This is a genomic window from Mycobacterium neumannii (genome assembly GCF_002245615.1).
Taxonomy (GTDB): Bacteria; Actinomycetota; Actinomycetes; order Mycobacteriales; family Mycobacteriaceae; genus Mycobacterium; species Mycobacterium neumannii_A.
Genome location: NZ_NKCO01000003.1, coordinates 171,031 through 398,736 on the forward strand (window position 1 = coordinate 171,031; position 227,706 = coordinate 398,736).

Consider the following 227,706-nt stretch of genomic DNA (forward strand, 5'->3'; position numbering starts at 1 on the left):
GCGTCCGCCCGACTTTCCGATCACCTTCAACCAGAACGCGCCCTGGGTGCCCTTCTCGAACCGGCCCATCACCGTATCGACGGGCTCCTCAAGCGGGCGTCGTTCGACCTCCTCGGCGATCTCGTCGATCTCCATTCCGAGGGTGCGGCCCACCAGCCGAATGTTGCCGCCCCACACCATCGTCGGGATCGACGGAAGCAACATCATCGGCGTCTCGTCCATGGACCCCCCGAAACCACACGACACCTTCACCGCGAACGGCTGGTTGTAGGTGGAGTAGTCGAAGATCTCCTGGCAGTGGATGCTGTTGATCCTGGTGCACAGACCGGCGGCAATCACCGCGAGCGCGTCGTTGCCCCAGCCCGGGTCGACGCCGCTGACGAGCAGCGTGGAGTTGCCCTCCTCGGCGGCGCGGGTGAGCCGGTCGACCCATTCAGGTGGCGCCGAACGCGGGTCGTAGAGCGAGTACAGCGACGGCGTCACCACGTGCCTGCCCGTCCGCAGGCAGCGTTCGATGTCAGAGACGGCGTCGTCCGGTCGAATGTCGCCGGAAGCCATGTAGGCGACGGCATCACAGTCGGCGAGCGCCGCGTCGACGTCGGTGGTGGCGGTGACGCCGGTCGACCCGTCGAGTCCGGCGAACGCGGCGCCGTCCTTGCCCGCTTTGTCCGGCGATGACGTGATGACGCCGGCCAGTGTCAAGCCCGGAAAGGCCGCCGCTGAGCGGATGGCCGCCGCCCCCATGTTGCCCGTCCCCCAGACCGCGATACGAAGCATCGCAACACCCTATCCGGACCCGCGTGACGATTCTCACAATGGGCATCAACGCCTGGCCAGACACCTGTCAACTGCGGATTTGGTTCCCCGACCAACTGGGGGGTTAGTTAGGTCCCGGAAATTGTTTCGAGGTGGTTTGAGTTGAAGTTACTGATGGGTATAGTTCGGGCAGTTACTGGTGGGTAACTTAAGCAAAAAGTACCCAACCAACAGTGGCCGTCTCACCGAGGAGGAACCGTGAGCCACTATAAGAGCAACGTTCGTGACCAGGTATTCAACCTTTTCGAGGTCTTCGGCGTTGACAAGGCGCTTGGCGAGGGTGACTACGCCGAACTGGACGTGGACACCGCCCGCGAGATGCTCGGCGAGATCGCCCGGTTGGCTGAGGGCCCGATCGGCGAGTCGTTTGCCGACGCCGACCGCAATCCCCCGGTCTTTGACCCCAACTCGCACACGGTGACCCTTCCGGAGTCATTCAAGAAGTCGGTGCGGGCGCTGGTCGACGGCGGCTGGGACAAGATCGGCGTCCTGGAGGAACTCGGCGGTATGCCGATGCCTCGGGCCCTGCAGTGGGCTTTGGTCGAGCACGTGCTGGGCGCCAACCCGGCGGTCTACATGTATGCGATGGGCGCCGGCTTCGCGCAAATTTTCTACAACCAGGCCACCGACGAGCAGAAGAAGTGGGCCGTGCTGGCCGCGGAGCGTGGCTGGACCTCGACGATGGTCCTCACCGAGCCCGACGCCGGCTCGGACGTCGGCGCCGGCCGCACCAAGGCCGTGCAGCAACCCGACGGCACCTGGCACATCGACGGGGTGAAGCGCTTCATCACCTCCGGTGACGCCGACGATCTCGGCGAGAACATCATGCACCTGGTGCTGGCTCGCCCCGAGGGCGCCGGACCCGGCACGAAGGGCTTGTCATTGTTCTTCGTGCCGAAGTTCCACTTCGACCCCGAGACTGGTGAACCCGGCGAGCGCAACGGTGTGTTCGTCACCAACGTCGAGCACAAGATGGGCCTCAAGGTCTCCGCGACTTGCGAGCTTTCGTTCGGGCAGCACGGGGTTCCCGCTGTGGGCTGGCTCGTCGGCGAAGTGCACAACGGCATCGCGCAAATGTTCGAGGTCATCGAGCAGGCTCGAATGATGGTGGGCACCAAAGCAATCGCCACGCTGTCGACCGGCTACCTCAACGCGCTCGAGTACGCCAAGGAGCGTGTGCAGGGTGCCGACATGACGCAGATGACCGATAAGACGGCTCCGCGCGTGACCATCACGCACCACCCCGACGTGCGTCGTTCGCTGATGACCCAGAAGGCCTACGCCGAGGGTCTGCGCGCGCTGTACCTCTACACGGCGACCTACCAGGACGCCGCGGTCGCCAAGGCCGTGCACGAGGTGGACGCCGAGTTGGCGGCGCGGGTCAACGACCTGCTGCTGCCGATCGTGAAGGGTGTCGGCTCGGAGCAGGCCTACGCCAAGCTGACCGAGAGCCTGCAGACGCTCGGCGGATCGGGCTTCCTGCAGGACTACCCGATCGAGCAGTACATCCGTGACGCCAAGATCGACTCGCTCTACGAGGGCACCACGGCCATCCAGGCGCAGGACTTCTTCTTCCGCAAGATCGTCCGCGACAAGGGTGTGGCGCTGGCTCACGTGGCCGGCCAGATCGAGCAGTTCGTCAAAAACGAGTCGGGCAACGGCCGGCTCAAGGCCGAGCGTGCGCTGCTGGCGACCGCGCTGGAGGACGTCCAGGCGATGGCGGCCTCGCTCACCGGCTATCTGATGGCGGCGCAGGAGAACTCGACCGAGCTGTACAAGGTCGGCCTGGGTTCGGTGCGCTTCCTGATGAGCGTCGGCGACCTGGTCATCGGCTGGCTCCTGCAGCAGCACGCCGCGGTGGCCGTCGACAAGCTCGACGCGGGTGTGTCCGGTGACGACCGCGCCTTCTACGAGGGCAAGGTCGCGGTGGCGTCGTTCTTCGCGAAGAACTTCCTGCCGATGCTCACCAGCACGCGTCAGATCATCGAGAACCTCGACAACGAGGTGATGGAACTCGACGAGGCGGCCTTCTAAGAGAGCCTTCAGTCGCTTCGCTGAAACAAAACGCCCCCGGTCTCTTCCCGGGGGCGTTTTGCATCGGAATCAAGTTCACATAAGGGCGGGTTCGGGAGGACACCAGGTGCGTCACATCAGTCTCGCGCGGTCGGCTTTCAACCCTTGCCGACTCTTCGGAAAAGTCACTCCCGAACCCGTCGTGCGACCGATCGTACGCCCGTGATCTCGATCACACCAGTGCGAATTTTCTTCGGTCAGGCGTCCCTGGACCGCAACAGCGCCCGGGTGCGCGCACGCGCCTCGGGGTCGGAGTCGAAGACGCTGGCGACGAACTCGTCGACGCCGGCGGCGCCCAGTTCGTCGAGCCGCTGTGACACCGTTTCCTCGTCGCCAATGATCGCCGCGTCCGCGGGTTCTGCGTAGCCCTCGCGGTCGAGCATGGCGCGGTACGACGGCAACTGTCCGTAGATGGCGAACTCCTCGGCGGCTTCGGCCCGGGCGGCGTCGATGTCGTCGGTGACGCTGATAGGCAACGACGCCACCACCCGAACCGAGGTCTCGTCGCGGCCCGCCTCCACTGCGGCCGTGCGCAGGGTCGGGACGACGTGGTCGGCCAGCGTCCTGGGACCCGTCATCCACGTCATCGTCCCGGCACTGCGACGACCGGCCAGGCGCAGCATCTGCGGGCCGAGTGCTGCGAGGTAGACGTCGGGCCGCGGAGCGCCGGGCACCTTCAACGAACCTCGGGTCGTCCAGATATCTCCGGAGGCGTCGGCGGGCTCGCCGGCCAGCAGGGGCAGCAGCGCGTCGAGGTACTCGCGCATCTGCCGCACCGGTTTGTCGTACGAGATGCCCCACACCCCTTCGGTCACCATGCGATGGCTCAGTCCGATGCCGAGGGTGAAGCGGCCCCCCGCGATGGCGTTCAGTGTCAACGCGCGCTGCGCCAGTTGGGTGGGGTGCTGCACCTGGATGGGGATCACCCCCGAGGCCACCTCGATGGTGTCGATCTCACGGAACGCGACGGCCAGGATCGTCAACAGGTCGGGGTCGTAAGGCAGCTGTGCCATCCACACCCGGCGGAACCCTTCGTCGCGTAACGGCGTCAGCTTCGCCAGCACGCCGTCAAGCGGCGAGCGGCCGTCGGCATCGCTGATGAGCCCGGTGAGGGCGACGCTGGTCTGCACCCCACCATCGAAGCACGACCGGCGGCGAGCCTTCACGCTTGCTGGAACACGGCCCGGGCCTGAGGCCCGAAAAGTTAAGAGCCCCGTGCTGCCGTCGGGTCGGGGGGTCAGACGGCAGCACGGAGCTATCCGGTGTATCGGCGCGCTTCCGGGGGGCGTTACACGCTGCCGTAAATATATTTGATGCGGTCCTGCAGGGCTGGTCAGGCTTCCAGGATGGCCGCCACGCCCTGCCCGCCGGCGGCGCAGATCGAAATCAGCCCGCGCACCGATTGACCGGTCTCTTTCTTCTTCTGGGCCAGCTGCTTGGCCAACTGCGACACGATCCGCCCGCCGGTCGCGGCGAACGGATGGCCCGCGGCCAACGACGACCCGTTGACGTTGAGCTTCGACCGGTCGATCGACCCGAGCGCGGCATCCAAGCCGAGGCGTTCCTTGCAGTACTCCTCGGACTCCCACGCCTGCAGGTGCGCGAGCACCACCGACGCGAACGCCTCGTGGACTTCGTAGAAGTCGAAGTCCTGCAGGGTCAGGCCGTTGCGGGCCAGCAGCCGCGGCACCGCATACGTCGGCGCCATCAGCAGTCCATCCTTGCCGTTGACGTAGTCCACAGCGGCGGTCTCCGCGTCGACGAAGTAGGCGAGCGGTTCGATGCCATGCGCCGAGGCCCACTCGTCGGTCGCCAGCAAGGACACCGAGGCGCCGTCGGTCAGCGGCGTGGAGTTGCCCGCCGTCATCGTCGCGTCGCCGTTGCGGACACCGAAGACGGGCTTGAGCTTGGCCAGCTTCTCGGCCGACGAGTCGGGACGCAGGTTGTTGTCGCGGTACACGCCGAGGAACGGCGTGACCAGGTCGTCGAAGAAGCCGCGGTCGTAGGCGGCGGTCATGTTGCGGTGACTGGCGGCGGCCAGCTCGTCCTGGTCGACGCGCTTGATGCCCATTTCCTTGGCGGTGACGGCGGCGTGCTCGCCCATCGACATGCCGGTGCGGGGCTCGCTGTTGACCGGGATCTGGATGCCCACCGAGGCGGGTAGCTTGCCCACGAGCTTGAGCCGGTCGACGTTCGACTTCGCACGGCGCAGCCCGAGCAGCGTGCGGCGAAGGTCGTCGCCGAGCGCGATCGGCGCATCCGAAGCGGTGTCGACGCCGCCGGCCGCCGCGACCTCATAGCGCCCCGCGGCGATGCCGTCGGCCGCGGAGATGGCCGCCTGTAGACCCGTCCCGCACGCCTGCTGGATGTCGAACGCGGGCGTGTAGGACGAGAGCGCGCTGCCGAGCACGCATTCGCGGATCAGGTTGAAGTCGCGGCTGTGCTTGAGCACGGCACCGCCGATCACCGCGCCGAGCGTCTCCCCGTCGAGGTTGAAGCGCTCGATCAGGCCGCCCAGGGCGGCGGTGAACATGTCCTGGTTCGACGCATTGGCGTACGCGCCATCGGAGCGGGCGAAAGGAATTCTGTTGCCACCGAGGATGGCGACGCGTCGGCGGGTATCACTAGGCATGCACCCATAGTACCCACCCTTCTTACTCTGGAGTAAGTTCGTCCTCATGGCATCGGATCTGTACTCGCAAATCGTCCACTCGACGCCCGGATCGTTCCTCGCCAAGCAACTGGGCATCCCCCAGCCCGAGACGCTGCGCCGCTACAAGCCGGGTGATCCGCCTCTGGCCGGCACGCTGCTTATCGGCGGCGAGGGCCGACTCGTCGAACCGCTGCGCACCGCGCTGGCCGACGACTACGACGTCGTCTCCGACAACCTGGGCGGTCGTTGGGCCGACTCGTTCGGCGCGCTGGTGTACGACGCAACGGGCATCACCGAACCGAGCGGCCTCAAGGGGCTCTACGAGTTCTTCACCCCACTGTTGCGCAACCTCGGACCGTCCGGCCGCGTCGTCGTCATCGGCACCACCCCCGAGGAGGCGGGCAGTGAACATGAGCGCATCGCGCAGCGCGCGCTCGAGGGCTTCACCCGCTCGCTCGGCAAGGAGATGCGCCGCGGCGCGACGGTGAACCTCGTTTACGTCTCCCCCGACTCCAAGCCCGCCGCGACGGGCCTGGAGTCGACGATGCGGTTCCTGTTGTCGGGCAAGTCGGCCTACGTCGACGGGCAGGTGTTCCGGATCGGTGCGGACGACGCTTCTCCGCCCGCGGACTGGGACCGGCCGCTGGACGGGAAGGTCGCGATCGTCACCGGTGCCGCGCGCGGCATCGGCACGAGGATCGCCGAGGTGTTCTCCCGCGACGGGGCGAAGGTGATCTGCATCGACGTCGACGGTGCGCAGGAAGCGCTCGGCGTGACCGCCACAAAGGTCGGGGGGACCGCGCTGGCCCTGGACGTGACCGCCGACGACGCGGTCGACCGCATCACCGAGCACGTGCGCGACCACTACGACGGTCGCGTCGACATCCTGGTCAACAACGCGGGCATCACCCGCGACAAGCTGCTGGCCAACATGGACGAGGGTCGCTGGGACTCCGTCGTCGCGGTGAATCTCGTTGCGCCGCTTGCCCTCGCCGAAGGGCTGGTGAGCAACGGTGTGCTGGGCGAGGGCGGCCGGATCGTCGGCTTGTCGTCGATGGCCGGCATCGCGGGCAACCGCGGGCAGACCAACTACGCCGCGACCAAAGCCGGCATGATCGGGCTGACCGACAGCCTGTCGGAGGCCTACGCCGACAAGGGCGTCACGGTCAACGCGGTGGCGCCTGGCTTCATTGAGACCAAGATGACCGAGGCGATCCCGCTGGCCACCCGCGAGGTGGGCAGGCGGCTCAATTCGCTGTACCAGGGCGGCCAACCGGTCGACGTCGCCGAGACCATCGCCTACTTCGCCAGCCCCGCGTCCAACGCCGTCACCGGCAACACGGTGCGGGTGTGCGGCCAGGCCTGGCTGGGGGCGTGACATGAGCCAACCGTCGGGCCTGATGAACCTGGCGCGCGCGGCGGCGGGCGCCCTGCCGTTCGTGCCGCGTGGCGAGACTCTGCCCGATCGCACGCTGACCGTCGAGGATCTGAGCATCGATTCCGAGAACGTGGCGGCCTACGCGTCGGTGACGGGTTTGCAGTTCGGGGACACGGTGCCGCTGACGTATCCGTTCGCGCTGACGTTCCCGACGTTGATGTCGTTGGTGACCGGGTTCGACTTCCCTTTCGCGGCAATGGGATCGGTGCACATCGAGAACCACATCACCCAGTACCGCCCGATCGGGGTCACCGACTCCGTCTCGGTGAAGGTGCACGCGGAGAATCTGCGAGAGCACCGCCGAGGGCTGCTGGTCGACATCGTGACCGACGTCAACGTCGGCAATGAGCAGGCGTGGCACCAGGTGACGACGTTCCTGCACCAGCAGCGGACGAGTTTGTCCGACGAGCCGAAGCCGCCGCCGCAGAAGCCGCCGAAACTCGGCCCGCCGAACGCGATGCTGCGCATCACCCCCGCGCAGATCCGGCACTACGCCTCCGTGGGCGGTGACCACAACCCGATCCACACCAAGTCGATCGCGGCCAAGCTGTTCGGCTTCCCGACGGTCATCGCGCACGGGATGTTCAGCGCGGCAGCGGTTCTGGCGAACATAGAGGGTCAGCTGCCGGATGCGGTCAAGTATTCGGTGAAGTTCGCCAAGCCGGTCGTGCTGCCAGCGAACGCCGGCCTGTACGTCGACCGCGTGTCCGACGGCTGGGATCTGACGTTGCGCGACATGAAGAAGCGCGAGCCGCATCTGTTCGGGACGGTGCGCTCACTGTAGTCGCGTTGACTCTGCGCCGAGGGCGTCGCCTACTCCGACAATTGTGCCGCAGCCGCAGAGTGAACCGATGAGTCCGAATGTTCGGACGGGGTGCCCTTCAGGCCACGCCAGAACAGGTTGATCATCAGCTCGGCGGCCTCGTCCACGCCGGCGTCGCCGGTGCTGACCCGCGACGCCACTGCCTCGCCGGCGCCGACGAGGGCGACGGCCATCATGTCGAAGTCGGTGTCGGGCTCGGGATTTCGGGTTCCCGAGCGCAGCAGTCTGCCCACCAGGTCGATGATGCGCTCCCGGCCTTCGCGCACGGTGTGGGCGAACGCCTGCGAACTGGTCGCCTGGCTGTAGAGCACCATCCACGACGCCCGGTTCGCGTCGATGTAGTTCAGGAACGCCAGGACCGCGTTGCGCAACAGGTCTTTCGGGCTCTGCTTGAAATCGATCTGGCTGCGCACCTCGTCGACGAACCGCGCCAGCTCACGATCCAGGCACGCCGCGAACAACTCCTCCTTGGAGCCGTAGTACAGGTACAGCATCGGTTTGGAGATCTGCGCCTCGGCGGCGATCGCGTCCATCGACGTCTCGTGGTAGCCGTTCACCGAGAAGATCTGCACGGCCGCGTCCAGCATCTGCTGCTCGCGCACCGCGCGCGGCAACCGCTTGGTACCTCCGGCCATTCCACCAGGGTAAGCAATGCGCGCCACCAGGGCGTCAGCCGCGGGCTGTGATCGGGGACCAGCAGTGGGCGTGGGCGGGAATCAGCAGCGCGGGTTGGGCCCCTTCATTCCCGCCAGCCGAAGCACGGAGGCGTCGACGCTCGACATCGACAGCTCACCGGCATCCAACGCCTTCTCCAGCCGGTCGAGCACGGCGGGCACCTCACCGGTACTCAGCCATAGCGCGACGTCGGCGCCCGCTTGCAGGCTCCGCAGCGCCGCCTCGGCGACCCCGAACCGGTCGGTGATGGCCCGCATACCGGACAGATCATCGGTGAACACCGGGCCGTTGAACGGCTGGCCGCCGTAGTTGCCCGACCGCAGCAGCGCGTAGGCCGCCGGGCTCAGGCTGGCTGGATCGCTGCCGGTCAGCCCGGGCACCTGCAGGTGACCGACCATCACTCCGACCGGTGCCTGGCTGGTCAGCGTCCGGTAGGGCACCAGATCGGTGGTCTGCAGGTCGCTGATCGGTGGCGTCGTGACGCCGCCCGTGTGCGAGTCGCCCGAGGCGCGCCCATGGCCGGGGAAGTGTTTGAGCACCGGCATCACGCCGCCGTCGCGCAGACCACGGGCGTACGCGCCGGCGAAGTCGGTGACGACGGCCGGATCGGAGCCGAACGACCGGTCGCCGATGGACCCGCCCCCATCGACGTCGACGACCGGCGCGAAGTCGACGGTGATACCAAGCCCGCGCATGGCCTGGCCCCGCTTCAGAGCGATGTTGTACACCTCGTCAGGCGTGCTGCTGGCCGCCAGCGAGGCGGGCGACGGTTGGCTGCCGATCAGCCCGGCCAGCCGCGACACCTGGCCGCCCTCCTCGTCAACGCTGACCGCGAGCGGTAGCGGGGTCGCCGATCCAGCGATGGCTGCCAGCGAGCCGTCGGACAGCATCGACAGGTCGGTCCAACTGCCGACGAAGATGCCGCCGACGTGGTGGTTGTCGACGACCGCGCGTGCGTCACCCGCATTGGAGACGCCCACCATCAGCAGTTGGGCGAGCTTGTCACGGGTCGACATCGACGACAGCAGCGATTCACCGGCTCCGCACGCGGGGGCCGCCGGCGCGGCCGGGGCCGCGGGCACGGCGGTGGCCGCCTTGGTGATGGGCGCAGACGTCGGTGACGGCGCGGCTTCCTGCGCGGCAGGCGAGCACGCCACCAGCAATACGGGAGCGGCAACAAGGGCACACAATGCGCGGGGCAAGGCCATGGGCCTCGACACTAACGGCTGTGGTGGCTCAGTTCTATCTCGTGGTCGGCGTGTGCGGCCAGAACATGGGTTCAGCTGGGCACATGGGCCGCATGCTAGTTTTGCCGCATGGATCGGTTCCTCGTGCCCGCCGCCGCCAGCATCGTGGTCGGTCTGCTGTTGGGTGCGGCGGCTGTTTTCGGTGTGACGCTGATGGTGCAGCAGGACAACAAGCCTCCTCTGCAAGCGGGCGATCCGGCGTCTTCGGTGCTCAACAGGGTCGAGTACGGCGACCGCAGCTGAATCCCGGGCCGCCACTGAGACGGCCCCGCTCTCCCGGCGCTGGTTGTGGGTGGCCGCTGCGGCGGCGCTGGTCCTGACTTTCGCCCAGTCACCCGGACAGATCTCACCCGACACCAAGCTCGACCTGACCGCCAACCCGTTGCGGTTCCTCGCGCGCGCGTTCAACCTGTGGAACAGCGAGCTGCCCTTCGGCCAGGCCCAGAACCAGGCCTACGGGTATCTGTTCCCGCACGGCACCTTCTTTTTGATCGGCGACATCGTCGGGCTGCCCGGCTGGGTCACCCAGCGGCTGTGGTGGGCGTTGCTGCTGGTCGTCGGGTTCTGGGGTGTGCTGCGGGTGGCCGAGGCGCTCGGCGTCGGCAGCCCGACGTCGCGGGTGATCGCCGCGGTCGCCTACGCGCTCTCGCCGCGGGCGCTGACCACCATCGGCGCGATCTCGTCGGAGACGCTCCCGATGATGCTGGCGCCGTGGGTCCTGTTGCCGGTGATCTTGGTATTGAAGGGCGGGTCCGGAGGGGCGGGAGAAACAGGGGGCGACCCGCGCGTGCGGGCGCTGGCGATGCGCTCGGCGGTGGCGATCGCGTTGATGGGGGCGGTCAACGCGGTGGCCACGCTCACCGGCTGCCTGTGCGCGGCCATCTGGCTGTTATGTCATCGGCCCACCAAGCTGTGGTGGCGGTTCACGGCGTGGTGGGCGCTCGGCATCACGCTGGCGGTGCTGTGGTGGGCGGTCGCGCTGGTGATGCTGGGCCGGGTCAGCCCACCGTTCCTCGACTTCATCGAATCCTCCGGCGTCACCACGCGGTGGATGTCGCTGACCGAGATGTTGCGCGGCACCGACGTCTGGACCCCGTTCGTTGCGCCCAACGCGACGGCAGGCGCGTCCCTGGTGACCGGTTCGGTCGCCGTGCTGGCCACCACGTTGGTCGCCGCCGCGGGCCTGGCGGGGCTGGCGATGAAGACGATGCCCGCCCGCGGTCGGCTGATCGTCATACTGCTGACCGGCGTCACGCTGCTCGCCGTCGGCTACTCGGGCGGGTTGGGCTCGCCTGTCGCACTGCAGGTTCAGGCGTTCCTCGACGCGTCGGGCACCCCGCTGCGCAACCTGCACAAGCTCGAACCCCTGCTGCGACTGCCCTTGGCGCTGGGGTTGGCGCATCTGCTCGGCCGCATCCCGCTGCCGGGCAGCGCGCCACGAGCGAAGTGGACGACCGCGCTGGCGCATCCCGAACGCGACAAGCGTGTCGCCGTGGGAATGGTGGTCCTGGTCGCACTGGTGGCGGGCACGTCGCTGGCATGGACCGGACGGCTTACTCCGCCAGGCGCATTCGACGCCATCCCGCAGTACTGGCACGACACTGCCGACTGGCTTGATGAGAACAACACCGGCGGCCGCGTCCTGGTGGCGCCCGGTGCTCCGTTCGCCACCCAGGTGTGGGGCAACAGCCACGACGAACCGCTGCAGGTGCTCGGCGAAAGCGCCTGGGGGGTCCGCGATTCGATCCCGCTGACCCCACCGCAGACCATCCGCGCGCTCGACTCCGTGCAGCGGTTGTTCGCCGCGGGCCGACCCTCCGCAGGCTTGGCCGACACCCTTGCCCGCCAAGGAATTTCGTATGTCGTGGTGCGCAACGATTTGGACCCGGAGTCATCCCGTTCGGCGCGACCGCTGCTGGTGCACCGCGCCATCGACGGCTCCCCCGGCCTGGAGAAGGTCGCCGAGTTCGGCGATCCGGTCGGCGCGGGCACCCTGGCCGGATTCGTCTCCGACAGCGGCTTGCGCCCGCGCTACCCCGCCGTCGAGATCTACCGGGTTGACGCCGAAACCCCGGTGACGCCTTACCTCGTCGACACCGACCGCATGGCGCGCGTCGACGGCGCACCCGAGGCGCTGCTACGGCTCGACGAGCGCCGCCGACTGCTCGACCGCCCGCCGCTGGGCCCGATGCTCCTGACCGCCGACGCCGAACGCGCGGGCGTGCCGACCCCGCTGGTCACCGTCACCGACACCCCGCTTGCCCGGGAAACCGACTACGGCCGCGTCGACGACCACTCGTCGGCGATCCGCACCCCCGACGATCTGCGGCACACCCACAACCGGGTCATCGACTACCCCTCTCCCGGAACTGATCTCGTCTACGGGCAGTGGAACGGTGGCCGCGTCTCGGTGTCGAGCTCGGCGGCCGATTCCACCGCGCTCCCCAACGTTGCGCCGGCGGCAGGTCCGGCCGCCGCAGTCGATGCCGACCCGTCGACCAGTTGGGTCTCCAACTCGCTGCAGTCGGCGATCGGCCAGTGGATGCAGGTGGGCTTCGACCACCCCGTCACGAACGCGACCATCACGGTCACACCCAGCGCCACCGCCGTCGGCGCACAGATCCGCCGCATCGAGATCTCGACGGTGAACGGCACCAGCACCCTGCGGTTCGATGAGGCAGGCAAGCCGCTCACCGCGGCACTGCCTTACGGCGAGTCGCCGTGGGTGCGGCTCACCGCGGTAGCCACCGACGACGGCTCGCCCGGCGTGCAGTTCGGAATCACCGACCTCGCGGTCACCCAGTACGACGCGAACGGCTTCGCCCACCCCGTCAGCCTGCGCCACACCGTCGTCGTACCGGGCCCTCCCCCGGATTCGACTGTCGCGCAATGGGATCTGGGTTCGGAGTTGCTGGGACGCTCGGGCTGCGCGCAGAGTCCGACCGGCTACCGGTGCGCCGCGTTGATGGCGCTGTCGGCCGAGGAGCCGGTGAACCTCAGCCGGACACTGACGGTTCCGACGCCGATCGCGGTGACGCCGACGGTGTGGGTGCGCGCCCGACAGGGTCCCCAGTTGGCCGACCTCATCAGCGCACCCGGTACCGCCCGCGCGGTGGGCGAAGCCGATCCGATCGACGTGCTCGGCTCGGCCTACGCCGCCGCAGACGGCGATGCGGGCACCGCCTGGACCGCCCCGCAGCGGGTCGTGCAGCAGGGGACGCCGCCGACACTGACGCTGAAACTGCCGAAGCGGACCGAAGTTGCCGGCCTGCGGGTGACGCCGAGTTCGTCGGAGTTGCCCGCACGTCCGACGCTGGTGGCCGTCGACCTCGGCGACGGTCCGCAAATCCGTCCGGTCGCCGGCGATGCCGGCGCCCAGACCCTGGATCTCAAACCGAGAGCCACCGACACCGTGACGATCTCCCTTCTCGACTGGGACGACGTCATCGACCGCACGGCGCTCGGTTTCGACCAACTCAAACCCCCCGGCCTAGCCGAGGTGACCGCGCTCGACATTCGCGGCGAACCGATCGCGGCGGCCGATGCCGCGGCCAACCGGAACCGCACCATCGACATGCCGTGCGGCAAGGGCCCGGTCATCGGCGTCGCCGGCGAGTTCGTGCAAACCTCACTCAGTACGACCGTCGGCGCCCTCCTCGACGGTGAGCCCGTGGCGGCACGCCCGTGCCGGGCCGAGCCGATCCTGCTGCCCGAGGGCCAACAGGAACTGGTCATCAGCCCCGGCGCGGCGTTCATCGTCGACGGCGCTCAGCTCGCCGGGCCGCGCGCCGGTGAAATACGCGAGGCGTCAACCATTCCCGCGCAGACCGGACAATGGAGCGCAGACCACCGCGAGGTGACCGTCGCACCGTCGTCGGCGTCCCGGGTCCTCGTGGTCCCCGAAAGCATCAACCCCGGCTGGGTCGCCCACGACAGCGCCGGGTCACAACTGACGCCGATCACGGTGAACGGCTGGCAGCAGGGCTGGGTGCTGCCGCCGGGTACGGCGGGCCCGGTCACGCTGAGCTTCCCGACGAACGCGCCCTACCGCGCCGGGCTGATCGGCGGGCTCGCGCTGCTGCCGGTGCTCGCACTGCTCGCCTTCCTGCCGATGCGCAGGCGCCCCGCGCCGGTTGAGCCGGTGCCGGTGTGGCGACCGCCCCCCGTCGCCGTCGGCGCCGCGGCGCTGGCCGTCGGTGCGGCGATCTCGGGGGTGGCGGGCGTGGCGGTGGTCGGACTGGCGGTCGGCTTCCGTTGGCTGCTGCGCCACCGCGAAAACCTCTGCGAGGCAGTCACGGTCGGCACCGCGGCCGGTGGGTTGATCCTGGCCGGTGCGGTGTTGAGTCAGTATCCGTGGCGCTCGGTCGACGGCTACATCGGGCATTCGTGGGGCGTGCAGCTACTGGCGTTGGTCTCGGTGGCCGCGGTCGCGGCGTCGACCGTGCCGATTCGGACGGAGAAACGGCTCAGCTGACCGCGATCAGATGCTCGAGCTTGGGTTCGCCGACGACGTACTTGTCGACCTCCTGCTCGGCGATCAGGTCCTGGCCCGTCTGCCGGATGACGTGCTGGTGCAGGTGCTCGTACCACGACCGCACGACGAACGCCTCGACGAATGTGTTGGGGAATTCGCCGCTACGGAACAACCGCCATTGCACGGCCCCGGTACGCTGCCGCGAACGCTTCACCCGGTCCATCGCCGCGACGAACGCCGCCTCGTTCTCCGATGCGACCCGGTACGTCTTGAGCACGAGGACCGGGCCGTCGGGCGGGGCGGGTTCGAACACGAGCGCTGGTTCAGGCCAGTGCCCCGACGGTTCGACGTCGAGGTTGCCGGTGCCCGGATGCAGCGGCCACCACAGCAGAGATACCGCGCACGCGGCGAGCAACCCGGCCGCGGTCAGCAGCGCGGTAACGCTGTTGGTCGCGCCGGCCACCAGCCCCCAGACCAGCGAGCCGATCGCCTGTCCACCCATGAACACCAGCTGGTAGACCGACAGTCCGCGCGCCCGCACCCAGGCCGGAAGGCTCAGCTGCATGGACGCATTCAGGGTCGACAGGGTCAGCAACCACGACAGTCCGCCGACGATCATCGCGACGATCACCACCGCGAGCACCGGAACCAGCGCCAGCACCGCGGTGGCGAGCGCGAAACCGACCGCGCCCACCGTCAACAATGCGTTGCGCCCGAACCGGACCTGCAGCCGGGACAGCACCATCGCCCCGCACACCGCGCCGACACCCAGGGCGCCCAGCAGCACGCCGTAGCCCGCCGACGACAGGTGCAGTTGTCGATCGGCGATGACCGCGAGCAGCCCCCACAGCGCGCTGCCGGGAGCGATGAACAGCAGCGCCCGCAGCAGGATGCGTCGCACCACCGGCGAGCTGCGGATGTACCGTCCGCCCGCGCTCAGCGCCGACAACGGCCGCTCGGTCGGCAGCAACCGTTCCTCAACCGGCCGGCGCCAGGTGAACAGCACCACGACGATTCCGACGAACGAGACCGCGTTCAGCGCGAACACCGTCGTCGGCCCGGACAAGGCCACGAGCAGGCCGGCGATCGCGGGCCCTATCGCCCTCGCGCTGTTCAGGGCCAGGCTGGTCAGCGCCGCCGCAGCGGGGATCTGTTCGCGCGGAACGAGTTCGGGCTGGATAGCCTGCCACGCCGGAGCCGTCAGCGCCTGTCCGCAGCCGATCAGGAACAGCAGGATCAGCAGAACCGCCGGCGTCGTCAACCCGACACCGGTCAAGATCGCCAGGATCGAGACGCCGGCCGCCATCGCCGACTGCGTGGCGATCAGCAGGCGTCGCCGGTCGACCAGATCGGCGACCACACCGGAGGGCAGCGCCAACAGCATCACCGGCAGCGTCGTCGCGGTCTGTACCAGAGGCACCAGCACGGCGGCGCCGGGATCGGCCACCAGCATCCACTGGGCGCCGACCGTCTGCATCCAGGTCCCGAGGTTCGACACGAACTGCGCGATCCACAACGCCCGGTACATCGGCGACCGCAGCGGCGCCCACGCCGACGGCGCGGTGCGGACGCTCGACGATGTCGCCATTCGGTTCTGGCCTTTCGCTATGAATCGAGTTTCAAGTACCCGATTGGTCGACCGCTATCTCGTAGCATCGGCCGCGTGCCGGAACTGAACACCGCCCGAGGACCGATCGACACCACCGACCTGGGCGTCACGCTCATGCACGAACACGTCTTCATCCAGTCCCTCGACATCTCGACCAACTATCCGGAGGTCTGGGGCGACGAGGCCCAACGGGAGGCCGACGCCGTCGTCCGCCTCAACGAGCTCAAATCGCGCGGGGTCGACAGCATCGTCGATCTCACGGTGATCGGAATGGGGCGCTACATTCCGCGTATCGAGCGTATCGCCGCGCAGACCGACATCAACATCATCGTCGCCACCGGCGTCTACACCTACAACGACGTCCCGATGTTCTTCCACTTCAGCGGGCCGGAGACCCCGCTCGGCGAGCCGATGGTCGACATGTTCGTCCGCGACATCACCAGCGGAATCGCGGGCACCGGGGTCAGAGCGGCGGTCCTCAAGTGCGCGACCGACGAACCCGGCCTAACACCGGGCGTCGAGCGGGTGCTGCGCGCGGTGGCCCAGGCGCACCGGGAAACCGGCGTCCCGATCTCGACGCATACGCACGCCGCGACCAAGCGAGGCCTGGATCAGCAGCGCGTGTTCAGCGAGGAGGGCGTAGACCTCTCGCGTGTCGTCATCGGGCATTCCGGCGACAGCACCGATCTGGACTACCTGGAACGGTTGATCGACAACGGGTCCTACATCGGGATGGACCGGTTCGGGGTCGATGTGTTCCTCGGTTTCGAGGAGCGGGTCGACACCGTCGCGCGGATGTGCGAGCGCGGCCACGCCGACAAGATGGTGCTGTCGCACGACGCGTCCTGTTTCATCGACTGGCTTCCGGAAGGACTCGTCCCGCAGACGATGCCCAACTGGCACTACCTGCATATCCACAACGACGTGATCCCGGCCCTCAAGAAGCGAGGCGTCTCCGACGAGCAGCTCACGACGATGCTCGTCGACAACCCGCGCCGGATCTTCGAGACCCGGGGCGCTTACTGACATGCCCGAACAGACTCCGCCGATCAGCGTGCAGGTCTCACGGCTGGCCGAGACCGAACCCGACGCGCCCGCGATCACCTGCGAAGGCGTCACCCTGACCCGAGGTGAGCTCGACGCGTCGACCAACCGGCTGGCCCGCGCCTACGCCGGACTCGGTGTGCGAGAAGGCGATTACGTCACCGTGGTGTTGCCGAACTCCATCGAGTGGGTGCAGGCGGTGCTCGCGACGTGGAAGCTGGGTGCGATCCCCCAACCACTCTCTCCGAGGCTTCCCGATGTCGAACTGACCGGGCTGCTCGAACTGCGGCCCCGCGCCCTGGTCGTCGGCCGCGCCGACCCCACCGGCCGAATAGTAAGCGTGCCAGCGGGTTACGTGCCCGATGAAAACCTCTCGGATGCAGCGTTACCCGAGAAGGTGTCGCCGGTGTTCAAGGCGATGGCATCGGGCGGCAGCACCGGCAGACCCAAGCTGATCGAGGCGGGCAACGACAGCCGCTACCCGCCGATGGTGGGTTATCCCCTTGGGGCGCAAGAGGGTGACGTCAACCTGATCTCGGTGCCGATGAGCCACAACACCGGCTTCACGACCTTCGCGATCGGGCTGGTTCAGGGCCATCACCTGGTGATCATGCCGCGGTTCGAACCGCACGAGTTCCTCCGGCTCGTGACCGAACACCGCGTGACGTTCCTGACGACGGTACCGACGATCATGCAGCGCCTGATTCCGGTCTACCGGGCCGACCCCGATGCCTACGACCTGTCCTCGATCAGGCGGTTCTGGCATGTCGGGGCGCCGTGTCCACCCGCGGTCAAGCGCGCCTGGATCGAGATTCTTGCACCGGATGTGCTGTGGGAACTGTACGGCGGCACCGAATTACAGGCGTTGACGTTCATCTCGGGAAGTCAGTGGTTGGCCCACCCGGGGTCGGTCGGTGTCGTCGTCGCCGGCGAGATGAAGGTGCTCGACGACGACGGCAACGAGTGCCCGCCCGGTGTGGTCGGCGAGGTCTACATGCGGCCGTCGCCGGGCAGCAGACCCACCTACCGCTACGTCGGCGCGACGGCGAAATCACGCGACGGCTGGGATTCGTTGGGCGACCTCGGGTACTTCGATGCCGACGGCTTCCTCTACCTCAGCGACCGGCGGGTGGACATGTTCACCGTCGGCGGCCGCAACGTTTATCCCGCCGAGATCGAGTCGGCGTTGTCCGAGCATCCCGCGGTGCTGTCGTGTCTGGTGGTCGGCGTCCCCGACGACGACCTCGGTCAGGTGCCGCATGCGCTGGTGCATGCCGAAGGTGGGCTCGACGCAGCGGCCGTCGTCGCGTTCCTGTCCGAGCGACTCGAGCGCTACAAGGTGCCCCGCACAGTCGAGATCACCGATGAGCCGCTGCGCGACGACGCGGGTAAAGCGCGCCGGTCAGCGGTCCGCGACGAGGTCATCTCGCGACGGGCTCAGGCACGCTGCTGACCGACGAGTCCAACGGCGGCACCGGACGGGCGTGGCGATACTCCCAGCGCCGCAACGCCGTTCGGCACGGTGACTCCACCAGCGCATAGCTGACCGCGGCGATCGCGAACCCGAACACGACCGTCAGCACCAGCACCACCGGCATGTGGCCGTTGAACGCGAACTCGCCGATGACAGGGAACACCATCGCGAGTGCGGCGAGGTGCCAGATGAACAGTCCGTAGGACCATCGCCCCAACGTCACCATCGTCGTGCTGCCCAGCACCCGGTGCGAGGTGTCGGGGCGGTCGAGCACGAGCGGGGCGAGCAGCGCACCGGCGACCACGGCGCCCATCGCGATCTTGACGACGAACTGGCTGACCGTGCCCGGCGTGAGGCCCTCGGGTCCGGCGATCGGCGAGGCGGCGACCAGGAACGCCGCGACCGCGATGACCGCCATCAGGACGCGCCGCCGGGCCAGTCGGTGCGGCCATCCGACCGGCGTGACGGTCAACTCGGCGAGCAGCATGCCCGCGGCAAACCAGGAGAAGAAGGCCGGCGGCCAGTTCAGGTGGTTGACGCCGGCCGATGTCGCGATCGGCAGCACCGCCCACCCGAGGCTGACGAGCGCCGCGGCGGCGATGACGGGAATGCGCGCCCGCACCGGGACGCGTCGCACCAGGAGCGCGAGAAGCGGCAACGCCATGTAGAACGCGACCTCGACCGACAGGCTCCACATCTGCGTCAGCCCCGCGGTGAGTGTCAGCGGCACATAGATCTGGGTCAGGGTGAGGTTGGCCAACCACACGGTGAGGTCCGCTTTGGCCTCCGGCAGCAGCGACAGGATCACCACGACCGCCACGAGGTATCCGGGCATGATGCGCACGATCCGGGAGCGCAGGTAGTGGCCGGTCGGCGGGGTCGGCCGCAGCCCGCGCGCTGCCGAGGCGTGCCCGCGCCACAGCAGAAAACCCGAGAGGGCGAAGAAGAGCGCCACCGCGAGATCGAATCGGCCGAACAGTCGTCCGCTGACCCCGCCGGTGTGCCCGGTCTGGAACGCCACGTGGGTGACGACGACGCCGACGGCGGCGCAGGCGCGCATGCCCTCCACCGCAGGCAGGAACCCGCGGGTTCCGCCCACCTGCTCCTCGCGCGTCTCGCCGGCCACCGCAACTGCCACGAAATCAGTGTGCCCGGTGAAGCCGAAGACGGTGACCACGGGTCGGCGGATGCGTCTGGAGCGACGACGACCTTAAATTGTGCTGTTAGGGTCAAACGGGTTTCTGCGGGCATACCGCAGGTGAAGGAGGCACGGTTTGAACCGCGCAGTGGCGCTGCGGATTGCGGCTTGCGGGATCTTGGGGCTGGGTGCCGCCCTGTTGATCGCCGCGCTGTTGCTGTCCACCTACACCCAAAGCAAGATCGCCAAGATTCCGCTGGACATCGATGCGACGCTGATCAGCGACGGCAGCGGCACAGCCTTCGACCCGGCATCGCTGAACAGCGAACGGTTCGTCGTCGACCGCGACGTGCCGATGGTTCAGCAGGAGCAGCTCACCGTCGAGTCCCCGTCGAACGCCGACGTGGTGACGCTTCAAGTGGGCTCCACGCTGCGCCGCACCGACAAGCAGCAGGAGGCCGGCCTGCTGTTGGCGCTTGTCGACACGGTGACCGTCAACCGCAGTACCGCCGAGGCGGTGTCCAGCGAGAGCAATCCGGGCGGTGCGGTGCAGAAACCGCGCGCCATGGAGGACGACAAGCCGCCGACCAACATCGCGCTGCCGCACGAGGGACTGGCCTACCGGTTCCCCTTCGACACCGAGAAGAAGACCTACTCCGTCTTCGACCCGATCGCGCAGAAGGCGTTCGACGCCAACTACGACGGCGAAGAAGACGTCAACGGGCTGACCACCTACCGGTTCACCCAGAACGTCGGCTACGACTCCGACGGCAAGCTCGTCGAGCCGGTGAAGTACGCGTCGCTCTACGAAGACGACGCCGACAGCGAGGTCACCGCCCGCGCGGCGATGTGGGGTGTGCCCGGTGAACCCGACGAGCCGATCACGATGTCGCGGTACTACGCCGCGCAGCGCACCTTCTGGGTCGACCCGGTGTCGGGGACGATCGTCAAGAGGGACGAGCACGGCTACCACTACTACGCCCGCGAGCCGCTCAAGCCCGAGGTCACGTTCGTCGACTACAAGGTCGCGTTCAACGAGGAGACCGTCGAGTCCCAGGTCACCAGCGCGAGCGACGAGCGCGACCGGGTCGCGCTGTGGGGCCGCATCCTGCCGATCACCTTCACCGCGATGGGGCTGGTGCTGCTGGTCGGCGGCGCGCTGCTCGGCTCGTTCAGCCTGCGCGCGGAGTCCGCGCTGATCGACCCCGGTCTCGACGAGGCCGACCACGGATTCTTCGACACCCAGGGCATCAAGGTCCCGGGAGCCGAAGCCAAGACCGAGAAGATCCCGACATCTCGACCGACCGACCTGCCCCCGGACAGACCGGTCTGATCGGGCGGTCGGTCGTGGCACCGGCCTACGCGTTGGTGCTCGCCCTCGTGGTGACGGCGCCGTTGCTCGCACCCGGGTATCTGCTGTTGCGCGACGCGGTGTCCACGCCGCGCTCGTATCTGTCCGATGCCGCGCTGGGACTGTCCGAGGCGGCACCGCGGGCCCTTCCGCAGGACTTCTTCATGGCCGTCGTGTCCTCGGTGGTCGACGGGGGCGTGGTGGCCAAGGCACTGCTCATCGCGGGATTGTGGCTGGCGGGCTGGGGCGCGGCGCGGTTGGCCGCCGCGGTGGTTCCCGAGTCGGGGCTCGCCGGTCAGTGCGTGGCGGTGACGGTCGCGGTATGGAACCCGTATGTCGCCGAGCGGCTGCTGCAAGGGCACTGGAGCCTGCTCGTCGGCTACGGGTGCCTGCCGTGGGTCGCCACGACGGTGCTGCAGATGCGGGAGTCGGCGCGGTGGACCCCGTTGTGGGCGTTGGCTTTCTGGTTGGCACTGGCCGGGTTGACGCCCACCGGGCTGATGCTGGCGGCGACCGTCGCGCTCGTGTGCGTCGCCGCGCCCGGCGAAGGGTGGGGCCGGTGGCGGTGTGCGGGCGTGACGATGGCCATGACGGTCGTCGCGGCGCTGCCGTGGCTGGTCGCGGCGACGGTGTCGCGGGCGTTGGAGTCGTCGCAGGCTGACGGCGTCCTCGCGTTCGCCGCGCGCGCCGAACCGGGCCTCGGAACACTGCTCAGCCTGGCCGGGCTGGGCGGCATCTGGAACGCAGAGGCCGTACCACCCTCTCGCACAACACTTTTCGCGATCGTGGGCACGGCGGTGTTGCTCGGCGTGGTCGCCCTCGGCTTACCGGTCGTGCTGCGCCGACCGGCGGCCGTACCGCTGATGGTGCTGGCGGGGTTCGCCGTCGTGGTGCCCGCGCTCATGGCCACCGGACCCGGGCTCGTCCTCGTCGAGGCGGCCGTCCGCCCCGTGCCCGGCCTGGGGGTGGTCCGCGACGCGCAGAAGTGGGTGGCGTTGGCGATGCCGGGCTATGTGGTTGCCGGCGCGGCGGCGGTGATCTTCGCCCGACGCTGGTTGCCGGCGGCGGCGACCGCGGCACTCTGCTGCGTCGCGCTGATCGCGACGTTGCCGGACTTGGCGTGGGGCGCGGGTGGCCGCGTCACCGCCGTGCAGTACCCGCCGGGATGGGCGAAGGTGGCCGCGATCATCAACGCCGACCCGCGGACGGTCGCGGTGATGCCGATGGGCAGCATGCGCCGTTTCGAGTGGGCAGGTGAGGCTCCCGTGCTCGACCCGCTGCCCCGGTGGGTGCGTGCCGATGTGTTGACCACCGGCGATCTGCACATCGGCGAGCGGACGGTGTACGGGGAGGGGCAGCGCGCACGCGACGTGCAGGAGATCCTCGTCGAGAGCGCGGACCAGAACCTGCTCGCCGATGCCGGGGTCGGATGGGTGGTGGTCGAATCCGGCGCTCCGACAGAGCGTTTGCCGTTGCCCGTCGCCTACACCGACGAAGACCTCACCCTGTACCGGGTGAGCGGATCGTCGCCGCAGGCCGACGGTCGGACCCTGGTGCTGGCCGCACACTGGGCCTGGCTGGCGATGCTGCTCGGCGGTGCGGGCGCCCTGATGGCGCGACGGTTGAGCAAGTCGCCGCCGCGAGTCAAAGCACCTCACCGTCGATGACCTCGGCGTCGCCGGCGGAACAGAAATGTCGGTGGGCGATGGCATACTCGCACACATGTTCGATACGACAAGCGACGCAGGGTTGGTCGACCTGATGGGCCAGGCGCAGCGCGCCAGCCGGGTCGAGATCGCGCGTCAGCTGTTGGCAATCGGGCACTTCAGCCCGCGCCGCGTTCCCGAATGTGACGGCGAGAACGACGACAAGGTGGTCGACGACTGGGAGGTCGTGGCTGCCGAGATCGGTGCCGAACTCGGCATCAGCCGCGGACGGGCCTCGTCCATGATGAGCTCGGGCCAGGCCCTGATCAAACGGCTTCCCAAGGTGGCAAAGTTGTTCGCTGCCGGTGAGATCGAGTGGCAGGTGGTCAACATGCTGATCTACCGCACCGACCTGATGGTCAGCGAGGACGCCTGCGCACTGATCGACGCGATCTTCGCCGACCGGGCCGCCCAGTGGAACCACCTGTCGTACAACAAGCTCGTCGAGGTCGTCGACTGGCTGGTCCTTCAGATCGACCCGGACGCGGTGCGCCGAGCCAAATCCCGTGACGACGACCGCCATTTCGATGTCATACCTGGCCAGTACGGAATGGCCGACATCGTCGCCTGCCTACGCGGCGTCGACGGGGTGGCTTTGAGTCAGCGACTCGACGCGCTGGCCGCCACGGTCTGCCGGGAGGATCCACGAACGCATCGCCAGCGCCGGGCGGACGCGATCGCGGCGGTGCTTGCCCACGAGGACGCGATGGCGTGCCTATGCGAACGACCTGACTGTCCCGCCACTGGCAGGACGGCAACTACCGTTTTGGTCCATATGCTCGCCGAGCGGGACACCGTCGAAGGCACCGGCACGACACCGGGGTACGTAGCCGGATTGGGTCCGGTTCCGGCGTCGACCGTCGCCGACGTAGCGCGCCACGCCAAGCGGCGCCCCATTGAGATCCCCGACGACGCAGCACCCGAACCGCAGTACCGTCCCTCGACCGCGCTTGCCGATTTCGTTCGCTCCCGCGACCTGACCTGCCGGTGGATGAATTGCGACCGTCCCGCCTGGCGATCCGACATCGACCACGCCGCGCCCTGGCCCTACGGGCCCACCCATCCGTCCAACAACGCCTGTTTCTGCCGGCTGCACCACCTGATGAAGACGTTCTACTGCGGACCCGGCGGCTGGATCGTGCGCCAAAAACCCGACGGCGCCGTCATATTCACCAGCCCGACCGGGCGCATACACACCACTACTCCGTTCGGAGCGATGCTGTTTCCACAACTCGGCGCTTCCACCGGCACGCTTCACCTGCCCGAGGTGCCTGCAGCGACACCGGGACGCGGGATCTGCATGCCCACCCGCCGACGCTCCCGCCGCCAGAACCGCGAGCGGCGCATCCAACGCGAACGCGCCCTCAACGCCACGATCCGAGCGGAAAACACCACGCCGGCCACCCAGACTTTCGGCAGCTTCTACCCGCTGGGCACCGGTCCGCCGACCGATCCGAGAGTTCTGCTGGACGATCCGCCGCCGTTCTAGCACCCGAGGGGGACGGTTCGATGACGGGGAGCGTCGCGAAGGCTAGACCACGCCGCTGACGTACTGGCCGCGGTGCACCGCTTCCAGCACAGTGCGCATCGCCTCGGCACTCTGCTGCCAGGAGAACTCACCGCAGCGGACATGTGCCTTGGCTCCGAGTTGCTCGCGCAGCACGTGATCGGACAACAGTTCAGCCAGACCGTCGACCAGACCGTCGAAGTCGTCGACCAACACGCCGGTCACGCCGTCGACGATGGAGTCTGTCAGTCCACCGGACGACCGGTAGCCGATCGTGGGCACCGAATGCTGGCCGGCCTCGATGACCGCCAGCGCCCAACCCTCCTTGCGCGAGGGCAGCACGTGTACCCACGCCTCTTGCAGCACACGGTGTTTGGCCTCGTCGTCGATGTGGCCGTGAAACGTCACCGCATCGGAGATGCCGAGCAGGGCTGCATGTTCGACCAGCCGCTGCTCCCACCAGCCACCACCCACGACGTCGAGCGTCAGCCCTGGCAAGCGCGGCCGCAGCACAGCGACGGCCTCCAGCGCGTCCTCGAGCTGCTTGTGCGGCACCAGACGTGACAACACCACGACCCGCGGTGCCGGCGCGCGCCTGGGGGCCAACGTCGAGGCCGGCGCCTCGTCGAGCCCGTTGCGCACCACCGCGATCTGCCCGGGACGCACGCCCAACGCGGCCAAATCACGCGACGACGGCAGCGACACCGTGACGTACTGGTTACGCCGGTGCGCCCGCGGCGAGAGCCTCGACTCGACGAACCAGCCGATTCGGCCCTTCACCGGCCCGGCGACCGGCCACTGCTCGCGGTGGCAGTGGTGCACGAGCACAGCGACGCGCCGCCCGTAGGCCAGTCGCGCCATGAACGGGATGCCGTTCTGCGTGTCGATTACGACGTCGGGTCGCGCGCGCCGCAGGGGCCCGAGCCCGAAGCGGGCCAACACCATCGCCAGCCCCGCCCAGATGTAAACGGTGTGGCGCCCGCCGCCGCGGCTGACGCGGACCCCGTCGACGACCTCGCGACGCGCGGCTCCCGGATAGCGCGCTGTGCGCAGCGTGACCTCGATACCCGACGCGGCCAACTGCGCGCCGATGCGCTGCAGGTAGGCCTCGCTGCCGCCACCCTGGGGGTGGCCGGTGTCGCGCCAGCACAGCAGCAACACCGATCGGAGCGGACGGGCAGACATCGGCAACAGCGTAGTCGGATCGCGGCGCTGCGTAGTCTTCGGTTCCATGCCAGTCACCGACCGGTTCGCCGAGCGGGCGACACTGTCGCGGTCGCTGCGCCTGCTCGCGCAGTTCCGCTTCGAGCAGAGCGACCCGGCACGGTTCTACGGCGCTCTCGGCGAGGACACCGCCGACATGGTCGCCGACCTGTGGCTGGCCACGGATGGATCGACGCCGGCCGGGCGCACGGTGCTCGACGTCGGCGGCGGGCCCGGTTACTTCTCGGAAGCGTTCGTCGACAAGGGTTTTCGCTATATCGGGGTCGAACCGGATCCGGCCGAGATGCACGCCGCTCCGGGGATGGTGACCGCGAGCACCTACGTGCGGGCATCCGGGACGGCTTTGCCGTTCGCCGACGACAGCGTCGACATCTGCCTGTCCTCGAACGTGGCCGAGCACGTGCGGCGGCCGTGGCGGATGGGCGCCGAGATGCTTCGGGTGACCCGGCCCGGCGGGCTGGTGGTGCTGTCGTACACGGTGTGGCTGGGTCCGTTCGGCGGGCACGAGACCGGGCTGTGGCACTACCTCGGCGGCGCCCGTGCCGCACGCCGGTACACCCGCAGGCAGGGCCATCCGCCGAAGAACAACTACGGTTCGTCACTGTTTGCGGTGTCGGCGGCCGACGGCCTGCAGTGGGCGGCGAGCACCGGTGCGTTGGTCGCCGCTTTCCCCCGCTACCACCCGAGATGGGCGTGGTCGCTGACGAAGGTACCGGTTGTGAGGGAGTTCCTGGTGAGCAACCTGGTGCTGGTTCTGCGGGCGCCGTAAGCGGCCGACTGCAACAGGTTCTACTTCGGCGGCTTCCTAGGTAGTGTGACGGTCATGACACAGAGCACCGCGTATCGCACCGAATGGGACCAGCTGTTCATCGGCGGCAAGTGGGTCGAGCCGGCCACCTCCGATGTGATCGAGGTGCACTCGCCCGCTACCGGCGAGTTGGTGGGCAAGGTGCCGCTGGCGTCGGCCGCCGATGTCGACGCGGCATGCGCCGCGGCCCGCAAGGCGTTCGACGAGGGTCCGTGGCCGCACAAGACGCCGCAGGAGCGGGCCGCGGTGCTGGCTGCTGCGGTCAAGCTGATGGAGGAGCGCGGCGACGAGCTGAAGTTCCTGCTGGCCGCCGAGACCGGCCAGCCGCAGACCATCGTCGACATGATGCAGTACGGCGCGGCGATGTCGTCGTTCCAGTACTACGCGGGCGCGGCCGACAAGTTCCCGTGGAAAGAGATCCGCGACGGCATCTACGGCCAGACCATGGTTGTACGCGAACCGATCGGCGTCGTCGGCGCCGTCACCGCGTGGAACGTGCCGTTCTTCCTGGCCGCCAACAAGCTCGGCCCCGCGCTGTTGGCCGGCTGCACCGTCGTGCTCAAGCCGGCCGCCGAGACACCGCTGTCGGTGTTCGCGATGGCCGAGATGTTCGCCGAGGCCGGTCTGCCCGAAGGCGTGTTGTCGATCGTGCCCGGCGGCCCCGAGACCGGTCGCGCGCTGACCGCCAACGACCAGATCGACAAGTACACGTTCACCGGCAGCTCCGCGGTCGGCAAGGAGATCGCGAAGATCGCCGCCGAGAAGCTCAAGCCGTGCACGCTGGAGCTGGGCGGTAAGTCCGCCGCGATCATCCTCGAGGACGCCGACCTGGATTCCACCCTGCCGATGCTCGGGTTCTCGGGTGTGATGAACAGCGGCCAGGCCTGCGTCGCCCAGACGCGCATCCTCGCGCCCCGGTCGCGCTACGACGAGGTCGTGGAAAAGATCGCCAACTTCATCGGCGCGATGCCCGTCGGCCTGCCCGACGACCCGAACGCCGCGATCGGCCCGCTGATCTCTGAGAAGCAGCGCGACCGCGTCGAGTCCTACATCAAGAAGGGCGTCGACGAGGGTGCGCGCCTCGTCACCGGTGGTGGCCGCCCGGAGGGTCTGGACAACGGCTGGTTCGTGGAGCCGACCGTGTTCGCCGACGTCGACAACTCGATGACGATCGCCCAGGAGGAGATCTTCGGACCCGTGCTGGCGGTCATCCCCTACGAGACCGAAGAGGATGCGATCCGCATCGCCAACGATTCGGTGTACGGCTTGGCCGGCTCGGTGTGGACCACCGACAACAAGAAGGCGCTCGAGGTCGCGTCGAAGATCCGCACCGGCACCTACGCGGTCAACATGTACGCGTTCGATCCCGGCGCTCCGTTCGGCGGCTACAAGAACTCCGGCATCGGCCGCGAGAACGGTCCGGAGGGCATCGAGGCCTACGTCGAGCACAAGAGCGTGCTGCTGCCGTTCGGCTACACCCCCGAGGACTAGAACGCGTCTTCGGGCACGTCCATCGCGTCGAGGCCGATGGTCTCGATGATGCCGCGCGCAGAGGTCAACAGCGGCAGCATGTGCTCGGCGAAGAAGTTCGCCGCGGCGACCTTGCCGGTATAGAACGCCCGGTCGCCCGCGGAGACGTCGCCGTCCAGCGCGGCCAGCGCGATCTCGGCCTGGTGCAACAACAACCAGCCGATCACCAGGTCGCCGACCGCGAGGAGGAAGGGCACCGAGACCAGGCCGATGCGGTACAGCTCGCGCGGGTTCTCCTGCGCCGAGACCAGGTATCCGGTCAGGGCCGCGACCATCGCCTGCACGTCCTGCAGCGCGGTGGCCAGCCGGGCGCGACCGTCGGCGAGTTCTGCACGCGCGAGGTCACTGCGGATGAACTCCTCGATCTGACAGGCCAGGTGCGCCAGCGCGGCACCTTGGTCGCGGGCGATCTTGCGGAAGAAGAAGTCCTGCGCCTGGATGGCGGTGGTGCCCTCGTACAGGGAGTCGATCTTGGCGTCGCGGATGTACTGCTCGATCGGATAGTCCTGCAGGAAACCCGAACCGCCGAAGGTCTGTAGGGATTCGGTCAGGCACTGATATGCCCGTTCCGACCCCACACCTTTGACGATCGGCAGCAGCAGATCGTTGACGCGGCCTGCCATCTCGGCGTCGGCTCCGGAGACGATCTGCGCGACGGGGGGATCCTGGTGGGCGGCGGTGTAGAGGTAGAGCGCACGCAGCCCTTCGGCGTAGGACTTCTGCGTCAGCAGCGCCCGGCGCACATCCGGGTGGTGCAGGATCGTCACCCGCGGCGCGGTCTTGTCGGTCATCTGGGTCATGTCCGCACCCTGCACCCGGGTCTTGGCATAGTCCAGCGCATTGAGGTAACCCGTCGACAACGTGGCGATCGCCTTGGTGCCCACCATCATTCGGGCGTACTCGATGACCTTGAACATCTGGGCGATGCCGTTGTGGGAGTCGTTGACCAGCCAGCCCACGGCGGGCACCCCGTGTTGACCGAAGGTCAGCTCGCACGTCGCCGACACCTTCAACCCCATCTTGTGCTCGACGTTGGTGACGAAGACGCCGTTGCGCTCGCCGAGTTCACCGGTCTCGGGGTCGAAGTGGAACTTCGGCACGATGAACAGGCTCAGACCCTTGGTGCCCGGTCCCGCGCCCTCGGGGCGGGCCAGCACGAGATGCACGATGTTCTCGAAGAGGTCGCCGGCGTCGCCGTTGGTGATGAACCTCTTCACCCCGTCGAGATGCCATGTGCCATCGGGCTGTTGGACGGCCTTGGTGCGGCCGGCGCCGACGTCGGAACCGGCGTCGGGTTCGGTGAGGACCATCGTCGCGCACCAGTCGCGCTCCACCATCAGCCCGGCCCAGTGTCGCTGCTGTTCGTTGCCGATGCCATAGAGGATGTCCGCCATCTTCGACCCGGCCTGATAGATGAACACCGCCGGATTGCCGCCGAGGACGAACTCGTTGATCGCCCACTCCACGGCGGCCGGTGCCGCCACCCCGCCGATGTCCTCGGCCATCCCAACGCGGAACCACTCGCCGTGCTGCCAGGCCTTGAACGACTTCTTGAACGGCTCGGGCAGCGTCACCTCATGGGTGGCGGTATCGAATGTGGGCGGGTGCCGATCGGATTCGGCGAACGACTCGGCGAGCGGACCCTCGGCCTGCCGGGCGGCTTCGTCGAGCATCTGGCGCACCGAATCGCCGTCGAGCTCGCCGAACTCGCCGGTCGCCAGCGCCTTGTCGAGACCCAGCACCTCGAACAGGTTGAACTCGAGATCCCGCACGTTGCTTCTGTAGTGGCCCATCACGAGCGCCTTTCGTTCGCGTGGAGCCGAGCGTAGCCGCCCGAAGGCGCCGCGACCTGCACTTCAGCTCAGGTGCCTGACCACGATCGGATTATGGTATTTCCCATAATCGTGGTCTGCGGCTCGGCAGGGTTGACGCCGCTAGACAAGCCCGTCTAGCTGGGCCGATCCAAGCCAAAGCTGTGATGTGGAATACATTGATTGCTCCTTTGTGTTGACGGTTTTATGCTGTTCGTCATAGCCAGGGAGGCACCCGATGTGGGTCATTGAAGTCAACGTCGCCGGATACCGGTTCACCCATCGCGTGCACGACCGCCGGGTCTTCCGCTTCAGCCCCCGTACGTTCGGTTGGCGTCCGGCGCACCTGCGTCGCACGCCCGCAGCCTGATCGCCCCATTGGAGGTTGACCTGTCTTCCATCGGGACGAAGACCGCCAACAAGCGCGGTTCGACGCGCACCAAGATGCTGATCGCCGCGGTCGAGGTGTTACGGGAGCGCGGCGCGGCAGGCGTCACGATCGACGAAGTGCTCGCCCGCAGCGGCGCGCCACGCGGATCGGTTTACTACCACTTCCCGGCGGGCCGCAACCAGATCCTGCGCGAGGCGCTGAGCTACGCCGGTGACGCGATCACCAAGGAGATCGACGAGGCAGCTGCCAAGGGCGGAATGCACCTGGTCCGCAACTTCGTGGCGTTCTGGGAGGAACTGCTCGTCGAGAGCGACTTCGTGGCCGGCTGCCCGGTGGTGGCGGCGGCGATCGGATCGGCTGCCGAGGAACCGCAGTTGACCAGCGTGGCGGGCAGCATCTTCGGCCACTGGCGTGACGCGCTGACCCGTGCCTTCGTCTCCGACGGCTTCGACGAGTCCGACGCGGCCTCCCTTGCGATCACCTGCATCGCGGCGCTGGAGGGCGCAGTGGTGCTGTGCCGGTCGACCCGCTCGGCCAACCCGCTCCACGATGTCGCGCAGCAGGTCGAATTCCTGATCAGGTCAAGGGATTTCATCCGCCGCTACGGCGTGCCCGACCGCAACTGAGCCGAGCGCCATCGCGCGCAGACGAAGTCTCTGTTCACCGCCGCCTCGACCAGTTCCCATTCCGAACGGATCGGCAGCACCGGCGAACCCGCGCCGAGCGAGCACGGCGCGTAGCTGACGATCATCTCGTCGATGAGATCCGCCTCGACGAACTGTCGCGCGGCATCGCCGCCACCGACCACCCACACGTCCTTGTCCGCCGCGGCGGCGAGCAGTTCGGGATGCAGATCGGCGACGTCGCCGGCGAAGGTTTGCACATCGTGTCTGCGCTCGACGATGTGCGGTCGCCGCGTCAACACCCAGGACGGTTGCTCGTACATCCAGTCACCGGGCTGGTTGCGCACGATCCATTCGTAGGTCGCCGAACCCATCACCACGGCGCCGATCGTGGCGATGAACTCGTCGTAGTGGAACGGTCCGTCCCGGTCGATGTCGCGCGATGTCAGCCAGTCCAGGCTGTCGTGTTCGTCGACGATGAAACCGTCCAAGCTGGCCGCCGTGTAGTACACCGTTGCCAAGTCAGTTGCCCCTCATCCACTCCAACGGATCCCCCATGCGGACGTCGATCCCGTGGTGGGCCAGCATTCCTCGGGCCAGTCCGCGCCGGAGGGCTGCGTACTCCAACACGTGTGCGACGATGCCGTACAGCTGAAACGATTCGGGCGGATCGCACAGCGCGTCGATGACGGTGTCCCCCATCCGACCGTCGGCGGCGTACTCGGAAACCATTGCCGTCCAGCGCTTTGCGATATCGTCGTGATGTCGAGCCAGCTGCGCGGCGGTGGTCGTTTCTCCTCGGGTGGCCGAGCGGTCAGGAAAGTCGCGTCCTTCGATCGTGGCCAGCCACACCTGCTTGGTCCAGACGATCGCACCGAGCACCGCTCCGACACTGGGTTCGGGACCGTCCCAGTCGAGGACCACCTGCCCAGGCGAAATCTCCTCTTGCCACTGCTCTTTCGTCAGGTTGCGCGCGCAGTCGATCAGATACGCGGTGTCGGCGACGTCGTGCGCCACCATCAGTTGGGAGATGTCGGGCTCCTTCGCGTCCCCGGCGTTGTCGAGCCACAGCGAGTGCGGCGGGTGGAAGTGAAGGCCGTTGGGCGCGGTCACCCGGAACTCGACGTCAGCGGCCCTCGACGGCGGCACACCGAAGGTGCGTCGGAAGGCGCGCGAGAACACCTCGACCGACGACCAGCCTTCGTCGGCCGCGACGGCAGTCACGCGCTCACCCTGCTGCAGTCGCCACGCTGCGCGTTCGAGCATGATGCGGCGGCGCATCGCCGCGGGCGACTCGCCGGTCAGGCGGCGCACTTCCCGCGAGAAGTGGAATTCGGAGGCGTGCGTGCTGCGGGCCATGCGGTCCACCCCGCTGTTGTCGGCAGCGACGACCGCGTCGAGCAGTTCGCGCAGGCGGTCGCGGCGCGCTTCGGTGGTCACGATCACCGAGTATGGTCGCGCCGCGGGCGTAAGAACATGACGATTCCTGCTGCGTTCAGCTGTCCAGCACCTCGTGCACCCGGGCTTCGATGTCGCGGTGGTCACCGAGGTCGGTCAGGTCGATCCCGAAGCGGCCGGTCAGTTCGGCGAGGACGTCGGCGGCGGTGTCGAGGCGCACTCGTTCGGTGTCTCCCCCGCTGTGGATGGCCAGGTTACGGCCGCGCAGGTTCCACCGCGCGTCGTCGGTGACCAGCGCCACCGACAGACCGGTGACAAATCCCGACTCGGGAAACGTTGACACGTACCAACTTCCGACCTGCAGGTCGATCTGCGGGCGCGGGTGGGTCTCGAACGTGTACAGCGGCTGCCACTGTCCGTGGATCTCGGCCTCCAACAGGAAGCCCTCGTCGTGCTCGCGCAGCCGGTAGGGCTCGTGGCGCGTCGCCTGCACGGGCCCGGCTTCGAGCCGGATCGGCGAGGTCAGCGTCTGCCCACCGAACCCGACGTCGACCAACCACGGTCCGTCGTCTGCCGGGACACGCACCGACAGCACCTGATGCGTCTGCGCGGGAAGTGCGCCCGACTGGTTCATCCACACCACCCGGCCCGCGAGCCGCTGCACGCCGTAGCCCAGCGCCTCGAGCACGTAACCCATCAGGCCGTTCTGCTCGTAGCAGTAACCGCCGCGGCGACGGCGCACGAGCTTGCGGGCCAGCGCCCCCGCACTGAGATCGACGACGGGAATGCCCAGGAGCGGATCGAGGTTCTCGAACGGGATCGACCGGTTGTGCGCCGCCACCAGGGCGCGCAGTGTGGACAGCGTCGGCTCCGTCGAGCCGGTGTAGCCGATCCGGTCCAGATAGGCCGCCACGTCGAGCGCGGCCGTCACGTCGGTTGCCATGCCCACATCTTGCGACCTCAACGGCCGTTCAGGTCAACCGTTGCCGCGCGGCGGCGAGACTCCGCGCGGCAGCGCGGCCGAACCTACGGCTTGCCGCGGGCCGGCGTCTGATTCGCGACGCCGTGCCGAAGCGGGGTGTTGGCCTGCGCGGCCGTCGACTCCTGCACGGGCGAACCGCCCGCCGTACCGCTCACCTCGGGCGCGTTGCTCGGGTCACCGGACGACGGCTCGGCGCCATGGGTCAACTCCTTGAGCCGCGCGTGCAGCACCTCGAGCACCGGGATGCGGTTGCCGTGCGCGGTCTCGTGGTCGAACACCGCCCGCAGCGCGGGCTCGTCGAGCGCGCGGATGCGGTGCCGCAGCTCGGTCAACGGCAGCTGGTCGTAGTCGGTGATCGGCAGGTCGTCGCTCTGCGCCATGCGCTGTCTCCTTACAGGTGAGGTAGGCCGTCGGCCGGCGAGGGGATCGCTGTCCCCGACCCGTCGGCGCGTCCGCGATAACGGGCGATCACCGCGGCGACCGCTCCGATACCGGCGAGCGCCAGCGTCGGCCACATCGCGGCCTGCACCAACCACACTCGTCGCTGCACCTTGAAGATGCGCTTCTGCGCGTTCCGCGCTCGGGACAACGTTTCCACGTCTAACGGTTGCCCCGGGCGGCGGTTATGAAACCCGTTACGTTCCCGTCCACTTCGGCGCCCGCTTCTCGGCGAACGCGATCGCGCCTTCCTTGGCGTCGTTGGACATGAAGACCGGTCCGAAGATCTCGACCTGCTTCTTCCACATCTCCTGGGAGTTCCAGTCGCGCGACTCGACGATGATCCGCTTGGTCGCGGCCACCGCGAGCGGACCATTGGCGGTGATCTTCTCGGCGAAGGCGATCGCCGCCTCCAACGCCTGACCCGGTTCGGCGAGGACGTTGACCATGCCGAGGTCGTGGGCGCGCTGCGCGGACAGGCTCTCACCGGTCAACGCCAGTTCCATCGCGAGGCCGTAGGGAAGCCGCTGCGGCAACCGCAGCAGTCCGCCGCCGCCGGCGACCAGCCCGCGCTTGACCTCGGGAATGCCGAACGCGGATTCCTTCGACGCCACGATCAGGTCGGTGGCCAGCGCGAGCTCGCAGCCACCGGCGAGACAGTAGCCCTCCACCGCGGCGATGAGCGGCTTGGCGGGCGGGCGCTCGGTGAAGCCCAGGCCGCGGCCCTCGATGGCCACGTTCTCGCCGCGCGCGAACGCCTTGAGGTCCATGCCCGCGCTGAACGAGCCGCCGGCTCCGGTCAGGATGCCCACCGACAGGCCGGCATCGCCGTCGAGTCGGTCCATGGCGTCGGCAAGGCCGCGGCTGACGTCGGCGTTCACCGCGTTGCGGGCCTGCGGGCGGTTGATGGTGATGATCAGGATGCGGTCGCGCTGTTCGACAAGAACGACGGGTTCAGTGTTGTCACTCACGAGGCCGATCGTAACGGTCCGCGGATGAGATCATGCGGGCGCAGCGGGCGCGTGCACGCCGACCTCGGCGATCGCCGCACGGTTCTGACCGTCGGCGGCGCCCAACTTCGTAATCCACACCACCACCCGCGCGACGGGCCGCGAGTCCGTCACGGGAATCCGCGTCACGCCGGGCTCCACGGGTGTGGCGGGCGTGAGCTCGAAGGTGTCGGTCAGCGCCTTCGGGTCATCGGTCTTGTCGGTGCCGCGTACCTGGATCAGCGAGCCCGCGCTGTTCTGGTCGACGGTGACCGCGGTGATCGGCGTGGGTTCGCGCAACGAGATGAGCAGACCCACGCCGGGTTTGAATTTCGGAAACGGATCGGCGTCGTAGTAGCGGTCGGTCGACCAGGACGTCTCGGGCTTGGCGTCGATCGCCAATCCGGCATCGCCGGGGCTGTCCGGAGATCCGTCGGGGGAGAAGACGGTCGCCGCCTCCAACGGGATGCGGTCGCCGGGAGCCAGTCCGCGCACGGTCTTGGTCTGCTCGGGCGGTGGGGGCGCCGCGGTCGTCGTCGGCACCAGCCCGAGCTTGTCCGCGTCCATCGCGACGTTGTCGTCGTTGGTCTCCAGCAGACCGTTGAGCGAGGAGCCCAGCGCCAGCATCCCGACCGCAACGATCGCCGCGGCGGCACCGAGGCCCGTGCGCAGGATGGCGCGGCGGGCCGCCTCCTTCTGTTCCTGGGGTCCGAAGTTGCGGAATTCGGCATAGCGTCCGGACTTGACAGTCGGCAGGGGCGGCATCACTCGGTGAGTCGACTCCATGTCAGACGCCGCAGCCTGCTCCAGCAATGTAAGAAGCGTTGCGGCGCTGTTGATTCCACCATTGTCCCGCAGGAGCGCCGAGGTTGTCGTGGAGATCAGGAAGGGGATCCGGGGATCGACTTCGGCCGGCTCCTCGGGTTGGGCCGCACCGTCCGGCCACTGGCCGAGCAGCAGCGTGTACAGGACGCAGCCGATCCCTCGGAGATCGGTCTGCGCGGTGGCCTCGGGAAGGATGGCGGGAAATGCCAGCGCCACGTGTCCGTCGGCACCCACCCGCAACCGCGCAGGATCGTCGACCGACAGCACGAGGCCCGCACGGTGTGCCGCCTCGGCGGCCGCGGCCAACGCTCGCGTCATGGCGGCGACGGACTCCGGCGCCTGTCCCTCGTCTGCGACGTCACGGAGGCTCTGCCCGGGAAGCCAGTCGGACGCCACGACACCGAAGGCTCCCGTATGCATCACCTCGAGCACCGGGGCGATACCCGCTGTGTCGAGGCCACGAAGCCGGATGGTGCGCGCGAGGATCTCGTGGACGAACTCGTCGGGCAATTCGTGCGCAACATCGACGACGGTCAGCGCGACATGCTGGCCCGAGGCGATGTCGAGCGCCTGCCAGAATTCCAGCAGCGGGCGGCTGCCGTGTGCGGCGAGCAGCCGGTAACGGCCCCCGATCGCCATGCCGGGGATCAGTCGTTGACTTGTCGCCATCGCTCCGAACTTGCTCAACGGTCGCGGTCCGCCCTTCCGCTGCGGTGCGGAGGAAACCCGAGCCGACCCGATTGTCGACGGTGGATAGCCGCGGGGTGCGATGCCTAAACGCGTCAGTCGCCCTTCTTGCCGTTCCCGTTGCCCCGTCCGTTGCTATTGCCCGGGCCGCCCTTCTTCGGCGGCTTGGGCGGTTCGGGCTGCTCGAAGACGGGCGCCGGTGGCGGCAGCGGCGCGGCGCTGGTGGTCGGCGGGGGCGGTGGCGGCTGCGCCGGGGTGCTGGTGCTGACCTGTTGCGGCGGCTGCGTGGTCGACGACGGGTCGAGCGCCAAGGCGAGGCCGGCGACGACCAACGCGACGAACCCCGCGGCCGCGATCAGAAGCTTGCGCTCACGGCTCATCGGCCGCCGCCGCGGTGCGGGAGCGACGAAGTAGTTGGCGGAGGGCGCTAGCGGTTCGGCGAGGATCTTCGTGGCGGGTCGTGGCGCCGCTGCGGGTGCCGGTCCCATCATCGAGGGCGCGCCCATCAGCGCGGCGCGCATGTGCTCGGCGCTGGTGAACCGCTGGCTCGCGTCTCGGGCCATCGCCCGGTCGATCGTCGCGGCCAGCGCCGGGTCGATGTCGGGACGCACCACGCTGATCGGAGGCGGCGGTGCATCGAGGATGGCGTGCAGCAGGGCAGCGGGATTCTCCTGCGGGAACGGCCGCCGCCCGGTCAACGCCTCATAACCCATCACGCCAACGGCGTAGAGGTCGTCGGCGACCGAGGCCGGTGCGCCGGCGACCCGCTCCGGGCTCATGTAGGCCATCGTGCCGACGATCTGGCCGGTCGCGGTGAGCGCGGAGCCCGCCGTCTTGGCGATGCCGAAGTCGGCGACCTTCATCGCACCGCTGTTCGGCGCGATCAGCACGTTGCCCGGCTTGATGTCACGGTGGACGATGCCCGCCGCATGCGCGCAGCCCAGCGCGCCGAGCACGTCGTGCAGCATCGAGCGGACACGCGGTGGCGGCATCGGCCCCGTCTCGATCTCGTCCTGCAGCGTCCGTCCCGGCAGGCGCTCCATGACGATGAATGGGCTGCCGTCATGCTCGCCGCTGTCGTGCACCGACACGATGTTGGGGTGGTTCAGCCCCGCGGCGGCGCGGGCCTCCTCCTCGAACCGTCGCCGCATATCGGTGTCGGCGGTGAACGCCGGATAGAGCAGCTTGATCGCCACCGGCCGGTGCAGCCGGGTGTCCCAGCCGTCGTGGACCTCGGCCATCCCGCCGCGACCGAGTACACCTCGTAGTTCGTAGCGGTCCGCAAGTAGGTCGCGGCCGTCCATGCGGATAAGGTAGCCGCACCCCCTTGAGCGCAAACGCTCGCCGTTTGTCCTGCACAGGGGCGCTCCGCTAAACTAGAACACGTTTCAGTTCCGATCAGAGGGGGTGCGGTGGCCACCGGAGACGCCGAGCCGTCGCAGCTCACAAAATGGGACCCGGGCCTGACCGAGCGCTTCTTCGCCGTCACCCGCCCGCTCCTCAAGCGCTACTTCCGCTCCGAGGTGCGCGGACTCGAGAACATCCCCGCGGGCGGTGCGCTGTTGGTGTCAAACCACTCCGGCGGCATGCTGCCGATGGACGTGCCGATCCTGGCGGCGGACTTCTACGAGCATCACGGCTACGACCGGCCGATCTACACGCTCAGCCACGACATGCTGATGGTCGGACCGACCGGTGAGTTCTTCCGCAAGATCGGCTACATCAGCGCCAACCACGAGAATGCCGACCGGGCACTGCGCTCCGGCGGTCTGGTCGTGGTGTTCCCCGGCGGTGACTACGACGTGTACCGGCCAACGTTTTCGGAGAACGTCATCGACTTCGGCGGGCGAACCGGCTACATCAAGGCCGCCCTCAACGCGGGTGTCCCGATCGTCCCGACCGTCGGCATCGGCGGCCAGGAGACCCAGATCTTCCTGTCGCGCGGCACCTGGTTGGCCGAGCGTCTCGGCCCGATCGCGCGCCTGGCGCGCACCAAGATCCTGCCGGTCTCATTCGGCTTCCCGTTCGGCCTGTCACTGGTGGTGCCGCCCAACATCCCGCTGCCGTCCAAGATCGTCATGCAGGTGTTGCCGCCGATCGACATCGTCGCCGAGTTCGGCGAAGACCCCGACATCGACGAGGTCGACGCCCACGTCCGCCGGGTGATGCAGCGGGCCCTCGACGAGTTGGCCACCGAGCGCCGCCTCCCGATCCTCGGCTGAGACTTGTTTTGGACAGCCGTCTGGGGGATATGACGGACCTCGATGACTAGACGCCGTTTTCCGCTGCTGCGCGCGGCCGCCGAACTCGCCAATGCCGCCAACGGTGTGCAGCCGCTCGGGCGCGAGGGCTACATCACGCTGCCGGTGTTCGCATTCGGCTGGCCGACGACCGAGGCCGCGCCGCTGTACCTGACCGGTTCGGTGCTGGACGCCATACGGCGCGGCCTGCGTGGTGACTTCCGCGGTGCGCCCGGCCGTATCGCGTTGGCGCTCACCGCGATCGCATGGGCGTTGCTCGGCCTGATCATGTACCGCAACGTGACGTCGAAGCGCTATTTCGAGGAACCGCTGCGTGAGGCACTCGGCGACGACTACAAGCAGGTGGCCTCGTCGTCGCAGCCCGGCAGGCGGCGTCGGCTCGCAAACGTCGGCGTTCCCCCGAACGAACTGCTGCGCCGCCGCTACGTCGAGCGGGCCAACACCGTTCAGTACGGCCCGCACGGCCGGGTCAACCGCGCCGACATCTGGCGGCGTGCCGACCTGCCGCGCGACGGCAAGGCGCCGGTGCTGCTGCAGGTGCCGGGGGGTGCGTGGGCGATCGGCATGCGCAGGCCGCAGGCCTATCCCCTGCTCAGCTACATGGCCGAGCGGGGCTGGGTGTGCGTCTCGATCGACTACCGCGTCAGTCCGCGGCACACCTGGCCCGCGCACATCATCGACGTCAAACGGGCCCTGGCCTGGATCAAGGAGAACATCGCCGACTACGGCGGGGATCCCGACTTCGTCGCGATCACCGGCGGCTCGGCGGGAGGGCACCTGTCCTCGCTGACCGCGCTGACGCCGGATGATCCGCAGTGGCAGCCGGGCTTCGAGGACGCCGACACGTCGGTGGCGGCCGCGGTCCCGATCTACGGACGCTACGACTGGGTGTCGGCACGAGGCTCCGGCCGTAAGGAGTTCATCGGTTTCCTGCAGAAGTTCGTCGTGAAAAAGCCCATCAGCGAGAACAAGCAGACCTATGTCGACGCCTCCCCGATCATGCGGGTGCGTCGCGACGCCCCACCGTTTTTCGTGCTTCACGGTCAGGACGACTCGATCATTCCGGTGCAGGAGGGACGCGATTTCGTCGAGGCGCTTCGCAAGGTGTCGACGTCCACCGTGGCCTACGCCGAAATCCCGCACGCCCAGCATGCATTCGACTTCTACGGGTCACCACGGGCGCACTACACGGCGCAGGCCGTCGAACGTTTCCTGTCCTGGGTGCACGCGCAGCGCCACGCGCCGAGCGGTCAACTGCCGCAGGCTGAATCCGCGGGTGCGTAGAAGTCTGAGCGGAAGCCGTCCTACTGCGCCATGGCGGACTCGACCACCGTCAGTTCACTCGAAAGCCCTGCGGCCCCGCGGATCTCGATGAATGCGGCGATCATCGCGTCGGTCAACTCGTGCGGGTCCTCGAGCGTCGCGCCGTCGGACAGCACCGAGATGTTGAGTTGGTCGACGTAGCTCCACACCGTGATGTTCAACCCGCTGCCGGTGGTCAGCGGTCCGACGGAGTAGATCTCGGTGACCAGCGCGCCGCCCACGCGACCGGGTTGCCGCGGACCGGGCACGTTGGAGATCGGCAGGTTCAACACTTTGTTCTGGCCGTCTTTTTCGGCCAGCCAGGAAAACAGCCGCTCGGCAGGGCGCGGCGGGAAGTACGCCGACCACCGGCTCACCAGCTCCGGGCCCATCAGGTGATGCGTTTCCTTGGCCTCCACCGCGGCGTCGTGCACCGCTTGGACCCGCTGCAGCGGATCCTCGAGCTGGATGGGGACCGTCATCATCACACCGGTGAAGTAGTTGCCAGAGATCCGATCCGGTGAGAAGTCGAAACTGACTGGGACGGAAGCCAACAGCGGATGGTCGGCCTGACCGTCGTACTTCAGGGAGAGTTCCCGCAACGCGCCCGCCGAGATCGCGAGCACCATGTCGTTGATGGTGACGCCCAGATGCTTGGCCGTCTCCTTGACGTCGGCGAGCGCCAGGGTGGCGGTGGCGAACTTGCGTTGCGCGTCGACGCGGTGATTCATGAACGACGGCGGCGGCGTGAACGGCCGGGTGAGTTCGGGTGAGAGTTTCTTCGCGCTCTTGCGCACGCGTTGCAGACCCTGCGCCGTATAGCGCATGACGCTCGGTAGCCGGCCGATTTGGCGCATGTGGTCGGCGAACGCGGTCCGCACCAACTCCGCCTTGCCCGGCGGCGGATCCGTTGCGTACGAGTCACGCTCGGCTTGCGGGCCTAGCTGCAGATCCATCCCGCGGGCCAAAAGATTCGCCGACGCGACCCCGTCGGCGAGGGCGTGGTGGATCTTGCCGAGCACCGCGATTCGTCCGTTGGCCAGACCCTCGATGAAATACATCTCCCACAGCGGCCTGCTGCGGTCCAGCGGCGTGCTGGCGATCTGGCCGATTGCTTCGTCGAGTTGCCTGCGACCGCCTGGGCTGTCCACCCGCCAGTGCCGCACGTGGTACTCGAGGTCGACTTCGCAGTTCTCCCGCCACATCGGGTGGTGGAACTTGAATGGGATGTCGACGAGCTCGTATCGGAACGGGTCGAGTTTGTAGAGCCGCCCGTGGATGACGCGGCGGAACTCCTCGATGCCGAAGGGACGGTCACCCAACTCGGAGAGGTCGATCACCGCCAGCTTGAGCGTGTGCATGTGCACCGTCGGAGTTTCGCTGTACAGCAGGATCGCGTCCCAGCCGCTGAGCCTTCTCACGTCGCGGACCCCTCCCTCCGGAGGAGCCTATATAACCTCTTTAGCCCCCACCAGCGTCCGGTTTCGGTGAATCTGGTTCAGGAACAATCCTATTGCCATCGCGGCCGAGCCGGTCCTGGCCCCGTCGGTCATGTCGAACGCGTGCCCGGCGCCGGGCAGTTCGACGTAACTGACCACCGACCGGGACACCGCGCGCAGCCGTTCGACGAACGAACGGGCCTGCGCCACCGGGATGACACTGTCGCCGGTGCCGTGGACGATCAGGAACGGCGGCGCCTCGGGATGCACCTGGGCGATCGGGGACGCCTTGCGGTAGACGTCCGGACGCTTGGTGAGTTTGTGTCCCACGACGACGCGCTCGAGGAAGTCCACGAAGCGCACCCGCTCGACGGTGGACTTGTCCTCCCAGTCGTAGCGACCGTAGATGCCCACCACCGCGTCCACCGACGTGTCGGAGCCTTCCGGCAGCTCGGCCTGCAGCTCAGGATCGTTGGCGGTGAGTCCTGCCAGCGCTGAGAGGTGACCGCCCGCCGACGTGCCCGCGACCGCCACGAAGTCACGGTCGCCGCCGAACTTGTCGACGTTGGCGCGGGCCCACGCGATGGCGGTCTTCACGTCGTGGATATGGGCCGGCCACCGGTGGTGCGGCGCCACCCGGTAGTCGATCGACAGGCACACCCAGCCCTTCTCGGCGAGGTGGGACATCAACGCGTACCCCTGCAGGATCCGGTTGCCGTGCACCCACGCCCCGCCCGGCACGAAGATCAGCACCGGCGCCGGCTCGGCGGGCAACTCCTTGGGCCGCCACACGTCGAGCAGTTGTGAAGACCGGGGCCCGTACTGCACCGAGGTGCGGTACACGCTGCGCCGATGCTCCCGCAGCTTCCACAACGGCGGCGCCGACTCCGGCGCAGGCCAGTCGACGGCGAGGTCCTTGGCGTTGACCACACCGCGCAGCGCGGCCTCGGTGACAGCGTTGGTGCTGTCGCGCTCGGACTGCCTTAGCTCGGCATCGCCCGGGCTAAGCCACGATTTGACCGTCGAACCCAGGAAATCGGGCAGGTGACGGAAACCCCATACGCCGACCGCGGTCACAGTGCCCAACGGTTCCAGGTGCTTTCCGATGACGGGCAGCGAAGCCGCGGCCACGCTCGTCGCCAGCATGTAATCCGACGGGCCGGCGTTCAGCAACCATCGCGCACGTGTCCAGAACGTCGGACCTGGGTACCGGGCATCCGGTCGCACCGCCATTGCGCGACTGTACCGCGGGGCATGTTCGGCACATGTCATCTTTTCGAAGTGTCTACCGGAGACATTTCGGGATCTCGGTCGCCTATACCGTGACCTGCGCAGATGGTCTAGCGTGACTTGCCGACCGTCAACTTCGCAGAGGACTTTCACGTGAGTAAGTCAGCGCTCGCCATCACAGAAGAGCACGTCGACCTGGCCGATGCGGCAATCGGCCAGCTCAACCGTGTCAACAGCCGGGCGGCCGCCCGATCGACGCTTCAGGGCGGTTCGTCGCATCCCGCCGAGATCTGGTCGGCCTCGGCGGGCCTGGGATGGACCGGGCTGGCCATTGCCGAGGAACACGGCGGGTCCGGCTTCGGGCTCGCGGAGTTGGCGGTGGTGCTCGAAGCCCAGGGACGCGAACTGTGCCCTGGCCCGTTCCTGCCCACCGTGGCCGCGGCTGTGGTGATCGACCGGTGTGCCTCCGAAGCGGCTCGCGCACAACTGCTTCCGGGTCTCGCCGACGGCAGCACAGTCGGTGCGCTCGCGGTCTCGGGCAATGTGACGGTCGGATCCGACCTGGTCGTGACCGGTGAGAGTCCCGCGGTGCTGGGTGCGCCGGACGCGAACCTGCTGGTCGTCGTCGCCGGTGAGGACGTCGTCGTCATCGATTCTGTCGCCGAGGGCGTCACGATCAGCCCGCTCGAATCGATGGATACCTCGCGCAGCCTCGGCTCGGTCGCGCTGAGCGGTGTGACGGTCACCGAGGAACGACTGCTTCGCGGTGCGGCACGCAAGGCGCACACGGTCTTTCGCATCCTCGCGTCGGCCGAGGCGGTCGGTGTCAGCTGGGCCAGCATGGAGATGGCCGTCGAATACGCCAAGGTCCGTGAGCAGTTCGGCCGAACGATCGGGACATTCCAGGCCGTCAAGCACCACGCGGCCAATATGCTCGTCGACGCTGAGGTGACGACCGCCGCGACGTGGGATGCCGCCCGCGCCGACGACCTGGACAGCGCGTCGTTCGCCGCCGCAGTCGCCGCATCGCACGCCATCCGAACACAGGTCTTCAACGCAGAGACCAACATTCAGCTACACGGCGGGATCGGCTTCACCTGGGAGCACGATGCCCACCTGTATCTGCGGCGCGCAAGGACGCTCGCGGCGTTGATGGCCGAGGCCGGCGATCCGCTGCTCGACGTCGTCGAAGCTCAGCGCAGTGGCCAGGCGCGCGGTGCGACGTTCACGCTGCCGCCGGAAGCCGAGCAGTTCCGCGAGCAGGCGCGAGAGGCCGTCGCCACGCTGCATTCCCTGCCCGCCGACCAGCAGCGCGACTTCCTCGTCGACTCCGGCTACCTGGTGCCGCACTGGCCCAAACCGTGGGGACGCGCCGCCGACGTGCTCGAACAACTGGTCATCGAGGAGGAGTTCGCCGACGTCGAACGGCCCGACCTGGGCATCACCGGCTGGGTGACGCTGACCATCGCCCAGGCGGGCACCGACGACCAACGGGAACGCTGGGTCGAACCGGTGCTGCGCGGCGAGGTGATGTGGTGTCAGCTGTTCTCCGAACCCGGCGCGGGCTCGGATGCCGCGGCCGTGCGGACGTCGGCCAAGAAGGTCGACGGCGGCTGGCGGGTGACCGGCCAGAAGGTGTGGACCAGCCTGGCCCACCAGTGCCAGTGGGGCCTAGCCACTGTGCGCACCGACCCCGACGCCCCCAAGCACGCCGGCGTGACGATGATGGCCATCGACATGAAAGCGCCTGGGGTGACGGTCAATCCGCTTCGCGGGCTGACCGGCCACGCACATTTCAACGAGGTGTTCTTCGACGACGTCTTCGTCCCTGACGCCGACGTGGTCGGCGACGTGAACAAGGGTTGGCTGGTGGCCCGCGCGACGCTGGGCAACGAGCGCATCTCGATCGGCGGCGGTTCGGGCGGCACCACCGGGTTCACCGCGACCGATCTGGTGAAGCTGCTCGACAATGCGTCTCCCGAGAAGCGCACGACGTATCTGCGGCGGGCCGGCGAGGTGATCGCCGAGACGCACACGTTGCGGCTGTTGAACCTGCGGCGGGTGACCCGCGCGATCGCGGGTTCGGACCCCGGCCCGGAGGGCAACGTCACCAAACTCCTGGTGGCCGAATCGGGGCAGCGGATGACCGAATTGGCCATGGAGCTGGCCGGTTCCGCGGCCGTCGTCGGGCAGACCCCGACGCTGACGCTGGCTTACCTCGGCAACCGGGCCATGACGATCGCCGGAGGCACCTCGGAGATCACCCGCAATACGATCGCCGAGCGCATCCTCGGCCTACCGCGAGACCCGTTGCTGAAATAGTCAGGCCAGCAACGTGATTCCGCCGACAGTCAGCGCGACAACCTTCACGGCCTCCAGGGCGACGTAGACGTAGTGGATGCGTGACCGCCCTGCCGGGGTCGTTCCCGCCGGCGCCGACAGGACGGCATCGGAGCGCCGGTTCAATGCGGGACGGACCGCGATCAACTGAACAGCCAACGCGACAATGGCTGCGCCGAGGGCGACGGTGGCACCGGTCGACGGTCGGTCCATCACGATGATGATCACCATGACCACAGCCAGCGCGGCCTCGATGCTGTTGAGCGCGCGGAACACCAACCGGCCGATGCCGAGTCCGATCTGTAGGGACACCCCCGGCGCCCGGAACTTCAGCGGGGCCTCGATGAACGAGATCGCGAGCACCATGCCGAGCCAGACGAACGCGAGCGCGGTTGCGATGGAGTGTGCAGCGGTCATGAGACTCTCCTTCTCGGTGTCAGATTCGCGATACAGAGACCGGGCTCGGCGAACGGGACCAGTGCTTCCACGGTGACCGGCGCATCCCAGGCCGCCAGCGCCCCTTGCATCAGACCGAGATGCACGGGACAGATGATGTCGCGGTGGGTGTCCGCCAGGTCGAGGAACGGGCAATTGTGCAATCCGATCTCATCAAGATCGTCGTTGCGCGAGCGCTCTTGCGGGGCGAATCCCATTTCGGCAAGGAGACTCGTGAGGCGCTCGAAGGCCTGATCCCGGTCCAGCGGCTGGACGGCGCCGTTGGTGGCAGCCTCTTTCTTCGCCCATGCTTGGCCGGCAGCGACCGCACGTCGTTGCGGGTCGTTCTGGCGCGCCAATGCATCGGCGAGCACCCCGGCCAGCACGCGGTAGTCGCGGGGGCCGTCCGGGTCCATACCCGTTGTCGCGCGGAACATCAGCGGGGGCCGGCCCGGTTTCGTGCGGCTGGGCTTGATCATCTCGACCCGGCCGCGCTCGAGCAAGGCCTCCAGATGGAAGCGCGCGGTGTTGGGATGGATCGACAACCGCACGGCCACGTCGAGCACGCTCAAGGGCGTCCCCGCGGCCCGCAGCGCCGCCAGTACCTCATCGCGTCGTGTCATCGACCGGAAGGTCCTCAGTCGTGGCGGGTGATCGCCGCGCGCGGGCATTCGTCGACGGCCTTGGCCGCGTGCGCCTCGAACTCGGGCGGTACCGGGTCGGCGATCACCACCGCGTAATCGTCGTCGTCGAGTTCGAACACTTCGGGCGCATATTTCACGCAGAACGCATTGCCCTCACACCGATCGCGATCCACTACGACACGCATGACGCCTCCTTGACTTGATCAGCAGTTCAGTTCTCATCGGCCGGACCGGACATTGCGCCCACAACACTGGCGTGCCGGCAGACCCATCCCCCGGGGGCGCGGCCCGATTCGACGGACCGAGTCAACTCCGCGCGCATATGCGCGGTGAGATCAATGTCTATGTGCGGGTAGATAATTGGCTCTTCTTTAGAGTTGTGCTCGTGCAACTGATCCAGCAGTACGCCGCAGGCCGCCTCGATCCGGTCGGTGTCAGACGCTGCGAGCAGGCCGTCCAATGTGTCCATGGTCCGCCACAATTGGCCGTGCTCACGCATCATCACGAAGATCGGCATCACCATCCCGGCCTCACGGATCGGCGGGAACACGATGACCTCTTCGAGGTAGATGTGGCGGCGCAGCTTGTCCAGCGCCCAGGTGAGCACTTCGGTTTCGAGGACGCCGGCCCGAAGCTTGCCCACGAAGTCCTCGATCGCGCGGTCGATCTCGCGGTGTTCATGCTCCAGTGCGACATAAGGGGCTGACTTGTGCGTCACGGCGTCTCCTACCACGAGCTGCCGTTAGTTTATACAAGTCTGTTTGTATAAACAATATGGGGCACCCCTCGGCTGCCGGTGACGTAATACTTGTCGGGTGCCGTTCACCGACTTCCATCCCGACCTGCGCCGCGCCGCCCGCCTCGCCCCCAAGCAGGTGATCACACCCGCGACGCTGCCGATCGTGCGCATGGTGACCCGGCGCATGTGGCGCAAAGTGCCCCGCGATGTCGAGGCGCTGACCCTGCCGTCGGGAGTCGACGTCTGGCTGTATCGGCCGCCTGGGGGCATGCGAAAGGGCCCCGCGCTGTTGTGGATTCACGGCGGGGGTTATCTCATCGGCCATCCGGGCCAGGACAACGAGCTGTGCCGCCGGTTCGCCCGGCGCCTGGGGGTCACGGTGGCCTCCGTCGACTATAGGTTGGCGCCCGAATACGCCTACCCGGCCGCGGTGGAGGACTGCTATTCGGCGCTGAAGTGGTTGGTGGCGCTGCCGTCGGTGGACTCAAGCCGTGTCGCGATCGGGGGTGCCAGCGCAGGCGGCGGTTTGGCGGCCCAGTTGGCGCTGCTGGCGCGCGACCGCGGAGAGGTCACCCCATCGGCCCAGCTGCTGGTGTATCCGATGCTCGACGACCGCACCGTGGACCGCCGCGAACTGGACAACCCCGGGATTCGACTGTGGAACAAGTCGAGCAACAAGTTCGGCTGGGCGGCCTACCTCGGTGACGCCGATCCCGCCGTGGCCGTGCCCGCGCGCAGAAACGACCTGGCCGGCTTGCCGCCCGCGTGGATCGGGGTCGGAACGCTGGACCTCTTCCACGACGAGGATCTCGAGTACGCCGAACGACTCAAGGCCGCCGGAGTGCCGTGCGACGTCGAGATCGTCGAGGGCGCGTTCCACGGATTCGACGGCATCGCGCCCAAAGCCTCTGTTTCACAACAGTTCTTCGACAGTCAGTGCGCGATGCTACAGCGGGCGTTGGCACCCGCGGCCGCCTGAGTCACCCGCGGTCCAACACCACCTCGCCCGCGATCACGGTGGCGGCCACCATGTCCGACGCCAATGTCTCGAGCACGTCGCGCGGCGACGGTTCCAGCACCACCAGATCGCCCGGTTGGCCGGGCGCGACGGTTCGGCGCTGCAGCGGGTCATGCCCGGTACCGAAGAACATGCCGAGCGCTTCCAGCGCGGTGATGCGTTCGTCCGCGCCGAGCACCGCGCCGCTGCCGGTCATCCGTCGCACCGCGGCACGCATCGTCGCCCACGGGTCGCCCTCGCCGAACGGCATGTCGGTCGACAGCACGAGCGGCACGCCCGCGCGCAACAGCGAAGCGACGCGCCACAATTCATGGTGTTCGCCGGCGGGCACGTCGTCGAGGTACTGATCGCCGCGCTCGGCGACGAAGTTCGGCTGCGTCACCACGGTCACGCCGCTCGCGGCAAGGGCGCCGATGCCGTCGTCGGGCACGACGGATGCGTGCTCGATGCGGTCCCCCGGAAGCGTTCCGGTCGCCTGTAGCGCGGAGAGCGTGACGACGAGTTGTGCGGCGGTCACACAGTGCACGGCGACCGGTGCGCCCTCGCCGTGCCGCTCCGAGATCCACGAGGTGAGGCCGTCGAGGTCGAGGTCGGTATCGTGCAGAATCCGCTTGCCCGGTGCGAGGCACAGCACGCGCTGGCGCAGTTCCCCGCGGCGGTGGGCCTCCAAAAGCCGGACGATGTCGTCGATCTCGAGGTCGGGGGTGGCGTCGGTGACGCCGGTGACGCCGAGGCCGCTGAGCCGCTCGCTCACCTCACCCAGACCGCTCTCGTTGCGCTGCAGACTATCCGACCAGGAGCGGTCGGCACTGCGCAAGCGTCCGTCGGGGTGGTCAGCCATTCCCACACGGACCAGTCCCGCCGAATTCAGCGTCCACAGCACACCGCTGCGGTGCTGCACGCGGACCGGAACCGACGGCGCCACCTCGTCGAGAACGGTGCGGACCAGGTGACCCGCAACCGCTTCGTGATAGCCCACCGCCCTGACCCAGCCATCGGCACCGGGCTTCGCATCCGCCAACGCACGGGCCAGTTCCGCCCGGTTGCGCACCTCGGCAGGACCGACCCGCACCGAGCGTAAAGCCGCTGCGGCGGAACGCAGATGGACATGGTGATCGTGCAGCCCCGGTATGACGGTGCGACCGGCCGCGTCGTAGACCGGCTCGCCGCGAATACGCTCCAGCTCCGGCTCGACGGCGACGATCATTTCGGCCACCCGGATATCGACGGAAGTGCCGTCGAGAAGCGTCGCGCGCTGGATCAGCAAGACGCGGGCCGTCGCTGGTCGATCAGCTGCTCCACTTCCTCGTTGTCCGCCCCGAGCGGTTGCGCGGCTGCCGACAGTTGCGGCGCTGCGCCACAGGGTGATTGGTCGTCCCGCGGTAGCTGTGCATAGGTGGCGGCGACGGCGGCCATCGACATTTCGATCAGCTCCCCTCCCCCGCTGCGCAACGACCGCGCGACGGCCAGCGCTGCCTGGAGCCCGGTCAGCGGGTCGGCGATCGCATCGGCGCAGAACTCCGGCTCGTCGGGCTCACCACAGACCAGGCCGCCCGACACGGCGGCGTCGTCGCCGAACGCGACCCAGTTGTCACGGTCACCGTCGGTGCCGTGGCCGGTGACCCGTAGCCACACCCGGCCTTCACGCGGCGCCACGTCCGTCGGGGAGAGCCCGCGACGAGCCAACGCCGCGGGCCGCGACGACTCGATCACGACGTCGGCGGCGGCCAGCAGCGCCCGCAAACCGGACGGTTCGTCGAAATCGACACTGTAGGAGAGTTTTCCGGCGTTAATCCAGTCGAAGAACGCTTGCGGTCCGTGACGGGCGCCGTCGGGTCGTGCGGCGCTCTCCACCTTGACCACGGTCGCACCCGCCGACGAGAGCAACCGCCCACACAGCGGCCCGGCCCACATCGCGGACAGGTCCGCGACCAGGAGGTCAGCAGGGCCTCGCGTCGCGGTGGCCGCACCGAACGGGTACACCCGCGGGGCCTCGGGCGGGGTCTCGGCGAGGCCCGCCGCCGGCAGGCCGAGCAACCGGGCGCGCTCGGTCATGTCGGCGCAGTCGTTCTCGGCGACCCAGTCCTGGACCGCCTGCCATGGATCGTCGACCTCGTCGGCCGATATCAGCGCGGGAACCGCGGCGATGTCGTCGGGCCTCGCCAACGTGAGGGCACACCAACTGTCATGGCTGCGCATCAGGCGCGTCGCGCCGCCCGCCGACACCTGACCGGCAGGCGAAAGGCCCAGCAGCGCAGCACGCCCGCCGATCAACTCGGCGGCGTCGACCTCGACGCCGGTGAAGGTTGCGAAGGCGTCGGCTACCCGTCCGGCCCGGTCGAGCACGGCGGTGGGGACAGCCAACATCGTCGACGTCACGCTCCCCATTGTCGCCAACTTCACAACCGGGTGCCGCCGGGGGTGGGCGCGGCTCAGAATTGCAGCGCGGTGAAGCGCCAATCGAGCACGTTGCGATCCTGGTCATCGACCGCATACACCACCGACCGCACCGTCAGCACGCCACCGCGACCGTCCGCAAGCGGCTCGGCCTTCTCGATGTGCACCTCGCTGTAGAGCGTGTCCCCTTCGTACACCGGCCCGGTGTGGTCGCAGGACTGCCAGCCGAGGACGGTGACAAGGTTGGGCAACAGCCGCGTCACCTGAGCCAGCGCCAGCCCGATCGTGTGGCCTCCGTAGACCAGCCGACGGTTGTTGACCCGCCAGTCGTGGTGTGTCGCAGCGATGTTCAACGTCAGCCGGGCCAGCTCGGGTGCGCTGCTCACCACGTCGCCGGTGCTGTGCAGCACCGCCCCCGCGAATCCGGGATCGAAGTGGGCCCCAGGTACCTTCGCGCGGTAGGTCTCGGCGTCCCAGTCCGAGGTCGGATCGGGTACGGGCGGGGTCTCAGCGCCGATCGTCGACAGGTCGTCGGCGTGCCCCGTCTCGCCGGCACCGTCGCGCAGCGGCAGCATCGCGCAGCGGTGAAAATCGAGCACCAAGCGGCCGAGCTCGTCGACGGTCGTCATCCGCAGCGCGGCCAATCCGGTCCGCGCCCGGCCCGGCTTGACGGAGTTCTCCTTGAGCCCGACCACTTCTGTGCGGGTGAACAGGGTGTCGCCGATGACGGGGAACCGGTGAAAGACCAAGCCGCGGTAGAACAGATTGGCCTTCACCCGCTGGGTGACGAGCGTGGTCTGGCCGATCGCGACGTCACAGACCAGCGCCGGATGCGCCAGCGGACCGGCCGCACCAGTGACCGCCGTCGCCAACTCGCCGTCGAGCGCCAGCCGCAGACGATCGCCGACGATCGACTGATGCACCGCGGCCGCACCCGACGTCAACGTCATCGGCGGCGCGGTGTCGAAAACCTGCCCCACGTGCAGGTCGTCGAAGTACGGGCCGCTCACGGGCCCACTCTGGCATTGGGCCGCACAAAGTGTCAATATGGCCGTACATGAATGAGGAAGAGACGATGCTGGTCGCCACCGTGCGGGCCTTCATCGACCGCGAGGTCAAACCGCGAGTGCGCGACGTCGAACACGCCAACGAATATCCCGAGGCGTGGATCGAGCAGATGAAGCAGATCGGCATCTTCGGTCTGGCCATCCCGGAGGAATACGGCGGTTCGCCGGTGTCGATGCCCTGCTACGTGGAGGTGACCCAGGAGCTGTCCCGCGGCTGGATGAGCCTGGCCGGGGCGATGGGCGGACACACCGTCGTCGCCAAGCTGTTGGTGTTGTTCGGCACCGAGGAGCAGAAGCGCCGCTATCTGCCCACGATGGCGACCGGCGAGATCCGCGCCACGATGGCGCTGACCGAACCTGGCGGCGGGTCCGATCTGCAGAACATGGCCACCACGGCGCTGCCGTCCGAAGGCGACGGCCTGACCATCAACGGATCGAAGACCTGGATTTCGAACGCGCGCAGATCCGGGCTGATCGCGCTGTTGTGCAAGACCGATCCGACGGCCACTCCGCGCCACAAGGGAATCTCGGTGGTTCTCGTCGAACAGGGCATGACGGGGTTGTCGGTGTCTCGGGACCTGCCCAAGCTCGGGTACAAGGGCGTCGAATCGTGTGAGCTGATTTTCGAGGACTGCCGTGTGCCCGCGTCGGCGATCCTCGGCGGAGAGCCGGGTAAGGGCTTCGCCCAGATGATGCAAGGCCTTGAGACGGGCCGTATTCAGGTCGCGTCACGGGCGCTCGGCGTGGCGACGGCCGCGTTGGAGGATGCGCTGCGGTACGCCCAGGAGCGCGAGAGCTTCGGGCAACCCATCTGGAAGCACCAGTCCATCGGCAACTATCTGGCCGACATGGCCACCAAGCTCACCGCCGCCCGCCAGCTGACGCGGTATGCCGCCGAGCGCTACGACAGCGGCGAACGCTGCGATATGGAGGCGGGGATGGCCAAGCTGTTCGCCTCCGAGGTCGCGATGGAGATCGCGCTCAACGCGGTCCGCATTCACGGCGGTTACGGCTATTCCACGGAGTACGACGTCGAAAGGTACTTCCGCGACGCGCCGCTGATGATCGTCGGCGAGGGCACCAACGAGATCCAGCGCAACGTCATCGCCTCGCAGTTGGTGGCACGAGGCGGCCTGTAGGCGATGAGGCCCGCGCCGGCGTACCAGACCCTGCGCGACCAGTTGCGCGAGCAGATCGCGGCCGGCCGCTACCGCGACGGAGCGCGGTTGCCGACGGAGTCGGAACTCGTTGCTGCTCATGGTCTGTCGAGACAGACTGTGCGCCGCGCGTTTCAGGACCTGGTGGCCGATGGTGTCGTGTACCGGGTGCCGGGTCGCGGGACGTACGCAAGCGGTTCGGGACGGCGCTACCTGCGCCAGTTCGGCTCGATCGAGGACCTGATGAGCCTGTCCGACGACACCACAATGGAGGTGCTCGGCGGACTGCGGCGTCGCGTGGACGTCGAGGGCGCCAGCAGGCTGCGACTCGACGACGACATCGTGTACACGGTGGTGTTCCGGCGGCTGCACGGCACCGACCCCAGGGTGCCGTTCGTACTGACCACGGTGCATCTGGCGCCGACAGTGGCAGCGGCGGTGGCGGACTCGCCGGAGTTGGCCGACGGGGCAGCCGGGACGCAGACCGTCATCGGACTGCTCGAGCCGCATCTGAGTGCACCGATCGTCGAAGCCGCACAGTCGATCACGGTCGCACCCGCCGATGCCGAGGTGGCAGACGCCGTCCTCTGCGAACCGGGGCATCCGATGTTGCGCGTCGACCGGTTGTACTCAGACGCGCAAGGCCGACCGATCGAGTTGTCGGTCAGCCATTTCCTGCCCGAGCAGTACACCTACCGGGTGACGTTGCGCCGCTCGGGCTAGTCAGCGATCTCGTCGACGAGCCCCCACCGTAACGCCGTCGGCGGATCGATGGTTCGGCCCGACAACACCAGATACGCTGTGCGCCAACGGCCGATCCGGCGAGTGATACTCACCGTTCCGCCTGCGCCGGGGATCAGCCCGAGGCTGAGTTCCGGCAACCCGAAAACGGCGCTCGGGCTCGACTCGATGTGGCCACAGAACGCCGCCATCTCCAATCCGCTGCCGAGCACCTGACCGTGGACTCGCGCGCGGCAGCGGTTGCCGAGCCGGTCGGTCAGCTCGGCCAGCACCAGCGCGGGGCTGTAGCGGGTGCGGGCGAAGTGTGCGCTCGCGGGATCGAGGAAACCCCCGAACTCGGCGAGATCCCCACCGCTGCAGAACGACGGTCCGTTGCCGGACAGGACCACCTCGGTGACCGACGGGTCGACGCGCGCCACCTCGAGTGCCTCCAGCAGCGCGCCGCGAGCGTCGGTGGAGAACGCGTTGTGCCGCCGCACCCGGTTGAACCGCACATAGACGGTGTCGTCGATGCGTTCGGCCACAACGGGATCGGGGATCTCGGGGACCTGCGAGGGTCCGCGCTCGTCGAGCCAACGCGCGAACTCCGGCCCTGCCTGCAGCGTGGAGTATGCCAGCGACTCGGTGATGACGCCGCCGAACGCGGGGGCGGCCGGGTCGACGGCACGAAGGACGTCGTCGCAGATGCCCGCGGCGTGCGGCCACTGGGCGCACCGCTCTGTCACTTCGGCGAGGGTGTCGGCCACGGAGGCCACGGTGACGACCCGGCTGTCGTCGGAGTCGTATTCCGACAAGGTGAATGTGGCGTCGTCAGTTGGCGTTTCGATCGCCACGACGATGCCCGACGGCAACTCGACGTGTGTCACGAGTACTTCTTGACCAGCTCCTGCTTGAGCATCTTGCCGGTCTCCGTACGTGGCAGTTGGGCCTCGAACGAGATGGACCGCGGACATTTGTAGTGCGCCAGGCGTTCACGCAGCCACTCGAGCAGTTCCTCGGCGAACTCGTCGGTCGCGTCGGCGGGCTCGACGGTCTGCACCACACCCTTGACACGCTGGCCCATCTCTTCGTCGTCAACCCCGAAAACCGCCGCGTCCAACACCTTCGGATGGGTGATCAACAGGTTCTCGGCCTCCTGCGGGTAGATGTTCACCCCGCCGGAGATGATCATGTGGTGCTTGCGGTCGGTGAGGAACATGTAGCCGTCCTCGTCGAGATAGCCCACGTCACCGACCGTCACCCACCCGTGCTTCTCACGCGACTCGGCCGTCTTCACCGGATCGTTGTGATAGACGAAACTCATTGGGCCCATGTCGAAATAGATCTGACCGGGCTCTCCCGGCGGCAGTTCCTCGCCGTCCTCACCGAGCACATGCGCCTCACCCAGCAGCGGCTTGCCCACCGAGCCCGGGTGGTTGAGCCAGCCCTCGGCGGTGATGAAGGTGATACCCGCGCCCTCGGAGGAGGAGTAGTACTCATCGATGACCGGACCCCACCAGTCGATCATCTGCTTCTTGATGTCGACCGGACAGGGCGCGGCGGCATGTACGACTCTGCGGATGGACGAGAGGTCATACGAATCACGGATTTCGGCCGGCAGTTTGAGCATGCGGACGAACATGGCGGGCACGAACTGCCCGCTGGTGACCCCGTACTTCTGGATGGCTATCAGCGCCTCCTCGGGCTCGAACTTCCGCATGATCACCGTGGTAGCGCCCATGGCCTGCGCGGACATCGTCCACATACACGGCGCGGTGTGATACAGCGGCGCCGGGCTGAGATACACCGAATCACTGTCCATCTGGATGGCCATCAACAGGGCGGACAGCATATTGCCGGCCTGCGAGGGGGAGACATGGGGCAGCTCGCGCCGAATCCCCTTGGGGCGTCCGGTGGTTCCCGACGAGTACTGCAGCAGGTCACCCTCGATCTCGTCGGGGATGGGGGTTTCCGGGTGATCGGCGACGCATTCCGGATAGCGCTGCCAGCCGTCGAGGTTGTCGTCGGCGATGAGCAGCAGCTCCGGTAGTCCGTTGGGCAGGTGCTCTTCCAGCTCCTCGCACACCTTGAGCATCGCCTGCGATCCGATGACTGCCTTGGCGCCACTGTTGTCGACGATGTAGGCCGCCTCGGCTGCGGTCAGGTGCGTGTTGATCACCGCGTAGTACAGACCGCTGCGCCGGGCCGCCCACATGACGGCGTGCAGATGTTCGTTGTTCTCCATCAGGACAGCGACGGTGTCCCCTTCCACCAGCCCCGACTGCCGGAAGTGGTGGGCCAACCGGTTGGCGCGCGCCTCGAGCTCGCCGAACGTCACCGTGGTGCCACTGGGATGCATGATGACGGCGGGTTTGTCGGGCGTCGCCTCGGCATGTTCGCGGATCTGCATGGGCTGACTCTACGATGCGCCGAGTTGACAGGTGTCAAGTGGTCGATTCTGCCCTTTCCCGCCCTCACCGACTTAGCATGAATCCGCAGGCTATGGGGGTGCGGCGGTGACCGGATGAATGGCGGGCTCCAAGCGGCACCCTCCGCGGTTGTCACCTTCCTGTTCACCGACATCGAAGGGTCGACCCGACGTTGGGAAGCCGACGCCGATGCGATGCGGCGCGCCCTGGCCTCCCACGACGACACGATGCGCCATGCGGTGGAGGTGCACGACGGCTGGTTGTTCAAGCACACGGGCGACGGCATCTGTGCGGCGTTCTCCTCGCCACGTCAAGCGGTGGATGCGGCCGTCGATGCTCAACGGTCGCTGCACCTGCCGGTGCGGATGGGCATCGCAACGGGCGAAGCCGAATGTCGGGAGGGCGACTATTTCGGCGCGGTGTGCAACCGCACCGCGCGCCTGATGGCGGCCGGCCACGGCGGACAGCTCCTGATCGACCGGACGACGGCCGATCTCGTCTCCGGAGTCGACCTCGTCGCCCTCGGTCCACGGCGGTTACGCGACATCGCCAGGCCCGTCGACGTCTTCCAGGTCGTGGCAGAAGGACTGCGGTCGGAATTCCCGCCGCTCAGAACGCTCGACGCGAGCCAGGGCAACCTGCGCCCGCCCGCGACCAGCTTCGTGGGCCGAGAATCCGAAGTGGCCGAGGTGGCCACCGCGTTGAAATCGCATCGCCTGGTGACTCTCACGGGCGTCGGCGGCGTCGGCAAGACGCGCTTGGCACAGGAAGTCGCCGCCCGACTGCAACCGGAGTTTCCGGATGGGGTGTGGATGATCGAGCTGGGTCCGGTCACCGATCCCGCCGCCGTACCCGACGCGGTCGCCGCGGTCCTCGGTCTCAACCAGCAGCCGGGGCTGAGCGTCGCAGACAGCGTGGCCTCCGCGTTGGAGGGGCGCATACGGCTCCTGCTGTTCGACAACTGCGAGCATGTCCTCGACGCGGCGGCCGACGTCATCGGCAAGATCCTCGATGCGACGGACAGCGTCACGGTGCTCGCCACGAGCCGGGAAGGATTGCGGCTCAACGACGAACAACTACGGTCGGTGCCTCCCCTCGACGTCCGGTCGAGCGGCCCGACGCTCTTCGTCGAGAGGGCGTCCGCGGATTCGCCGACGGTCACGCTCGAACCCGACGCCGACGCCGTCGTCGACATCTGCCGCCGACTCGACGGAATCCCGCTCGCGCTCGAACTGGCGGCGTCACGGCTGATGTCGGTGACCGTCACGGAGCTGCGCGACCATCTCGACGATCGGTTCCGGGTGCTCGTAGGCTCCCGGCGCGGCCTCGAACGCCACCAGACCCTGCGCGCCGCCGTGCAATGGTCCTACGATCTGCTCGACGATGCCGAGAAGGACCTGCTGACCCGATGCTCGGTATTCGCAGGGGGATTCGACCTCGACGGCGCAGCGGCGGTGGCGCACACGCGCGACAAGTTCGCGATCTTGGACCTACTCGAGTCGCTGGTCCGCAAATCGCTGTTGGTCGCCGACCAGACCTCGGGGCGGACGCGGTTCTCGATGCTGGAGACAATCCGGCAATTCGCCGAGGAGCAGCTTGTGAGCTCCGGCGGGGCAGACGACGCCCGCTGCGCGCACGCCCGATACTTCGCCGGTCGCAGGCGGGATCTCATCGCCATCTGGGACGGACCCCGGCAGCGGGAAGCGCACGACTGGCTCAACACCGAATTACCCAACCTGCGCAGCGCCTTCCGCTGGGCCAGCGACCACGCCGATCTCGATGGGGCTGTGGATATCGTCGTACTCACCACATTCATCGGCTACTGGGTCGAGGTCTTCGAGGCGGTCTCGTGGGCGGAGGAGGTGCTCGAACCGGCGCGCCGAGAAAAGCATCCGCAACTGCCGATGCTCTACGTCGCAGCGGCCCAATGCTCGGTAAGCGGGAGAAGCGATGATTACCTCCGGTACTCGAGGGCCGCCCTCGCCGCCATCGAGAGCGGCCGGTACGACCCGGTGCCGGATTCGATGGAGGCCACCATCCACGCGGGCTACATGATGAGAGACCCTGGGTGGTGCGTCGAGCGCTGCCGGGCACTGCTCGCTGCTAGCGCCGAAAACCGACTTTACACAAGGCAATCGCTGGTGTTCGCTCTCGTTATCTCCGGTCGCGTCGATGAGGCGATCGCCGAGACCGAAGGCCTGCTCGCCGACGCGGAAGCCACGGACAACCCCCATCTACGCTCCGCGGGGCTCCTCGCATACGGATTCGCCTACCGTGACGTCGATCCCGACGCCGCATACGCCGCTCATCTGAAGGGCCTGTCGATCGCACAGGAGACGGGTAACAGGCAGATCGCATCGATCCACGCGGTGAGTCTCGGCCGGATCGCCACAGTGCGCCGAAACCCGGTGGAGGCGTGCGAGTTTCTGGCCCAAGCCCTCCGCAACTATTTCGACTCAGGCAGCTTCTACATGATGTCGGCACCCATTCTGATTCTGGCGAACCTACTCTTCCGACTCGGGCATCACGAGGCCGCTGCAACGACTGCCGCGTTCGTGGTCGAATCGGATGCCAGCTCGACGTACCCGGAGATCCACGACGCAGTGACGGCTCTGCGCGAGACGCTGGGCCGTGAGCGGTACGAGTCGCTCGCGCGCGAAGGCCGAGCCATGAGCAACGCGGCAATGGCCGCGTACGCGCTCGAGGCCATCGATCGGATCCGACGGTCCGAGAGGGCGCCGACAGACACTTGAGCACGCTCACCTGACGGTGAACGTGCTCAAAGTGTCGCTATTGCGCGGCGTGTCATGTGCAGACGCGCACGCTCGCGGGGCAGGGAGGGAGGGAGGGAGGACGCGAGGGGCTACTCGGCCTCGAGGCGGTGCTTGAGCGCGTCGAACTCGTCCTTGATGCCGGTGGGCAGCTTCTCGCCGACGAACTCGAACCACTCCTCGATGAGTGGCAGCTCCTGGCGCCACTCGTCGACGTTCACCTCCAGCGCGGCGTCCACATCGGCGGCGTCGACATCCAGACCCGACAGGTCGAGATCCTCGGCCGTGGGCACGATGCCGATCGGCGTGGTGCGGCCGCCTGCCTTCTGCTCGATGCGGTCGATGATCCACTTCATCACGCGGCTGTTCTCGCCGAAGCCCGGCCATAGGAAACGGCCGTCGTCGCCGCGGCGGAACCAGTTGACGAAGAAGATCTTCGGCATCTTCGACTCGTCGGACTGCTTGCCGATGTCGATCCAGTGCGCGAAGTAGTCGCCGACGTTGTAGCCCAGGAACGGCAGCATGGCCATCGGGTCGCGGCGGACGGTGCCGACCTTGCCCTCGGCGGCGGCAGTCTGCTCGGAACCGAGCGTGGCACCGATGAACACGCCGTGCTGCCAGTCGCGGGCCTGCGTCACCAGCGGCACCGTGGTCTTGCGACGGCCGCCGAACAGGATCGCCGAGATCGGCACACCCTGCGGGTCATCCCATTCCGGCGCCAGCGTCGGGCACTGCGAGATCGGGGTGCAGTAGCGCGAGTTCGGATGCGCGGCTTTGTCCGGCGACCCCGGTTCCCAATCGCGACCCTTCCAGTCGATCAGGTGCTGCGGGTCGCCCTCGAGGCCTTCCCACCACACGTCGTTGTCGTCGGTCAGCGCGACGTTGGTGAACACGGTGTTGCCGGCCTCGATGGTCTTCATCGCGTTCGGGTTGGAGTCCCAGTTCGTGCCGGGCGCGACGCCGAAGAAGCCGAACTCGGGGTTGACCGCGTACAGGCGGCCGTCCTTGCCGAACCGCATCCAGGCGATGTCGTCACCGACGGTCTCGGCCCGCCAACCCGGCAGCGTGGGCTGCAGCATCGCGAGGTTGGTCTTACCGCACGCCGACGGGAAGGCCGCGGCGACGAAGTACGCCTTGTTCTCCGGTGAGATCAGCTTGAGGATCAGCATGTGCTCGGCGAGCCAGCCCTCGTCGTGGGCGATCGCCGAGGCGATCCGCAGCGCGTAGCACTTCTTGCCCAGCAGCGCGTTGCCGCCGTAACCCGAACCGTAGCTCCAGATCTCGCGGGTCTCCGGGAAGTGGGTGATGTACTTCGTGTCGTTGCACGGCCACGGCACGTCCTTCTGCCCCGGCTCCAGCGGCGCGCCGATCGAATGCAGCGCCTTGACGAAGAAGCCGTCGTCGCCGATCTTGTCCAGCGCGGCCTTACCCATCCGGGTCATCGTGCGCATCGACACCACGACGTACTCGGAGTCGGTGATCTCGACGCCCAGCTTGGGGTCTTCGGCACCGAGCGGACCCATGCAGAACGGGATGACGTACATGGTGCGGCCACGCATGCAGCCGCGGTACAGATCGGTCATGATGCCGCGCATCTCGGCGGGGTCTTTCCAGTTGTTGGTAGGACCGGCGTCGATTTCGCGCTCAGTGCAGATGAAGGTCCGCGATTCAACGCGGGCCACGTCGGACGGGTCGGACAGCGCGAGGTACGAGTTCGGCTTCTTCTTGTCGTCAAGCCTCTTGAAGGTGCCCGCCGCCACCAACTGATCGCACAGTCGGGCGTTCTCTTCGTCAGAGCCGTCGGTGAAAACCACGCGGTCGGGCTGCGTCAGCTCGGCGACCTCTTGAACCCAAGCGAGCAGACCCTTGTGCTTCGTCGGTGCGGTGTCCAAACCCGGGATGGTCGCTGCGGTCATGAAAATCTCCTGTGTCTGTTGCTGCCAGGCCCCAAGGCTCCGTATGCGCCACCCAGACAGGGACAGGCGGCGCTGCGGTCTCCCTATACCGAGGTTATCGCGGGTGGGAAGCCCGCGGTGAATCGGGAGTGTGTCCGATCACTCACAGGAACGATTCAGAAGCCTGTTTCACAGGCGTTTTGCGCCCCGGGCGCCGTGAGTTGACGTGTGTCAACCGTATAAATCGGTATCCCCGATCCGTTAGGGGCCGTCCGCCGAGCTCCTCGCCGGATCCGCACGCCCGTACAAATCGGCGCGAACGGCGTCGAGTGCCCGCTGCAGCGACGGCAGCCTGCGGTCACGCTCGGCGGCGGCCCGTGCGGTCTCGAGCGCGTGCTGGCGCAGTTCGGCGTCGATCGCGGCGATCCGTTTCGCAGCGGTGGCGGCCTCGCGTTCGTCCCGGGTGGCCAGCTCCGATGCCAGCGCGCTCTCGGCGGCCAGCACCCGCGTCGCCACACGTTCGTCGAGCGCCGCCTTGATCGTGCCGGTGACGTCGGTGAGCCAGCGGTCCAGTACCGCCCGGTCCTGCAGCACCCCGCGGATGCCGACCACCCACACGGTCATCACCAGCCCCACCAGACCACCGGCCACCAGACCGGCAACGGTCAGACCGGGGGCCAGGCCGGTGAACAGTCGGGTGACCGCCAGCGCCACCCCCAGACCGAAGCCGGCGCCGAGGATCATCGTCAGCTGCGTCTCCAGCCGCCGCGACGTCAACCGCGGCGGGGCGATCTCCGGGACCGCCGGCGCGTCGGACACCGCCGGAGCCGTCAATCCGACCTGGGCCGCCACGTCGGCCAGCTGCGCGGTGACGCCCTGCTCAACCTCTCCGACGACCACGCCGAGACGTTCCCGCACCCGCGATTCGAAGTCCGCGAGTGCCCTGCGGCCCAGCGCGGACGCGTCCTCGGCGAGTTCGGCCCGCACCGACGTGCAGCGGTTACGCGCCAGGTACCCCAACTGGACACGGGCCTGCTGGATCTGGGTGCGCAGGGCGATGCTGCGTTCGGATTTCGCGACGCGCCGATTGCGCACGATGTCGTCGCGACTCTGGTGCAGCGCCGCGACGCGGGCGCGTCGATGGGCGCCCTCGCCGTCGGTGCGGTATTGGCTTATCACCGACTCGAGCCGAGTCTCCCACGCCCGCAGGCGGTTCCGTCGCGCCAGCTCGGGGTCGGTCAACCGCTGCCGGAGCAGGCCCAGGAGTTCGTCGACGCGCGGCTCCCCCAGATCGGGTGCGGCCGCCGCCCCCACCCACGGCACGGGGGCGTAGCGCGGCGACCGGTCGGCCAGCATCGCGCGATCAGCAGCCAGCACCTCGCGCCAGTTGCGGTGCGTGTCGATCTTCGACACCACACCGACCACCAGATCGGTATGGCGTGAGACCAAATCGATGAGCTCACAGTCGGATTCGGTCAGCGGCGAGACCGCCGACACGACGAACACCACGGCGGCGGGCGCTTCGGACTGGGTGAGATCATCCGCCTCGACAAAGGTGTGCTCGGGCATCCGCTCCCGAAGCGCCGCGGCCACGCTGGTGCTGCCTGCCAGCCAGGGACCCGTCACCAGCACGACGTCGCGGGCGCGCACCGCAGGCGGGGCGAGTCCGGGTTCGATGTCGGCGACCACCGCATCGGCCGCCGCGAGTTGATCGGTGCTCGTAACGTCCGCCGTCATCGCGACCGCCCGAGCAGGCGAAGCGAACCGCGGCTGATGTCGGCGGCGCAGGCCCGGTGCAACGCGTTGACGGGACCGTTGCCGTACCGCCGCCACTGGGCGGCGCGGCGCAGATGAGCGTCCGCGTCGTCGCCCCGGTCGACTCGCGCGCCCGCGGCCTCGACGACGTCCACCGCCGCCGTCATCGCCGCGAGGACGGCGTCGTCGGCCGCCAACAGGTCGCCCAACCGTGGATCGTCCGATTGCGTTGCCAGCGCGCGTAACTGGGCCACCGCGGTATGCAGCTTCCGGTACCGCAGCGGTGCACCCGCCGCATCGATGTGCTCGATGACCCGGTCGAGCTGGCTGAGCTTGCGCAGGTGGTTCGGCAGCGAATCGACGCTCGCGCCCCGGTCCAGCGCGAGCACCGCGTGGGCGATGCCGAACCGGTCCAGCGTGCCCAGCAGCCGCTCGCGCACCTCGCGCGGCAGCGGATGGGGCGCCTCCACGAACGCGTCGGTCGACGACACGTCGGCAGGCTCGGCGAGCAGAGTCCGCAGCGCATCGAGCAGTTCGCCGGTCAGATTCACGTCGGTGAGCAGCGCGACCATCGGCACCGTCGGCAGCCCGGTCAAGGCCCGACACCGCGCGGCCCGGTGATACGCCTGCGCCATCGGCCCCGCCCCGCCGAAGCCAGTGAGGTCGGCCTTGTTGAGGACGACGACGGCGGGCCTGCCGGACCCGTCGAGAAGCGCCCGGTCCTCGGGTTTGAGGGCTTCGGCGATCACAAGCACGTCGACGTCGGCGACACCGTCGGGTGAGACCCCGACCCCCGCGGCAGTCAACGCCGCCGCCACCGTCGCGCGGCCGACACCCTCGCGACCCCGCACCGCGACCCGCGTCGGCGCGCACAGGCGCCGGACGATCGCCGTCAGCCGCGGATCGCGGCGCTCTTCACAGATTTGCAGCAGCGCGTCGACGAAAATCTGGTGACCTTCCCCTTGTCGTGGGCGCGGCGACCTCACCCCGGGTCCGCCTCCGACGATCGTGACACCTCACACAGCGTCGTGGGAGCGGCCGTGCCTGCTCCTGGGGATAGCCGCCGATACCAGCCGAAGGCAACTGTTGGGTATCAATCTGTACCACGATGCGGGTACTCCACTGTCGATGAGCGACCATGGACGAATGCAGCTGCCCGGGCCCGACGTCGCCGAGGGGTCGACTTCGGGACCCGAGGCTTCCCGTCCACCGGCCGGCCAGCAGCACCGCTATCCCCGCGTCACCAGCTTCCGCACGCGGCGTACCACACTGTCTGCCGCGCAGCAGGCCACGTGGAATCGGCTGTGGCCCGAGATCGGCATGCAGGCACGCGACGGCGATGTCCCCGCTCCGTTGGTGGACACCGACTCGTGGTTCGGGCGCTCGGCGCCTGTGGTGGTGGAGATCGGCTGCGGGGCCGGAACCTCGACGCTGGCGATGGCCAAGGCCGAGCCTGATCTCGACGTCGTCGCGGTCGAGGTGTACCGCCGGGGACTGGCCCAGCTGCTGTCCGGCATCGAACGCGAGGGAGTGCCCAACATCCGGCTCGTGCGCGGCGACGGCGTCGACGTGCTGCACCACATGTTCGGACCCGGTTCACTGACCGGTGTGCGGGTCTTCTTCCCCGATCCGTGGCCCAAGGCGCGCCACCACAAGCGTCGGCTGCTGCAGCCGGCCACCGTCGCGTTGATCGCCGACCGGCTGCGGCCCGGCGGCGTCCTCCACGCGGCGACGGACCACGCCGGGTACGCCGAGCAGATCGCCGAGGTCGGCGACGCGGAGCCGCGGCTGCGCCGGGTGAGCCCGTCCGACGCGCTTCCGATCTCCGTCGAACGACCGGTCACCAAATACGAAGGCAAGGCGCAGCACGCCGGCAGCGCAGTCGCCGAACTGCTGTGGGAGAGAACGTGATGTGGGGGTACCGCCCGCTTGCGGGTAACGCCTACGGGGAGAGCAGACGATCATGAGCCTCACCGAGGACATCGGTCAGATCGAGGATGTGGCGCCACCCGAGACGCCGACCCCGGCCGAGGCGACGGCCCGCGTACTGCTGGTCTGGGACGCGCCGAACCTCGACATGGGGCTCGGCTCGATCCTGGGCGGCAGGCCGACGGCCGCGCACCGGCCGCGCTTCGACGCGCTAGGCCGCTGGCTGCTGACGCGCACCGCCGAGCTGTCCGCCGGGCGTCCCGAGGTTTCACTGGAGCCGGAGGCCACGGTCTTCACCAACATCGCACCCGGCAGCGCCGACGTCGTCCGGCCGTGGGTGGAGGCGCTGCGCAACGTGGGGTTCGCGGTCTTCGCCAAGCCGAAGATCGACGAGGACAGCGACGTCGACAGCGACATGCTGGACCACATCGCGCTGCGCCGCGGCGAGGGTCTGGCCGGTCTGCTGCTGGCTTCGGCCGACGGGCAGGCCTTCAAACAACCGCTGGAAGAAATCGCCCGTGACGGCATCCCCGTCCAGGTGCTCGGATTTCGCGAACATGCGAGCTGGGCGCTAGCGTCGGATACCTTGGAGTTCGTCGACCTGGAGGACATCCCTGGTGTTTTCCGGGAGCCGCTACCGCGAATCGGCCTCGATTCGCTGCCCGAGCAGGGGGCATGGTTGCAGCCGTTCCGGCCGCTGTCCTCGCTATTGACCTCGCGGGTCAACAACTGAACCGCTCAGGGGTCGCCATCGACTTCGAGAAAATCGAGTAAGGAGCTTACGTGTTCGCCTGGTGGGGTCGAACGGTGTACCGATATCGATACATCGTCATCGGCGTCATGGTCGCGCTCTGCCTCGGTGGCGGCATCTTCGGGATCAGTCTCGGCAATCACGTCACCCAGAGCGGCTTCTACGACGAAGGCAGCCAGTCGGTCCACGCATCGGTGGTGGCCGACGAGGCCTTCGGTCGCGACCGGACCAGCCACGTGGTGGCGATCCTCACCCCGCCCGACGGGGAAAAGGTCGACAACCCGCAGTGGCAGCGTGACGTCGTCGGCGAACTCGACACCTTCGTCAAGGACCATCCCGACCAGGTGGTGAGCTGGGTCGGCTGGCTGCGGGCGCCCGACGCCGCGAACGCGACCGTCCAGCAGATGAAGACCAGCGATCTGTCGAAGACGTTCGTGAGCATCCCCCTGCAGGGCAATACCGACGACGAGATCCTGAAGAACTACCAGGCCGTCGAATCGGACCTGCAGCAGCTCAACGACGGCCGCATCGAGTTGGCCGGCCTGAACCCGCTGGCCAGTGAACTGACCGGCAGCATCGGTGAGGACCAGCGGCGCGCCGAGGTCGCGGCCATCCCGCTGGTCTGTGTGGTGCTGTTCTTCGTCTTCGGTGGCGTCGTCGCCGCCGCCCTCCCCGGCCTCATCGGCGGTCTGACGATCGCCGGCGCGCTGGGCATCATGCGCCTGCTCGCGGAGTTCATGCCGGTGCACTTCTTCGCCCAGCCAGTGGTGACGCTGATGGGCCTCGGTATCGCGGTGGACTACGGCCTCTTCATGGTGAGCCGGTTCCGTGAGGAGATCGCCGAGGGCTACGACACCGAGGCCGCGGTCCGCCGCACCGTGATGACCTCGGGCCGCACAATCATGTTCTCGGCGGTCATCCTGGTGGCGTCGTCGGTGCCGCTGCTGCTGTTCCCACAGGGCTTCCTGAAGTCGATCACCTACGCGATCATCGCCTCGGTCATGCTGGCCGCGATCCTGTCGGTGACGGTGCTGGCCGCGGCCCTGGCCCTGCTCGGGCCCAACGTCGACGCGCTCGGGGTGCGCACGCTGCTGCGGTTCACCAAGCCCTATCCGGCTCCGTCGCACGCGGAGACCACCGACCGCACCAACCCGCTGGCGATCGCTTCGATCCCGCTCGGTGTGCTCGTCCCATTCGCCGCGATTCCGGTCGGGCACATCGCCAGAGCGCAGATCCGACGGACCTATGACAAGGGCGCCAACTACGCCCTGATCGGCCTGGTGCTGGGCTATGTCGGTTCGTTCGCCTGGATCTTCGTCGGCCTGTTCTCCGCGAAGGACACCCTCGGCACGGGAATCTTCTGGCTGTTGATGGCCATCGCCGTATTCGTGGCGGGCACCATCCTGGTGCTGTCGGCGGCGAGCATGAGCCCGCTGGTCCGCAAGCCGACGGTGTGGTGGCTGAACTGGCTGGCGGAGAAGACCCAGAAGACCAAGACCCGCGCCGAGGTCGAGAAGGGTTTCTGGGGCAAGCTGGTCAACCGGGTGATGAAGCGGCCGATCGCGTTCGCCGCACCCATCGTCATCGTGATGATCCTGATGATCATCCCGCTGGGTCAGCTCTCGCTCGGTGGCATCAGCGAGAAGTATCTGCCCCCGGACAACGCCGTGCGCCAGGCGCAGGAGGCGTTCGACAGGTCGTTCCCCGGTTTCCGCACCGAACCCCTGACGCTGGTAATCGAGAACGACAACGGCGAACCGGTCACCGATCAGCAGGTCGCCGAGATCCGCAGCAAGGCGTTGACGATCCCGGGGTTCATCCAACCCGAGGACGACCCGACCAAGATGTGGCAGCCGCGTCCCTATCAGGACGGCGGCTCGCAAGACCCCTCGGTCCGGGTCATCCAGAACGGCCTTGTGAACCGTAACGACGCGGCGAAGAAGGTCGAGGAACTTCGCGCCATCGTGCCCCCGCGCGGGTTGTCGATCTCGGTCGGTGGCACCCCGGCGTTGGAGCAGGACAGCATTCACAGCCTGTTCGACAAACTCCCGCTGATGGTGACCATCCTCATCGTCACGACAACGATCCTGATGTTCCTCGCGTTCGGATCGGTGGTGTTGCCGATCAAGGCCGCGGTGATGAGCGCGCTCACGTTGGGTTCGACGATGGGCGTGCTGACGTGGATGTTCGTCGTGGGTCACGGCTCCGGGCTGATGAACTACACGCCGCAGCCGCTGATGGCGCCGATGATCGGGTTGATCATCGCGGTCATCTGGGGTCTGTCGACCGACTACGAGGTCTTCCTGGTGTCGCGCATGGTCGAGGCCCGGGAGCGCGGTCTGTCCACCGCCGAAGCCATCCGCGTCGGCACCGCGACCACCGGCCGGTTGATCACCGGTGCGGCGTTGGTGCTCGCGGTGGTGGCAGGAGCGTTCGTGTTCTCCGATCTGGTGATGATGAAGTACCTGGCGTTCGGGTTGCTGATCGCGCTGCTGCTCGACGCCACCATCGTCCGAATGTTCCTGGTGCCGGCCGTGATGAAGCTTCTCGGCGACGACTGCTGGTGGGCGCCGCGGTGGATGAAGCGCATCCAGGAGCGCCTCGGCCTCGGTGAGACCGAGCTGCCCGACGAACGCAAGCGTCCAGCGGTGCGCGAGACCGCCGAGGACCCCGAAGCGCTGGTCGGTGCCGGCGCACCGGTGCCGCCTCGGCCGCGCCCGCCGCACGATCCGACGCACCCCGCCGTCTCGGGCCCGCGTCCCGGCGCGACCCGCGCGGTGCCGCAGCGGGTCCCGTCGGCCACCGGCACGACACGCATCCCCAGCACGACCACGCCACCCGCCGCACCGGCCGACGAACCGCAGACCACACGGTTGTCGATCGCGAAGAACGCCGTTCGCAACGCGGTGAGCAACGCCGCCGCGACGGCGCGACAGGCCGCCCGGCCACCGGCGCCGCCCGCCCCGCCCGCACCCGCTCCGGCGGCTCCGCGTCCGGGTGGGGGCCGCCCGCCGCGGGAGGAACGCGAAATCGAGTCGTGGCTGGGCGAACTGCGCGGCACCGGCACACCGCCCACCCCGCCGGCGCCCGCCCCGCAACGGCCGTCGGCCGAACCCACCAGGGCGATGCCGACCGCGCCGGAAGGCCGGGGACAGCGCCCGCGAGTGGCGCCTCCGACACCCGGCAACGAGCCGACCACGGCGATCCCGACACCGCGGTCACAACCGACCGACCCCGAGTCCACGCAGGACCCCGACGCGACGACCGCCATCCCCACCCCGGGCAAGCAGGGCGACGACGCCGAAGCGGCGACCGAGAAGCTCAACACCCGCGAGGATGACGAGCGTCAGCGCCGCGGCGGCGGCGTCAGCGCACAGGACCTGCTGCGGCGCGAAGGCCGGCTGTAGAGCGCTTCGTCGCGAAAGTTCAGTCGACGTCGTCGCTTTCGGCCTTGACCAGCGGACCCTCGTCGGCTTCGAGGGCTTCCGTCTCGGCGTCGGGATCCCGCGCCGTCAGCACCCGCACGGCGCTGTTGAGGAACGCCAGCACCGGCACCGCCAGAAGCGCGCCCACGATTCCGGCCAGTACACCGCCGCCCGCGATCACCAACACGATCGCGAGCGGATGAATCGACACGGCGCGGCCCATCACCAACGGCTGCAGTACGTGGCCTTCCAGCTGCTGTACCGCGATGACCAAACCGAGCGTGATCAGCGCGTAGATGAAACCTTTGGCGATCAGCGCGACGACCACCGCGAGCGCACCGGCGATCACGGCGCCGACCAGCGGGATGAACGCGCCGAGGAACACCAGCGAGGCCAGCGGCAACGCCAGCGGCACACCCATGATCGCCAGGCCGGTGCCGATGCCGATGGCGTCGACGAGCGCGACCAGGAAGGTGGCACGCACGTATCCGATCAACGAATGGAAGCCGGCCTTGCCCGCCTCACGCACCCGGTCACGGACGTGGACCGGGAAGATCTGGGTGACGAACGCGAAGATGTTGCGTCCGCCCTGCAGCAGGAAGATCAGCGTGAACAACACCAGCACGGCACCGGTCACGATCTCGGTGACCGTGCCCGCCGTCGACAGCGCGCCCGTCGTCACCCTTTCCTGGTTGTTCTGAAGGGCCTCGATCGCGGCGTTTCCCGCATTGTCGATCTGATCCCGGCTCAGATGTAGCGGGCCGTCGATCAACCAGTTGCGCATACCGTCGATGCTGCGGCTGACCTGCTGGGTCAGCTCGGGAGCGCCCTCGATGAACTGGGTGACGACGAACGACATGATCCCGCCGACCACGGCGAACCCGCTGAGCAACATCAGCGCCACCGCCCCGGCCCGGGGCGCCCCACGCCGGTCGAGGAAGTCCACCGCCGGCATCAGCAGGGCCGCCAGGATCGTCGCCAGCGCGACCGGTACGACGATGATCTCCAGCCGCTTGAACACCCACAGCAGGGCGACGACGGCGGCGAGGATGACGAGCAGCCGCCACGACCAGGCTGCCCCTTTGCGAACGAGAGGTGAGACGGACTCGTCATCAACAGATGGGGCCCCAGGCATCCCGATAGCGTAACGGCCTGCCACTTGCAGCGACGGATCTCTCGAAACCGCAGCACCACGCCTTACCCTTACTCCGTGGCACACGACGCGCCTGCGAGTGCAGCCCACAGCCAAGGGCGCACCCTCCGCGGCAAGTACTGGTGGCTGCGGTGGGCCGTCCTCGCCGTGGCGGTCGTCGTGCTCAGCGTCGAACTCGGATTGGTGTGGGATCAGCTCGCCAAGGCGTGGCACAGCCTCTACACCGCACAGTGGTGGTGGGTGCTGGCGGCGGTGGGTACCGCGCTGGCGTCGATGCACTTCTTCGGCGACATCCAGCGCAAGCTGTTGCGATCCGCGGGAGTGCCTGTGCGCCAATGGCGTTCGCAGGCCGCGTTCTATGCGGGCAACTCCCTGAGCACGACGCTTCCCGGCGGACCGGTTTTGTCGGCGACGTTCATCTACCGCCAGCAGCGGCTCTGGGGCGCAACGCCGGTGATCGCCTCCTGGCAGCTGGTGATGTCGGGCGCGCTGCAGGTGATCAGCCTGGCGCTGTTGGGGTTGGGCAGCGCCTTCTTTCTCGGCGCCAAGCACAACCCGTTCTCGCTGATCTTCACGCTGGCCGGGTTCATCATGCTGATCGTGCTGGCGCAGGCGGTGGCCTCGCGACCCGATCTGCTCGACGGCATCGGGGTGCGGGTGCTGTCGTGGGTGAACTACGTGCGCGCCAAACCCGCCCACAACGGGCTGACCAAATGGCGGGAGACACTGACTCAGCTCGAGTCGGTCAAGCTGAGCAGGCGCCAACTCGGCGTCGCGTCCACCTGGTCGATGTTCACCCTGATCACCGGCGTGGGCACGCTGCTGTTCGCCTGTTACGCGGCCGGCGGGCGCCCGTCGTTACTCGGGGTCATCGTGGCCTATGTCGCCGCCCGCGCGGTCGGCTCGATCCCCCTCATGCCCGGCGGGCTGCTGGTGGTCGAGGCGGTGTTGGTGCCTGGCCTGGTGTCGAGCGGAATGACACTGGCCTCAGCGATCTCGGCAATGCTGATCTACCGGCTCATCAGCTGGATCTTCATCGCCGCGATCGGATGGGTGGTGTTCTTCTTCATGTTCCGCACCGACACCGACGTCGACCCCGACGCATGCGACCGGCAGTAGCCGTTCTCGGCGTCGCGGCGCTGATCGCCGCTTGTTCGCAGGGCACCGACCCTCCCGTCGCGACATCGCCCGCCAAATCGTCGCCCCAGACCACGACGGCATCGACGGCGCCGGGACCGCTGCGAGGTCCCGCCCCGTCGGTGGCCACCCCGATCGTCGGCGACGCCATCAGCCAGCCCGTGCCGGTACTCGCCACCGACGGCAGGAAACATCTGGTCTACGAGGTCAGCTTGACCAACACGCTGCCGCACACGGTGACCCTGAAGTCGATCACCGTACTGGACCGCGATGTCGCCCTGCTCGACCTCGAAGGCGACCAATTGGCGCAATGGACCCGGATCATCGGAACACCAAGCCCCACAACGGCAATCGGTCCCGCACAGACGGCGGTGGTCTGGTTCGACGTCGCGCTCGACGAGGACGTGCAGACGCCGAGTCGGTTGACACACGCCGTCGCGCTGTCGAATCCCGACCCGCAGGATCCACTGTTTCCCGCCGACCAGACCGTCGACATCGCCCCTGTCGAAGTTCAACCCCGCGAACCCGTCGTCCTCCGGCCCCCGTTGAGAGGAGCCGGTTGGGTCGACGCAGGCGGATGCTGCGGCACCAGCGCCCACCGCACGGCGCTCAACCCGATCAACGGCCGCCTATGGGCCGCAGAACGATTCGCGATCGACTACGTCCAGCTCGACCCCGACCGACGCCTGATCACCGGCGACCCGTCGAAGCCCGAGAGCTTCGCCTTCTTCGGCGCCGACATCCACGCAGTCCGTGACGGGCGGGTGGTCTCGGTGCTCGACGGCCTGCCCGAGCAGGTGCCCGGCCGCAACCCGACCGGACTACCGCTGAACCAGTACGCCGGCAACCACGTCGTACAAGACCTCGGCGACGGGAACTACGCGCTGTACGCGCATATCAAGACCGGGACCGTCGCGGTCAAACCCGGTGACCGACTGACTGCGGGACAGGTACTCGGAGAGGTCGGCAACACCGGCAATTCCACGGCGCCACACCTGCACTTCCACGTCATGAGCTCACCGGACCCGTTGGGCTCCAACGGATTGCCGTTCGTGTTCGACGACTTCCGGGTGGATGCGCGAATGGTCGACGATGACGACGTCAACGGACCCCTTTTTGAGGGTGAAGCCGCGAAGCTTCAGCCCGGCTTCACCGCTCGTGACGAAAAGAACGCCATGCCATTGGAACTGGACGTGATGACCTATGCCGATCGATAGCTCCGAACAGACCCGGACCGCCCTGACGGCGCTGGCCACCGACGTCGCCTGCCTGATCGTGTTCGCCGCGATCGGACGGCGCAGCCACGACGAGGGTCTGAATCTCGTCGGCATCGCCGAGACCGCGTGGCCGTTCGTCTCGGGCGCCCTCGCCGGCTGGGTGCTGTCGCTGGGGTGGCGACGGCCGTATTCGCTGATCCCGACGGGTCTTGCGGTATGGGTGGGCACCATCGTGGTGGGCATGCTGCTGCGTAAGCTGACGTCTGCCGGTGTGGCGCCGAGTTTCATTGTGGTGGCCTCGATCTCGACCGCCGTGCTGTTACTCGGCTGGCGCGCGGCCATTCACGTCATGATTCGCCGCTGACACCGCCCTGGTCGCGCGCAGACCCCGGGCCCCGGCCGCGGGAGAAACGGCCGAGGACGGCCCGGGGGTCAGGCGGACGCCGGCCTAGCTGTCGGCGAGACCGTCACCGTTGGTGTCGCCGCAGCGGTTCTTGATGTCGACCAGCGGCTGGCGGATCCCCGTCAGGTCGGCCTTGATCTGAGGATTGGCGTTCAAGTACTCCTGCACCTTGCCCCGGACCTCTTCGCGCGGCAGGCCCTCGAGGCTGGTGAAGAACCAGTTGACGTCCGGATGGGTGAACAGGTACGCCGACGTCGACGCCGAGACGCCGGAGGCCACACCGGCGAGATCGGCCGCGGTGCAGTTGGGCGGCTCCGCGGCAGCGAGCGGCGTCGCACCGAGGAACATCGCACCGGCGATCGCGCCGGTGCCGACCGCGCCAGCAACCGCACGACGCGCAGAACGGGCCGAGAGAAACATGGGTGAGCTCCTTCATCGGAAGTGGGGTGGCCGTAACCATGGTGGTTAGCGACGTCTACCAACTGGGACCAACGAAGAAAAGCTAAGCAGAATGTCCGCAGACTTTCTTGCCTTGCGGTCAACGAGTCGCCGAAAACTCGAAATCCGCAGCTGAAAGTGCCCGCGGCGGGTGGCTATGCGTCGTTTCGGGTCAGGGCAGGCCCGCGATGGCCGACGACGGTGCGTGCGAGTTGCCCTGCGAAACCGGTGACGCCCCATGCGGTTGGGCCGTGGCCCCCGGCGCGGTCAGCGGCGGCGTCTTCGCGGTCGGCGCCTCCGCCGGCAAACCCGCCGGAAGACCTGCGCCTTGCTGCTGCGCGGCCTGCATCAGCCCCATCACCTGGGGCAGCGTGAGCGGAAGTTTGCACTTACCCGACAGGCTGGCCAGCGGCTGCTGCAGCTGCTGCAAGTCCTCGGCGACCTCGGGGTTGGCGTCGAAGTACGCCTTCAGCGCGCCCAGCGACTGCGGCCCGGCCTGCTGTTTGGAGATCGTCGTCAACGCCTGGTTGGTCTGCGGATGCGCGTCGAGGTAGTCACCGGTCGAGGTGGCGACGTCGCCGATCGTCCTGGCGACCTCGCTGGCCGCGCACGGGTCCTTGGCGGCGGTCGCCGACGGAGCAGACGACAGGGCCGGCAAAACCAGCGCGGCCGACACGGCCCCGCCCGCGACGGAGGCAGCGACGATGCCAACGGCGCGGCGACGCATCAGCCCGGTGGTCGTTTTCATGACAACTCCTAACGATTCGCAGACGATCTCGACAGGTCCGCAAATGCTCTCGCGATGGACGGCAATCAGTCCCCGACGCCGAAAACGGCCGAGCCACATCCTGCCACCGGTCGCCTCACCCCCGCCAATCCAGCGGGGCCAACGGCCTCGATGCGCACGGGTGGCGTAACGCCGTTCGGCTTGGTCGCGAGAACGAATTGGGACATCGTGAGGCGTTGCTGCGGATCGCTCAGGCAGTATGGGAGCAGGCCGAAGCGACCGGCACCTTACCGCAGGTTGTTGTACGCTTCGGCTACGAAACGCCGGGGAGAAAGCGGGGGATCCAATCCAGCAATTCATGTTGCGCTTGAGTAGCAAACTGCGCAGATATCGCTGGGCGGTTTTCGCCGTATGGGTGCTCTTGCTCGTCCCGTCGATCTGGCTGGCGCTCAACCAGTCGAGCCACCTCACCGGTGGCGGCTTCGAGGTCGAAGGATCCCAGTCGCTGCGCGTGCAGCGCGAACTCGAAGAGCACTTCCCCGACCAGGGCGCCTCACCGCTGGCGCTGGTCGCCGCACCGCGCGCAGATGCCTCGTACGAGGACATGAACGCCGCCGTCGCACACCTGGAACGCCTGGCCGCCGAGGTGCCCAGCGTGAAGATCGCTCCGAACCCGCAACAGCCCCCGCCGCAGCCCGATCGGCCCTACGTCATCACGCTGCAGCTGGACTTCGACAACACCGGCGCGGTCGACGTCGCCAAACAATTGCGTCAGAAGGTCGGGATCGACGGCGAGGACCCCGGCGAGATCGAGAACGGCAGGGTCAAGCTGTACGTCATCGGCCAGGGCGCTCTGGGCGCGGCCGCGACACAGGCCACCAAACACGACATCGCCCAGGCGGAGCGGTGGAACCTGCCGATCGTCCTGATCGTCCTGCTCGCGGTGTTCGGGTCGCTGGCCGCCGCGGCCGTGCCGCTGGTGCTCGGCGTCTGCACCGTCGCGGTGACGATGGGGCTCGTCTACCTGCTGTCGATGTTCACCACGATGTCGGTGTTCGTGACGTCGACGGTGTCGATGTTCGGCATCGCGCTGGCGATCGACTACTCGCTGTTCATCCTCATGCGTTACCGGGAGGAGCTGCGCGCCGGGCGCGAGCCGGATCAGGCAGTCGACGCCGCGATGGCCACATCGGGGCTTGCGGTGACGCTCTCCGGGCTGACGGTCATCGCGTCGGTCACCGGCATCTACCTCATCCAGACGCCCGTGCTGGTCTCGATGGCCACCGGCGCCATCCTCGCGGTCGCGGTGGCCGTGCTCACCTCCACGACGCTGACGCCGGCAGTGCTCGCGACATTCGGCCGGTCTGCTGCGCGACGCTCGTCGTACCTGCATTGGTCGAGACGCCCCGAAGCCACCCAGTCACGGTTCTGGACGCGGTGGACCGGTTGGGTGATGCGCAGGCCGTGGCTGTCGGCGATGGCCGCCGCCGCGCTGCTGATCGCGCTGGCCGCGCCCGCGTTCTCGATGATGCTCGGCAACAGCATGCAGCGTCAGTTCGAGCCGACCCACGAGATCCGCGGCGGCGTCAACGCCGCGGCCGAGGCGCTCGGCCCCGGAGCCCTGGGCCCGGTCCGGGTGCTGGTGGCCTTCCCCGACGGCAACGCCGCTTCGGCACCCGCCAAGGAACCGCTGCTCGACGCGATTCGCCAGCGCATGGCGCAGGGCCCGAACGTGGTGTCGGTGAGCCCGCCGTCGTTCGGCGAGGACTACCGGCACGCGCTGCTGTCGGCGGTGCTGTCGGTCGACCCCGAGGACATGGGCGCGCGCGAGACGATCGACTGGATGCGCGCGGAGTTGCCGTCGACGCCCGGCACCGAGAATGTGCGGATCGACGTCGGCGGTCCGACCGCGCTGATCAAGGATTTCGACGACCGGGTCTCCGTCACTCAGCCCCTCGTGTTCCTCTTCGTGGCGTTGATCGCATTCCTGATGCTGCTCATCGCGATCCGCTCGGTGGTCCTGGCGCTCAAGGGCGTCCTGATGACCGTGCTGTCGGTGGCCGCCGCCTACGGCAGCCTGGTGGCGGTGTTCCAGTGGGGCTGGCTCGAAGACCTGGGTTTCGACCGGATTTCGTCGCTGGACAGCACGATCCCGCCGCTGGTCCTGGCGATGACGTTCGGCCTGTCCATGGATTACGAGATCTTCCTGCTCACCCGCATCCGTGAGCGCTTCCTGCTGACCCGCAACACGCGCGACGCGGTGGCCTACGGCGTGAGCACCAGCGCTCGGACCATCACCAGCGCCGCGCTCATCATGATCGCGGTGTTCATCGGGTTCGCGTTCGCGGGCATGCCGCTGGTCGCTCAGCTGGGGGTGGCCTGCGCGGTGGCGATCGCGGTGGACGCGACGGTCGTTCGGCTGGTCCTGGTACCGGCTCTGATGGCCATGTTCGACGAGTGGAACTGGTGGCTGCCGCACTGGCTGGCCCGCATCCTGCCGTCGGTGGATTTCGAGAAGCCCCTGCCCAAGGTTGACACCCCCGATCTGATCATCATCCCCGACGACCTCTCGTCGCTGGGACCGAAGGGCTCCGAGCTACGCACCGTCGTCAAGTCGGCGGCGAAGTTGAAAACCCTTGTACCGCAAGCTGTCACGGTCGCCGATCCGCTGGCGTTCAGCGGCTGCAGCCCGGACGCGCCGACCACGAAGATGCGCAGCATCGGTCGGCTCAACGCCGGGCACCGCAGCGGCGGCGGAGGTACCGCGTTGGCCACCGCCCCGCCCCCGGTGCATCCGGTGACGATGTGGCGGGGCCGGTTGGCGGTGGCCCTGGACGCGCTGGAGACCGCATCGGAGTGCGAGCACGCCACGATGGAGCGGCGCAGCCCGATGGAAACCACCAACGTCCAACTGCCGACCGGCGACCGGCTGCAGATCCCGACGGGCGCGGAGACGCTGCGGCTGAAGGGTTACCTCATCATGTGCCGCAACACCACACGCGACTACGCGGAATTCGCCGATCTGGTCGAGTGCATGGACGCGCGCACGGCGGCGGAAGTGTTGAGCACAATGGACCGGTACTACTCTGGTTCACAGTCAAGAAAGCAGTGGGTGGCGACTCAGCTGGTGCGCCGACTGGCCGACCCTGCGCCTTCGGACGAGCACGACACCCGGATGTCCGGTCCGGAGGCGGAGGCCGAGTGGGCAAAAGTTCGAGAGCGCTGCCTTTCGGTGGCGGTCGCGATGCTGGAGGAGGCGAGGTGACGGTGACTCCCGACATCCGGGATACCCGCCGCCGAGAGGCTGTCTCCGCGGAGCAGAGCACGAGGCCGCCCGCGACGCAGTCCGTCGACGAGCGCCCGGTCGAATTCTGGCCGACCGCGGCCATCCGCGCGGCCCTGGAGACCGATGACCTCGCCGTCTGGCAACGCATCGTCGCGGCGATCAAGCGGGACCCGTTCGGCCGTACCGCGCGTCAGGTCGAGGAAGTCCTCGAGACCGCGCGGCCATACGGCGTGTCCAAGGCGTTGGCCGAGGTGCTCACCCGCACGCGCGAACATCTGGAGGCCAACGAGCGCGCGGAGGTGGCCCGTCACATCCAGGCACTGTTGGAGCACTCCGGGCTGGGACATCAGGAGTTCGCATCGCGGATCGGCGTGCCCCCCGATGAGTTCGCGTCCTTCGTCAGCGGCCAGACGAGCCCGTCGGCGGCGTTGATGGTGCGGATGAAGCGGCTGTCCGAGCGGTTCGCCCGGATGCGTTCGAGCCGACCCAACGGTTGACGGACCCGTTGGGTATACGCCGGGAATGGACCTCGAACAGATTCTGCGGGAGACCCGCACGGTGGCGATCGTCGGCGCGTCGCCGAACCCCGACCGAGCCAGCCACGAGATCTGGACCTACCTCAAGGCGACCACCGACTACGACCTGTTTCTGGTCAATCCGACCGTCAGCGACATCGAGGGCACCCCGGTCTACCCGTCGCTGGCCGATCTGCCGGTCGTGCCCGACCTCGTCGACGTGTTCCGCAGGCGTGAACACCTGCCAGAGGTGCTGCAGGACACCATCGCCGTCGGGGCCAAGGTGCTGTGGCTGCAACTCGGCCTGTGGGACGAGCAGGTGGCCCGTGACGGCGAGGCGGCCGGATTACAGGTCGTGATGGACCGCTGCATCAAGGTCGACCACGCCCGGCTGCTCCGCTAGCCCCTTCACCGCGCGTGGATCGGCGACACGTTGTCGACCAACCACCGGCCGTCGGTCTTGGACAACGTGACCCGCAGCGCCAGCACCGCGGTGTCCGCCGGTTTCCCCGGCGAACTCTGCGTGGCGTGCAATACCACCGCGACGCTGGCGGCGTTCGGGCCGATCGCCTCGACGCCCGCCGAGACGGTACTGGCCTGGGCCGACACATTGCGGTTCGCCAAATCCTTTGCCACCGTGGCGAACTCATTCTTGAATGCATCAGCGCGTTCCGGAGACATCATGGCCGCCGCCCGGTCGATCGACGCCGTCGGACTCTGCGGGGTGAACGTCGCCGACGCTTCGGCCACACTGCTGGCGATGCCGACGACCTCGGTGCTGTCGTTGCGCAGCGCGCGATCGGGCACCGTCCACTTCAGATAGCCGACGAGCACCGCGGCCACCACCGCCGCCGTCGCGACAGCGACCACTGCCAGCCGCAGGCCAGGACCGTCGTCGTCGGTGCCGACCGTCACCGCGTCGCGGCGCGCCAGCACCACGTTGACCACCATGCCTTGGACGATCAACAAGCACAGCACCGAGCAGACCGAAACCCACCACAGCGGCCACGCCAGCGCGATGCCGATGTACACCAGCGCCGCGATCGCGGCCAGCGGAGGCGCCACGTCGATCGCGGCGACCCGCAAGACGTTCCTCATCGGATCGGCTCCAAGCGCGAGATCATCAGCGTGCCGTCCACATCCGAGACGTCGAGCCGCAGATTCCAGCGCACCGTCCTGGGCTCTTCCCCGCCCACGTTCTCGCTGACCGATGTCGCCACCACCATGACGGTGTCGGTACGCGACGCGAACTCCGAGATCTCGGGTTGGGGTCGGCGCGGCGGCGCGCCGTCCGGGCCGGGCGGCGGGTGATAGATCGACTCGACGGCAACCGAGTCGATCTGCCCGCTGGTGCGCGACTGCAGGGTCTGCACGAGCCTGCGGTACGGCTCGACGGCCGCGTCGAAGTCCGCGTTCAGTTGGCCGACGGTGCCTTCGTGCAGCCGGACCATGTCGGCCTGCACGGTGTCCTTGTTCATGTTGATCAGCACGTTGGTCCAGTCGACCGCGGTCTGCATGGCGCGGGCGCGGTAACGCAACTCGTCGGTGTGGTCGTGGTGCTGGGTCCAGATCAGGGCGGCCAGCGCGACCGCCACCACCGCGACCAGTCCCAGTACCGCCGATGCGATGCCGTACTTGGTGAAGACGGAACCGTCCTCGACTGCGGTGGGCTCGTCCTCGGGCATGCGCGTGAGGGTACCGGTCTGTGGGCCGGACGCCGGTGAGCGGTCAAGGTCACACCCACCGGGTGCTGGAGATTCGAGAAGACGGGTATGCAGGCTTGCGACCGGTGAAGTGAAAGGGATGCGTGGCCCACTATCTGATTGCCGCCAGCCCGATCCCCGGGCATGTCATGCCACTGCTGCACGTCGGCGCCGACCTGCGAGAGCGCGGTCACCGCGTGACCGTGCTGACGGGCGCCGAATACGAAGGTGCGGTCCTCGAGCGGGGGCTGGGGGCGCTGGAGCTGCCCGATGCGGCTCGGCCGAAGCGAGATGACAGCGGCTTGTGTGGTCTACCCGGGTTGCTCGACCGCTGGTATCGAGGGCGCGCCGAGATGCGCTCGGTGTTCATCGAGCCACTGGCTGCGCAGTATTGGTCGTTGCGTAAGACGCTTCAGCGCGACGACTTCGACGCGGTGCTGTGCGATGTCGCCTTCACCGGCGCCCTGCCGCTGTTGACCGGCCACCGGCCGCGGCCGTGGATTCTCGTGTGCGGGGTCGGCCCGTTGACCCTGTCGAGCGCAGACGCTCCACCGTTCGGGACCGCGTGGGCGCCGCGTTCGAACACCAACTACGAACCGATGACCTGGGTGACGCACCGGGTGCTGTTCGGCGACGTCCGTGCCGACTTGAACGCCGCGCTCGCCGCCGTCGGCGCTCCGCCGTCTCCGGTGTTCCTGACGGACTGGCCTGTGCTCGCCGACCGGCTTCTGCAGTTCACGGTGCCGTCGCTGGAGTATCCCCGCAGCGATCTGCCCGCGAACGTCTCCTACACCGGCCCGGTGATACCGAAACCCGCCGCTCAGAAGCGGGGACTGCCGTGGGATCCGGCCGGCGAATCGCGCACGGTCGTCCATGTCAGCCAGGGCACGTGGGACAACGACGACCTCGACGCGCTCGTCGTGCCCACGGTCGAGGCGCTCGCCGACCGCGAAGATCTGCTGGTGGTGGCGACGACCGGGCGCGAGGGGCGCAGGACGCTTCCCTGCCCCGTGCCCGCCAACGCGCGGATCACCGACTTCCTGCCCTATGCCGAACTCCTGCCGCACGTCGACGTGATGATCACCAACGGGGGATACGGTGGCGTGCATCAGGCGCTCTCGCACGGCATCCCGCTGATCGTCGCGGGCGGTTCGGCCGACAAACCGGAGGTCGCCGCCCGCGTGGGCTACGCGCGGGCCGGCATCAACCTGGGCACCTCACGGCCCGGCCGCGCCGAGATCGTCGGCGCGCTCGAGGCGGTCCTCGGCACCGGCGCCTACCGCGCCGCGGCGCGCCGGTTGAGCCGCGAGATCCGCGGGGAGAACGCCTTCGACCGCATCGCCGAAGCGCTGGCGGGTCTGGCGGTGCCGCAGCGGCCAGGGGAGCCGGCCGCGCGTTCTGGCACCCTGGTGGGGTGACGGTAGAAGCAATCAGATCCGGCATCGACCTCAGCTACGTCGACGCCGACGCCCGCCCCCAAGACGATCTGTTCGGCCACGTGAACGGCCGCTGGCTGACCGAGTACGAGATGCCCGGCGACCGAGCCACCGACGGTGCATTCCGCTTGCTGTACGACCGCGCCGAGGAACACGTGCGTGATTTGATCACCGAGGCGGCGGCGTCGAACGCGGAGACGGGCACCGACCAGCAGCGCATCGGCGATCTGTACGCCAGCTTCATGGACGAGCAGGCCGTCGCCGCGCGGGGTGTGCAACCGCTGCTCGAGGAATTGGCGGCGATCGACGCTGCCGACTCCCCCGAGGCGCTGGCGCGCGTGCTCGGCGCGTTGCAGCGCACCGGAATCGGCGGCGGAACCGGCGTCTACGTCGATACCGACTCCAAGGACTCGACCCGCTACCTGCTGCACCTGACCCAGTCGGGCCTGGGCCTGCCCGACGAGTCGTACTACCGCGACGAACAGCACGCCGAAATCCTCGCCGCATATCCGCAGCACATCACGGCGATGTTCGAGTTGGTGTACGGCGCAGGCGATCACGCCGAAACCGCCGCACGGATCGTGGCGTTGGAGACCAAGCTGGCCGCCGCGCATTGGGACGTCGTCAAGCGGCGCGACGCCGACCTCACCTACAACCTGCGCGCCTTCGCCGACCTGCCGGCCGAAGCGCCGGGCTTTGACTGGTCAGGCTGGGTGTCCGGACTGGGCACCGACGTTTTCGGGGACCGCAGCTGGCCGGACGAAGTCGTTGTGCGACAGCCCGACTACCTCGCCGCGTTCGCCGCCGAGTGGTCCGGCGGGGACCTGGAAAACTGGAAAAGCTGGCTGCGCTGGCGTGTCATCCATGCCCGCGCCTTCCTGCTGACCGACGACCTCGTCGCCGAGGACTTCGCGTTCTACGGCCGCAGGCTCTCGGGCACCGAGCAGATCCGCGACCGGTGGAAGCGCGCTGTGTCGGTGGTGGAAGGCCTGCTGGGCGACGCGGTCGGAAAGCTCTACGTCGAGCGGCATTTCCCGCCGCACGCCAAGGAGCGGATGGACGAGCTCGTGGACAACGTCCGCGAGGCCTACCGCGTGAGCATCAACTCGCTGGATTGGATGACGCCGCAGACGCGGGAGAAGGCGCTGGCCAAGCTCGACAAGTTCACGCCGAAGATCGGATATCCGAAGAAGTGGCGGGACTATTCGGGCCTGGTGATCGAGCGCGACGACCTCTACGGCAATTACCGTCGCGGCTACGCGTTCGAGTATGAGCGGGAGCTACGCAAGCTCGGCGGGCCCGTCGACCGCGACGAGTGGTTCATGACGCCGCAGACCGTAAACGCCTACTACAACCCCGGCATGAACGAGATCGTCTTCCCCGCAGCGATTTTGCAGCCGCCCTTCTTCGACGCCGACGCCGACGACGCCGCCAACTACGGTGGCATCGGTGCGGTCATCGGCCACGAGATCGGGCACGGATTCGACGATCAGGGCGCCAAGTACGACGGTGACGGCAACCTGGTCGACTGGTGGACCGACGAGGACCGCACCGAGTTCGGCGCGCGCACAAAGAAGTTGATCGAGCAGTACGACGAGTACGTGCCCCGCCAGTTGAGCAACGGGCACCACGTGAACGGCGCGTTCACCGTCGGCGAGAACATCGGCGACCTCGGCGGGCTGTCGATCGCGCTGCTGGCCTACCGGCTGTCGCTGAAGGGTGAGCCCGCGCCGGTCCTCGACGGGTTGACCGGGGAGCAGCGGGTGTTCTTCGGCTGGGCTCAGGTCTGGCGGACGAAATCTCGTGACGCCGAAGCGATCCGGCGTCTCGCGATCGACCCGCACTCACCGCCGGAGTTCCGCTGCAACGGCGTCATCCGCAATATGGATGCGTTCTACGAGGCGTTCGACGTCACCGAGGACGACGAACTCTACCTGGAACCCGAACAGCGCGTACACATCTGGAACTAGGGGATTTCGGTGTAGTTGGTCGCGCTCACCGCGACCAACTACACCCAAACCGCCTTAGAACATCTGCCAGTCGGACGCGCCGTCGGGCTGGTTGTAGATACCGGTCGAGTTCTTGATCACCACGGCGTCACCGCTGCCGAAGTTGTCGAAGAACCACTTCGCGTTTGCCGGGCTCAGGTTGATACAGCCGTGGCTGACGTTGCTCTCTCCCTGTGAACCGACCGACCATGGGGCGCTGTGCACGAAGACACCGCTGTTGTCGATGCGCACCGCGTCCTTCACCTTGAGCTTGTAGCCCTCGGGTGAGTCCACGGGCACGCCGTACGTCGACGAGTCCATCACGATGTCGGCGAACTTCTCGAGCACGTAATAGGTGCCGTTCTTGGTGTCGTGGCCCTTCTTGCCCATCGACACCGGGAACGTCTTCTCCAGTTCCCCGTTGCGGTGGATCTGCATCTGCAGCGAGTCGTTGTCGATGGTCGCGACGAGCTGCTCGGGCACGGTGAAGCTGGACTTGGTGCCCGACGCGTCGATGTTGACCTTCGTGCCCGCGGGCCAGAAGTCCTGTGGACGCCACCGAACCTGGGTGTCACTGGTCCAGTAGAACCGGCCGGGAACGGGCGGCACCGACGAGATGTGAATCGCGTCCTCGGCCATCTTGCGGTTGGCGATCGGCCGCTGGAAGTTGATGTAGATCGGCTTGGCGGCGCCGACGATCGAACCGTTGGTCGGGTTGAAGGACGGCGGCGCGAACACCGGTGCGCCGACATACGGCGTCGGATTCTGTCCGGCCGGGGTGCCCTCCGGAATCGGCTGCTGCTGAGCCAGCGGATCGGGCGGGGCGAAGAACGGGTTCGACGGCGGCGGAGGCGGCGGAGCCTCGGCAGCCGGGGCCGGTGGCGCCGGTGGCGCTGGTGCGGCGAAGGGGTCCGCCGGTGGGGGCGGCGGCGGCGGAAATACCGGCGCGGGTGGCGGTGCCGCGGCGACAGCCGGATCGACCGGCGCCGGCGGTGGTGGCGGCGGAACACCCGGCTGAGCGAGCGCTGACGGGCTCGCGAGCATCCCCCCTACGACGCTCGCCGCCGCTATCGCAGTGAGCAGCCGACTGCGCTTTACCCTGCGCATACACAACCTCCCAGTCGCAGAACTCCAACCAGTGTGGCATATCGCCCCGGGCGTCCCCGGCCATCGGCGGGCCCCTCCATCTTGGGCAAACGCTCAATCCACACTCGTGACCTGCATTGTTCATCGGTCATGGGCGCTCACTGTTAACACCAGCTACCGGATCGCTCGGCCCGCGGACAACAGGCATGACTTGATCGGGCCTGCCGGTGGCAGGCTGGTCGCATGATTGTGGCTTTCAGCGTGAGCCCGACGGGTGGCGACGACAGCGTGGGCGACGCGGTCGCCGAAGCGGTCAAGGTGGTTCGTGAGTCGGGGCTTCCGAACGAGACCAACGCGATGTTCACGAACATCGAGGGCGAGTGGGACGAGGTGATGGACGTCGTGAAGCGGGCCGTCGACGCAGTGGCCGCGGCCGCACCCCGGGTGAGCCTGGTGCTCAAGGCCGACATCCGCCCCGGCCACACCGATCAGCTGACGGCCAAGGTCAGGCGGATCGACGAGGCCCTGGGCGGCTAGGAGCGCACCAGCCGCGCGATGGCTGCAGAGGCCTCGGCCAGCTTCGTGTCGGCCTGGTCACCGCCTTCGGCGACCGCCTGGGCCACGCAGTGCCCGAGATGCTCGTCGAGCAGGCCGAGCGCGACCGACTGCAGCGCGCTGTTGACGGCGCTGATCTGGGTGAGCACGTCGATGCAATACTTGTCGTCCTCGATCATCTTCGCGATGCCGCGAACCTGACCCTCGATCCGACGCAACCTTTTGGCGTAGTTTTCCTTCTGTTGCGAATATCCGTGCGCCGCAGTCATCTTCAGCCCCTCAACATCTGATTCATCTGGTCGATCTCGGCCTGCTGCGTATCGACGATGGTCTGAGCCAACCGCTTGGCGTCGACGTTCTCGCCGTTGGCGAGCTCCGCGCGGGCCATCTCGATCGCACCCTGGTGGTGGGCAATCATCGACTCCAGCCACAGGGTGTCGAACTCGGGGCCCGAGAGCGTCTGGAGCTTGGCCACGGTGGCGTCGTCGACCATGCCCGGCATCGCGCCGTGCCCCTCGTGGCCGCCCTGCCCGGTGTCGGCGTCGGGGTTCTCCTGCCACTGCACGAGCAGCACCTGCATGGTGCGGATCTCGGGCTCCTGAGCCTTCGAGATCTGGTCGGCCAACGCCTTCACCTCCGGATTCGTGGAGCGGTCCGGAACCAGCGCCGACAGTTCCACGGCCTGCTCGTGATGCGGGATCATGTTCGTCGCGAAGGCGACATCGTCGGCGTTATAGCCGGCCGGTTGACCGCTGATCACCGGTTCGTCGGAATGCTCGTGGTCGGTATGTCCGTCGGAGGCCGGGCTGCTGGTGCACGATGTGAGCAACATCGCGGTGGCGAGGGCGATCAGGATGGCGGTGAGGCGAGCGATCAGCGACGTCATGAAGTCGAGGGTACCGGATACCCCACCGGGGTATCGATAACGGTTTGGCCGGGGCAAAACACCGGAGGCATACTTGTTTGATGCCCTCAGAAACTCCCGGCACCGAAGCCCGCCATCAGGCGGAGCCCGATATAAAGCCCCGCAGTCGCGACGTCACCGACGGCCTGGAGAAGGCCGCCGCCCGCGGGATGCTGCGCGCGGTCGGCATGGGCGACGACGACTGGGCCAAACCCCAGATCGGCGTCGGATCCTCGTGGAACGAGATCACGCCGTGCAACATGTCGCTGCAGCGACTCGCGCAGTCGGTCAAGGGTGGCGTGCACGCCGCCGGCGGCTTCCCGCTGGAGTTCGGCACCATCTCGGTGTCCGACGGAATCTCGATGGGCCACGAGGGCATGCATTTCTCCCTGGTGTCGCGCGAGGTGATCGCCGACAGCGTCGAGACCGTCGTGCAGGCCGAGCGCCTCGACGGCACCGTGCTGCTGGCCGGTTGCGACAAGTCGATCCCCGGCATGCTGATGGCAGCGGCGAGGTTGGATCTCGCGTCGGTGTTCTTCTACAACGGCTCGATCATGCCGGGCACGGCCAAGCTGACCGACGGGACCGAGAAGGAAGTCACGATCATCGACGCCTTCGAAGCGGTCGGGGCATGCGCGCGCGGGCTGATGTCGCGTGAGGACGTCGACATCATCGAGCGCGCCATCTGCCCGGGTGAAGGCGCCTGCGGCGGCATGTACACCGCCAACACCATGGCCTCAGCCGCCGAGGCTCTCGGAATGTCGTTGCCGGGCAGCGCCTCTCCGGTGGCCATCGACAAGCGCCGCGACGAGTTCGCCCGCCGCTCCGGTGAGGCCGTCGTCGAGATGCTGCGCCGCGGCATCACCGCCCGCGACATCCTGACCAAGGAGGCGTTCGAAAACGCGATCGCGGTGGTGATGGCGTTCGGCGGTTCGACCAACGCGGTGCTGCACCTGCTGGCGATCGCCAGCGAGGCCAACGTCAAGCTGACCCTGGAGGATTTCACCCGGGTCGGCCAGAAGGTGCCGCACCTGGCCGATGTGAAGCCGTTCGGCCGGCACGTGATGAAGCACGTCGACGAGATCGGCGGTGTGCCCGTCGTGATGCGCGCGCTGCTCGATGCCGGCCTGCTGCACGGCGATTGCCTGACGGTGACCGGTCAGACGATGGCCGAGAACCTGGCGCACATCGCTCCCCCGGACCCGGACGGCAAGGTGCTGCGGGCGATGAACAACCCGATCCACCCGACCGGCGGCATCACGATCCTCCACGGTTCGCTCGCACCGGAGGGGGCGGTGGTGAAATCGGCGGGATTCGACTCCGACGTGTTCGAGGGCACGGCAAGGGTTTTCGAGCGCGAGCGGGCGGCATTGGACGCGTTGGAAGACGGGACAATCACGCACGGCGATGTCGTCGTGATCCGGTACGAAGGCCCCAAGGGCGGGCCGGGGATGCGCGAGATGCTGGCGATCACCGGCGCGATCAAGGGCGCGGGCCTGGGCAAGGACGTGCTGCTGATGACCGACGGACGGTTCTCCGGCGGCACGACGGGCCTGTGTGTGGGCCATATCGCGCCGGAAGCCGTCGACGGTGGGCCGATCGCGTTCGTCCGCGACGGTGACCGCATCCGGCTCGACGTCGCCAACGGGACGCTCGACATCCTCGTCGATCCCACCGAGTTCGATTCCCGCAAGGCCGGTTTCGAGCCGCTGCCACCGCGCTACACCACCGGCGTGCTGGCCAAGTACACCAAGCTGGTCGGATCGGCGGCCGTCGGCGCGGTCTGCGGATAGCGCTGGCTGCTCGAGCGCGCTATCGAACGGCTCGAGGCGGCGGCGGATCGGTCGGCGTCAGCGCGATGGGCAGCCAGTACGTGCCGGGCCCCTGGCCCGGGCATCCTGGTGCGGGCACGGTGAATGTGCGCTCACCGGAGAAGCTGCCGTCGCCGTTGGGCTTGAGCCAGTCCGAACGCTGCGTCGTCACGGTGCCGCCGCTTCCGTCGGGATTGCAGTAGAAGGGGTAATCACCGGCGGACTCCCACCGGTCGCCGTTCCACCGGTATTCGAATTGCGCTGGCGCGTTGGGGTCTTGGGAGATTTCCGTCTCCCTCAACCAGCGGGAGAGGCAGCCGTTGACGTCGCAGTGCGTGGTGAACAGCCCGAGCTGGGTGGCCGGACCCGCCGAAGCCGGTGCACCGTTGAACGTCTGTCTCGCGTGATCGAGTAGAGCGTTGTAGTAGCCGTAGATCGGTACCGGCTCGGGGCGGTCGGCGTTGGCTAGAGGTGCCAGTGCCACTGCGCTGCAGCCGAGGCCCACGGCGACGGACAATGCTTTCGACTTCACCGGAGCTCCTTCGGCCGGAGCCCTCGGCGGACTGAGAACTCTAGGGGCTCTGGATAACACAGAGCAGCGTCGGATGTCGCCGAATCAGCGGGTTCGGCGCGCGAACGCCAGCCCGGCTATGCGCGGCAGGGCGATCGCACACACAGGAAGGTACGCGGTCGCCCACCACGGCACCCCGAACACGATTCGGGATCCGCCGTTTTCAGCAATCACCTCATGGCGCGTTGCGCCGACGCCTGCGACCTTCCACGCCCAGCAGCGCCCGGGGCGGAATTCGGTGACGGTGAAAGGCAGCGCCACACCGACCGGCGTGAACACCCTGCCTTGTGAGCCGAGGTGCATGGCGCCGCCCTCGTCCAGTTCGGCGCCCGACACGGTCGGACCCCACTTCGGCCACGTGTCGAGGTCGGTGATGACGTCCCACACGGCTTCGGGAGCAGCGTCGCTGAGTAATTCCACCGTCGGCATCCCGCGTCGGAATCCGAAGTCCATCTCTGGCTGATGCCCCGGTCGGTGGCGCGCTAAACGACTAGGTGGGCGGCGGATCGATGGGAGTCAGGGAGAAAGGCAGCCGGTGGGTGCCCGGACCTTCTCCCGGGCACCCGGCCCCCTCGATGAGGAGTGTCCGCTCCCCGAAGAAGCTGCCGTCCGGGTTGGGCATCAGGTAGTCCGAGCGGGTGGCTTTCACGGCGCTGCTCGGGTCGTGGCGATCGCACATGTAGGGATACTCACCGCTTGTCGACCAACGGTCGCCGGTCCACCGGTATTCGTAGAACTGCGGAGCGCCCGGGTTGCGGGCATGGTCGTCCTCGTTGTTCCAGCGCGCCACACACCCATCGACGTCGCAACGAGTCGTCAACTCGACGGGTACGTTGATCGGGGTCATCGGCGTCGGCCGACCGTTGAACGTTTGCTTCGAGAAGTCGATGAATACGTCGTAGAACCCGTAGAGCGGCGGCGGTTCGGCGCGGTCCGCGTGTGCGACCGGAGCCACGACCACGGCTGCGGCGGCAAAGACGGCTGCCGGCAAGGTTTTCGACATAAGACTGGGTAACACGTCGAGAAGATCAGTGCCCGGAGAATCGATCGAAAAGTTCGGGCAGGAATCCGGCGAGGTGGTTCATCTCCTGCGCGCAGTGCACCATCAAGTCGCGTGGATCCGGAAGCTGTCGCGCCGCAACCGGACGAATTACCCTGTCAGTCAATCGATTACCGCGCCGAACGCCGACATGCCTGCCTCCCATCCAGAACCGCGAACGCATCTCGGCGCCGTCCGGCGTCCCGCGGACCTGGTGCACCAGCCAGCCGACATCGACAGGAATGTCGCCCGATCCGAGCCGCGCGCAGATCGCCACACCGTCGCTCAGGTCGCCCAGCCCCAGTTCGGACGGCTGCACGAACCGGATCGCAGGCCGGGTGAAGGACGAGCCGAGGTACTCCTCCACTAGAGATGTCCGACCGACGTACCCGCCTTCGCCGCCGCCGTCGTCCCACCGGACGGACACGTGCGCGCGGGGATGCCACAGCTTGTAGCGGCGTGAGTCGTGGCCGTGCCACCCGAACCACCAGTCCCACATGGCCGGTGTGACCCCGGGCATGTCGGTGCGAACCGACACCTGAATGCCGCCGTCACGCAGAACCCCGTATCCGTTCTCGGTCTGCAGGTATCCGTCGACGCGCATCGCGACGAGATCGTCGAACGCCGGAAGTGTCGGCTCGGCCTGAGGGCCGTGCTCCAGTGCCTCGACGACATGTCGTGGAAGAGCCGACATCTCGGGGCTGTAGAACGCCGCGAACTCGACGCCGAGGTCATCATCGCGGTAACCGAGGTAGGACTTCATGTCACACCCTGCCCATCCAGCTGTGGAAGCGCCCGTCGGGGTCGTACTGCGCGCGCACGCGGTCGAGGCGGGCCATCGCGTCGTCGGTGGCGAATCGGGCCGGTCGCTGTCCGAGGTTCTCGTCAGCGAGTTGGATACCGGTGGCCAAATGCGCCATGGCCGCCATGTTCGAGCAGGCCCAGTCCGCGTAGCGCTCGTCGTCGGCGGCGTCGCGCCAAACCGTATACATTGCGAGGTAGATGTCGTCTTCGAGGCTGTACGCCATGTCCTGGCGGGCCGGCGAAGGGCCCCAGTTCAACCACAGGAAGTGCGACGGGTGCGGGGGCAGAGTGTCGATGATGCGGCGGATCCCGGGCAGCAGGTCGTCCGCGGATGCCGACGTCCACATGTTGTCGGCGGCGTAGCGGTAGCCGGTCGGATAGTTGCTCATCACCCCCTCGTACCAAGTCGCGAGGTCGGCGGGCGCGTATGGGACCGCGACGACGGCCCGGTCGCGCACCGGGCAGGTATCGAGCAGCGCCAACGCTTGCAACGCTTCGTCCTCCGAATCCGCGAACACCGGTGACGCCATGACGATCCCGGGCTGCTCGATTCCCGCGCCGGGCACGCTTTTCGACGCGACGATCTGCAACTCCACCCGTCGGTCGACGTCGGCGCTGATCGCCCTGGCCCACGTGAAGATCTCGTCAACCAACTCGATCGGATACACGTAAAGGCTGCTGCCGCAGATGGCAGGGCGCGCATACACCTTGAGGTGGAACGCGGTCACCACACCGAAGAATCCGGGCCCTGAACCTCGTGCCGCCCAGTACATCTCGGGGTGACTGTCCGGACTGCAGTGAATCCGCTCGCCGTCGGCGGTCACCACATCCAGTCCGATGACGCTTTCGCAAGCCGGTCCGAGAATGCGGCTGTTCCAGCCGTATCCGCCCTGCAGCAGGTATCCGCCGACGCACACGCCCTTGCAATGTCCGGCCGGGAAGAACAGGTTCTGTGCCTCCAGGTCCGCGGCCAGCAGGCTGCCGCCTTTTCCGGGCCCGACGACCGCGGTCATGCGCTCGGCGTCGATGGTGCAGTCGTCCAGGCGACTGACGTCGAGCAGCATGCCGCCGTCGCGCACGTGATTACCTGCCCAGCTGTGACCGCCCGAGCGGACGCCGACTTGGAGGTCGTGTGCGGCCGCATAGCGCAGCGCGGCGACGACGTCATCGACGTCTGCGGCTTGTACCACCACTTCGGGATAGCGGGCCGGGGTGCGCGCATTCCAGACGGTCGCGCACCGGGCAGTCTCGTATCCGTCGTCGGAGCGGGTGAAGGAGCGACCAGATGGGACTGGCATCGGGGACCTCCTTGGTCCATATACCGAATCTTTGTGAACCGGTATGCGGATCAATATAGTGAGGGCGTGACTCGTCCGGACCCAAATGAACGAACCGATGCGGGGCGGGAAGACGGCATTCAGGTGCTGCGCCGCGCAGCAGCCGCCCTGGACGAGATCGCGGCGGCGCCCGGCCGCCTGCGGCTGGTGGATCTAGGCGCTCAGCTGGGCCTGGCCAAGTCGACGGCGCGCCGACTGCTCGTCGGATTGGTGGAGGTCGGCTTCGCGGCGGTCGACGACCAGGGCCGGTTCTCGCTCGGGGATCGGCTGCTCGGCCTCGGAAGCGCCGACGTGGCGGGACTGGCAGCGTTGTTCCGCCCGACGCTCGAGCAGGTCGCGACGACCACCGAGGAGACAGTCGATCTGTCGGTGCTGCGGGGCGGCGAGATGTTGTTCATCGACCAGCTGGAGTCGGCGCATCGGCTGCGCGCGGTGTCGGCGGTCGGCATGCGCTTTCCGCTGGAGTCGACGGCCAACGGCAAGGCGGCGACGGCGCTGTTGAACGGGTCGACCGAGGTGGCGTTCGACCGTGACGAGCACACCGTCGGGATTTCGGCCGCCGGCGTGGCCGGGCGTACGGCCGGCGGACACGTCGTCGCCATCTCGGTGCCCGCGCCGACCGAACGGTTCGCGACCCACGAAAAGCGGATCGTCGCCGCGCTGACGGCGGCGGCCGCGACGGCGCCCTGGTCGAGATGACTATTCGACGATGCGGGCGACGGCGAAGCCGTCCCAGCCTTTGAGCCCGACGGTCTGTATCGCGGCGGTTTCCAGTTGCGGATGGTCGCCCATCATCTCGAGCATCTCGCGCACGGCGCGGGCCTGGGCGTCATCGGCTGCCGGCTCGAGTACGCGGCCGAAACGAGCGATGTTGTCCACCACGATGATTGAGCCTGGCTTGCCGAGTTTGATGGCCCACTCGACGTAGGCGACGTTGTTCTCCTTGTCGGCGTCGATGAAGGCCAGATCGAAGACGTCGCCGCGGTCGGCCAGCATCGGCAGTGTGTCGAGGGCTGCGCCGACGATGATCTCGATGCGATCCTGTACGCCCGCGCGGGCGAAGTTTTCCTTGGCGATGTCGGCGTGCTTGGGGTCGTATTCCAAGGTGACGACGTGGCCGTCCGGCCCGACGCCGCGGGCGAGGTTGATGGTGCTGTAGCCAGCAAGGGTGCCGATCTCCAGGACGCGGGTGGCCGAGGACAGCGACGCCAATAGATAGAGAAGCTTGCCGTGCTGACCGGACACCTCGATGGGCGGCATGCCTGCGGCGTTGCCGGACTCGCGCGCGGCGCGCAGGGCGTCGTCCTCGGTATGCAGGATGCGGTTGAAAAGCTCGTCGAGCGTCTTCGAGTCGGGGTCGGACATCTGCGGAACGATAGCGGAAGCGCTTCTGGGTGACGACGGGCGTAGTCGGGGTTTGCTGGTGGCGTGGGCGTGACCGATTGTCCGGCGACGGTTCGGGAAAGACGCGGCGCCGGTCGGTAACTCGTCACGCAAGGCAGGGACCCTTGAGGAAGGTGACGAGCATGGGAATCTGCATCAGAACGGGTGCTCGCGAGTGGTGAGAATTGGCGCGGTGGGTGGTGTTGGGGGTCGGGTAGCATTTGCCGGGTGACGCCTGAGGGGGCATGCCAACCGATCGGCGCGACGCTGATCCGTGCGCGGAATGACGATGACTGAGACGCTGCGAATCGATACCGACCTGGTGCTCGAAGCCGGTGGGCGGTTGCGTGCGGTCGCGGATGCCATCCCCGAGCCGCCGGCTTCGTTCAAGCCGGCGGGTGAAGATGCTTTGTCGACGGCGATCGCTGCCAAGGTGAATGAAGTGGTCGACCCGGCGATCGCGCAGCTGCCCGTCGCCAAGGCGGAGTTGGCGAAGTACGCGCAGAACGTCGTCAACGCTGCCAACACCTACGACGCGGTTGACCGGCAGATCGCCGAAGACATACGCAAGCGCGTCGAATCGATCAGTGATGCGACGGGGGCGAGCGGCGCGGTCGGCGGTGTGTCTGGTGCCGCCTTAGGGGCGAAGCCATCCTCGGACTCGACGCCTTCGGTCGGGGAGGGACCGGGGACGGCGCTGTGAGCTATCCGCCACCGCCCGGGGGTCCGCCACCGGGCAATCCCGGTCCGCCACAGGGCTATTCGGGGCCGTATGGTCGGACTCCGCAACAGCCGCCGTGGCAGCAGCAGTGGCCGGCGGGTCCGCCGCCGAAGAAGCGTGGCAACGCCTGGAAGTGGCTGCTCGGTGGTGTGGCGCTGTTAGCCGTCATCGGAGTCACTGTGGCAGTGACGATTTCGGCGACGTCGGACGGTGGAGGCAACAACGATCCGACACCGTCGGGCGAAACCTTCGGTCTAGCAAGCGCCGACGACACAGGCCCCGCAAATATCATCACCGAGGACCCGAGTTGTGCTGCTTGGGGACCGATCAACGACACGTTTGCCTCCGTCCAGAAAAGAGGTTGGAATAGACGTGATCCCTCCGTCCCGTCCACCCGATGGACCGCTGACGAACGCCAGCAACATCTAGAAGTGGCCGACGCGGCGCGCAAGGCCGCTGATCAAGCGGAACGACTCGCCGAGATAACACCGCATCGAGTACTACGCGAAAGTTATGAGCAATTCATCGCGTATGCCCGGGCGTACAGCGATGCAGTACCGTCGTATACGCCACTTGATGACCACCTTGCACGCGTCTTTACCTCGACGGGCGCCATGATTGTCTATCTTTGCGCAGCAGCGGACTACGGCTCCGCCGCTGCAAGAGCGCCGCTGATCGGAACTCCGGAGCCCCCGACGAAGCTGTCCCCACTTTCGCCGCCACGGGATTCTGAACGATTCATGCTCAATCCCGACCCAATCTGTTCCGACTGGGAGCGTGTTCTTAACCAGTTCAACGATGATACGAAGGCGTGGCAAGCCCTCGATTCATCTAAGGCCGCAAGCGATTGGACGCCACAGGAGCGTGCGACCGCCGATGCTGCCATCCCTACTATGGAGCGCTTTGCTGACCGCATCGAAGAGATAGGACGCACTAGCGTCAACCCGGTTGTCCAAGACTTCGCAACGCTCTCCGCACAATACCGGCGGGCTTATGCAGCGGCGTTGTCCTCTTACACGCCAGCGGATTCGTTCTTGACAAGCACCTCTCGGAATGCGGCGTCGGCGATCTACGAAGCTTGCGAATCGGCCGAGTCGTAAGGCATGGGAATTCCTCGACCATACGATCCGTATGACTTGACAGCGCCGCCGGCGTGGCCCGAAGTCGACGAGGATCTCCTTCGGACGAACGCAACCGCATTCGAATACGTCTCAAGTAGGGTTGGCGCGCAACTCACCGATGCCCACCGAGAACGATTGCAATTGTTCGGTGGCAGCGGCTTGTGGTCTGGTATCGCCGCCGACATCGCGTCAAGAACTCTTAATGACCGTATTTCGGCTCTCGAGTCAGCGAAGAGGAATCTGGACACCGCGGCGAAGATCTTGGGTGAAAGCGTTTCCGCGACGGTCAGCACCAAGAATGCAATAACTCATACCGTCGAAATCGCAAATGAGATTCTCGACTGGATTCGGACTAGGGAGGACATACCTGAAGACGCCAAGACTGCTGCGATCAATGAGGGAATCGCCGCTATCCGCAGCGAGAACATCTCGCTTATAGCGACCGCCGGAGCCGGCATTTCAGGCGCACCTTCAGCACTCAACTCCGATAGCTCGGACAGGGATGATCTACATCTGCTTCAGGGCATTGGTGCGGAACAGCAGCCGGCCTTTGTCCCCGCCAGCAATGTCGTGGACTCGCAGGGTCCCGCGAGCATCCCGAATTCGCCCGCGGGCGAACATGCCGTGGGTGGGGTTCAGACGGATGGTCTCAGTTCCAGCGAGCCTAGTGCGCCAGACGAACTACCGACAGCTATACCGTCACCCGCGCCGGACACCATTGCAGTCAATGACGTCGCACCTTCAGCTCCGTCTCAAAACCCGACTGCAATCTCGACTGACTTAGAGATGGGCGCGGGGAGCGCAGGTCCGCCAGAACCCGTCATCCCCGGAATCCCCGCCGCCCCAACGGGTCCCGTGGCACCCGCACCTCCGCGCATCAGCGCTCCAACCAGCCCGCTATCGAGCGCCGGTTCGTCGACACCGTCGGTCCCAGCCACACCGTCTGCGCCCACCTCGCCAAGCACGCCGAGCACAGTCAATCCCGCAGCCGCCTCACCGACTCAGACGCCAATGGCCGACTTCCAATCGACCATGGCCGAATCGGCCACCAAAGCTGTTGCTCAGGCACCGATTCCGCCACCGCAATCCGCGCCGATTGCCGCATCGGCCATGCAGCCGTCCAATCTTCCCCCAGTTTCGGACACGCCGCCCACAACGCCATCCCAGACCACAGCCCCGCCCACCGCCGGCCCGACGACCGGCCAAGCGCCCGTCGCGCCGCTTCCCGCACCGGGCGGAGCGCCCACTCCACCCGTACCGCTGGGCCCGCCACCTACGCCGTCACCGGCCGCGCCCATCGCCCCAGCCGCCAACGTCGTCCCCGGCATCCCGCCGAGCACAGCCGCACCTGGCGCCGGCACGGTGGGCGCCCCTGCGCCCGTTCCGGTTTCGGCCGCGCGTGCTCAACGTGAGGCGATCGCGGCCGCCACCCTCCGCGGGCCATCCGGCAGCGATCCCGCTCAACTCGCCCAACGAATCGCGGCTGCCCTGAACGTCGGCCTCACCGACATGGGGTTCTACTGGGTCACCGGCCTCGCCAAAGACGGGACCATTGTCGTCGCCAATAACTATGGCCTCGGCTACATCCCCGAGGATGTCAAACTGCCCGACCGCGTCAAGATGGCCACTGCCGACGAAGGGATCCCCGCTCATGTTCGCGGATCATGGGCAACGTATCCGATCCTCGCACTTCATGGTTGGGCACAGCACCACAACACCGAACTCCGCGCCGTCATCGCCACCGAGGACCAGTTCAAGGGCTTCGACCCCGGCGCACCCCGAATCGTCCTGCGTCCCGACGATATCCCCGAGAAAGGCCGGATGGATGGCCGTCATCGCCTCCAGGTGATATCCCCCGATGCAGCAACTAAGTTGGCCGCTATCACGCCCACCGGCCTCTCCGAGGTGCTGCCTCCACCGCCCACCGACGCCACTCCCCCAGAGGACCGCCGCGCCCTGCTGTGGTTCGAGGTCTTCCGTCCCTTGCTCAGCAACTCACCAGACCGCGCCCCGGTCCAGTTGCAGTGCTTCGTCACCTATGCCGACCACGCCCAGGAACTGGCGCTACACCGAGCACATACCGCGACCGATGCCGCCGACCAGCGCGCCGCCATCGCCGACTGGATCTACTGGCAGCACCTGAGCGTCCTCATGCAGGACGCGATCGCCACCGACGCCACCGTCTAACACCCGCGCCCCGTTCAAGCGCTAAGCCGAAGTTTGGCACTCACTCGAATGGGCACGCCACCCTCAGACCACGAGGAGTCGCCCATGCGAGCAGTCACCTGGCAGGGTCGTCGGAAAGTGTCCGTCGACAACGTGCCCGATCCCGCGATCAAGGAACCCACCGACGCGATCATCCGAGTCACCAGCACCAACATCTGCGGCTCGGACCTTCACCTCTACGAGGTGCTCGGCGCCTTCATGAACCCCGGCGACATCCTGGGCCACGAAGCGATGGGCGTCGTCGAGGAGGTCGGGCGCCAGGTCGACGGTCTGCAGCCCGGCGACCGCGTCGTGATCCCGTTCAACATCTCCTGCGGCCACTGCTTCATGTGCGGCCAGGGCCTTCAGAGCCAGTGCGAAACCACCCAGAACCGCGACCAAGGGACGGGCGCCGCGCTTTTCGGCTACTCCAAGCTCTACGGCGAGGTCGCCGGCGGGCAGGCCGAGTACCTGCGCGTCCCGCAGGCGCAGTACACCCACATCAAGGTCCCCAACGACGGCCCCGACGACCGCTACGTCTACCTCTCCGACGTGCTGCCCACGGCATGGCAGGCTGTCGAGTACGCCGCGGTACCCGACGGCGGCACCCTGGTCGTCCTCGGCCTGGGTCCGATCGGCTCGATGGCCTGCCGTATCGCCGCACACCGCAAGGGCTGCAAGGTCATCGGCATCGACCTGGTCGACGAGCGGCTTTCCCGCGCTCGCGCCTACTGCGATGAGCTGATCGACCTTCGCACCGACGACGCCGACGAGGTCGTCAAAAGCCACACCGAGGGTCGCGGCGCCGACTCGGTCATCGACGCCGTCGGCATGGAGGCGCACGGATCTCCCGTCGCCGAAACCATGCAGACCGCCAGCGGCTTCCTGCCCTCACCCATCGGCCGCGTCGTGATGAAGAACGCCGGCGTCGATCGGCTCGCCGCTTTGAACTCCGCGATCGCCCTCGTCCGCCGCGGCGGGACGATCTCGCTGTCCGGCGTCTACGGCGGCGCCGCCGACCCGATCAACATGATGACCCTGTTCGACAAGCAGATCCAGCTGCGGATGGGCCAGGCCAACGTCAAAAAGTGGGTGCCCGACATCATGCCGTTGCTGACCGCAGAGGATCCGCTGGGCGTCGAGCAGTTCGCCACCCACCGGCTTCCGCTCGAGGACGCCCCCGGCGCGTACGAAACCTTCCAGAAGAAGGAAGACGGCATGGTCAAGACCATTCTGAAGCCCTGATGCCGATGGATCAGTCCGAGGCCCCTCGCTGCAGGACCACCGCCGTCGCAACCGCTACGGCCACCCCGACACAACGCTTGAGACAATTCATGTTGTCGCTACCTGATACCCCTGGTTTCGGTATCGCGGGTTCTGGCAACATTACCGACGAGTAAGGAGTATCTCCGACTTCGGGCAGGTGGGCATATGACGAGTACTTGGAAAGCCTCAGAGATCTCGGTACTGGCGCAGAGCGAGGGCGGCGGCACCGCCATCCACGAGATCATCCTTTTGTCGATCGTCGCCGCTGTGGTCGCGGCGTTGATGTTGTGGATCGGCTGGATGCACCGCACGCACAAGATCGACTGGCTGGCCCGCCTCGGCGACTGGTCCGGTCGCCGCTTCAAGCGCCCGTCGTGGGTCGCCCTGCCGATCGCGATCTTCACCGCGTCGATCATCTGCGCACTGTTCGGATTCATCTGGGACGTCAGCCTGCACATCGGCAACGGCCGCGACGACGGCGCGCTCGCCAACCCCGCTCATTACTTCATCCTCATCGGCCTGTTCGGCATATTCCTCGCCGGCTGCACGGCGATGGTGCTGCCCCGCGGCGAGGAAGAGCGGCCCGGGCCGGCCGCGGTGCGCATCACCGACCACTGGTACGCCCCGGTCGGCGGCATCGTCATGGCCGGGTGTGGTGTCTACGCGCTGCTCGGATTCCCCCTCGACGACATCTGGCATCGCATCTTCGGCCAGGACGTCACGCTCTGGGGCCCCACCCACCTGATGATGATCGGTGGCGCAGGCTTTTCCACGTTGGCGGCGGCCTACCTCGAACTCGAGGGCAAACGGGTCCGAACGCCTGACACGCCGCCCGACGGTATCGGCCTGAAGTTCATCCAGTACCTGGCGTTCGCCGGCGTGCTTATCGGCATGTCCGTCTACCAGATCGAGTTCGACTTCGGCGTCCCGCAGTTCCGCCAGGTCTTCCAGCCCATGCTGATCGCCGCGGCCGCCGCGCTCGCGTTGGTTGCCGCGCGCTTCTTCCTCGGCCGCGGTGCGGCGCTCATCGCCGCCGTCATCGCCATCGGTCTGCGCGGGATCGTGGCGTTCCTCGTCGGTCCCGTACTCGACGCCCCGATCAACTGGTTCCCCCTCTATCTCGGCGCGGCCGTCGTCGTCGAACTTCTCGGCCTGACCCCGCTGATCAAGCGTCCGGTGCTCTTCGGTGCGCTGGCCGGGCTCGGTGTCGGCACCGTCGGTCTGTGGCTGGAATCGCTGTGGATCAACGCCGTCTACCACCTGCCGTGGCACACCAGCATCTGGCCCGAGGCGTTGGCGATGACCGTACCCGTCGCCATCCTGACCGGCGCCTGCGGCGCGCTGATCGGCATGGTGTTGACCGAACAACGACTCCCGCGGCGGGCGCTGAGTGTCGGCCTGGTCGTGTTGACCGTGCTTGCGATCGGTGGCGCCACAGCCAACGGCCTCCGCTACAACGTTCCCGAGAACGCCAACGCCACCATCGTCTTGACCGAAGCTCCCGGTGACGACGATGCGCGGTTCGTCACAGCCGACGTGCAACTCACGCCCGCCAACCTGTTGAGTGAGGATCCGAACTGGGTGTCGGTGCTCGGGTGGCAGGGCGGCCTACCCAACGAGCGAGGCATGTTCATCGACAACCTCGAGCAGGTCGGGCCGGGCCACTACCGGTCCACCGAGCCGATGCCGGCCTCCGGCACGTGGAAGACGCTGCTGCGCGTCCACGACGGCCGGATGCTGGCGGCGGTGCCGATCTACCTGGCCGGCGATCCCGCCATCGGCGCCGAGGAAGTGCCCGCCGAACCCAACATGACGCGTCCGTTCGTCTCGGAGATCACGATCCTGCAGCGCGAACGCAGCCCGGACATCCCCCAGTCGCTGTGGCTGATCGGATGCCTGATCGTGCTCGCGTGCTCGCTTGCCATGGTCGCCGGTGTCACCTGGGGTGGCGGCCGGATCAACCGGAGCGAGCCCAGCGGAAGTGAGGCCGAATTACAACCCAGCGCGCAGTCATGACGGGCGCGCCGGACAGCGCAGATGTCGTGATCCTCGCCGACCACCCGGTGTGGATCGCGGTGCCCGCCTTCGCCCCGGCGATCATCGTCGCCGGGGTAGTGGTCTACATAGCAGTGAAGAACCGTCGAAAACGAGAAGTCGAATCCAGCGGGGAAAACACAACGTGAAACCGACACTCATCCGTTCCAGCGCGGTCTGCATCGCTGCGACACTTCTCGTCGCCGGATGCGGTGGCTCGCGCGATTCCGAACCGGAAGCGAGTCGTCCCGCCCAGTCGACCGTCGGCGCCGCCGACATGCCGGATCAACAGCGCCCACCCGATCGCCTGACCATCGACATCACGATCGAGAACGGCAACGTCGACCCCACCAACGCACAGATTCAAGGCAAGGTCGGTGAGCCGATCGTGCTGCGGGTCAACAGCGACGCGGCCGACGAGCTGCATGTGCATTCGGTGCCCGAGCACACTTTCAAGGTGGATCCCACACCTGGCCAACAGTTCCAGTTCACGGTCGACGTGCCCGGCAACGTCGAGATCGAACTGCACGACCTGAATCGCGTCATCGCGACCGTTCAAGTTCAGCAGTGATGTCGGGGCCGTCGGTCTCCGTACTGGCGCACGGTCTCGGCGGTTCGACGGATCTGCCGATTCCGTTCACCTACGCGGTGGTCGGGGCCGCATGGGCGTTGACGTTCACCTTCGCGGTGGTGGCGCTCGCCTGGAAGAAGCCCAAGTTCGATCCGGCCAATTCCGTTCGCCCCTCGCCTCGCTGGGTGACGGCGGTGGTCGATGCGCCCGTGACCCGTTGGGCCCTGGCGCTCGGCGGGTTGGGTCTCGCGGTGTGGGTCGGTGTCGCCGCGGTCCTCGGTCCCCAAGACGCGAAGAATCCGCTACCCGGTGTGTTCTACGTGCTGCTGTGGGTGGGCCTGGTGGCGGTGTCGCTGATCATCGGGCCGGTGTGGCGGGCGATATCGCCGGTGCGGGCAGTTCTTCGGTTGTTGGGCGGGCGGTCGCTGCGCCTGACGTACCCCGCGTGGCTGGGATACTGGCCCGCGGCCTTCGGACTGTTCGCGTTCGTCTGGCTGGAGTTGGCCAGTCCTGATCCGGGTTCGCTTGACGCCATCCGCATTTGGCTGCTGATCTACCTCGTGGTCACGCTGGTCGGTGCGCTGGTGTGCGGTGAGCGTTGGTGTACGCGGGCCGACCCGTTCGAGATGTACAGCGTGGTGGCCTCGCGGCTCTCGCCGTTTCGCCGGGACCCCGACACGGGCCGCGTGGCGATCGGCAATCCGTTCGACCATCTCCCGTCGCTTCCGGTGCGTCCGGGCCTCGTGGTGGTCATGGCGGTGCTCTTGGGGTCGACTGCGTTCGACAGCTTTTCGGCGATGCCCGAATGGCGGAACTTCGTCGACGACCATTCTTCGTCGACGCTGACCGCCACCCTGATCAAGACCGCCGGCTTGGCGACGTTCGCAGCTGTCGTCGCGGCGACCTTCTGGCTCGCTTCGATCGCGACAGGCGGCGTGGACCGCGACCGGCGCCGCCGGTTGCCGGGGTTGATGGCGCACTCGCTGATCCCGATCGTCATCGGCTACGTGTTCGCCCACTACCTGACCTATCTGGTCGAACGCGGTCAGCAGACGATCATCCTGCTGGCCGACCCGCTGGCACGTGGGTGGAACCTGTTGTGGCTGCAGGACGCAGAGGTCAGCTACTTCTTGTCGCAACACCCTGCGGTGCTGGCGACGCTGAAGGTCGGCTTCGTCCTGGCCGGGCATGTCGCCGGTGTGGTCGCCGCGCACGACCGCGCGCTGCGCCTGCTGCCGTCGGCCCATCAGCTGACCGGGCAGCTGGCGATGATGCTGGTCATGGTCGGCTACACATTCACCGGGCTCTACCTGCTGTTCGGCGGGTAGCGTCGGGAGGCATGAAGGCGCTCATCATCGTCGACGTGCAGAACGACTTCTGCGAGGGCGGCTCGCTGGCCGTCAGCGGCGGCACCGACGTCGCCCGCAACATCAGCCAGTTGCTCGCCGACCAGACCGAATACGCACATGTGGTGGCCACCAAGGACTTTCACATCGACCCCGGCGACCACTTCTCCGACAACCCCGACTTCGTGACGTCCTGGCCGCGGCACTGCGTGGTCGGTACCACCGGTGCCGACTTTCATCCGCAGTTCCGGCCCGATGCGGTCGAGGCGGTCTTCACCAAGGGCGAGTACTCGGCCGCCTACAGCGGCTTCGAGGGCAGCGACGAGGCCGGCACGACGCTGGCCGACTGGTTACGTGAACGCGGAGTCGACCAGATCGACGTGGTCGGCATCGCGACCGACCACTGCGTGCGGGCGACGGCGGCCGACGCGGTAGCCAATGGGTTCACCACACGCGTCCTGCTCGACCTGACCGCCGGGGTCACCGCCGAGTCGACCGCCAAGGCCGTCGAAGACCTGCGCGCGGTGGGCGTCGAGATCGTCTAGTCGCCGGCTGTCGGGTCGACCGGCTTACCCGTCCACGACGGCGCCCGGCCCTCCAGGAACGCCCGCACGCCTTCCTTGGCGTCGTCGTGTCCCATCAGCTGCAGGTGGATCTGCGTCTCGCGGGCGCCGACTTCGGACCGATCGAGGTCGTACGCGTCCCACAGCAGCCGCTTGCTGGCCGCCACCGACATCGGCGCGGTGTTGACGGCGATGTCGCGGGCGAGGTCCAACGCGGCGGGCAGCACCTCGTCGGCGGGCAGTACCCGGCTGCCCAACCCGAGCTGCACCGCCCTCGTCCCGTCGAAAGTGGCTCCGCTCAGCAGTATTTCGGCCGCGTTGGCGACACCGACCAGGCGCGGAAGGATCCAGTGGGAATAGGCGTCACCGACCACTCCGCGCCGCACCTGCACGACGCCGTAGCGGCCCCCGGCGGCGAAGAACCGGATGTCGCACTGCAGCGCCAGCGTCAGCCCCAACCCGATCGCGTGCCCGTTGACCGCTGCAATGACCGGCTTGGGCAGCGTCCACGCGGGCACATCGATACCGGCCGCGCTGAAGCCCGAGCCCGGGGCGGCGAAGGTGGCTTCGCCGGCGGCCAGGTCGGCGCCTGCACAGAACGCAGGCGGGGTTCCGGTCAGCACGATCACCCGCACCGCGTCGTCGCCGCCGAGCCGCCGGTAGGCGTCGGCGAGTTCGTCGCGCATGCCGTCGCCGACGGCGTTGCGCTGCCGCGGCCGGTTCAGCGTGATGGTCGCCACCCCGTCCTCGACGCCGGTCAGCAGCGTGCGGTAACCGGGCAGGTCGGGGCGGGCGGGCACGCGTTTCTCCTGGCTGGTGTGATGTTGGTGCGTAGTTGGTTGTGATGCTGCCGCATCGGGCACACCCGTATCGTCTCGTTGTCCGTGTGTGTCGTCGTCTGGAGTGAGAATTGACCCAAGCCCCCGCCCCCCAAGCCGCGTCCCTGGAGGTCTGGCCCGGTAAGGCCTACCCGCTCGGAGCGACCTACGACGGGACGGGCACCAACTTCGCGGTGTTCAGTGAGGCCGCCGAGAAGGTCGAGTTGTGCCTGTTCGACGCCGATGGCACCGAGACCCGGATCACGCTGCCCGAGAACGACGCGTTTGTCTGGCACGGTTTCATCCCGAACATCGAGCCGGGTCAGCGGTATGGCTACCGGGTGCACGGCACCTATGACCCGCCGTCGGGTCAGCGCTGCAACCCCAACAAGCTGCTGCTCGATCCGTACTCGAAGGCCATCGACGGCAATTTCGACTGGAACCAGTCGCTGTTCAGCTACAACTTCGGCGACCCCGACAGCCGCAACGACGACGACTCCGCCGCGAGCATGCCGAAGTCGGTGGTCATCAACCCGTACTTCGACTGGGGCAACGACCGCCCACCGGACTACGAGTACGCCGACTCGGTGATCTACGAGGCGCACGTCAAGGGCCTGACGCAGACGCACCCCGATATTCCCGAGAACATTCGCGGCACCTATTCGGCCGTGGCGCATCCGGTGATCATCGAGCATCTGCAGTCGCTCGGGGTGACTGCGATCGAGTTGCTACCGGTGCACCACTTCGCCAACGACTCCACGCTGATCGACAAGGGCCTGTCCAACTACTGGGGCTACAACACGATCGGCTTCCTGGCGCCCGACTCCAAGTACAGCTCCAGCCCGAATCCCGGCGGACAGGTGCAGGAGTTCAAGGCGATGGTCCGCGCACTGCATGAGGCAGGTATCGAGGTGATCCTCGACGTGGTCTACAACCACACCGCCGAGGGCAACCACCTGGGCCCGACGCTGTCCATGCGGGGCATCGACAACGGCGCGTACTACCGGCTCGTCGAAGACGACAAGCGGTACTACATGGACTACACCGGAACCGGCAACAGCCTCAACGTCGGCCATCCGCATTCGCTTCAGCTGATCATGGATTCGTTGCGGTACTGGGTCACCGAGATGCACGTCGACGGTTTCCGGTTCGACCTCGCCTCCACGTTGGCCCGCGAGTTCTACGACGTCGACCGGCTGTCGACATTCTTCGAACTCGTACAACAGGATCCGACGGTCAGCCAGGTCAAGCTGATCGCCGAGCCATGGGATGTCGGGCCCGGTGGTTACCAGGTCGGCAACTTCCCGCCGCAGTGGACGGAGTGGAATGGTAAATACCGCGACACGGTCCGCGACTACTGGCGTGGTGAGCCCGCCACGCTCGACGAACTCGCTTATCGCTTAACCGGTTCGGCCGATCTGTACGAGCAGACCGGCCGGCGACCCGTCGCCTCCATCAACTTCGTCATCGCCCACGACGGTTTCACGCTGCGTGACCTGGTGTCCTACAACGAGAAACACAACGAGGCCAACGGCGAGGACAACAACGACGGCGAGAGCCACAACCGGTCCTGGAACTGCGGCGTGGAGGGGCCGACCGACGATCCCGAGATCAACGCGCTGCGATCGCGCCAACAGCGCAATTTCCTTACGACGCTGCTGCTTTCGCAGGGCGTTCCGATGATCGCCCACGGCGACGAGCTCGGACGCACCCAGCAGGGCAACAACAACGTGTACTGCCAGGACAACGAACTGTCGTGGATCGACTGGTCAGACCCCGACACCGATCTGATGGAATTCACCCGCAAGGTGTCGGCGCTGCGCGCGGCGCACCCGGTGTTCCGCCGGCGCCGGTTCTTCTCCGGGCGGCCCGTACGCCAGCGCGGCGGTGACGGGCTGCCCGACATCGCCTGGTTCGCACCCGACGGCTCGGAGATGAGCGACGAGGATTGGGAAACGGGTTACGCGAAGTCAATCGCGGTGTATCTCAACGGCAACGGCATTCCCGATCGCGACGTGCGCGGGCAGCGCATCGTCGATGACTCGTTCGTTCTGTGCTTCAACGCCCACTACGAACCGATCGACTTCGTGATGCCGGAGAAGAAGTTCGGGGACTCCTGGATCGCGGTGATCGACACTGCGGCCGATGACGGCGACGAACCGACACCCGTCGAAGCCGGGCGGAAGGTTCAGGTCGCGGCGCGTTCCGTTCTGGTGTTGCAAGCGGCGACGGAAGAGTAGCCGCCTCCGTCGCCAGGGCTCCGCGAAACTGAGGTTTTGCGCGACAAATCGCCGGATTTTCGATCACAAGCTCAGATTCGGCGCCGAAGAAGGTACCCCTACTCGACCACCGGGAAGAACGAATCGCCGTCTTCAGGGGTGCCGTCGATCTGGCCCATGTCGCGGCCGTGCTGGTCGGGGTCGATGCGCTCGAGCTGGTCGTCGGGGCGCAGCTCGGTGTCGCCGCTCGGCTCACTCCTCGGCTGGTTCAGCTCGGGCTGCTCGGGCTCTTCGGCGGCGAGTTTCTCGTCGAGGCTCTCGTCGACCTCTCCGTCGGCATTGATCTTGTCGGCTTCACGCCACCCCTCTGGCGGATCGACGGTCTCGTCGCCGTCGTCGTTGCGCACGTCGTCGGAGTCCAAGGCCTCCGTCGGGCGCAGCGTGTCGCCGACGCCGCCGCCGTCGTTGGGTGAATAACCTGGGTCAGGGTTTGCGCTCACAGGTATTCGGTTGCCCACCTGCCCGGTGGCTAAACGCCGCACCGCGCGGCGAACCGACCCCTACCGTCCGCCGACCGACCCTCGGCAGCCAGCCGTATCCGGCCCGACGATCGCCGAAAACGACTGTGCGACAGGCTTCTTGACCGGCGAAATCCCTGACGGTGACGTCCTTTTGTGCTACGGTTTGTCCCAGAGCAACCGTGGCCGTCGTGAATGACAGTCTGAGTTGTCACACGCCCTGGCGGGGCGAGTAGGAGCCGATGAGCGGCGGCGCCTACCGGCGGCCACGGTTGCCGTCCAATTCCTTCGTCGCGACGTTGCACCCCGCCACGACTCGCGCACTTCCATAATTTTCGTGAGTGTCAGTAATGCTGGGCCGGTCGCCGTATGCTGCCCTGCATGACGGCCCCCACCAGCACCGGGCGCCGCGTGACCGCTCAAGACTGGATCCAGACTGGTTTTGATGTGCTCGCCGACGGCGGCCCCGGCGCGCTGCGGATCGGCCGTCTGTGTGAGCGTCTCGACGTCACCAAGGGCAGCTTCTACTGGCATTTCACCGATATGCCTGCCTACCGCGACGCGCTCGCCCGTGCGTGGGCCAACCTGCACGACGAACAGCGACGCCGATTCGAGGACATGCGCGGTGCCGAGCCCCGCCCCCGGTTGGCGGCGATGATCCAGACGCTGATGTGTCCCGACCAGTGGGCGTTGGAGCGCGCGATGCGGGTCTGGTCGTTGACCGACCAGACGGTGTTGGCCAGCGTCCAGCAGAGCGATGTGCGGGTGCGCAGCGCCGTGCGGGAGGCGCTCGTCGACTACGGATTCGACGACGGCGAGGCCGATCTGCGTTCGGCTCTCCTGTTCGCTACAGGCATCGGCTTGTTGCACGAAGTGCGGTCGGCACCGCGCGAGCCTGCGGCATTGAGCGAGCGCGTACTCGACCTCATGCTTCACCGATAGGCCGCGACGGCTTGAGCCCGGTCTTTCCGTCGAGGTACTGCAGCAGGTGGTGGGCGGCGAGTTCGACGTCCTTGTGTCGCCACTCCGACGCCCGGTACACGCACGCGATCAGCCCCGACCGGTGGAGTCGCCGAAAGTCGCCGTAGACGAACGCGTACCGCGCCTTGGTCTCGTCGCGCGCGCCCTCGGTCAGGCCGAGATGCCAGGCCGCGTAGTCCTCCCACGAGTGCGTGTCCAGGTAGGAGTTCTGCGCCTCGGCGCGCGGCTGTACCTCGCCCCAATCGCTGTCGAGCACGTACTGGCGCGCATCGATGAGCTCACGCGCTTTAGCCATCGCAGCGTCGTTGAGCGAGTATTTGGCCACGGTCAGATCAACCTCAGATCAGCCGATGATGCGCGCGATCGACTTCATCGGGATCCGCAACCAACTCGGCCGGAAGCGCGCCTCGTACGCGGCCTCGTAGATCGCCTTGTCCAGTTCGTAGGCCGCCAGCAGCTGACCGGAGTCTCGCGGGTCGGTACCCGACACCCCGGCGTACCCCTCGCAGAAAGACGCGGCGTTGCGGTCCACCCACTCGCGGGCCCGCGCACCGAGCTGACGGTCGTGGTCTTCGTCGGAGGACTGTTCCATCAACCGTTGGTAGGCGGCGTATTCGAACGACCGCAGCACCCCGGCCACGTCACGCAGCGGGGAATCCGGTCGGCGCCGTTCCTCAAGCGGCTGGCCGGGCTCGCCCTCGAAGTCGATCAGCAGCCACCCCTCGGGGATGCGCAACACCTGGCCGAGATGCAGATCGCCGTGGATGCGCTGAACAGTGACCGTCTCGTCCGACAGCTTGCGGTACCGCTCCTCGATCAGCGGCGCGTACTGCTCGAGATCGGGCACGGACTTGGTCGCCGACGCCAGCCGCTCCAAGGCCGTGTCGGTCGGGAAGGCGGTGGTCTCGGTGCCCAGTTCGTCGGCCAGCGTGGCGTGCACCGACGCGACCGCCTCACCGAGCCGATACGACTCGCCCGCGAAGTCGCCCCCGACCTCGTCGGCGTACAGGTCGCCCTCGGCGAACAGGTCGCGGGTGCTGGCGGTGGCCATATCCCAGCCCTCGGCCGAGGTCGCCGCGAACTCGGTGACCATGCCGAGCGCGCACGGCTCACCGTCCTCACTTCCGTCCCAGGTGGTCTCGAACGAGCCGAGCAGCCGCGCCACATGCGGGTTGTCGGCGCGGGCCAACACCCGGTTCAGCTCGATGTCCGGGTTGATACCCGGCGTGATGCGGCGGAAGAGCTTGAGGATCGCCTTCTCCTCGAACACCACGCTGGTGTTGCTCTGTTCGGCCGACGAGACCCGCGGCGCCGCGTCCAGCGGCAACTCCACGCCGGGTTCCTTGACGAAGCGCACGGCCTCGGCGCCGGACCCGACCGTCGCTGACGAGTCGATCAGCGACAGCAGATACTGCGCCGCGCCGGGGTCGTAGAGCGCGTCGTAGGCGGTGCGCTCGCCCGAGGAATCGGCGGACACACCGATCGTTGCGACCTCTAGGAATTCATGGTCAATCGGACCCCTGTCTGGTGCCGCCGCATTCGCGGCTCCGAAGTTCCAGCGCACCAACACCTGATAGCGCTCGGTCGAGCCGTCGGTGTAGGACACGTCGAGCAGTACGAGGTCAAGATCCTCACGCAGGGCGGTACGGGCCGCCTGCTGCACATTGGCCAATTCGCGGCTGCGGCCGGCGTACCACCGTTGGTGCGGCAGCCACTCTTCGAACGGCAGGGTCATGACTGTTCTCCATGCTCCGGGCTGGGTGCCTTCAGCGAGAACCAGTAGAACCCATGGCCGGGCAGGGTCAACAGGTACGGCAACTGGCCGATGCGGGGAAACTCCACGTATCCGGTCATCTCGACCGGCGTGTATCCGTTGTAGGCCTGCAGATTCAACTCGATCGGCTGAGGGAACCGGGAGAGGTTGTTGACGCAGAGCACGGTGTCCTTCGCGCCGGCCCCGTCACCTGACTCCTTCTCGACCTCGCGGACGTAGGTGAGCACCGACGGGTTGGAACCGCCCAGTTCGTGGAAGCTCCCGATGGCGAACGCCTCATGGCGGCTGCGCACCGCGAGCATCGTGCGGGTCCAGTTGAGCAGCGAGTTCGAGATGTCCCGCTGCGCTTCGACGTTGACGGCCTGATAGCCATAGATCGCGTCCTGGTTCGGCGGCAGATACAACCGCCCGGGCGTCGCTGTCGAAAAGCCCGCGTTGCGGTCGGGCGTCCACTGCATGGGGGTGCGCACCGCGTCGCGGTCGCCGAGCCAGATGATGTCGCCCATCCCGATCTCGTCGCCGTAGTACAGCACCGGCGACCCGGGCAGCGACAGCAGCAGCGCGGTGAACAACTCCATCTGGTTGCGGTCGTTGTCCAGCAGCGGCGCCAGCCGTCGGCGGATACCGACGTTCGCCTTCATCCGCGGATCCTTGGCGTACTCGGAGTACATGTAGTCGCGCTCTTCGTCGGTGACCATCTCCAGCGTCAACTCATCGTGGTTGCGAAGGAAGATGCCCCACTGCGCCATCTCGGGGATGTCGGGCGTCTGCGCCAAAATCTCCGAGATCGGGAACCGCGACTCGCGTCGGACCGCCATGAAGATCCGCGGCATCAGCGGGAAGTGGAACGCCATATGGCATTCGTCGCCGCCGGTGTCCGGATCACCGAAGTACTCGACGACGTCGGCGGGCCACTGGTTGGCCTCGGCCAACAGCACGCGACCCGGATACTCGTCGTCGATCACCTTGCGGCAGTGCTTGAGGAACGCATGGGTCTCGGGCAGGTTCTCGCAGTTGGTGCCTTCCCGCTCGAAGAGGTAGGGCACCGCGTCCAACCGGAAGCCGTCGATGCCGAGGTCGAGCCAGAACCGCAGGACATCGAGCATCGCCTCTTGTACGGCGGGGTTGTCGTAGTTGAGGTCGGGCTGGTGGCTGAAGAAGCGGTGCCAGTAGAACTGCCGTCGCACCGGATCGAAGGTCCAGTTCGACTCCTCGGTGTCGACGAAGATGATGCGGGCGTCGTTGTACTTGTCGCTGGTGTCGCTCCACACGAAGTAGTCGCCGTACGGACCGTCGGGGTCGCGGCGTGATTCCTGAAACCACGCATGCTGATCGGAGGTGTGGTTCATCACCAGGTCGGTGATGACGCGGATACCGCGGCGGTGCGCGGCGTCCAGCAGTTCGACGAAGTCCTCGACGGTGCCGAACTCGGGCAGCACCTTGTAGAAGTCGCGGATGTCGTAGCCACCGTCGCGCAACGGCGAATCGTAGAACGGTGGGAGCCAAAGACAGTCCACGCCAAGCCACTTCACGTAGTCGAGTTGCTCGGTCAGCCCGCGCAGATCGCCGATGCCGTCAGAGTTCGAGTCGTAGAAGGCGCGCACCAGCACCTCGTAGAAGACGGCACGTTTGAACCAGGTGCGGTCCTCGGGCAGGATCCGGGCGTGGCTGAAGTCTTCGGCGGTGGGGTGCTCGACGACACCGTCCTCGACGTGACTGCCCTCCGCCGGGTCGTGGTCGGCGGATGCTCTGACACCGCTGTGCTTATCCATACGGCCTTCAACCTACCCACGTCGCGAGGAAACGAATCGGTGGAAAAATCTGCCGACGCTCACTTCGGTATCGTTCCGGCGTGGCCACACGTGATCACGGCGACCCCGGCGATGCACCGTCGATTCCTCCGCCGCTGACGGAGGTCGTCAACTCCGTGCGCCCGACGGCCGCCGAGGAAGCCCGGACCATCGCCGCATCCACCAATACCGCAACATTGGCGACGCTGACGGCCGACGGGGATCCGTGGGCGTCATTCGTGACGTACGGATTGCTCGAGGGCGCCCCGGTGCTGTGCGTGTCCAACCTCGCCGAGCACGGCCGCAACCTGTTGACCGACCCGCGGGCGAGCATCGCGATTGTCGCGCCGACGTCGGAGACCGACCCACTGGCCAGCGGGCGGGTCACGCTCGCTGGGGTGGTGGAGCGACCCGCCGACGATGAACTCGCCGCCGCGCGCGAGGCACACCTTTCGGCCGTCGCCGCCGCCAAGTACTACATCGACTACAGCGATTTCACGCTGTGGGTGCTGCGGGTGCAGCGGGTGCGCTGGGTCGGTGGTTACGGGCGGATGGAGTCGACGACGAATGATGCGTATTCGGCCGCGCAGCCCGATCCGGTGCAACCGTTGGCGGCCGGCGCCGTCGCGCATCTCAACGCCGATCACGCCGACACGCTGGTCGCGATGGCCAAGGCGCTGGGCGGCTACCCGGACACCACCGCGGCGACCTGCACCGGCGCCGACCGGTACGGCCTCGACCTGCGGCTCACCACCGAGCGCGGGCTCGCCTACACGCGGATCGGCTATCCCAAGAAACTCGACTCGATCGACGAATTGCGTTCGGCCGCCGTCGAGCTGACCCGCCTGGCGCGCCGCGGCTGAAATACCATCACCTCATGACTGCGGCTCCCTCCGGGCGACCGGCCACCTGGCAAGCGGCGTTCGACCTGATCGCCACCCGCGGCCACGAGCGCCGTGAGGAGCCGTTCAAGTTGGCCAGCGGCCAGCTCAGCCACGACTACATCGACGGCAAGTACGCGATCGACACCGGTGAGCGGTTGACCATCGTCAGCCGCGCGGTCGCCGAGCTGGCTGAGAGCCGCGGCATCGAGTTCGACGCGGTGGGCGGGCTGACCATGGGCGCCGACCCGCTGGCCCACGGCGTCGCGATGGTCACCGGCAAGGCGTGGTTCTCGGTCCGCAAGGAGCAGAAGGCGCGCGGTCGCGAACAGTGGATCGAGGGCACCCGCTTGGCGCCGGGTACGCGGGTGTTGCTGGTCGACGACGTCATCAGCACCGGCGGCTCGACCGAGATCGCGTTCGACCGGGTGACCGCGGCGGGTGCGGTGGTCACCGGCGTGATCCCGATGGTGGACCGCGGCGACATCGCCGCCAAACGCTTTGCCGCGCGGGGCGTGCCGTTCGCCGCGCTGGTCACGTACCGAGACCTGAGCATCGAACCGGTCAAGGACGTCTGAACTCCGGTTAGGTCAGCCGATCGCGGCGGCCCAGTGCTCCGCCAGGTATTTGGTGGCGGCCTCGGTCTGCTGGGGTGAGGGCACCGTCACCGGCCCGTTGATGACGGGCAATGATTCCGCCGCCGCCTTGTCCAAAGTGCCGTCGGCGGCCATGTTGTCGGCGCGGACCGGTCGAACACCACCGAGCGCGAGCAAGTTCTGGCCCTCGTCGCTGTAGAGGAATTCCTGCCAGAGCCGCGCCGCGGCCGGGTGCGGCGCGTCTTTGTTGATCGCCTGGTAGTAGTACCCGGCGACGGTGTAATCCGGCGGAACTAACACCTGCCACGACGGCAGCTTCTTGCTTTCGGCGGCGTTGACGTAGTTCCAGTCGATCACGACCGGCGTCTGACCGGATTCGATGGTGGCCGACGTCGGGTTGACGGGGACGAAATTGCCCGCGTCGGCCAACTTCTGGAAAAACTCGACACCGGGCGCGATGTCGTCGACCGAACCCCCTTGGGACAGCGCAACCATCACCACGCCCGAGAACGCGGCACCGGCCTGGGTGGGGTCGCCGTTGAGTGCCACCGCGCTCCGGTACTCCGGCTTCAGCAGGTCGTCGATGCGCGTGACCGGCGGCACCTTCGCCGAGTCGTAGCCGATCGACATGTAGCCGCCGTAATCGTTGACCCACGCTCCGTCCCGGTCTTTGAACGCCGAAGGGATGTCGTCGAAGTTGACCACCTTGTACGGCGCGAACATCCCGGTGTTGGCGAGCGCGACGGACTGTCCGAGGTCGAACACGTCGGGTGCGGTGTCGCTGCCCTTCTGCTGATTGGCCGCGTCGATCTCCTCCTGGCTCGACGCGTCGGGCTGCGCCGAGTTGACCGTGATGCCGTATTTGTCGGAGAACGCCCTGATGATCGCGCCGTAGTTTGCCCAATCCGGTGGTAGGGCAATCACATTGAGTTCACCCTCGTTCTTGGCCGCCGCGACCAGCCCGTCGATCCCGCCGAAATCCTCGGCCGACGTGGCTTCTGCGGCCTTGACACCGGGCTGGGTCCGCTCAGCGTCACCGCTCTGTTCCGGCGACGCGCACGCGACCGAACCGGCCAGCAGCAGAACGGATGCGGCGAACGGGGCCGCCAGAGTCGTGATCTTCAATGCCGAACCTTCCGATGGTCAGGAGTCGGCGCGGTGGTGCAGCGGCTGCCGCACCGGATCGCCCCGGTGGACGACGTGCAACTCCCATCGGAGTTTGCCAGACCGTTCGCTTTGCCCGGCGTTAGCATTCTCGTGTGGCGCGACGCGAAGTTTCGGGGGACTTCGACTACCTGATAGACGATCCGGTCGATGTCGCGGACGCCGCCGATCCGGGGCCGCACGCCGACGCCGAGGTCTTCGACCCCGACAAGGTGCCCGGACGCGACATGATGTTCGACGCATTCGACGAGAACAGCTGGTATTTCGAGCCCGCCCCGCCGCCCTGGTACCGGACAAAACGAAATCTCAGCGTCTTGATCGCCGCCGCGATCGCGGCCGTCGCGCTCGTCGTCTCCGCAGTCCTGCTGGTGCTCCACTCGCCTGGCGAGCCGGCCGACCAGGAGTCCGAACCGGTCCGCCCGACCGTACAGACGACGGCACCGGCGCGCACGCCACCGCAATCACCGAGCACCCCGCCACCCTCGCCACGGCCGGCTCCACCGCCACGCGTCCAGACGTCGGCGGCGCCGGTCGCCCCTCCGCCGCCGGCGACCAACCGACCGCGCACTCCACCGACCAGAGCCGGCCGCGACCCGGAGATCGGGGTGACGCGCACACCGGTCACGCGGTCGCCGATCAGCGTTGCACCGCAGCGCCCCAGCCAGTCCCAGCGATGAGTATGGCCGCATTCGAGCCCGAGGCCATGTTCGCCGCGGCGCCCGTCGCGGCGCTCGCCACCGTGGGTTCCGCAGGGGCGCCACACCTGGTGCCGGTCGTGTTCGCCGTGCACGCCGGGATGGCCTACACCGCCGTCGACGCCAAGCGGAAGTCGACGCGCAACCTCCGGCGGTTGAGCAACATCGAGGGCAACCCGCACGTGAGCATGCTCGTCGACCACTACGACGACGACTGGACGCAGCTGTGGTGGGTGCGTGTCGACGGCCTAGCCGAAATCCACTACAGCGGCGAAGAATTGGCGGCCGGATACACGCTGCTACGCAACAAGTATTCGCAGTATGAGCGAATCGCCCTCGACGGCCCCGTGGTCAGCGTGACCATCACGAAGTGGGCTTCGTGGCAGGCCTGAGCGCCAAATCGATCAAGCCCTTGTGCTCGCTGTCGGATAGGGGAATTGTGGTCTAACACACACTTTGGCGGCGGCAGCGCAGCCGTCGTGGAAGGGAACGTCATGGTTGACAAGACGACACATTCCCAGGGCGCCGGAGCCGCCCCGAACGCGGACAGTCCGGCCGCCATCCGCAATGTGGTGCTGGTGGGCCCATCGGGTGGCGGCAAGACAACACTCGTCGAGGCACTTCTGGTGGCCGCAGGAGTCCTGACCAGACAGGGTTCCGTTCAGGACGGCACCACCGTCTGCGACAGCGACGACGCCGAGATCGCCCAACAACGTTCGGTAGGCCTTGCGCTCGCGTCCCTACGACACGACGGCATCAAGGTCAATCTCATCGACACCCCCGGCTACGCCGACTTCGTCGGGGAACTGCGAGCGGGATTGCGTGCCGCGGACTGCGCGCTGTTCGTGATCGCCGCCAACGAAGGAGTCGACGAACCCACCAAGGCGCTGTGGCTCGAATGCAGCCAGGTGGGAATGCCGCGCGCCGTAGTCATCACCAAACTCGACCACGCCCGCGCGAACTACCCCAACGCGTTGGCCGGCGCGCAGCAGGCGTTCGGCGACAAGGTACTTCCGCTGTACCTGCCCGCGAACTCACCGTGCACCGGGCTGATCGGGCTGTTGTCCGAGGCGCACTACGAATACGCCGACGGTAAACGCACCGCCACCCATGCACCCGACGACTCGTACGCCGACGCGATCTCCGAGCACCGCGGCCTGCTGATCGAGGGCATCATCGAGGAGTCCGAAGACGAGACGCTGATGGAGCGCTACCTCGGCGGTGAGGAGATCGACCGGTCGGTGCTCATCGACGACCTGGAGAAAGCCGTCGCAAGGGCGACGTTCTTCCCCGCGCTCCCGGTGTGCAGCGGCACGGGCGTCGGCACGCAGGAACTGCTTGAGATCATCACCGCCGGCTTTCCCTCACCGCCCGAACACCGGCTGCCCGAGGTCTTCACGCCGCAGGGCAAACCGCGCGCCGAGCTTCCGTGCGACCCGAACGGCCCGCTGCTGGCCGAGGTCGTCAAGACGACATCCGATCCCTACGTGGGACGGGTGAGCCTGGTCCGGGTGTTCTCGGGAACCATCGCTCCCGACTCGACAGTGCATGTGTCCGGCCACTTCTCGTCGTTCTTCGGCGGGAGCGGCTCCCTGACCGGCTCGCTCGCAGCGCACGAGGATCACGACGAGGACGAGCGCATCGGGTCGCTGTCCTTTCCGCTCGGCAAGCAGCAGCGTCCCGCTTCCTCGGTGATCGCCGGCGACATCTGCGCGATCGGACGTCTCAGCCGGGCCGAGACCGGTGACACGCTGTCCGACAAGTCCGATCCGCTCGTGCTGCGGCCATGGAGCATGCCCGAACCGCTGCTGCCCATCGCGGTGCAGCCACGAGCGAAGACCGACGAAGACAAACTGTCCGGCGGTCTGCAACGGTTGGCCGCCGAGGATCCGACCCTGCGCATCGAGCAGAACCCCGAGACACATCAGATCGTGCTCTGGACGATGGGCGAAGCGCACGCCAACGTCGTCCTCGATGCGCTGTCGCGGCGCTACGGCGTCGCCGTCGACGGCGTCGAGTTGCGCATTCCATTGCGAGAAACGTTCGGCGGCAAGGCCAAAGGACACGGGCGCCACGTCAAGCAGTCCGGCGGGCACGGCCAGTACGCGGTCTGCGACATCGAGGTCGAGCCGCTGCCCGAAGGCTCCGGTTTCGAGTTCATCGACAAAGTCGTCGGCGGCGCGGTGCCCCGCCAATTCATCCCGAGCGTCGAAAAGGGCATTCGGGCGCAGATGGAGAAGGGCGTCGGACCCGGCTACCCGGTCGTCGACATCCGCGTCACGCTGTTCGACGGCAAGGCCCACAGCGTCGACTCGTCCGACTTCGCCTTCCAGATGGCCGGCGGCCTCGCGCTGCGGGAAGCGGCCGCGGCGACCAAGGTGAACCTGCTCGAACCAGTCGACGAGGTGACGGTGCTGATTCCCGACGACTTCGTCGGCGCCATCATGGGCGATTTGGCCGGGCGGCGGGGCCGTGTGCTCGGCACCGAAAAGGTCGGCGACGACCGCACACTGGTCAAGGCCGAGATCCCCGAGGTCGAGCTGAGCCGCTACGCCATCGACCTGCGTTCGCTGGCCCACGGTGCCGGCACGTTCACCAGGACCTTCGCCCGTTACGACCCGATGCCCGACCACGCTGCCGCGAAGGTCACATCGACGGTGTGATCCGGGTCAATCAGCGGATTCTGCAGGCGCTGCCAGAGGGTTCTCAGGAGGCCTCCCTAGCGTCGCCGCCATGAAGGACCGGACGCATCTGCTGGCTCACGTGATCGTGACCGGGCTCCTGGCGGTCATCGTGATGGTCGCCGCCTGGCTCTGCCTGTTCAACGGCGCCATCTGAATGCATCACCGGGGCCGATCCCCACGCCAGCTGAAGCTGTTGACGTATTTGCCCATATCCAGGGCGATCTGGAGGTTGGCACCGGACGGTTTGCCGAACCCGAAGTCGGGGCTGAACTGGTGGTACGGCCCGACTGCCGCCGCAATCAACGCCAGGTCGTTCTTCACCGCGGCCACGACCAGAACCCGCATGCGCAGATAGCTGCTGTTGGCGCCTTGCGGCCAACAGTCGGCGACTTCGCCGTATCCCGAGTGGAAGCCGACCATCGCGTTGGGAACCTCGTACGCGGTCCGGGTGTCGGGAAAAGTGGCTTTCACCAACGACTTTGCGATCTCCTGCGCGGATCGGCCCGCGGCGGGTTCGCTGAACAACTGCAGCGTCCCACCGTCACCGGCGAGCAGTTCGGCGGTCACCCCGTTGGGCTTGGTGCTCACCCGGTAGGCCGACTCCGACGCGGGATAGGACACCGAGAACGCGCCGTTTGGCGAGGTGAAACGAGGGTTGATGGACACCGGGGTGCCGGTCGGCGGACGCCCGCAGTCGGGTGGGCATATGTAGCGCACCGGCGGCTTGGCCATCATCGCCGACATCCCGACCAGGGCAGCGGCGATCACCGCGATCACGGCCAACCACGTCAGCACCAGCCGCCTGCGCGACGTGCGCCGCGGCGCCGCGGCCGCGTATGCACCTGCCGGAACCGCGTATCCAGGAAAGAAATTCGTCGGTGCGCTCATTCGGGGTCACCGCGAACCGGCCGCGATTCGCGCCTCGCCCTGCGTGATGAGCGCGACGACGCACGCGTCGCCACCCCGCACGCCGGGCAGAACGCCATGTCCGGCACGACGTGTCCACAGTGCGGGCACAGCAGCGGTTCCTCCGCACGGATCTCGTCGTGCGCCTCGTGGAGCAACGCCAGGTGCAGGCCCAACCGCAGCAACAGCAACGCCACCCCCGCCAGCACGAGGTAGCCCACCAACATCAGCACCTGCGGGAAGCGGGCGACGTCGATCACGCCCAGCGCCAGATACACGCCCAGCACGGCGACGGCGAAGCCGATGAGCATCGCGCGCACGACACCCGGGCGCTGGTCGCGTTTGCTCGGCGGGCGGGTGAACCACAATGCGGCACCGATCAATCCACCTGCCGCCGCGGCGATCAACGGCGCGGCCAGCCCCCTGATGCCCGCCTCGACCAGCAGGCTCTCCATCGGCCGCTTGCTCACCACTCCCGTGCCGAACTGCGGAGCCAGCCGCGTGAGCGTCGCCGCCGCGGAAAAACTCAAGGCCCCCAGCGCCCCGATCATGAAGCCGTCCAACGTTTCTCGTGAGGACGGCCGCGTCAGGCGAACGATCACCGCGGGTGACAACGTCAGGAGGACCCCGCCGAGCGGAACCGCGATACCCATGCGCAGCATGTGCTCGCCCGCGATCGCCGAACCCAACGCCACACCATAGGATTTGGCGAACATCGCACCGGTCAACGACGCCCAGCCCACCCCGAGGCCCACCGCCAGGCCGACCGTGAGAACCAGTGTGCCGATGGGAAAGTCGCGGAACGCGTCCGACTCACGCAGGTACAGGACGAACAGCAGCGGTAATCCCAGTGCGGCGACGGACACCACGGCGGCGGGTAACCGCAGGAACGCGAACGCGATCAGAGCCGCCACCAACACGAGAAGGCCGATCCGGAACGCGGCGCGCGAGCGCTGCGGCAGGTGCGGGAACAGCGAGCTCGCGACCGAGACCTGCAGAAGGTGTTCGTTCGGCGCGGCGCTGAAGTCCAGCGGCCGCAACCAGTCCGGGCCCTCGCGCGGCCGCGGTGTCAGGTGGCATCCGCACAACCCGCAGTACTCGCCGGCCGGCACGTCGGTCTTGCAGACCCGGCACTCGGCGGTCGGCACGCTGTCGTCGTCACCGGTGGTCATGCCGCCGCCTTCTGGAGCGTGAGCACGTTGCGCACGAGGTTGTCGACGTCCGGAGTGCCGAGGCCGGTCACCAGGTCATAGCCGGGCAGCGCGTCCGCGACCGCGTTACCTCCGAGGGTGACGTCGCGGAAGGCCGGCAGCGGGGCGCCCCGCGAGATGCGGTACAGCAATGGGTTCAGGTCGCCGAGCAGGCGGCCGCCGTTGGCGAGCAGGTACTGGTTCATCACCGCGGCCAGGCCCGCCCATATCGGTGCCGACTGCGACGTGCCGCCACCGACCAACGGCGTCTGCGCAAAGACGATGCGCACACCGGTGAACGGGTCCGCGACGGCCGCGACGTCCGGAGTCAGCCTTCTGTCGGTGTCGCGGTCGGGCCACACCTCGCGCTGCCAGTCGGGACGGTCGAACACCGCCGAGACACCGCCGCCCGTGCCCACCGACAACGGCACGTCGAACCAGGCCTGCTCGGACAGCCACCGACCGTCGCTGTCCGTGGACAGGGTGGTGCCGCCCACATCGGTCATCTCGGGCAGCGAGGCGATCGAGTCCAGGCCGACGTCGGACTCGCCCGGCGGCGAGGACCAGTCGTCGCCGCCTTTGCACTCGAGGCCCGCCAGGTCGCCACTGGCGTTGAACGCCGTGGTGCCGTGTGACTGCGCGGTGGCCAGCGCCGAGCGCACAGGGGCGAGGTCGGCAGCCGTGATCAGCTTGTCGCAGCCCCACCCGATGGAGAAGCTCCACACGGCGCCGGGATACCGGCGGTCCGTCTCCTCGAGCATCTGGCCGATGCGTTCGAACGCGCCGTCGGCGGTGACGGTCGGAAGCGCACTGACCACGACCTTGCGCGCATCGGGAGCGACCGCGTGCGCCACCTGAAGGTCCATCGTGGCTTCCCCGCGCGGTTCGTCGAGTTCACCGATCACCTCGGGGGTGAAGCGGGGCAGGTCGTAAGTGTCGGCGAAGCTGTCGAGGTCGGCCTGGTCGAAGCCGTCGAAGGCGAAGAACACGATTGTGGTGCCCTTGCCTGTGTAGCCGGCCGCGGCAAGCGGTGCGGCGTTGTAGGTGTTGCGCAGCGCCTCGGGAGTCAGGCCCTTGTCCGGCACATCCAGCGGCAGCGTCCAGATGTGCGACAAGTGGTGCGGCATGTAGCCGAGGATCCGGCCGATCTCAGAGACCTCCTCGCGCAACGCATCCGGCACGTCCGGTTGTTGCGGGGATGCGTAGAAAACCTGGCCGCGGCGGCCGCGGTAGTCACGGACCTCGACGTCGAACGCATCCGCGACGGACGCCGCCGGTCCTTCCACCACCGCCCAGGGATGACCGGGGCGCCAGCGAACGGAAAGACCGTGGCCGTCGGCCCATGCGTACATTCCCACGGGGCGGTGTTCGTCGCGCAGCGCCATCGTCAGCTGAACCCCGCTGTCGAGCGAGGGCCCCAGATCGGTCGAGCTCGCCAACAGGTAGGAGTACGGCCCGGCGATCACCTCGCCGCCGAAGCGCGCGGAGACGGGGCGCAGATCGGAGACGAGTACGAATACGCCCACCGTGATCAGCGCCAGCACGCCGAGATGCCGCACACTCACGGACGTCAGCGTATTTCGAACCCGGGTCGATGGACGGCTAGTGGTCGCCCGGGATCGCCGTCGGCGCAGGCGGTGCGGTCACCGTCGGCGAGAACGGGTTGGGTCCCGGCGAGATGCGCGGCGCCTTGTCGGTGGTCTCGACCGGCGGCGGAGGCGGCGCCTCGGTCGTGGTTGTCGTAGTGGTCGTCGTGGTGGTCTCCTCCGGCGCCTTCTCCTCGGTGGAGCACGATGCGCTGAACATGACCATCGCGACCGCGGCGGCACCACCCGCGACGGCGGCGATGCGACGACCGATCTGAGCTGACCTCATGGTTGCAGTCCTAACTGTCCCGACCGGTGCGGAGAAGGCTTCAAGATCAAAGTCGGCGTTCAAACTCTAACCCAAGATCGGGACGCTCGCTCAGTTCGAAATCGCAGCTAGCGACGCTGCGGGAACTAGGAACCGGACTTCAGCGCGCCCAACGCCTCGGCCAAGGTCGGATACAGCGAGAAGACCTGGTCGAGGCCGGTCAGCTGGATCGGCCTGCTGGTCGCGGGCCCATCGGCCACCACCGCGAAGCGGGCCGACTTGCTGACGGTCTCGTGCGTCGCGACCAGCGCCTGCAAACCCGCGGACGCGAGGAAGTCCACCGCCAGCAGGTCGACGACGAGGGCGGAGGGCTCCTGCGCGAGCGCCTCGGTGATCGCCGCCTGGAACGCCGGAACCGTGGCGAGGTCGACGTCACCGCCGACCGTCAACACAGCGATGCCGTCCTCGTGGGAGATCGAAGTGGTTATCGGCTCAATTCGTGACAACGGTGGTCCTCCGGTAGGCGCCGCCACCACGACGGCAATGGGGCGAGCTTAACGCGTCGCGTCCTGCCATAGATCAGTGCTTCAGCGGTTCATGCTGCGATACGCAGGCTAATGTCGAGAAGAGACTTCTGCGCTGGGTGATTCCGGTGTGAGCGCGAGCTGGGAGGGCCGACTGCCGCGAACATGACCGACACCGCAGACTTTCACCAGCGCTACGAACGCGAACGAGCGAGAGCCGACGATCTCGCCGATCGCGACGTGTTCCGCAGCGCGTTGGTGAACTCGCTTCAAGAGGGTTTCTTCATCACCGACGCCACCGGGTGCGTCGTCGAGATCAACGACGCCTTCGCCGAGGTCACCGGATACGGCGAGGAGGACCTGCCCTATCCGATGCCTCATCCCTGGGCGGTCGACGGGGTCGCGGCCGACGATCGCAGGGCCGCGCTGGTGCGCGACGGACGCATGACGGCCGAGACCAAGATCAGGCACCGCGACGGACGCACGCGCTGGGTCGCGATCAGCATCAACGCCGTCCCCGACCACAACTCGCGGCGCGGTCTCTATGTCGGCACCATCCGCGATGTCACGGCGCCCCGCGCCGCGGCGGAGCGCGACCGGGCGATGGCGCGGTTGGCGACGGCGGTGAGCGTCGCCAAGGACGTCGACGAGGTGCTGGCGATAACGCTCGCGCAGTGCCGCGTTCCGTTGGATGCGCAGCGTCTGATCGCGGTGACGTGGCCGAAGGCCGACGGTGAGGAGCCGACGGTGCGGGTGGCCGGTGAACCCGCGGTCACCTCGTGGAGGGACCTCGGCGAGGACTGGCGCCGTACGTTCGAGGACGCCCGCACGTGGATACCGCTGACGGTGACGCCGGTCGGCGCGGTGCCCAGCGCCGGCACCACCAGGGGCTTCGTCGCCGTGCTCTCCGGTGCGCGGGACGTCGTGCTGTGCCTCGAGCACCAGGTTCCGCGGGTGGTCAGCGCGGAGGACCGGCGACTGGTCTCGGCCCTCGTCGGCCACCTCAGCTCGGCTTTGCAGCATGTGCGGCAGTTCGAGAGCGCCAGGGAGACATCGCTGACGCTGCAGCGCTCGCTGCTGTCCCCGATCGATCTGCCGCCGGGATTCGCCGTGCGCTACGAGCCCGCCGTTCATCCGCTGGAGATCGGTGGCGACTTCTACGACGTGCTTCCCGTCGGTGACGGCCGGATCGGCATCGTGGTCGGGGACTGCGTGGGGCGCGGACTCGCGGCCGCCGCCGTGATGGGACAGCTGCGTGCGTCGACGCGCGCGCTGCTGCTCACGGGGGCGCGACCGTCGACGGTGCTCGAACACCTCGACGCCGTCGCCGAGTTCATCCCGGACGCCTACTGCACCACTGTGTTCGTCGCGATCGTCGACACCGTGTCCGCATCCGTGGAGTACAGCAACGCCGGTCACGTCCCGCCGGTGCTGGTGCCTACAACCGCGTCACCGCAACTGCTCGACGAGGCGAGCTCGGTCCCCCTGGCCGTGACGCACTCGCGGCCCCGCCCGCAGACGACGCATCCGTTACCCGCGGGCTCGACACTGATGCTCTACACCGACGGCCTGATCGAACGCCGTGACCGGTCGATCGACTCCCAGATCGACCGGATGTCGGCGGTGTTGGCCGATACCGCGAGGATGCCGATCGAAGGTGTCGCCGACGCGGTGCTGCGCGCGTTGGTGCCTGACGGTGGTTTCGACGACGACGTGGCGATCGTGATCTACCGGTCGCCGAAGGCCTCCCTCGTCATCGACGACACCGCCACCGCGGAGAAGTTGACCGAGATCCGGCACCGGTTGGGGGCCTGGCTGGCCGCCAACGGCGCCTCCGACGAGTCGGTTTCCGATCTCATCCTCGTCGTCAACGAGGCCTGCTCCAACAGCGTCGAGCACGCCTACCGCGGGCACGAGCCGGGGCGCATGCGCATCGAGGCCGAGATCCACGACACGGCGATCCACGTGCGGGTCACCGACTTCGGGTCGTGGAAGGCGCCGCCTCCCGATCCCGGCACCCGGGGCCGGGGCCTGTTGTTGATGCGCGCCGTCAGCGATCGCGTGGATCTCGACGGCACGGCGGCCGGCACCACCGTGGATATGACGTTTCAGCTACCGGAGATTCGAGTTTGAACCAGCTCTGCCCGCCTGGACACCGCTGTCGTGGTATTACAAATATTGGCAAGGAACGTCTGTCGGGAAGAGGCAGCGATGCGGATTTTGTGGCATGCACAGAGGCGGTGGGGCGGCCTCTAGGACATCGGGAGGTTCTGTGATCGGACTCGCTCACACTGCCGTCCATTGGTGTGCTTTTTTGACGGTGGGGGACGCAAAGTAGTGACCCGCAACCAGTTCCGGCTCGAGCCCGGGGACGCTGAGGCACCCCCGGTCGTCACCGCGGTCGGCGAGATCGACTTGGCGAACGTCGACGAGTTCAGCGACGTGCTGTCACGCGCGGCCGAGGACAACTCCTCCGTCACGGTCGACCTCACCGGGGTCACCTACTGCGACAGCGCCGCCCTGCGGGAGCTGTTCTCTGTCGCGGCCAACGCCAAACTCGAACTGGTCGTGCCCACGAACGGGCCGATCACCACACTTCTCGGGATCTCCGGCCTCGACAAGGTCGCGACGGTCACCGTCATCGATTGAGCGGACCGCCGTGCCAGCACCCAGCTTTCAGCCTCGCAAGCATCCCGAGCTGATCACACTGTTACACCGGATCCTCGAACGATTGCAGGCCGACGTGTCGAACACCCTGGGGGTTGCCGTCACCGTCCACGACAAGCGGTTCAACGAGGACGCGTCTGCACTCGCGACGCTCGGTATCGAAGAGAAGATGATCGCAGCTCAGCTGTCCGGACTCGGCGGGCCCGTGGCCGACGCATTGACTCATCAGGTGCCGGTGCTGAGCCTCGATCTGTGGACCGATGACCGTTGGCCCGACCTGACCTTCGATGCGGCCGCCGGATTCGCCGGCGGGATCGCGACCGACTTGAAAGCCGTACACGGAGCCGCGGCCGTGCCGGGCCTCTGGCGTGAGGACGCGGCGATTGTGTTGTCGTGCACGTTAACCGAGCCCGCCTCGGCGGTCACCATCACGACACTTGTCGCCTACGAGCAACTCGTCTCGGCGGCCCTGGTCACCACCGCCGCCCAGAACGAGGCCGCGTTCGAGGACCTGCTGGCCGCGCTGCAGTCGCGCGGCGCGATCGAGCAGGCCAAGGGTGTATTGATGGGGTTGGTCGGCTGCGACGCCGAGCAGGCGTGGAGCATGCTGCGTCGCGCGAGCCAGGAGTTCAACGTCAAGCTGCGCGAACTGGCCGTGGCGCTGTTGGAACATGTCAGCGGTCGTCCGGCCCAGCAACCGGGGATCGCCGAGCCGATCGCTCCACAGGAGTCGGCGCGTGAGGCGGCGCGGCTCTTGTGGACAGCGATGGCGCATGAGGAGCGTCGATCCGACGGGCCGTAGCGTCTGGCGCGTGCTGCTAGGGCCCGTGTTTGGCCGCCGCGGCGGCGGCCTCCGCCTCGAGTTCCTCTTCGAGCGCGCCCTCCTCGCGGCCAAGCGCAATCGTGGCCGCAGCCATCGCGACGACGGCGGCTGAGATCGCGATCGCCTTCACGCCGCCGACAGTCATATGCTCGCCGAGGACCACCGCGCCCAGCACAACGGCGACCACCGGTTCGAGAACCAGCATCGTCGGCACCGAGGTCTGTAGGGATCCTGCGTGGAATGCGGACTGTTGCAGGAACACCGCGAGGACGCCCAGCACCAGAAGCAGGTAGAGCGCAGGGGTGGTCACCACCTTGCCCACGCCGCCATTGGCGAGCAGGAACATCACGATTTTCGTCAGCAACGCGACGACGCCGAACAGCAACCCGACCGTGACCGCGAGCAACACCGCACGTTTCCACCCGGCGGTGCGGACGGCCAGGATCACACATGCGGTCACCGCACCGGCGCAGACGACTGCTACGAGAACGGAAAGGGGAACGGACGCCTCGTAGTCACCTGGCCGGGTCTTGGCAAGCAGCACGAACACCGCCAGCGCCGCGGTGAGCACCATCGCCCACATCCACTCCCGGCGAGTGACCCGACGGTTGGCGAGCCTCGCGCTCAGCGGCAGAGCGAACAGGAGGGCCGAGGTCAGAATGGGCTGAACAAGGAGCAACGAACCCTTGATCAAAGCGAGGGCCTGAAAGCCATAGCCTGCCAGCGCGGCGGCCGTGCCGGCCCACCACAGCGGCCTGCGCAGCAGCGTCGTCACCATCACGGTGCTGATGCCGTGCTCCTCCGGTACGTCCAAGGTGGCGCGCTGCCGAACCACGATGCCGATCGCCAAGAAGACCGCGGCGAGCAGGGCGAGCAGGACGACCAGACCCTGATCTACCACGAGTGGCCTACCAAAGCGTTTTGCTCCTTTCCGGCCAGGCTGCGCACATCGGACAACAACAACATACGGACCGCGGGCCTGCGCGCCTGGCTCGGTGGCAGCGACCGTTTGCGAGGTTTGGTGCCCCACCTATCGGGGCATCAAACCGATCATGAATCTGCGACGTTTGCTTGTGCTGGTCGGTGCGGTGGTCCTTCTGGTTGGAGTCATCGCCATGCTCGTCCCGGTGTCGATCTCCGGGCCGGACAACCAGAAGATCTCGTGTGGCAATGCCATCGCCGCGGACGACTCCCAGGCCAGCCAGGCCAACAGCAACGATCCCAACCAGCTGAAGAACCTCCCGATCATCGATGAGCTGACTGAAGATCCGCCGGACTACGTCGCGCAGTGCCACTCGGCGGTATCCGATCGTCGCACGTGGTCGATCCCGGTCGCGGTCATCGGTCTGGTCGTGCTGGTCGCCGGATTCCTGGTCGGCGGCCGCACCACGCGGGCGGGCTGACGCCAGTCGGTATCGCGAGGTCGGCCGGCGTCGACCCCAGCGGAGCCTTTGGACGCTAGCTGGCCTCGCGGTCGCCGGTGACCACGCGCAGTGACGGTGCCGCGGGCTCGGGTGCGATCCGCTCGTTGACCGTGGCGACGACGGTGTCGACGCGGTTGACCGCCCGGTCGCACAGACCGCGGACTCTGTCGCTGGCGGAGTCGACGTCGTCGGCGGCGCTCAACAGGTAGGCGCGCACATTGACGCGCAGTCGCTCGCCTGCGGCTCGGGCGCGGCGGCGCAACTGGTCGTCGATCTCGACCGTGACGTAGGGCATCACGCGAAGCTTCATGAAGCCACCCTAGCCGCGGGCCGTCGATCCGCGGTCTGCGCGAGCGGCCGGCCCGCGGACTCCCGCAGCGTGATGATCGTCGCGAGCGAGACCACCGCAGCGACGACCAAGTACCACGCTGGGGCGAGGTCGTTGCCGGTCTCGGCGGTCAACCAGGTGACCACATACGGGGTGGTGCCGCCGAACCCGGCGACGCAGATGTTGTAACCGATCGAGAATCCGCTGTAGCGCACGGTGGTCGCGAACAGTTCGACGCCGGCCGACACCGCGGTGGAGACGTAGATCGACTCGATGACCGCCAGGCCGCAGTGGGCGGCGATCGCGGCGACCAGCGACCCCGAATTGAGCAGCAGGAAGAGCGGATAGCCGACAACCGCGAAGGCCACCGACCCGGCAATCAGCATCGGACGGCGGCCGATCCGATCCGACAGCGCGGCCAACGGAAGGATGAGGATGAGTGCGACGAGGCTGGCCAGCGTGACCGAGAGGAAGGCGTCGGTCTGGGAGAACTCGAGCGTCTGGATGAAGTAGGTCGGCAGGAACGTGAACACCACGTAGTAGCCGACATTGAAGACGATGAACATGCCGATGACTTGCAGGATCGGCCGCCATGACGTCGTGAACGCCTCACGCAGCGGCGACTCCGCGACGCGGTCGGTCTTGCTGAGCTCGGCGAAGTGCGGTGTGTCGTCGAGGCGCAGCCGGATGTAGAGGCCGACGAGGCCCAGTGGCCCGGCGATCAGGAACGGGATGCGCCAGCCGTAGCTCTCCATCGCCTCGGTGGGCAGCAGCGCCTGAAGGAGCGTCACGGTGATGGAGCCGAGCAGGAAGCCCAGCACGCCGGACCACGCCATGAAGGTGATGGTCAGCCCGCGGCGTCGTTGGGATGCGAACTCCGCGAGATAGACGGCGCCGCCGCCGTATTCACCGCCGGCGGAGAATCCCTGGAGGCAACGCAGGAGCAGAAGGAGCAGCGGCGCGGCGACGCCGATCGAGGCGTAGGTGGGCAGCACGCCGATGAGGACGGTCGCGCCCGACATCAGCAGGATCACCAACGCCAGGACCCGTTGCCTGCCGATCTTGTCGCCCAGGGGGCCGAAGACGAATCCGCCGAGCGGACGCATGAAGAAGGCGGCCGCGAAAATCGCGAACGTGTTCAGCAGTGCCGCCGTCTCGTTGCCCGCCGGAAAGAAGTTGGCCGCGATGAATGTCGCCAGGAAGCCGTAGATCGCGAAGTCGAACCACTCGACGGCGTTCCCGATCGACGCGCCTGTGATCGCCTTCCGCACATCGCTTGGCATCCGACCTCCCGAAAGTAAGCGCTGCGCTGAGCATTTCGCTTACCGGGCCGGTAAGCGCCCTACGAAGATATCGGGCTACGTCCCTCGCCCGTTGGCCGAGTCGCCGAGTTGGTCAGAACGGTGCGGGATCGGTGTCCGTGGGGTCAATGCCGGCGTCGGTGGTGATTTTCCACGGGTCATCGTTCAGTGGTGGCGGCCTGCTGGGTTGGGTGGTCGCGGGCGTGACCCATCTCTTGCGGTCGATGGCGTTGAAAGCGCGCTCGCGTTCGATTCGTTGAAGCCGATGTTGGGCGCGGGTTCGTCGGCGGCGCGGCATCATCGCGCCTTTGTCGCCGTGTCGTACTCGTCCGGCGGGCACGGGCAGGGTGGCGGTGGTGGTGTCCCAGCCGGGGTAAAACAACCGGCTTCCGGGGTGGGTGAAATAGGTTCTCCCAGACGGTGCGGTCCACAGGACGGTTCCGTCGGGGCGCTGTTGATCGCCCCACCCGCCGAACGTCTTGATTAAGTGATGAATTCGACACAGGCACTTGAGGTTCGACGGATGAGTGGCACCAGCCGGAGAGGGCGTGGTGTGGTCAAGATCGCAGAATTCTGCCGGGCGAGTACAACCGGGAAACCGGCATGTCATATCACGCATCCGAACGAATTGTGCGGTCTTGCGCGAGGGCCGATAGCCGGTCTCGGGCGCGGCGTCGGGTTTGTGAACCCACTGGACCTTGGCTCCGTTGTTGATCAGCTCAGCCAACAATGGGTTCGGGATAATCCCACCGCCGACGATCAGTGCCGCAGCCGATCTCGGCTTCGGCCGCTCTGTCGCCGCTTCGGCAGGTTGCGGCTCTGCGGCCGGTTCCACCGACTCCGCCGCCGCTTCTGCCGTCGCGGATTCGCTTTGTGCCGCGGGTACGGGTTCTGGGTTCAGGGCGGCGGCCTCGGTGATGGCGTTGATGACGAAGTGCGCTGCGCGGGGATCATCTTGTCCGGCTGACGGGCAGTCGGGACTTCCGCATCTGCAACTCAATCCCTCGGCATTGGCGGCGATGGCGCCGAGCGCTTCGGAGCGGCGCTGCCCCGCGGTGCGCGGATCGTCTTTGCACACCTGGCTCGACATCTGCGCGAGCCGGCGTTTGAGCAGTTCACCATCGGTGACGCTCAATCGGCCCCACAGTGACATCGTTCCGGTCACGTCATCACGCTTGCCCAGGCGTACATCCCGGTTCTGGGCGGCCTCGCGCATGCGCCGGCGCGCGTCGGGATCGTGCTCATCGACAAGGGAGTCGATCGCTGATTCCAGCCGCGCCACCGACAACCCGCCCCACTGACCGGCACGTTGCGCGATCGCAGTGTCGATGCGCTGGGCGATCTGCGAGTCCACGGTCAGTTGCGTGCGCCAGGTGATCGTCGACACCAGCGCCGCACTCAACCGTCCCTGGGCGAACATCGCCGCTACTTTCGGGAGCCGCTCGCGCAGCGCCATCGCGATGCACATCTGGCTCGAAGCCGCCCGGTCCCCGACCCGCATCGCCGCCGAGATCTCCGCCGACGCCAACCGCCACCCGTCGACGGCCAGATGATCGCGATCCTCATCGGGCTCGGTGTAGCGCGCGGTCAGCTCCGCGGTGGCCGCCAGCCGCCGCGCGGCCAGCATCGCCTCGGCGCGCGCACACTCCTCGATCGCGGCCACGACTGTCTTGTCGTCGGCGCTCACGAACTCAGAACCGAACATGTGTTCGAGTATGCCATCGCCCACCGACAAGTCGGGACTACGTCGCCGCAACATCTGGCGTACAGTTCACTGCCGCGATGCGCCCAACCAGAACGGCCGCGTCGCGAGCACGACGACCGCCAACACCGCAATCGGCGCCGCCAGCGGGACCCATGGCAGCTCCGGTGACAGCAGCACCGCCGCCAAAGCGATGCCCGTAAACCCCAGTGCCCCAGCAACAGTAGGCACGGTGACATCGGCGGTGTGCCGCAACACCAGATACGCCGCACCGGACAATCCACACAGCGCTGCCAGCACTGGACTCGCCGATGCCACCACGATCGCCCCGGCCGTCGACAACACCGCCAACGTGGCAGCCACCCGAAACACGTTGCCCAGCACCACCATCGCTACCGCAACACCACACACAACCAACGCCGCATCGTCAGCAGACAGCGCGGCCGCCGCCACCATGACGAAACCGAACCCAGTGGCCAACGCGCGATTCATCGTCGCCTCCGCACCGGTCTGCGGTGCTGGGGCACCAGCTGCATGGCCTGGTCGAGCGTGTCGTCCTCGCGCCACGCCACGATGTCCACACCGACGGTGCCCATGTCCCGGTACATGAACGAGCGCTGCAGCGCCCACATCCGCGCCACCAACGCGTCGCATCCCTCCTCGAACGGCGCGCCCTGCAAGACGTCCACCGCCACAACGGTGTGGCCGCGCTTGCACAGGTCGATCAACGCCAGCGCGAACTCGGTGTCGAGCATCGTCGAGAACGCGACGACGATCGCGCCCGGGGGCACTGCGGCGCGCGGCGCCAGAGTGCCCGACGTGGTGTCGTAACCACCGCTGACACCGAGCATCGCGTCGAGCACCCGATAGAACTGCCTTCGGCCGATGTCCGCGCTCAACCACCGCGGATGCCGGTCACCTAGCGCGACGATGCCCGCCCGGTCGCCGCTGCGCAGCGCGCTCTGCACCACCTGCACCGCGCCGCGTGCCGTGCGCTCAGTGGCCTCGGTCGCGGGACCCGCCGGCTGGGCGTAGTTGTCGATCAGCACGACCACGTCGACGGCGCGGTCGGTCAGCCTTTCGGTGACATGCAGGCTGCCCCGACGCGCGCTGACCGCCCAGTTCACCGTGCGCAGTTGATCTCCCGGCACATACCGCCGCACGTCGGCGTACTCGACACCGGGGCCGATGTGCCGGGTCAGGTGAGTGCCCAGCCGATCGAGCAACTCGGTGCGCGGGACCGCCGTCGACTGCGGCGGCGCCATCGGGAACACGAAGACGTCCGCGGCGTCGACCACCCCGATCCCCTCGACCAGACCGCCCCGCGCCGCGACCGCCAGGTGTGCCTGAAGCGGATAACGGCCCCAGCGCTGCGCGGTCGCCACCACGGTTTGCCTTGATGTTTCCCGCGAAGCGACCTCGAGCGTCATCCCGTCGACGGAACCGCTCAGCAGCCTCACCGACTCGTTCCCTGCCTCGGCCCACATCGTGATGCGCGCCGGCTCTCCTTCGAAGCAACGGTGGACGCCGGGATCGGCGCACACTCGCACCGTGGGAACCGCGCGCTGCCACCCGATCGAACACAGCACCCCGAGAAGCGGCGCGCCGAACGCGATGAGCTCCCAGCGCGACCCGAGCACCGCCACGGCCATGGCCACCACCGCACAGGTCAGCAGCGCCCGCGTCAGATGTGAAGCGCGCCAGCCTAACTCGGCCTCGGTGCAGCGGACTTCGATCACTGGTCGGTCCGCGGCACCGGTAGCCGCCGCAGTAGTTCGTCGACCACATCGCTGCCACGGACTCGGCGCACCCACATCTCCGGTCGCAACGTGATCCGGTGCGCAACTGCGGGAACCGCAAGTGATTTCACATCCTCGGGTACGACGTAGTCACGACCCTGCAGCAGCGCGCGGGCGCGGGCCAGCTGAACGAGATCGAGTTCGGCGCGGGGACTGGCACCCACCGCGATCTGCGGGTGGTTCCGGGTGGCGGCAGCCAACGACACCACGTAACGCAGCACATCGTCGTGCACGGTTACCTGTTCCACCGACTCCCGCATCGCGACGAGATCGTGGGCGTCCACGACCTGAGCGACCGTCGGTTCGGCGGAGCCGCGGTGGATGCGGCGGCGCAACATCGACGCCTCTTCCTGTTCGGAAAGGTACCGCAGTTCGAGCCGGATCGTGAAGCGGTCCAGCTGAGCCTCGGGCAGCGGGTAGGTGCCCTCGTACTCGATCGGGTTATCGGTCGCCAACACGATGAACGGGGCAGGCAACGGGTGCGTCGCGCCGTCGATGCTCACCTGGCTCTCCGCCATCGCTTCGAGCAGCGCCGCCTGTGTTTTCGGCGGTGTGCGGTTGATCTCGTCGGCGAGAAGCAGATTGGTGAAGATCGGGCCGCGACGGAATTCGAAACGGCCCGACTGCATGTCGTACACCGTCGAGCCGAGCAGATCGGCGGGCAGCAGGTCGGGGGTGAACTGCACGCGTTTGAACTCCAGTCCGAGCGCCGCGGCGAAGGACCTCGCGATCAGCGTCTTGCCGAGACCCGGGAGGTCCTCGATCAACACGTGTCCCCCAGCCAGCACGGTCGTCAGGATCAGCGCCAGCGCATCGCGTTTGCCGACCACCACCCGCCCGATCTCGTCGAGCACCGCTTCACAGTTCGCGGTGGTGGCCGCCGCAGGCAGTCCTGTCGTCATACCCGCTCCAACCGTTGCAGGATCTCATCGAGCGTCGCCCTCCCGGGTCCGGGTTCTTCGGTCCCGCGTTTGGCGACGTTCTCGGGGTTGACCCAACCCCACAGTTCCGGGCCGAACAGCATCTCACCGGTGGCGTGGTAGGCGGATCGGTTGCGGTTGCGACGTTGGCCGGTCGCCAACTCGAACTGCCGCGCGAGCATGGGCCTTAAGTGTCTGTCCCAGTCGGTGCGGGTGGCCTCCGCACGGCTGATCAGGGTCTCGGTGCGTGATCGCCAGCGACGCAACGACTCTGCGGCATCGTCGGAAGGTGTGTCGACGTCGCCGGTTTCGGCCTCACGGGCCAGCTGCCACCGCAGGCCGAGCAATGCCAGCGCCAGCGCGATGCCGGAAACGATCAGGATCAGCTCACGATCACGGCTGGTGACCGCGATCAGTTCCGCACCCACAACCAACAGAAACGCCGCGGCCACAAGCCTTCTCACGACGCGACCCCCGTCGTGCGCTGCGGTAGTTCGCTCAGCACCCGGTTGAGCACCTGCACCGCGGCGTCACGGTGCTGCTCGCTCATCACGTGTGGCGAAAACCTCGCCTCCTCGAACAACTCGACGAGTTCGGTGGCGCTGTCGGAGCGTAATGCCCCGCTGGCGACCGCACGCGCGAGCACCTCGGTCGGGGTGTCGTACGCCTGCGGCGCTGCGCCGGGGACCCTCGTCAGTTCGCGTTCCATCGCGGCGTAGCAGGCGATGATCGCCTCGCGCGGTTCGCGGCTCAGGTCACCGATCTCGGCGAGGCCGACCTCGGCGGCCCTGGCCAGAGATGTCGTGGTCGTCGGCACCACCGGCTCGTCCACCGCCGCGACGATGTCGGCCGACGTCGGGGGGCGCCCCTGTCGTCGCGACGCGACCGCCGTACCGACGACGATCAGCGCCATCAACAGAAGTATCGGGGGAATCAGGTAGTTCACGACGTTGCCGTGAGCCGCGTCGTCCTCGTCCGGACGCGGTGAGACGGAGTCGTCGGGGTCGCCGCGAACGGACGTGTCGGGTGTGGCGGCCGGCGGCACCTCTTCGGTCGGCACCGGGAGCGACAGCCGGGACAGAAGTAAGACCAGGAACACCAACCCGATCAGCGCGGCCAACGCGACGAGAGTGAACCGCCACGACGGCCGGTCGCCGGGCCGTCGGTCCCGAGGCAGGCTCCCGGCCGCCGCCGGGAGTGGCCGTTTGTCCCGCATCCTCACGATGATCGCGAGACCGATGATCGCCACCGCCGCGCACAGCAACACGATGACAGCCGCCAACGCCAGCGGGTTGCTCTGGCGCTGCCCGGGCTCTTCGGCGGTCCGCTCCACGCCGGGGACGTAGCCCCGCAACGCCCAGGCCGCAAGCACCATGAGCGCGATCACCGCGATCACGCGTCGAGTCGACGTGCCGGCAGTCCCCATGGCCCTATGGTCATCCTGACACGAACGGCCGCCGGCCCGATACGTTCAACAACTATGACCATCACACTGCACGAGTCCCACATCGCCGGGGCGATCGACCGGATGTACGCCGAAGCGCGGTATCAGATGGAGGCACTTCGGCGCGCCGACTTCGCCCGCCTGTCGGAGGCGACGCCGCAGGAGCGTGCCGACGCTCTCAGCGACTTCTATCTGCCGGTGACGCCGGAGGCCGGCAGGCTGCTGTACGCGCTGGTGCGGGCGACTAAACCCGCCACCGTCGTCGAGTTCGGCATGTCCCTCGGCCTGTCCGCGATCCACCTGGCCGCGGCGGTGCGGGACAACGGAAGGGGCCGCGTCGTCACCACTGAACTGAGCGCGGCAAAGGTCGCCGCGGCAACGAAGACGTTCGTCGACATCGGTCTCGACGACGTGATCACGGTGCTAGCCGGCGATGCGCTGCATACGCTGCAAACCCTGGCCGGCACAGTCGATTTCGTCCTTCTCGACGGCTGGAAGGAGTTGTATGTGCCGGTGCTCGAGCTGCTGGAACCGCGCCTGACGCCGGGCGCACTGGTCGTCGCGGACAACACGTCGATGGACGAACTGGTGCCCTATCTCGACTACGTTCGCGACCCGGCTAACGGCTACGTCAGCGTACCGATCCCGGCACGGGAGAGCGACAGCATGGAGATTAGTTGCCGCGCAATCACTTAACGCGCTGCAGCCGCGCCTTGGCGTCCTTGACCGCGGCGGCGGCTTCACGCGAGGCCTGCTTGGCCTTGTCGTAGGAGTCCTCGGCGGCGGTCAGGCCGCGCTCGGCCTCCTGCAACCGGCGTCGGGCGTCCTGGTGGCGCAGACGCGCGGCGGCCAGGTCGGACTGCAGTTCGGACAGTGCGTCGTCGGCTTCGGTCCTCGCGCGCTCGGCGGCAGCCAGTTCGGCGCGCGCCTGCTGTCGTCGCCTGCTCGCCTCCGCGCCCTTGCCGTCGCGTCCTTCGTCGCGCGGCTCCGCGGGTTCGGGCTCGGGTTCGCGCTTCGGCTTGCGTTTCGTTGTGGGGCTGAAAACAATTGCGGTGTCGCCGAACTCGCCGAATCCGGACCATTCCTCGGCTTTGGTCAGCCGGCCGAGCCGATCCGCGACATCGGGGTCGGCGATGGCGGCCTGCAGCGTGCCGGTGACGTCGTCGTGCAGCGCTCCCGTCGGACGCTTGAGCTCCGCCTCCTCGAACGCGGTACGGGTCAGATCGTTGACCAGCCGACGCTGTTCAGCCGACAGCTCCCGGATCCGCTCACCATCCATTGCCGCGTGTGCGTCGCGCAACCGTTCACCGAGACCCTTCAGGCGTTGCGTGACCTCCTCGTCGGCGAGCGCTAGCCGGTTGACCACCCATGCAGCGGTCGTCGGCTTCCGTGCGGCCGAGATCCGCTTGGCCGCATCGGCGTCGCCGCGTTTCTTCGCCTCACCGGCGAGCTTGGTGCGCAGCGCGGTGAAGTCCTCGAGCTTGGCGGCATAAAGTTCGTCGAGCGCGTCGTCGGCCACAGACTCATCCTCCCAAAGCGCACCGGACCGCATTGCCGCTCTGCCGATCCGCCGCGAACGAGCCCACGCTCGGCGATGATCATCGAATGCGAGCAGCGCCGGGTACCACGTCGCTGCGTCCGGCCGTGGTGATCGCCGCGCTCGGCGTGGTGTTCGGTGATATCGGCACCAGCCCGATCTACACGATCCAGACGGTGTTCAATCCGCGCGATCCGCATCCCGTGCCCGTCGCGCAGAGCCACGTCTACGGCGTCGTCTCGCTGATCTTCTGGTCGGTGATGATCATCGTGACGCTCACCTACGTGACGCTGGTGATGCGGGCCGACAACCGCGGCGAGGGCGGGATCATGGCGCTGATCACGCTGTTGCGCCGATGGACCGGCCGGCGCGGGCGACGGGTGACGGCGACGCTGGCCGCGTTGGGGCTGTTCGGCGCCGCGCTGTTCTTCGGCGACAGCATGATCACGCCCGCGATCTCCGTGCTGTCGGCGGTCGAGGGGCTCAAAGTGATCGACCCGGAGCTGGCCGACTTCGTCGTTCCGGTCACGGCCGTGATCATCGTCGCGCTGTTCTCGGTGCAGCGCCGCGGCACCGCCACCATCGGACGGTTCTTCGGCCCGGTGATGATCCTGTGGTTCGTCGCGATCGGCTTATGCGGGGTGCGTGGCATCGCCGGGCATCCGGAGATCCTCAAGGCGTTGTCGCCGGCCTACGCACTGACCTTCATCACCGAGCACTTCCACATCGGCTTCTTCGCGCTCGCGGCGATCGTGCTGGCGGTGACGGGCGCCGAGGCGCTCTACGCCGATATGGGCCACTTCGGCAGGCGGGCAATCACTTTCGGGTGGCTCGGGCTCGTCCTGCCCGCCTGTACGCTGAACTACTTCGGCCAGGGCGCCCTGGTGTTGGGCGACGAGTCGACGGTGGCGGCCCCGTTCTTCCTGCTGGCACCGGAGTGGGCCCGCGTCCCGATGGTGCTGTTGGCCACCGCCGCGACGGTGATCGCCTCACAGGCCGTCATCACGGGCGCGTTCTCGGTGACCTCGCAGGCCGCGCGCCTCGGATACCTGCCGCGACTGCGCATCGAGCACACCTCGGCGTCGACCATCGGGCAGATCTACGTGCCGTGGATCAACGGCGCGCTGCTGCTGGGAGTGCTGATCCTGGTCTTCGCCTTCCGCAGTTCGGCGTCGCTGGCCTACGCGTTCGGAATGGCGGTGACAGGCACCATCACGATCACCACGACGCTGTTCTTCTATTACGCGCGCACGCGGTGGCGGTGGCCGCTGTGGGTGGTGGTGCCCGGCGCGGGTGCACTGCTGGTGGTCGACCTGATGTTCTTCGGCGCCAACCTCACCAAGTTGGTGCACGGCGCGTGGTTACCGCTGACCATCGCCGTGGCGGCGTTCACGGTGATGACCACCTGGCAACGCGGGCGTGCCGTCATCACCGCAGCGCGCGAACGCGCCGAAGGGCCGCTGCGTGAGTTCGTCGCCGGCTTGTCGCACTGCGAACCGCCGCTGATCCGCATACCGGTCACCGCCGTGTTCCTGAACCGCAGCCAGCACACCGCGCCGCTGGCGATGCGGACCAACGTCGAACACAACCGCGTCCTGGCCGAGCACGTGCTCATCGTCTCCGTCGAGACCGAGACCGTGCCGCGCGTGCCCGACGCCGAGCGGATGACGCACGACGACCTCGGTTACACCCGAGACGGGATCGTCCACGTCGTCGCGCGGTTCGGTTACATGGAACGGCCGAACGTGCCGCGGGCGCTAACCCTGCTCGATCCCGCGGACACCGAGGGTCCGGTCGACCTGGCCAACGCGTCCTACTTTTTGTCCAAGCTCGAAGTATTTCCCGGCGACGCCCCGACCATGGCGCCGTGGCGCAAACGACTGTTCATCGCGACGTCGCACATCACCGCCGACGCCGCAGCGCACTTCGGCCTGCCGCTGGACCGCACCGTGATCGTCGGTTCCCGCATCCAGCTGTAGAGCGGGTTTCAGGCCAGGCCGAGCGACGCCAGCAGATCGACGGTGCGCCACCAGATCAGCGCCGCGAAGACCACGAGCGCTGCCGCGCTGGCCCCCGCCTGGACCATGTTGCGCGAGCCGCGCGGCGCATACACGTAGGCCGTCGCGATCGCGGCACCCGTGACGAGCCCCCCGAGGTGACCCTGCCAGCTGATGTTCTGCGAGCTCACCAGCGGAATGATGAACGTGAACGCCAAGTTGATCGCGATGATCGCGCCCACCCACCGCACGTCCATGTTCAACCGCCTACCCACCACGAATATCGCCCCGAAAAGCCCGAAGATCGCGCCCGACGCTCCGGCGGTCTGCGCCACGGGCGACGACAGCAGATAGACGAGGACGGATCCACCGAGCGCGCTCAGCAGGTAAAGGGCCGAGAACCGCAACCGGCCCAGCGCCGCCTCGAGTGGCGGGCCGACCACGTAGAGGGCCCACATGTTGAACAGGATGTGGGCCGGCCCGTAGTGCAGGAACGCCGACGTGATCAGGCGGTACAACTCTCCGTCGGCCACGGCGAAGGACTGCAGCACGAGTTCACGCTGGAATCCGGGCACCGCCATCTGCAGCACGAACATCACCACGTTCGCGGCGATCAGCGCGTAGGTGACCATCGGTTTGGCCGTCGCGACCCCGCCGAACTGGGTGCGCACCTGCCGGACCTGCTGCGCGCCGGCGTTCACACATTCCACGCACTGATGCCCGACGGATGCCGCCCGCATGCACTCGGGACAGATGTAGCGGTTGCACCGTGCACAGCGCACATAGGTCACCCGATCTGGGTGGCGGTAGCACGTCGGCGTCACCGGAGGGGTCGACATGGGTTGGGAGCCGGTCACAGCGTTCCGAACATTTCGATCCAGTTGCCGTCCGGGTCGGCGACGAACATCCAACCCATACCCGGCACCGGCGCGAACTCGGTGAGCGGCTCGACGACGTCGTACCCGGAGGCAGCGAATTCCTCGGCGATACCGCGCAGGTTCTTCACCCCGACCGTGAAATACCGGATCCCGGCCTGCGCCCGGCCGCCACCGGTGGTAACCGGTTGCGGCGGCGGCGTCTCGTAGGTCACCAGCTTGACCACGCTGCCGCCCAGCGAGTACCGCCGCTGCGAGCCGCCCGGAAACTCGATCTCGCCCTGGGGTTCGAGTTCGAGGAAGCCTTCATAGAAGGCGACCATCTCGTCTCGGTTCGTGGTGACGAGGCCGACTTCGACGCCGGGGCTCAGCAGGTCCAGCTTCACAGGGACCACCTTAGGTTCAGCCCTATTTCGGCGCTCCGCCCATCCGCGGTGGATAACAATTCGGTCACCGTGCAGATCACGATCAATTAAAGATCGGTAGCTAATTCTCAGAGTTATCGAAGTTTCTGGTCGCCCGCTTATCGAATTCCGGTGATATTGCGGTACAGATCACGCCGCTGCGGTGTAACGCCTGCGTATGGTCCACTTTCGGGTTGCGCGGCGGTGTTTGTGCTCGTTTGCCTTGGGTACCTTGGTTTTCGGGGTCGGGGGAATCAGCGACAAACGCAATGAAGGAAAGAAACGATATGAAAATCCGTGGTATCGCCGCGCGTCGGCAGATCGCCGGCGCCTGTGCCGCCAGCCTGCTCGGCGGCCTCGCCGCAGCAACCATCGCCGCGCCGTCGGCGATGGCCGCACCGGACTGCAGCGCAAGCGCCGTGTCCGGCACCGTCAGCAATGTGACGGGTCAGGCACGTTCGTACCTGGACGCCCATCCGGGTGCCAACCAGGCCGTGACCACCGCGTTCGGCCAGCCTCGCAACGAAGCGTCGGCCACCCTGCGCGGGTACTTCAACGCCAACCCGCAGGAGTACTACGACCTGCGCGGCATCCTCGCGCCGATCGGCGACGTGCAGCGCACCTGCAACGTCCAGGCGCTGTCGCCGGAGCTGGCGTCGGCCTACAACGAGTTCATGGCCGGCTAAAACGGTCGACCTCAGATGCACAAAGCCCGTCGCCGCAGCTCCGCGCTGCGGCGACGGGTTTTTCCTTCCCAGGCCCGCTGTCCGTTTAGACTGGCTCGCATGACTTTGCCGCGACTGGCCGCCGTTGCCGCGACGGCGCTCCTCGCCCTTGGCGGGCTGGGTGTCGCGCAGGCCCAACCGGATGAACCGCATCATCCCGATCCCGGGGCTCCCGGACCGTCCGCCGCGCCGGGCCCGTCCTCTGCACCGGGACCGCCCCCCGCGGGGCCCCTGACCTCCATCGACAAGGACGGCACCTACCAGGTCGGCACCCAGATCCTGCCGGGTACGTACTCGTCGGCGGGCCCCGTGGACGACGGCGCCTGCTACTGGAAGCGGGTCAACAACGACCAGGTCCCCGACAACGCGCTCACCAAGAAGCCCCAGGTGGTGCGCATCGAGGCGACCGACACCGCATTCACCACGCGTGATTGCCAGCCCTGGCAGCAGACCAACGCCTCGCCGCCTCCGCAGGCCTCCCCCACCGACCTGCTCGGGCAACTGGGGTCGTTCATCGGCAAGGGCATCTTGAGCGGCGGGCCCCGCTAGCCTGGCCGGGTGGCCGACCTACACCCCGACGTCGCCGTGCTGCGCCCACTGCACGGCGTCTGGTCCGGACGGGGCGCCGGTTCCTACCCCACGATCGAACCGTTCGGATACCACGAGCAGATCGCGTTCGACCATGTCGGCAAACCGTTCTTGACATACCGGCAGAAGACCACCGCCGACGACGGCCGGCCCCTGCACGGAGAGACGGGTTATCTGCGGGTGCCGTCGCCCGGACGCGCCGAATGGGTGCTGGCCCATCCAAACGGGATCACCGAGATCGAGGAGGGCACCCTCGTGGTCGACGGCGCACTCATCGAGCTCGACCTGACCGCGACCTCGATCGGGCTCACCTCCACCGCGAAAAATGTTGTTGCGCTGGGTCGTTCGATCCGCGTCGACGGCGACGAGTTGATCTACTCGCTGCGGATGGCCGCGATGGGCCAGCCCCTGCAACACCACCTGGGTGCGACCCTGCACAGGGCGGCCGAATGACCGCGCCTGACGGCAGGATACGAGTGCCCGACGATCTCGACGCCGTGACCGCGGTCGGCGAGGAGGACCACTCGAACGTCGACCCCGTGGCGATCGAACGCATCTGGCAGGCTGCGCGCCACTGGTACGAGGCCGGGATGCATCCCGCCATCCAGATATGCCTGCGGCACAACGGAAAGGTCGTGCTGAACCGGGCGATCGGGCACGGATGGGGCAACGGTCCCGCCGACCCACCCGATACCGAGAAGGTGCCCGTCACCACCGAGACACCGTTCTGCGCATACTCGGCGGCCAAGGCGATCACGACGACGGTGGTGCACATGCTCGTCGAGCGCGGCGTCTTCTCTCTCGACGACCGCGTCTGCGAGTACCTGCCCAGCTACACCAGCCACGGCAAGCACCGCACCACGATCCGGCACGTGATGACCCACAGCGCGGGCATCCCGATCCACACCGGGCCGCGCCCGGATCTGCGGCGCATGGACGACAGCGAGTACACCCGGGAAAAGCTCGGCGAGCTCAAACCGCTGTATCGGCCGGGCCTCGTGCACATCTACCACGGACTGACCTGGGGTCCGTTGATGCGCGAGATCGTCGGCGCCGCAGCCGGACGCAACATCCGCGATATCCTGGCGACCGAGATCCTCGAACCGCTGGGTTTCCGGTGGACGAATTACGGCGTTGCGGCACAAGATGTTCCGTTGGTCGCACCCAGCCATGCCACCGGCAAGGAGCTCCCTCAGCCCGCCGCCACGGTGTTCCGCTTGGCGGTCGGCGGCTCGATGTACAAGATCATCCCGTTCTCGAACAGCCCGCAGTACCTGACCAGCGTGCTGCCCTCGTCGAACACAGTCTCCACGGCCTACGAGTTGTCGCGGTTCGCCGAATTGCTGCGACGCGGCGGAGAACTCGACGGCGTACGCATCATGGCGCCGGAGACCCTGCGCAATGCGACCGCCGAAGCCCGGCGGCTGCGCCCCGACGTCGCGGTCGGGCTGGCGCCGCTGCGCTGGGGCACCGGTTTCATGCTCGGGTCGAAGCGGTTCGGGCCGTTCGGTCGCAATGCCCCCGCCGCATTCGGGCATACGGGCCTGACCAACATCGCGGTATGGGCGGATCCGCAGCGCGGTTTGGCCGCCGGGGTGATCAGCAGCGGCAAGCCCGGTCCCCATCGGGAGGCCAACCGGTACGGGGCCCTGCTGGACATGATCACGTCGGCGCTGCCTCGAAACTGAGTTTCTGCTCGAGAAATCACCGCAGCTTGCGGCATATCTTCAGTTTCGGCGGGAAGAATCCGAGCGCACGCCGCGGTAGAGGCCGCGCCAGACGATCCACGGCATCAGCACGCGGTCGATCGACCAGCCGGGGAATCGGAACGCCTGCCCCTTCGGGGTGAACACCTCGAGCCCGTCGGCCTGCGGTCCGAGCACCGAACCCCACCGCCGGCTCGCGGGGCGATACGCGCGTAGCGGTTTGCCGCCGAAGTGGGCGCGGATGTTGTGGGCGAGCAGCCCGTCGGCGCGGTTGCGGGCCGAGCTTCGCAGCGGGTCGGTCGCGGCGACGTCGCCGACCGCGAATACACCGGGGGCGCCGGGCACGCGGAGTTCGGGGGTGACGCGCACGAAGCCGTGCTCGTCGAGCAACTCGGGCGGCAGCCACTGCGTGTTGGGTGAGACCCGGCCGATGGCCCACAGCACCGCGTCGGCCGACGCCGCCGGCTGCCCGGTGCTCCACTGCACCGGTGCGTCGGTGATCTCGTCGCACGTGAAGCCATTCGGGAGCACCGCGCGATGGCCCGCGTGCAGGCCGACGCCGAGGCCGGTCAGCTGACGGCTGATCTGCTGCCACACCCGCGGGTGATGGTGCACAAGGGCACGCTCTGAAGGGAAATAGAGGTCGACGCGTTTGTCGGGCCACGCCTTCGCCAGGTTGGCGGCGCTGCTGACCGCGGCGGCACCTCCGCCGATGACGATCACCGACCGCGCCGATCCCAGTCGCCGGTGTGCCGCACCGAGTTCGGTGGTGATCTCGTCGGCCGACTGCAGATGCGGTCGCCGCCAGAAGCCGTTGCTGACCCCGGTCGAGATCACCAGCGCGTCATAGGGTTCGGCGACAGTGCCGCCGTCGGCGGTCTCGACGAACACTTTCCGGGCCGCCCGGTCGAGCCCGGTCAGCCTGCCGTGCACGGTGCGAACGTGGTCGAGTCCGCGGAATCGGTGGAACGGAATCCAGTTGTAGCGGGCCCAGTCCTGCGGCCTGCTGATGCGCATGCCGAGTTCCTGGCCGCTGAGCAGCCCCGGTTTGGCGGAGACACCGACGACGTCGGCGTGCCGGGCGAGTTTGATCGCGGTCAGCACACCGCTGTCGCCGAGGCCCGCGACGACCACCCGAGGGCGGGTCACCGCCCGCCGATCCTGCCCAGTCGCATTCGGTCACCCTAGTCACCGGGCAGGCTGCCGACTTCCAGACCCGCGATCTCGGACTGCCCGTCGAAGATCACCCGGCCGAAATCCTTGACGACGCAGTGCAACCTGCCTGCGAGGTGTTCGAAGTCGGTGTCGACGTTGCGCCGCTCGGCGGGCAGGGGCACCGGAAGTACATGCGGGTCGAGATGCGTGCCGTCGCCGTGCAATTCGACCTGATACCGAAGCGACGTCGCGCGCAGCCGCCAGGTGCCGTCGCCGATGTCCGAGCGCACCCAGGCTGTCGGCGGGGTCAAGCGCAGCACCTTGTTTCCGAGGCGGACCACGACACCTGCGACGTCCTGTTTGAGCGGTCCGAGCGCGAGCAGTCCACCGGAGAACGCCACCGAGACGTCGGCGTCGCCGAAGTCGTGTGCCTGGCCCCACCACCATCGCTGCGGGAAGCCTGCGCCCCAGTTGCGTTCGGTGTAGAGCTTGGCGCGGTCGAACTCCCAGCGCTCACCGTCGAATTCGACGGTTCCGGTGGCGGATCCGCCGAGCCGGTACGGATGCCAGTACTGGTTGAGGAACGGTACGACCGAGGCGAGCCCGCCGCCGGCCAGCGCTTTGGGCCAGCGGACCGGGTCGTCGAAGCGCATGTCGACGCGCACACCGGGAAGGTCGGCGTGCAGCCGGTCGTATGTCGCGTGGAACCGTCCGTCGTCCGCGTCGAGCCGAAACGGGTCCGCGCTGGCGCAGGCGCCGTCCAACGCCGCGCTGTACACCCGCCCGCCAGGATGCAACGCCACCGCGGTGGTCGCCCAGTCGCCGTCGGGATGCTGGTTGACGCTGAACAATGCCACCACGGCGCGTCCCGACGCGGCATCGGTCAGGCGCCAGAACCAGCCCTCCATCTCCGTGCCGTGCGAGGTCAGCGGATCGCCGAAGGGCAGATCGGCGCCGGTGCGCCGGTAGACGCCTGCGATGGGCCCCGCGACGAGCCGCGTCGCGTCCCTGGTGGTGTCGAGAGCGGTCATGACCGCTACGTTGACGGTTCGACCGCGGCGCAAACCCTCAGCTCGGCGGGTCGAGCCGGACCCGGTACATGGTCGGCCAGAACTTGCCGGTCAGCAGGTATTCGTCGCCGCCGACGTGCGCGATGCCGTTGAGCACCTTCTCCCGGTCGTCGCCCTGACCGGGCCACAGCCCGGCGGCGTCGACGACGGTGTTGACCCTGCCCGTCGCCGGATCGATGCGCACGATCTCCTCGGAGTGCCAGACGTTGGCCCAGATCTGGCCGTCGACGCACTCGAGCTCGTTGAGATTGCGCAGCGGCTGGTCGTCGCGGGTGACGGCCACCGAGCCGGTCTCGGCGAAGGTCGCCGGGTCGTGGAATCGCAGCCGGTCGGTGCCGTCGCTGCGGACCAGCCGGTCACCGTCGTGGCACAGACCCCAGCCCTCCCCGTCGACCGCGGCCTCTCGCACCGGGGTCAGGGTGGCCCTGTCCCATTCCACCGCCACCCCGTTGCGCCACGTCAGCTCCCAGATGCGGTCGCCGACGACGGTGATGCCTTCGCCGTAGTAGTTGTTCGGGGCCGGTGCCGCGCGCCGCACCGCACCGGTGGCCGGGTCGAGTTCGCGTATCTGCGATTGGCCCACGATGCCCGTGCCTTCGTACAGGATGTCCCCGTCGAGCTCGAGGCCCTGCGTCCAGGCGGTGACGTCGTGCGGAATCTCCTCGAGGACAACGGGTTTGATGACCGGCGCAGATCCCGACGGGGTGGGTGTGTCGCTCTGGGCGGGCGGCGACGAGCCGCCGCACGACACCGTCGCGACCGCGAGCAGGAAGGCGGCCGCGCGCCGGACCAGCGAGGCATACATAGGTCACATGCCTACCGGATGCGCGGGCGTCGTGCCGCTATATGGCTCTCAGCGGGCCAGCGCCGCGTCGATTGCGCGGTAGATCCGCTGCTCGCTGACCGGGCGGGGCGTGCCCAGCTGTTGCGCCCACAGGCTGACGCGGAGTTCCTCGATCTGCCTGCCGATGTCGCGGATGTCGGCGCCGGCGGTGCGCGCGCGTGACAATGCGCGCACCAGCTCGTCGTACGCGTCTTCGACCGCATGTACGCGGTCCATCCGCTCGCGGTCGGCGGCGGGCGCGTGCGGCAGTCGCTCCAGCCGCCTGCCGATGGCAAGCAGATAGCGGGTCAGGTCGGCCAGGTGTGCGGCGCCGGTGGCCGCGACGAAGCCGCGCGGCAACAACCGGTCCAGCTGTGCGCGGATGTCGGCGATCGCGTCGGCCTGCGTGGCCGACAGCGCCGGCGGCAACGCCACCTCGACGTCGTGCGCTGCCGCGAGCACCTTCTCGACGCGGGTGACGATTCCGGCCGTCGTGGCCACCAGGTCGGCGGCGACGCGGTCGCGCAGCGCGGTGAACTCCTCGCGGGTCCACGCCGGCGCGGGTGTGAGCATGTCGGTTGCGGCGTCGGCGCAGTCCTCGATCAGCGCCTGCAGAGACCCGTCGGGATTGGCGCCGAGGACGAGCTTGGTGCGCGGCTGCAGTCCTCGTTCAACGGCTTTGACGGGTGACGGCACCGCGAGGCGCAACAACCTGCGGGTGCCGGGCCCCATCGACGCCTGTTGTTCGGCCGCGGTCGGGAACACATGGAGGTCTACGGCGTCTCCCTTGTCGGCCAGTGCTGGATATCCGCGCACGGTGTGGCCGCCGGCGGTCCGATCGACAGTGCGCGGCACCTCGTCGAGATCGTCTGGCCACGTGCGCAATCCGGTGCGCTCAAGGCCGCCTGCCACCGCGTCGGCGACCGCGCGCCGGACCGGCGCGGCGAGTTCATGCTGCAGCGCATCAAGGTCTTTACCCCGGGCCAATTCGGCGCCGTCGACGCCTTCGACGGCGAAGGTGACGCGCAGGTGCGACGGCAGCTTGTCGAGGTCGAACGCGTCGATCGGCACCAGCACGCCGGTGCGGCGGTGCAGTTCGCGCTGCACGGCCTCGAGCAGCGGCTCGGCTCCCGGAGTGATCGCGCCGAGCACCGCGCGCGCTGTGTCAGGTGCGGGAACGAAGTTGCGCCGCAGGTCTTTCGGCAGAGAGCGAATCAAGGCGGCGACCAGCTCCTCACGCAATGCCGGTACCTGCCAGGCGAACTCGTCGCCGCCGAGCCGGGCCAGCACCCCCACGGGCACGTGTACGGTCACACCGTCGTCCTCGGCTCCCGGCTCGAAGCGGTAGCTCAGCGGCAGCGCCAAGTCGCCCGCTCGCCACGCGTCGGGCTGGCCATCGACCGCGTCCTCGGTACGCAGCAGATCGTCGCGGGTGAACGTGAGCAGCTCCGGGGTGACGTGGCGCTGCTTTTTCCACCATGCGTCGAAGTGCCGCGCGGACACCACATCCGCCGGGATGCGGGCGTCGTAGAACGCGAAGATCTCCTCGTCGCCGACCAGCAGGTCGCGTCGGCGGGCCTTCTCCTCCAGTTCCTCGAGTTCCTCGCGCAGGCGGGCGTTGTCGCGGAAGAAGTGGTGCCGCGTCTGCCAGTCGCCCTCGACCAACGCGTGCCGGATGAACAAGTCGCGCGCCAGGTCCGGTTCGATCTGCGAGTAGCCGACCCGGCGACGGGCAACCAGCGGCAGCCCGTAGAGCGTCACCCGCTCGTAGGCCATCACCGCTCCGCGCTGGGCGTCCCAGTGCGGTTCGCTGTAGGTGCGCTGCACCAGATCACCCGCGATGCGCTCAACGACTTCGGGTTGGATACGGGCCCCGATGCGGCCGAACAGCCGGCTGGTTTCGACGAGGTCGGCGACGACGATCCAGCGCGGTGGGCGCTTCGTGAGCACCGACCCGGGCGCCAGGACGAACTTGGAGTTGCGGGCGCCCTGGTATTCGCGGCCGTCGCCGTCGCGCAGCCCGATATGCGACAGCAGGCCGGCCAGAAGTGCCGCGTGCACGCTTGCCGGGTCGGCGGGCTCGTCGGACTCCCTGATCCCGAGGTCTCGCGCGATGCTGCGCAGCTGGCCGGTGAGGTCCTGCCACTCCCGGATCCGCAGATAGTGCAGGAACTCGTCACGGCACATCCGACGAAACGCATTGCCGGACAGTTCTTTGCGCTGTTCGCCGAGGTACCGCCACAGGTTGAGGTACGACACGAAATCGGAATGCTCGTCGGCGAATCTGGCGTGTTTCTGCCGCGCGGCGTCCTCGCGGTCGGCGGGCCGCTCCCGAGGGTCGGGGATCGACAGCGCCGCGGCCAGCACGAGGATCTCGCGCACGCAGCCCTCGGTGTCGGCCTGCAGGATCATGCGGCCCAGACGGGGGTCGACGGGAAGCTGCGCGAGCCTGCGGCCGACATCGGTGATCGTGCCGTCGCCGTCGAACGCGCCGAGTTCCTGCAACAGCTGCACACCGTCGCGGATGCTGCGCCGGTCCGGCGGGTCCAGGAACGGAAAGGTCTCGATCTCGCCCAGCCCGAGGGCCGCCATCTGCAGGATCACCGCGGCCAGGTTGGTCCGCAGGATCTCCGGCTCGGTGTAGCGCGGCCGCGCCGCGAAGTCCTCCTCGGAGTACAGGCGGATACAGACCCCAGGCGCCGTGCGTCCGGACCGCCCGGCCCGCTGCGCGGCCGAGGCCTGGGAGATCGGCTCGATCGGCAGCCGCTGCACCTTGGTCCTGCGGCTGTAGCGGGAGATGCGGGCGGTGCCCGGGTCGACGACGTAGCGGATGCCGGGCACCGTGAGCGACGTCTCGGCGACGTTGGTCGCGAGCACGATGCGGCGGCCGGTGTGGCGGGGCGCGAACACCCGCTGCTGGTCGGCCGTCGGCAACCGCGCGTACAGCGGTAGCACTTCGGTGGTGGCACCGACCAATCCGCGCAGCACCTCACTGGTGTCACGGATCTCCCGCTCACCCGACAGGAACAGCAACACGTCGCCGGGCGGTTCGTTCTCCAACTCGGCGATGGCGTCGACGATCGCCTCGGTCTGGTCGCGCGTCTGCGTGCGCACCACCTCGTGGTCGGGATCGTCGGGATCATCGCTCTCGTCGACGGGGACGGCGACTTCCAAAGGGCGGTACCGTATTTCGACCGGATAGGTGCGCCCGGACACCTCGACGATCGGTGCACCGGTGAAGTGGGCCGCGAAGCGCTCCGGTTCGATCGTCGCGGAGGTGACGATCAGCTTGAGGTCGGGCCGCTGAGGCAGAAGCCCCCGAAGGTATCCGAGCAGGAAGTCGATGTTGAGGCTGCGCTCATGGGCCTCGTCGAGGATCAGGGTGTCGTAGCGCAGCAGTCGGCGGTCACGCTGGATCTCGGCGAGCAGGATGCCGTCGGTCATCAGCTTGACCAGGGTGCGGTCACTGGCTTGGTCGGTGAAGCGCACCGTGTAGCCGATCGTGTCGCCGAGCGGGCTGCCCACCTCGTCGGCGATGCGCTGGGCGACGGTGCGGGCGGCAAGGCGTCGCGGTTGGGTGTGCCCGATCGTGCCGCGCACACCGCGGCCGATGCCGAGGCAGATCTTGGGCAGCTGCGTCGTCTTCCCCGAACCGGTTTCGCCGGCGACGATCACCACCTGGTGTTCGGTGATTGCCTTGGCGATCTCGTCGCGGCGTTCGCTGACCGGAAGCTCGGGATAGGAGATCGTCGGGACCGCGGCGGCGCGGGTCGCGACGACCGCTTCCGCGGCGGCGATCTGCTCGGCGATTTTGGCGAGCTTCTCCGGAGGCGCGCCGCGCAGTTGACGCAGGCGCCTGCCGAAGCGGGCCGCGTCGCGGATGGTCAGCCCGTCGAGGCGCTTGCGAAGCTCAGCGACAGATGGGCCGGACACTCCGGCCAGGATAGGCGGCCGGTCAGGGCGTCGGCAGGTCGGCGTCGCTGTCGGCGCTCGACGGGGTGCCCGTCCAGTTGGCCAACAGGCGAAGGGCGGTCTCCGATGGCGAGCCGGGATCGGCGGTGTAGATGCACAACGTCTGGTCCGGGTCGCCGAGCACGGCGACGCTCTCGTAGTTGAGCGTCAGGTCACCCACCAACGGGTGGTGGTAGCGCTTGACCCCGTGCGTGCGTTCGCGGACGTTGTGGTCGGCCCACCACCGGCGGAACTCGTCGCTCTTGACCGCGAGTTCGCCGACCAGTTCGGTCAGCAGCGGGTCGTCGGGATGCCTGCCTGCGTCCAGGCGCAGTATCGCGACGTTGTCGCGGGCCACCTCTTCCCAGTCGGTGTAGAGCTCGCGGGCGGATTCGTCGAGGAAGGTGAACCGCAACAAGTTTCGCTCGCGCGGGGGCAGGGCCTCGAAGTCACCGATCAACGCCCGCGCCAGCCGGTTGGCCGCCAGCATGTCCATCCGACGGCCGAATACGAAGGCCGGTGTCACGTCGTCGAGCGTCTCGAGCACCCGGCGGATGCCCGGCCGAACCCGCTGCACGGGCGCGGGGCGCCGGCGGGTGCGGCGGGTGTTCACCCGCGCGATCTGGAACAGGTAGGCCCGCTCGACGTCGTCGAGCCGCAACGCGCGTGCCACGGCGTCGAGTACCTCGTCGGACACGTTGAGGTGGCGACCCTGTTCGAGGCGGCTGTAGTAGTCCACGCTCACACCGGCCAACTGTGCGACCTCCTCGCGGCGCAGGCCCGGTACCCGTCGCACCCTGCTGGTCCCGCCGATCTCCACGTCCTCGACGCGCAGGCGTGCGCGGCGCGTCCGCAGGAACTCCTTGAGCTCGGCGTTGTGGTCCATGCACCCAGTGTGGCCGCAGCGGCGGCGTCGGGCCGCGCCAAACGTGGGTCTGCCAGACCTAGGTACGCCGAACCGGGGTATAGCGGGGCTCGTTTTGGCCGCTCAGAGGGCCCCCAGGGGTTGTTGTCTCGAGTGTGCGGCACTACCGCCGCCACCGACAGGAGGAAAGGTCCACAGATGACAACCGCAATCCAGAACCCAACCGAGACCACCGCCCCGCTGTCCGGCCGCGTCGCCGTTGTCACCGGCGCATCGAGCGGCATTGGTGAGGCGACCGCCAAGCGCCTGGCCGCGTCCGGCGCGAAGGTCGCCCTTTTGGCCCGCCGGGCCGACCGGCTCGAGAAGCTGGCTGCCGAGATCGCCGAGGCGGGTGGCACCGCGCTGGCCCTCGCCGTCGACGTCACCGACGCCGCCGCGATACAGGCGGCCGCCCAGCGGGTGGTCGACGAACTCGGCACGGTCGATGTGCTGTTCAACAACGCCGGGGTCATGCTGCCCGCGCCGATCGACGAACAGCGCTTCGACCAGTGGCAGCAGCAGATCGACCTCAACGTCGCCGGGCTGATGAACGCGATCGGCGCGTTCGTTCCCCAGCTGGTGAAGTCGGCCGAAGACAAGGGCGTCGCTGACCTGATCAACACTTCGTCCATCGGCGCGCAGAACATCTTCCCGAACTTCGCGGTGTACTCGGGCACGAAAGCGTTCGTCACACACATGTCGCGCACGCTGCGCGCCGAACTCGGCGCCAAGAACGTGCGGGTCTCGGCCATCGAGCCCGGCATCGTCGAAACCGAGTTGCAGAATCACGTCACCGATACCGGTGCCACGGAATGGCTGGACGGCACCCGCGACCACATCGAGTGGCTGGACCCCGCCGACGTCGCGGCGGCGATCGACTTCCTGGTCGCCCAGCCGGCGCGGGTGAACGTGCAACAGCTGACGATAATGCCGACGCGTCAGGCGTCGTGACGCAACCGGCACGGTGCGGTCCCAGCCGGACCGTACCGTGCCGCTTGGTCTTTCCGCTGCCGGGGGCGTAGACCGTCAGGGCTTGTCGGGCGCCCAGTAGTCGAGCATCTCGGCGAACGTCTCGAAGGCCGGGGTGGACACGCCGAAGGTGGCCTCGAGGTGGATGCTCAGCGGGAATCCGAGGTCGCCGACACCGTCGATGACGCGTTTGTACAGGTCGAGCATCAGTTTGCGCTTCTCCGCCGGCTCCGTGGAGGCGAGCTTCTTGACGAACTCCTGCTCGGCGGCGACGGCGGCGTTACCCGGATCCTGGATCAGCCAGTTGATCAGGCCGACCTTGCTCTCCAGCTTGGGCACGAAACCGAACGACAGCAGGATCTCGGGCCGGTGATCGGTCTGCTCGGCGAAGTCGCGCAGGAACCCGACGATCGCGTCGGAGTACAGCAACTGGGTCATGCCGTAGGTGGCGCCCTGATCGCACTTGAACCGGAACCGGCCCTGCTCGCCGTCGCGGGTTGGGATGAGGATCGCTCCGCGGTTGGGCACCACGTCGGAGTAGATCGACAGCGCGTCGGTCGGGGCGACGCCGGTGCCCTCGCCGTCGCTCATCGTGCGCGGCACCCCGACGAACGCGATGCCGTCGAACCCGGCGCTGGACAGATCGGTCAGCCGCCGACGCAACGTCGGTTCGTCCATGAACGCGGTGACCTGGGTGCACAGCCCGTTCATCCCGGACAGCTCGGGGGTGATGATCGCCCAGAAGTCGAGCACATCCATCTTGGGTTTCATCTCGATCGGACGGTCGTCGTCCTCCTCGATCATGCCGGGGATCATCACGTGCTTGATGCGGCCGTCCAGCCCGGTTTCCGCGGAGCATCGCAGTACCTTCTGCGCATCCTCCAACGCCTGCTCGTGCCCACGATCGACGTTCGGCGGCACGAGTTCAAGCGCGATGGTGTTCAGCGTCACCGGGCTGCTCCTCATCCGACGGTTACTTCCCGCGCGCGGCAGGTCTTCTTTGACCACCATCCGCGCTCGCCAGGAAGCCTCACCATACAGACAGCACCGTTGGACCCGTTCCGGCTCCGCAGACCGAGGGCTCCCAGTCGATTCCCAGCGTCTGATCAACCGTGTGCCGACTGAGGTTGGTACCAACGGGGCCATGACTCCCGGACGACAATGCCTGGACACCGCGGAAGGTGTTCTCATCGCGCTTCGCCACTGCACGGTCGACGAGGCGTTCCGCGAGATTATCCGCGCTGCGCAACACCATCGGGTGCCGTTGTTCACGCTCGCCGACGCGCTGGTCACCGCCGCAAGCGGCACAGGGGAATGTGTGAACGCGGCGGCGCGGACAGCGGTGCTCACCGAGTGGGGTGCCCTGCTGGGAACTTCGACCTCGGCTCGTTTGTAATCTGACGACGCGACAGCGTCGCGAACCGTCGCCAGTTACACAAATGAGGACGCGCCGCGCCGCTCGTACTGTGGAAAGGGTGAGCATCGCACCCACCGCCGTCACCTTCGCCGACCGTTACGCCAGCGACCTACCCGAGCTGGCGGTCCGTTGGCAGGCTGAATCGGCTCCCGACCCGCGCCTGCTCGTCCTCAACGAACCGCTGGCCGTCGAACTCGGCATCGACGCCGACTGGCTGCGCAGCGCCGACGGCCTGCGGCTACTGGTCGGCACGCAGGTTCCCGACGGCGCGAACCCGGTCGCGCAGGCCTATGCCGGTCACCAGTTCGGTGGGTACGTCCCCCGGCTGGGCGACGGGCGCGCGCTGCTGCTCGGCGAACTCACGACGACCTCCGGAGAGCTTCGCGACCTGCATCTGAAGGGTTCGGGCGCGACGCCGTTCGCACGCGGCGGCGACGGGTTGGCCGCCGTCGGTCCGATGCTGCGCGAGTACATCGTCAGCGAGGCGATGCACGCGATGGGGATTCCGACCACCCGCTCGTTGGCCGTGGTCGCGACCGGACGCCAGGTGCAGCGCGAGACGCCGCTACCCGGTGCGGTGCTGTCGCGGGTGGCCCGCAGCCATCTGCGCGTCGGCACCTTCCAGTACGCCGCGAACACCGGCGACGTCGACCTCTTGCGGCGTCTGGCCGACCACGCGATCCAGCGGCACCATCCCGGGGCCGCCGACGCAGGCAACCCCTATGTCGCGTTGTTCGAGTCGGTGATCGCGGTGCAGGCGGCGCTGATCGCCAAGTGGATGCTGGTCGGCTTCGTGCACGGCGTGATGAACACCGACAACACGACGATCTCCGGGGAGACCATCGACTACGGGCCGTGCGCGTTCATGGAGGCCTACGACCCCGAGACGGTGTTCAGCTCGATCGACTCGTGGGGCCGCTACGCCTACGGCAACCAGCCGGCGATCGCGGTGTGGAACCTGGCCCGGCTGGCCGAGGCACTGCTGCCGTTGTTCGCCGACGACCAACAGCAGGCGATCGCGATCGCCGAGGGCAGCCTCGGTGGTTTTGCGCCCAAGTTCCAGGACGCGTTGTCGGTGGGCATGTGCGCCAAGCTCGGGTTGGCCGACACCACGCCCGACGAGATCGCGGTGCCGTTGATGAACGACCTGATCGCCCAGTTGCACCAGAGCCACGTCGACTTCACGTCGTTCTTCCGCCAGCTCGCGCATGCGGCCCGCGGTGACGACGACCCCGCACGCGGCCTGTTCCTCGACCTCGCCGCGTTCGACCAGTGGCTGTCGCGGTGGCATGCGTTGCGGCCCGACGCGACGGTGATGGACCGCGTCAACCCGGTCTACATCCCTCGCAACCATCTGGTCGAGGAGGCGTTGACCGCCGCGACCGAAGGCGACCTCGACCCGCTGTACCGGCTGCTGGATGCGGTGACCGCGCCGTATGACGAGCGCCCAGGTCTGCAGCGGTACGCCGAACCCGCACCCGAGGACTTCGGGAAGTACCGAACCTTCTGTGGGACCTGAGCCAGCCGACCTAGACTGCCCTCATGATGTTGCGACGGTCACTGATCGCGGGGCTCTTCGCGGCGGCACTGGCCGTGCCGGTCTCCCCCGTCATCGCTTCGGCCCAGCCGGGCAACTGTTGCTGTCCGCCGGGCCAGACGGGCGTCATCTACGGTTGCGCGTCGTTCTGCGTCGACGGTAAGGCCCTGGACACCAGCACCGGGTTGTGCGTGCCGGTTCCGCCGCCGTATCCGCATCCGCCGGTGGCCTGAGGCGCGTCAACCGGTCGCGGGGGTTAGGCCGACGCGGTCTCGGCAATTCAAGATCTATGCCCGACGAGACGCTGCGCCTTGACCTGTTGCAGGAACTGCTCCACGCGTACGGCCCCTGCGGTCAGGAAGACGCCGTGCGGGAGGTGTGCCGACGCGAGCTCGAGCCGCATGTCGACGAGATGTGGGTCGACGAAGCGGGCAACCTGATCGGCCTGCGCCACGGCAACGACCGCGAGGCGCAGCCGATCCGGGTGATGGCCCACATGGATGAGCTGTCCATGGTCGTCAAACGGATCGAGCCCGACGGCACACTGCACATGACGCCCCTGGGCACGATGTATCCGGGAAACTTCGGCCTCGGACCGGTCGCGCTGCTCGGCGACCAGCGCTCCGTGTGCGGCGTGCTGACCCTCGGCTCCGAGCACACCACCAAGGAGAGCCAGCGGATCTGGGAGACCAAACCGGACCAGGGGGATCAGGCGCTCGACTGGCTTCATGTCTATGTCTTCACCGGCCACACTCCCGAGGAACTGGCCGAGGCCGGTATCAGAGCGGGCACGCGGGCGTGTATCCACCAAAGCAAGCGCACGCTGACCGACGTCGGCCCGGACTATCTCGGGTGCTACTTCATGGACGACCGCGCGGCGGTCACCGCACTGCTCGACGTGGCGAGCCGGCTGGCTTCCGGGGACAGAGGCCCGGCACGCGACACCTATCTGGTCTTCACAACCGCCGAGGAAGTCGGCGGTGTCGGAGGCTCGTATGCAAGCCGCGCGCTGCCCGGTGACCTGACCATTGCGCTGGAGGTCGGTCCGGCCGAAGCGGAGTACGGGACCTCGTGCAGCGGCGGCCCGATCGTCGCCTACAGCGACGCCGAAACCATCTACGACAAAACTGTCGCCGATGCGCTCATCGACGCCGCCACCGAGCCCGGCCTGTCGCCTCAGCCCGCGGTCCTCGGTGCGTTCGAATCCGACGCTTCGCACGCCAAGGCCAGTGGGCTCACGGCGCGGGCCGGACTGCTGTGCCTCCCCACGCTCAGCACACACGGCTACGAAGTCATTGCGCGCCAAGCAATTCCGGACATGGCTGCGGTGCTCGTCGAACTCCTGCGCCGCGGGGTCTAAGCGCGGCGTCAGCGGTCGAGTTCGCCGGCGATACCGCGCTCGATGGCGACGCGCGCCCGCTCCGGCAGCACCACCAGGCCCTCGAGCTCGCGGCGGGCGAGTTCGTAGCCGCGTTCGCGTTCCTGCGGGGTGGCCGCGGCGTCGGTCGCGACGCGCAACATGCTCTGGGCCCGGGCGATGCGCTGCTGATCCTGTGCCGAGAAGTCGCTGCGCCGACGACGGACCGCCTCGGTCTCGGCGGCCTCGAACGCGGTGACGTAGTCGGTGACGGCGTCGACGTACTCGCGCGCCGCGTCGGTGTCGTCGACCAGATCCTCGGCCTTGCCCGGGCGCAACAGGTCCGCGCGCACCTTGGTCCGGTGGAAGCGCTCGGTCAGCGGGTCGCGCATGTCGGTCATCAACGGGTAGTCGAGCAGCTTCGCGACGTCCAGTTCGTACTCGAGCCATCGGGTGTCGGTGCGGTCGTGCGCCTTGACCGCCCGCGCGATCGCCTGCCACTGCATTGCCGTTCCGGTGGCGGGCTGCGGTGCGGTGTCGGCTGGTTGCTCGCGACCGGCGTCCTGGCGTGCGCGCGCCGCCGTCAGCGCTCGCCAACCGCCGTAGAGCACTCCCGCGAGCGGAACGAGCACGATCAGCAGCTCGAGCAGGCGGATGATCAGGCCCATACCAATCCCATGGAGCCAGGATGCCACCGATGCGTCAGCCCTGACGGCGGCAGCCGCGCGGGGTGCCGGGCTCTGCAGGGCTCGGGACCATTTGAGCTAGTGCCCGCCTAGTAGCGAAACATTCGTTGTCAGCGAATTTTTCGCTGATAGGTGGGCAATTGCGCATAAGCCACGCCGCGAGGCTCAGTGCGCGCCGGGTTCCGGTGGGGAGCCATCAGTGCCCGGGGCCGTAGGCCCGCGCGATGTCAGGGGAGTCCAACCAGCCCGAGTACGTCGGCCGCTGCGGCCATCCCTCGGGCAAATCCTGCCACTCCTCCTGGCGGCCCCACGGCAGGAGGTCGATGAGCGCGAACGAGTGGCTGAGCTGTTCGGTGCCGCGGCCGTTGGTGTGCCAAGTCCGGTAAACGGTGTCACCGTCTCGCAGAAACACGTTGACCGCGAAACCTTCGCCGGGTGGAGCGTCGACGTCGGCGCCGAACGAACTCTCCGACGACGAGTACCAATCCATCCGGTTGCCGACCTTGGTGCGGTAGGCCAGCACCTCGTCGATCGGGCCGTTGGTGACGATGACGAAGCGGGCGTCGTAGCTGTCGAGGAACTCCAGCCGGGTGAACTGCGAGGTGAACCCGGTGCAGCCGCCGCACTGCCACTCTGCGCCGTCGGTCCACATGTGGTTGTAGACGATCAGCTGGGAGCGCCCCTCGAACACGTCGGCCAGTCGGACGGGCCCGTGCTCACCGATCAGCGTGTAGTCGGGCGTGCGGACCATGGGCAGGCGTCTGCGCTGGGCGGCGATCGCGTCCAGCTCTCGTGTCGCCGCCTTCTCGCGGCGGCGCAGGTCGTCGAGGGCGGCGCGCCATGTCGCCTCGTCGACGACGGGCGGTAGGGCGGCCGGTTGAGTCGGGACGGACATCGTTCCTCCTGCGATGGTCGTTTCTCGCAGGTTATGACCGACTCAGCGCCCGAAAGTCATCGTCAGCTCTTCTTGGATCCGCCGGATTTCTTACCGCCGCCGGAGTTCTTGCCGCCCTTCTTCGATGCACCGGGCGTGTTGGCGATGGCTGCCGCGCGGGACTTGCTCATGCCCTTCTCGCGCAGACCCTCGTACTGTTTGTCGTTTTTGACGCTGGAACCGTGATCCTTCGCCATCGTGGCCTCCTCGCTGGTGGTTGCACGTGCGTACCGAATACCCGCGAGCGTGCGGGTTTGCACCCGACACCCCGGGAAATTTCAGCGATTGGCGCACGCTCACGGCCCCGCGAATGTGCGCGTATCACCGCATGACGTGCGGATACTGCTTGGCAGGGTGTACATCGAACATGTCGCGGTACGACGGCGGCTGACGGTCGCCGTCGTCTTTGATGCCGTACTTGAGCGCCAACTCCGCCCCGATGAGCGTCCGGCCACTGACCTCCATCAGAGCCGGATCCCGATACAGCGCCCAGATGACATGGCCCGTCAGGTCGGGGGTTTCGGCGGTGTCCAGGATGTGCCCGAACTTCTCGGGATTACTCGCGATGATCCCGCGGACACGCTCGGTCAACAGCGACCCCATCCAGATCGACACCGCGGCGATGCCGAACTCCCGGAAGTCGACGGCCATATCGGCGGCCATCTTGTCGGTGCCGGCTTTGGGCACCCCGTACGCCGGCCCGAACGCGTAATGCACCGCACCCGACGAGGAGGTGAACGCGACCAGGCCGCTGCGCTGCGCAAGCATCAGCGGTGCGGCGTAGACGGTCGCGACATAGCTGCTGCGCAGTCCGACGTCGAGCGTGTCGATCACGTTCAGCGGTTCTTCCCAGAACTTCGTGCGCCCCATCATCTCGTCGCGGATCAGCGCTGCATTGTTCACCAGGATGTCGATGCGGCCCTGTTCGCGTCCGACTCGATCGAAGAACGCCTTGACCTGATCGTCGTCGCCGTGATCGACGCGGACCGCGATGCCCGTACCTCCGGCATCGGTGACCGCCTGTGCGGTCTCGTCGATCGTGCCCGACAGTCTCGAACCCTCTGCGTCACCGTTGTTCTGGGTTCGGCCCGTGACATAGACGGTGCACCCGTGGCTGCCCAGCGCGCGTGCGATGCCCGCGCCCGCACCGCGGCTGGCCCCTGTCACCACCGCGACTGTCCCGGTCACCTGATCACTCTCCTCGAACCTCGATCCGACTTCGAGGCTGTACTGTACGCTCGTACAGCGGAGTGGGTCGACTCGGGCTCGGAAGGACCATGCATGACTAGGTACGACTACATCGTTGCCGGGGCCGGATCGGCCGGATGTGTTCTCGCCAACCGGTTGTCGGCCGACCCCCGCGTGTCGGTGCTGCTGGTCGAGGCCGGTGGATCCGACCGCCATCCGTTGTTCCGAATTCCCAAAGGGTCCGGAATGTTGTTCGAGAATGAGAAGTACGTGTGGCACTACACCACCACCCCGTTCGGGCCGGACGGCCATTCCGAACAGTGGATGCGCGGCAAGGTGCTCGGCGGTTCCAGCTCCATCAACGGGATGATCTACAACCGGGGCCACCGCGCCGACTACGACCACCTCGAGCGGCTCGGCAATAAGGGTTGGGGTTGGGACGACATGTTGCCGATCTTCAAAGCCTTCGAGGACAACGAGTTCGGCGCCTCCCCCACCCGCGGCACCGGTGGCCCACTGCACATCTCGGTGCCGGATGGCCCCGATCCGCTGTGCGAGGAGATGATCACGGCAAGCACCCGTGCGGGGTTCGACAGGATCCAGGACATCAACGAGTCCGACGCCGAGCGGGTCGGGTATGCCACCTCGACGATCCGCAACGGGCGCCGGGTCAGCGCGGCAAGCGCGTTCCTCAAACCAGCTGTGCGGCGGCCGAATCTGACCGTCGCGACCAACACCGTCGCCCGTCGCATCCTGGTCGAGAACGGCAGGGCGGCCGGGTTGGAGGTCCACGGTCCGCGCGGTGTCGCCGAGGTCCGCGTCCGCCGAGAGGTCATCATCGCGCTCGGCAGCCTCAACAGCCCACGGCTGCTTCAGCTGTCCGGCATCGGGCCGCGGGACGTCTTGAAAGCTGCAGGTGTGCCCGTCGTCCTCGAGCGCGACAACGTCGGCCGCAGAATGCGTGAACACCGCTGTGCGGCACTGCGGTTCAGGCTGAAGGAGGATCTCGGGTACAACAAGCTGCTCTCGAGCAACCTCGGTCAGGCCATCACCGGCATGAAGTACCTGGCGAGTCGGAAGGGCCCGCTGGCCGCCCCCTCGTTCGACATCGTGGCGTTCGCCAAGTCACATGAGGGCGCCGACCGCGTCGACGGTCAGATCATGATGGGCCCGTGGACGCTTCCGCCTTACAACACCAGCGGTGAACCGGTGAGCATCGAACGCGAGCCCGGTATCTCCTGCCTCGGCATGGTGCTGCGCCCGACATCACAAGGCAGCGTGGAGATCACCTCGAACCGGCCGGACACGGCGCTGCGGATCGACCCCAATTACCTGTCCAGCCCTGAGGACCGGGAGACGATGGTTCGTCTGCTGCGCCGGATGCGCGCCATCTTCGAGCAGTCGCCGATCGCCGAACGCATCAGCCACGAGACATACCCAGGGCCTGCGGCGCGCAGCGACGACGAACTCGTCGACGCCGCCCTGGAGGGCGGATACTGCGGCTACCACGCCATCGGGACGTGCGCGATGGGTCCCGGTGACGACGACGTAGTCGACAGCGAGTTGCGCGTACGCGGCATCGACGATCTGCAGATCGTCGACTGCTCGGTGCTGCCGACCATGGTGGCGGGCAACCTCAACGGGCCGGTCATGGCGGTGGCCTGGCGGGCCGCCGACCGGATTATCGACGGCTGACGGCCGCAGGCATGGTGTCCCATCCGCGCACGGTCGATGACCTTGAGCGGCGCGCGTTTTCGAGGTCGATATCCCATTCGGGCCAGCGCTTGAGAACCTCTTCCAACGCGATCCGGCCCTCCAGCCGTGCCAATGGTGCGCCGACGCAGAAGTGCGCCCCGCGACCGAAGGTCAAGTGCCCGCCCGGCTTGCGGTGGATGTCGAAGCGGTCCGGGTCGGCGAAGTGGCGGTCGTCGCGATTGGCCGACGCCAGCATCATCAGTAGCGCGCTGCCCGCGGGTACCGTTTGGCCCTGGAACTGCACATCCTCGGTGGCGACGTAACGCGCGACGTGCGGACCCGGCGGCTCGTAGCGCAGCAGTTCTTCGATGGCGCCCGGCACCAGGGACAGATCGGCGGCGAGTTCCTTGCGCTGGTCCGGGTGCTCGGCGAGCACCTTGCCCATCCAGCCGAACAGCCGGCCGGTCGTCTCGACGCCCGCGCCGGCCACGACGGCCAGAAAGACGACGATCTCCTCTCTGGTGAGCCCCCGGATAGTGCCCGTCTCGTCGGTGAACTCGACGTTGAGCAGTTCGGTGATCAGATCGTCGGACGGGTTGTTCTCGCGCCACGCAACGTAATCGGCGAACATGTCGCCGTCGAAGTAGTGGTCCTTGTCCACCGGCAGCGGCTTGCCCGGTTCGTTGCGCAATGACTCGTGTGCGTGGGCCCGGACCGCGGGCTGCTCGGCGTCGCGGATACCGACCAGCATGCCGATGGTCTTCATCGGCAGTTCGGCGCCGAGGTCGACCACGAAGTCGAACCGGTCGCCATCGGCCAGCGGATCCAGACACGCGATACAGAAGGACCGGACCTTCTCCTCGACCGCCCGGATCCGCTTGGGCGTGAAGGCCCGAGACACGATCGCGCGGTGGATGGTGTGCAGCGGCGGGTCCTCGTTGATGAAGACTCCCGGCGGCATCACCGGATCGACCATGACGACCTCGAGGATGTCACCTTTGGCCGAGCTGAGCCGTGCCGTGTCCCGCAGTGCGGCGTCCACGTCGTCGTAGCGGCTGACCCCCCAGAAGCCGTGGCGTTCGTTGTGGTACAGCGGAGCTTCTTCGCGCAGCCTGCGATACGTCGGGTAGGGGTCGAGATCGATTGCGACGTCCCAGGGGTCGTAGTAAAGGTCGCTCACACGATTCTCCTCGGAAAGTTTGTACGAGCATATAGCATCGGCTATACGGTCGTATAGGGAGGAGGGCTCGATGCCCAAGCGCATGATCGTGACCCTGCTGGTGATGAACTCGGTCGGTCACAACTTTCAGGGCGGCTGGCGGCATCCGCGCGCCCGTAACCGGGATTTCAAGACCTTCGACCTGTGGACGGAGCTGGCGCGCAAGGCCGAAGCCGCCAAGATCGACGCATTCTTCTTCACTGACACGCTCGGCGTACAAGGCGAATACAACGGGTCGGGCAACGTGGTGTTCGAACAAGCCATGAACGTGCCGATCGGTGACTGCACGATGCTGATTCCCGCACTCGCCCGCGAAACCGAGCACATCGGGTTCCTCTACACGAGTTCAGTGATCCAGCAGCACCCGTTCGTATTCGCCAGGCAGGTTTCCACGCTCGACCATCTCAGCGGCGGCCGGGTCGGCTGGAACATCGTCACCTCTGCCAACGAGCGCGCATTCGCCAATCTGGGTGTACCCGGTCAGATGTCACACGACGACCGATACGAGTGGGCGAAGGAGTACGTCGACGTCGTCTACAAACTCTGGGAGGGCTCCTGGGACATCGGCGCGGTGGTCGACGACCCGGCCAGCGGTGTGTACGCCGATCCGGCGAAGGTGCACGAGATCAACCACGTCGGACAGCGCTACCGCGTTCGCGGGTACAACCTGATGGAGCCGTCGCCCCAACGGGTTCCACTGCTGGCGCAGGCAGGCGGGTCGCCCGCAGGCCTCGAATTCGCCGCCAACCACGCCGAGTTGATGTTCCTGTCGGCGTTCACCCCCGAAACCATCGCCCAGCAGGTGGCCGCCGTGCGGGGGCTGGCGCGCGAACGCGGCCGCTCGGCCGACGACATCTTGTTCCTGCAGGGGCTGATGTTCGTCGTCGGTTCCACCGACGAGGAAGCCAACCGCAAGTGGATGGAGCTCGAGGAGTGGCGCAGCACCGAGGCGCAGACCGCATACTTCGCCAGCCTGAGCGGAATGGACTTGGGCCAGTACGACCCCGCCACACCGCTGGTCGACCTGATCGACGAGATGCCAGGTATCCGCGGAGCATTTCTCTCGTTGATCAACGCGTGGCCCGAGGGAGGGACGCCGACGATCAACGATTTCGTGTCGACGATGTCGTTGCCGCAGATGGTGGTCGGATCACCGGAGACGATCGCGACCCGGTTGCTCGAGTTCCAGGCCGCCGGGTCGGACGGCATTCAGGTCATGAACATGCTGATGCCGGAGAGCTACGACGAGTTCTTCGACCATGTCGTACCGGTGCTGCAGGACAAGGGCCTGATGCAGACCGAGTACCGTCCCGGCACGCTGCGGGAGAAGATCTTCGGCGCCGACGACCCTCACATCAGCCCTCGACATCCGGCGTTCGGATATCGCGGCATGTTCAGCTGAGGGCCCGCGCCGCGGCGGGTGCGAGAATGTTCGTCAGCCAATCTGAGAGGTGACGATGGCAGCATCGCCCCGCCGCGTCGGCGCGGAGACGTCGAAGACACGTGACACCCTGCTCGACGCCGTTGAGAAGATGATGCTCGAAGAGGGATACGCCAGCGTGAGCTATCGCGCGCTGGCCGCGAAGGCCGGCGTCACCGCGAGCCTGGTGCAGTACTACTTCCCCTCGCTCGACGACATCTTCTTGGCCGCGATCCGCCGCTACTCGGAGCGCAATCTCGCGGTGTTGAGCAAGGCGCTCGAGACACGGTCCGAGGATCCGCTCCATGCGCTGTGGGAGTACAGCTGGGACGAGGCGACCGGTGCCCTGATCACCGAATTCATGGCGCTGGGCAACCATCGCAAGTCGATCGCGTCGGAGATCGCCGAGGTCACCAACCGGGTCCGCGAGATACAGGTCGACGCGCTGGCGCAGCGGTATGGCGCCCGCACCCGATTTGAGGGCGACCTGTCGTTGGGTGCCGCCGTACTGCTGATCACCGGAATCCCCAAGTTTCTCAACCTCGAAGAGGGTGTCGGCGTCGACGCAGCGCACACCGACGTCGTCAAGGCTGTCGAGAAGTACCTCGACGCGATCGAACCGCGACCCGCGCGCCGCAAGCCGAGGAAGGGTTCGTCCACTCGCCGCTGACCGTGCTATACATCTGCATGGGTTGTACGTTCGTATAGCAAAGCTCGAGCAAGGGGATGGACGACGTGAACCGCGTAGCAGTGGTCACCGGCGGCGGTTCGGGGCTGGGCCGGTCGATAGCCGAGCATCTCGCCCGCGAGGGGCATTCCGTCGCGGTTCTGGATGTCAATGGCGACTCCGCTTCGCTAGCCGCCGACGATCTGCGGGCGGCGGGAGCCCACGCGGTCGGCCTCCAGGTCGACGTGTCCGATCAGAGCGCGGTGAATGCAGCGTTCGAGGCGGCACGAAACACGTTGGGCCCGGTCGGAATTCTTGTCACGAGCGCCGCGCTGGCCGGGTTCACGAAATTCGACCAGATCACCCTCGACGAGTGGAACCGCTACCTCGCGGTCAACCTGACGGGCACCTTCCTGTGTCTGCAGGCCGCGCTGCCTGACATGGTCGCTTCGCAGTGGGGGCGCATCGTCACCATCTCGTCGGCCGCGGGCCAGAACGGCGCCGTCCATCAGGGCCACTACTCGGCGACCAAGGGCGGGGTCATAGCGATGACCAAGACCGTTGCCGCGGAGTACGCGGCACGGGGGATCACCGCCAACACCATCCCGCCGTTCGTCATCGACACCCCGATGCTGCGCGCACAACAGCGCGCCAAGAAACTGCCGCCGGCAGAGATGCTGGTGCGCGCGATTCCCGCCGGACGCCTGGGCACCGGCGACGACGTGGCGGCCACGTGTGCGTTCCTGTGTTCGGAGGGCGCGGGTTACGTCACCGGTCAGGTGATCGGTGTCAACGGCGGGGCGGTGCTGTGACGGCTCAGCCCGCCGGTGGCACCGGCCGCACCCTGTTGTGCACCAATTCGATGAGCTGACCCTCCGGATCGCGTGCCATACAGGCGAATCCGCCTCCGGGGTCGGCGATGATCGTGCCGCCTGCGGAGGTGACCGCCGCCTGCGCCGCGGCGATGTCCTCGACGGCGATCGACAGGTGGGTGAGGCCTGCGGTGACCATGCCGCGTTCGGGCTCATCCGGTGCGGGGTGCCCCGAAAACGTCAGCAGCTGCAGTACGAAGCCGTCGTTCTGCAGGTATGCGGCTTCGAACCCGATCGGCGGGGTGAGCGGAAGCAATCCGGCCGCCATCTCGTCGGGGATCGTCAACCGCTTCACCTCGGCGAATCCCAGGGCTTTGTAGAACCGCTTCGAGTTGTCGAGGTCGCGAACGCGTAAGCCGACATGGCTGACACCCATGTCACACCCCCGCCGGGCCGGGGCCGCCATGCATGTACAGCGTCTGGCCCGAACAGAAACTGGAGGCGTCGGAGGCGAAGAATAGTACGCCGTGCCCGATCTCGTCGGGCTCGCCGACGCGGCCCGCGCCGTTGGTCTGGCCGATCATGTCGATGTCGAAACCCTGCCGCTGCGCGTCGGATTCGAGGCCGGGTGTGCGGATGGCCCCGCAGGCGATCGCGTTGACCCGCACGCCTTTACGGGTCCACGCCGCGGCCATCGACCCGGTCAGGTTGTTCAGCCCGGCCTTGGCCGCGGCGTAGGCCACCGCCTGCGGCATCGCCAGCAGGCTGGCGCCCGAGGAGATGTTGACGATGGCGCCCTTACCCTGCTTGATCATCGGCTCGACCGCCGCGCGCGACAGGTACCAAGCGCTCGACAGGTTCAGGTCGAGAACGTGCTGCCACTCGTCGTCGGTCCACTTCATGATCGACTTCGTCTCGCCGCCACCGGCGTTGTTCACCAGCACGTCGACGCGACCGAACTCGACCAGCGTCGTGTCGACCAACGCGCGACACGCGTCGGCCCGGGTGACGTCGGTCGGCACCGCCAGCGCGCGGCGGCCCAGCGACTCGATCTCGCTCACGGTGGACTTCAACGGTTCGGCGCGGCGCCCGGCGAGCACGATGTCGGCGCCGCGTTCGGCCAGCGTCAGTGCCGATCCGCGGCCGATGCCGGTTCCGCCACCGGTGATGACGGCGACCCGCCCCTCCATCGAGAATCTGTCGTTCACGGTCATGCCCTTCCCATTCTGGTGTGGTCTATCGGGTTGCTGGCCAACGGAGTTCGTCGGCCGTGGTGGCGTAACGATCGAGGAAGCTCAGTGTCGTCGACGGGTCGTCGCCATCGCGCCGACCGCCGCCGAGGACGACCCGGTTGAAGCCGAGGTCCCGGTATCGCGAGAGCTTGTCGGGTTTCGGATCGCCCCAGGCCATGACCGTCAGGTCCAGCGCCAACGGATCGCGGCCGGCGTCCTCGGCGGCATGCCGGTAGTCGGCCAATGCCGCACCCAGGTCGCGGAACGCCGCATCGCCGGGCAACCAGCCGTCGGCCCAACCGAGACACTCGCGCGTCCCCCTCGGGCCCGTGGTGGCCGCCAACAGCGGCGGATGTGGCCGCTGAACCGGCTTGGGATAACTCCATACCGGCCCGAAACTGTAGAACTGCCCGTGGTGTTCGGCCTCGTCGTCGACCCACAGCTTCTTCAGAGCGGCGACCATGTCGCTCAAGGCGCGGTACCGGTCCTTCCACGCGATCGGACTGCTCGCTTCCAGTTCCGTGCGCATACCCACGCCTACGCCCAGCAGCAGGCGGCCCCCGCTCATCTGATCCAGCGTCGCGACTTGCTTTGCGAACGTGAATAATTCGCGTTCCAGCGGTAGAGCCACCGAGGTGCCGACCCGCAACGTCCTCGTCGCCCGCGCAGCGACCGTCAGCGACAGGAAAGGATCCCACATCTGCTTCTGCGCCTCGAGCAGGCCGGCGGGGAGCTGCCCGCGGGCGGCCACCGGGATCTGCGGGTGCTCCCCGAGCCACAGCGACTCGAATCCCCGCGACTCGAGCTCGGCAGCGAGCACATCGGCTTCGAGGTCGCGCGGTGTGTTGAGGGAGACGAAACCGAGGTCCACCCTCACGCTCCTTTACGCCGTCGCCATTGTGCCATACGATCGTACAGTGCCATACGTTCGTACAACAAGCGCTCGTCTGAGCGGAAGGCTTTCACCGTGACGGCGCCGGTGACCGACGAGCTGTACTACGACCCGTACGACGTGGCGATCGACGTCGATCCGTATCCGGTCTACCGACGGCTGCGCGACGAAGCGCCGGTGTATTACAACGACAAGTTCGGGTTCTGGGGCCTGAGCCGGTTCGCCGACGTGGAAGCGGCGCTGCGCGACGTCGAGAACCTCAGCTCCGCCAAGGGTGACATCCTCGAGGTCGTCAAGGCCGAACCGGTGATGCCACTGGGAGTTTTCATCAACGAGGACCCGCCGTTGCACACCGTGCACCGCCTGTTGGTGTCGCGCGCGTTCACCCCGCGCAAGATGGCGGCCATCGAGGATCAGGTGCGGGCCTTCTGCGCGACGTGTCTCGATCCTTTGCGCGACGGTGATCGCTTCGACTTCACCACCGACCTCGGCGCGGAAATGCCTATGCGCGTCATCGGAATGCTGGTCGGTATGCCGGACTCGCTGCAGCGGTCCGTCCGCAGTGTCGCCGGTCGCCGACTTCGCAACAAACCGGGCCAGCCGTTACCGGTGAGCAAGAACAACTACTTCAACGGCAACATGTTTCGCGACTATGTAGCCTGGCGCGAGAAGAATCCGTCAGACGATTTGGTCACCGAACTGCTCAACGTGGAGTTCGCCGACGTCGAGGGCACGGTGCGGAGGTTGAGCACCGAGGAGCTGCTGGTCTTCCTCGGCGTGATCGCCAACGCGGGGACCGAGACGGTGGGGCGGTTGTTCGGTTGGCTGGGCAAGCTGCTCGGCGAGCACCCCGACCAACGACGAGAGTTGAGCCGTGACCCGCGGTTGATCTCCAATGCCGTCGAGGAGGTGCTGCGCTACGAGCCGCCGGTGCACCATATCGCCCGCTACGCGGCCAACGACGTTGTGTACCACGGCCAGACGATACCGGCGGGCAGTGCGCTGCTGCTGATGTCCGGTTCGGCGAACCGCGACGACCGCAAGTTCGACGACCCGGACACGTTCGACGTTCATCGGGTCGCCAACAACCACCTGTCGTTCGGTCGGGGCACGCACTTCTGCCTCGGCGCGTCGCTGGCCCGGGTTGAAGGCCGGGTGGCTCTGGAGGAGATCCTCAAGCGCTGGCCCGACTGGACGATCGACATCGACAACGCCGTGCGGGCGCCGACGGCGACGGTGCGCGGCTGGGACTCGATGCCGGCGGTGCTCGGCTGAGGCTTTCGGTCCGCCGATTGTGCGTTCAGCGACGCGATCCGCCGGGAACGCGTCGCGGAATGCACAATCGGTGCGTGGCGTCAGCGCCGAGAACGGCCCGCCGGTAGGTTGAGCCGGCTGTCGGGGGTTTCGAGCTCGGCGAATTGCATTGGCCATGCGTCTCTTCCGTGCTCAACAACCCAGCACGACCCGCTGGCGTCCAGCGGCGCCGTCGCTGCGATGACGACCGCGTCGGCGCTGGCCTCCGGTTCCATCACCGGTACCCCGATTCCTTCGACCAGCGCGCGGCGGTCGCCGAGGGCACCCGTCTCGGTGATGCCCGGGCAGATCGTGTGTACCGCGATGCGCTCCGCGGCGAGGTTCGGAGCCACGGAACGCATCAGGCCGACCACGGCGTGCTTGCCGAGCGCATACACCGGATCGGGGTGCCACGGCATCAGGCCGGCCAGCGATGCGGTCGCCAGGATAGCGCGGTCGGCGACGCCGAGGGAACGCATCGTGCGCACGGCGGTGACCATGCCGAACACCACGCCGTCGAGATTGACTCCCAACGACTTTCGGTAGTCGGCGAGGTCGAGCACACCGATGTCACCCGACCACCTGATCGTGATGCCGGCGTTCAACAGCGCGAGATCCAGCCCGCCGAGCTCCTCGGCGCACCGCGCGAACGCAGTCACCACCTGATCAGGGTCGGCGACATCGCACGCCAGCGCCAGCCCGCCCAACGGATCGGCCACGGCATGTGCGGCGGCGCCGTCGATGTCGAGCACGCAGACCCGCATACCTTCGGCCGAAAGCCGTTGGGCGGCGGCGCGACCGATACCCGATCCGCCGCCGGTGATCAGCGCGACGCGCCCGGCCAGCTGCATCAGCGCCTCACCACCGGTCGACGGGCTCGCTGTCGATCTGCAGCGGACGCGCATAGGACAGGTCGGTGCGGTCCCACTTGCCCTTGATGAAGCCCTTCACCGCTCCGGAGGCCAGCACCGACGAGTCGCCCTGCATCATCCACTCGATAGTGCAACGCCGCAGCGCGATTTTCCACGCCCCGTCGCGGCGCTCGAGGCGGTCGAGATAGCGCCCGCCCATCAGCGCGACCACCTTGCCGCCCTTGGCCCGCATCGAGCCCATCACGTAACTCTCGGCATGGGCGACGTCACCGTCGATCTCGCAGGTGTGGGTGGTGATGTTGTGCAGGTGGTCCTCGAACACGGCGCTGTGGGCGTCGTTGGCGTACTCGGCATACTCGGCGCCGACCTTCACCACCGGACCGTGTTCGTCGACACCGTCGGAGAAGTAGACGCTCGACATCAGGTCGGCGTCGTGGCGGTCGTGGCCGCGGGCCTGATTCATCACGCAGTCCAGGATTGCGATCCGGTCCTCGACGTACTGCAGCCGGCTGCGCAACTGGGTGAGATCGTCGGCGGTGGTCATGGGGGCCCCTTCCGTGGCATCTATACGGCCGTACAGCACGTTATACGATCGTATAGCGTCGCCTCAACGGGCTCGCCTTTCCCGATAAGGTCGTCGGGCAGGAGCAGGACGCCGAACGGAGGAGCATGTCGCAGCCCACCAACGATGTCTGGGAGACGCTGGCGACCGCGCGGGCGATCCGCCGGTTCACCGACGAGCCCGTCGACGCGGCGACACTTGACCGCTGCCTAGAGGCCGCGACCTGGGCTCCGAACGGCGCCAATGCGCAGCTGTGGCGGTTCGTCGTGCTCGACTCCCCCGAACAGCGGGCCGTCGTCGCACAGGCCGCACAGGCGGCGTTGCGGTCCATCGAGTCGATCTACGGTATGAGCCGGCCTGCCGACGACGACAACAGCCGGACCGGCCGAAACAACCGCGCTACGTACGAACTTCACGACCGTGCCGGCGAACTCACCTCGGTGCTCTTCACCGCGTTCCGCAATGAGTTCTCGTCCGAGTTCCTGCAGGGCGGGTCGATCTTCCCCGCGATGCAGAACTTCTACCTGGCCGCTCGCGCGCAGGGCCTCGGGGCGTGCTTCACCAGCTGGGCGTCCTACGAGGGCGAGAACCTGATCCGCGCGGCGGTCGGCGTGCCCGACGAGTGGGCGCTGGCCGGGCACATCGTCGTGGGCGGGCCCCGCGGCAAGCACGGCCCGGTACGTCGGCGGCCCATCTCCGACGTCGTGTTTCGGAACCACTGGGACGCCGGCCGCAGCGACATCATCTACGGCGCCGGCGCCCGCAAGCGCTCGTAGGTTCCCCGCGAGCGACCGTGTCTGCCCCGCGACACGCCGCGCATCGGCGACATTGCGCGGTCGCTCGCGGCCGAAAGCCCTCAGACCGCTACCGCCAGCCGAGCCGCGGGATGCAACCACTCTGCGACATTGCGGACATAATCCTTGAACGCATCCAGCCGCGACGGATCGTCCTTGATCTGCCAGCCGGGCCGCTCGGTCACGAACGACGGTGCACCGCAGTCGATATCCCAGTTGTAGTCGGCGAAGTGATGGAACGTCGACTGCGCGACGGCCCGGCCCATCGGGCTACCGTCCGGAGCGCGCTCACCGTCGACCAGAACTGCGAGATTGAACACCCTGCCGGTCGTCGCACTCCGCCCCTGCGCGAGCACGGTGGCGTTCGGCACGCCGTCCGCCGAGACCAGCCCCTCATGCGGATGCGCGGGAAACCACTCGATCCGACCGCTGGCGGTGCGAGCGGTGCGAAGCAGCTCATGCGCCGGTTCGGACGTCAACACCCGCTGGTAGTCCCCGTTGGCGCCCGAGTGGTAGTTGGGCCACGAGATGGCGGGGGTGTCCCGATCGTCGCACATCGTCTCCGGATCGATTGTCGCGTCGTGAAACTCGTTGACGAGCCCGAGTGAGCCGAGCCGGTTGAGGCAACAGCCGAGGTCCTGGTGGTCACGCGCGGTGAGGACACCACCGCCCGCGGAACGGAAGCGCATGATCGCCGAGGCATCGGCCTCGGTCAGCCCGTTCCCGACGTCGACGGCCATCAGCCACAGTTGGTCATAGCCGAGCTGGTCGAGGTGGCTGAGCACCGGATCGTCGTCGCCGTCGACCCGGTTGCGCGCGACCACCTCGTGGCCTGCGGCGCGCAAGTCGTCGGCCAGCATCGAGAACCTGGAGACGTCCCAGTCCTCAGGATGAGCGCAGATCGTCGTCTGCAACAGAATTCTGGACATCGGAAGTCACTCCTGCACAGTGGGTTCGGCGGGCACCCGCAAGTGCCTGCGCGCTGCGAGTTCTGCTTCGTCGACCAGCACCAGCATCGGCTGATCGGGAACGCAGAGCATCGTCACGGTGAAACGACAGCGCATGTCGTCGCGGTTGTTGGCATCGGAGTAGTGGATGACGTCGCCGCCGGGTTCCCAGAACGCCTCACCGGCCCGGATCACCCGCGGCGGTCGGCCTTCCAGCTCGAACAGCATCTCGCCTTCGAGCATGTACCCGAACGCGGGACCACCGGGGTGGCGATGTGGTGGGGCGCCGGGGCTTCCCGGCGGGTAGTCGACGACGACGGTCATCGCGTGCGCGTCCGCGGGGATGAACGGCGGCTGCGCCTCCTGCACAACGGTCAGAGCGCTCTCCCACGAGTTGTCCTGCTTTTCAGTCATTGTCATTCTCCTCCAGTCGTTATGTCAGGTGGACGAGCCGCCACCGTCGACGTGCAATACCGAGCCGGTGATGAAGCTCGCGCGTGGTGAGGCCAAAAACAGCACCGCCTCGGCGATCTCCCGGGGCTTCGCCGTGCGCCCCAGCGGCAGCGCGCGGCCGAGCTCTTCGTTGGTCTCACCCCATTCAGCCTCGACGCCTTCGGTTTTCGTGGGGCCGGGGGCGACGCTGTTGACACGGACACCGCCGGGCCCGAACTCGGCGGCCCAGGTACGGGTCAGCGACTCGACGGCGGCCTTGGACGCGCTGTAAACGCCCGCTCCCGGCACACCTTTGGACGCGACCATCGTCGTGACGTTGACGATCGAACCGTGTCCGCGCTGGAGCATCCCGGGCACCAGACCCGCAGCCAGGAAGTACGAACCGCGCACGTTGGTGTCGAAGGTCAGCTCGAACGCGCCGACCTGCTGGTCGACGGTCGTCGCGGCCGGGAAGGCGGCGGCGTTGTTGACCAGGATGTCGACGTCGCCGGCCTGCTCGAGCAGCGACGTGACCGAATCCATGTCCGAGAGGTCGGCCTGGACGAAGCGCACGTTGCCCTCGATGTCCGATGCGGCCCGCTTCCCCCGTTCACGGTCGCGGCCGGTGATGATCACGGCGGCTCCCTCGCGCGCGAACAGCCGCGCGCACGCGAGCCCGATCCCGGCCGTGCCGCCGGTGATCAATGCGTTCTTGTAAGCCAGTTCCATTGCTGTTCTCCGATCAGGCGATGCAGGTTTCGAGGGTTTCCGCGCGGTCGTGCGCGAGATGGGCCAGCGCGATGCGCATCCGCTGCCTGGCACGCGAGATCCGCGACATCACGGTGCCCATCGGGATGTCGAGGATCCTGGCCGTCTCGGCGTAGGTGTATCCCTCGACGTCGGCGTAGTACAAAACCTCGCGGAAGCCCTCCGGCATCGCGGCCATCGCGGCTTTGACGTCACCGTGGGGCAGGGCGTCGAGCACCTCGACCTCGGCCGAGCGCAGGCCGCCGGGCTGGTGTTTGGCGCAATCGAACAACTCGCCTTCGGTCATGTTGTCCGCGGGAACTTCGGTCACGCGACGTTGTTTGCAGCGGTGCGCGCTGACCCAGCGGTTGTAGAGGATGCGGAACAGCCACGCCTTGAGGTTGCTGCCCTCCCGGAAGGACTCGAACCCGCTGTAGGCGTGTAGGAGCGCGTCCTGCAGCAGGTCCTCGGCATCCGCGTCGTTGCGGGCCAGCCGGCGAGCACCCCGCGCCAGCACCTCGAACAGTGGTTGAACGTCGCGGGCGAACCGCGCGGCGAGTTCTGGGTCCGGGGCGGTCCTGGCGGGAAGGGACGTGATGGTCATGATCCGATCTCCTCGAGTCGCGGGTGTCACGACTCACGTTCGTCGCCGCCGAGACAAAGGGGACCCTTGAAAACCCGTAGTCCGATCGTCCGTAGTCCGTAGCGCGGACCGGGGGTATTGCGGCCGCCGATCGGCGGGCCGGGTCAGGCGCCGACGAAGCTGACGGTCTCCTCGACCGGGGCGCGCCCGGTGCGGATGTAGCTTTCGCCGGGGTCCTGGTAGCCGATCGACATACCGCAGAACAGCATGAGCTCGTCGGGCGGTTGCACGACGTCCGCGACGGTCTCGCGGACCTGGGACCAGGCCATCTGCGGGCAGCTGTGCAGGCCCTCGGCCCGCAGCAGCAGCATGACGGTCTGCAGGTACATCCCCAGATCGGCCCGTTGCGGGCGACCGAGATCCCGGTCGATGTAGCAGAACAGGGCCGCGGGGGCGCCGAAGCAATCCCAGTTCGCGATCGCCGCCCGCTGCCGGGCCTCCCAGTCCTCGCGCTCGATGCCCAACGCGCTGTAGCGCTCCCTGCCGAACTCCGATCGGCGGTCGCCGTACGGCGATTTCAGCTCGCGCGGATACAGCTGGTACTCCCGCTCATCCCACGGGTCTCCCGCCGCCACCCGCTCCGTTGCGAGCTTCTTGAGCCGCTCCAGCGGTTCGCCGGTCACGACGTAGATCCGCCACGGCTGCAGGTTGGATCCCGACGGCGCCCACCTGGCGGCGTCGAGCACCCGCTCGAGCACCTCCACGGGGACGGGTTCGTCGGTGAATCCCCGCACCGCCCGTCTGCTCTTGACTGCGTCGTAGACGTCCATAGCTCCTCCGCTTTTTGACGATCACGCTTTTCGTGACCAGCCTTTTCGGCTGTGCTTTCAGCCTCGTCCGATCCGCGATCGGGCGAACCCTTGAACGCCCGTGGTCGCCGGGATCTACGAACTCCGCGGATGATTCGTCACCGGCCATCCGTTCTTATTGACATGACCGGTGCAGAGCGGCAGATCGCGACCTCAGTCCTGGTGATCGGAACCGGTGGTGCTGGTCTGCGTGCCGCGATCGAATTGGCAGAGCAAGGTCGAGACGTTCTCCTTGTCGGCAAGCGGCCCGTGGGCGACGCCCACACCACGTTGGCCGCGGGAGGCATCAACGCGGCGTTGGGCACCATGGATCCCGAGGACAGCTGGCAGCAGCACGCGGCCGACACACTGACCGAGAGCTATCTTCTCGCCGATCCGGCCACCGTGCAGATCGTGACCGAGGGTGCCGCCGAGTCGATTCGGGACCTGGAGCGCTTCGGGATGACGTTCGCCCGCGAGCAGGACGGCCGGATCTCCCAGCGGTTCTTCGGCGCCCACACGTTCCGCCGCACCGCGTTCGCCGGTGACTACACCGGGCTGGAACTGCAACGCACACTGGTCAAAAGGGTGACGCAGCTGGCGATTCCGATCCTCGACTCCGCCTACATCACCCGCCTCCTCGTCCAGGACAACACGATCTTCGGCGCATACGGCTTCGACCTTCGAGACGGCACCCGCTACACCATCCACTGCGACGCGGTCATCCTCGCCGCAGGCGGTCACACGCGGATCTGGCGGCGAACCTCATCGCGACGGGACGAGAACACCGGGGACTCCTTCCGATTGGCGCTCGAAGCCGGTGGGCGGATCCGCGACCCCGAACTCGTCCAGTTCCATCCGTCGGGGCTGATCGAACCCGAAGACTCGGCCGGGACGCTGGTGTCGGAGGCCGCTCGCGGAGAGGGTGGGATTCTGCGCAACGACCTCGGCGAGCGCTTCATGAAGCGCTACGACCCCGACCGCATGGAGCTGTCCACCCGCGACCGCGTCGCGCTCGCCGCCTACACGGAGATCAAGCAGGGGCGCGGTACGCCCCGCGGCGGGGTGTGGCTGGATGTCTCGCACTTGCCGCGGACACAGATCATGGAGCGACTCCCGCGGGTCTACCAGACTCTGATGGATCTGCAGTTGCTCGACATCACCACCACACCGATAGAAATCGCCCCGACCGCACACTATTCGATGGGCGGGGTGTGGGTTCGCCCCGACGACCACAGCACCGACGTCGCGGGGCTGTACGCCATCGGTGAGGCGTCCAGCGGCCTGCACGGAGCCAACCGCCTCGGCGGCAACTCGCTCATCGAACTCCTGGTCTACGGCAGAATCGTCGGACGGGCCGCCGCCGCCTACTCATCCGGACTGGACGCCCAGATCCGCTCCAAGGCAGCCACTTCCGCGGCCCGCGACGAGGTCGACGAGGTGCTGTTCTGCAACGGTAAGGAGAACGTCCGGTCCCTGCAGCGCGCGCTGCGCAACGCGATGACCGAGCATGCCGGCGTGGTGCGGGACGAAACCGGGCTGCGCACAGGTTTGACCGAACTCGACGACATCGAGCGGCGGCTTTCCGATGTCGGCGTACACCCCGACATCGCGGGCTTCCACGACCTCGCCCACGCCTTCGACCTCAAGGCGAGCGTCATCGCGGCGCGCGCGACGCTCGAGACCGCACTGGAACGACGTGAGACCCGCGGCTGCCACAACCGCTCGGACTATCCGGATTTGGACGATCGACTCACCGTCAACCTGGTGTGGTCCGGGCCCGGACAGATCGAACACGAAGCTATCGCGGGCATTCCCGCCGAGATCGCCAGCAGGATGCGTGCGGTGTCGGCGGACGGCAAGCTGGTCGAGTGACTAGCTCGCCCACGACACGGTGCGAAGTTGTCTGCGCGAGGTGATCCCGAGCTTGACGAACACCTTGCGCAGATGCCACTCGACGGTGTGCGTGCTGATGAACAGCTGGGCGCCGATCTCCTGATTCGTCAGGCCGTCAGCGGCGAGCCGGGCGATCTGGGCCTCCTGGGCGGTCAGCTCACTGCCGCCCGCCCGCGACTGCTGTTTGCGGACCTTCTCCCCGGTGGCCACCAGTTCGCGGCGCGCACGTTCGGCGAAGGCCTGTGCGCCGATTCGCGTGAATGTCTCGTGGGCTTCGGTGAGTTCGCGGCGCGCGTCGATCCGCCGGTTGGCCCGCCGCAGCCATTCGCCGTAGAGCAGCCGGGCGCGCGCGACGTGTACGACGATGCCTGCGCGGTCCAGACGTTCGATGGACTCGCCGAACAGTCGATCCGCGTCGTCGTCGTCGGCCAACAGGGCCTGCGCGTTGGCCACCGCGCCGAGTCCCCAGTCGGTGCCGCTGGCGCCCGCCCGCTCCTCGAGCCGGCCAAGGGCCCACCTGGCCGCGTCGTCGGCTCCGGCGCGCGTCGCCGCCTCGACCAGTTCGAAAAGACACCACCCGTGGATTCCGAAGTCGTCGTAGTCACAAGCCTCCCGCGCAACGGCGAGCGCCTCCTCGTAGCGGCCGAGGCCGTTGTACAACAACGCGGTCGCATAGCCGGTCAACCCGAGCACACGGCCTTCGCCCCTGGCGATCCCGTCGGCCGCGGCGCCTTCAAGCAGCGATCCCGCCTGCTCCACGTCACCGCGCCATGCCATCAGCAACAGCCAGTGATACCGAACAGCGGAGTTGTGGTCGGTGGCCGCGGTGATCGAGGCCGCCTCTTCGAGAAGCTGTTCGGCCGCGGCGAATTCACCGGCCAAGGTGTGAACTCCGGCCCGGTAGATGAGGGCGCGCGGCAGTCCGGCGAGCGCCCCGGACGAACGGGCGTAGCGCACCGCGGCGGTCGACAACTTACGAAGGATCTGTTCATCCCACAGTTCGTGGGCCGAAGACTCCTGCAGGATCGGGAATCCGGGAACCTTCAGCCAGCGCCCGACCGCGGTCTCGTCGGACTCTGCTTGATCGCACATCGCGTCCAGCCCCGCCCGCAACGCGGCCCAACCCTGTCCGACCCCGCCGGTGATCCGTTCGGCCACCCCCTTGAGCAGGTGGTCGATCGCGCGGGGCAGTTCCGAGACGGCCTGCAGCGCGACCCGTGCATCCTCGGCGGCTCGTACCAGCGCACCGGGCTCCCCGAGGCGGCCCGCATACATCAACGCCGCGATGCCCTCGAGGTAGCTTTCCCGAGACGAATAGCCGTCGACACCATGGAAGCGGCGAGCGGCGTCGAGAAGTGGTGGTGCGGTCTCCGACAGTCGTGGTGCACCGACGTCACCGGCGCGGCTTCGGACGAAGTCCATCTGTGCCCGCAACCGCGCTACCTGAGCCCGCTGGAGGTCGGTCAGCGGACCGAGTTCGGCGATCGCCAGGAGTTCGTGCGCCGCTCCCGGCGCAGCGGCGTCCCGTTTGGCGTAAGCGGCCGCCAGCGCTCTGGCCCCGCGCAGCAGCGGGTCGAAGGTCAACGCGGTGGCCCGCTCCAGAAACGTTGCCGCCGCTGCCATCCCGCCCCTGCTCTGGGCGCGGGCGGCGGAGTGCTCCAACTCGGCGGCAATCGCCTCGTCGGGGCCGGCCGCGGCGTTGGCCGCATGCCACGCGCGACGGTCCGGATCGACGGCGGGGTCGGTGGCGTCGGCGAGGGCGCGGTGGACGGCACGGCGGTCCGCCAACTCCGCGGCACGGTAGGCGGCCGAGCGGATCAACGGGTGGTGGAACCGCATGCGTGGGCCGAACTCGATCAGACCGTCGGCTTCGGCCGGCGCGAGATCGTCGACCGGGATTCCCAATTGTGCTGCGGCGCCGAGAAACAACGCGGCGTCGCCGATCGGTTCGGCGGCGGCGATGAGCAGTAGCTGCCGCGTCGACCGCGGCAGCGCCTGGATCCGGCGGATGAAACCCTGTTCGACCGCTGCCGCCGACGAGCGTTTACCCGAGATCCAGAAACCGCCGGACAGTTCGGTCGCCGACACGCTGCGCGGCACCTCGAGGATGGCCAGCGGAATGCCGCGGGTCTCGGCGACGATGCGGTCGCGCACCCGGGGGTCGATGCCGCCGAACATGACCGACTCCAGCAGTTCTCGCGCATCGGTGTCGGACAGCCCGTGGATCGACAGCTCGGGCAGGCCGCCCAGCAGTTCGGGCTGGTCCCGGATGGCGAACACCAACGCGACGGGTTCGGCGAGCAGGCGGCGTGCGATGAAGCCGAGCGTCTGCACCGAAACCTGGTCCAGCCATTGCGCATCGTCGACAACGCAGAGCACCGGTTGTTCGTCGGCGGCGGCGGCCAGCACGCTCAACACGGCGAGGCCGACGAGGAACCGGTCCGGTGTCTCCCCGATGCCGCGGCCGAACGCGACGTTGAGGGCTTCGCGCTGCGGTTCGGGAATCGCGTCAAGATGCGTCATCAGCGGAGCGCACAGCTGCTGTAGGCCCGCGAAGGCGAGTTCCATATCGGACTCCACACCGGCGACGTGCACGATCTGGAATCCCGATGCGGTTTGGCAGACGTAGTCGAGCAGGGCCGTCTTACCGACGCCCGCCTCACCGCGCAGGACAAGCACCTGGCAGCTGCCCGATCGCACGGTCGCGACGAGGTTCTTCAGCGTCTCGCATTCGTGGGTACGGCCACGGAGGGCTTGTGCTCCACCCTGGCCAGACATAGACACCACCGCGCTCTGGGTGGACCCGCGACGGTCGCCGGCTTACCCGATCTGATCTTGGATCGTACGAGGCGCGCCCCGACGGGTCCACACCGCGGTTTGTGCACATCCGGGAGCGGTCAGCGCTCCCGTACGTGCACAAACCGCCGCAGGGGTGGGAGGTCAGGCCCTGGCGGCGGCCGCCAGAATCCAGTCCTCGAACCGCGTGCCGAACAACGTCGCGCGCTCACCGGGCACCAGGGTGCGTTCGGCCAGGTCGATTCCCCAGTACTTCGCCGAGGGATCGGCGACAACCTGGCGGGTGTCGCCGCGGGCGGTCAGCGCGGTCCGGATCAGGTCGGGCAGCAGGAACTCCACCGGTCCACCGATCTCGACGATGCGGTTCACCGGCTCGTTCACCGCGGCGATGGCGAGGCCTTCGGCGACGTCGGCGGCGGCCATCGGCTGGAAGTACACCGGTGGCATCCGCACCGTGTCGCCCTCGGTCGCCGAGTCGGCGAGCGTCTGCAGGAACTCGAAGAACTGCGTGGCGTGCACGATCGTGAACGGGATCGGCCCGTCGCTGATCAGCCGTTCCTGGTCGAGTTTGGCCTGGAAGTAGCCGCTCTGCGGGGCCATCTGGTCGGTGCCCACCACCGACAGCGCGACGTGGTGGCCGACGTCTGCGGCTTCTTCGGCGTCGAGCAGGTTCTTCGTCGCGGTCCGGAAGAACTCTTGGGCCGAGTCGTCGAGCTGCGGCGAGTTCGACACGTCGACAACCACGTCGGCGCCTTCGAGCACATCGCGCAGGCCCTCGCCGGTAAACGTGTTGACGCCGGTCGACGGTGCCGCGGCCACCGTGTCGTGGCCCTGCCGGTCCAGTATCTGCACCAGTTTCGAACCGATGAGGCCGGTTCCGCCGATGACCACGATCTTCATGATGAGCCTTCCGTTTGTTCGACAGCTTCCTGTCCGCCAGAACGGATGACGGCTCACGAACTCATCCCCTGTCCCCGACCAAATCCCCCCGCGAGCGACCGTGTCTGTACGCGACATGCCGCGCACATCTGGCAGCGCGCGGTCGCTCGCGGCAGTTGAGGAACCAAAATCAGAACGCGTAGCGCACCCGGCACGCCGGCAGCTTGGCGGCGATCAGGTCGGTCAGCTCGGCGACCCAGCGGCCCTTCCACGGCGACTTGTATCGCACGTTCCACTGCCCGCTCTGGCTGCGCTTGACCTGTTGAAGATCTGGACGCCACAGCAGGTCCTCCCCTTTGGGATGCCAGCCGAGGTTGACGTCGTGAAGGCCCTCGTTGTGGGTCAGGAAGATGATCTCGGCGGCCAGCTGCTGCTTTGCACGATCCGAAGTCCCGTCGGCGACCTGCTCGAGCAGCTCCGCCCAGTCGGCGAGCCAATTCTCGTGGACGACAACGGGACTGAAGTTCAAGTGGACTTCGTAACCGGCGTCGACGAAGGCGTCGATCGCGGCGATCCGCTCAGCGATCTTCGACGTGCGCACGTCGAGCACCCGCGACGTCTCGGCCGGCATCAAGCTGAATCGCACGCGGGTTCCGCCACGCGGGTCGTAGTCGAGCAGGTCGCGGTTGACGAGTTTCGTCGCGAAGCTGGCCTTGGCGTTGGGAATTCGCGCGAACAACTCGACGAGATCGCGCACGTTGTCGGAGACGATCGCGTCTACCGAACAGTCGCTGTTCTCGCCGATGTCGTAGACCCAGTCGACGGGATCGCATTGGTTCGGTTGCGGCTTCACACCTTGCCGCGCGGCGTGACGTTCGAGGTATCGGGTAATTTTCTCGATGTTGGTGAACACCGTGATCGGGTTGGCGTAGCCCTTACGGCGCGGGACGTAGCAGTACGAGCACGCCATCGCGCAGCCGTTCGCGGTCGACGGTGCGATCCAGTCGCTGGACCGCTCGTTGCGCCGCGCACTCAAGCTCTTCTTCTCGCCCAGCACCAGGATTTCCCGCTTGTTGCGGACCCAGTCCTCGACGTTGCCCTCGTTTCCGTACAGACCCGGTATCGCCTGATGTGACAGCACCTCGATGCGCTCGGCATCCGGGTAGCGCTCGAGCACCTGACGTGCGCGGGGGAACTGTTCGATGGCGGGCTCGTGGTAGATCCGCTTGATGTCGAGCAGCCGGTCGGCGAGGGCGGTCGGTATGCGTCGCTGCACGACGTCGGAGTTCACCGTCGAGGTCATGGTTCGTTCAACGAACGACGGACACACTCCGATGCAGTTGATCTTGTTGACGGGCAATGATGTTCGTCACTTCCCGAGAGATGGCCCGCGATGTCGCGCGCGATCGGCGAGGCCTGCATCCGGAAGGACCGCAGCGGCCCGATCAGCGGCTCGTCGTATCCGGCGAACCACAGCCCCGGCGCAGCACAAGGAAGCCCGTTGACCTTCGGCCGGCCCGCCTCGTCCAGCACGCCGTGGTGGCCGACGAGCGGTTCCAGTCCTCGCCGATAGCCGGTCGCGGCGATCACCACGTCGGGCGCCAGCGCGCTGCCGTCGGACAGCATCACACTGTCACCGTCGAACGAGTCCACTGCTGCGACGATCTCGATGTGCCCGGCTTTGACATGCGGGACGAGCTCGTCGCCGATCGTCGGGATCTGCTCGTCGGTCAACAGCGCCGTGTAGATGCCGCTGCGGGGTGCCGGGAGGCCCTGGCGGCGAAGGTCTCCGAACCACACCCTGCGCATCAATGCGGCCGCCTGATCCAACACCGGCACCGGCAGGCGCTCGAACGCCGCACTGAACGCGTCGACCGGTATTCCGGCGGCCGACCGCGGGACGAGATGCGGGGGCGTGCGCACCGCCATCCACACGCGGCGGGCCACTCCATCGCTGAGCTGCAGCGCGATGTCGGTCGCCGAGTTCCCCGCGCCGGCCACCAGGACGTCGCGGCCGGCGAACGGCGCGGCGTTGCGGTAGTGCTCGGAGTGCAGCACCTCACCGGTGAACCCCTCGATTCCCGCCCACTCGGGCAGCGCAGGCGTGTGGTAGTTACCGGTTGCGACGACGACGGCGTCCGCGGTGATTGGCGCACCGTCGGTATCCAGCCGCCAACCGTGCGGCTCGCGGTCGACCCGAACCACGTTGCGGCCCAAGTTCACTCGAATGCGCTGTCGGCGCACATAGTCGTCGAAGTAGTCGACCATGTCGTCGCGGGTCGGCCAGCGCCCGTAGCGCAGTGGGATCCGCTGGCCGGGTAGATGCGACCACCACCCGCAGGTGTTGAGCCGGAACCCGTCGTAGCGGTTGCGCCACGCCGATGCGACGGCGTCGGCGCGGTCTACGACGAGCGCATCAACATCGCACTCGTGGCGGAGCTGACGTGCGATCGCCAGCCCGCAGGGACCCGCGCCGACGATGACGACGGACTCGTGGTGCTCGGTCATCTAGGGCAGGTGTCTTGTGGTCAGCAAGCCCTTGGTGAGGTCGCGTTGGAACTGTTCGATCAGCGACCGGCGCCGCAGGGGCGGGCTCTCGGTGTGCGCCTCCTGAGACACCCCGCCGATGACGTCGGCGAGCGCGTCGACCGCATTCCACCGCGGGGTCCACTCGAGTTCGGCCTGGGCGCGGCCGCAGTCCAGCAGCGGAACGCTGAACGCCATGTCGATCCAGCCCCGGTCGATGGGCTGCAGCCGCGCCCGCCAGCTGACGTCGACTAGAGCCCCGAGCACCCCCGACGGCACGTGGACCGGTTTGGCGTTCAGCACCTCGGCGACCTGCTCGCGGCCCACCGGGGGTTCGGCCGCCAGGTTGAACGGCCCGCTGGCACCGCGCTCGACCACCCTGGCCAGCGCGTCGGCGACATCGTCGGCGTGGACCAGCGGGATGCACAAGCGGCGGTCGAGCGGCAGCACGGGCAGCAGCGGAACCGCGAGCATCGGCACGTAGCCGGGCAGCGCGTAACGCATCAGGCCGCTGGCCGCGGCGCGCTGCACGATGAAGCCGGGGCGCGTCCGCGCGATCGGGACGCCCGCCTCGCCGTTCTCGCGTTCGTAGTCGTCGAGCAGTGCTTCCGCGTCCGACTTGTCGCGGCTGTAGGGGGACGTCCGGATGCCGGTGGTCGGCCATGACTCGTCGACGTACTGGCCGTAGCGCCCCGGCGCGTACGCGCCCACCGACGACTGGTGCACAAGCCGGCCGACCCGCGCGTCATGGGCCGCCTCGAGGACGGCCGTGGTGCCGCCGACGCCCACGCTGTTCAGGTATTCGGTGTTGCGGGTCGGCTGAAACCCCCACGCGAGGTGGACGACGGCATCCGCGCCGTCGAAGACCGCGCGCAGCTGGGTCGCCGCATCCGGGTCGGCGAGGTCGAGTTTGTGCCAGCGGATGCGCCCGTAGACGCCGGTCGGCTCGGGCGGCCTTCGCACCACGCCGACGATGTCGTGTCCGGTGTCGCTTTCGGTCAGCCGCCGCAGCAGCGCGGTCCCGACGTTGCCGGAGGCCCCGGTGATGACGATGCGCATGCCGAAAGACTTCCCGCATCGCGCCCGATCAACACGGGTTAGACGGCCGCGGCGGTCTCGCCCTCGAGTTGGCGGGCGCGGGCGTCGTTGAGGAACCTACCGACCTCGACCGCCAGCCGTCGCGCGTGAGACGAGTCGACGAGGTCGAATGCGTGCCCTGCACGCCGAATCTCGCTGTACTCCACCCGGTTTCGTGACACCGCGCTCAGCTTGTCCGCGAACACGCGGGCCTCGCCGACCGGGATGATGGTGTCCTGCTCCCCGTGGATGAGGAAGAACGGCGGCGCGTCCGCGTGGATGCGGGCCAGCGGTGAGGCGGCCTCGAACACGTCGGGGTGCCTGGCCTGCGAGCGGCCGACGACAACGCGCTCCAGGAAGTTCTGGAAGTTCTTGCGGGTGGGCGTCGACCGGTCCTGCCAGTCATAGCGTCCGTAGATCCCGACCACCGCGTCCACGGTGGTGTCGGCGTCCTCGGTGAGCTCGCCGCGGAACCTCGGGTCGCCGGGAGTGAGGGCCGCCAGGGAGGCCAGGTGCCCGCCCGCGGAGCAGCCGGCGACCGCGACGAAGTTCCGGTCGCCGCCGAACTTGTCGACGTTGGCCCGCGCCCACGCGATCGCGGCGTTGACGTCGGCGATATGGCGGGGCCAGCGGTTCACCGGGGACACCCGGTAGTCCATGGTCAGACAGACCCAGCCCTGCTTGACCAGGTGGTGCAACATCGTGTGGCCCTGCATGACGCGGGAGCCATGCACCCACGCGCCGCCGGGGACGAACAGCAGCACCGGCGCATCGGGCGGCAGGTCGGGCAGCCGCCAGACGTCGAGCAGCTGTGCGAGATGGTCGCCGTAGCGCACCGAACTGCGGTAGAGGCACCGCTGGCGCTGAGCGCGGAACCGCAAGTAGGGCGGCGTCCGCTTCCCGCGCGAAGGCGAGATGGCCTCACCGGGCAAATCGGCGGGCGCGGCCTCCGCGGCGTCGGAGCTCAGTCGGCGCGAGGCCATGCCGCGTAGCGCTGCCGGTGCGTAGTGGTGGCCGTACATCATCATCGCGGTGAGGCCGGCAAACGGCTCGAGGTGCTTGCCGACCACGGGCAGCGACGCGTACATCCGCGTCGAGGCCATGACGAGATCGAGCGGATGCAGCGAGCGGTAGAAAGACATGATCAGCCGGCCATCGCCAGGTCGGGCTCGCCGGCCCAGCCGCTGCAGGGCTCGCAATCGACCTCTTCGAGGCTGAAATGCCCGCATGTGGGGCAGATGAACTCGAGCATGCGTTACGCCTTTCGAGACTTGTGTCATGCCGACTTTCTGCAGCGCGCCTCACATACCCCGGCCCCGGAGCGCCAAAACCCATCGTTATCGATTTGCAGCGTCAGTACTGTGGCCTCCGTGAAGTACTTGGAGGTCGAGGGAGTGGGCCGGGTAAGCCGCATTGGGCTTGGGACCTGGCAGTTCGGGTCTCGGGAGTGGGGCTACGGCGACAGTTACGCCGCCGGTCCGGCGCGAGAAATCGTGCAGCGTTCGCTGGCGCTGGGCGTCACGTTGTTCGACACGGCCGAGATCTATGGTTTCGGCAAGAGCGAGCGGATCCTCGGCGAGGCGCTGGGCGACCAGCGCTCCGACGTGGCGGTGGCCAGCAAGGTCTTCCCGGTCGCCCCGTTCCCGGCGGTGGTCAAGCAGCGCGCGCACGCCAGCGCGCGGCGGCTGGGGCTGCAGAAGATCCCGCTGTATCAGATCCACCAGTCCAACCCGGTGGTGCCCGATTCGGTGATCATGCCGGGGATGCGCGACCTGATCGACGACGGCGTGATCGGTGCGGCGGGTGTGTCGAACTACTCGCTGTCGCGCTGGCAGAGGGCCGACACCGCGCTCGGACGACCGGTGATCAGCAATCAGGTGCACTTCTCGCTGGCGCATCCCCAGGCGCTCGAGCGTCTGGTGCCGTTCGCCGAGCGTGAGAACCGCATCGTGATCGCCTACAGTCCGCTGGCCCAGGGCCTGCTCGGCGGCAAGTACGGCCCCGACAACCGGCCCGGCGGCGTGCGCGCGACGAACCCGCTGTTCGGCACCGAGAACCTGCGACGGGCCGAACCGTTGCTGCATACGCTGCGCGACGTCGCCGCCGATGTCGGCGCGAAACCCGCGCAGGTGGCGCTGGCGTGGCTGATTCACCTGCCGAACGTCGTCGCGATCCCCGGCGCGTCCAGCGTCGAACAACTCGAGTTCAACGTGGCAGCCGCCGACATCGAGCTCAGCGCCGAGGCGCAGGAGGCGCTCACCGCGGCCGCCTGCGCTTTCCGCCCGGTGTCCGCGGCCCGCTCCCTGGCGGACACGGTGCGTGAGAAGCTCGGCGTCGGTTAGTCGCGCGACGATCAAGCGGCGAGGCACGAGCCGCGCTGAGGAGTGCGACCATCGAAGTTAGTCGCGCGACGATCAAGCGGCGAGGTACGAGCCGCGCTGAGGAGTGCGACCATCGAAGTTAGTCGCGCGACGATCAAGCGGCGAGGTACGAGCCGCGCTGAGGAGTGCGACCATCGAAGTTAGTCGCGCGACGATCAAGCGGCGAGGTACGAGCCGCGCTGAGGAGTGCGGCCATCGAGGTCAGCCTTTCAGCTTCCGATCGAGGTACTCGCTGCGGCAGGCACCGCGGGCCAGCTTGCCGCTGGTCGTGCGCGGAATGACGCCGGCCGCGACGAACCGGATGTCGGCGACCGGGATACCGTGCCGCGCAAGCACATCGGAGCGGATCGCGTCGATCTCCGGTGCGGGATCGTTGCGAGCGGTTCCTGTCGCGCGTTCGGCGACGATCACGAGGGCTGCACCGTGGGGTGCGGGGACGGTGAACGCGGTGACGTGTCCGGCTCGTGTCATCGCCGAGGCGCCTTCGGCGGTCGACTCGATGTCCTGCGGATAGTGGTGTCTGCCGTCGATGACGATCAGATCGGCGCGCCGTCCGGTGACGAACAGCTCACCGTCGTGGTAGACGCCGAGATCGCCGGTACGCAGCCAGTTCGCTTCCTCGGCAACGCCTTCCGCGTGGCTGGCGGGCATGATCCGGGACGCGAGCCGGGCCTCGAAGGCGTGGCGCGACTCGTCCGGTCGACCCCAGTAGCCGCGCCCGAGGTTGGCACCGTGCAGCCAGATCTCACCGACACTTCCGTCGGGCAGTTCGGCGCCGGTGTCGGGATCGACGATGACGGCCCACTGACTGCGCGCCACCTTTCCGCACGACACATGGGCCACCGCGTCGGGCGAGTCGGCGGCGACGGGCACCGCGCGGCCTGCGCTGAGCTGCGCACGGTCGAGGTGTATCGCGGCGGCGTGGGCGTCGGGTTCGATGGTCGCAACGAACAGTGTGGCCTCGGCGATTCCGTAGGACGGCCGGAACGCGTTCGGCGGCAACCCGTATGGCGTGAACGCGTCGTTGAAGGCGGTGATCGCGTCGATGCTGACGGGCTCCGAGCCGATGATCAGCACCGCCTTGCTCAGGTCGAGGGCGTCGCCTTCTGCGGGTCGGCCGCGTTGGGCGGCGTATTCGTAAGCGAAATTCGGTGCCGCCGTGACCACGCGGCCTTCGCGCGACCCGTCCGACAATGCCCTGAGCCAGCGCTGCGGGCGTCGGATGAAGGCGGTGGGCGACATCAGCGTCGAATGTCCGCCGTACACGGCGGGAAACCCGATCATTGAAAGACCCATGTCGTGAAACAGCGGTAACCAGCTGACCCCGTGCACTTTTCGGTCGAGGAGGTCGATGGACAGAATCATCTGGATCAGGTTCGTGCCGACCGCCCGGTGCGTGATCTCGACTCCGGCCGGGGATCGCGTCGCGCCCGAGGTGTACTGCAGATGGGATACGGCGTCAAGCGGCAGCTCCACCGGCTCGAAATCGCCTGTCACGCCGATGTCGTCGAGAACGACGACGCGCGGAGTCGGCACGCCGTCGAGGCCAGACAGGAAGCTGCGCACGTTCGCGGCCGCGGCCGCCGTAGTCACCACGACCGACGGTTCGCAATCGCGCAGCGCGGTGTCCAGTCGTTGTGCGTGGCCCTGTAGCTCGGGCGCGAACAGCGGGACCGCGATCGCGCCCGCTTTGATCGCACCGAAGAAGGCGACGACGTAGTCGAGTCCCTGCGGCGCCAGGATCGCGACGCGGTCGCCCCTCTGGGTCACGCGTTGCAGGCTCGCGGCGACCGCTCGCAGGCGTACGCCGAGTTGTTTCCAGGTGAGCTCGACGACCCGCCCGTCTCCGGTGTGGTCGAGGTAGCGGTAGGCAGGTGCCTCGCCGACGTTGGCGATGTTGCGGTCGATCAGCGAGATCAGGTTCACCCCGGCGGGCACCGCGACCTGGCCGTCGGCATCCAGGCAGTCCTCGATCCGCAGCAGTCCGTCGTGCGGTACGGGACGGGACGTCATGGGAGCAGTCTAGGTACCGGCTGCGCTGCCTCCTGGTACGGCCGTACCAGAGGGGTTACTGCTCCAGCGTCAGCACCGTGATGTCCGGCGGGGCTCCGATGCGCACCGGCGGACCCCAGTAGCCGGCGCCGCGGGTCACGTACAACTGGGTGTCCTCGACGGTCGACAGGCCCGCGAGCGCGGGTTGCACGGCGCGCACGACGTAGTGGAACGGCCACATCTGCCCGCCGTGGGTGTGCCCGGACAGCTGCAGGTCGACCCCGCGCGCGGCGGCCTCCTCGACGAGCACCGGCTGGTGCGCAAGCAGCACCGTCGGCCCGACGGCGGATACCCCTGCCAACGCGCGGTCGAAATCCGGTCCGTCCGAGACTCTTTCGCCGGCAAGGTCGTTGACCCCCGCCAGGTTGAGAACCGCACCGCCACGGCGGATCGGGGTGTTCTCGTTGCGCAGCGGTTGAATGCCCAATCGCTCCATCTCGCGGAGCCATTCCAATGTGTCGTCGACGAAGTATTCGTGGTTCCCGGTGACGAAGAAGGAGCCCTCGCGGGCGGTCAGATCGCCCAAAGGCGCTGCGGCCGGGCCGAGTTCGGCGACGGAGCCGTCGACGACGTCACCGACGATCGCGACGAGGTCGGGGGCGGTCTCGTTGATCATGTCGACGATCCGCGCGGTGTGCGCCCTGCCTGCCAGGGGTCCGAGGTGGATGTCGGACACCACCGCGACGCGAAACCCACGAAACGCCGGGTCCAGGTTGCGCAGCCGCACCGGCACCCGCAGCACGTCGGGCGGTCCCAGCGCGGTGGCCGTACCGACACCGACCAGGCCCACCGACGCGGCACCCGCGGCCACGGCGCTCGCGCGGGCCAGGAACAACCGGCGGCTCAACCCGTTCGGGTCCTCGGGTGTCGCCGCCGGCGCCCCGCGGACCCACCGCCGCAGCACCAACCGCACGGGTTCAAGCACCAGCAGCATCAGCAGCAGGTATGCGGCCAGCCCGAACCACACATAGCCGGGCCAGGTGTACCAGCCCGCGTCGACCGGACCGGTCAGCCGGGGCAGGAACAGCGCCGCAAGCAGCAGCCCCGCCAACCCGGCGAAGACGGCGCTCAGTATCCAGCGGACCCTGCCCGGCCGGGTGGTGTCCTTGATCAGGCGCTTCCACAAATAGGCGTGCATGAGCGCGAGCACCGTGCCCAGGATGACGATGAACATGGCGCCTTTCAGTGGCTTTCGTGCGCTACCGATCAATTCGCGACGGGTAGCGCACCGTAATCGCAGGTGTTACAGCGAGACCGTTCCGTAGTCGCCGACGTGCTCGATCAGCGTGCGGAGCTGGTCGTCGGTGGTACCGAACGTGTTGTCGATGGCCGTGAGTCGCGCCGCGTAATGGCCTACGGGATACTCCGCGGTCATCCCGATACCGCCGTGCAGCTGGATCGCCTCCTGCGCGATATGCCGGCCCGAGCGCCCGATCTGGAACTTGGCCCGTGCGGCGATCACCGGGTCGAACCTGCCGTCGGCGATCGTCATCGCGGCGTAGTAGTTCATGCTGCGCGCGAGTTCGAGCGAGACGTACATGTCTGCCGCACGTTGCGTCAGCGTCTGGAACTTGCTCAGCGGAACGCCGAATTGCTTTCGGCTGGTGAGGTATTCGGTGGTGAGCCGCAGCGCCTCCTCCATCGCTCCGACCGCCTCCGAGCATAACGCCGACTGATAGCGGATGACCGTTCGTGCGACGTGTTCGGTCGCATCCCCGCCCCCGCCAAGAGGTTCGGCGGGTGTGGAGTCGAACTCGAGCTGTGCACCACCGCGGCCGTCGAACGTCCGATACGGTGCCCGATCCACCGCCGCGCCGTCAACGACGAACAGCCCCACGCCGCCGCCTGGCAGCGCGGCGGTGACGATGATCGTGTCGGCGGTGTCGCCGGCCAGAACGGGATTCTTGCGCCCGGTGAGCGTCCAGGCATCACCGCTCTGTTCGGCGCGCGCGGCGGGCTGAGCCGACGGCAGCCGCGCGCCGGGCTCCGCATGCGCGAAGGCCAGCAGCGTCTCGCCGGTCGCCACGGCGTCGAGAATCTCCTTCTGCTGCTCGCTGCCCACCTCGGCGATCAGGGCGCCGGGCACCATCGCGGCCTGCGCGACCGGTTCGGGCGCAAGCCGTTTGCCGATCTCGGTCAGCACCACCATCACCTCGATCTGGCCGGCCTCCGTCGGGTCGAAGCCGAGCCCGAGGATGCCCACCTCGGCCAGTTGGCCCCACACCTCACGGCTCCAGCCGGGTTCCCCTTCGGGCCGGACGCTTTCGCGGCCCGCCAGCACGTCGCGGGTGACGTCGCGCAGTAGTTGCTGTTCCTCGGTCAGGTCGAAATCCACGGCAGGCTCACAATCCCAGAATGGTCGAAGCGATGATGTTGCGTTGAACCTCGTTGGTACCGCCGTAGATCGACGTCTTCCGATAGTTCAGGTAGCGGGGCGCGGCGTCCTGCGCCCAGGTCGGCACGTCGATCTCACCGGCGTCGAACGGCAGTGCCTTCGGCCCGGCCACCTCGACGAACAGCTCGGTGGCGGCCTGCTGCAGCTGGCTGCCGCGCAGCTTGAGGATCGACGACGCGGGGTTGGGCTTACCGTCGGCCTCGGATCCGCTGACCCGCATCTGCGTGAGCTCCAGCGCGAGCAGCCCGGTTTCGATCTCGGCCACCCGTGCTGCGAACAGCGGGTCCTCGAGCAGCGGCGTTCCGTTGACCTCGAGCTTGGCGGCGTGTTCCTTCACCTGTGCCATCCACAGTTTCGTCAGCCCGATGCGGGCGATGCCGGTCCGCTCGTTGCCGAGCAGGAACTTGGCGTAGGTCCAGCCCTGGTTCTCCTCGCCGACGAGTTGATCGGCCGGGATTCGTACGTCCTCGAAGAAGACCTCGTTGACCTCGTAGCTGCCGTCGATCAACTCAATCGGGCGCAGCGTGATGCCCGGCGTCGACATCTCGGCCAACAGGAACGAGATGCCGGCCTGCCGCTTGGGCGCATCCGGGTTGGTGCGAGCCAGCAGGAAGATCCAGTCGGCGTACTGACCGAGCGTCGTCCAGGTCTTCTGGCCGTTGACGACGTAGGTGTCCCCGTCGCGGACGGCCGTGGTCCGCAGCGACGCGAGGTCGGAGCCGGCCTCCGGTTCGGAGAAGCCCTGACACCACCAGATGTCGATGTTGGCCGTCGGCGGCAGGAAGCGTTCTTTCATGGCCTGTGAGCCGAACTGGGCGATCACCGGGCCCACCATCTTGGTGTTGAACGCCAGCGGTTCGGGGACACCGGCCAGCTGCATCTCGTCGAGCCAGATCTGTCGCTGCAGCGGCGTCCAGTCCTTGCCACCCCACTCGACCGGCCAATTCGGTACGGCCAGGCCGTTGGCATGCAGGATTCGCTGGCTGGTGACCATGTCCTCGGGGAACTTCGAGTGCCCCGTCTTGCCCCGCTCGCGGATGTCCTCGGGAATCTCGGAGGTATAGAACCGTCGCAGCTCCTCGCGGAATGCCGCGTCCTCGTCACTCAACGCCAATTTCACGGTCTACCCCGTTCCTCTCGTGCGGTTGCCGGCCGGGTACCCGCCTTCGGCCCGGCTTGCCCATCCATGTGGCTCCATCCGCATTGTGCTCGTCCTACTTCCATGCGAAGACCGGTTGCTCGAGTTCGTCGACCGGATCGTGACGGCCCTCCAGACACAGCCAGCGCAATTGCAGAAGCACGGCGCCGGTCGGCGCGTGGATCAGGTCGTTGCCCAGCGGGACCTGCACGACCGGCCGTGGGCTCTCCGGGATCTCGATGAACCGCGGAGAGTCGGGGCGCTGCAGCTGATGCAGGCCGACCCGGTACACCGCGACGACCTCCTCGGGCGCAGGGCGCGGGTCGAGCCGTCCCCCGCCCCAGATCAGCACCGGGGTGATGACGTATCCCGACCGCGTCGGGTAGTCGTCGAGCAGACCCAACACCGTCGAATCCGGCAGCCTGACACCGACCTCCTCGTCGAGCTCACGCAACGCGGCGTCGACCACGGTCTCACCCGGGTCCAGCCGGCCGCCGGGCAGCGCCCACTGCGCGGCGTGCGACGTCAACCTGGATGCCCTGCGGCACAGGAAGAAAGCGGCGCCACCGGAGACATCGACCATCCGGCCGTCGAGCCGAGCGTCGGGCATTCCTCGCCCGTCGTTCCAGCCGTCGACGTCGACAGGATCCACTCTGTCCTCGCCGACCTCGGAGTCGACGAGCACGACGGCGACCGCGGCGTGGCGTTTCGTCGGGTCGCTCACGGCGCGACGGTCATGTCCGGACAGGTTCGCTTCTATCCGCTCGCGCAGCGACTCGTCGTAGGAGATCGTCACCGCTCGACCATAGTTTCGCGGGGTTTCGTCGGCACCGTCCGGGGCAACCCCCTCCAGACCACAGCCCCTACGGAAGGGATCGACATGGCACTCGACGATGACGACATGACCACCTCGGGCGCAGGCGGCGAAGGGACCGCTGACGGCGGTTCGAACCCTGAAGGTCACGACGGCGGCGCCGACGGCACAGCCGGTGGAGAGGGCCCAGCCGACGGCGGCTCCAATCCCGAAGGACACGACGGCGGCGCCGACGGCACAGCCGGTGGAGAGGGCCCAGCCGACGGCGGCTCTAACCCCGAAGGACACGACGGCGGCGCCGACGGGACCGCGTGACCCCTGACCGATGATGCTTCGGCGCTGCGCTGCGGTTGACGCCCGACGGTTCGCCGACGAGTACTGGGGCCGTCAACCGTTGCTCACCCGGGCCGACGCGCTACCCCGCGACTTCAGCGATCTGCTCTCGCCCGAAACGGTCGACGAACTGATCGCCGAGCGCGGGGTGCGCGCGCCGTTCATCCGGCTGGCCAAAGAGGGCGACGTCCTGCCCAAGGACTGCTATCTGGGGCCCGCCGGCTTCGGCGCGGAGATTGCCGACCAGATCGACTCGGCCAAGCTGCTGAGTCAGTTCGCCTCAGGCGCAACGATAGTGCTGCAGGGCCTGCACCGGCTGTGGCCTCCGCTCATCGACTTCGTCCGGCAGACGGTCGACGAGTTCGGCCACCCGGTGCAGGCCAACGCCTACATCACCCCGCCGGTGAACCGGGGTTTCGATCCGCACTACGACGTGCACGACGTCTTCGTCCTGCAGGTGTCGGGTCAGAAGCGCTGGATCGTGCACGAACCGGTGTACGAGCACCCGCTGCCCTCGCAGCCGTGGACGGGGCATCGCGCGGCGATCGAGAAACGGGTGGCGCAGGACGCACCTGTTATCGACACGGTGCTCCACGAGGGCGACGCCCTCTACCTGCCGCGCGGGTGGGTGCATTCGGCACAGGCGTTGCAGATGACGTCGATCCACCTCACCATCGGGATCTCCCCGGTGACGGCGGTCGACGTGGCACGCGCCGTCGTCGACCAGTTGGCCGCCGACGCGGCCTTCCGTGGGTCTCTGCCCATGGGTGTCGCCGATGCGGATGAGACGATGGCGACGGTGTCGAAGGTCATGGCGGAAATGGTCGGGTCGCTACGAGACGATGCGGCGACCCTGAGCGCGGGCGCTGCCGCGCACTTGGCACGGCGTCACGCCGACCGGACCCGACCCGTGGCCGTGCGGCCGCTGGCCTCCCTTGCAGCATCCGAGCGAGCCGGGGAGACGGCCGTCGGGTGGCGACACGGGCTGAGCGCAACCGTCGACCAGTCCGGTGACCGGATCGTGTTGCGCCTGCCGGACCGGACCATCGCGTTCCCGCAGACCTGTGGTGCGGCCGTTCGTGCGCTGCACGAAGGAGCCGTCGTCGACGCGGCCGACACGCCCGGCTTGGACGTCGCCGACGCAACGGTCCTCATCCGGCGATTGTTGCGGGAGGGCGTCCTCGTTCCCGTCAGCAGCGTCGTTCCCGTTCAACGGAACTCGCCGGCAGACGCCGGATGACGGTCGCCAGGAGAATCCCGTGCAGCGATCAATCGCTGGCCCGCGACGACCCGATGTACGGCACCGCGTCGGCGGGCTCGGCGTGGCTGCTGCTCGAGTTGAGCGGCGCCTGGGGACCGTCGGCGTTCCTGCAGTCGCCGACCAGCATTGACCCGCAACTCGGCCGCGCGATCGTGCGTCGGGCCGAGAAGGCGGGTATGCGCATCGCCGCGATCCGCAAGCACGGCCGTCGACCCGACACACCGCGGTGGCGCTGGTATGTGGCGCACTGCGGCGTCGGCGAGGAGGCACTGCACCACGGAGAGGTCGACGACCCTCGTGACCTTCTCGAGCTCGCACTCGACGGCAGCGACGGGAGCATCACGACCGATCCGCTGATCGCGATCTGCTCACACGGCAAGCATGACCAGTGTTGTGCGGTGCGCGGCCGCAGCGCATGCCGCGCGATCGCTGCGGAGTACCCGGAATTCACTTGGGAGTGTTCGCATCTCGGTGGCGACCGGTTCGCCGCGACCATGCTCATCCTGCCGGAAGGGCTGTGTTACGGGAGGGTGGACTCCGCGGACGCCGCGGGACTGGTACGCCTGTACCTTGAGGGCCGGTTGGACAACCGTTTCCTGCGCGGACGCACATCGCTTCCGCACGCCGTGCAGGCCGCCCAGTACTTCGCCCGTGAGCGCTACGGCGACGACCGGATCGACGCGCTGCATCCGTTGCACGTCGAACGCGGTGAGCACCTGATCCGGGTCCTGCTCGACGGCGAAGCCGGACCCATCGAGGTCATCCTGCACGAGGAGTTGTCCGAACCCCTTCTGTCGCAATGCCATGCGCGCGTGGAAGGCCAGGTACGCATCTTCACGCTCGGCTCCATGGGCCCCCACGAGGGCTAGTCCGCCGCCGGCTCAGATGAGATAGTTCAACGGTGCCGCAACGACGCCGAGACCACCGGCCACCGTCTACCGGTTCGACGGAGAAGGAGGTACTGGTCGGGTTTCTCGACTACCTGCGGACCTGCGTCGTCGACAAGGTGCATGGTGCACCCGAACCCGCGGTGCGCACCGCGGGTGTGCCGTCGGGCACGAACGTGCTCGGGTTGCTCAAACACCTTGCGCACGTGGAGCGCTACACGTTCCTCGGCGAACACGTCGACGACTGGCCGGCGACCTTTCAGGCGGGGCCTGCCGAAACCATCGAGGGTCTGATCGACGCCTACCGGGATGCGATCAGGCGGGCCAACGCGGTCATCGCCGCTTGTGAGGACCTGGAGTCGCGCGCGCCACGACCGGCCAAGGGCGGGTCCGAGCCCTCGATGCGGTGGGCGCTGGTCCACATGATCGAGGAGACCGGTCGGCACGCGGGCCATATGGACATCCTGCGCGAACAGATCGACGGTGCGACAGGACGGTGAGGTTCAGGCGGCGGCCCGGCCGAAATACAGTTCCTGGGTCGCCAGGCACACCAGCTGTCCGGCCCGGTTGTACATCGTCGACGTGGTCAGCCCGCGACCGGCGACACCGCTGGGCGAAAACTGGTCGGACAGCACCCAATCCGACATGTCGACCGGCCGGTGGAACCACAGCGCGTGGTCGATCAGCGCGTTGAACGTGCCGATCGGGGTGGCGCCGCGCATGGCGAGCGCCGTCTCGACCATCGTCGTGCCCGACAGGTAGGCCAGCAGGCAGCTGTGCAGCACCTCGTCGTCGGCCACCGGCTCACCTGGCCGCCACCACATCCGCATCCGCGGCGACGGTTCGCCGAGCTCGAGCGCCAAGCGCGGTGGCGCATCGATGTAGCGCAGGTCGAACGGCTGCGGCCGCACCCAGAAGCCGTTGTGCTCATCGGCGAAGTCCGCCAGTTGCTGCTGCACCGGCGCAAGCGAATCCGGTTGCGGCACATCGGGAATCGGCTGGTGATAGTCGAGTGAATCGACGGGCGCGCTCAGCGACACCAGCGCCTCGAGCAGAATCTGGTCGTCCTGGACCGCGGTGACCTGACGCGTCGACAGCGTTCCGCCGTCGCGTGCCACGTCAACGTGCAGGTCGACCGGATAGCGGGCATCGCCTGCGCGCACGTAGTAGACGTGCGCGCTGTGCGGCGTGCGGCCGGGAGCGGTCCTGCTGGCCGCCATCAGAGCCTGACCGGCGATGTGTCCGCCGACGATGTGGTGTGCCGGGTTGTCGAGTTGCGTCGCGACGAAGTGCCGGTCGCCGCGTCGGTCCACCTCGAGCGTGGCGACGATATCGGCGAGGGTTGGGACGCGGTAAGTCACCCCGGCATCATGCCAGTGCGATTTCGGTGCAGTTCGTTGCACTCAGCGCGACAAACCGCACCCAAATCACAGCTCGGCGAGGATCGCCGTCACGAACTCGTCGACGTCGGCCTCGGTGGTGTCCCACGCCGTCATCCAGCGCACCTCGCCGCGCGAGCGGTCCCAGTCGTAGAACCGCACCCGCTCGCGAATGCGGTCGGCCGCATCGGTCGGCAGCGACGCGAAGATCGCGTTCGCCGGGCTCAACTGGGTGAATGCGAGCCCGGTCAGCCGTCCCTCGGCGATGTGGGCCTCGAGGGCCGAGCGCAGCCGCGCCGTCATCGCGTTCGCGTGCGCGGCGCTGCGCAGGCCGAGGTCGTTCTCGAACAGCGTCAGCAGCTGCACCGAAGTGAAGCGCATCTTGCTCGCCAGCTGCATCGTCAGTTTCCGCAGATACTTCAGCCCGTGAGCACGGGCTGTATCGAGCACGACCACCGCCTCGGCGCCGAGCAGGCCGTTCTTCGTGCCGCCCAAGCTGAGGACGTCGACCCCCGCATCCGTGGTGAACGCCCGGAACGGCACGCCGAGCGCCGCTGCCGCATTCCACAGCCGCGCCCCGTCCATGTGCACCGCCATCCCGTTGGCGTGGGCGAAGTCCGCCACCGCCTGCACCTCGTCCGGCGTGTACACGGTGCCCATCTCGGTCGTCTGCGTGATGCTCACCGCAAGCGGCTGGGCCCGATGCTCGTCACCCCAACCCCACGCCTCGCGGGCGACGAGTTGGGGGGTCAGCTTGCCGTCGGTGGTAGGCACCGTCAGCAGCTTGATCCCGGTCATGCGCTCGGGAGCGCCCGCTTCGTCGGTGTGGATGTGGGCCGTCGACGCGCTGACGACGGCGCCCCAGCGCGGCAGAACACTGGTCAGCGCAACCACGTTCGCGCCGGTGCCGTTGAAGACCGGGTAGACCTCGGCGCCCGCGCCGAAGTGTTCGCCGATCACCTCCTGCAACCGCGCGGTGTACGCGTCCTGCCCGTATGCGGGTTGGTGGCCGCCGTTGGCGGCGGCCAGGGCGGCGAGCACCTCCGGATGCACGCCGGCATTGTTGTCGCTGGCGAAGCCTCGCCAGTCGGGATCGTGCAGACGCGACGTCACGCCTCATCCTTTCACCGTCCTGATGCGGCTCCCACACGCGGAACAACCACTACCGGCCGCACGTGATGATCATCGCCGGCCTCGATTTCGTCGCAGATATATGTATGTGCTATGCATACTTAGTGGCGCCGTCACGATACGACCAACTCGACGAACTGCTGACCCGCATCGCGGTCGCGCGGCAGCGGCCCGGTTGGCGGAATCGTCTTCTCGACGGCGCAGGCCCCGTGACCAGCGCGTCGACCCTGCGGGTGCTGCGCGCGGTCGAGCAGTGCCAGCAGCTTTCCGGCGGCGCCTCCATCCGCGACGTCGCCGACTTCCTTGCCGTCGACCACTCCACCGCGAGCCGGTCGGTGGCCGCCGTCGTCGCCGCAGGCCTGGTGACGAAGACGTTCGCCGCCGACGATCAGCGCCGCTGCATGCTCGTGCTGACCGAAGCCGGACACGAGGCCTCGCAGACGGTGACCGACCGCAGGCGTGAACTGGTCGCCGAGATGATCGAGGACTGGCCCGACGCCAGCGTCGACACCCTGGTCGATCTACTCGACCGGTTGGCCGAACGGTTCGAAGGGGCGTCGGCCCGATGACCGCCGAAGCCACCGCCCCACCGCAGGAACGCGGCGCGCTGGGGTTGATGTTCGATCCGGTGTTCGGCGCGTTGTTCTGGGGAAAGATCTTCTCGGTCGTGGCGGTCTGGACGCACGGCATCGTCGCCGCGATCGTGATGTTCGACGCGACGCGGTCAGCCCTCATGGTGGGGTTGGTCGGCGTCGTCCAGTTCGCGCCCCAGCTGATCCTCAGCCCCATGAGCGGCAAGTGGGCCGACACCGGCAACCCCGCGCGGCAGATCCTGCTCGGCCGGGTGTTGTGTGTGGCCGGTTCCGGATTCACGGCGGTGTGGTTGTTCGCCGACCCCGCAGGACACGACATCTCCGATGCCGTTCCCGTGCTCCTGGGCACCTTGCTGGTCGGGTTCGGCTTCGTGGTGGGCGGGCCGGCGATGCAGTCGATCGTGCCGAACCTCATCCGCGACGGTGAACTGTCGACGGCCATGGCGCTCAACAGCTTCCCCATGACCATCGGGCGCATCGTCGGCCCCGCGGCGGGCGCGTACATCGCCGCGCATCTGGGGGCCGGAGCCGCGTTCGCGGTCAGCGCGGTTCTGCATCTCGTGTTCGCGTTCTTCCTCCTCGCCGTGCGGTTCCCCGCACCGCCGACGCGGCTCGCCGACACCGATTACCGCGTGCGCGTGGCGCTGCGATACGTGTGGCGGGATCGCCCGCTGTTGCTGGCGCTGCTCGCGGTGACCACCGTCGGCCTGGCGTCCGACTCGTCGATCACACTGACCCCGTCGTTGGCCGACGAACTGGGCGGCGGGGCCAGCCTGGTCGGAACGCTGTCCGCGGTGTTCGGTGTAGGCGCGGCGGTCGGCATGGCGACCTTGGCGTTGCTGCGCGGCCGGATCGCGTCGCAGAACGTGTCGGCGATCGGGCTGGCAGGGCTCGGGTTCGGGTGTGCGGTGCTCGCGGCCGCGCCGGTGACCGCGGTGGCCATCGCGGGGTTCGTCCTTGCCGGACTGGGTTTCGGTTGGGCGATGACCGGGCTGAGTACCGTCGTGCAGGAGCGGGCGCCCGAGCCGTTGCGCGGGCGCATCATGGCGCTCTGGCTGGTCGGCTTCCTCGGTTCACGTCCCATCGCCGCGGCCGTGCTCGGCGGCGCGGCCGACGTGTTCAACGTGCAGGTGGCCTTCGGGGTGGCGATGGTGTTCTGCGCGACGGCCGCCCTGTGGTGCCGCCCGGCCAAACTGGCCGGCCCGCTACCGTCACACGTTTAGCGTTGCGCCTCAGGCGCTTTCGGCGGCCTTGCGCGCCCGTTCCGTCATGGAGGCGACCACTCCACCGTCGTTGAGGATGTCGGTGCCGGTGAGGTAGCCCGCCTTGGGACTGACGCAGAACGCGAACAGCTCGGCCATCTCCTGCGGTGTGCCCCACCGCGGGACGGCGGCGTCGGTGACCATCGCGCCTGCGCCTGCCTGCTCCTCCAGCCTGCCCATCTCGGTGTCGACGGATCCCGGGGAGACCGAGACGATGCGCAGGCCCTTGCCGTTGAACCGTTCGGCCTGTGACGAGCTGTACCACCGCACGAAGCTCTTGCTGACGGCGTAGGCAATGCCCGAACGCGCCTCCGGCCCGGCGATGTCGCACGCGGCAAGCATGTCGGCCATAAACGCGTCCTGATCGGCCATCGCTTGCGGGAACTTGTTTTTGGGGATCATCTCGTCGGGCAGCAGGTGCGCGGCCATGGATGCGACGTTGACGATCGCGGCGCCCTCGGAGGCCGCCTCGAAGAACGCCTCGTTGACGTTGACCGTGCCGATCGCGTTGGTGCGCATCACATATTCGGCGTCACCCATGCTGGGGCTCACGCCCGCGGTGTGAACCACCGAGGCGATCGTGCCCACGCCGGTCGCCGTCTCGAAGAGCCGATCGACCGCCGCCCGGTCGGTGACATCACAGTGCACCGCGGTGACGGTGATGCCCGCGTCGGCCAACTCCGCGGCCGGGGTGTCGAGCCGGTCCTTCCTGACGTCGCACAGGACCAGGGCATGGTCATGTCCGAGGATGCGGGCAGTCGCCTGGCCCATGCCACCGGCGCCACCGGTGATGATCGACACTCGACTCATAGCGGGAACGCTATACCGAAAGCGCGACGGGATGCCCGACGGGTGGCGCGTCCGTTAGACGCCGACCGCGCGCTCCAGATCCTTCAGCGACGTCTCGAGGTGGCCGAGCAGCCGCTGAAGCGACGGCACGCTCCGCCGGTCGCCGACCAACCCGAAGTCGAGGTTGTCGGCGTTGTTGGCCAACGTGATGTTGAGCGCCTGCCCGTCGAGCGGAATCGAGAACGGGTAGTTGCCGTCGAGTCGGGCGCCGTTCCAGTACATCGGCTGCCTGGCGCCGGGCACGTTGGAGATCACGATGTTGAACGGCGGTGGCGAAGTGGAGACGAAGCCCGGCAGCAATCCGAGCGCCAGCCCGCCCACCAACAACGCCGACAAAGCCAACTGCTGAACCCGCGGCAGTTCGGAGAAGACTTTCTTGTTGTCGCGCATCGACGTGGCGATCGCTTCCAGCCGCTGCACGGGATCCTCGAGATCGGTGGCGAGATTGCACAGGATTGCGCCCACCAGGTTCCCACCGCCCTCGGCGTCCTTCTCGGTGCGCAGATTCACCGGAACCATCGCGACCAGCGGCGTGTCCGGCAACGCGCGTTCGTCGGCCAGATACTCCCGCAGCGCCCCTGCACACATGGCCAGCACGACGTCGTTGACGGTCACGCCCGCAGCGCTTTTGACCTTCTGGATGCGCTCCAACGCCCACGACTGGGCCGCGACCCGCCGCGCCCCGCCGATGCGGACGTTGAGCATCGTCTTCGGTGCGCGGAACGGAAGGGTGAGCTCCTGCTCGATGAGCGCGGCTCGCGCCAGCGACAACGTGGTCGGTGCGAGACCGGCGACCGAGCTCGCGGCCTCGCTCACCGTCTGCAGCAGTGACGGACCGGATTTCGGGCCCGACCTGCGCCGTGGCGGCAAGCTCCACGGTGCCTGAATCGACGTGTCACCCGGATCGGTGGAAAGCGTCCGCTGCACCAGCTTCATTGCCGATACGCCGTCGATCAGCGAGTGGTGAAACTTCGTGTAAACCGCGAAGCGTCCGTCGGCCAGCCCCTCGATCAGGTGCGCCTCCCACAACGGGCGGTGGCGGTCGAGCAGCGTGCCGTGCAATCTCGAGACCAGCTCGAGTAGCTCACGCACCCGGCCCGGCGCCGGGAGCGCCGAGCGGCGCAGATGGTATTCGAGATCGATGTCCTTGTCGGAGGACCACACCAGGTTCGTGAGCCCGCCGAAGAACGCCGGATGTTTGCGGAAGGTCGGCTGCACATCGGTCTGCTCCACCAGGGTGTCGTAAAGGTCCCGTAGGAAGTCGGGGCCGGCCCCGTCCGGTGGCACGTACAGCGTCAGACCGCCGACATGCATTGGGTGTTCCCGGGATTCGCCGAGCAGAAAGATCAGGTCCGTGGGTGATATCGGTTGCATGCGGCCTCCGGCTTCGATGCTTGAGAATGCTCAAGGCTTGTCTGTACATCCCCCACGCGGTCATTGCACAAACGTGTATCGCGGCCGGTGACCAGGACGCTGCTTCAGCCTCCCACTCACGGGACGACCGCGCCAGGTCATCCGACGGCTGACGACGAAGGTGGCGCGGAATGCCCCTCGGGCCCGACGTGCGTCATCAACCGGACGATCTCTTTGCGGTCGGCTTCCGACGGCATACCCATGTCCGGTGTGTAGCCGTACACCTCGTGCAGCGGCGTGGAATCGGTGCGGGTGTCGAGGATGTCGACGTCTTCGGTGGTGATCAATCCGGGATGTTCGACGCCGCACGCCTCGGCCACCTTGACCAGGTCGCGGCGCAGCGTCCTGACGTAGTTGGCGACCCGCTCGGCCTTGACGTCGGGCACCAGGCCACGGGCCAACCATGCGTTCTGGGTCGCGACTCCGGTCGGACAGGTGTCGGTGTGGCATTTCAGCGCCTGGATGCACCCGATCGCGAGCATCGCCTCGCGCGCGACGTAGACCAGATCGCAGCCGAGCGCGAAGCCGACGATGGCGTTGTCCGGCAGGCCGAGCTTGCCCGCGCCGATGAAGACCACATCCTCGTGCAGGCCCCGCTCGGCGAAGATCCGGTACGTCCGCGCGAAGCCGAGTTGGAAGGGCAGCGACACGGTGTCGGTGAAGATCAGTGGTGCCGCGCCGGTGCCACCCTCGCCGCCATCGATGGATATGAAGTCGACGCCGCGGCCGGTGTCTCGCATGAGATCGGCCAGATCGCACCAGAACTCGAGATCACCGACGGCCGACTTGATCCCCACCGGCAGGCCCGTCTCGGCGGCCAGCAGTTCCACCCAGTCCAGAAGGCTGTCGACGTCGGAGAACTCTGCGTGCCGCGATGGGCTCACGCAGTCGCGACCCTCGGGGATTCCACGAGCGGCGGCGATCTCGGCGGAGACCTTCGGTGCGGGCAGCAGCCCTCCCAGAGTCGGCTTGGCCCCTTGGCTGAGTTTGATCTCCAGCGCCCGCACCGGCGCACGCGCCACCACGTCTTTGAGCTTGGCCAGATCGAAGCGACCGTCGGCGTCCCGGCACCCGAAGTAGGCGGTGCCGATCTGGAAGATCAGTTCCCCGCCGTGGCGGTGGTAGCGCGAGATCCCGCCCTCGCCGGTGTTGTGGAGACAGTCAGCCAGTGCGGCCCCCTTGTTGAGCGCCTCGACGGCATTGGCCGACAGTGATCCGAAGCTCATCGCGGAGATGTTGACCACCGAGTTCGGCCGGAACGCGCCGGGTCGGTCGCGGGCCGCCCCGATCACCTTGGCGCACGGCACCTGTATCTCGCGGCTGGTGCCCGGTGACGACGGTGGGACGGTCTTGGCGAACGTGCGATGTTTGATCACCGGATAGCCGGAGGTGTACTCCAGGTCGTTGTCGGTGCCGAAGCCGAAGTAGTTGTTCTGTTTCTTGGCCGACGCGTACACCCACCGTCGCTGGTCCCGGGTGAAGGGCCGTTCCTCGTCGTTGGCCGCGACGATGTACTGCCGCAACTCCGGGCCGATGGCTTCGAGTAAGTACCTCGCATGCCCGACGACGGGAAAGTTTCGCAGGAGTGCGTGCCTGCGCTGAAACAGATCACGCACGGCCACGGCGCCCATCGTCGAGGCGGCCGCGGCGGCGAGACCACGTACGGTGCGGCCCATGGGGTCAGGGTTTCCGGACAGCCACGGACCGAAACCCGCCCGTCACCGCGCGTGACGCAGGATCAGGAGTTCGCCGGTCAGCGTTCCGTTTTCGAGTAGCCGCCCGATGTCGCCGCTCTGCTCTTCGGCCAGCCGCCACGCCCGCTTGCGGCCGTGCCGTTCGGACAGCGTGGTCTCCACCTTCTCGGCGCGTTCGGTCCACACCGCTGGAATGTCGGGCAGATCGGCGGTGCACAGCCGTTCCTCCACGACGAAGGACGCTTGGCCGATGAGCTCGTCGAGACGCTCCGGTGTGGGGAAGTGATTGTCCGGAAGTCGATCGCCAGGGATTGCGCGATGCGCCACGAACGCCAGCAGCCCGACGCTCCCGCCGGGTCGCACCGTGCGGCGTAACTCGTTCAGAAGCGTGAGCTGATCCGGTGTGGTGCACAGAACCCCCAACGACCACGCCGCGTCGAAACGCGAGTCGGCGATCGGCAGCGCCGAGCCGAGCCCACAGAGCACCGGGTGGTCGAACAACCTGCTCGCCGCCCGGCATGCCCCGGATTCGGGCTCGACGAGCACCGGTCGCACCGAGCGCGCCTGCGCCGCGTACGCGGCCGGGCCGCCGACACCCGCGCCGCAGTCCAGCAGCGTGTCGCCCGCCGCCAGCCCCATCCGCTCGATCAGCCAATCCAGTGCCGCCGGGCTTCCGCTTCCCCGGCACGCCGCGGGGATGTGGTAATCCGGTCCCAGATCCGCGGCCACCTGCGCCGTCCACTCGGCGACCGTGTCGAACTCGGCCTCCATCGCCTCACTCACGCTGCCACCTCCTGGATGCGGCGTCCCACCTCGGCCTTGATCTCGGCGCCGACGCGGGCACCGGATGCCGACGCCAGCCCGGAGACGTTCACGCCTTCGACGCCGTCGATCGACAACAACGCTTCCGCCTCGGCGACCGCCGCCTCGATTCCCGCCGCCACCGGGTCTGCGGCGCCCAGGACGTATTCGGTCACCGATGGGTCGAGCTCGAGCCCGGGCAGCCCCTGCAGGACGGCCGCGGACACGCTGTCGGTGAACACCGCGACCGCCGCGATCACCGGGATGGACAGGCCCGCGGCGCGGGCGGACTGCATGAAGTCGGCGATCATGGCCGGGAACGGCACGTGGTTGAGAACCGCCAAACTGGCTCCGGCGCGCTGCTTTTCCACGAGACGGGCGGGCCGTCCATGTACCGGCGGCGCCGTCGGCGTCTCGGGTACCGCGGCGACCATGCCGATCGACGCCGCGAGTTCGACCAGGCGCGGCCCGTCCAGGTCGAAGGTCTGCGTCACGTCGGGGCGGACGTCATAGCCCCGACCGTCACCCGTCACGCACAACGCGGTGTCGACGCCGATACTGAGTAACCCCCGCAGTTCCTGCTCGAGAACCACCCGGTTGCGGTCGCGGCACGACAGCGTGATCCACGGCGCCACACCGGCGTCGAGCAGCAGGCTGCCCATCAGCGTGGGCGGGAAGTCCGGTTTGTTCTGATGCTCACCGACCAGAACGGCGTCACACGACGGTGCAAGAAGACCGGCGGTTGCCGCGACGTCCTGCACATCGAATGCGGCGTTGCTGAAGTCGGTGAGCACCAGAGGTGGATTGACCGGCCGGGGTTCGTGTCGCGGCCCCGACCACGGCACCACGTCGGCGAATGTGCACGGACCCGGGCGCATCTCGCACTGGCCGTCGGGGCGCACACCACCACACGGACCGAACTCCATCCGTTTGGGACAGCCCAGCTCTGGTGGCGATGTCACGTGTCTCCCCTTCGACGCTGAGCTCAGATACCCATCGCGTGCCCGTGGCAATCGCCACGGTGGTGCGCGCCGGTTTGAGAAGCGACAGGTCGGGGCATCAATCCGCCGTGCTGACCGCAGTGTGGTTCGGCCTGGCCGCATCCAGCTCCCTCGTCATCGGCTCACTGGTGGGAGCGAAATGGAGCCCGCCGAAACGGGTGACGGGAGTGCTGCTCGCCTTCGCGAGCGGGGCGCTCATCTCGGCGCTGGCGTTCGAACTGTTCGAAGAGGCCTACCACATGGGCGGTGCGGTGCGTTCGGGTCTCGGCCTGCTCGCTGGCGCGGCCACGTTCGTCGCCGTCGACACCGCGCTGGACAGATACATCAGCGGGAAGTCCGGGCCCGACACCCGGGAAGTCGCCACCTCGGGAGCGCGCGGCGGGGTCGGGTTCGCGTTGTTGGCCGCGGTGACGTTGGACGGTGTGCCGGAGAACCTCGCGCTCGGTGTCTCGCTCGTCGGCGGTGTGTCGCTGTCGCTGCTGGTGGCGATCTTCTTCTCGAACCTGCCGGAGTCCCTCGTCGGCGCGGTCGCGATGCGCGAGTCGGGAACCAGCGCCCGCGCCGTCGTTCTGACGTGGTCGCTGTGCGCGGTGTTGCTGGCCGCTGCCGTGGTGCTGGGTCGTACGATCGCTTCGGGATTGGACGACACCCTTCTGGCGGTCGCATTGTCCTTCGCCGGCGGCGCGGTCCTGGCGTCACTCGCCGACACCCTCATGCCGGAGGCGTTCGAACACGGCCGCCCGCTCAACGCGTTTGCGACCGCCGGCGGGTTCTTCCTGTCCTTCGTGCTCGCCGGCTGAGGAATTCTCGCGCCTTTGCGCACCGGGTACGTTCGTTGTGGTGGATGACGCAGAGGACCGGAAAGCCGACGACATCGCCCTCACCGGGGTCTCGGAGACCGCGCTGCTGACGCTGAACGGAAGGGCGCATCAGGCCCGTCATCCGAACGCGATCATCGACGATCCGATGGCGATCCGCCTCGTCGACGCGATCGACTTCGACTTCGACAAGTTCGGCCGCAAAGGCCAGGAGATGGGCCTGCGCTCGCTGGCGTTCGACCGGGCGGCGAGCCACTACCTGTCGGAGCATCCGCGCGCCACTGTCGTCGCGCTGGCCGAGGGTCTGCAGACCAGCTTCTGGCGCCTGAACACTCTCCTGCCTCACGCCGAATTCCGTTGGCTGACAGTCGATCTACCGCCAGTCATCGAGCTGCGCGAGCGCCTGCTGCCCGCATCGCCGCGGATCACCACGCTGGCCCAGTCGGCGCTCGACTACTCGTGGATGGACAAGGTCGACGACAGCAACGGCGTCTTCATCACCGCGGAGGGGTTGCTGATGTATCTGCAGCCCGACGAGGCCATGGGGCTGATCGCCGCGTGCGCGGCGCGCTTCCCGGGTGGCCAGATGGTCTTCGACCTCCCGCCGGTCCTGGTGAAGAAGCTCGCCCCGAAGGGGATGCGGTCGTCGCGCCGGTACCGCGTTCCGCCGATGCCCTTCAGCCTGTCGGCGGAGCAGTTAGCCGCGCTCCCGGACACCATCCCCGGGATCCGCGCCGTGCACGATCTGCCGATGCCGTCGGGGCGCGGTTGGTTCTTCGAGAAGGCGTTTCCGGCCTTCTGGCGGTTCAAGCCGACGCGCAACTTTCGCGGCGCCTACACCTTGCTCGAGTTCGGCTGACGGCGATCTCGCGCTGCCGAACAATCTCTCAACGCTGCGAACCGCCTCTGACGTGCGGTTCGACGCATTTTCGATGTGATTAGATCGTTACCGATGTTTGTCACTTTCGTCACTCGGGTAACTTTGATAACAGACCGGTCACATGGCCGGCGATCACACCGAAGAAAGAGACGAATGGGAATCCACCATGAACACCGTCCTGTACTTCAGCACCAACGGCACCGTTTATGAGACCCGCGCGTACACGACCGCGGATATCGACCAGCTCGTAGAGGATCAGGGTCTGCAATCCCTGACCAGCGCCGACCGGCAGTTCGACTTCTGGTTCAGCCCGTCGACGCAGCGCTGCCAGCGGCGCCCCAACCGAAAAGCCACCGAGCTGTTCCTGGCGACCAGCACTTTCACCGCCAAGACCGTTCCCCTGCTGCGGGGAGGCGTCGTCGTGGCCACCCATGACGAGGACGGCGAGCTCGACGGGCTCAGCTGGCAGCAACTCGACCTCCTGGTTCACCGCCGGCGCGCCCTGAAAAATCGCGACGAGCGAGCACTGCTCAGGCGGATCGCGCGCGAGGAGCGCAAGCAGCAACCGAAAGTCCCCAACCTGGCGCCCGTCTCCGTCGGTTGCGCCAGGCCGCGCTCGGCCGTGCACTGACCCGTCGGTCGAGGAGGCGCCCACCGCTCAGGAGGCGCCACGTACGGTCGAACGGTGAACTTCGAGGAATACCGCCGTCACGACGCCACCGGGTTGGCCAAGCTCGTCGCCGACAAAGAGGTGAGCGCCGCGGAGTTGCTGGACCTGGCGAGAAACCGTGCCGCTGCGGTCAACCCGCGAATCAACGCGATTGTCCGCGACGTCCCGGGCTCACCGGCGGATGCGGCGTCAGGCCCGTTCTCGGGAGTGCCATTCCTGATCAAGGACCTCGCCCAGGATTACGCCGGGCTACCGACGTCGGCGGGATCGCGCGCGCTGATGTCGAAGCCGGTGGCCGAGCACTCAGAGATCGTGCGGCGGTGGCAGGACGCCGGATTGGTTATCTTCGGTAAGACCAACACCCCCGAGTTCGGGGCGAAGGGGATCACCGAACCGGACGCGTGGGGCCCTACCCGCAATCCGTGGGACCTGACCCGGACGCCGGGCGGCTCGTCGGGCGGCTCGGCTGCCGCGGTCGCCGCAGGGATCGTGCCGTGCGCCGGGGCGAACGACGGCGGCGGTTCTATTCGGATACCCGCGGCGTGCTGTGGACTGGTCGGCCTCAAACCGGGCCGTGGGCTGACGCCGTCGGGACCCGCGACGGGTGAGTCCATGCACGGCGCGGCCGTACAAGGCGTGGTGTCGCGGACCGTGCGGGACACGGCGGCGATGCTCGACGTCATTCGCGGGGGCGAACCGTGGGGCCCGTACGTGCCCGGTGTTCCGTCCTCGACATTCGCGTCCTGTGTGGGGGCCGATCCCGGCACCCTTCGTATCGGCGTGCGGGTCCCGTCGGCGATCAACCCGTCCCCGCATCCGGAAGCCGCCGCCGCGGTCGAGGCGACCATACGGGCGCTGACCGAGCTCGGCCATCACGTCGAGGAACTTCCGAGCGCCCCCTTCGACGACGCGGCCCTGGCGCGCGACTTCCTGCTCACGTGGTTCGTCTACACGGCGTGGGAACTCGATGAGGCCAAACGCATCTCGGGCGCCGGCGACGATTCGTTCGAACGCGACACCCTCATCCTCGCCGCGCTCGGCAGAACCACGAGCGGCGTCGACTACGTGGACGCCGTGCAGCGGCGCCACGAACACACGCGCAGGCTCACCACGTTCTTCGAGTCGTACGACCTGTTGTTGACGCCCGGGCTGGCGACCCCGCCGCCGACCATCGGCGAGTTCGACCTGCCGGTCGTGCTGCAGCGCGCCGCCGACGTGCTGATCAGGACGCGCACGGCAAAGGTGTTGCGCTTCACCAAGATCGTCGATGACATGGTGGACAAGAATCTCGGCTGGGTGCCGTACACCCAGCTCGCCAATCTGACGGGGCGCCCGGCAATTTCGCTACCGCTGCACTGGACCGCGGACGGGCTGCCGCTGGGGGTCCAGTTCGTCGCACCGCTGGCGGGCGAGTCGCTGCTGCTCCGGTTGGCTACCCAGCTGGAGCAGGCGATGCCCTGGTCCGATCGCGCGGCCCCGATCTAGCGCCCCGAGCGCCGTTGGCGCAGCTTCGCCGCTTGCATGGTGAGGTGGTCGCGCTCCGCGAGGTTCTGTGCTTTTGCAGCGGCCTCCACGTAAAGCTCCGCAGCCATGGCAAATTCGCCGGCCCGCTCGTGGAGGTATGCGGCAGAGGCGGTGTAGCGCGGAAGCGCCGGATCGAGCTCGGACAGCGCCGCAAGCCCCGCTTGCGCTCCGTCGGCCTCGCCGACCGCGACGGCGCGATTGAGTCGCACCACCGGGCTGTCCGTGAGGCCGACCAACTCGTCGTACCACTCGACGATCTGCACCCAGTCGGTTTCCTCGGCGGTCTGCGCGTCGGCGTGCAGTGCGGCGATCGCGGCCTGCGCCTGGTACTCCCCCAGACGGTCCCTGGCCAACGCGGCCTGCAGCAGGCCCACGCCCTCCGTGATCAGGTCGCGCCGCCACAGCCGCCGGTCCTGTTCGGCGAGCGGCACGAGGCTGCCGTCGGCGCGTGTGCGGGCCGGGCGCCGCGCATGGTGCAGCAGCAACAGCGCAAGCAGGCCCGCGACCTCGGGATCGTCGGTGGCCGAAGCGAGTTGGCGGGTGAGCCGGATCGACTCGGCGGCGAGGTCGACTTCGCCGGTGTAGCCCTCGTTGAAGACCAGGTACAGCACGCGCAGGACGGTGTGGAGGTCGCCGGGGCGGTCGAGGCGGACGTCGCTGACGGTGCGTTTGGCCCTGCTGATCCGTTGTGCCATCGTCGATTCCGGCACGAGGTAGGCCTGGGCGATCTGGCGGGTCGTAAGGCCACCCACAGCCCTCAGAGTCAGCGCGACGGCCGACGCGGAGGTGAGGCTGGGATGCGCGCACAGGAAGTACAGCTGCAGCGTGTCGTCGACCGGCGCTGCCGGACCCGGCGCCGGTTCGCCGGCGACCTGCAACTCGCGGCGGTGCCGGGCGACGTCGGACCGGGTGAGGTCGACGAACCGGCGCCAAGCGGTGGTGATCAGCCACCCCTTCGGGTCGTCCGGGCGCCGGTCCGGCCAGGTGTCGAGCGCGCGCAGAAGCGCCTCCTGAACCGCGTCCTCGGCGGTCGCGAAATCCGCCCCGCGGCGGACGAGGATTGCCAGCACCGCGGGGATCAGGTCCCGCAGCTGGGCCTCGCCCACCGCGCCGGGCCTCACTCGGTGACCGTCGGTGGTGCGGTCAGAAACGGCCGGACCTCCAGCCACTCGTGGATCGGGCGACCGCCCGCGCCCGGCGCCGCCGACAGTTCCCCGGCCAGTTCGACGGCGCGTTCGTAGGAATCGACGTCGATGACCATCCATCCGGCGACCAGATCCTTGGTTTCGGCGAACGGGCCGTCGACCACCGGCGGTTTGCCCTCACCGTCAGAGCGCACCCAAGCCCCCTCCGGGGCCAGGGCCGCATGGGTGACGAACTCGCCGGTGTTCTCCAAGCGTGCCGCGAAGTCGTTCATATACCGAATGTGCGCCTCGATCTCCTCGGGCGTCCACCGGTCCATCGGCACGTCGTTGACGCTGGCCGGCGCGCCCCGGTAGTGCTTGAGCAGCAGATACTTGGCCATGACTTCGTCCTCCGTTCTTCGGGTCGCGACCCTAGTTGGTCACTCACCTGTGGGACGGATCCGTCGGGCATTTCTCGACATGGTCATCCATCGGCACGACGTCACCTGGCTATCGTGCAGCCATGAGCCTGGTGACCTACGAGTTGGACGATCACATCGCCACCATCACCTTCAACCGTCCCGACGCTCGCAACGCGATCAATGGCGAGATGCGGCGCGACCTGAACGCGGCCTGGGAGCGGTTCCGCGACGACGAGGATGCGTGGGTTGGGATCCTCACCGCAAACGGCGACGTGTTCTGCGCCGGCGGTGACCTCAAGGACGGCGAGGGTTCGGTCGGCACCTTCGGGGGCACGTTCTGGGAGAAGCCGACGATCAACTCGTTCGAGAGCGGCATGGAACTGTTCAAGCCGACGATCGCGGCGGTCAACGGGCCCTGCATCGGCTACGGTCTGACCGGCGTCCTGTTTTGTGACTTCGTGATCGCCTCGACCACAGCGACTTTCGCGTTCCCGGAGGTATCTCTCGGGGTGCCGACGATCGTCGGTGCGATCCGGCTGCCCGAACGCGTCCGGTGGGCCGACGCCATGGAGTTGTTGTTGACCGGTAAGCCGATCGACGCCGAGCGCGCCAAGGAGACCGGCCTGGTGTGGCGACTGGTCGAACCCGGTGATCTGCAGGCCGAGGCGCGGTCCTGGGCGCGCACGCTCACCGAGGCGGCACCGCTGGCGCAGCGCGCCACCAAGGAGGTGGCCTGGCGCACGGCCAACATGGGCTGGATCGAGTCGGTCCGGTTCGGCGAGACGATGCGCAAGGTGGCCGCTGCGACCGAGGATGTGCACGAGGGCATCAGAGCGTGGCGGGAGAAGCGGACACCGCGCTGGCGCGGTCGCTGAGTACATCTTCAGTTGCGCGCCGCCACTGCCGGGCCACGGTTCCCGACCGCATGCTCACGCGCGGCGAAGCGTCAGCAGGGTGATCTCACTGGGCGCGAACACCCGCAACGGCGGACCCCAGAAGCCTGTGCCGCGACTGGTATACAGCTGCGTGCGATCACCATGGCGACTCAGGCCGTGCACCACCGGCTGCTCCAGTCGGACAAGGATATTGAACGGCCAGATCTGGCCGCCGTGTGTGTGCCCCGAGACTTGGAGATCGACACCGGCCCGCGCCGCGTGGGCGACCTGCTTGGGTTGGTGCGCCAACAGAAGGACGGGTAGTGCGCGGTCGGCACCGGCCAGCGCCGTGTCGAGATCTGCCCCGTGCCCCACCAGACCGGAGGACCGCGCGGTGGCGTCGTCGACGCCGGCGACGATCATTCGGTCACCGCCGCGCTCGACCACGACGTGCCGGTTGTGCAGTGCGTCCCAGCCGATGCGCTGCATATAGTCGAGCCAGCCCTGCGCCTTGCCGAAGTACTCGTGGTTGCCGGTGACGTACACCCGGGCCAACGTCGCCTGCACCGCGGCCAGCGGGCTTGCCTGGGCCTCCCGCTTCTCGACCGTTCCGTCGGCGATGTCACCGACGTGGCCGACCACATCCGCGTCGAGTTCGTTGACGCGCTTGACCACCGCGGCCGACCAGCGAGCGCGGTCGATCGGCCCGTAATGCGTGTCGGTGATCAGCGCGACGCGCAGCCCGTCCAGGCCGCGGCCCAGCCCGTCGATTGCGACGTCGACCTTCTTGACCCGGGGCAGGCGCATCGCTTCGACGAAGCCCCAGACCAGCAGTGCCACAGCGACCGCCAACACCACGCAGGCCACGACCCTCGCCCGCGTCGGATTGTCGACCCCCGCGGCGAACAGGACCCACCCCAACGCCTGACCCAGCACCGCCCAGGTGAACAGCACCCACGCGACCCCGAGCAGGGCATCCCCGACGGCGGCGGCCCAGTCGAGGTGGCGACCGTGACCGAGCGTCATCAACACCGGCATCGCCACAAAGGCCACGGCGAAGGCAAGCGTCCCGACAATGACGACGGCTCTCGGCCAGGCCGCACCCGAGGCCAGCAGCGTCCACCACGGCACACCGAACAGCAGCAGCGTGATGGCGAGCGCGATGACCATCCGCCGCCAACGCCGCGGCGAGCGTCGTGGCGGCGCGGCCGAGTCCACCACTTCAGCCGGAGTGTCCGTCATCGCGCGTCGACCTTCCGTTCTCGGCTCCAAGGAACGCAATCGACGCTACCGACGCTCTCGCGACTCATGAGGCATCCGCATCCGCATCCTGTCGCTCATCCTGCAGACGGTCCTTGCTGCGCAGCAGACGAAGCAGCGTGACGAGCACCAGACCGCCTACCACGTTGCCGACGACCGTGTAGGCGAACCACGTCGCCCAGTCGCCGTACCCGAACGGGGCGCCGGCGATGAGCGCACCAAAGATCAGCAGCGAGTCCAGGATCGAATGGAACATCTGCAGCCCGGCCAACAGGAAGCCGCCTGCGACCGCCGCGGCGATCTTGCCGAACGTCGACTCGGTGCCGTGCTGCATGCGCGTCATCAGCGTGATGACCATGCCGCCCAGCAGTGACAGCGCGACCGTCTCCGCTGAGATCGGGGCGGTGGCGAAGTGGGTGCCCGACTCGATCGTCTGCGCATGCAGTTTCGGGAAGCCCGTCATGATCAGCCACATGATCGCCCAGCCCCCAACGAGATTGGCGATCAGCGTTCCGATCCACAACTTCAGCAGCTGCCCGACGCTGGCGCGTTTGGCCACGACCGTGGTGACCGGCACCAGGAACCCTTCGGTGAACAGCTCGCTGCGGCCGAGCAGCAGCGCGAGGAATCCGATCGAGAACGCGAGACCGGCGAGCAGGTGGTTGTGGGTGGTGGCCAACACCGACAGGTAGGCCAGGACGCCCACCGCGACCTCGGTGCCGCCGAAGAAGCCGGTGACCAGCACTTCGCGCCATGCCCGGTGCAGGCGTTGGGTGCCCTCGTCGACCATCCTCTGGAAGGCGCCCTCCAACTCGTCCTCGATCGGGCTGTCGGAATCGCCCACCTGCCGCCGCTGCGTCTCATTCTCATCCATGTGCGGGTCCTTCCCGATTCGATGACGGTCAGGGGTACCCGTCCCCCGCCGCCCCGAAGCCTCCGCGGATTACTGGCGCCCCGGCGCATTGTTGTCGGCCGGCCACAACGGAGGACGTCGATGTTGTCGTTTCTCGGCAAAGCTCGCAGGTCAGATGGGGTCCACGATGGGAGGAGTAGGACGCAGCCCCCGTAGTGAGAGGAGATGACGGTGCGCAGCCCGCATGGCGACGATCACCCCCAGACGGCTGTCCGGTTGGGTGACGACCAGGAGTGGGCCACCTTCACCCTCCGCATGCCCCGGTGGTCGACGCTGGCGCGGTTGAGGGGAGACAATCCGCTGGTCCGCTCCGTGGATCGGATCGAGGCGCTGATCATGACCTTGGTCGTCGCCCTGTCCGTTCTCGCCGTGCCGATCGCCGGCGCCGTCGGAACCGCGCTGTTCGACTCCAAGCGCGCGGCTCCCCATGCGGCGATGGAAGCGGTCACGGCCGGCGCACTCGTCCTGCTCGCGGTCCTCGGAACGGCCGCAGCTGTTCTCGTGATCACCCGCACGGTGTGCAACCGCGCCCGCTCCGCCAGGTGGCAGCGCGGCCTCGACAGCCTGATCGACGGTCGGGGCCAGGCTCGTATGCAGTAGCTGACCGGGCGTGCGTGCGGCGCCCCCCTCCCATGTCCCAACGGGAAACCCGCCGGTGTCGCGATTCGTGATTTACACCGGGCCTTTCGGGCCCAACCATGGACCCAGCTAGCCAGGAGAGGCGGTTGGGATGACGATCAGTGTGGCCGAGCGCGCGGAACTGCGTTCGGCGGTCCGCGAGCTGCTGGATGACAGGTGCACCGAGGACGACGTGCGCGCGGTGATGACCTCCGACGACGGCTTCGACCGCGACCTGTGGCACCAGCTCGCCGAGCAGGGCTTGCTCGGCATGCTCGTCGACGACGAACTCGGCGGTCTGGGCTTCGGCGCACTCGAGCTCGAGGCCGTCGCCGAGGAGACGGGCGCCGCACTTCTGCCCGCACCGTTCATCTCCAGCGCGGTGTTGACGGTCGCGCTCATCTCGGCCGCAGGCTCCGACGAAGACAAGCGACGACTCCTGCCGCCACTCGCCGACGGCACGGCGATCGGCACGGTCGCGATCACCGGACCGTCCGGCACTTGGACGGCCGAGGGCGTCGACGTCCAAGCCGGCGCCGACGGCAGTCTCACCGGCGCCGCCCACTACGTCACCTGGGGTCAGGCGGCCGATGTCCTGCTCGTGGTCGCGCGCACCAGCGACGGCGTCGGCGTCTTCGAGGTGGCGCCGGACGCCACCGGTTTCACCCGCACCGCGGTGACGGTTTTCGACCCGACCGTGCGGCTGTCGACGTTCACCTTCGCGGCTACACCCGCGCGGCGGCTCGGCACCGCCGGATGGGACGCCGTACAGGAGGCCCTGGATCTCGCCGTGATCGCGTCGGCCGGTGAGCAGGTCGGCGGCTCCCGCCGGCTCTTCGACATCACCGTCGACTACCTCAAGACGCGCGTCCAGTTCGGCCGCCAGATCGGCAGCTTCCAGGCGCTCAAGCACATGGCCGCCGACCTCCTGATCGAGGTCGAGAACGCGACATCGGCCGCCCAGCACGCCGCCGCCGAGAAGGCCGCGCGAAGTGAAACCTCCGACGGTGCAGTCGCATTGGCCGGTTTCGCCTGCGCCGAGGCCTACGAGACCGTCGCCATGAACGCGATCCAGATGCACGGCGGCATCGGTTTCACCTGGGAGCACCCCGCCCACCTGTTCCTGCGCAGGGCGCGCACCGGCCTGCAGTTGTTCGGCGGCCCGCGCCTGCATCGCGAGCGCTACCTCGTCTCGAAAGGTGCCTGACATGACCAGCCTTCCCACCGCCGACGAGCTGCGCGCCGAGGTCCGGGAGTGGTTGCGCGACAACTGGGCTCCACTTCCTAAGTCCGACGACCCGTGGGCGTCTTCGCCCGAGCGGATCGCCTGGCTGGAGAAGGTGCTCGACGCCGGCTACGCCGTGCCCACCTATCCCACCGAGTGGTTCGGCCGCGGATATCCGAGTGACCTCGCGGCCGTCATCGGCCAGGAGTTCTCGGCGATCAAGGCGCCGGGATCGCGGCAGGACAAGTACAACATCCCGGCCAACACCACGCTCAAACTCGGCACCGAGAGAATCAAACAGGACCTGCTGCGCGACTTCTTGGTCGAGCGGTCGCGCACGTGCCTGCTCTACAGCGAACCGGGCGCCGGTTCCGACCTGGCCAGCGTGCGCACCACCGCGGTCCGCGACGGTGACCAGTGGGTGGTCAACGGTCAGAAGGTGTGGACGTCGGGTGCGCTCACCGCCGATTACGCCCTGCTTCTGGCCCGCACCGACTGGGATGTGCCCAAGCACAAGGGGCTGAGCCTGTTCATCATGCCGATGAAGCAGCCCGGCATCGAGGTGCGCCCGCTGGTGCAGATCACCGGCGAATCGCACTTCAACGAGGTGTTCATCAACGACGCGACCGTCTCCGACGACTACCTGCTGGGCGGCGAGGGCAACGGATGGCGGGCGCTGCAGACCGCGCTGGCCTACGAACGCTCCATCATGGGCGACAGTGGCCGCGGCTCGCGTAACCGCAAGGCGGACAGCCTGATCGAACTCGCTCGCGAGCACGGCGTGCTCGACGACCCCGCGGTGCGCTACCCGCTGGCGAAGGTGCTGGCGATGCGGGAGCTGAACCGGCTCAACAACGCACGCGCGAAAGCCGCGACGACACAAGGCACGTCCAGTTCGATCATGTCGCTGGGCAAGCTCGCGATGTCGAAGATCCTGCACACCGAGGCGGCGATGAAGACACAGATCATCGGTGCGCAGGCGTTGTTGGCCGGCCCCGAGAATCCGGTGGCCGACGACGTCAACTTCTTGACGCTCAACGCGTTCTTCACCTCGATCGGCGGTGGGACCGATCAGATTCAGCGCAACATCATCGGCGAGCGCGTGCTCGGGCTGCCCAAGGAGCCCGAGGCCGACCGCGACATCCCCTTCCGTCAGGCCCGCAGGAGCTGATCTGTGATCCGCGCCGCCGCATACGATCCGCCGTTGTCAGGGACGCGGATCCTCGACCTGAGCTCGGGCCCGATGAGCGCCGTCGGCCGACTGCTCGCCGACCTCGGGGCGCGCGTGACCGTGCTGCGCCTGCTGGGTGTGACCGACGACGACGTGGTGGGTCCGCGCGTCGCAGGGGTGCCGATGCAGACCGCCATCAACCGGCACGGCATGGAGACGGTCGAGCTGGATTCGTCGACCGCGGCGGGCCGAGACAAGTTCGCGAAAATGCTTGTCGGAGCCGACATCCTGATCGAGAACACCCGGCCGGGGTCGCTCGCCGAGGCGACGCTGGCGGTGCGTGAGATCCGTAGGCAGCACCCGCAGCTGGTGATCCTGTCGCTCAGCGACTTCGGCCGCGACAACGACTACCGCACCTGGCAGGGCACCGGCCCGGTGTTCCACGCCTTGTCCAGCGAGCTGTCGCGCTCCGGCATACCCGGCCGCGAGCCGTTGGTACCGCCTGCCGACTTGCCCCACCACGTGGCCGCCGCGCAGGCCGCGGTGATGACCATCGCCGTCTACCTGGACCGTCTGCGCACCGGCGAGGGCGACCTGATCGACTTCTCGATCCTCGACGGGGCCATGCAGACGCTCGACCCGCCGTTCGGCTCGGCGGGCAGCGCATCGGCGGGCGTCGCGGTCAAGATGCAGCAACGCGACTGGGATGCCGAACGCCAGCGCTATCCGATCATCCCCTGCAAGGACGGCCATGTCCGCATCTGCATCCTGGCCAAACGGCAGTGGCGCGGAATGTTCACGTGGATGGGCAGCCCCGAGGAGTTCGCCGACCCCTCTTACGACAAACTCGGAAAGCGGTTCCGCTCACCGCATCTGCTCGACGCCATCGCCCGCTTCTGCGCCGACAAGACCCGTGCCGAGCTCGAGTCCCAGGGCCAGGCCCACGGTGTTCCCACCGCGGCGGTGCTGACCCTGTCGGAGGCGTTGACCGCCGAACACTTCAGCGCGCGTGGCTTTTTCCGCGACGTGGAGCTTGCGCCCGGCGTGGTGGCCCCGATCCCGGTCGGCGTCAGTGAGATCGACGGACACCGCGCCAGCGCACTCGACTCGGACTCCGAGGGGTCCGAACGTCTCACCGCCGCTCCACTGTTGGCAGGCCGGCAGCGAAGAGGCGAGGGGAGGCCGCTGGAAGGGATACGCGTCCTCGATCTCGGAGTCATCGTCGTCGGTGCCGATACCGGCCGGCTCTTCGGTGATCTGGGCGCCGACGTCGTCAAGATCGAACACTCCGCCCATCCCGACGGGCTGCGCGTCGGCAAGCTCACCACGATGACCCAGCCGTTCGCCGCTGGGCACCGCAACAAGCGCTCGATCGGACTCGACCTGCGCACACAGGAGGGCCTCGGGCTCGCGCACCGCCTGGTGCGGGACGCCGATGTGGTGCTGACGAATTTCAAGCCCGGCGTCGCCGAAGCGCTGGGCATGGATTACGCAACGTTGCGACGCATCAACCCGGGCATCGTGGTGGTGGACAGTTCTGCGTTCGGTCCCGACGGCCCGTGGGCCAAACGCCTGGGCTACGGGCCGCTGGTCCGCGCCGCAGTCGGGTTCACGAGCCAGTGGGTGTACCCGGGTGAGCCCGAGACCTTCTGCGACACCGTGACGGTCTACCCCGACCACGTGGCGGCCAGGATCGGCGCCCTGTCCGCGATCGCGTTGCTGCTGCGCCGGGAACGCACCGGCGAGGGCGGGTCGGCGAGCATCGCGCAGGCCGAGGTGATGCTGAGCCACGTCGCCGCCGACATCGCCGCCGATGCGCTCGAGCGTGCGGGCCATCCCCGCTCCTGCGCGGAACGCGGGGCGCCGTGGGGACTGTTCCCGGCCGCGGGCGAGCACAAGTGGATCGCGATCACCGTGCGTGACGCCGCCGAGTTGCAGGCACTGCGCTGGGTCATCGGCCTGCCCGGTGATGGTGAGATCGACCTCGACGCGGTGCGCGCCTGGACATCCCGGCATTCGCGCACCGAGGCGATGGAACGGCTGCAGGCCGCGGGTGTGCCCGCGGGCGCTGTGATGCACGCCGACGAGCTCCCGTCCTGGGGGTACTACGAGCAACGGCGGTCGTTCCGCGAGGAGCTTCATCCGCACGCAGACGTCCCGTTCACGATGGAGAACGTGCAGATCCACTGCGATCACGTCGCCGATCCGCCGTTACGCCAAGCCCCCCTCATCGGGGAGCAGACCGCCGAGATCGCCACGGAACTTCTCGGTCTGAGCCCCACGGAGATCGAGTCGCTGCACCGGCGCGGAGTGCTCGAGACCACCAACGGCGACGTGCACGCCTGACGGGCCCACACCGGTGATCTCGTAGCATTCGGGGTACACGGCCACCCGTTCGAGACACCGCAGGAATCGACATCGACTTCACCAGGCTCAGGTATTTCGTCGCCGTCGCCGACGAACTGCACTTCAAGCGGGCCGCTGACAAGTTGATGATCACACCGCCCCCGCTGAGCAAGCAGATCAAACTCCTCGAGAAGGAGCTCGGCGGGCCGTTGTTCGAACGCGGCTACCACGACGTGCGGCTGAGCCCGCTCGGTGAACGCCTGATTGGCCCGGCCCGCGAAATCCTGCGACAGATCGAGGAGTTCAAAGCCACTGCGAAGCAGAGTGTGCAGGGTTCGGCGCCGCTTCGGCTGAGCGCCACCGCCTACGCTCCTTCCGACCTGCTCGCCCAACTGGAGACGGTGCTGGCCGGCCTGCCCGGGCCGACGGAGTTCCGCGTTCCGGGTTCGGGCACCGAGGTCACCGCCACGCTGATCGCCGGACAGGCCGAACTAGGTTTGATCCACCTGCCCGCCGGTGACAAACGCCTGCGCCACAAGGTGGTGGCCAGCTACCAGGGTGCGGTCGCGGTGCGGTTCGACGACCCCCTGGCCGCCAAAGACCTTGTGACGATCGACGAGTTGCGTGATCGGGAGGTCGTGATCGACTTCGCCCGGCCCAACCCGGTAGTGCTGGCCGGATTGACCCGACAACTCAACAGCCGCGGCATCCACCGTGTCGTGCGCACGACGAACCAGCGCGGTGGCGAACTCGAGATGGCCACCCAGGTATTCAACCGGCATCTCGTTGCGCTGGTGAGTTACGCACCCGACTCGTTCATCGGCAAGATGTTCTCCCCGCCGGAGTTCAAGCTGATCCCGATCGATGAAACCAATTGGCCCCCAGCGCGTATCGCGCTCGCTTGGGCGCCCGAACGGCTGCGGAGCAGGCTCGCCGAAGTCGAGTTGGCCGCCGAGCAGATCGCCGAACGGCTGGGGCCGGTGCATCGCGGTGCCTGAGGGTTCGCTCACCGACATCGCCAAAGAGCTCGGCGCCGACCCCGACGAGCTGTTCGCGTCTTTTGCCGCCTGGGCCGAGGAGAACGGGACCGTTCTGTATCCGGCGCAGGAGGAGGCGCTGATCGAGTTGGTCAGCGGCGCCAACGTCATCCTGGCGACGCCGACCGGTTCGGGCAAGTCGCTGGTGGCCACGGGCGCGCTGTTCGCAGCGCTGGCGGGAAACCGGCGCAGCTACTACACCGCCCCGATCAAGGCGCTGGTCAGCGAGAAGTTCTTCGCGCTGTGCGAGGTTTTCGGCGCGGCCAACGTCGGCATGCTGACCGGTGACGCCGCGGTCAACGCCGAGGCGCCGATCATCACCTGCACGGCCGAAGTACTGGCCAACATCGCGCTGCGCGAGGGCTCCGACGCGGACATCGAGCTGGTGGTGATGGACGAGTTCCATTTCTACGGCGATCCGGACCGCGGATGGGCGTGGCAGGTTCCGCTGCTGGAGCTGCCGAAGGCACCGTTCCTGCTGATGTCAGCGACACTGGGCGACGTCTCCTTCCTGCGCGAGGACCTCACCCGGCGCACCGGCCGGCCAACGGCACTCGTCGCCAACGCCGAACGCCCGGTGCCGCTGTATTTTTCGTATGCGACCACCCCGATGCACGAGACGATCGGCGATCTGCTCGAGACCGGGCAGGCCCCGATCTACGTCGTGCACTTCACCCAGGCCTCGGCGCTGGAGCGCGCGCAGGCGCTGATGAGCGTCAACGTCAGCACCAAGGAGGAGAAGGCCGAAATTCGCGAGATGATCGGCGCGTTCCAATTCTCGACGGCGTTCGGCACGACGCTATCGCGGCTGGTACGACACGGCATCGGTGTGCACCATGCCGGGATGCTGCCGAAATACCGGCGGCTGGTCGAACAATTGGCGCAGGCCGGTCTTCTCAAGGTGATCTGCGGCACCGATACATTGGGCGTCGGCATCAACGTGCCGATCCGCACGGTGGTGTTCTCCGCGCTGTCGAAGTACGACGGTGTGCGCACGAGGTTGCTCAACGCGCGCGAGTTCCATCAGATCGCCGGCCGGGCCGGGCGCGCCGGTTACGACACCGCGGGCACCGTCGTTGTCCAGGCCCCCGACCACGAGGTGGAGAACCTCAAGCAGTTCGCCAAGGTCGCCGACGACCCCAAGAAGCGCCGAAAGCTGGTGCGCCGCAAGATGCCCGAGGGCATGGTGCCGTGGGGCGAGTCGACGATGAAGCGGCTGATCGAGGCCACCCCCGAACCGCTGACCAGCAACATGCGGGTGTCGACGGCGATGCTGCTCGACGTCGTCGACCGTCCCGGGGATCCGTTCGAGGCAATGCGCCGGCTGCTGACCGACAACCACGAGCCACGCAAACGGCAGCTGCGGCACATTCGCGAAGCCGTCGGTATCGCGCGGTCGCTGCTGCAGGCCGGTGTGGTGGAGCGCCTCGACGAGCCCGGCCCCGACGGGCGCCGATACCGGCTGACCGTCGACCTGCCGCCGAACTTCGCGCTGTATCAACCGTTGTCGACCTTCGCACTGGCCGCCGTCGATGTGCTCGATCCGGATGCGGATACCTTTGCACTGGATGTGGTCTCGGTGATCGAGGCGACCTTGGAGGATCCGCGCCAGATCCTGGCAGCGCAGCTGAACAAGGCCCGAGGCGAAGCCGTCGCAGCGACGAAGGCCGAGGGTATCGAGTACGACGAACGCATCGAACTGCTCGACGACATCACCTACCCCAAGCCGCTCGAGGAGATGCTCGAGCACACCTTCGAGATGTACCTGCAGAGCAACCCGTGGGCCGCCGACGCGCGGCTGTCCCCGAAATCGGTGGTGCGCGAGATGTGGGAACGCGCCATGACGTTCCGCGAATACGTCAGCGAGTACGGCCTGACCCGCGCTGAGGGTGCAGTGCTGCGCTACCTGTCCGATGCATACAAGGCGCTGCGGTCGGGGGTACCCGCCACGGCCAGGACCGAAGAACTCACCGATATCGTCGAGTGGCTCGGTGAGCTTGTCCGCCAGGTGGATTCGAGCCTGCTCGACGAGTGGGAGCAGCTGACCAGCCCCGACCAACCGCACGACACGCCGGTGGCGGTGCCGGCACCGCCGCGCCCGCTGACCGGCAACCAGCGTGCGTTCACGGCGATGGTGCGCAACGCGTTGTTCCGCCGCGTGCAGTTGTTTGCCCGGCAACGCTGGGACGAACTCGGCGCGCTGGACGGCGGTTCGGGTTGGACGGCGCAGCGCTGGGAGCAGGTCGGCGACGACTACTTCGGCGAGCACGACGACGTCGGCACCGGCGCCGACGCTCGCGGTCCGGCGCTGCTGATCATTGACCGCGCACCCGAGGTGTGGCGAGTGCGACAGATCTTCGACGACCCTGCGGGCGACCACGACTGGGGCTTCACCGCCGAGGTCGACCTTGCGGCCTCCGACGAGGCCGGCGCGGTGGTGCTGCGGGTCATCGACGCAGGCCGGTTCGACTAAGCGGCGCGCTGTGCTTCACGGTGCGATCGGGGCGCGCAGCCACCCCGGTACCGCGGACGCGAGCGCCGTTCGGCATGGCGACGATTACCGCCAGCCCCTCGGGGGTACCAAGACGGGCATGACATCTCCGAACGAGAATGTAACGCCCGAACCGACCGAGAAGGCCGAAGACGTGCTGTCTCCCGCCACTCCAGGCGCCGAAGGGCTGCCGCTGCCCGATGAGGCCGTGGACAAGCCGTCGGAGGGCTGAACGGGCGCCTCGGTCAACCGCATGGAATCAGTGCCGGCACCGCCGCGTTGTGTCGGTTCATGGCCGTTGACGATCTTTTCCAGCCGTTCACCGTCCGCTCGCTGACCGTTCCTAACCGGTTCGCGATGGCGCCGATGACTCGACAGGCGTCGCCCCATGGAGTTCCCGGCCCCGACGTGGTCGAGTACTACCGTCGACGAGCGGCGGGCGGAGTCGGGCTGATCATCACCGAGGGGATCCGGTTGCCGGACCCGGCCGCCGGATATCCGTCCAGCATCCCCACGATCGCGGGCGACGAGGTGCTCGCCGGCTGGCGGCGTGTCGTCGGCGCGGTCCACCGGGAGGGCGGCACGGTCGCCGCGCAGTTGTGGCACCAGGGCGTGCAGCGCGACGACACCGACGGTGTGGTGCCCGTCGGCCCCTCGGGTGTCGACGGGCACGGTCGCCCGCGAGGCCGGGCACTGGAAAGCCGTGAACTCGGACGTCTCGCCGACCTGTACGCACAAAGCGCGACGAATGCCCGGGAAGTGGGATTCGACGCGATCGAGCTCCACGGCGCCCACGGCTACCTGCTCGACGAATTCTTCTGGACCCGAACCAATTTGCGCACTGACGAATACGGCGGTTCGCTGGGTGCGCGGACGCGGTTCCCCGCCGAGGTGGTTGCCGCTGTGCGCGAGGCGGTCGGCCCGGATTTCCCGATCATCTTCCGCTTCTCGCAGTGGAAGGGCACCGACTACACCGCCTCCATCGCCGACGACCCCACCGAGCTCCAGGAGCTGCTAAGCCCCTTGGTCGACGCCGGCGTCGATGTGCTGCATCCGTCTACCCGCCGGCACTACGTGCCCGCCTTCGGTGATTACGACCGCGAGTTGAGTCTCGCCGGGTGGACGAAGAAGGTCACCGGCCTGCCTGTGATTGCGGTCGGCTCGGTCGGCTTGGAGACCCAGTTCCGCAGTGAGAAACGGGGCGAGGTGATCCAGCCGGCCCCCGTCGACCGCCTTGTCGAGCAGTTCGACGCCGACGAGTTCGACATCGTCGCGATCGGCCGGGCGCTTCTTGCCGACCCCGGCTGGGTGAATCGGTTGCGGCACGGCGAACTCGACGGGTTCTCCGGATACGACCCCGAGACCGCGCTGGCGAAGCTCGCCTGAGCTGTGCCGCACGCCAATGTCACCGAGAAAGCGCGCTGATCGCCGCTTGGAGCTTGCTTCCGACTTCCTCGGCGATCGGTTTGAGCGAGGGCTCCTCGGTGACGTCCACGAGCAACTGCGGATTCATCGCCTCGACGAGGGTGGTTTCCGGGTCCTCTGGATCACTGCGCACCACGACGTTGCACGGCAGCAGTAGACCGATCTGACGTTGCGCATTGATCGCCCGGTGCGCCAGCGGCGGGTTACATGCGCCGAGGATGAGGTAGCTTTCCATGTCCTCACCGAGCTTGTTCTTCAGCGTCGCTTTCACGTCGATCTCGGTGAGAACGCCGAATCCCTGATCGGCCAGCGCCTCACGCGTTCGGGCGACGGCATCGTCGAACGAGGTCTTCAGGCTGGTGGCCAAAGCGATGCTCATGATGACTCCTTTCGTCGATCGTGAATTGTCAGGCCAAGGCCAGGAAGAGCTTCTCGAGTTCCTCCTCGGTCATTGGCCTCTCATTGCCCTCTTGGTCGCCGGTCATGCATTCGCGCAGACCCGTCGCGACGATCTTGAAGCCGGCGCGATCGAGCGCTCGCGATACCGCCGCGAGTTGCGTGACGACGTCCTTACATTCTCGGCCCTGCTCGATCATTGCGATCACACCGGCAAGTTGTCCCTGCGCACGCCGCAACCGGTTGAGCACAGCGGCAATGGCTTCCTGGTCGCCAACCATGGTTCTCCCTTCCACCTCCATCTGAATGGTACCCCCGGGGGTATTTGCACTATAGGTACCCCCTGGGGTATCCTCATTATATACCCCAGGGGGTATATGGCCAGTTTTTCCGCGACCCGGGAGGAGAGAAGGATGATCCTCGAGCAGTACTACATCGAATGCCTGTCACACGCGTCGTACCTGATCGGCGATGAGTCGACCGGACGCGCGATCGTCGTCGACCCGCGCCGAGATATCACCGAATACCTCGCCGATGCGCGTAGGCACGGGCTGACGATCGAGGGCGTGATCAACACCCACTTCCACGCGGATTTCGTGTCCGGCCACCTCGAACTCGTCGATGCGACCGGCGCCTGGATCGGCTTCGGTGAGATCGCCGAAACCGAGTATCCGATCCGCAGGCTGGCCGATGGAGAGCGCCTGTCACTGGGTCAGGTCGACTTGGAAATCCTGTCGACGCCTGGCCACACTTGGGAGTCGATCAGTGTGCTGGTTCGCGAAAATGCGGATTCCGAGCCTTCGGCCGTGCTGACAGGCGACTCGCTGTTCATCGGCGACGTCGGCAGACCGGATCTGGTCAACATCGGTGACAGCTCGACGGAGGACTTGGCCCGAGCGATGTTCCACACGATCCATGACAAGCTGATGAAACTGCCCGACCACGTATTGGTGATGCCGGCCCACGGCGCCGGTTCGTCGTGCGGCAAGAATCTATCCGCGGAACTAACCTCGACAATCGGCGAGCAGCGGGTGAGTAACCCCTCGGTACAGCCGATGAGCGAAGAGGCCTTCGTTTCGATGATCACCCACGGTCAGCCCGCCGCGCCGGCATATTTCGCGTCGGATGCCACGATGAACAAGCGGGTCCACCCGCTGCTGGAGCAGGGGCGCACGGTCCCCGAGATGAGTCCGGAGCACATCCGGGCCGCGCTCGAAACGGGCGTGCGTGTGGTGGATGCGCGCGGCGTCGATGATTTCGCCGCAGGACACCTACGAGGGTCGGTCAACGTCGGCTTCGACGGCCGATTCGCCGAAACCGTTGGGATGGTCACCGCAGTGGGTGACAAGATCGTCCTGATCACCTACCCCGGAGAAGAGCAGCAGGCCGCGCTGAGGCTGGCCCGTATCGGCTCGGACAATGCCATCGGATATTTCAATGTCGGTCGCAACGGACAATTCCCTGCAGAGCTGATGGATCTGGTCCAGTCTGCACCTCGGACCACGGTTGCCGAGCTCGACGAGATGTTGGCCGTGAAGGACGTGACGCTGATGGACATTCGTAACCCCGGCGAGCGCGAAGCCGGAGCCATTCCCGGCTCGATCCCAATTCCCCTGGCGCAGTTGGGGAACCGAATGAGTGAAGTGCCAACTGACAAACCGGTGGTTGTGCACTGTGCGGGTGGCTGGCGTTCGAGTGTGGCAGCGTCCTTGCTGCGCGCCAACGGATTTCGACAGGTATCCGACCTGATGGGCGGATACAACGCTTGGCTCGATGCCCGCGCCACCCTCTGAGACGTCTCGTCCGAAAGGAGATATGCGCATGTGTTACGCCGTTCGTTGCCCGTCCTGCGGTAAGACGACGTGGGACGGCTGCGGTCAGCACGTCGACGACGTGATGCGGTCGGTGCCGGTTGCGCAGCAATGCCGCTGTCGACGGACGACCGAACCGCCGTCCCGCCGCGCCGGCGGGTTGTGGCGTCGCCGGTAGCCGGGTACTGCACAGCTCATGGCATTGGTAATAGGCCTGGCTCTCGGCGCGCTGATCGGCGTGCTGTTGGGACTGCTCGGCGGCGGCGGGTCGATCCTCGCCGTCCCAGCGCTGGTCTACGGGGTGGGTCTCGGTATCGAAGAGGCCATCCCGATCTCGCTGGTCGTCGTCGCCTCGGCTTCGGCCGTCGGCGTGCTGCCGAAGATTCGCGCCCGACAGGTTCGGTGGCGCATGGCCGGCATCTTTGCGGCGGCCGGCATCCCGGCAACTGTTCTCGGCAGTGCCGTCAGCAGACACCTGCCCGAATCGGCGCTGCTAATCGGGTTCGCCGTCGTGATGGTGGTCGCCGGTGTCCGCATGCTGGCAGATCAGGAAAACACCGGCACAGCATGTGAGGTTCGCGCCGGCCAGGTCAATTGGCGTCGATGCGCGCCGCGATCGATCGGGGCCGGCCTAGTCGTCGGTCTGTTAACCGGACTGTTCGGCGTGGGTGGCGGCTTCCTCATCATTCCGGCACTAGTAGTGGTGCTCGGCGTCGAAATGTCCACGGCCATCGGCACTTCGTTGCTGATAATCGTGGCCAACTCGCTAGCCGGTATCTTCTCGCACCTCCACGGCACGAGTGTCGACTGGTCGCTGACTGCTGCATTCGTCGCCGCCGCGATGGCCGCCTCACTGCTCGCCGGATACTTCGGCACCAAGGTCGACACCGACCGCCTGCAGCGCTGGTTCGCCTACCTCGTCTTCGTCGTCGCCGCGTTCGTACTCGTCGACACGATTTTCTTACGTTGACTCCACAAGGAGATTCCCCATGGACATTTCGATAATCGAAACCTCCGGCCTCGGTGACCGCAGTTACCTGGTCAGCCACGGCGATGTCGCCGTGGCGATCGATCCGCAGCGCGATATCGACCGGATGCTCACTCTCGCGGATGACCGCAAGGTCCGCATCACCCACGTGTTGGAAACGCACCTGCATAACGACTATCTGACCGGCGGACTCGAACTGTCGCGCACCGTCGGCGCCGAGTACGTCGTGCCCGCAGGAGACGAAGTGAAGTACTCCCGCCGCGCCGTCAGCGATGGTGAGGTGATCGACGCCGGACCGATCCGGTTGGAGGCGATGCACACCCCGGGGCACACTCACCATCACGTGAGCTATGTGCTTCGTGACGAATCCGATGCGGTTCGCGGCGTCTTCACCGGAGGATCGATGCTGTTCGGCACGACCGGTCGCACCGACCTGATCGGTGCGGACGACACCGAGGAACTCACCCGCGCGCAGTATCACTCGGTGCGCAAGATCGCCGCAAGCGTGCCCGCCGACACACCGGTGTACCCGACCCACGGTTTCGGCAGCTTCTGTTCGGCCACACCGGCGTCTGGCGACGAATCGACTGTCGGCGAGCAACGGCGCACCAATCCTGCTCTCACACAAGATGAGCAAAGCTTCGTCGACGAACTGCTGGCCGGGCTTTCGGCCTACCCCGCGTACTACGCGCACATGGGCGTGATCAACAGCGAGGGCCCGGCCCCGGTGGATCTGACGCCACCCGAGCCTGTCGACCCCAACGAACTGCGCCGCCGCCTGGAGAAGGGCGAGTGGGTGGTCGACTTGCGTAGCCGGACCGCGTTCGCAGCCGGGCATCTGCAGGGGGCGTTCGGTTTCGAGCTGTCGGGCTCCTTTGTCAGCTACTTCGGGTGGCTGTACGACTGGGGCGCACCGGTGACCCTTATCGGTGGCTCTCCCGAGCAGATTGCCGACGCCAGACGCGAACTGGTGCGTATCGGGGTAGACCGACTGACGGGCGCCGCCACCGGGGACATCGACCAGTTGCGCGACGGAAGTCCGCTCCGCTCATACCCGGTCTCCGATTTTCGCCGCCTGGCCGAGCATCGCCGAACGGAGGCTGTGGCGGTGCTCGATGTACGGCAGAGCCACGAATACGAGTCCGAGCACATCCCAGGAGCCGTCAACATACCGCTGCACGAATTACCGAAGCGTCTCGACGAGGTTCCTTCCTCGACCGTATGGGTGCACTGCGCATCCGGCTATCGGTCCTCGATCGCGACGTCGATCCTCGACCGCGCCGGTCATGACGTCGTCCTCATCGATGACGACTTCGACAACGCCGCAGATCTTTGCCTCACCGCTCCGCCGCAGCCATAGGGTTCGATCCTGACCCGAACGGGCATGTACGGCTTACCGATCGAAGCCGAAGGAGCCCTCATGGTCAGCCAGACTGCCGACCGCCGATCCACCTCGACAGTTCTGTTGGCGCTTGCTGTGGCCCTGGCCACTGCGGCCACGCTCGTCGTCAACTACCTCGCCAACGGCCTGCCGATCAACGGCCAGACCACCGGCGACGTCACCCGTCGCTTCGAGGTGTACTTCGTCCCCGCCGGATACGTCTTCTCCATCTGGAGCTTGATCTACCTCGGGCTGATCGCCTACACCGTCTATCTCGGCGTGACGCTCGCGCAGCGACGCGACGATAGCGGCGCCGCACGCGCCATCGCTCCCTGGTACCTGCTGACCGCGGCGGCCAACTGCTGCTGGCTGTTCGCGTGGCACCACAACCAGTTCCCGCTGAGCATGCTGGTGATGGTCGTGCTGCTGGTCGCTTTGATCGTCATCTACCGCCTGCAGGCCTCCCGGCCACCCACCTCGACGCTGGAGCGGTGGACGGTGCACATCCCGTTCCGGGTGTACCTGGGCTGGATATCGGTCGCGACGATTGCCAACGCGACGATCACCCTCGACGACGCCGGCTGGTCCGGGTTCGGGCTCTCCGAACCGACCTGGGGCGCCATCATGGTCGTGGTGGCGGCCGCGCTCGGAGTGGTGATGAACCTGCGCCACCGCGACATCGCCTACGGGCTGGTGATCATCTGGGCGCTGATCGGCATCGCGGTGCGGCTGAGCGAAACCACGCCGGTCCTGATCGCCTCGCTGGCGGGCGCGGCGGCGGTGGGGATCGCCGTCGCGATGAGCGCGCGCTACCTTACGCAGTCACCGAGGGGATCCGCGAAAAGCCGCACGTTCGAAGGCTAGTCGTCTGAGACTGAGATATGCCGGATCTGAGCCCACGACCACCGAACGCGCCCACCGCGTTTCGCTACCCAGGGCTCACCGGCCGCCGCGCGCGTCTGCGAAATGTGGTGAAGCGAGTCGCCGGTGTAGATCTACTTCCCTCCGACGACACCGCACGGGCATTCATCGCCGGCCTCAGCGAGGGCGACCCCGTCGCCGAACGTTTCGTCGCCGAGACCTACCACGGTGAGCTCGGCGCTCGGAAGGCCCGCGATCTGGTCGAGAAGGCGCAGCGGGAAGGTATCGACAACGTCCCCGAGGCGCCCGAGTCGATGCGTGCGCTGTTCGAGGAATTCGAGCAACTCCCTGCGTGGGTCGACCCGGACCTCGTCGAGGAAGGCGCGGCGGTCTGGCGCCGGTGGGCTTACGCACTGGGCGCGCTCGGCAACGCCGGTACCAACGACACCTACACCGAGGGCTGGCTGGCGGTGCCACTGTCCCTCTCCGGCGGTTACGCGGGCCAGCGCGCCCTGCACCGGTATCTGGAAACATCGCGCTGGTGGATCGAGGTCTGCCGTCCCGGCGCCATCCTGACCCCAGGATCGTTGGGGCGCAACATTTCTCTGCATGTGCGCATCATGCATGTCAGCGTCCGCGACCGCGTCAGGCAGCACCCGGAGTGGGACGCCGAACGCTGGGGTCTGCCGATCAGCCAGTCCGCCATGCTTCTCACGCTGTTGGGTGGAAGTGTGGCTCCGGCGTTGGGCCTTTTCCTTCTCGGTCACCTCACCTCTGCGCGAGAGATGCGCGCCGTTCTGCATTTCAACCGCTACTGCGGCTACCTCGTCGGTGTGCGATGCGACGGCTACTTCCCTGAGACCGTCGCCGATGCGTGGCGCATCCTGTTCATGTGTGACGCGGCGCGCAGCTACGACAGCGCGGAGAGCGGTACCGAACTGGTTCAGTCCTTCGTTCCCGCGTTCGCACCCGCCGCGACGCACCGCGGCCTGCAGCGGCTTCGCGCCGAGTACCACTACCGCCTACAAGCGGGATACCTCGGGCTGTACATGTTGCCGTGGAATCGGCGCCGCTACCGCCTACCGTCGGCGCTGCCGGGAATGCTGCTGTTACTGAGCCGCTTTCCGCTGATCCTCGCGCTGGAGATCGCGCGGCGATTGTCGTCGAAGGTGGACCGTTGGTGGCAGCGGAGCAATCTCCAGCGGTGGGAAAACTGGCTGCAATGGAAATCCGACGGCAAGGCAGCGGCTTTCGAGGCTGCGGTGCCCCTGCGCCGCTGATCACGCCCGCTGATCACGCCCGCGACGCTGATCCCTCGTCCACGATCATGCCCGCGACGAAACCAACGACGGACTGCCCACACCGATGGTGATCAGTGGCGCCGCGGCGGGGTCGAGCCACGTCAGCAGCGTGCGCATCTCGTCGCGCCCGATGGCCACACACCCCCACGTCGGGTTTCCATCGGTCACATGGAGGAAGATGCCCGAGACCCGTCCGGGTATGCGTTGCGGGTTCACCGTGATGTTGACCGCATAGTCGTAGACGGGCCCGGAATCGTAGAGGTTCTCCGCGATCGATGACGGTTTGTTCGGACCCCGCACATGGGTGTTGTACGTAGGTGACGAGGCGTCCTCGTCCCACCAGTCCTGGTTCGTGGTCTGGAAGTACGGCATCTTGGTGCCCGGATTGGCCTGGCGGCCGAAGGCCTGATCGAACGTGAAGGTCCCCACCGGCGTGCGGTGGACACCGTCAGCGGGTGCACCGACACCGACCGCGCCGACTTTCGCGGGTGTCGGTCCCAGGACGGGCTTCCATTGCTGTCCGGTCCGTTGAAAGGCGGTGAGAGTGCCCGAGGTGGCGTCCGCGGTGGGCACGCCGACGACAATCCACTGCGTCGTCCGCGCGGTCGCGGCTGCGGGTTGTGCCGACGCGGGCCCTGCAAGCGGTACGCACAGGAGCGCAGCACCAAGGTACGCCAGTGCTTTTCGCAGTTTCACGGGATACCTCGGAACCGGACTCGAACGTCGAATGCAGAATCCGGACAGCGTATCCGTGTCAAGCTGTCCAGTACGGTGTGCGAAACCTGTTCGCGGCCAATATGAGACCGTGTCGCGATCCACTCGACCGGTGAGGCGGTGATCCGGTGATCCGGTGATGGCGCGATGCCGCGCCCATACGTAAGCCCAGGTACGAATCGCGTTGTGGGCCGGCCTGTTCGACGGTCAGTTGGTGGGCGGTGGTGGTTGGGGTTGGAAGGGTTCGTACCAGCGCCATTGGGCGGGTTCGCCGAGGGCTGGCTCTTACACTCATAGGA

212 protein-coding genes (1 of these 212 only partly in view) are annotated in these 227,706 nt (G+C 67.6%); 98 read left to right on the forward strand and 114 right to left on the reverse strand.

Annotated elements, in window-relative coordinates; genetic code table 11:
- Positions 1-777, reverse strand: partial view of an NAD(P)H-dependent amine dehydrogenase family protein gene (locus tag CEX88_RS05420; protein WP_066848039.1) — the 5' portion only. The gene continues 303 nt to the left of window position 1, outside the view; only the first 777 of its 1,080 coding nucleotides appear in the window; the start codon lies at positions 775-777; its stop codon lies beyond the left edge, outside the window.
- Positions 778-1,014: 237 nt separating this feature from the next.
- On the opposite strand from CEX88_RS05420, the gene CEX88_RS05425 reads away from it, so the two are divergent.
- Positions 1,015-2,850, forward strand: coding sequence for an acyl-CoA dehydrogenase (locus CEX88_RS05425; protein ID WP_094292681.1), 1,836 nt, complete (start codon positions 1,015-1,017; stop codon positions 2,848-2,850).
- 236 nt (positions 2,851-3,086) lie between these two features.
- Here the strand turns inward: CEX88_RS05425 and CEX88_RS05430 are convergent, their stop codons facing one another.
- Both CEX88_RS05430 and CEX88_RS05435 read right to left on the reverse strand, forming a co-directional pair.
- Positions 3,087-4,019, reverse strand: coding sequence for a TIGR03564 family F420-dependent LLM class oxidoreductase (locus CEX88_RS05430; protein ID WP_094292682.1), 933 nt, complete (start codon positions 4,017-4,019; stop codon positions 3,087-3,089).
- A gap of 203 nt (positions 4,020-4,222) precedes the next feature.
- Complete coding sequence (locus CEX88_RS05435; RefSeq protein ID WP_094292683.1) at positions 4,223-5,521, reverse strand: acetyl-CoA C-acetyltransferase; 1,299 nt, start codon at positions 5,519-5,521, stop codon at positions 4,223-4,225.
- A 46-nt stretch (positions 5,522-5,567) separates the two neighbouring features.
- On the opposite strand from CEX88_RS05435, the gene CEX88_RS05440 reads away from it, so the two are divergent.
- Positions 5,568-6,920 (forward strand): 3-oxoacyl-ACP reductase, encoded by a 1,353-nt coding sequence (locus CEX88_RS05440; RefSeq protein ID WP_094292684.1) that lies wholly within the window; start codon positions 5,568-5,570, stop codon positions 6,918-6,920.
- A 1-nt stretch (position 6,921) separates the two neighbouring features.
- Positions 6,922-7,764, forward strand: a complete 843-nt coding sequence (locus tag CEX88_RS05445; RefSeq protein WP_094292685.1) for a MaoC/PaaZ C-terminal domain-containing protein — start codon at positions 6,922-6,924, stop codon at positions 7,762-7,764.
- Positions 7,765-7,793: 29 nt separating this feature from the next.
- On the opposite strand, the gene CEX88_RS05450 is transcribed toward CEX88_RS05445, so the two are convergent.
- Positions 7,794-8,438 (reverse strand): TetR/AcrR family transcriptional regulator, encoded by a 645-nt coding sequence (locus CEX88_RS05450; RefSeq protein ID WP_064399973.1) that lies wholly within the window; start codon positions 8,436-8,438, stop codon positions 7,794-7,796.
- Positions 8,439-8,519: 81 nt separating this feature from the next.
- A complete protein-coding gene (locus CEX88_RS05455) occupies positions 8,520-9,686 on the reverse strand; it encodes a glycoside hydrolase family 3 N-terminal domain-containing protein (protein ID WP_202931379.1) in 1,167 nt (388 codons plus the stop codon).
- A 108-nt stretch (positions 9,687-9,794) separates the two neighbouring features.
- Between CEX88_RS05455 and CEX88_RS05460 the strand changes: the two genes are divergently transcribed.
- Positions 9,795-9,968, forward strand: a complete 174-nt coding sequence (locus CEX88_RS05460; RefSeq protein ID WP_066810839.1) for a DUF2613 domain-containing protein — start codon at positions 9,795-9,797, stop codon at positions 9,966-9,968.
- A gap of 43 nt (positions 9,969-10,011) precedes the next feature.
- The gene (locus CEX88_RS05465; protein ID WP_420799189.1) at positions 10,012-14,199 is read left to right on the forward strand and encodes a DUF3367 domain-containing protein; all 4,188 of its coding nucleotides are present in this window, start codon (positions 10,012-10,014) and stop codon (positions 14,197-14,199) included.
- Here the strand turns inward: CEX88_RS05465 and CEX88_RS05470 are convergent.
- A complete protein-coding gene (locus CEX88_RS05470) occupies positions 14,192-15,787 on the reverse strand; it encodes an MFS transporter (RefSeq protein WP_094292688.1) in 1,596 nt (531 codons plus the stop codon). The genes CEX88_RS05465 and CEX88_RS05470 overlap by 8 nt on opposite strands.
- A 75-nt stretch (positions 15,788-15,862) precedes the next feature.
- Between CEX88_RS05470 and CEX88_RS05475 the strand changes: the two genes are divergently transcribed.
- Both CEX88_RS05475 and CEX88_RS05480 read left to right on the forward strand, forming a co-directional pair.
- Entirely contained in the window at positions 15,863-16,834 is a 972-nt protein-coding gene (locus CEX88_RS05475; protein WP_094292689.1) for a phosphotriesterase family protein, read from the forward strand.
- A 1-nt stretch (position 16,835) separates the two neighbouring features.
- Entirely contained in the window at positions 16,836-18,305 is a 1,470-nt protein-coding gene (locus CEX88_RS05480) for an AMP-binding protein (protein WP_094292690.1), read from the forward strand.
- Here CEX88_RS05480 and CEX88_RS05485 read toward each other — a convergent pair.
- Complete coding sequence (locus CEX88_RS05485) at positions 18,274-19,386, reverse strand: acyltransferase family protein (protein WP_094292832.1); 1,113 nt, start codon at positions 19,384-19,386, stop codon at positions 18,274-18,276. The genes CEX88_RS05480 and CEX88_RS05485 overlap by 32 nt on opposite strands.
- A 214-nt stretch (positions 19,387-19,600) precedes the next feature.
- Here CEX88_RS05485 and pgfA point away from each other — a divergent pair, with 214 nt between their 5' ends.
- From pgfA to CEX88_RS05500, 3 genes are read left to right on the forward strand one after another with little or no spacing between them, the layout of a single operon-like run.
- Positions 19,601-20,797 (forward strand): cell envelope lipid trafficking protein PgfA, encoded by a 1,197-nt coding sequence (gene pgfA / locus CEX88_RS05490; protein ID WP_094292691.1) that lies wholly within the window; start codon positions 19,601-19,603, stop codon positions 20,795-20,797.
- 14 nt (positions 20,798-20,811) lie between these two features.
- Positions 20,812-22,482 carry an MmpA family trehalose lipid delivery protein gene (locus CEX88_RS05495; RefSeq protein WP_094292692.1) on the forward strand — a complete coding sequence of 557 codons (1,671 nt, stop codon included), beginning with the start codon at positions 20,812-20,814 and terminating at the stop codon, positions 22,480-22,482.
- Between the two features lie 55 nt (positions 22,483-22,537).
- Positions 22,538-24,010: a DUF222 domain-containing protein gene (locus CEX88_RS05500; RefSeq protein WP_094292833.1), complete on the forward strand. Its 1,473-nt coding sequence runs from the start codon at positions 22,538-22,540 to the stop codon at positions 24,008-24,010.
- A gap of 42 nt (positions 24,011-24,052) precedes the next feature.
- On the opposite strand, the gene CEX88_RS05505 is transcribed toward CEX88_RS05500, so the two are convergent.
- Positions 24,053-25,213 carry a glycosyltransferase family 4 protein gene (locus CEX88_RS05505; protein ID WP_094292834.1) on the reverse strand — a complete coding sequence of 387 codons (1,161 nt, stop codon included), beginning with the start codon at positions 25,211-25,213 and terminating at the stop codon, positions 24,053-24,055.
- Positions 25,214-25,259: 46 nt separating this feature from the next.
- On the opposite strand from CEX88_RS05505, the gene CEX88_RS05510 reads away from it, so the two are divergent.
- A complete protein-coding gene (locus tag CEX88_RS05510; protein ID WP_066848071.1) occupies positions 25,260-26,021 on the forward strand; it encodes a class I SAM-dependent methyltransferase in 762 nt (253 codons plus the stop codon).
- Positions 26,022-26,075: 54 nt separating this feature from the next.
- The gene (locus tag CEX88_RS05515) at positions 26,076-27,551 is read left to right on the forward strand and encodes an aldehyde dehydrogenase (RefSeq protein WP_066848074.1); all 1,476 of its coding nucleotides are present in this window, start codon (positions 26,076-26,078) and stop codon (positions 27,549-27,551) included.
- On the opposite strand, the gene CEX88_RS05520 is transcribed toward CEX88_RS05515, so the two are convergent.
- Positions 27,548-29,383: an acyl-CoA dehydrogenase gene (locus CEX88_RS05520; protein ID WP_094292693.1), complete on the reverse strand. Its 1,836-nt coding sequence runs from the start codon at positions 29,381-29,383 to the stop codon at positions 27,548-27,550. The two genes, CEX88_RS05515 and CEX88_RS05520, sit on opposite strands and share 4 nt — an antisense overlap.
- A gap of 256 nt (positions 29,384-29,639) precedes the next feature.
- On the opposite strand from CEX88_RS05520, the gene CEX88_RS26490 reads away from it, so the two are divergent.
- The gene (locus CEX88_RS26490) at positions 29,640-29,771 is read left to right on the forward strand and encodes a hypothetical protein (protein WP_255361661.1); all 132 of its coding nucleotides are present in this window, start codon (positions 29,640-29,642) and stop codon (positions 29,769-29,771) included.
- A gap of 74 nt (positions 29,772-29,845) precedes the next feature.
- Positions 29,846-30,418: a TetR/AcrR family transcriptional regulator gene (locus tag CEX88_RS05525; protein ID WP_066848371.1), complete on the forward strand. Its 573-nt coding sequence runs from the start codon at positions 29,846-29,848 to the stop codon at positions 30,416-30,418.
- Here the strand turns inward: CEX88_RS05525 and CEX88_RS05530 are convergent.
- The 8 genes from CEX88_RS05530 to CEX88_RS05565 form a co-directional block, all read right to left on the reverse strand.
- Positions 30,394-30,936 (reverse strand): dihydrofolate reductase family protein, encoded by a 543-nt coding sequence (locus CEX88_RS05530; RefSeq protein WP_094292694.1) that lies wholly within the window; start codon positions 30,934-30,936, stop codon positions 30,394-30,396. The genes CEX88_RS05525 and CEX88_RS05530 overlap by 25 nt on opposite strands.
- Position 30,937: 1 nt before the next feature.
- The gene (locus CEX88_RS05535) at positions 30,938-31,855 is read right to left on the reverse strand and encodes a helix-turn-helix domain-containing protein (protein ID WP_238381957.1); all 918 of its coding nucleotides are present in this window, start codon (positions 31,853-31,855) and stop codon (positions 30,938-30,940) included.
- Between the two features lie 55 nt (positions 31,856-31,910).
- Complete coding sequence (locus CEX88_RS05540) at positions 31,911-32,756, reverse strand: arylamine N-acetyltransferase family protein (RefSeq protein ID WP_094292695.1); 846 nt, start codon at positions 32,754-32,756, stop codon at positions 31,911-31,913.
- Positions 32,757-32,839: 83 nt separating this feature from the next.
- Positions 32,840-33,175 (reverse strand): DUF8129 domain-containing protein, encoded by a 336-nt coding sequence (locus CEX88_RS05545; protein ID WP_066848086.1) that lies wholly within the window; start codon positions 33,173-33,175, stop codon positions 32,840-32,842.
- Positions 33,176-33,186: 11 nt separating this feature from the next.
- The gene (locus CEX88_RS05550) at positions 33,187-33,384 is read right to left on the reverse strand and encodes a hypothetical protein (protein WP_126315911.1); all 198 of its coding nucleotides are present in this window, start codon (positions 33,382-33,384) and stop codon (positions 33,187-33,189) included.
- A 46-nt stretch (positions 33,385-33,430) separates the two neighbouring features.
- Positions 33,431-34,213 (reverse strand): crotonase/enoyl-CoA hydratase family protein, encoded by a 783-nt coding sequence (locus tag CEX88_RS05555; RefSeq protein ID WP_094292696.1) that lies wholly within the window; start codon positions 34,211-34,213, stop codon positions 33,431-33,433.
- 21 nt (positions 34,214-34,234) lie between these two features.
- A complete protein-coding gene (locus CEX88_RS05560) occupies positions 34,235-35,716 on the reverse strand; it encodes a protein kinase family protein (protein ID WP_126315912.1) in 1,482 nt (493 codons plus the stop codon).
- Positions 35,717-35,829: 113 nt separating this feature from the next.
- Positions 35,830-37,038, reverse strand: coding sequence for a protein kinase domain-containing protein (locus tag CEX88_RS05565; RefSeq protein ID WP_094292698.1), 1,209 nt, complete (start codon positions 37,036-37,038; stop codon positions 35,830-35,832).
- Positions 37,039-37,146: 108 nt separating this feature from the next.
- Between CEX88_RS05565 and CEX88_RS05570 the strand changes: the two genes are divergently transcribed.
- Both CEX88_RS05570 and CEX88_RS05575 read left to right on the forward strand, forming a co-directional pair.
- Positions 37,147-37,956 (forward strand): lysophospholipid acyltransferase family protein, encoded by an 810-nt coding sequence (locus tag CEX88_RS05570; RefSeq protein WP_064399990.1) that lies wholly within the window; start codon positions 37,147-37,149, stop codon positions 37,954-37,956.
- A gap of 42 nt (positions 37,957-37,998) precedes the next feature.
- Entirely contained in the window at positions 37,999-39,279 is a 1,281-nt protein-coding gene (locus CEX88_RS05575; protein WP_094292699.1) for an alpha/beta hydrolase, read from the forward strand.
- Between the two features lie 20 nt (positions 39,280-39,299).
- Here CEX88_RS05575 and CEX88_RS05580 read toward each other — a convergent pair whose 3' ends face one another.
- Together CEX88_RS05580 and CEX88_RS05585 are read right to left on the reverse strand one after the other, a co-directional pair.
- Positions 39,300-40,718 carry a WS/DGAT/MGAT family O-acyltransferase gene (locus tag CEX88_RS05580; RefSeq protein WP_066848103.1) on the reverse strand — a complete coding sequence of 473 codons (1,419 nt, stop codon included), beginning with the start codon at positions 40,716-40,718 and terminating at the stop codon, positions 39,300-39,302.
- A gap of 27 nt (positions 40,719-40,745) precedes the next feature.
- Positions 40,746-41,969, reverse strand: a complete 1,224-nt coding sequence (locus CEX88_RS05585) for an alpha/beta hydrolase (protein WP_066848106.1) — start codon at positions 41,967-41,969, stop codon at positions 40,746-40,748.
- 150 nt (positions 41,970-42,119) lie between these two features.
- On the opposite strand from CEX88_RS05585, the gene CEX88_RS05590 reads away from it, so the two are divergent.
- A complete protein-coding gene (locus tag CEX88_RS05590; protein WP_066848375.1) occupies positions 42,120-44,288 on the forward strand; it encodes an acyl-CoA dehydrogenase family protein in 2,169 nt (722 codons plus the stop codon).
- Here the strand turns inward: CEX88_RS05590 and CEX88_RS05595 are convergent, their stop codons facing one another.
- From CEX88_RS05595 to CEX88_RS05610, 4 genes are read right to left on the reverse strand one after another with little or no spacing between them, the layout of a single operon-like run.
- Positions 44,289-44,723, reverse strand: coding sequence for a hypothetical protein (locus CEX88_RS05595; protein WP_094292700.1), 435 nt, complete (start codon positions 44,721-44,723; stop codon positions 44,289-44,291).
- Positions 44,720-45,364 (reverse strand): helix-turn-helix transcriptional regulator, encoded by a 645-nt coding sequence (locus CEX88_RS05600; protein WP_094292836.1) that lies wholly within the window; start codon positions 45,362-45,364, stop codon positions 44,720-44,722. Before CEX88_RS05600 ends, CEX88_RS05595 begins: the two co-directional genes overlap by 4 nt.
- Positions 45,365-45,378: 14 nt before the next feature.
- Positions 45,379-45,570, reverse strand: a complete 192-nt coding sequence (locus tag CEX88_RS05605) for a ferredoxin (RefSeq protein WP_066848112.1) — start codon at positions 45,568-45,570, stop codon at positions 45,379-45,381.
- Between the two features lie 26 nt (positions 45,571-45,596).
- Positions 45,597-46,103, reverse strand: coding sequence for a hemerythrin domain-containing protein (locus CEX88_RS05610; protein WP_238381958.1), 507 nt, complete (start codon positions 46,101-46,103; stop codon positions 45,597-45,599).
- A 97-nt stretch (positions 46,104-46,200) separates the two neighbouring features.
- On the opposite strand from CEX88_RS05610, the gene CEX88_RS05615 reads away from it, so the two are divergent.
- Positions 46,201-47,103, forward strand: a complete 903-nt coding sequence (locus tag CEX88_RS05615) for an alpha/beta hydrolase (RefSeq protein WP_094292701.1) — start codon at positions 46,201-46,203, stop codon at positions 47,101-47,103.
- Position 47,104: 1 nt separating this feature from the next.
- Here the strand turns inward: CEX88_RS05615 and CEX88_RS05620 are convergent, their stop codons facing one another.
- The 3 genes from CEX88_RS05620 to CEX88_RS05630 are packed head-to-tail and all read right to left on the reverse strand — an operon-like array spanning position 47,105 to position 50,489.
- Positions 47,105-48,409, reverse strand: coding sequence for an amidohydrolase family protein (locus CEX88_RS05620; protein WP_094292702.1), 1,305 nt, complete (start codon positions 48,407-48,409; stop codon positions 47,105-47,107).
- Positions 48,403-49,530, reverse strand: coding sequence for a CoA transferase (locus CEX88_RS05625; RefSeq protein ID WP_094292703.1), 1,128 nt, complete (start codon positions 49,528-49,530; stop codon positions 48,403-48,405). Before CEX88_RS05625 ends, CEX88_RS05620 begins: the two co-directional genes overlap by 7 nt.
- Before the next feature lie 44 nt (positions 49,531-49,574).
- Positions 49,575-50,489: a hotdog family protein gene (locus CEX88_RS05630; RefSeq protein ID WP_238381971.1), complete on the reverse strand. Its 915-nt coding sequence runs from the start codon at positions 50,487-50,489 to the stop codon at positions 49,575-49,577.
- 107 nt (positions 50,490-50,596) lie between these two features.
- Here CEX88_RS05630 and CEX88_RS05635 point away from each other — a divergent pair, with 107 nt between their 5' ends.
- Positions 50,597-51,745, forward strand: coding sequence for an acyl-CoA dehydrogenase family protein (locus CEX88_RS05635; RefSeq protein WP_094292705.1), 1,149 nt, complete (start codon positions 50,597-50,599; stop codon positions 51,743-51,745).
- A 3-nt stretch (positions 51,746-51,748) separates the two neighbouring features.
- Positions 51,749-52,486, forward strand: coding sequence for a GntR family transcriptional regulator (locus CEX88_RS05640; RefSeq protein WP_094292706.1), 738 nt, complete (start codon positions 51,749-51,751; stop codon positions 52,484-52,486).
- On the opposite strand, the gene CEX88_RS05645 is transcribed toward CEX88_RS05640, so the two are convergent.
- Positions 52,483-53,370 carry an enoyl-CoA hydratase/isomerase family protein gene (locus tag CEX88_RS05645; protein ID WP_238381959.1) on the reverse strand — a complete coding sequence of 296 codons (888 nt, stop codon included), beginning with the start codon at positions 53,368-53,370 and terminating at the stop codon, positions 52,483-52,485. The two genes, CEX88_RS05640 and CEX88_RS05645, sit on opposite strands and share 4 nt — an antisense overlap.
- Positions 53,367-54,893, reverse strand: a complete 1,527-nt coding sequence (fadD4, locus tag CEX88_RS05650) for a fatty-acid--CoA ligase FadD4 (RefSeq protein WP_094292708.1) — start codon at positions 54,891-54,893, stop codon at positions 53,367-53,369. Before fadD4 ends, CEX88_RS05645 begins: the two co-directional genes overlap by 4 nt.
- A 114-nt stretch (positions 54,894-55,007) precedes the next feature.
- On the opposite strand from fadD4, the gene CEX88_RS05655 reads away from it, so the two are divergent.
- The gene (locus CEX88_RS05655) at positions 55,008-57,665 is read left to right on the forward strand and encodes an ATP-binding protein (RefSeq protein WP_094292709.1); all 2,658 of its coding nucleotides are present in this window, start codon (positions 55,008-55,010) and stop codon (positions 57,663-57,665) included.
- Between the two features lie 110 nt (positions 57,666-57,775).
- Here the strand turns inward: CEX88_RS05655 and CEX88_RS05660 are convergent, their stop codons facing one another.
- From CEX88_RS05660 to CEX88_RS05670, 3 genes are all read right to left on the reverse strand, one after another.
- Entirely contained in the window at positions 57,776-59,599 is a 1,824-nt protein-coding gene (locus CEX88_RS05660; RefSeq protein ID WP_094292710.1) for a phosphoenolpyruvate carboxykinase (GTP), read from the reverse strand.
- A gap of 240 nt (positions 59,600-59,839) precedes the next feature.
- Positions 59,840-61,315 carry a hypothetical protein gene (locus CEX88_RS05665; protein ID WP_094292711.1) on the reverse strand — a complete coding sequence of 492 codons (1,476 nt, stop codon included), beginning with the start codon at positions 61,313-61,315 and terminating at the stop codon, positions 59,840-59,842.
- On the reverse strand, positions 61,312-62,319 hold the full coding sequence (locus CEX88_RS05670; protein ID WP_420799190.1) for a P-loop NTPase family protein: 1,008 nt from the start codon (positions 62,317-62,319) through the stop codon (positions 61,312-61,314). Before CEX88_RS05670 ends, CEX88_RS05665 begins: the two co-directional genes overlap by 4 nt.
- A 142-nt stretch (positions 62,320-62,461) precedes the next feature.
- Between CEX88_RS05670 and trmB the strand changes: the two genes are divergently transcribed.
- Genes trmB through CEX88_RS05685 form a run of 3 tightly spaced genes read left to right on the forward strand, consistent with a single transcriptional unit; the run spans position 62,462 to position 67,420 of the window.
- Positions 62,462-63,244, forward strand: a complete 783-nt coding sequence (trmB, locus tag CEX88_RS05675; RefSeq protein ID WP_094292838.1) for a tRNA (guanosine(46)-N7)-methyltransferase TrmB — start codon at positions 62,462-62,464, stop codon at positions 63,242-63,244.
- Positions 63,245-63,296: 52 nt separating this feature from the next.
- Positions 63,297-63,995 (forward strand): NYN domain-containing protein, encoded by a 699-nt coding sequence (locus tag CEX88_RS05680; RefSeq protein WP_066848165.1) that lies wholly within the window; start codon positions 63,297-63,299, stop codon positions 63,993-63,995.
- Between the two features lie 50 nt (positions 63,996-64,045).
- A complete protein-coding gene (locus tag CEX88_RS05685) occupies positions 64,046-67,420 on the forward strand; it encodes an MMPL family transporter (protein ID WP_202931380.1) in 3,375 nt (1,124 codons plus the stop codon).
- Between the two features lie 19 nt (positions 67,421-67,439).
- On the opposite strand, the gene CEX88_RS05690 is transcribed toward CEX88_RS05685, so the two are convergent.
- Positions 67,440-68,573 carry an AI-2E family transporter gene (locus tag CEX88_RS05690; RefSeq protein ID WP_094292712.1) on the reverse strand — a complete coding sequence of 378 codons (1,134 nt, stop codon included), beginning with the start codon at positions 68,571-68,573 and terminating at the stop codon, positions 67,440-67,442.
- 75 nt (positions 68,574-68,648) lie between these two features.
- On the opposite strand from CEX88_RS05690, the gene CEX88_RS05695 reads away from it, so the two are divergent.
- Genes CEX88_RS05695 through CEX88_RS05705 form a run of 3 tightly spaced genes read left to right on the forward strand, consistent with a single transcriptional unit; the run spans position 68,649 to position 71,309 of the window.
- On the forward strand, positions 68,649-69,710 hold the full coding sequence (locus CEX88_RS05695; protein ID WP_094292713.1) for a lysylphosphatidylglycerol synthase transmembrane domain-containing protein: 1,062 nt from the start codon (positions 68,649-68,651) through the stop codon (positions 69,708-69,710).
- The gene (locus tag CEX88_RS05700) at positions 69,695-70,945 is read left to right on the forward strand and encodes a M23 family metallopeptidase (protein WP_094292714.1); all 1,251 of its coding nucleotides are present in this window, start codon (positions 69,695-69,697) and stop codon (positions 70,943-70,945) included. The genes CEX88_RS05695 and CEX88_RS05700 overlap by 16 nt, the downstream gene beginning before the upstream one ends.
- A complete protein-coding gene (locus tag CEX88_RS05705) occupies positions 70,932-71,309 on the forward strand; it encodes a DUF3054 domain-containing protein (RefSeq protein ID WP_066848176.1) in 378 nt (125 codons plus the stop codon). The genes CEX88_RS05700 and CEX88_RS05705 overlap by 14 nt, the downstream gene beginning before the upstream one ends.
- Positions 71,310-71,393: 84 nt before the next feature.
- Here CEX88_RS05705 and CEX88_RS05710 read toward each other — a convergent pair whose 3' ends face one another.
- Both CEX88_RS05710 and CEX88_RS05715 read right to left on the reverse strand, forming a co-directional pair.
- Positions 71,394-71,768 (reverse strand): heme-binding protein, encoded by a 375-nt coding sequence (locus tag CEX88_RS05710; RefSeq protein WP_066848178.1) that lies wholly within the window; start codon positions 71,766-71,768, stop codon positions 71,394-71,396.
- 190 nt (positions 71,769-71,958) lie between these two features.
- A complete protein-coding gene (locus CEX88_RS05715) occupies positions 71,959-72,534 on the reverse strand; it encodes a hemophore (protein ID WP_094292715.1) in 576 nt (191 codons plus the stop codon).
- Positions 72,535-72,871: 337 nt separating this feature from the next.
- Here CEX88_RS05715 and CEX88_RS05720 point away from each other — a divergent pair, with 337 nt between their 5' ends.
- From CEX88_RS05720 to CEX88_RS05730, 3 genes are read left to right on the forward strand one after another with little or no spacing between them, the layout of a single operon-like run.
- Complete coding sequence (locus tag CEX88_RS05720) at positions 72,872-75,778, forward strand: MMPL family transporter (RefSeq protein ID WP_066848179.1); 2,907 nt, start codon at positions 72,872-72,874, stop codon at positions 75,776-75,778.
- Positions 75,775-76,296: a transcriptional regulator gene (locus CEX88_RS05725; protein ID WP_094292716.1), complete on the forward strand. Its 522-nt coding sequence runs from the start codon at positions 75,775-75,777 to the stop codon at positions 76,294-76,296. The genes CEX88_RS05720 and CEX88_RS05725 overlap by 4 nt, the downstream gene beginning before the upstream one ends.
- Before the next feature lie 25 nt (positions 76,297-76,321).
- Positions 76,322-76,717, forward strand: a complete 396-nt coding sequence (locus tag CEX88_RS05730) for a CoA-binding protein (RefSeq protein WP_066848191.1) — start codon at positions 76,322-76,324, stop codon at positions 76,715-76,717.
- Positions 76,718-76,722: 5 nt separating this feature from the next.
- Here the strand turns inward: CEX88_RS05730 and CEX88_RS05735 are convergent, their stop codons facing one another.
- Positions 76,723-77,412 carry a hypothetical protein gene (locus CEX88_RS05735; protein ID WP_094292717.1) on the reverse strand — a complete coding sequence of 230 codons (690 nt, stop codon included), beginning with the start codon at positions 77,410-77,412 and terminating at the stop codon, positions 76,723-76,725.
- On the reverse strand, positions 77,409-77,999 hold the full coding sequence (locus tag CEX88_RS05740; RefSeq protein WP_094292718.1) for a hypothetical protein: 591 nt from the start codon (positions 77,997-77,999) through the stop codon (positions 77,409-77,411). The genes CEX88_RS05735 and CEX88_RS05740 overlap by 4 nt, the downstream gene beginning before the upstream one ends.
- Before the next feature lie 122 nt (positions 78,000-78,121).
- Between CEX88_RS05740 and CEX88_RS05745 the strand changes: the two genes are divergently transcribed.
- Both CEX88_RS05745 and CEX88_RS05750 read left to right on the forward strand, forming a co-directional pair.
- On the forward strand, positions 78,122-79,435 hold the full coding sequence (locus CEX88_RS05745; RefSeq protein WP_094292719.1) for a glycosyltransferase: 1,314 nt from the start codon (positions 78,122-78,124) through the stop codon (positions 79,433-79,435).
- On the forward strand, positions 79,432-81,423 hold the full coding sequence (locus CEX88_RS05750; protein ID WP_094292720.1) for a M13 family metallopeptidase: 1,992 nt from the start codon (positions 79,432-79,434) through the stop codon (positions 81,421-81,423). The genes CEX88_RS05745 and CEX88_RS05750 overlap by 4 nt, the downstream gene beginning before the upstream one ends.
- A 54-nt stretch (positions 81,424-81,477) precedes the next feature.
- Here the strand turns inward: CEX88_RS05750 and CEX88_RS05755 are convergent, their stop codons facing one another.
- Positions 81,478-82,548 (reverse strand): L,D-transpeptidase, encoded by a 1,071-nt coding sequence (locus tag CEX88_RS05755; protein WP_066848199.1) that lies wholly within the window; start codon positions 82,546-82,548, stop codon positions 81,478-81,480.
- 222 nt (positions 82,549-82,770) lie between these two features.
- Here CEX88_RS05755 and CEX88_RS05760 point away from each other — a divergent pair, with 222 nt between their 5' ends.
- Positions 82,771-83,064 (forward strand): MTH1187 family thiamine-binding protein, encoded by a 294-nt coding sequence (locus tag CEX88_RS05760; RefSeq protein ID WP_066848210.1) that lies wholly within the window; start codon positions 82,771-82,773, stop codon positions 83,062-83,064.
- Here CEX88_RS05760 and ricR read toward each other — a convergent pair.
- Together ricR and CEX88_RS05770 are read right to left on the reverse strand one after the other, a co-directional pair.
- Positions 83,061-83,351, reverse strand: a complete 291-nt coding sequence (gene ricR / locus CEX88_RS05765; protein ID WP_068192514.1) for a copper-sensing transcriptional repressor RicR — start codon at positions 83,349-83,351, stop codon at positions 83,061-83,063. The two genes, CEX88_RS05760 and ricR, sit on opposite strands and share 4 nt — an antisense overlap.
- Positions 83,352-83,353: 2 nt before the next feature.
- Positions 83,354-83,968, reverse strand: a complete 615-nt coding sequence (locus tag CEX88_RS05770) for a DUF305 domain-containing protein (RefSeq protein ID WP_094292721.1) — start codon at positions 83,966-83,968, stop codon at positions 83,354-83,356.
- An 80-nt stretch (positions 83,969-84,048) separates the two neighbouring features.
- On the opposite strand from CEX88_RS05770, the gene ilvD reads away from it, so the two are divergent.
- Positions 84,049-85,779 carry a dihydroxy-acid dehydratase gene (gene ilvD / locus CEX88_RS05775; protein WP_068192508.1) on the forward strand — a complete coding sequence of 577 codons (1,731 nt, stop codon included), beginning with the start codon at positions 84,049-84,051 and terminating at the stop codon, positions 85,777-85,779.
- Positions 85,780-85,798: 19 nt separating this feature from the next.
- Here ilvD and CEX88_RS05780 read toward each other — a convergent pair whose 3' ends face one another.
- The 5 genes from CEX88_RS05780 to CEX88_RS05800 all read right to left on the reverse strand — a co-directional run bounded on the left by CEX88_RS05780 (position 85,799) and on the right by CEX88_RS05800 (position 89,509).
- Entirely contained in the window at positions 85,799-86,329 is a 531-nt protein-coding gene (locus CEX88_RS05780; protein WP_476638865.1) for an MBOE_33420 family protein, read from the reverse strand.
- 84 nt (positions 86,330-86,413) lie between these two features.
- Positions 86,414-86,821: an SRPBCC family protein gene (locus CEX88_RS05785; protein WP_094292722.1), complete on the reverse strand. Its 408-nt coding sequence runs from the start codon at positions 86,819-86,821 to the stop codon at positions 86,414-86,416.
- Positions 86,822-86,858: 37 nt separating this feature from the next.
- Positions 86,859-87,371 carry an MBOE_33420 family protein gene (locus tag CEX88_RS05790; RefSeq protein ID WP_094292723.1) on the reverse strand — a complete coding sequence of 171 codons (513 nt, stop codon included), beginning with the start codon at positions 87,369-87,371 and terminating at the stop codon, positions 86,859-86,861.
- A 25-nt stretch (positions 87,372-87,396) separates the two neighbouring features.
- Complete coding sequence (locus tag CEX88_RS05795) at positions 87,397-88,170, reverse strand: DAPG hydrolase family protein (protein ID WP_094292724.1); 774 nt, start codon at positions 88,168-88,170, stop codon at positions 87,397-87,399.
- A 1-nt stretch (position 88,171) separates the two neighbouring features.
- Positions 88,172-89,509 (reverse strand): FAD-binding oxidoreductase, encoded by a 1,338-nt coding sequence (locus tag CEX88_RS05800; RefSeq protein WP_094292725.1) that lies wholly within the window; start codon positions 89,507-89,509, stop codon positions 88,172-88,174.
- Positions 89,510-89,575: 66 nt separating this feature from the next.
- Here CEX88_RS05800 and CEX88_RS05805 point away from each other — a divergent pair, with 66 nt between their 5' ends.
- A complete protein-coding gene (locus tag CEX88_RS05805; protein ID WP_238381960.1) occupies positions 89,576-90,247 on the forward strand; it encodes an IclR family transcriptional regulator in 672 nt (223 codons plus the stop codon).
- Here the strand turns inward: CEX88_RS05805 and CEX88_RS05810 are convergent, their stop codons facing one another.
- Positions 90,248-90,913 (reverse strand): O-methyltransferase, encoded by a 666-nt coding sequence (locus CEX88_RS05810; RefSeq protein ID WP_066848237.1) that lies wholly within the window; start codon positions 90,911-90,913, stop codon positions 90,248-90,250.
- Positions 90,914-91,205: 292 nt separating this feature from the next.
- Here CEX88_RS05810 and CEX88_RS05815 point away from each other — a divergent pair, with 292 nt between their 5' ends.
- The 9 genes from CEX88_RS05815 to CEX88_RS05850 all read left to right on the forward strand — a co-directional run bounded on the left by CEX88_RS05815 (position 91,206) and on the right by CEX88_RS05850 (position 100,740).
- Positions 91,206-91,634: a hypothetical protein gene (locus tag CEX88_RS05815; protein WP_420799191.1), complete on the forward strand. Its 429-nt coding sequence runs from the start codon at positions 91,206-91,208 to the stop codon at positions 91,632-91,634.
- Between the two features lie 197 nt (positions 91,635-91,831).
- On the forward strand, positions 91,832-92,752 hold the full coding sequence (locus CEX88_RS05820; RefSeq protein WP_238381961.1) for a hypothetical protein: 921 nt from the start codon (positions 91,832-91,834) through the stop codon (positions 92,750-92,752).
- A 1,032-nt stretch (positions 92,753-93,784) separates the two neighbouring features.
- A complete protein-coding gene (locus CEX88_RS05825; RefSeq protein WP_238381962.1) occupies positions 93,785-94,960 on the forward strand; it encodes a secretion protein EccK in 1,176 nt (391 codons plus the stop codon).
- A gap of 84 nt (positions 94,961-95,044) precedes the next feature.
- Positions 95,045-96,223, forward strand: coding sequence for a zinc-dependent alcohol dehydrogenase (locus tag CEX88_RS05830; RefSeq protein WP_066848247.1), 1,179 nt, complete (start codon positions 95,045-95,047; stop codon positions 96,221-96,223).
- Positions 96,224-96,409: 186 nt separating this feature from the next.
- A complete protein-coding gene (locus CEX88_RS05835; protein WP_094292727.1) occupies positions 96,410-98,260 on the forward strand; it encodes a hypothetical protein in 1,851 nt (616 codons plus the stop codon).
- Positions 98,257-98,427: a hypothetical protein gene (locus CEX88_RS26015; RefSeq protein WP_202931381.1), complete on the forward strand. Its 171-nt coding sequence runs from the start codon at positions 98,257-98,259 to the stop codon at positions 98,425-98,427. The genes CEX88_RS05835 and CEX88_RS26015 overlap by 4 nt, the downstream gene beginning before the upstream one ends.
- Positions 98,424-98,849, forward strand: coding sequence for a hypothetical protein (locus CEX88_RS05840; RefSeq protein ID WP_094292728.1), 426 nt, complete (start codon positions 98,424-98,426; stop codon positions 98,847-98,849). The genes CEX88_RS26015 and CEX88_RS05840 overlap by 4 nt, the downstream gene beginning before the upstream one ends.
- Positions 98,849-100,177: a hypothetical protein gene (locus CEX88_RS05845; protein ID WP_094292729.1), complete on the forward strand. Its 1,329-nt coding sequence runs from the start codon at positions 98,849-98,851 to the stop codon at positions 100,175-100,177. Before CEX88_RS05840 ends, CEX88_RS05845 begins: the two co-directional genes overlap by 1 nt.
- An 11-nt stretch (positions 100,178-100,188) precedes the next feature.
- A complete protein-coding gene (locus CEX88_RS05850) occupies positions 100,189-100,740 on the forward strand; it encodes a nicotinamidase (RefSeq protein ID WP_094292730.1) in 552 nt (183 codons plus the stop codon).
- On the opposite strand, the gene CEX88_RS05855 is transcribed toward CEX88_RS05850, so the two are convergent.
- Positions 100,737-101,558, reverse strand: a complete 822-nt coding sequence (locus tag CEX88_RS05855) for an enoyl-CoA hydratase/isomerase family protein (RefSeq protein ID WP_082962284.1) — start codon at positions 101,556-101,558, stop codon at positions 100,737-100,739. The genes CEX88_RS05850 and CEX88_RS05855 overlap by 4 nt on opposite strands.
- 110 nt (positions 101,559-101,668) lie before the next feature.
- Between CEX88_RS05855 and glgX the strand changes: the two genes are divergently transcribed.
- Positions 101,669-103,816 carry a glycogen debranching protein GlgX gene (gene glgX / locus CEX88_RS05860; RefSeq protein ID WP_238381963.1) on the forward strand — a complete coding sequence of 716 codons (2,148 nt, stop codon included), beginning with the start codon at positions 101,669-101,671 and terminating at the stop codon, positions 103,814-103,816.
- 98 nt (positions 103,817-103,914) lie between these two features.
- On the opposite strand, the gene CEX88_RS05865 is transcribed toward glgX, so the two are convergent.
- Positions 103,915-104,295: a hypothetical protein gene (locus CEX88_RS05865; protein WP_094292731.1), complete on the reverse strand. Its 381-nt coding sequence runs from the start codon at positions 104,293-104,295 to the stop codon at positions 103,915-103,917.
- Between the two features lie 399 nt (positions 104,296-104,694).
- Between CEX88_RS05865 and CEX88_RS05870 the strand changes: the two genes are divergently transcribed.
- Positions 104,695-105,255, forward strand: a complete 561-nt coding sequence (locus tag CEX88_RS05870; RefSeq protein ID WP_066848409.1) for a TetR/AcrR family transcriptional regulator — start codon at positions 104,695-104,697, stop codon at positions 105,253-105,255.
- Here the strand turns inward: CEX88_RS05870 and CEX88_RS05875 are convergent.
- From CEX88_RS05875 to treS, 3 genes are read right to left on the reverse strand one after another with little or no spacing between them, the layout of a single operon-like run.
- A complete protein-coding gene (locus CEX88_RS05875; protein ID WP_064395962.1) occupies positions 105,239-105,619 on the reverse strand; it encodes a hypothetical protein in 381 nt (126 codons plus the stop codon). The two genes, CEX88_RS05870 and CEX88_RS05875, sit on opposite strands and share 17 nt — an antisense overlap.
- A gap of 18 nt (positions 105,620-105,637) precedes the next feature.
- Positions 105,638-107,029: a maltokinase N-terminal cap-like domain-containing protein gene (locus CEX88_RS05880; protein ID WP_094292733.1), complete on the reverse strand. Its 1,392-nt coding sequence runs from the start codon at positions 107,027-107,029 to the stop codon at positions 105,638-105,640.
- On the reverse strand, positions 107,026-108,840 hold the full coding sequence (gene treS, locus CEX88_RS05885) for a maltose alpha-D-glucosyltransferase (RefSeq protein WP_066848264.1): 1,815 nt from the start codon (positions 108,838-108,840) through the stop codon (positions 107,026-107,028). The genes CEX88_RS05880 and treS overlap by 4 nt, the downstream gene beginning before the upstream one ends.
- 80 nt (positions 108,841-108,920) lie before the next feature.
- On the opposite strand from treS, the gene CEX88_RS05890 reads away from it, so the two are divergent.
- Positions 108,921-109,721 carry a HugZ family pyridoxamine 5'-phosphate oxidase gene (locus CEX88_RS05890; RefSeq protein WP_094292734.1) on the forward strand — a complete coding sequence of 267 codons (801 nt, stop codon included), beginning with the start codon at positions 108,921-108,923 and terminating at the stop codon, positions 109,719-109,721.
- A gap of 14 nt (positions 109,722-109,735) precedes the next feature.
- The gene (gene pyrE, locus CEX88_RS05895) at positions 109,736-110,317 is read left to right on the forward strand and encodes an orotate phosphoribosyltransferase (RefSeq protein WP_066848269.1); all 582 of its coding nucleotides are present in this window, start codon (positions 109,736-109,738) and stop codon (positions 110,315-110,317) included.
- A 12-nt stretch (positions 110,318-110,329) separates the two neighbouring features.
- On the opposite strand, the gene CEX88_RS05900 is transcribed toward pyrE, so the two are convergent.
- Positions 110,330-111,460, reverse strand: coding sequence for an ABC transporter substrate-binding protein (locus CEX88_RS05900; RefSeq protein ID WP_094292735.1), 1,131 nt, complete (start codon positions 111,458-111,460; stop codon positions 110,330-110,332).
- Between the two features lie 134 nt (positions 111,461-111,594).
- Here CEX88_RS05900 and CEX88_RS05905 point away from each other — a divergent pair, with 134 nt between their 5' ends.
- From CEX88_RS05905 to CEX88_RS05915, 3 genes are all read left to right on the forward strand, one after another.
- Positions 111,595-112,176: a hypothetical protein gene (locus CEX88_RS05905; protein WP_094292736.1), complete on the forward strand. Its 582-nt coding sequence runs from the start codon at positions 111,595-111,597 to the stop codon at positions 112,174-112,176.
- Positions 112,177-112,178: 2 nt separating this feature from the next.
- Complete coding sequence (locus CEX88_RS05910) at positions 112,179-112,586, forward strand: TIGR03668 family PPOX class F420-dependent oxidoreductase (protein WP_066848279.1); 408 nt, start codon at positions 112,179-112,181, stop codon at positions 112,584-112,586.
- Positions 112,587-112,688: 102 nt separating this feature from the next.
- The gene (locus CEX88_RS05915; RefSeq protein WP_066848413.1) at positions 112,689-114,857 is read left to right on the forward strand and encodes an elongation factor G-like protein EF-G2; all 2,169 of its coding nucleotides are present in this window, start codon (positions 112,689-112,691) and stop codon (positions 114,855-114,857) included.
- Between the two features lie 180 nt (positions 114,858-115,037).
- On the opposite strand, the gene CEX88_RS05920 is transcribed toward CEX88_RS05915, so the two are convergent.
- The 5 genes from CEX88_RS05920 to CEX88_RS05940 form a co-directional block, all read right to left on the reverse strand.
- Entirely contained in the window at positions 115,038-115,766 is a 729-nt protein-coding gene (locus CEX88_RS05920; RefSeq protein WP_094292737.1) for a hypothetical protein, read from the reverse strand.
- Positions 115,763-116,956, reverse strand: a complete 1,194-nt coding sequence (locus tag CEX88_RS05925) for a hypothetical protein (RefSeq protein WP_094292738.1) — start codon at positions 116,954-116,956, stop codon at positions 115,763-115,765. The genes CEX88_RS05920 and CEX88_RS05925 overlap by 4 nt, the downstream gene beginning before the upstream one ends.
- The gene (locus CEX88_RS05930; RefSeq protein ID WP_094292739.1) at positions 116,953-118,539 is read right to left on the reverse strand and encodes a S53 family peptidase; all 1,587 of its coding nucleotides are present in this window, start codon (positions 118,537-118,539) and stop codon (positions 116,953-116,955) included. The genes CEX88_RS05925 and CEX88_RS05930 overlap by 4 nt, the downstream gene beginning before the upstream one ends.
- A 37-nt stretch (positions 118,540-118,576) precedes the next feature.
- Complete coding sequence (locus CEX88_RS05935) at positions 118,577-118,849, reverse strand: hypothetical protein (RefSeq protein ID WP_094292740.1); 273 nt, start codon at positions 118,847-118,849, stop codon at positions 118,577-118,579.
- A gap of 125 nt (positions 118,850-118,974) precedes the next feature.
- Entirely contained in the window at positions 118,975-119,334 is a 360-nt protein-coding gene (locus CEX88_RS05940; protein WP_202931382.1) for an STAS domain-containing protein, read from the reverse strand.
- A 183-nt stretch (positions 119,335-119,517) separates the two neighbouring features.
- Between CEX88_RS05940 and CEX88_RS05945 the strand changes: the two genes are divergently transcribed.
- From CEX88_RS05945 to CEX88_RS05955, 3 genes are all read left to right on the forward strand, one after another.
- Positions 119,518-121,485 carry a SpoIIE family protein phosphatase gene (locus CEX88_RS05945; protein WP_094292741.1) on the forward strand — a complete coding sequence of 656 codons (1,968 nt, stop codon included), beginning with the start codon at positions 119,518-119,520 and terminating at the stop codon, positions 121,483-121,485.
- A gap of 204 nt (positions 121,486-121,689) precedes the next feature.
- The gene (locus tag CEX88_RS05950; RefSeq protein WP_094292742.1) at positions 121,690-122,001 is read left to right on the forward strand and encodes an STAS domain-containing protein; all 312 of its coding nucleotides are present in this window, start codon (positions 121,690-121,692) and stop codon (positions 121,999-122,001) included.
- A 10-nt stretch (positions 122,002-122,011) separates the two neighbouring features.
- Positions 122,012-122,821, forward strand: a complete 810-nt coding sequence (locus CEX88_RS05955; protein ID WP_094292743.1) for an ANTAR domain-containing protein — start codon at positions 122,012-122,014, stop codon at positions 122,819-122,821.
- A gap of 16 nt (positions 122,822-122,837) precedes the next feature.
- On the opposite strand, the gene CEX88_RS05960 is transcribed toward CEX88_RS05955, so the two are convergent.
- Positions 122,838-123,743 (reverse strand): DMT family transporter, encoded by a 906-nt coding sequence (locus CEX88_RS05960; RefSeq protein WP_202931383.1) that lies wholly within the window; start codon positions 123,741-123,743, stop codon positions 122,838-122,840.
- 151 nt (positions 123,744-123,894) lie between these two features.
- Between CEX88_RS05960 and CEX88_RS05965 the strand changes: the two genes are divergently transcribed.
- Positions 123,895-124,245, forward strand: coding sequence for an aminopeptidase (locus CEX88_RS05965; RefSeq protein WP_094292744.1), 351 nt, complete (start codon positions 123,895-123,897; stop codon positions 124,243-124,245).
- Positions 124,246-124,300: 55 nt separating this feature from the next.
- On the opposite strand, the gene CEX88_RS05970 is transcribed toward CEX88_RS05965, so the two are convergent.
- The 8 genes from CEX88_RS05970 to CEX88_RS06005 form a co-directional block, all read right to left on the reverse strand.
- Complete coding sequence (locus CEX88_RS05970; RefSeq protein ID WP_068202241.1) at positions 124,301-124,576, reverse strand: hypothetical protein; 276 nt, start codon at positions 124,574-124,576, stop codon at positions 124,301-124,303.
- Positions 124,573-125,877: an MFS transporter gene (locus CEX88_RS05975; protein ID WP_094292745.1), complete on the reverse strand. Its 1,305-nt coding sequence runs from the start codon at positions 125,875-125,877 to the stop codon at positions 124,573-124,575. The genes CEX88_RS05970 and CEX88_RS05975 overlap by 4 nt, the downstream gene beginning before the upstream one ends.
- A gap of 112 nt (positions 125,878-125,989) precedes the next feature.
- Positions 125,990-127,600 (reverse strand): HNH endonuclease signature motif containing protein, encoded by a 1,611-nt coding sequence (locus tag CEX88_RS05980; RefSeq protein WP_094292847.1) that lies wholly within the window; start codon positions 127,598-127,600, stop codon positions 125,990-125,992.
- 66 nt (positions 127,601-127,666) lie between these two features.
- Positions 127,667-128,089 carry a hypothetical protein gene (locus CEX88_RS05985; RefSeq protein ID WP_094292746.1) on the reverse strand — a complete coding sequence of 141 codons (423 nt, stop codon included), beginning with the start codon at positions 128,087-128,089 and terminating at the stop codon, positions 127,667-127,669.
- Positions 128,086-129,336, reverse strand: coding sequence for a DUF58 domain-containing protein (locus CEX88_RS05990; RefSeq protein WP_094292747.1), 1,251 nt, complete (start codon positions 129,334-129,336; stop codon positions 128,086-128,088). Before CEX88_RS05990 ends, CEX88_RS05985 begins: the two co-directional genes overlap by 4 nt.
- Positions 129,333-130,298: an AAA family ATPase gene (locus tag CEX88_RS05995; RefSeq protein WP_094292748.1), complete on the reverse strand. Its 966-nt coding sequence runs from the start codon at positions 130,296-130,298 to the stop codon at positions 129,333-129,335. Before CEX88_RS05995 ends, CEX88_RS05990 begins: the two co-directional genes overlap by 4 nt.
- On the reverse strand, positions 130,295-130,780 hold the full coding sequence (locus CEX88_RS06000; RefSeq protein ID WP_094292749.1) for a hypothetical protein: 486 nt from the start codon (positions 130,778-130,780) through the stop codon (positions 130,295-130,297). The genes CEX88_RS05995 and CEX88_RS06000 overlap by 4 nt, the downstream gene beginning before the upstream one ends.
- Positions 130,777-131,742, reverse strand: a complete 966-nt coding sequence (locus tag CEX88_RS06005; protein ID WP_094292750.1) for a DUF4129 domain-containing protein — start codon at positions 131,740-131,742, stop codon at positions 130,777-130,779. The genes CEX88_RS06000 and CEX88_RS06005 overlap by 4 nt, the downstream gene beginning before the upstream one ends.
- 54 nt (positions 131,743-131,796) lie before the next feature.
- Between CEX88_RS06005 and CEX88_RS06010 the strand changes: the two genes are divergently transcribed.
- Positions 131,797-132,456, forward strand: a complete 660-nt coding sequence (locus CEX88_RS06010) for an O-methyltransferase (protein ID WP_094292751.1) — start codon at positions 131,797-131,799, stop codon at positions 132,454-132,456.
- Here the strand turns inward: CEX88_RS06010 and CEX88_RS06015 are convergent.
- A complete protein-coding gene (locus CEX88_RS06015) occupies positions 132,449-133,312 on the reverse strand; it encodes a hypothetical protein (protein WP_094292752.1) in 864 nt (287 codons plus the stop codon). The two genes, CEX88_RS06010 and CEX88_RS06015, sit on opposite strands and share 8 nt — an antisense overlap.
- Positions 133,313-133,365: 53 nt before the next feature.
- On the opposite strand from CEX88_RS06015, the gene CEX88_RS06020 reads away from it, so the two are divergent.
- The gene (locus tag CEX88_RS06020) at positions 133,366-135,276 is read left to right on the forward strand and encodes a potassium transporter Kup (protein ID WP_094292753.1); all 1,911 of its coding nucleotides are present in this window, start codon (positions 133,366-133,368) and stop codon (positions 135,274-135,276) included.
- 8 nt (positions 135,277-135,284) lie between these two features.
- Here the strand turns inward: CEX88_RS06020 and CEX88_RS06025 are convergent, their stop codons facing one another.
- Both CEX88_RS06025 and CEX88_RS06030 read right to left on the reverse strand, forming a co-directional pair.
- Positions 135,285-136,133: a rhomboid family intramembrane serine protease gene (locus tag CEX88_RS06025; RefSeq protein ID WP_094292754.1), complete on the reverse strand. Its 849-nt coding sequence runs from the start codon at positions 136,131-136,133 to the stop codon at positions 135,285-135,287.
- 14 nt (positions 136,134-136,147) lie between these two features.
- Positions 136,148-136,555, reverse strand: a complete 408-nt coding sequence (locus CEX88_RS06030) for a VOC family protein (protein ID WP_202931384.1) — start codon at positions 136,553-136,555, stop codon at positions 136,148-136,150.
- 305 nt (positions 136,556-136,860) lie between these two features.
- Here CEX88_RS06030 and CEX88_RS06035 point away from each other — a divergent pair, with 305 nt between their 5' ends.
- The 4 genes from CEX88_RS06035 to lipE all read left to right on the forward strand — a co-directional run bounded on the left by CEX88_RS06035 (position 136,861) and on the right by lipE (position 139,574).
- Positions 136,861-137,259: a heme-binding protein gene (locus CEX88_RS06035; RefSeq protein ID WP_066846468.1), complete on the forward strand. Its 399-nt coding sequence runs from the start codon at positions 136,861-136,863 to the stop codon at positions 137,257-137,259.
- Positions 137,260-137,358: 99 nt separating this feature from the next.
- Positions 137,359-137,847: a hypothetical protein gene (locus CEX88_RS06040; RefSeq protein WP_094292756.1), complete on the forward strand. Its 489-nt coding sequence runs from the start codon at positions 137,359-137,361 to the stop codon at positions 137,845-137,847.
- A 9-nt stretch (positions 137,848-137,856) separates the two neighbouring features.
- On the forward strand, positions 137,857-138,339 hold the full coding sequence (locus tag CEX88_RS06045) for a peroxynitrite isomerase (RefSeq protein ID WP_094292757.1): 483 nt from the start codon (positions 137,857-137,859) through the stop codon (positions 138,337-138,339).
- On the forward strand, positions 138,336-139,574 hold the full coding sequence (gene lipE, locus CEX88_RS06050) for a lipase LipE (protein ID WP_094292758.1): 1,239 nt from the start codon (positions 138,336-138,338) through the stop codon (positions 139,572-139,574). Before CEX88_RS06045 ends, lipE begins: the two co-directional genes overlap by 4 nt.
- Positions 139,575-139,613: 39 nt before the next feature.
- Here the strand turns inward: lipE and CEX88_RS06055 are convergent, their stop codons facing one another.
- From CEX88_RS06055 to CEX88_RS06075, 5 genes are read right to left on the reverse strand one after another with little or no spacing between them, the layout of a single operon-like run.
- Entirely contained in the window at positions 139,614-140,741 is a 1,128-nt protein-coding gene (locus CEX88_RS06055; RefSeq protein WP_094292759.1) for an FAD-dependent oxidoreductase, read from the reverse strand.
- Between the two features lie 35 nt (positions 140,742-140,776).
- Positions 140,777-141,778: a tocopherol cyclase family protein gene (locus CEX88_RS06060; protein WP_094292760.1), complete on the reverse strand. Its 1,002-nt coding sequence runs from the start codon at positions 141,776-141,778 to the stop codon at positions 140,777-140,779.
- 37 nt (positions 141,779-141,815) lie between these two features.
- Positions 141,816-142,622, reverse strand: a complete 807-nt coding sequence (locus CEX88_RS06065) for a glutaminyl-peptide cyclotransferase (protein WP_094292761.1) — start codon at positions 142,620-142,622, stop codon at positions 141,816-141,818.
- 48 nt (positions 142,623-142,670) lie between these two features.
- Positions 142,671-146,573, reverse strand: coding sequence for an ATP-dependent RNA helicase HrpA (gene hrpA / locus CEX88_RS06070; RefSeq protein WP_094292762.1), 3,903 nt, complete (start codon positions 146,571-146,573; stop codon positions 142,671-142,673).
- Between the two features lie 22 nt (positions 146,574-146,595).
- Entirely contained in the window at positions 146,596-147,477 is an 882-nt protein-coding gene (locus CEX88_RS06075; protein ID WP_094292763.1) for a helix-turn-helix transcriptional regulator, read from the reverse strand.
- 177 nt (positions 147,478-147,654) lie between these two features.
- Between CEX88_RS06075 and CEX88_RS06080 the strand changes: the two genes are divergently transcribed.
- A complete protein-coding gene (locus tag CEX88_RS06080; RefSeq protein ID WP_094292764.1) occupies positions 147,655-148,446 on the forward strand; it encodes an SDR family oxidoreductase in 792 nt (263 codons plus the stop codon).
- A gap of 75 nt (positions 148,447-148,521) precedes the next feature.
- Here CEX88_RS06080 and CEX88_RS06085 read toward each other — a convergent pair whose 3' ends face one another.
- On the reverse strand, positions 148,522-149,415 hold the full coding sequence (locus CEX88_RS06085) for a mycobacterial-type methylenetetrahydrofolate reductase (protein WP_094292765.1): 894 nt from the start codon (positions 149,413-149,415) through the stop codon (positions 148,522-148,524).
- 193 nt (positions 149,416-149,608) lie between these two features.
- On the opposite strand from CEX88_RS06085, the gene CEX88_RS06090 reads away from it, so the two are divergent.
- The 4 genes from CEX88_RS06090 to CEX88_RS06105 are packed head-to-tail and all read left to right on the forward strand — an operon-like array spanning position 149,609 to position 152,778.
- Entirely contained in the window at positions 149,609-149,860 is a 252-nt protein-coding gene (locus CEX88_RS06090) for an ANTAR domain-containing protein (protein ID WP_066846434.1), read from the forward strand.
- Positions 149,861-149,903: 43 nt separating this feature from the next.
- The gene (locus CEX88_RS06095; protein ID WP_476638866.1) at positions 149,904-151,400 is read left to right on the forward strand and encodes a protein adenylyltransferase SelO; all 1,497 of its coding nucleotides are present in this window, start codon (positions 149,904-149,906) and stop codon (positions 151,398-151,400) included.
- 23 nt (positions 151,401-151,423) lie between these two features.
- Positions 151,424-151,651 carry a hypothetical protein gene (locus CEX88_RS06100; protein ID WP_066846428.1) on the forward strand — a complete coding sequence of 76 codons (228 nt, stop codon included), beginning with the start codon at positions 151,424-151,426 and terminating at the stop codon, positions 151,649-151,651.
- Positions 151,652-151,707: 56 nt separating this feature from the next.
- Entirely contained in the window at positions 151,708-152,778 is a 1,071-nt protein-coding gene (locus CEX88_RS06105) for a M42 family metallopeptidase (RefSeq protein WP_094292767.1), read from the forward strand.
- 8 nt (positions 152,779-152,786) lie between these two features.
- Here CEX88_RS06105 and CEX88_RS06110 read toward each other — a convergent pair whose 3' ends face one another.
- From CEX88_RS06110 to CEX88_RS06125, 4 genes are all read right to left on the reverse strand, one after another.
- Positions 152,787-153,443: a hypothetical protein gene (locus CEX88_RS06110; protein ID WP_066846421.1), complete on the reverse strand. Its 657-nt coding sequence runs from the start codon at positions 153,441-153,443 to the stop codon at positions 152,787-152,789.
- Between the two features lie 214 nt (positions 153,444-153,657).
- The gene (locus tag CEX88_RS06115) at positions 153,658-154,356 is read right to left on the reverse strand and encodes a DUF899 domain-containing protein (RefSeq protein ID WP_094292768.1); all 699 of its coding nucleotides are present in this window, start codon (positions 154,354-154,356) and stop codon (positions 153,658-153,660) included.
- 62 nt (positions 154,357-154,418) lie between these two features.
- Positions 154,419-154,592: a DUF7218 family protein gene (locus CEX88_RS26020; RefSeq protein WP_164674041.1), complete on the reverse strand. Its 174-nt coding sequence runs from the start codon at positions 154,590-154,592 to the stop codon at positions 154,419-154,421.
- Positions 154,593-154,716: 124 nt separating this feature from the next.
- Positions 154,717-155,583 carry an SDR family NAD(P)-dependent oxidoreductase gene (locus CEX88_RS06125; RefSeq protein ID WP_094292770.1) on the reverse strand — a complete coding sequence of 289 codons (867 nt, stop codon included), beginning with the start codon at positions 155,581-155,583 and terminating at the stop codon, positions 154,717-154,719.
- A 93-nt stretch (positions 155,584-155,676) separates the two neighbouring features.
- Here CEX88_RS06125 and CEX88_RS06130 point away from each other — a divergent pair, with 93 nt between their 5' ends.
- Complete coding sequence (locus CEX88_RS06130; protein ID WP_094292771.1) at positions 155,677-157,278, forward strand: GMC family oxidoreductase; 1,602 nt, start codon at positions 155,677-155,679, stop codon at positions 157,276-157,278.
- Here CEX88_RS06130 and CEX88_RS06135 read toward each other — a convergent pair.
- Positions 157,265-158,458: a cytochrome P450 gene (locus CEX88_RS06135; protein WP_094292772.1), complete on the reverse strand. Its 1,194-nt coding sequence runs from the start codon at positions 158,456-158,458 to the stop codon at positions 157,265-157,267. The two genes, CEX88_RS06130 and CEX88_RS06135, sit on opposite strands and share 14 nt — an antisense overlap.
- 70 nt (positions 158,459-158,528) lie before the next feature.
- Between CEX88_RS06135 and CEX88_RS06140 the strand changes: the two genes are divergently transcribed.
- From CEX88_RS06140 to CEX88_RS06150, 3 genes are read left to right on the forward strand one after another with little or no spacing between them, the layout of a single operon-like run.
- The gene (locus CEX88_RS06140) at positions 158,529-159,899 is read left to right on the forward strand and encodes an LLM class flavin-dependent oxidoreductase (protein WP_094292773.1); all 1,371 of its coding nucleotides are present in this window, start codon (positions 158,529-158,531) and stop codon (positions 159,897-159,899) included.
- 55 nt (positions 159,900-159,954) lie between these two features.
- Entirely contained in the window at positions 159,955-160,587 is a 633-nt protein-coding gene (locus tag CEX88_RS06145; protein WP_202931385.1) for a TetR/AcrR family transcriptional regulator, read from the forward strand.
- A gap of 56 nt (positions 160,588-160,643) precedes the next feature.
- A complete protein-coding gene (locus CEX88_RS06150) occupies positions 160,644-161,396 on the forward strand; it encodes an SDR family NAD(P)-dependent oxidoreductase (RefSeq protein WP_094292775.1) in 753 nt (250 codons plus the stop codon).
- A 4-nt stretch (positions 161,397-161,400) separates the two neighbouring features.
- Here CEX88_RS06150 and CEX88_RS06155 read toward each other — a convergent pair whose 3' ends face one another.
- Genes CEX88_RS06155 through CEX88_RS06165 form a run of 3 tightly spaced genes read right to left on the reverse strand, consistent with a single transcriptional unit; the run spans position 161,401 to position 163,499 of the window.
- Positions 161,401-161,832 (reverse strand): VOC family protein, encoded by a 432-nt coding sequence (locus tag CEX88_RS06155; protein ID WP_094292776.1) that lies wholly within the window; start codon positions 161,830-161,832, stop codon positions 161,401-161,403.
- A 1-nt stretch (position 161,833) separates the two neighbouring features.
- Positions 161,834-162,604, reverse strand: a complete 771-nt coding sequence (locus tag CEX88_RS06160) for an SDR family NAD(P)-dependent oxidoreductase (RefSeq protein WP_202931391.1) — start codon at positions 162,602-162,604, stop codon at positions 161,834-161,836.
- Between the two features lie 28 nt (positions 162,605-162,632).
- Complete coding sequence (locus CEX88_RS06165; protein WP_094292778.1) at positions 162,633-163,499, reverse strand: TIGR03619 family F420-dependent LLM class oxidoreductase; 867 nt, start codon at positions 163,497-163,499, stop codon at positions 162,633-162,635.
- Positions 163,500-163,595: 96 nt separating this feature from the next.
- On the opposite strand from CEX88_RS06165, the gene CEX88_RS06170 reads away from it, so the two are divergent.
- Positions 163,596-164,795, forward strand: a complete 1,200-nt coding sequence (locus tag CEX88_RS06170; protein ID WP_238381965.1) for a cytochrome P450 — start codon at positions 163,596-163,598, stop codon at positions 164,793-164,795.
- A gap of 80 nt (positions 164,796-164,875) precedes the next feature.
- Here the strand turns inward: CEX88_RS06170 and CEX88_RS06175 are convergent, their stop codons facing one another.
- Together CEX88_RS06175 and CEX88_RS06180 are read right to left on the reverse strand one after the other, a co-directional pair.
- Positions 164,876-165,664, reverse strand: a complete 789-nt coding sequence (locus CEX88_RS06175; protein WP_094292779.1) for an SDR family oxidoreductase — start codon at positions 165,662-165,664, stop codon at positions 164,876-164,878.
- A gap of 7 nt (positions 165,665-165,671) precedes the next feature.
- Positions 165,672-166,229 (reverse strand): nuclear transport factor 2 family protein, encoded by a 558-nt coding sequence (locus CEX88_RS06180; RefSeq protein ID WP_094292780.1) that lies wholly within the window; start codon positions 166,227-166,229, stop codon positions 165,672-165,674.
- Between the two features lie 125 nt (positions 166,230-166,354).
- Between CEX88_RS06180 and CEX88_RS06185 the strand changes: the two genes are divergently transcribed.
- A complete protein-coding gene (locus CEX88_RS06185) occupies positions 166,355-167,023 on the forward strand; it encodes a nitroreductase family protein (protein WP_094292781.1) in 669 nt (222 codons plus the stop codon).
- A gap of 80 nt (positions 167,024-167,103) precedes the next feature.
- On the opposite strand, the gene CEX88_RS06190 is transcribed toward CEX88_RS06185, so the two are convergent.
- The 5 genes from CEX88_RS06190 to CEX88_RS06210 all read right to left on the reverse strand — a co-directional run bounded on the left by CEX88_RS06190 (position 167,104) and on the right by CEX88_RS06210 (position 170,580).
- Positions 167,104-167,970 carry a hypothetical protein gene (locus CEX88_RS06190; protein ID WP_094292782.1) on the reverse strand — a complete coding sequence of 289 codons (867 nt, stop codon included), beginning with the start codon at positions 167,968-167,970 and terminating at the stop codon, positions 167,104-167,106.
- 6 nt (positions 167,971-167,976) lie between these two features.
- The gene (locus CEX88_RS06195) at positions 167,977-168,408 is read right to left on the reverse strand and encodes a cupin domain-containing protein (protein ID WP_094292783.1); all 432 of its coding nucleotides are present in this window, start codon (positions 168,406-168,408) and stop codon (positions 167,977-167,979) included.
- Between the two features lie 18 nt (positions 168,409-168,426).
- Entirely contained in the window at positions 168,427-169,149 is a 723-nt protein-coding gene (locus CEX88_RS06200; protein ID WP_066846407.1) for an SDR family NAD(P)-dependent oxidoreductase, read from the reverse strand.
- 13 nt (positions 169,150-169,162) lie between these two features.
- Entirely contained in the window at positions 169,163-169,771 is a 609-nt protein-coding gene (locus tag CEX88_RS06205; protein ID WP_094292784.1) for a sigma-70 family RNA polymerase sigma factor, read from the reverse strand.
- A gap of 143 nt (positions 169,772-169,914) precedes the next feature.
- The gene (locus CEX88_RS06210) at positions 169,915-170,580 is read right to left on the reverse strand and encodes a nitroreductase (protein ID WP_094292785.1); all 666 of its coding nucleotides are present in this window, start codon (positions 170,578-170,580) and stop codon (positions 169,915-169,917) included.
- 162 nt (positions 170,581-170,742) lie between these two features.
- Between CEX88_RS06210 and CEX88_RS06215 the strand changes: the two genes are divergently transcribed.
- Positions 170,743-172,473: an FAD-dependent oxidoreductase gene (locus tag CEX88_RS06215; protein ID WP_094292786.1), complete on the forward strand. Its 1,731-nt coding sequence runs from the start codon at positions 170,743-170,745 to the stop codon at positions 172,471-172,473.
- On the opposite strand, the gene CEX88_RS06220 is transcribed toward CEX88_RS06215, so the two are convergent.
- The 6 genes from CEX88_RS06220 to CEX88_RS06245 form a co-directional block, all read right to left on the reverse strand.
- The gene (locus tag CEX88_RS06220) at positions 172,474-175,272 is read right to left on the reverse strand and encodes a helix-turn-helix transcriptional regulator (RefSeq protein ID WP_094292787.1); all 2,799 of its coding nucleotides are present in this window, start codon (positions 175,270-175,272) and stop codon (positions 172,474-172,476) included.
- 162 nt (positions 175,273-175,434) lie between these two features.
- Positions 175,435-176,190 (reverse strand): SDR family oxidoreductase, encoded by a 756-nt coding sequence (locus CEX88_RS06225; protein ID WP_094292788.1) that lies wholly within the window; start codon positions 176,188-176,190, stop codon positions 175,435-175,437.
- Between the two features lie 169 nt (positions 176,191-176,359).
- Positions 176,360-177,472 (reverse strand): spore photoproduct lyase family protein, encoded by a 1,113-nt coding sequence (locus tag CEX88_RS06230; protein WP_094292789.1) that lies wholly within the window; start codon positions 177,470-177,472, stop codon positions 176,360-176,362.
- Complete coding sequence (locus CEX88_RS06235) at positions 177,469-178,677, reverse strand: flavin-containing monooxygenase (RefSeq protein ID WP_094292790.1); 1,209 nt, start codon at positions 178,675-178,677, stop codon at positions 177,469-177,471. The genes CEX88_RS06230 and CEX88_RS06235 overlap by 4 nt, the downstream gene beginning before the upstream one ends.
- Positions 178,678-179,754 (reverse strand): NAD-dependent epimerase/dehydratase family protein, encoded by a 1,077-nt coding sequence (locus CEX88_RS06240; protein WP_094292791.1) that lies wholly within the window; start codon positions 179,752-179,754, stop codon positions 178,678-178,680.
- A gap of 38 nt (positions 179,755-179,792) precedes the next feature.
- Positions 179,793-180,914 carry an alpha/beta hydrolase gene (locus tag CEX88_RS06245; RefSeq protein ID WP_094292792.1) on the reverse strand — a complete coding sequence of 374 codons (1,122 nt, stop codon included), beginning with the start codon at positions 180,912-180,914 and terminating at the stop codon, positions 179,793-179,795.
- Between the two features lie 228 nt (positions 180,915-181,142).
- On the opposite strand from CEX88_RS06245, the gene CEX88_RS06250 reads away from it, so the two are divergent.
- Positions 181,143-182,114, forward strand: coding sequence for an aldo/keto reductase (locus CEX88_RS06250; protein WP_094292849.1), 972 nt, complete (start codon positions 181,143-181,145; stop codon positions 182,112-182,114).
- 240 nt (positions 182,115-182,354) lie between these two features.
- On the opposite strand, the gene CEX88_RS06255 is transcribed toward CEX88_RS06250, so the two are convergent.
- From CEX88_RS06255 to CEX88_RS06275, 5 genes are all read right to left on the reverse strand, one after another.
- Positions 182,355-184,166: a fatty acyl-AMP ligase gene (locus CEX88_RS06255; protein WP_094292793.1), complete on the reverse strand. Its 1,812-nt coding sequence runs from the start codon at positions 184,164-184,166 to the stop codon at positions 182,355-182,357.
- 55 nt (positions 184,167-184,221) lie between these two features.
- Positions 184,222-185,379 carry a metallophosphoesterase gene (locus CEX88_RS06260; protein WP_094292794.1) on the reverse strand — a complete coding sequence of 386 codons (1,158 nt, stop codon included), beginning with the start codon at positions 185,377-185,379 and terminating at the stop codon, positions 184,222-184,224.
- Positions 185,380-185,448: 69 nt separating this feature from the next.
- Positions 185,449-186,540, reverse strand: a complete 1,092-nt coding sequence (locus tag CEX88_RS06265) for an acyl-CoA dehydrogenase family protein (RefSeq protein WP_094292795.1) — start codon at positions 186,538-186,540, stop codon at positions 185,449-185,451.
- A 7-nt stretch (positions 186,541-186,547) separates the two neighbouring features.
- Positions 186,548-187,720, reverse strand: a complete 1,173-nt coding sequence (locus CEX88_RS06270; RefSeq protein WP_094292796.1) for an acyl-CoA dehydrogenase family protein — start codon at positions 187,718-187,720, stop codon at positions 186,548-186,550.
- Between the two features lie 94 nt (positions 187,721-187,814).
- The gene (locus CEX88_RS06275) at positions 187,815-188,534 is read right to left on the reverse strand and encodes an NUDIX hydrolase (RefSeq protein ID WP_094292797.1); all 720 of its coding nucleotides are present in this window, start codon (positions 188,532-188,534) and stop codon (positions 187,815-187,817) included.
- Between the two features lie 84 nt (positions 188,535-188,618).
- On the opposite strand from CEX88_RS06275, the gene CEX88_RS06280 reads away from it, so the two are divergent.
- Genes CEX88_RS06280 through CEX88_RS06295 form a run of 4 tightly spaced genes read left to right on the forward strand, consistent with a single transcriptional unit; the run spans position 188,619 to position 191,533 of the window.
- A complete protein-coding gene (locus CEX88_RS06280) occupies positions 188,619-188,867 on the forward strand; it encodes a BatC protein (protein WP_066846371.1) in 249 nt (82 codons plus the stop codon).
- Positions 188,868-188,880: 13 nt separating this feature from the next.
- On the forward strand, positions 188,881-190,125 hold the full coding sequence (locus tag CEX88_RS06285; protein ID WP_094292850.1) for a cupin domain-containing protein: 1,245 nt from the start codon (positions 188,881-188,883) through the stop codon (positions 190,123-190,125).
- On the forward strand, positions 190,122-191,015 hold the full coding sequence (locus CEX88_RS06290) for a sucrase ferredoxin (RefSeq protein WP_066846368.1): 894 nt from the start codon (positions 190,122-190,124) through the stop codon (positions 191,013-191,015). The genes CEX88_RS06285 and CEX88_RS06290 overlap by 4 nt, the downstream gene beginning before the upstream one ends.
- Positions 191,016-191,047: 32 nt before the next feature.
- Positions 191,048-191,533, forward strand: a complete 486-nt coding sequence (locus CEX88_RS06295) for a DinB family protein (protein ID WP_066846365.1) — start codon at positions 191,048-191,050, stop codon at positions 191,531-191,533.
- A gap of 3 nt (positions 191,534-191,536) precedes the next feature.
- Here the strand turns inward: CEX88_RS06295 and CEX88_RS06300 are convergent, their stop codons facing one another.
- Together CEX88_RS06300 and CEX88_RS06305 are read right to left on the reverse strand one after the other, a co-directional pair.
- The gene (locus CEX88_RS06300) at positions 191,537-192,394 is read right to left on the reverse strand and encodes an acyl-CoA thioesterase (protein WP_094292798.1); all 858 of its coding nucleotides are present in this window, start codon (positions 192,392-192,394) and stop codon (positions 191,537-191,539) included.
- Between the two features lie 66 nt (positions 192,395-192,460).
- On the reverse strand, positions 192,461-193,525 hold the full coding sequence (locus CEX88_RS06305) for a threonine aldolase family protein (protein WP_094292799.1): 1,065 nt from the start codon (positions 193,523-193,525) through the stop codon (positions 192,461-192,463).
- A 104-nt stretch (positions 193,526-193,629) separates the two neighbouring features.
- Here CEX88_RS06305 and CEX88_RS06310 point away from each other — a divergent pair, with 104 nt between their 5' ends.
- Both CEX88_RS06310 and CEX88_RS06315 read left to right on the forward strand, forming a co-directional pair.
- Positions 193,630-194,112, forward strand: a complete 483-nt coding sequence (locus CEX88_RS06310) for a MarR family winged helix-turn-helix transcriptional regulator (RefSeq protein WP_094292851.1) — start codon at positions 193,630-193,632, stop codon at positions 194,110-194,112.
- On the forward strand, positions 194,109-195,359 hold the full coding sequence (locus tag CEX88_RS06315) for an MFS transporter (RefSeq protein WP_066846353.1): 1,251 nt from the start codon (positions 194,109-194,111) through the stop codon (positions 195,357-195,359). The genes CEX88_RS06310 and CEX88_RS06315 overlap by 4 nt, the downstream gene beginning before the upstream one ends.
- A 9-nt stretch (positions 195,360-195,368) precedes the next feature.
- Here CEX88_RS06315 and CEX88_RS06320 read toward each other — a convergent pair whose 3' ends face one another.
- From CEX88_RS06320 to CEX88_RS06340, 5 genes are all read right to left on the reverse strand, one after another.
- The gene (locus tag CEX88_RS06320; RefSeq protein WP_094292800.1) at positions 195,369-196,208 is read right to left on the reverse strand and encodes an SDR family oxidoreductase; all 840 of its coding nucleotides are present in this window, start codon (positions 196,206-196,208) and stop codon (positions 195,369-195,371) included.
- Positions 196,209-196,262: 54 nt separating this feature from the next.
- The gene (locus CEX88_RS06325; protein ID WP_066846349.1) at positions 196,263-197,621 is read right to left on the reverse strand and encodes a WS/DGAT/MGAT family O-acyltransferase; all 1,359 of its coding nucleotides are present in this window, start codon (positions 197,619-197,621) and stop codon (positions 196,263-196,265) included.
- A 137-nt stretch (positions 197,622-197,758) separates the two neighbouring features.
- Positions 197,759-199,336 carry an FMN-binding glutamate synthase family protein gene (locus CEX88_RS06330; protein ID WP_066846345.1) on the reverse strand — a complete coding sequence of 526 codons (1,578 nt, stop codon included), beginning with the start codon at positions 199,334-199,336 and terminating at the stop codon, positions 197,759-197,761.
- A gap of 42 nt (positions 199,337-199,378) precedes the next feature.
- On the reverse strand, positions 199,379-200,137 hold the full coding sequence (locus tag CEX88_RS06335) for a class I SAM-dependent methyltransferase (RefSeq protein WP_238381966.1): 759 nt from the start codon (positions 200,135-200,137) through the stop codon (positions 199,379-199,381).
- On the reverse strand, positions 200,134-201,081 hold the full coding sequence (locus CEX88_RS06340) for a methylenetetrahydrofolate reductase (protein ID WP_238381974.1): 948 nt from the start codon (positions 201,079-201,081) through the stop codon (positions 200,134-200,136). Before CEX88_RS06340 ends, CEX88_RS06335 begins: the two co-directional genes overlap by 4 nt.
- 143 nt (positions 201,082-201,224) lie before the next feature.
- Between CEX88_RS06340 and CEX88_RS06345 the strand changes: the two genes are divergently transcribed.
- The 4 genes from CEX88_RS06345 to CEX88_RS06360 all read left to right on the forward strand — a co-directional run bounded on the left by CEX88_RS06345 (position 201,225) and on the right by CEX88_RS06360 (position 205,009).
- Positions 201,225-201,956, forward strand: coding sequence for a ZIP family metal transporter (locus CEX88_RS06345; RefSeq protein WP_094292854.1), 732 nt, complete (start codon positions 201,225-201,227; stop codon positions 201,954-201,956).
- 37 nt (positions 201,957-201,993) lie between these two features.
- Complete coding sequence (locus CEX88_RS06350; RefSeq protein ID WP_369816271.1) at positions 201,994-202,833, forward strand: class I SAM-dependent methyltransferase; 840 nt, start codon at positions 201,994-201,996, stop codon at positions 202,831-202,833.
- Positions 202,834-203,020: 187 nt separating this feature from the next.
- Positions 203,021-203,485 (forward strand): hypothetical protein, encoded by a 465-nt coding sequence (locus CEX88_RS06355; RefSeq protein WP_094292855.1) that lies wholly within the window; start codon positions 203,021-203,023, stop codon positions 203,483-203,485.
- 54 nt (positions 203,486-203,539) lie between these two features.
- Positions 203,540-205,009: an amidase gene (locus tag CEX88_RS06360; protein ID WP_094292801.1), complete on the forward strand. Its 1,470-nt coding sequence runs from the start codon at positions 203,540-203,542 to the stop codon at positions 205,007-205,009.
- Here CEX88_RS06360 and CEX88_RS06365 read toward each other — a convergent pair.
- Both CEX88_RS06365 and CEX88_RS06370 read right to left on the reverse strand, forming a co-directional pair.
- Positions 205,006-206,154: an RNA polymerase sigma factor gene (locus CEX88_RS06365; RefSeq protein WP_094292802.1), complete on the reverse strand. Its 1,149-nt coding sequence runs from the start codon at positions 206,152-206,154 to the stop codon at positions 205,006-205,008. The two genes, CEX88_RS06360 and CEX88_RS06365, sit on opposite strands and share 4 nt — an antisense overlap.
- An 11-nt stretch (positions 206,155-206,165) precedes the next feature.
- A complete protein-coding gene (locus tag CEX88_RS06370) occupies positions 206,166-206,573 on the reverse strand; it encodes a YciI family protein (RefSeq protein ID WP_066846334.1) in 408 nt (135 codons plus the stop codon).
- Positions 206,574-206,695: 122 nt separating this feature from the next.
- Here CEX88_RS06370 and CEX88_RS06375 point away from each other — a divergent pair, with 122 nt between their 5' ends.
- Positions 206,696-207,469 carry an enoyl-CoA hydratase/isomerase family protein gene (locus CEX88_RS06375; protein ID WP_094292803.1) on the forward strand — a complete coding sequence of 258 codons (774 nt, stop codon included), beginning with the start codon at positions 206,696-206,698 and terminating at the stop codon, positions 207,467-207,469.
- A 54-nt stretch (positions 207,470-207,523) separates the two neighbouring features.
- Here CEX88_RS06375 and CEX88_RS06380 read toward each other — a convergent pair whose 3' ends face one another.
- The gene (locus CEX88_RS06380; protein ID WP_094292804.1) at positions 207,524-208,711 is read right to left on the reverse strand and encodes a metallophosphoesterase; all 1,188 of its coding nucleotides are present in this window, start codon (positions 208,709-208,711) and stop codon (positions 207,524-207,526) included.
- A 64-nt stretch (positions 208,712-208,775) separates the two neighbouring features.
- On the reverse strand, positions 208,776-209,603 hold the full coding sequence (locus tag CEX88_RS06385) for a formate/nitrite transporter family protein (protein ID WP_094292805.1): 828 nt from the start codon (positions 209,601-209,603) through the stop codon (positions 208,776-208,778).
- 204 nt (positions 209,604-209,807) lie between these two features.
- Here CEX88_RS06385 and CEX88_RS06390 point away from each other — a divergent pair, with 204 nt between their 5' ends.
- From CEX88_RS06390 to CEX88_RS06425, 8 genes are all read left to right on the forward strand, one after another.
- A complete protein-coding gene (locus CEX88_RS06390; protein ID WP_238381967.1) occupies positions 209,808-210,242 on the forward strand; it encodes a hypothetical protein in 435 nt (144 codons plus the stop codon).
- A 130-nt stretch (positions 210,243-210,372) separates the two neighbouring features.
- Complete coding sequence (locus CEX88_RS06395) at positions 210,373-211,467, forward strand: acyl-CoA dehydrogenase family protein (protein WP_094292806.1); 1,095 nt, start codon at positions 210,373-210,375, stop codon at positions 211,465-211,467.
- Between the two features lies 1 nt (position 211,468).
- Positions 211,469-212,656, forward strand: a complete 1,188-nt coding sequence (locus CEX88_RS06400; protein WP_094292807.1) for an acyl-CoA dehydrogenase family protein — start codon at positions 211,469-211,471, stop codon at positions 212,654-212,656.
- 33 nt (positions 212,657-212,689) lie between these two features.
- A complete protein-coding gene (locus CEX88_RS06405; protein ID WP_274381091.1) occupies positions 212,690-215,002 on the forward strand; it encodes a CaiB/BaiF CoA-transferase family protein in 2,313 nt (770 codons plus the stop codon).
- 65 nt (positions 215,003-215,067) lie between these two features.
- Complete coding sequence (locus CEX88_RS06410) at positions 215,068-216,000, forward strand: LysR family transcriptional regulator (RefSeq protein WP_094292808.1); 933 nt, start codon at positions 215,068-215,070, stop codon at positions 215,998-216,000.
- Entirely contained in the window at positions 215,993-218,512 is a 2,520-nt protein-coding gene (locus tag CEX88_RS06415; RefSeq protein WP_202931386.1) for a DEAD/DEAH box helicase, read from the forward strand. The genes CEX88_RS06410 and CEX88_RS06415 overlap by 8 nt, the downstream gene beginning before the upstream one ends.
- Positions 218,513-218,630: 118 nt before the next feature.
- Complete coding sequence (locus CEX88_RS26495) at positions 218,631-218,762, forward strand: hypothetical protein (protein WP_255361627.1); 132 nt, start codon at positions 218,631-218,633, stop codon at positions 218,760-218,762.
- A gap of 59 nt (positions 218,763-218,821) precedes the next feature.
- A complete protein-coding gene (locus CEX88_RS06425; RefSeq protein ID WP_068202061.1) occupies positions 218,822-219,916 on the forward strand; it encodes an NADH:flavin oxidoreductase in 1,095 nt (364 codons plus the stop codon).
- 19 nt (positions 219,917-219,935) lie between these two features.
- Here the strand turns inward: CEX88_RS06425 and CEX88_RS06430 are convergent, their stop codons facing one another.
- Both CEX88_RS06430 and CEX88_RS06435 read right to left on the reverse strand, forming a co-directional pair.
- Positions 219,936-220,334, reverse strand: a complete 399-nt coding sequence (locus CEX88_RS06430; protein ID WP_066846303.1) for a DUF302 domain-containing protein — start codon at positions 220,332-220,334, stop codon at positions 219,936-219,938.
- 28 nt (positions 220,335-220,362) lie between these two features.
- Positions 220,363-220,632 carry a metal-sensitive transcriptional regulator gene (locus tag CEX88_RS06435; RefSeq protein WP_064396248.1) on the reverse strand — a complete coding sequence of 90 codons (270 nt, stop codon included), beginning with the start codon at positions 220,630-220,632 and terminating at the stop codon, positions 220,363-220,365.
- 132 nt (positions 220,633-220,764) lie between these two features.
- Between CEX88_RS06435 and CEX88_RS06440 the strand changes: the two genes are divergently transcribed.
- The 5 genes from CEX88_RS06440 to CEX88_RS06460 all read left to right on the forward strand — a co-directional run bounded on the left by CEX88_RS06440 (position 220,765) and on the right by CEX88_RS06460 (position 226,672).
- Positions 220,765-222,144, forward strand: coding sequence for an MBL fold metallo-hydrolase (locus tag CEX88_RS06440; RefSeq protein WP_094292810.1), 1,380 nt, complete (start codon positions 220,765-220,767; stop codon positions 222,142-222,144).
- A 214-nt stretch (positions 222,145-222,358) separates the two neighbouring features.
- Entirely contained in the window at positions 222,359-223,132 is a 774-nt protein-coding gene (locus CEX88_RS06445; protein ID WP_066846299.1) for a sulfite exporter TauE/SafE family protein, read from the forward strand.
- Between the two features lie 19 nt (positions 223,133-223,151).
- Entirely contained in the window at positions 223,152-224,510 is a 1,359-nt protein-coding gene (locus tag CEX88_RS06450) for an MBL fold metallo-hydrolase (protein WP_094292811.1), read from the forward strand.
- A gap of 60 nt (positions 224,511-224,570) precedes the next feature.
- Positions 224,571-225,395, forward strand: a complete 825-nt coding sequence (locus CEX88_RS06455) for a tryptophan-rich sensory protein (protein WP_094292859.1) — start codon at positions 224,571-224,573, stop codon at positions 225,393-225,395.
- A 17-nt stretch (positions 225,396-225,412) separates the two neighbouring features.
- Positions 225,413-226,672, forward strand: coding sequence for an oxygenase MpaB family protein (locus tag CEX88_RS06460; protein ID WP_094292812.1), 1,260 nt, complete (start codon positions 225,413-225,415; stop codon positions 226,670-226,672).
- A 45-nt stretch (positions 226,673-226,717) separates the two neighbouring features.
- Here CEX88_RS06460 and CEX88_RS06465 read toward each other — a convergent pair whose 3' ends face one another.
- Positions 226,718-227,266, reverse strand: coding sequence for a L,D-transpeptidase family protein (locus tag CEX88_RS06465; protein WP_238381968.1), 549 nt, complete (start codon positions 227,264-227,266; stop codon positions 226,718-226,720).
- Between the last annotated feature and the right edge of the window lie 440 nt (positions 227,267-227,706).

What these genes read in the sequence shown, in the direction of transcription:
- CEX88_RS05435 (WP_094292683.1), bottom strand. Translation starts at nt 5,521, where the DNA reads ATGCCTAGTGATACCCGCCGACGCGTCGCCATCCTCGGTGGCAACAGA.
- CEX88_RS05440 (WP_094292684.1), top strand. Translation starts at nt 5,568, where the DNA reads ATGGCATCGGATCTGTACTCGCAAATCGTCCACTCGACGCCCGGATCG.
- CEX88_RS05445 (WP_094292685.1), top strand. Translation starts at nt 6,922, where the DNA reads ATGAGCCAACCGTCGGGCCTGATGAACCTGGCGCGCGCGGCGGCGGGC.
- CEX88_RS05450 (WP_064399973.1), bottom strand. Translation starts at nt 8,438, where the DNA reads ATGGCCGGAGGTACCAAGCGGTTGCCGCGCGCGGTGCGCGAGCAGCAG.
- CEX88_RS05455 (WP_202931379.1), bottom strand. Translation starts at nt 9,686, where the DNA reads ATGGCCTTGCCCCGCGCATTGTGTGCCCTTGTTGCCGCTCCCGTATTG.
- CEX88_RS05460 (WP_066810839.1), top strand. Translation starts at nt 9,795, where the DNA reads ATGGATCGGTTCCTCGTGCCCGCCGCCGCCAGCATCGTGGTCGGTCTG.
- CEX88_RS05470 (WP_094292688.1), bottom strand. Translation starts at nt 15,787, where the DNA reads ATGGCGACATCGTCGAGCGTCCGCACCGCGCCGTCGGCGTGGGCGCCG.
- CEX88_RS05480 (WP_094292690.1), top strand. Translation starts at nt 16,836, where the DNA reads ATGCCCGAACAGACTCCGCCGATCAGCGTGCAGGTCTCACGGCTGGCC.
- CEX88_RS05485 (WP_094292832.1), bottom strand. Translation starts at nt 19,386, where the DNA reads ATGCGCGCCTGCGCCGCCGTCGGCGTCGTCGTCACCCACGTGGCGTTC.
- CEX88_RS05500 (WP_094292833.1), top strand. Translation starts at nt 22,538, where the DNA reads ATGTTCGATACGACAAGCGACGCAGGGTTGGTCGACCTGATGGGCCAG.
- CEX88_RS05505 (WP_094292834.1), bottom strand. Translation starts at nt 25,213, where the DNA reads ATGTCTGCCCGTCCGCTCCGATCGGTGTTGCTGCTGTGCTGGCGCGAC.
- CEX88_RS05510 (WP_066848071.1), top strand. Translation starts at nt 25,260, where the DNA reads ATGCCAGTCACCGACCGGTTCGCCGAGCGGGCGACACTGTCGCGGTCG.
- CEX88_RS05515 (WP_066848074.1), top strand. Translation starts at nt 26,076, where the DNA reads ATGACACAGAGCACCGCGTATCGCACCGAATGGGACCAGCTGTTCATC.
- CEX88_RS05520 (WP_094292693.1), bottom strand. Translation starts at nt 29,383, where the DNA reads ATGGGCCACTACAGAAGCAACGTGCGGGATCTCGAGTTCAACCTGTTC.
- CEX88_RS26490 (WP_255361661.1), top strand. Translation starts at nt 29,640, where the DNA reads ATGTGGGTCATTGAAGTCAACGTCGCCGGATACCGGTTCACCCATCGC.
- CEX88_RS05525 (WP_066848371.1), top strand. Translation starts at nt 29,846, where the DNA reads ATGCTGATCGCCGCGGTCGAGGTGTTACGGGAGCGCGGCGCGGCAGGC.
- CEX88_RS05540 (WP_094292695.1), bottom strand. Translation starts at nt 32,756, where the DNA reads ATGGCAACCGACGTGACGGCCGCGCTCGACGTGGCGGCCTATCTGGAC.
- CEX88_RS05545 (WP_066848086.1), bottom strand. Translation starts at nt 33,175, where the DNA reads ATGGCGCAGAGCGACGACCTGCCGATCACCGACTACGACCAGCTGCCG.
- CEX88_RS05560 (WP_126315912.1), bottom strand. Translation starts at nt 35,716, where the DNA reads ATGGCGACAAGTCAACGACTGATCCCCGGCATGGCGATCGGGGGCCGT.
- CEX88_RS05565 (WP_094292698.1), bottom strand. Translation starts at nt 37,038, where the DNA reads ATGGACGGCCGCGACCTACTTGCGGACCGCTACGAACTACGAGGTGTA.
- CEX88_RS05575 (WP_094292699.1), top strand. Translation starts at nt 37,999, where the DNA reads ATGACTAGACGCCGTTTTCCGCTGCTGCGCGCGGCCGCCGAACTCGCC.
- CEX88_RS05585 (WP_066848106.1), bottom strand. Translation starts at nt 41,969, where the DNA reads ATGGCGGTGCGACCGGATGCCCGGTACCCAGGTCCGACGTTCTGGACA.
- CEX88_RS05595 (WP_094292700.1), bottom strand. Translation starts at nt 44,723, where the DNA reads ATGACCGCTGCACACTCCATCGCAACCGCGCTCGCGTTCGTCTGGCTC.
- CEX88_RS05600 (WP_094292836.1), bottom strand. Translation starts at nt 45,364, where the DNA reads ATGACACGACGCGATGAGGTACTGGCGGCGCTGCGGGCCGCGGGGACG.
- CEX88_RS05605 (WP_066848112.1), bottom strand. Translation starts at nt 45,570, where the DNA reads ATGCGTGTCGTAGTGGATCGCGATCGGTGTGAGGGCAATGCGTTCTGC.
- CEX88_RS05625 (WP_094292703.1), bottom strand. Translation starts at nt 49,530, where the DNA reads ATGGGGAGCGTGACGTCGACGATGTTGGCTGTCCCCACCGCCGTGCTC.
- CEX88_RS05630 (WP_238381971.1), bottom strand. Translation starts at nt 50,489, where the DNA reads ATGACGTTGACGTCGGGTGCGGCCGCGGTGCATCAGTCGATCGTCGGC.
- CEX88_RS05635 (WP_094292705.1), top strand. Translation starts at nt 50,597, where the DNA reads ATGAATGAGGAAGAGACGATGCTGGTCGCCACCGTGCGGGCCTTCATC.
- CEX88_RS05640 (WP_094292706.1), top strand. Translation starts at nt 51,749, where the DNA reads ATGAGGCCCGCGCCGGCGTACCAGACCCTGCGCGACCAGTTGCGCGAG.
- fadD4 (WP_094292708.1), bottom strand. Translation starts at nt 54,893, where the DNA reads ATGCAGATCCGCGAACATGCCGAGGCGACGCCCGACAAACCCGCCGTC.
- CEX88_RS05655 (WP_094292709.1), top strand. Translation starts at nt 55,008, where the DNA reads ATGAATGGCGGGCTCCAAGCGGCACCCTCCGCGGTTGTCACCTTCCTG.
- CEX88_RS05660 (WP_094292710.1), bottom strand. Translation starts at nt 59,599, where the DNA reads ATGACCGCAGCGACCATCCCGGGTTTGGACACCGCACCGACGAAGCAC.
- CEX88_RS05665 (WP_094292711.1), bottom strand. Translation starts at nt 61,315, where the DNA reads ATGACGGCGGACGTTACGAGCACCGATCAACTCGCGGCGGCCGATGCG.
- trmB (WP_094292838.1), top strand. Translation starts at nt 62,462, where the DNA reads ATGAGCGACCATGGACGAATGCAGCTGCCCGGGCCCGACGTCGCCGAG.
- CEX88_RS05680 (WP_066848165.1), top strand. Translation starts at nt 63,297, where the DNA reads ATGAGCCTCACCGAGGACATCGGTCAGATCGAGGATGTGGCGCCACCC.
- CEX88_RS05690 (WP_094292712.1), bottom strand. Translation starts at nt 68,573, where the DNA reads ATGCCTGGGGCCCCATCTGTTGATGACGAGTCCGTCTCACCTCTCGTT.
- CEX88_RS05700 (WP_094292714.1), top strand. Translation starts at nt 69,695, where the DNA reads ATGCGACCGGCAGTAGCCGTTCTCGGCGTCGCGGCGCTGATCGCCGCT.
- CEX88_RS05705 (WP_066848176.1), top strand. Translation starts at nt 70,932, where the DNA reads ATGCCGATCGATAGCTCCGAACAGACCCGGACCGCCCTGACGGCGCTG.
- CEX88_RS05710 (WP_066848178.1), bottom strand. Translation starts at nt 71,768, where the DNA reads ATGTTTCTCTCGGCCCGTTCTGCGCGTCGTGCGGTTGCTGGCGCGGTC.
- CEX88_RS05715 (WP_094292715.1), bottom strand. Translation starts at nt 72,534, where the DNA reads ATGAAAACGACCACCGGGCTGATGCGTCGCCGCGCCGTTGGCATCGTC.
- CEX88_RS05720 (WP_066848179.1), top strand. Translation starts at nt 72,872, where the DNA reads ATGTTGCGCTTGAGTAGCAAACTGCGCAGATATCGCTGGGCGGTTTTC.
- CEX88_RS05730 (WP_066848191.1), top strand. Translation starts at nt 76,322, where the DNA reads ATGGACCTCGAACAGATTCTGCGGGAGACCCGCACGGTGGCGATCGTC.
- CEX88_RS05735 (WP_094292717.1), bottom strand. Translation starts at nt 77,412, where the DNA reads ATGAGGAACGTCTTGCGGGTCGCCGCGATCGACGTGGCGCCTCCGCTG.
- CEX88_RS05740 (WP_094292718.1), bottom strand. Translation starts at nt 77,999, where the DNA reads ATGCCCGAGGACGAGCCCACCGCAGTCGAGGACGGTTCCGTCTTCACC.
- CEX88_RS05755 (WP_066848199.1), bottom strand. Translation starts at nt 82,548, where the DNA reads ATGCGCAGGGTAAAGCGCAGTCGGCTGCTCACTGCGATAGCGGCGGCG.
- CEX88_RS05760 (WP_066848210.1), top strand. Translation starts at nt 82,771, where the DNA reads ATGATTGTGGCTTTCAGCGTGAGCCCGACGGGTGGCGACGACAGCGTG.
- ricR (WP_068192514.1), bottom strand. Translation starts at nt 83,351, where the DNA reads ATGACTGCGGCGCACGGATATTCGCAACAGAAGGAAAACTACGCCAAA.
- CEX88_RS05770 (WP_094292721.1), bottom strand. Translation starts at nt 83,968, where the DNA reads ATGACGTCGCTGATCGCTCGCCTCACCGCCATCCTGATCGCCCTCGCC.
- ilvD (WP_068192508.1), top strand. Translation starts at nt 84,049, where the DNA reads ATGCCCTCAGAAACTCCCGGCACCGAAGCCCGCCATCAGGCGGAGCCC.
- CEX88_RS05785 (WP_094292722.1), bottom strand. Translation starts at nt 86,821, where the DNA reads ATGGACTTCGGATTCCGACGCGGGATGCCGACGGTGGAATTACTCAGC.
- CEX88_RS05790 (WP_094292723.1), bottom strand. Translation starts at nt 87,371, where the DNA reads ATGTCGAAAACCTTGCCGGCAGCCGTCTTTGCCGCCGCAGCCGTGGTC.
- CEX88_RS05795 (WP_094292724.1), bottom strand. Translation starts at nt 88,170, where the DNA reads ATGAAGTCCTACCTCGGTTACCGCGATGATGACCTCGGCGTCGAGTTC.
- CEX88_RS05800 (WP_094292725.1), bottom strand. Translation starts at nt 89,509, where the DNA reads ATGCCAGTCCCATCTGGTCGCTCCTTCACCCGCTCCGACGACGGATAC.
- CEX88_RS05810 (WP_066848237.1), bottom strand. Translation starts at nt 90,913, where the DNA reads ATGTCCGACCCCGACTCGAAGACGCTCGACGAGCTTTTCAACCGCATC.
- CEX88_RS05825 (WP_238381962.1), top strand. Translation starts at nt 93,785, where the DNA reads ATGGCCGACTTCCAATCGACCATGGCCGAATCGGCCACCAAAGCTGTT.
- CEX88_RS05830 (WP_066848247.1), top strand. Translation starts at nt 95,045, where the DNA reads ATGCGAGCAGTCACCTGGCAGGGTCGTCGGAAAGTGTCCGTCGACAAC.
- CEX88_RS05835 (WP_094292727.1), top strand. Translation starts at nt 96,410, where the DNA reads ATGACGAGTACTTGGAAAGCCTCAGAGATCTCGGTACTGGCGCAGAGC.
- CEX88_RS26015 (WP_202931381.1), top strand. Translation starts at nt 98,257, where the DNA reads ATGACGGGCGCGCCGGACAGCGCAGATGTCGTGATCCTCGCCGACCAC.
- CEX88_RS05845 (WP_094292729.1), top strand. Translation starts at nt 98,849, where the DNA reads ATGTCGGGGCCGTCGGTCTCCGTACTGGCGCACGGTCTCGGCGGTTCG.
- CEX88_RS05850 (WP_094292730.1), top strand. Translation starts at nt 100,189, where the DNA reads ATGAAGGCGCTCATCATCGTCGACGTGCAGAACGACTTCTGCGAGGGC.
- CEX88_RS05870 (WP_066848409.1), top strand. Translation starts at nt 104,695, where the DNA reads ATGACGGCCCCCACCAGCACCGGGCGCCGCGTGACCGCTCAAGACTGG.
- CEX88_RS05880 (WP_094292733.1), bottom strand. Translation starts at nt 107,029, where the DNA reads ATGACCCTGCCGTTCGAAGAGTGGCTGCCGCACCAACGGTGGTACGCC.
- treS (WP_066848264.1), bottom strand. Translation starts at nt 108,840, where the DNA reads ATGGATAAGCACAGCGGTGTCAGAGCATCCGCCGACCACGACCCGGCG.
- pyrE (WP_066848269.1), top strand. Translation starts at nt 109,736, where the DNA reads ATGACTGCGGCTCCCTCCGGGCGACCGGCCACCTGGCAAGCGGCGTTC.
- CEX88_RS05910 (WP_066848279.1), top strand. Translation starts at nt 112,179, where the DNA reads ATGGCCGCATTCGAGCCCGAGGCCATGTTCGCCGCGGCGCCCGTCGCG.
- CEX88_RS05915 (WP_066848413.1), top strand. Translation starts at nt 112,689, where the DNA reads ATGGTTGACAAGACGACACATTCCCAGGGCGCCGGAGCCGCCCCGAAC.
- CEX88_RS05920 (WP_094292737.1), bottom strand. Translation starts at nt 115,766, where the DNA reads ATGAGCGCACCGACGAATTTCTTTCCTGGATACGCGGTTCCGGCAGGT.
- CEX88_RS05925 (WP_094292738.1), bottom strand. Translation starts at nt 116,956, where the DNA reads ATGACCACCGGTGACGACGACAGCGTGCCGACCGCCGAGTGCCGGGTC.
- CEX88_RS05935 (WP_094292740.1), bottom strand. Translation starts at nt 118,849, where the DNA reads ATGAGGTCAGCTCAGATCGGTCGTCGCATCGCCGCCGTCGCGGGTGGT.
- CEX88_RS05945 (WP_094292741.1), top strand. Translation starts at nt 119,518, where the DNA reads ATGACCGACACCGCAGACTTTCACCAGCGCTACGAACGCGAACGAGCG.
- CEX88_RS05965 (WP_094292744.1), top strand. Translation starts at nt 123,895, where the DNA reads ATGAATCTGCGACGTTTGCTTGTGCTGGTCGGTGCGGTGGTCCTTCTG.
- CEX88_RS05970 (WP_068202241.1), bottom strand. Translation starts at nt 124,576, where the DNA reads ATGAAGCTTCGCGTGATGCCCTACGTCACGGTCGAGATCGACGACCAG.
- CEX88_RS05975 (WP_094292745.1), bottom strand. Translation starts at nt 125,877, where the DNA reads ATGCCAAGCGATGTGCGGAAGGCGATCACAGGCGCGTCGATCGGGAAC.
- CEX88_RS05980 (WP_094292847.1), bottom strand. Translation starts at nt 127,600, where the DNA reads ATGTTCGGTTCTGAGTTCGTGAGCGCCGACGACAAGACAGTCGTGGCC.
- CEX88_RS05985 (WP_094292746.1), bottom strand. Translation starts at nt 128,089, where the DNA reads ATGAATCGCGCGTTGGCCACTGGGTTCGGTTTCGTCATGGTGGCGGCG.
- CEX88_RS05995 (WP_094292748.1), bottom strand. Translation starts at nt 130,298, where the DNA reads ATGACGACAGGACTGCCTGCGGCGGCCACCACCGCGAACTGTGAAGCG.
- CEX88_RS06005 (WP_094292750.1), bottom strand. Translation starts at nt 131,742, where the DNA reads ATGGGGACTGCCGGCACGTCGACTCGACGCGTGATCGCGGTGATCGCG.
- CEX88_RS06010 (WP_094292751.1), top strand. Translation starts at nt 131,797, where the DNA reads ATGACCATCACACTGCACGAGTCCCACATCGCCGGGGCGATCGACCGG.
- CEX88_RS06015 (WP_094292752.1), bottom strand. Translation starts at nt 133,312, where the DNA reads ATGCGGTCCGGTGCGCTTTGGGAGGATGAGTCTGTGGCCGACGACGCG.
- CEX88_RS06020 (WP_094292753.1), top strand. Translation starts at nt 133,366, where the DNA reads ATGCGAGCAGCGCCGGGTACCACGTCGCTGCGTCCGGCCGTGGTGATC.
- CEX88_RS06025 (WP_094292754.1), bottom strand. Translation starts at nt 136,133, where the DNA reads ATGTCGACCCCTCCGGTGACGCCGACGTGCTACCGCCACCCAGATCGG.
- CEX88_RS06035 (WP_066846468.1), top strand. Translation starts at nt 136,861, where the DNA reads ATGAAAATCCGTGGTATCGCCGCGCGTCGGCAGATCGCCGGCGCCTGT.
- CEX88_RS06040 (WP_094292756.1), top strand. Translation starts at nt 137,359, where the DNA reads ATGACTTTGCCGCGACTGGCCGCCGTTGCCGCGACGGCGCTCCTCGCC.
- lipE (WP_094292758.1), top strand. Translation starts at nt 138,336, where the DNA reads ATGACCGCGCCTGACGGCAGGATACGAGTGCCCGACGATCTCGACGCC.
- CEX88_RS06060 (WP_094292760.1), bottom strand. Translation starts at nt 141,778, where the DNA reads ATGACCGCTCTCGACACCACCAGGGACGCGACGCGGCTCGTCGCGGGG.
- CEX88_RS06065 (WP_094292761.1), bottom strand. Translation starts at nt 142,622, where the DNA reads ATGTATGCCTCGCTGGTCCGGCGCGCGGCCGCCTTCCTGCTCGCGGTC.
- CEX88_RS06075 (WP_094292763.1), bottom strand. Translation starts at nt 147,477, where the DNA reads ATGGACCACAACGCCGAGCTCAAGGAGTTCCTGCGGACGCGCCGCGCA.
- CEX88_RS06080 (WP_094292764.1), top strand. Translation starts at nt 147,655, where the DNA reads ATGACAACCGCAATCCAGAACCCAACCGAGACCACCGCCCCGCTGTCC.
- CEX88_RS06090 (WP_066846434.1), top strand. Translation starts at nt 149,609, where the DNA reads ATGACTCCCGGACGACAATGCCTGGACACCGCGGAAGGTGTTCTCATC.
- CEX88_RS06095 (WP_476638866.1), top strand. Translation starts at nt 149,904, where the DNA reads ATGAGGACGCGCCGCGCCGCTCGTACTGTGGAAAGGGTGAGCATCGCA.
- CEX88_RS06100 (WP_066846428.1), top strand. Translation starts at nt 151,424, where the DNA reads ATGATGTTGCGACGGTCACTGATCGCGGGGCTCTTCGCGGCGGCACTG.
- CEX88_RS06105 (WP_094292767.1), top strand. Translation starts at nt 151,708, where the DNA reads ATGCCCGACGAGACGCTGCGCCTTGACCTGTTGCAGGAACTGCTCCAC.
- CEX88_RS06110 (WP_066846421.1), bottom strand. Translation starts at nt 153,443, where the DNA reads ATGGGCCTGATCATCCGCCTGCTCGAGCTGCTGATCGTGCTCGTTCCG.
- CEX88_RS06115 (WP_094292768.1), bottom strand. Translation starts at nt 154,356, where the DNA reads ATGTCCGTCCCGACTCAACCGGCCGCCCTACCGCCCGTCGTCGACGAG.
- CEX88_RS26020 (WP_164674041.1), bottom strand. Translation starts at nt 154,592, where the DNA reads ATGGCGAAGGATCACGGTTCCAGCGTCAAAAACGACAAACAGTACGAG.
- CEX88_RS06130 (WP_094292771.1), top strand. Translation starts at nt 155,677, where the DNA reads ATGACTAGGTACGACTACATCGTTGCCGGGGCCGGATCGGCCGGATGT.
- CEX88_RS06140 (WP_094292773.1), top strand. Translation starts at nt 158,529, where the DNA reads ATGCCCAAGCGCATGATCGTGACCCTGCTGGTGATGAACTCGGTCGGT.
- CEX88_RS06145 (WP_202931385.1), top strand. Translation starts at nt 159,955, where the DNA reads ATGGCAGCATCGCCCCGCCGCGTCGGCGCGGAGACGTCGAAGACACGT.
- CEX88_RS06150 (WP_094292775.1), top strand. Translation starts at nt 160,644, where the DNA reads ATGGACGACGTGAACCGCGTAGCAGTGGTCACCGGCGGCGGTTCGGGG.
- CEX88_RS06155 (WP_094292776.1), bottom strand. Translation starts at nt 161,832, where the DNA reads ATGGGTGTCAGCCATGTCGGCTTACGCGTTCGCGACCTCGACAACTCG.
- CEX88_RS06175 (WP_094292779.1), bottom strand. Translation starts at nt 165,664, where the DNA reads ATGCAGCTGGCCGGGCGCGTCGCGCTGATCACCGGCGGCGGATCGGGT.
- CEX88_RS06180 (WP_094292780.1), bottom strand. Translation starts at nt 166,229, where the DNA reads ATGACCACCGCCGACGATCTCACCCAGTTGCGCAGCCGGCTGCAGTAC.
- CEX88_RS06185 (WP_094292781.1), top strand. Translation starts at nt 166,355, where the DNA reads ATGTCGCAGCCCACCAACGATGTCTGGGAGACGCTGGCGACCGCGCGG.
- CEX88_RS06190 (WP_094292782.1), bottom strand. Translation starts at nt 167,970, where the DNA reads ATGTCCAGAATTCTGTTGCAGACGACGATCTGCGCTCATCCTGAGGAC.
- CEX88_RS06195 (WP_094292783.1), bottom strand. Translation starts at nt 168,408, where the DNA reads ATGACAATGACTGAAAAGCAGGACAACTCGTGGGAGAGCGCTCTGACC.
- CEX88_RS06200 (WP_066846407.1), bottom strand. Translation starts at nt 169,149, where the DNA reads ATGGAACTGGCTTACAAGAACGCATTGATCACCGGCGGCACGGCCGGG.
- CEX88_RS06205 (WP_094292784.1), bottom strand. Translation starts at nt 169,771, where the DNA reads ATGACCATCACGTCCCTTCCCGCCAGGACCGCCCCGGACCCAGAACTC.
- CEX88_RS06210 (WP_094292785.1), bottom strand. Translation starts at nt 170,580, where the DNA reads ATGGACGTCTACGACGCAGTCAAGAGCAGACGGGCGGTGCGGGGATTC.
- CEX88_RS06215 (WP_094292786.1), top strand. Translation starts at nt 170,743, where the DNA reads ATGACCGGTGCAGAGCGGCAGATCGCGACCTCAGTCCTGGTGATCGGA.
- CEX88_RS06220 (WP_094292787.1), bottom strand. Translation starts at nt 175,272, where the DNA reads ATGTCTGGCCAGGGTGGAGCACAAGCCCTCCGTGGCCGTACCCACGAA.
- CEX88_RS06225 (WP_094292788.1), bottom strand. Translation starts at nt 176,190, where the DNA reads ATGAAGATCGTGGTCATCGGCGGAACCGGCCTCATCGGTTCGAAACTG.
- CEX88_RS06230 (WP_094292789.1), bottom strand. Translation starts at nt 177,472, where the DNA reads ATGACCTCGACGGTGAACTCCGACGTCGTGCAGCGACGCATACCGACC.
- CEX88_RS06235 (WP_094292790.1), bottom strand. Translation starts at nt 178,677, where the DNA reads ATGACCGAGCACCACGAGTCCGTCGTCATCGTCGGCGCGGGTCCCTGC.
- CEX88_RS06240 (WP_094292791.1), bottom strand. Translation starts at nt 179,754, where the DNA reads ATGCGCATCGTCATCACCGGGGCCTCCGGCAACGTCGGGACCGCGCTG.
- CEX88_RS06245 (WP_094292792.1), bottom strand. Translation starts at nt 180,914, where the DNA reads ATGTCTTTCTACCGCTCGCTGCATCCGCTCGATCTCGTCATGGCCTCG.
- CEX88_RS06255 (WP_094292793.1), bottom strand. Translation starts at nt 184,166, where the DNA reads ATGACGTCCCGTCCCGTACCGCACGACGGACTGCTGCGGATCGAGGAC.
- CEX88_RS06260 (WP_094292794.1), bottom strand. Translation starts at nt 185,379, where the DNA reads ATGTTCATCGTCATCCTGGGCACGGTGCTCGCGCTCATGCACGCCTAT.
- CEX88_RS06280 (WP_066846371.1), top strand. Translation starts at nt 188,619, where the DNA reads ATGGCACTCGACGATGACGACATGACCACCTCGGGCGCAGGCGGCGAA.
- CEX88_RS06285 (WP_094292850.1), top strand. Translation starts at nt 188,881, where the DNA reads ATGCTTCGGCGCTGCGCTGCGGTTGACGCCCGACGGTTCGCCGACGAG.
- CEX88_RS06290 (WP_066846368.1), top strand. Translation starts at nt 190,122, where the DNA reads ATGACGGTCGCCAGGAGAATCCCGTGCAGCGATCAATCGCTGGCCCGC.
- CEX88_RS06310 (WP_094292851.1), top strand. Translation starts at nt 193,630, where the DNA reads ATGTGCTATGCATACTTAGTGGCGCCGTCACGATACGACCAACTCGAC.
- CEX88_RS06315 (WP_066846353.1), top strand. Translation starts at nt 194,109, where the DNA reads ATGACCGCCGAAGCCACCGCCCCACCGCAGGAACGCGGCGCGCTGGGG.
- CEX88_RS06320 (WP_094292800.1), bottom strand. Translation starts at nt 196,208, where the DNA reads ATGAGTCGAGTGTCGATCATCACCGGTGGCGCCGGTGGCATGGGCCAG.
- CEX88_RS06325 (WP_066846349.1), bottom strand. Translation starts at nt 197,621, where the DNA reads ATGCAACCGATATCACCCACGGACCTGATCTTTCTGCTCGGCGAATCC.
- CEX88_RS06330 (WP_066846345.1), bottom strand. Translation starts at nt 199,336, where the DNA reads ATGGGCCGCACCGTACGTGGTCTCGCCGCCGCGGCCGCCTCGACGATG.
- CEX88_RS06340 (WP_238381974.1), bottom strand. Translation starts at nt 201,081, where the DNA reads ATGGAGTTCGGTCCGTGTGGTGGTGTGCGCCCCGACGGCCAGTGCGAG.
- CEX88_RS06355 (WP_094292855.1), top strand. Translation starts at nt 203,021, where the DNA reads ATGAACACCGTCCTGTACTTCAGCACCAACGGCACCGTTTATGAGACC.
- CEX88_RS06370 (WP_066846334.1), bottom strand. Translation starts at nt 206,573, where the DNA reads ATGGCCAAGTATCTGCTGCTCAAGCACTACCGGGGCGCGCCGGCCAGC.
- CEX88_RS06375 (WP_094292803.1), top strand. Translation starts at nt 206,696, where the DNA reads ATGAGCCTGGTGACCTACGAGTTGGACGATCACATCGCCACCATCACC.
- CEX88_RS06380 (WP_094292804.1), bottom strand. Translation starts at nt 208,711, where the DNA reads ATGACGGACACTCCGGCTGAAGTGGTGGACTCGGCCGCGCCGCCACGA.
- CEX88_RS06385 (WP_094292805.1), bottom strand. Translation starts at nt 209,603, where the DNA reads ATGGATGAGAATGAGACGCAGCGGCGGCAGGTGGGCGATTCCGACAGC.
- CEX88_RS06390 (WP_238381967.1), top strand. Translation starts at nt 209,808, where the DNA reads ATGACGGTGCGCAGCCCGCATGGCGACGATCACCCCCAGACGGCTGTC.
- CEX88_RS06395 (WP_094292806.1), top strand. Translation starts at nt 210,373, where the DNA reads ATGACGATCAGTGTGGCCGAGCGCGCGGAACTGCGTTCGGCGGTCCGC.
- CEX88_RS06400 (WP_094292807.1), top strand. Translation starts at nt 211,469, where the DNA reads ATGACCAGCCTTCCCACCGCCGACGAGCTGCGCGCCGAGGTCCGGGAG.
- CEX88_RS26495 (WP_255361627.1), top strand. Translation starts at nt 218,631, where the DNA reads ATGACATCTCCGAACGAGAATGTAACGCCCGAACCGACCGAGAAGGCC.
- CEX88_RS06425 (WP_068202061.1), top strand. Translation starts at nt 218,822, where the DNA reads ATGGCCGTTGACGATCTTTTCCAGCCGTTCACCGTCCGCTCGCTGACC.
- CEX88_RS06430 (WP_066846303.1), bottom strand. Translation starts at nt 220,334, where the DNA reads ATGAGCATCGCTTTGGCCACCAGCCTGAAGACCTCGTTCGACGATGCC.
- CEX88_RS06435 (WP_064396248.1), bottom strand. Translation starts at nt 220,632, where the DNA reads ATGGTTGGCGACCAGGAAGCCATTGCCGCTGTGCTCAACCGGTTGCGG.
- CEX88_RS06440 (WP_094292810.1), top strand. Translation starts at nt 220,765, where the DNA reads ATGATCCTCGAGCAGTACTACATCGAATGCCTGTCACACGCGTCGTAC.
- CEX88_RS06445 (WP_066846299.1), top strand. Translation starts at nt 222,359, where the DNA reads ATGGCATTGGTAATAGGCCTGGCTCTCGGCGCGCTGATCGGCGTGCTG.
- CEX88_RS06450 (WP_094292811.1), top strand. Translation starts at nt 223,152, where the DNA reads ATGGACATTTCGATAATCGAAACCTCCGGCCTCGGTGACCGCAGTTAC.
- CEX88_RS06455 (WP_094292859.1), top strand. Translation starts at nt 224,571, where the DNA reads ATGGTCAGCCAGACTGCCGACCGCCGATCCACCTCGACAGTTCTGTTG.
- CEX88_RS06460 (WP_094292812.1), top strand. Translation starts at nt 225,413, where the DNA reads ATGCCGGATCTGAGCCCACGACCACCGAACGCGCCCACCGCGTTTCGC.